Origin of the sequence: Chryseobacterium sp. SIMBA_028, from assembly GCF_046535285.1 — a bacterium.
GTDB lineage: Bacteria > Bacteroidota > Bacteroidia > Flavobacteriales > Weeksellaceae > Chryseobacterium.
Map to the genome: position 1 here is coordinate 1 of NZ_JAWRWZ010000006.1, position 230,686 is coordinate 230,686.

Here is a 230,686-nt window from a genome sequence, read left to right on the forward strand (position 1 = left end):
ATATAAATGAGTAGTAGCATCCAAGATGAATTTAAAGTCTTTAAAGACGAATTGAAGAAGTTGAATATCGAAGTACAGAAAGTTGTAAAAGTAGGAAATGGAAGTATGGATTTCCATGAGGTTTTCTACAAATCTCCAAGGTATGAAGAGGTAAAAAGTGTGTATGTCCAACGCCATAATCTGGACAGTATGATAGAGAAATTTAAACAAGCTTATCATTAAAAATATAATGAGCGCCGCAGATTTTTTGCGGCGCTCATTTTTTATAGGGTTAATGGCTTAATCCTTATCCAGTGTTGAGTTCTTTTTGGTGTCTTTCATTCCTGCATATACGATCAGAGAAAAAAGGATGCAGCCTGTAATGTACCAGTAGAAATATTCTTCAGATCCTATTTTTTTGAACCAGAGAGCAATATACTCTGCTGTTCCACCAAAGGCGGCTACAGTGACAGCGTAAGGGAGTCCAACCCCCAGTGCCCTTATTTCAGAAGGAAAAAGTTCTGCTTTTACAACAGCATTGATAGAAGTGTAACCGCTCACAATGATTAATGCAGCCATGATGAGAAAGAATGCACTCCACATTGAGGTTGTAGTGCTTAATGCAGTCAACAGCGGAACAGTACATAATGTTCCCAAAATACCAAAGCCCAAAAGAAGTGGACGTCTTCCGATCTTATCAGATAATCCTCCAAAAACAGGTTGAAGGCAAGCGAATATAAATAAAGATATAAAAGAGATCAATGTAGATTCTTCCTTGGTGAGATGGACTGTATTGACCAGGAATTTCTGCATATAAGTGGTATAAGTATAAAAAGCTAATGTACCTCCTAAAGTCAGCCCTACAACAGTAAGCAAAGCTTTTGGATGTTTAAAAAGTTCTTTAATGGTTCCTTTTTTCTTTTCACTGACTTCTTTTTTATTCTCAAAAGCTTCCGTTTCGTGAAGGTTAGCCCTAAGGTATAGTGCGATGACGGAAAGCAGGGCGCCTATAACAAAAGGAATCCTCCAGCCCCATTCCTCCAGCTGGGCTTCTGTAAGCAATAATTTCTGTAAAATAAGCTGAATTCCCAGGGCAATAAGCTGGCCACCGATAAGCGTTACATATTGAAAGCTTGAATAGAAACCTCGTCTGTCTTCTGTTGCCATCTCACTGAGGTACGTTGCTGAAACTCCATACTCTCCACCTACACTTAATCCTTGCAGTAGCCTGGCTATTAAAAGTAGAATGGGGGCTAAAATCCCTATCGTTTCATATGTTGGGGTAAGTGCAATAAGTAAAGAGCCAAATGACATCAGTAAAACGGAAAGGGTCATTGCTTTTTTTCTTCCGATCTTATCTGCAATACTTCCAAAAAGCCATCCTCCAATAGGGCGCATCAGAAATCCTACTGCAAAAATACCGGCTGTATTCATCAATTGTGCATTAAGATCCGAATCCGGAAAAAATGAATTGGAAAAATAAATGGCAAAGGCTGCATAGGCATACCAATCATACCATTCTACAAGGTTTCCAATGGAACCACCAACAATAGCTTTGATCCTTTGAGCGGTTGTAATTTGAGTCGTATTCATAGGGGTAATATATTAAATTTTTTAAAGTATAATTTGCAAAGACAATAAGAATTCTCCTTTTCTGTCAAAAATTGTTTTCGATGTCAGATCATATAATGGTCTGCTGCTGTATTGTGCAACTATTCTTGCATTCTGGCCATATAAGTAGAAATTGGCACCCACATCATAATAGCTTCCGCTTTGGTTAAGAGCTTTCATATCTTTCAATGCATAATTAAAGAAAGGTTGTACTTTCAGGATCTTACTGAATTTAGGAAGGACAAACCCCACTTGAGAAAACCATATATTTCCTGTTCCCATCAAAACTCTGTTATTTCCAGCTCCTTCTAGTGCTTTTTGTCCTGTAAATTGTGCATCCGGAGTGCCAGGATTCAGAAGGCCACTTACCCTTAAATAATTCGGGCCATAGTTGTAATGATAATAAACAGAATATAAGGTTAATCCCATTTCCTTATTCTTATTTCCTAATGGAAGTTCTGAATAAACATCTGCTCCAAAAACATTGGTATCATGAGATTCAAAAACATTTTCTGAAGGCTGGGATTGTGTGGCATCCTTAGTGGTATAAAAGCCCGCACCAAAGTTTAATATTTTTTTAGCAGCAAGATTATTTCCAGGAAGAAAAGAGGTTACAGTAGTTTCTTTATTAAAAAACTGATAGAATGCATATCCTGAATAGGACAATTTTCCGCTTTGATTGTTATCTACAGCAGGTCCACCAATAACAGGTTTTAAATTAGTTGCAAAAGGTTTATTCACACTAAATCTGTAATTTAATCTATCAAATTCTCCATGAACGAAAATACCAAATTGTCTTGAAAACTGATCGGCAATTTCTATAGCCGGAAAATTAAAAACCGGAATATCACCAGCCAGCATTTTAGTAGTACTTGTATTGGTTAATCTGCTAACGCCATTCCATGAGTGAAGCCCTGCTCCCAGATACAGGTTGTTTTTATTTGGTTTTCCAGTCAGAAAATCGTTTCTGGGAATAATAGCCAATTCATTATAAGCATCATGAAAAAAGAAAGGGGCTTTTTTTCCGGCACCATTATTTCCAGTACCAGTTCCACCTCCCGAAATAAAAGATTGATTGTTGATTCCCATTTGTAAAAAGATAGAATAAAAGGGAGTCAGTTGGCTTTGAATCGTTAATCTCATTCTTCGGATTCCGGCATCATAGGTTTGTTCTTGAGGAACACCATTCACTAAAGTTCCTGGATTATTGTCAATACTACGCAGCCAAATTTGGCTGGAAATACCAAATTTCAACCATTTATCTCCTTTTGAATTCAGATTGATTTTAAGCTCTCCAATATCCAAAGGATTTTTTTCGGACACAATTTCTTTAGGATTCTTATCAACTTTAAGAGTATCCTGCCCATAGGTATATTGTATAGCAGCTAAACCTAAAATAATGAGAAGTTTTTTCATTGATGCTTTATTTGCACCTAAACAATAGATAAATTCTGAAGAATTTCTGAAGTTTTAATCAAAATTCAATATTTATTGTTATATTTTTGAATTTCAGTCGTTTATTTTGTTAAATCAACTTTTATTATGTGCTGATTGTTTTTAAAATGATAAGAAATCTCAGAATCATAAATCTCCAAAATCTTCTTCACGAGTGCTAAACCGATACCAATCGAGTTTTGATCTGGATTTCCACGCTTGAATCTTTTGAATAATTCTTCAGTAGGAATTGTAGGAGGATTTCCTGTATTTGAAATCTGGAAATAGCTTTCTGTAAGCGTTACAGAGATCTTCCCATTTTCAATATTATGTCTTTTAGCATTATTGATGAGGTTATTGATAACAATGATGGCTAAGTTTTCATCAAAATTAAGATAAACTTCTTCCTGGATTTCTTTCGTCAGCGTAAGATTCTGAATTTCGAATAAGTCTTCAAAATAATAAAGTCTTTCAGTAAGCAGTTCTGAAAAATTAATATGATGCGAATCATTTTTCTCAAAATGCTCCAGCTTGGCTAAAAGAATAAGTGATTGATTAATGGAAGAAAGCCTATCCAGCTCATCATTCATTGAAGAAAGCGTAAGAAGTTGCTTTTCGGAAAGATCACTATCCATCAATAATTCTATCTTCCCTTTAATAGAAGCCAAGGGTGTTTGTAATTCATGAGAAGTATTTTCTGAAAGTTCCTCTAATAAGTGATAATCTTTTTTTGAACTCTCAGACATTTTAAGAAGAAAGGTATTTAATGATTTAAATTCTTCTGTCTGCGTTTTCATTAAGTTCATTGAAAGATTATCTTTAAGATTGAACTTTTTGATCTCATCTATAGCATGATAAAAAGGTTCAAGAATTTTTTTAGAAACCAGAACTCCTACAATAATGGTCAGAATAATAAGAAATACCATAATCCAGGCAACAACCATGATGATGCTTATGAGGAAATTATTTTCTATGATCGTAATATATCGGACACTTGTTATTGCATATCTTTTTTGATGAATTACCGGGTAGGTGACCACTGTAATTTTGTTGATATAAGATTGTATGCTCTTATTCCAGATGTATTTTTCTTCAATAATCTTTTCTTTAGTATTCTTATAATTTGCAGGAAGAATTTTAACCTGGGTCTGTCTATGGTGAGAATTAAGATAATCATAAGCAGGGTCTTGTTCCAGTTGATTGGCTACATAGGCATTCAAATCTTCAAGCTTTAGAATGGCAGACCGCATGGTAGCTCTTTCAAAGGTAAAATATAGAATTGTAAATCCTGTCGTAAGGACGAAAAACACCAAGATGGTAAATGCTCTGGCAAAACGAAAACTTAAGTTCATTTGTCAATCCATTTATAACCCAATCCATAAACGGTCTGTAAATAATCTTTACCACCGCCATCAATAATTTTTTTCCGTAAGTTCTTCAAATGCTGATATACAAAATCTATGTTATCAACACTATAGGTATAATCTCCCCACAGGTGGCTGGCAATGGCTTGCTTGGAAAGCATTCTGTTTTGGTTGTTGATGAAGTAAATCAGTAGATTCAGTTCTTTTTTTGTCAGATTTAGCAATTGGCCATTAACCTTACACTCCTTGGATTCCAGATCGATTGTAAATTCATTGAAACTCAAAATACGATGGGCTTCTGGTGTCTTTCTTCTGAGAACAGCCTTTATTCGGGAATGTAATTCAGGTAATGAGAATGGTTTTGTAATATAATCGTCAGCTCCATCATCCAAGCCTGTCAGTTTTGTATCCAGGGAGTTTTTTGCTGAAACAATGATAACACTTGATTCCGGTACATCATTTTTAATATGCTTCAGAATTTCCAATCCATTTCCATCAGGAAGCATAAGATCCAAAAGAATACAATCATACTCAAAAAGCTCAATTTTCTCTAAAGCCTCTTTTGCATTGATCGCTACTTCACATACATAATCTTCTTTTTTAAGATAGTCTGTGATGTTGGTAGCCAGGTCTTTATGGTCTTCGATGATAAGAATTTTCATATGAAAATATTAATCAAAATAGATTGTTGAGGCCTTAAAGATATAAAAAAAACATTCTAAAAAATGAGAATAGTTTCTTATGGGCCATTTTCATATTATTAGAACCGGTATCCCAAAGATAGCCCGCTTCTGAAACCGGCCCAAGGTCCGTCTACTTTTATTTTAGCACCATTGGCATTGGTTTCTACGGTATATTTTACAAATGGAACATCCAGGTTTTCTATCTCTTTTTTGAGCTGCTCCTGCATATCGGGAGTCAATACATAATCGCTGGTCATTGTAAAATCACCTTTTCCACTTCCGTAGTGGGCACCGGCAATCCAGAAATCGAGTACAAGATTTTGGCTTCTGGTAAGGAAAAACTGTACCCCGACCATCAGGCCTCCGCTGTTTCCATTGGTGTCCCCTTGGCCTTTAAGAGGGATTTGATAGGTAACATTCCCAGGACCATTATAGTCATAATAAAAATCAAAAGTGTTGGATGAAACATCAGAATAGCGATAGTAAGGTGCAAAATAAAATCCTTTTCCATATCCTTTTCCAATATAAAATCTTGGTTCTATCGTAAAATTAGTGGCTTTTACTCTAAGATTCTGGAATCTTTTTTCATCCTCATCTTTCAAAAAAGCGTTAATGAAAGGTACTTTTCCCTCGGGCATTGTTCCGAAGCCTATATTTACAGAAAACCACTGGTTGATCGCTCTTTCATAGGTAAGGTTGATATTTCGGAACGCATAAGCAGTAACATTGGTCTTAATGATATTCATCTTTTCTGCAGAGCTATTTTCAATTTCCTGCGCACCTATTGCAGAAAACAATAAAAATGGGGTTAGTGTGACTAATTTTTTCATAGCATTATATTTTGTGATGTTAAAAAATACCAGCAAAAAGCAAGATGAATTTAACATAATAATTTGAATTTAGATGAAAAATATTTGATTTTTTTAAATGTTAGAAACAGAAAATGTAATATACATCAACAATTGATTGTCCTAAAAGTATAATTGCATTTCTGATATGAAAAAAACGATATACACCCTATGCTTTCTTTGTGGAACATTCATATTTGCACAGGAAAAGAAAAATGATTCTACAGATGCTGTAGCAACAAAGGAAATTCAGGAGGTTATTTTAAAGTCACAAAGAAAAAAACAGTTTGCTGATAAAGCGGTTTATACTTTTGATAAAGAAGCTTTGGAAAGAGCCCGTTATGCAAAAGATTTACTTCGTACACTTCCCGAGTTACAACTGGATCCTGTTTCAAATACGATTACCAGTACAAAGGGAGGTACTACCTTATTTTTAATCAATGGAGTTGAGGCTACAGACTTACAGGTTCGCAGTGTGGCACCGTCTGAAGTGATAAAAGTGGAGTATTATGATATTCCGCCGGCAAGATGGGCTACGAGGGCAGATACAGTGATCAATATTCTGACAAGATCTACAGAAACAGGGTATGTTTTCGGGACTGATGTATTTTCTGCTTTAGATACAGGATTTGTAAATGGTTCTGCATATGCCAATTATACCAAAGGAAAAAACAACTTCGGACTAGAGTATTCCCTAAATCTTAGGGATTACAATGACAGACGTGTAAACAGTATCTACGATTATCAACTGAATGGAAATCATTACCGTTCGGATGAGAATAGGAAAGATCATTTCGGGTATACTTTTCAGAATATAGCGTTACGCTATACCAGACTTGTTCCAGATGATTATGCTTTTCAGGCAAAATTAAACATGGATATTTTCAGTAGGTTTTCAAAAGGGGTTGGACAAAGTGTTTTCACAGAAGATAATTTTAGTGAATCGCACGCTATGTTTAAAAATAATGGCTCGGACTATGTGATCCCTAAATTAGATTTGTATTATTCTAAAAAGATTGGTGAAAAAGATGAACTGAGTATTAATCTGGTGGGGTCGCATTATACGACCAATACTTCAGAAACAGCTAAAGAATGGATCGTAGGTTCCGGAATTTCTGTATATGATAATGATATGATGCTTAAGGCAAAACAAACAAGTATAGTAGGAGAACTTGCTCATGTTCACGATTTTAAAAGTGGGAAATTGTCATCAGGGTATCGTATTTCAAGATCTTCTATTTCCAATGACCTGAATAATCTTGCAGGCTATTCTCAATATAGCGTTACTTATTTGGAGCAATATTTTTACACGGAGTTTTCAGGAAAAATAAATCAATTCAGTTACCGAGTAGGAGCGGGGCTTACCAATATCCATAATAAGAGTGCTGAAAATGTTTTCGATGAGTGGAGCTTTACTCCCAAAGTTGTTTTAGGGTATCAGGTGAAAAATAACCAGAGCATTCGCTTTACGGGAAGCTATAGCCCGGTAAGCCCGGTAAGTAATGCGTTGAGTAGTAATGTGGTACAATTGGCTCCTAATATTGTGCAAAGAGGTAATCCTTTTCTGAAATCGCAGCAGATCTTTTCCAATAATCTGACGTATTCTTTTAATAATAAATATTTTGATTTCAACGCTGCTTTATTTTATCGCTATACAGATCGGGTAATCAATCAATATTATGTTCAGGATAATGAATTGGGAGGTTATGCATTGACTTATGAAAACGGGAAAAGCGGACAAAGATATGGAGTACAAATTACAGGTTCTTATAAACCCTTTGGAAACAGCCTGCTTGTTATAAAAGCCGTATTGGTACCTACTTCTGAAACTGTGAGAACAAGCAAGGGAGCTTTAATCAAGAATGATTATCTGGGGAACTATTTTGTGCTGTCTTCGGAGTATAAAGCCTTTTCACTTCAGTATCAGTTCAATATTCCAACGTATAATCTTAACGGAGCTTTTCTTAATACTAACGAGAATCAGAATAATATTTTTGTGAGCTACAAGCACAAAAACTGGACGCTTTCTACCGGAATGTACTGGATGGGAATACCATCTGAATATAAAACGAAAAGTTTACCGGAAAGTTTGGTAGATTATAAGGTTCATACCCAAATCATGAATAATAAATCAATGTTTGTATTGGGAATAAGCTACGATTTTTCCAAAGGAAAGAAAACTGAAATTCAGAGAAAACTGAATAATGAAACAGCGCCGGCTGCCACTTTTTAAATCAATGTATTCCTTAATAGAATAGAGAAAATCCCCGTTCTTTACTTTTGAACGAGGATTTTTTATTGTTATTTCTTGATGAATTTCGTATTTTTCTTTGCTTCAGAACTTTTTCCGCTTACTTCAATGAAGTAGGAGGCCGGAGGAAGATCAGAAACCGAAATGTTTCCGGATTTTATATCTGATGTCTTGATAAGTTGACCATCGAGACTATAGATTTTTGCTGTAGAATAATTGTCGGTATTTCCCTTAAACCCGATAAAATCCTGTGCAGGATTAGGATATACAATTAAGTTTTCTTTTTTAATCACATTGCTTACTGCCAGAAACGTCTCACTCAAAGCTTGTGCGCTTGATGTAGACTGATTGATTCCTAATAATGTAACGGTGATATTTCCATTGGTAGAACTTAGCAGTGGATATCTGTGGGTGGCATCATAATAAGAATAAGCTGTATTGGTTACGGTTCCTATGGGGTTAGAATAGGTTAGATCGATAGGTGAGTATAGGTTAAAGTTCTGTGTAAACTTTACTCTGAGAACATTGCTATAAGTATGCCCGCCTACCATTAATGTCCCGTAGGCATCAGCCACGGTATTTAGGGTGCCATTGAATAGCCCGTTGGCTACAGATGAAGAAAATGTTCCTTTAGCAGTGTCATTTTGTGGAGTGTTGTAAGCTGTGGGATAGGTAATATAGGTTCCATTATCCAGTGTGAAATTCAAAGTAGCCTGAGGATTTACAATTCCGGTAATCTCAAGTTTTGTAGCCGATGCTTTATAAAAGATGGTTGTTGCCCCATCTACCATTTTAAGGTTTGATCCAGGAAATGTAGTAATTTCGGAAGATATTGGAGCTGAGTAATTGGTTTGTGAAGCACTTCCCATGATAAGACTACCATTAGAAAATGTAACATTAGGTCCTGTGGCAGAGTTGTCTACCGTTCCGGTTATCAAATTGTTGTTAACGACATCACTGATAACAGGATCGTGAGAGGCTTTAGTAAGGGTAATCTGTGCGGAAAGAACAGCAGAGGTTCCCAGTAGAAAGAGTATAGATTTTTTCATGTCAATTTTTTGTTAAATATAGTTAAAAACAGTTATTGTATTTTAATATAATTTATTTTCAATGAAATATCTAAAAAAACCGCCCGATAACTTCGGACGGCTGTTCTGTGCATTAAATATATAAGTTTAGTTGCTCATGATCATTTTGCGGTAAGCATGAATATCTTCAATGGTAACGACGCTCATTCCTTTTTTGATGGCAAAATCTACAATTTCCGGAAGTCTTGCCATGGAGCCATCCTCATTGGTAAGCTCACAAAGTACGGCATCATCACCAAGGTCTGCCATTTTTACAAGATCTACACTTCCCTCCGTGTGGCCACGTCTTTCAAAGACTCCGCCTTTTTTGGCAATCAAAGGGAAAACATGTCCAGGACTAGCAATATGTTCTGCCTGAGCATGGGCTGCTATTGCTGTTCTGATGGTTGTTACACGGTCTTTCGCTGAAACACCGGATTCTACCCCTTCTTTAGCTTCAATGGTAATGGTAAATGCAGTTTGATTTTTTGAGTTGTTGTTTTCCACCATCGGACGCAGGTTGAGGTGCTTACTTTTTTCCTCGGAAATGCATAAACAAACTATGCCGCTGCATTCGCGGATCAAAAGTGCCATGTCCTGTTCTGTAATAGTGGATGCGGGAAAGATGATGTCGCCTTCGTTTTCACGGTTTTCGTCATCTACTAAAAGGATACCTTTTCCCTGTTGTAATGTTGAAAGTGCCTTTTCTACACGTTCTTTGGAGGTTGCTCCGAATTGTTCTAATAATTTTTCCATGTTATTTTACTTTTAAAAGTTAAAATAGTCTTCGGTACATGGAAATGAAATACGTCACAACAAGAATCCATAAGGAATCTTACTGTTCGTTTCATTTTCTTCTCCCATCCAGACTTTAACTGTCGGTTTTGGAATTTCACCAAATCAATCCTCTCAAAAGAAAGGAGTCGCGGACTGTAACCGCCGGTAGGGAATTTCACCCTGCCCCGAAGAAAACTTATACTAAGTTTTGCTGTATGTTTTAATTTAAATTTTTATTTCATTGAATAAATTTAATGCACAGGCCGCTAATTTCGGGAAGTTTTTTGAAATGAAGAAGATTCTTTGATTTTTTTTATCAATGAATATAAAAAACCTCTGCTATTGGTTTGTACTCAATCAATAACAGAGGGTTAAAATTTTGTAAGAGAGATGGCTCTATTTTATTTGTTTTAAGTGTTCATCATAAAGTCCCACTAATAAACTGTTTCCCTCTTTATCAGTTCTTATTCCACCATAGACTGCTTTTTCATATTTTTTAGCATGTCCTTCCTGAAAAAAGAAAGACTCTGCACCAATATTAATGTTCCACTGATTAGGAGAAGAATATTTAATCAGATGTTCTCCTGCTTTCAGTGGTATTGGATCTTTTTGAAACCGTACTGCCCGGGCAATGCTTTTTGTATCAAGTGTTACAACACAATATCCCCGTTTGGGAATCTTTTCAGCGTCTATATTTCTTGAAATATCATACCTCAGGCTCATATAGTCACCTTGCATCAATGAGCGGGGATCAACAGGAGCGAGTTTTAATAAAATGGGCTGTCCGCCTTTTAGTAATGTTTCTTTTTCTGCCACAGAATAGTTGAAGTATACCAGTAACAGGATCATATTTAAGAGTATGATAATCCATTTATATTTTTTCATCTGTTGTAAGGTTTTTATGGGTGAAGAAATAAATTGCCAGAAAAATAACTCCGGACACGAATAGGAGTATTGATTTGGTTAACAATGTAAAGTGAAGGTCATAGTAAAACTTTCCAATAAAGTAAACCAAGGCAATAATGGCTACAGCAAAGCCGGTTCTATAATTAATAAAAAAGCTTAACAGAATAATAAGAATGGCTCCTGATATGGTGGGTGTTAATAAGGTTGGTGATAGAAGTAAAACAGTAAGAATATAAATAATGCTCTTGTGTGTTGTATTGGTAATATGTAATGTTTTGAATAAAAGTGTTACCACATAAAGAATCGCTATAACGATAACGACCGAGGAGATACAGTTGTAAAAAATGGGCGCGGGAACAAGAAATTCCAGACTCAGAAAGGCAAGTGTAGATAGGAATGAAAATACCATTCCTGTTCTAACCGGATCATACAATTTGGAGAATGTTTTGTTCCTTGTTATGATCTTTGCCTCCTGTAAAAACAGAAAAGTAGTTGCTATGGCTTGTAATGCGATAATAATATAAGACAAGCTATACATCTTATTGTCTGCAGCAAATGCTATAATACATCCGTTAATGATCAATACCGAGATAAAGGAAAGAATATAGCTCTGCACGAAAAATAGGGTACATAATGACAAGAGGATAAACACAATATAGACGATATTTTCATCCTTGGAAATACCGAAACCCAGAAGGGTAAATCCTGTAATAAAAAAGGTAACACTCAGGGTATCCATGATTGTTTTGCCGGATAGCCTGCTGATCAAGGCAGACCCTGCAATACAAATGCCTCCCAGTATGATGAGTCCTATTTTAGAATCGAAGATTTGTGCTATAAAAATAAAACCTAAAAATGCAAGACACGCCATTATCCCTCCGAAAATAGAGAGTATTTTGATGGATAATGACTGATGGTTGGTGCTTTTTTCCTGATAGGCTGCAATAATGGCTTCTTCATCAAAATGAATTTCTTTGCTGCTTGTGGCACGAAGATCATCCAGTACGTTTTTTATATTTTCTTTATTTCTCATTTTTCCATTTTTTTTGAAGGTCCATCAGATTTTTAATAATGAAAGTAATGCTCACAATTACAAAAAGGCACACCAATAGAAATATAATTTCATTATCTCCTGTCCGGAAGAGTAAAGAACAAATAATGATGACAATACTAAGTGGAATGATGGCAAAATAAAAGCTGTTTTTTGTTTTAAAACCATACCAGATTCCCAAAGCATATATACCGGCACTGAGTATACCTAAGAGGTATAAAGATGTTTCATCCCTATCCATAATTCCTACGGAGATTCCAAAAGTGGATATACTGACAATGGCCAGAGAAAGAATATTTGTAAACCAATGAGGAACGCTGACTGCTTTTTTATAGTGAGAAATAAGGAAAGAACCTATCAATATGACTGTATTGAGTGCAAAAAGTAAGAGGTTGAGACCCGTGATATCCCAGTCTTTTACCACTTGTTGTGAATATAAAACCAGAGTGGTATTAACTAAGCCCACATAAAGAAGCCACAAAGGGGCAAAATCAGAGATGAGTACCCAGAGCGTTATAAAAATAGTCCATGCCAGAAAGAAATCATAGGCATCTGCTCCGGTTTGATAAATTTGTCCAAATACGGCAAATAAAACTCCCACAAGGGCTGAGGCTCCGGTGAGAATAATATTCCGGATGTTAATATTAATTTTGGGTAGTAAAACCAGCCCGGTGGTAGCAATAACCAAGGCTTCCGTTAATCCTATTTTTGCAAATTTTGGTAACTCTGCCCAGTTGTAGGCAAAGAAGAATATAATTCCGGATATTGTAAAGCCAATTCCAAGACTGATAAGAAAAAACCGAAGAAATTTCTGCCAGGCATCTTTACTGCTATAAACATTGTTGGTAAGAATTTCGGAGATGTCTTTTTCGGTCAGATTGCTGTGCCGGTTAAGGATTTGAATGTCTTCTCTTTGTACGTTCTTCATTTAAGTTTTTTTAATAGTCTATTTTAAAATTTTTAGACAATATTGAGGATAGCTAAAATCATTCCCTCAATATCTTTTCCATTTTTTTTCCTTTGGCCAGTTCATCTATCAATTTATCAAGATAGCGGATGTTTCTCATTAGTTCATCCTGAATGTCTTCTACTCTGTATCCACAAATCACACTCTTTATTAATGATACATTGGGATTTATTTGAGGAGCCTCGTCGAAAAAAGTTTTAAAATCATTTCTATGTTCCAGTTGTTGTTGCAGGCCCTGTTCATCATAGCCGGTAAGCCAGCAGATAATTTCGTGAACCTCTGATTGGGTGCGTCCTTTTTTTTCTGCCTTTTGAATATAATGTGGATAAACACTGGCAAAAGCTGTGGTAAAGATTTTAGTGTTTTGCATGGCTCCGTATTTTTAGATTAGTTTTTTAGCTCAATCAGGAGCTGTTTTTTTATTGAACTTTAAATAGCTTAATGGTATAATCAAGCAATTTTTTATCTCCATATTCCCCATGCCCCGGAATTACAATTTTTACATTCGGATACTCTTTTTTTACTTTTTCAACAGTGTTGGACCATGTTGAAACGTTGGCATCTCCTAAATATCCTTTGCTAGCTTCTAATTCTTTTAACAGGCATCCTCCGAACAAAATATTTTCGCTTGGAAAATAACCGACAGTATTGTCCCTTGTATGTCCTTCTCCGAAAAACTTGGCGACCACTTCTTCATTGCCTACTTTTAAAGTTATGAAATCATTAAAGCTGTTTTTAGAAACAACAAAATTATTCTTCTTCCCAAGTTCAATAGTTTTAGAGTAGGAATAGGAGGGGATATTGTGATTGTGAAATGCCTGTAATCCACCCATGCTGTCATCATGAAAATGGGTTGGGATAACAGCGTTGATCTTAGAATGAAGCGTTCCGGTGATCCATTGTATTAATTCTTCAGAGTCTTTGTCATGAGTGGGGGTGTCAAAAACAATCGTTTCATGGTTGTTTTTGATAACAAGGCCATTGCAGGGAACATTTCCAAAGTCATTGGTTTGTTTAAAAGAGGTATGGACAAACGAGTTTTCAGAAATTTGGGTAATAATTAAATTCTCAGATTTATAAATTTCTTTTGCCTTGAACTTATCAGATTGTTGAGAACTACAGCTGAAGATAATGAATGAAAATAAAATGATAAATATATGCTTAATGGTGAGTAGCGCTGGTTTGTGATTTTTTATAGATATCATGATGATGGGTTTTCTGTAGAGGAAATTACTAAATTTCAAGAAGTAATCATCATGACAAAAAAGTTATTCACATAATTTATCCACAAATTAAAAATAAGTGTGGATAAGTTATGTGAGTTTAATATTTTAATTTAAAATACTGATTATTAATTTATTGATTTTTGTTTATTATTGATTTTAAAAAGTTATCCACATTTTTCTCATGAAGAAATGATGGGGGTGGAAAAGTTATCCACATAATATTTGACTTCATAAACTGATGGTTTTTATGGAAAATTAATTCGAAAAATTTTGCCATTTATGAATGTTGAAAAAAAATAATCTCAGTCTTCAATGGCTTCAATACCTTGTTTTTTAAGCTTCTCAAGATGGTCTTTCATTACTTTCAGCTGCTCTGGTGAGTGTTCCTGCCATTCTTGAACTTCTCCTATGACCTTGAAAGGGTGTTGTGAACGGTAAGATTTTGTCGGATTTCCCGGAAATTTTTTATCTGTTAAATTAGGGTCGTCTTCCATTGAACCTGTGGGTTCTACGATGTAGATTCTTTCTTTACCTTCTCCTTGTGCTAGTTCTGCACCCCATGTTGCTGCTTCCAATGTTGCTGTCAAATAAATGTATTTTGCTTTTCTCTGCGTTCCGTAGTTGGAGCTGAAGCCTGCTTCGATGAGGTCGCCAATCTTTAGATCTGCTTTCGTACCATGGTAGTAGATGATAGTTTCTTCTGAAATTGTATTCATTGTTGTGAAATTTTAATCAGTGGAAAAGATTAGTCTCTATTTCTGATCCTTATAAATATTCCAGAAGTTGTAATCTGTCATAGGAGCATCGGTTATTCCTACATTTCTTCCCATTGTTACAATCTGCCCTCTGTGATAGGTTCCATGAAGGATAGCATGCTGGATGTATTCATACTTGGAAAAATCACACTGAAACCATTGAGATTCTATCTTTACATTTTTTGTAAGATCTTCCTCAGATAAGCTTTCCACGTAATCCACTAGCTTTTGCGAATTGCTTTTGATATTTCTAAAAACCTCCTCCTTGCTAGTTTCGGCAGTTGTTTTGGCGAAATCAAAGTCGTTATTTTCAGAAATATAACTCCACCAATATTCTTGTGTCTGCCAAATATGATGTAAGGTTTTTAAAATGGTCGGAAAGCTGGAGATTGTTTCCTGATTAAGCTGTTCATCAGATTTTGTGGATAACCAGTCAATGTATTTATTGACTACCCAATTATTGTACTGAACGGTTTTGTTGATTAATGTTTTTAAGCTCATATTATTACTATTGTGTTGGTTTCAAAGAAATTTAAAGTCCATAATGACGGTCATGATTTTTATTTTCAGGATTGATGAGCGCCTTATTGCTGTAGGTCGCAACTTCAAATTCAATAATATTTACAGATACAAAGGAAATATCCGGCAATAATTCTGTAAGCCGGATGCTAATCTGCCTCGATAGACTTGCTTTTTGTTCCATACTACGGCCCTCCATAATATATCCGAAGACATGTAGAAAGTTTTTCTTCCGGTCTCCCAACTGGTAGTATTGATAAGGTTGGAGTCTTACTTTAATATCATTGATGGCAAACAAACCTGTGGAATCTGCAACTTTGTATACAGCATCCATGATTTCTTCAGGGGGCTTTTGCAGGAGAATATCCTGTGAACAATCTATGATAAAATGAGGCATGGCAGTTAACTTTAATTAGTTTGTCGTTGGGTGTCATTGTATTGCCAAAGAACATTGACAATTTTCCATGTATCATTGAGTTTGGCAAGATGCATGTAATCAATCCATTCATCTGCAATTAATTTGACCGAAGCTATTTTTTCAGAAACATCAAGAAATTTGATTTCTTTTCTCGGGGAAGCCGGGAATTTATCCTTGTTTTTATTATAGCTTTCCGCCAGTAAAATCATGGATTCGGCACTGGTTTCACGGAGATAGTCTTTCCCTGTGGCTTTATCTTTCCAAAAAGTTCTTTTTACCATTCTGGGGTGTAAAGCACGTTCCATTCTGGATGCGTTTGGGGTATGCTGTGATTCAATATAATCCAGTGCTGCCTGTTTTATGGCCAATGAATCATGTTGGGACTGGCCTGAAGCAAGCTGGTGTATTGAACAGAGAAGAATAGAAATGAAAAAATACTTCATATACAATTTATTAATGATGATCTGTGCTTCCAATAGTTTGACTATGGGTAAGATAGCTGATTAGAATACCATCGAAATTAATAAAAAAGACAATACAAAAAACAACAATTTTCAGATGATGTTTTTTTTGTGACCCATTCTATAAATAAATTTATTTCATCTGATCTGATCTAAATTAGAGTTCTTCTATTCGTACTCCTTTAAATATGTCATATTTTTTTTCAGGCTAATTTTTTTAATACTTTATCCAAGGTCGTATTGAATTCTTCTGGTTTTTCCAGCATAGGGTAGTGGCCGGTTTCAGTAATCGTGACATATTCGTAATTTTTAAGATACTTACGGTTGTTTTCAAGGTGAGTAGGAGAAGCATCCGAATTGATCGCTATAACCGGAACATTAATATGCTCTGCAATTTGTCTGAAGTCCGTTTTGTATAAAGGTTTTAGAAGATTGATTGCCATTTCCGGACTATTTTGAAGAAATTCTTGCTGGAGTCTTTCCTTTACATTTGGCGGCGTTTTTTCAACAAAAAGATATTGCGGAAGAATATTTTCCACTGCATTTTTAAAGTCCTGGCGGTAATGAACAAACATGAGTTCTTCAGCCTGCCTTTCTGTAAAAGATTCATCTATATTTTTTAGGGTATCAATTAAAATGATGGCTTTAACGTTTGGTATTTTTAAAGCAGCCTCCAGTGCATAGGCTCCGGACATAGAATGTCCTGCGAGTATGATTTCCTTTGAGTGGATAGCATCAGCCACTGCTTTAATATCATCAGCATATCGGGAACTTGTCCATTCCTGTCGGGAAGATTGTGATTTTCCGTGTCCTGCCAGATCCATCTGTATAATGTGATACTGGTCCTGAAAAAAATCCTGTTGATCTGCCCACCATTCGGCGTTGCCAAGCCAACCGTGAATAAAGATTACTGAAGTATTTCCGTTTCCTGATTCTGTATAATGAATTTTCTGGCTGTCTGATGATATTGCATATTTTTCCATATAAAATTGTTTGTGATGGCTGATGGGTTATTTTTTAATAATCTAATGTACAAAAAGACTGTATTAAAAGTAATTTATGTATAAAAATTAATTGTTTTTATTGTAATCATGAAGTTTATCATTTCCGGTAGTGAATAAAGTTATCAACACAATTTATCCACAGTATTTATCTGTTCTTTTGAAAAGAGTTTTATTAGTATAACGTATTGTTTAATATGTTTATATAAGAAATTTTCAGATGGGTTTAAAAAGTTATTCATATTTTATCCACAAGATTAAAATTTATTATGAAAAGTTATCCACATTATTTATACCACTTGTGCAAAACTGGAGGTATGGTAAGAATTAAATTATCTGAAATATGAATAATAAACTAAAATGTCTGTCTTTATCCTTGTTTTCAGGATTAATAGGGTTGTTATATGTTGCAGCTTCAAACTCGCTAATATTGATAGATAGAATAGAAATATCAGTAAGTAATTTTGCCAGATGGGTATGGATTTATTTGGATAGACTTGTTTTTTGTTCCCTACTGCGGTTCTCCATGATATACCCGAACACGCGCAGAAGTTATTTTTATTATTTCCCAACCGATAGTATTAATAAGGATCAAGCCTTACTTTGATATCACTGGGAACAAAAAAACTGTGGAATCAGCAACCTCATATACTGTGTTCATCATTTTTTTTAAGGGTTGCTTGGTGAAGAATATTCTGTGAACAATTTATAATAAAATGAGGCATAAATAATATTTTGTGGGATGATTTCTGATCATCTAAAAAAAAGGAAAATTTCAATTCATACTCAAAATAAGAAACCACCCTGATAGCAGGGCGGTTTGAAAATATATTGTTAGTATGAATGTTAGTTTTTTTACTGAGCAGATTTTTTGATACTGTATTGTGGCTTCATTTGATTGGTCATATCCAATATAATGTCGTAAATCCCACTTTCTTCTATTGGAAAATCATAGGCATCAAGAGCAATGCTTTTACCATCGTTGTTTAAACCCAAGTTGTACCCCCAATTGTTATTTTGTCTGAATTTTAATCCACCTTTATTTAGTGTATAGTTTTTGAGAAAATAGATATCCGGATTTTTGGGATCTGTTTGTAATGGAATATCATTTTCCCCCCATCCGGCAGGCGTTGCATTTCCGATAATTCCCCAACGAATATTTACCATTTCTTTTTTCCCTGTTTTTATGCTACCATCTCGAAATTGAACAGTAAGTAAATTTATTTTTCCGGTTTCATCTGGCTTGAATGTAAAAGTCATCTTGTCATTCAATTGAAATAAAGTATTGCTAATAGGGAGTAATGAACACCTTGGGTAATTTTTTTCTTTCAAGATAACCAGTCCGTCTGCAATTGTTACATTGAAGTAGGTGTCTCCAGTAGTATATATTCCCTCCAGCTTTTTTAAATCCTGTGGTTTTATCTTAGCTGCTCCCGTAGTGTAAGGTTTATTGTATAGTATGCTTTCGATTTTTGGGATAATGGCGTCTGTGTGGGATAACTCTGAATTTGACATTACAATAAGGCAAATGTCATCTTCTAGAACCCTGTAATATCTGCTTCGGTAACCGGGGCCGCCACCATCATGTCCGGCTTTCTTTTTACCAAATATAATAGAGCTGTCAGTCCCCAGCCCATAATGATCATTAAGGTAAGGGGTAAACATTTTTTCAAGGGTTTCTTTTTTCAGAATCTTATAGTTTTTAAGACCTTCATTGAATTTGAAAAGATCTTCAACAGTAGAATACATTGCCCCTGCAGCAAAAGGGTGATCGGTTTTAAAACGAAGGGCTTCGTTGGAAGTGTTTTCCGATAAAAACTCATATCCTAAGGCCTTGTTTTCATCGGTAACAGTATTAAAGTGGAAACCACTGTTGTTCATTTGTAAAGGCTTAAGGATGTAGCTTTCTATAGCTTTATCATACTCTAAACCTGTTACCTTTTTTATAATATATCCAAGAATATAATACCCGGAATTAGAATAACCCCATTTTGTTCCTGGCGAAAAATCTAATGGCTTTGCAGAAATATAATTTATGAATGTTGCTTCATCTACGGTGTTATCACTATTTTCGTCACTGGGAATTCCCGCTGTATGAGAAAGGATGTTGGCAAGGGTAATACTGTCTCCCTTTGGAAAATCAGGATAATATTTTGATAGTTTATCATTTATAGAGAGCTTTCCCTGTTCTTCCAACTGGAGAATAACTGCTGCTGTAAACATTTTTGTAGTAGAATAGATCCGGTAAATACTACTGTTGGTGTTTTTTTGTTTTTTGGGTCCATTTCTGTATCCATAACTTTTTTCGAAAATAATTTTTCCTTTTTCAGCAATGAGAACAGAGCCACTGAATTGTCCGGTTTTATCATAATTAGCTAATAATTCTTCTAATTGCTTGGTTCTCTGTGATAAAAAAGGGTTAACAGCCAATAATAAAATAAGGCAGGTTACAATAGATTTCATGTATTTTTTTAAGTAAAACAATCGTACATGAAATAGTATTACAAATGTTCTCAAAAAATTATTGAATGATGCATTAAGCCAAGTTTCCTATTTATTGATGATGAGTTTGTTTTATTGTTTTTGAGATGTTGGTCTAGTTAGAAAAGATGTTAGTTTCAGATTGTAGTGTTAATGATATTATCTTTTGTTGATTAATATAAGTTCGATTTAATATTTTAATCTATAATTTTAAATATTGTTGCTTTCCGATAAGAAAGGATATCTTCAATTTTAAAAGCTTTTCTAGGATAGGCAAATCCATTTTTAATTTTGAAATAAGAAGGTGGATAATAAGTTTTTTGACATTTTTTGTCACAAAATCCAAGCTTTATTTTTATGGAATAATCTTTATTGATATTTATTGTTTTAAATTTTTTCCACATCTTCAAATGGTCATTTGAAAATATAAAACTTAGTATGCCAACCCATTGCCCATCTATTTTATATACAGGATCATATATGTATTTTTGTTGAAAAAAGAAACCATCTTTATTTTTAGAAATATACATTATTGCATTTTCATGTTTTTCAAAATTTGGTCTACCGTAATGATCGTAAGCATTGAACTCAATAGTTTCTTTTGGAAGCTGATTCATCAGATTTTTAATAATAAAATACTTACAATGAAATGCATTATCCATTACATATGATTTATGTGTAATGATTAGTGTATCACCAGTTTTAAGATCTATCTCTTTTGATATGCCTTTTACTAATTGCGTATTCGGATCAAATTCTACAACACTGATTTTTTCACCAATAAATACGTGTAAGTTATTATTTTCTATTATTCGTTGGGAAAAGCAGCAGGCTGAAATAAGAATGAAAAGTGTAAAGAATATTTTGTTAGACATAATTGTGTAATTATTCTTGTTTATTAATTGATCCCTGATTCCTTTTCCTTAATCTAGTCATATATTCTACCGGTTTCAAAAACATTTCCTTTCGCAAAAGCTTTAAGAAAGTCAATGAATGAATTTGAAGAAATGTTCTGTGTGAACTGAAAAATACAAGATCTCCATTGGTGTGTTTTTTCAATCCCCAGGAATCTGAAAAAATCATGTACTCTGCAAACAAAAACCATTGGCTGCCATGATTGTTGCGGTCTAAAATGTTATGCGAAAGTTGTATTTGGAATTTCAGCGCCATGTTTTTTTTACTTCATCTACTATTTCATGAGCCTTGTCTTCTGTAATCCAGCTGATTATTCTTTTTTCATAATCTCGTGTTATCAAAACAACAGAGTAGGTAGCTCCGGTCCATGAAAAATGATAACGGGTTCCGTATTTATAAGATTCAATGCTATAATCTACTGCTTGAATATCTTTAATTTCTTTTTTCAAGAATGTTTTTGGCTTTGCAAATAATTTATTTTTATAGCTTATTGTGATGGCATCAGCTCCAATATGGAATACTGTTCTTCCCAAGGTATTCCATAGCCAGATGTAGAGGAATAGTATGAAAAATCCGATAACAACGCCAGCCATTGATAGGACACTTAAAATAGCAGGAATATCAATGCCTTGAAGGAGGCCAATAAGAATGATAATAACTATAATAAAAGAAGATATCGTTAAACCAAGACTCATCACAGCAGTTAATAACCAATTGGTTCTGTTTTTTATTTCAATGGTTATAGGCATTTATCAAATGTTTTAATTGATATTCTGTAAACTAATTTGAAGTTATATTTTTTCAAAGTATTTTCCCTTGAACTGATAGCGGATCTTTTTAGCTGTAATTTTAGAATTTTCTTGTATTAAGGGAATGCTAATAATTTTATTTTTTGGATCATATTGAATATTATAATTCTTGATATCATTGTCTCTATTAGAAGAAGCTGTAAGATCTACCTCATATCCAAGCTGGTTTTTAATTCCACTTTGAGTCTTAATTAATTGAGCCTTGTCATTCAACTTTCCATCATCAATGGAAAACATTTGTATATTGTGATAACTTAATCCTGAGCTTAATATAGCTTTGCTTTGAGTAAGGTAATATTTTTTGTTTTCTGAGATAACATCATTGATGTGTTGATAATAACATCTGGGGTCACCCTCACTCGTGTTTTCTATGATCTTGGAGTATAGCTTTTTATTAGATTCATATTGAAACACATTTTTAAAAAAGTGCATTGTTCCTCCAGTCCATGTATCCCATGAATAAATTCGGAATTTGCCATCTTCTGAAGTTGCAATGAACAATCCATTCTTCTCAAGAGATTTAAAATGATGGTTTAAGGTCTGAGGGTTTGATGAGGTATACTGAAGCAATAATTTTTCAAATTTTATATTGGCCGTATAAAGAGAATCTGAAGAAGATTCTTTGCTTTGGCCATCAGAATACCAGTAATTAATTTTTTGAAAAGCATCATCAAGCTGTTTTTCAATAGTGGAAATATTTTGCCCAAATAAACAATGGGCTGTGATTAAAAATAGAATTCCAAATATTTTTTTCATAGGTATTATTTTCTGCATTTTAACTGAAATACATTTCCCTCAGGATCGGTTCCGTCACACAACCAAAAATCATAATTCTCAAATGTCTTGATTTCTCTCATCTGGATATTTCTTGACCGTAATTTATTTCTTGCGGCTTCAATATTTAAATCAATTTCAAAAACGAGCTTGGTGTTGTTATCAAACTGATATCCGCTTTCTATTTTTTTCAAATATTCATCTCCGATTTTATGAAGCCCGATATTTACATCTCCTGCATTCATAAGGACCCAAATGCTATCTTCCTCAATAACTTTTAGATTGAAATTCTCAACATAAAAATTTTTAAGCTGTTCAATATCTTGTACGTACAGGATGATGGAGTTCAATTTTACATTCATTTCCTAAAGTGTATTAGTAAAATATTCAGCTTTTTTGAGAAAATAAGATCATCTCGGGTTTTTATTTTAGGGGTGGTAAATAAGTTGTACAACACCGGATTTGAAGACATTGGTTTTAACGAGTTTTAAATTTAATCTTTCCTTTACATCTTCAAAAAGAGGTTTCCCTTTTCCTAAAGCTACCGGATGGACGGATATTCTGTAAACATCAATCAGGTTATTTTGAATAAAAGTTTTGATAAGACTTGCACCACCATACAGCCAGATATCTTTTCCGCCTTGCTTTTTTATTTCTAAAACTTTTTCTACAAGATCAGAATGGATAAAGGTGGCGTTTTCATCTTCCCGATTTTGACTTGAAAAAACAAATTTATTTTTTGAATGAATGGTTTTCCAGAAGTCATGTTCTTCCGGCTCAGCATTTTCATCGGGATGATAATTTCCCCATGCATCATAGCTTACTCTTCCATAGAAAATAGTATCAATGCCTGAAATAAAGCCCTCAAAATCCATGTCATCATCCATAATGCACCAATCGATTTCTCCGTTGGGCCCCTCAATAAATCCATCTAATGTTGTGGCTAGATCTAATATTATTTTTTTCATGGCAAATACTAAATGATTGGGTGTTAATAAACAACTTTAAAGGTAAGTATATTTTGCTTTTTAATGATCATCAACCTTTATTTTGGTTCTGTAATTCCTATCATCACTCCGAAATTTCCATCTTTCTGGATCCAATTTTTCTCAGGAAGATAAGTTCTGGAAACGTATCCATCCAGATACAATGCATTTTTGCATCCCATCTCCTTGAAAAGCTCTGCAAGACTATAGAAATTGACCTCTTTTTTAGACATGGCAAAAATAATTTCCCCATTTTCCAGAATTCCGACTCCATTTCTGATATTCAGATTTTTAGACTCCTTTTGGAAAATTGGATTTATTTTTCCGTCTATTAGTAACATGGGTCCGGATTGAGTGGCATACTTGATTCCTTTATGTGGGGTGTATTTCTTTGTTTCAGTAATTCCTGGTTGATTATTTTTGGTGATATACAATATTCCATTAGGCTGAAGATAAAAGTTTCCCAAACCCTGCAGAGTATCTATAGATTTTAGGATTTTAAAATTTTCGATATAAAGACCTTTCGGAGATTGATCAGGTTCAAACATTCCGCCGTTCATGGCAAATACAAGCTTTTCATTTTTGGATTCTACTTCATCTTTTAAGTGATCGATGCTTTTCAGAATCTCATTTTTATCATTTTTCCAGTAAAATTTCAGATTCTGCTTTTTTGGGTTGACCTGATAGATCACAAACTTATTTTCATTCTGCATTTTTTCCTTACAGCATAGGCAAAGTAGGAATAGGAGGGGGAGGAGATGATGATATTTTACAGGCATAAACAATCTTCTAGTTTATAGATCTTCTTCAGCAGCCCAGCTGCTAAAAGCTGTATCTGCTTCTCCAATCTCAATCACTCTGTTTTTATGAGTCATTATTCCTAGGCCGTGTTCATTATCCCAAGAACAGGAAAAACTAATGCCAATGTAGGGGTAATTATCCTTAATTATAGATGTGATGTAAAAACAGTTGAGAGATAAAAGGGATGCAAAACCTTGAATATCTTTTAAATCCGGCATGAAATCTACCTTATCTTCTTCAGAATAATCATATATTTTTTGCAGTTCTGGATATTTTTTCAGAAGTTCATTCAGGATATTGTCTAAGATTGTTTTCTGGTTTTCCTGTAGGTAATCAAGACCATTTTGTTGCTCTGGGGTAGGTTCTTCTGCATAGTCATCATCTTCATCCAATATTTCGTAGCTCAATTCTTCATCCTTTTCATCGAAAAAAGATAGCCAATATTCTAATTTGAGTGGAGGGGAGTCAATGGATTCATATTCACAAATTTCACTCTGAGATAAGTCTCTGGGGTTTTCAAGATGTTTATTAAAAAATTCATAGCAGAAAGGAGCACGGGAAAAAATATAATCAGGATTTTCTGCATAACACAAATTAAAATACTCGAGTGCCTTTTCTTCATTGCCACATTCCAGACAGCATTCACCTGCATAATAATTTCGGATATAAAGAGCATTTTTCTGAGATGCTTTATGAAGATCCGAAATTGCCAGCCATCTCATCATATTGTTAAAATCCTTTTTCCAGATATATTCCTGAATCATTCTGTTAATTATAATATAGGCCGTATAATTACTATATTTTTCATCATCGGCTTCTCTCCATTTTTCTTCAATATAATTAATGACTTCTTCTTTAGTTGTTTTGGAAGTTTTCAACATTGATTTTTCTAAAAATACATTAATTTCTTCAATCGTTTTTTCTGCGTTTGACATTGGTGCTTTTTTATAACAATAGATTATCTGTCTTTTTTAAACTCGTCATCATATCCCATCATTGCATTTCAATTCACTCACTATATTATTATGAGATAAAAATAATTGAATACAATCAGTCTACTTTTTTTCATATTTTTTGATCAGATCATAATCGTATGGAATCATGATTGATAAATCTTTTGCTTCCCAGATATCTCCTTCAGAAGGCTGATAAAAATCATAAGAATTGGATAGAAAGTTATCCCCGTCAGGAGCTTCCTGCCAATCCTTTTTATCCCTGTTATATAGCAGGATCATACAGCTTACACAGTTGAAATTTCCCTCTGTATTTGGATTCTCGTAGCATTTTCCAATTTTTATATCCAGTTTTTGATTGATGATGACATCCGTTAAACGTCCTTTTGTTAGCCGTATTAAAGCAGCCTGAGCTTCATTATCAGACGGTTTATTTTTAGCAGGAACTAGGTTTTCAAAGTGTGCATTTTGAATCTTTTTTAACTCTTCTTCCTTTGCACTTGGCGTTAATAAGTTGACGTCATAAGGATGAAAATCTACTACCGGTGCTGCCACATCTGTTTGATTGGTACTTACAGGGTTCTCGGCCAGTAACTTCTCATTTGTTTCGTAGTTTTTCCAGTCTTCTTTGCTGTACGTTGCATATTGCTGAATTTTGTAAAGGAGATTTTCTCTTTCGTTAAGCCATATAAAGTTGCTGGCGATGAGAAATAATACAATGATTCCCAGGGTGATTCCTATTACCTTAAGTAATTTTTTTACGTTCATAAGTTATTTAGTTTTTTTATTGAAGTTGTAATCTTATCCAGTTAAGGATAAAAAGTAAAATAAATATTCCTGTTATGTAGAACTGTACTTTATTGACTTTTTTAGGGCCAAATTTCCAGACACAAATTCTGTCCAATATAATGATTATTATCACAGGAATCAGCCCAAATAATGTATAAATTCCTGCCAGTCCATCCACCGCAGAAACACTATTGAATGCAATAACGGCAAAGATCAATCCGATAAGAACCGTTAATAGGCCTAAAATAAAAAATAAAGTAAGTTTTTTTGCCATTGTAATGAATGGATTATCCCATCTTTTGTTAGAAAATTAGTTTTAAAATTAAGGTTTTTGTTCAACTCCATATTGTATGGCTGCTTCAAGTACCTCAATGTTGATATCTTTCAACGCCTTGAACTTGATGCAATATCCGGTCACGCTTGCTTTGCCTATTTTTTCTCCAAAAGTTTTGGACAGATAGGTTTTGTCATCAATACCCATAATGTAGACAGAGATTCCAGTTGTATTGGCACTCATTCCTATTTGATAAAACTCCTTGGTGGTTCCATCAGCATAGAGGATGGTGTAAAGTCCATAACCTATATTGGGATTGGAAACCGTTTTGTTTTCACTGTTTTTACCATCCAGAAACCATAATTGGCATGCCGGCATGAGTTCCAGAATCATGTGATGCAGCTTTTGCAGGTCTATACATTTGGACTCAGGCTGGCTGGCAATGTATTCTTTAATTTGTTCCTGGATGTTCATATTTTATCAATGGATAGGTTTTCTATTTGAAATTTGCAAAAAGAGTTTGAAGACTTGATTTCTGTTGATTAATGATCAAAAGCTGGCTGTTGTCATCCAAAAGAATTTTGTACTGGAACTCTTGGTCAGGCGTAAATTTCCATTGCTTTAATTCCTTGAACTGATTCTTAATTAACTTAAGTTTTTCGTTATTATTTTGTGATACAATAATAATCTTTGTGAGAGGTGTTTTTTTCATTTTTTCAATACTGGCTGCAGAAATTTCAGTCTCAGCTTCCTCGCTTGAACGGGCGGGATACATTTGGCCTATGGTATTAAAATCCTTTTTATTTTCAGACAGGATATATCTGTAAGTCATGATATGGTCAAGTTCATTAATCCATCCAGGGAAGTTTTCCTCATAAAGCCTGATATAGGTATCTACAAAATTTTTATCCATAGGTTTCTTTTGAGCAATATATTCCTTTACCACCGGATATATTTTCTTTGCCATCAGATCGATGTATTTGCTGTTATACCAATCATAGGTTTCTGCCTTTCCATTTAAACTCTCGTAGACATATCCGTTTCCTAAAGCGGTTGCCAGAGCCTCATTCAGTAATTGATAGGCATAGCTGCTATATTTTGATGGATTCTTTTTGAAATTTTGAGCAATATCATTTTTCACGGTAAGAGACTGTTCATCATAAAGAATATGATAGGTCTCATGCAGCATAACACTGAACAGATCTTTATAATCTCTCAGGTTCGTTTGAACGGCACTTATAAAATTGTTATAAAAAGCCTGCGCCGTAAAGCCTGTTGAATTGGGCAAAGGATACAATGCAATTTCAAAAGGGATAGTAGGATCCCAGCTTGAATTATAAAAAATCAAACCTGTCTGAAAATAAGACTCCATATTTTTTTCACCGGAATATTTGCTGATAGCCTTCAGTTGGGTTTCAAATTTTTCTTTATTAGGAATATAAATGAGTTCATTATAAATAGGGGTGAATGCTGAAATAATTTCAGTAAGACTATGTACGGTTGCATTGGGAAGAATTCCAATGGAGCGAAGTTTAAAATCACTTATATTATTGGTCTCAATAAGATTTTTTTTCAAAATATCTCTGGACTGCATCGGTATCTTTGAGCCATAAGGATATTCAGTAAACGAATAACTGTAGTCGATAGGCAATTTATCAAAGTTTGAAATAAGATCCTTGTATTTTTGAGTATTATATTTTGATTGATTGAATTCTGTTTTGAAAACGTTTTTCGGATAGTTGTCAGAAAGATTTTGTATAAAAACAAAAACGGCCAGTTGCTCAGAATATTTAATATTGAAATTCATTTTCTGCCCAAATGCCCCAAAAGACAGCAAAAAGAATAATGCGACAAGTTTTTGTTTCATGGTGTTCGTGGTTAATGGCTTATGTTTTTTAGGTAAGTCTATTTTTTTCAAATATAGTCTAACTTTTATTTCGAAATAATAATAGCTCCGTATCGGATAATGTTTTGTGTTCGAAGCCAAGCTCTTCCCAGATAGTCATCAATTTTTCTTTAGCTTTATGATCCTCAGATACAACAACGGTGTGGGCTGTATCTATCCATTCCTTTTTAAGAATCAGGTCAAATTCTTTATCTAATCTTCTGGCTCCTGTTAAAATTGACAGAAAATCTACCTCTTCTGAATTGATATAATTTCGGCGAATAATTCGGTTTTTAATTTTCTCTGTCAGGGATTTTGAATAGGCTAGGTCCTCTCCACTATTTTCAAATAGATCCATCAGATAATGATGATTGAGCAGTCGTTCTTTAGTTTCATCTGTTTCAAAAAGCTGAGAGATCTCTTCACTAAACCAATCCCGGGAACCTAAAACCTTATATTCGTTTTTTACTTTATCATATACCACAGGACCGTACCCGATGATATGTCCTCTTTCATCGTCAATAGCATATCTTTTATGCTTCCAAAAGAATATGACACTATCTTGAGTGTCGAAATATTCACGAATTTCAAAATCAGGGCTTATTTCTTTTTCAATAAGTTCCTGAACATAATTCAAATCAATCATGGTGTTTTTACAATGAGTATTCAAATGTATATAATTATCGAGATATTCTACCATGATTGTGTTGGATAAATAAAAAACCGCTCTGCAAAGCAAAACGGTGATGTCAGTATTTATTTTTCAGACATTATCTTATCTTTTTCCTTTTGGAATTCTTCTTCAGATAAAACTCCGGAGTCTTTTAGGTCTTTAATTTTTTTCAGTTTATCATATTTTGTTTCCGAATTAATATTTTGAGATTTCTCTTTGGGTAAAAATTCATCGGGAATAATCAGCTCACCAGATTTAATTGCATTTTCAAGATCTATTTCATAGTTCATAATTCCGTTTCCAATTTTAGCATAATAGACAAAACCATTTTTTTTGTTTCCTCTTGTCATGATTTTTCTCACTTTAAAAGTGAGTCCTGAATTACTTCTTCTAAAAGAATTGGCCTGATTGGCCAGCCCCTGATAACCCGTCGTTGAAGAATAGTTGAACATCGAAGAAGCATTGGTCCGGATAAATTTAAAATCGCCGTCGTTCATAGAGCCTGTTCCTATTTTTAAGTCAAGGCCTTCATATACTTTGAAGCCTGTTGAAGTGGTGAGGGTATCATTTTCAAATTTTGGAACGATTTGAGGATAAAAAATTCCAGAGATTAAAAGGGAAAAAATTAATAGTACTTGTTTCATTGTTTTATTTTTAATGATCAAAAATTGAAAACCAAAAGTAAAACAAGTGGTAAGGAGAACCTTACGGGAATCCTTATCAGGAGGGATATTCTATAATTAATACGGTTTTTTTGATTCAGAGGCGGAATGATATCAATTAATCCAATACATTATTCTGATGTATATCAAATATTATTTTATCAACCTCAGATACCTTCTCCTTGTCCGAATAGGTAAGCCATTTCATTTCTTCAATTTCAGAACTTGCTTTTAATTCTTCAGAATATTCTCCCGAGTAGCAGATCATTTTTACAATGACACCATTTGCTTGTCCGTGGGCTTAGGCTTCAAAAGTTACAATATGTACACTTTGTACACAATTGTGTGCAATTTGCATATTATGTGTAATTATAGGTTTCCATAGTGCAGGACTCCATAAATGATTTACTTTTATCCTGTGATAGAAATCACACAAAAAAGAATTAATTATTATATTTACAAAAACACAAATGCTTATGAAGACAAATCTAGTCTACGGACTGTTATTGTTAAGCATGCTTACTGTTTCCCTCAATTCTTGCAGGACAGATGAGATGCTGACAAGCACAGAACAAACGCAAAAGGAGAAAATTGCCTTTTTTGAACGCTTTGAAAAGGAAAAAAGCCTTTCCAAAAATGCAACATCCAACAACTATGCATTACCCTTTGGAAACTCCATGCTTGCCTATTTTGAGAAGTATCCCGAAAAGAGAACAGAACTTGAAAACAAGTATGGAACGGTGGATTTAAGGGTTTCCTCTCAGGATATAGGAGGAGATGAGGTAGATAACAGGAAGCTTCTATTTTTTCCGATGCTCAAGGATGGAAAAGTAACGGCCGTAATAGCCGGAGTAATTAATGCAGAAAGAGACTATCTCTATTTTGATGTTCACCAAAGCACACATCCCGATGTTTTTTATCTTATTGATACATTTCAAGACTACTATGACACCAAGACAGTTTCCAGAAATAGCAATAATCCTATTGATGTGGGAGAAGTGATCATCAGAGTAACAAGACCGGTAAGGCTGACGATGTATGACGGATGGGGCGGAAATGGGGGTCCTGGCAATGGCGGACATGACATGGGTGGTGGCCCTGGTGATTATGGAGGGGGCTCAAGTTCAAATACACCTAACAACTCCAATACAGAACCATGTAGTAGTATAAAATCAGCTCAAGCTGATACAAAATATATTGCAAAATTTGATTCACTTAATAAAAAATCAGTTTTTGAAATGGATAAGGAAAGAGGGTTTTATGAAATCCAACCTCCTAAAGGAACACCTGCATCTTCAGGATTTGTTCAAATTGATGGACCTCCAGGAAGTACGGGGCTACATCTTCCTGACAATACAGATCGTATATCAGGCCTATTCCACTCTCACAATAATAAGGAAGGAAGTATAAAAATATTTTCTCCAACTGATGTAAGAACTTTTATCAATACATTCCTTAAAAATGCAAGAGAATATGGAGGGGGCTATGGTAATGCATATTCCACTGTTGTCACTTCTCAAGGAAGCTATACACTTAAATATACAGGAGCCACCCATCCTGGAGGTGTAGATTACAACACTCTCACTACCTGGAATACATGGTATGAAAAAGCAATGAATGAAGTTAGAAATGAAGATGGAGAATTTCCTCAAAATAAGGTGGAAGATGTTTTTTCACGATTTTTGCAAGAAGTTGTAGCTAAGATAGGGTTGGAAGTATTTAAAGTAACAGAAAAAACAGCTGCTCAATTAAAATATGATCCAAACTCTAAAAAGTCAGAGTCAATACCTTGTAAATAATTTAAACAATAAAAACTAAGAAAAATGTTAAAAAAAATAAGTTTATTAATAATATTATTTATCGTTACAAGTAGCTATGCACAAGTTTTCCCTTTAACAGCATCCGAACTTCCTCAAAACTCATATAGGAAAGATACACAAAATCAACTTACATCTTTTGAAGGAAATTGGAAAGGTACATGGAATGGTAAAACTTTTCTTATTAATTTTAAAAAGTTGACTAATGTTTATGATAATTCCTTAAAAATTTGGAGTGATCATTTAATAGGAAAATTTCAAGTTAAAGATTCTTCAGGAAATGTTTTATTTGATAATTTATCAATATCTGATATTGATGCTAAAATAGTTGGTGGAAAAATTTTTTCATCTGGTGTTTACTCTTTAATATATGCAGATCCCGAATTATGTAATAAAGGAGGGTTTTTAAAAATTAACTTTGTAGATTCAACAAAAATGCAATTGAGGTTAAAATTTGCAGAACTGAGCAATTTAATTGAATCAGATTGTTTTTATCATGGTAAACCAGCTGATCAAAGACCGGAACCCATTCCAAAAGACATCGTTCTAACCAAACAATAATTAATTTTAAATACATAAAAAAGCGTTCAATTAGAGCGTTTTTTTATACAGTTAGCTTATGATACCATCTGCATGTCCGTGGGCTTCGGGCTCAAAAGTTCCAATATAATGCAATGCTTTGCTGTCAATTGTGATATTTAATTCTTCCCATATTTCACGAACTAGAGCTTGTTCATTTGTTTCTCCTGTTTCTCTTTTACCTCCGGGAATATAATATTTCTCTTTTCTGTAGCTTTTTGTGGAGAGAATGGATTTGTCCTTTAATTCTATCCAGGCGAGTTTATCAATGATTGTTTTGCACATTGTAGGCATTTTAGTCACTATCAAGAAAAATTTATTTTTATTTTTTAAGGTATTAGTTATAGTTCTTTAGCTGTCCATTTTTTATTAAAGTGTTTTGCTATTTCTTTGCTATTACTTAATTCCTTTTTAATAATCTTTAATAGTTGATGATACTCAACTTCCCAGTCAGTATTTATTGAAATTTTCTAAATAAAGAAGTTATTTTTAGGAGCCCATAAAAACCGCTCTGTTTTTCAAAGCGGTTTAGCATGATAAATATCTTTAAAAATTATTTATAGACATCAATAGGGGAGTACTTAGCTTTCCATTGCCATATAATCCAATTGCCCGTTTTGATCTGTATTGATGACAACCAGATAATTGGTGATCTCTTTTCCGATGGAATAATCCAAAATAGCAAAGCCCTCTTCATTGTCGGGATAAAGCCCGATTCTAACTAATTCTAATTTTGTTAAAAGCTGTTGCTCTGGTTCAACGGTTACATCATCAAAGTTGATAAGCGTTGATAGTTCGTCCTGCTCCACTTCTTCAAGGTGGTGTTCCAAATAAAATTTTACAGTGTCACCCTCTTCATTGTGATAATCTTCCAGTAGGTAGCTTTTAGCTAGTTTATTATTTGTTTCAATGTTTTCAAGATAGTTTTTTACCTGATCCAGCTTTGCTGCATCTGTATTTTTACTTTCAAAATTTAAATCTACTTGAATTTCATTTCCATTGAAATCAATATTAACATCATAATATTCTTCTACGTTATCTGTTGAAAGCTGCCCAAAATAGGGTAATAGGTATTCTGCCATGATTATTTTTTAAATTTATTTTTAGGTTTATTTTTTGTGTTTTGCTGTGGTGTAGTACAATGTCAAAATATTTCCGAATACTTCCATATGGTCAAATTGATAGTCTGGAATTACAGCAGTTAAGTTGTTCTTCCGAAAGTCAAACGGAACTGTCAGCACTTTCTTTTGTCCATACAGTGGTCCAAAAGCTAAGGTGCAAAATGTAAGTATTGTCAGAGTCTTGATTATATAGTCACTAACGGGAAAAGTATTGGTGAAATACAGGTTAGGTTTAACTGAAATTTTCATTCAGAAAGAATACCGTAAAGTGCTTCTTCAATGAAATAAATGCACAAAAAAGACAAATTGAAAAGTGTTTTTGAATGTTAATTGTTGATGCTTTTTAAGTCCTTTGTTCGAAGTTTCCTGACTTAAATTTTTGTATTACCCAGAGTCACAAAACTTGTTCACTGAAAAAAGTTTTTCACCCAGAGGGCTTTGGTTTTAAAACACAGGTTCCCCATTGAGATCCGTCGTCAGCACGTCAGTCATATAATCAAAAAAGGGACGCATAGCCAGTAAGGTGAGAAGAACTTCCTTTTGAAAACTGTCAGAGAAAACCTCCTTATCAGTAAATTTTCTCATCACGACGAATTGCTTTTTTCTGATTAAATCTATGGCCGGATGATTTTTATCAAAACCTCGTGGAGCCGTTTTTACGGAATCTCCTTTAAGCGCTCCAAAATACTTCACAAAGATTTCGTCGGAGGTGATTTTTTCGATTTCTGTGGTATTGAGTTCAAATTCTTTACGGATGCGGAGTAGGTCCTTGGCTTCAGGTCCCCAAAATCCGCCTCCTACAAAACTGTTGCCGGGTTCCAGCTGAATATAATATCCACCTCTCAACATTGGCTTAGAACGAGAATATCCCACTCCAAAATTGGTTTTGTAGGGGGTCTGATCCTTGGAAAAACGAACATCTCTGTAAATTCTGAAAATATGAATTCCTTTTAACTTGTCATATTCCTGAAGCTCAGTAAAGATCTGATTAAAAAAAACTTTGTTGTCTTTTACTACCGAATCATATTCTGACTTATGCTTGGAAAACCACTCGCGATTGTTGTTTTCTTTTAAATGATTAAGGAATTCAAATGTTTTTTTCATGTGGGTATAATGATATTTTATGGTTTAGGGCTGTGGGACGAATCTGTTTCGATCTTTTATAATTTATTTTTCTTTAATTCCTGTTCGCTAAAATGTACGGTGAGATGATCTGTCCAATAATTATTGTTTCCATCTTCATTAATCTCAAAAGGAAAATAAATTTTTCATAGTTACATTTTGTTTTGATTAAAGAAAAATAGTTTGTACAGCTTTTAGGAGGAGGAGTTGCTATAGAAAATATCCGCCAACTAATTTTACAAATACTTCTCTATTGCCAATTCTATAAACTGTTAGAACACTTCCATCTGAAAGTTGTTTCATTTTTTGGCTAAATTCTGCTCTCGGTCCAGATTTTGCCAATTTGTCAAGTTGCTGTAAGACTTCTCCAGGTGTTAAAACGCAAATTGCCGTTTCTTCACTTTTTCCATCTCCACTTTTTTCTATTGTTTGAATGATTAAATCCTTTTGTTTAGAACACAGTTCTTTCTTTTGATTTTCATCAAGTGCCCTATAAATATTCATCATATCATCCAATAAATTTCTATTGAGAGGATTAATTGAATATTTTGATTCTGCTTCAGAAACCATTTTTTCGGCTTTACTTTTTGACAATCTTTTTTGAGTTGGTTTCCAGAACGTGCCGGATTCGCTATTATAATTTCCAATGGTGTAATCAATTTTTACAAATTTACTTCCGTAATAAAGTTGATTCAATTGTGCCTGTGTTAATTCAGACGGATTTACTTTGAATGTATCTAAAAGTTTATAAAAATTTTCCTGCGGATTTTCGGTGACATTCTTTTTAATAAGATCAGTATTTATCTGTGTATAGAATACCTGAAAAATTAAAACTAAAATACCTGAAATGATATATTTTCTCATTGATTTTTATAATTTGAATTGAACGATTGCTTGTCAGGCTATTTTTAATACCGGAAGAAGTATTGACGAAGTGTCGGAAACAGGGTGTTTATTAATACGTTTTTTGTTTAAGACACGATAGAGCATGATGCTCACACTAAAGTAGAGGAATTTAGCATTATGATTTATTCTTTTTCATTAGCTTTTTATATCTTTTATATTCAGAATAATTATTCTTATTTATTAGTTTTAAGGCATTCCAAGAAACACCATCTTTTGTCCAGCTAAAATAGGGGATTTCTTTTGTGAATTTTTTGCTATTTTGCTGATAATCTATTATCTCATCAATTTTAATTACAAAATAATTAATAACATTTGATTCTACAAATTTCTGTTGAGAAGTTGGTGTCCAGTAATGTTTGTAAGAATAATTATTCCCGTTTTTTAATTCAAATTTATAGGTAATTCCATCAAAACCAAAAGCCCAATCTTTAATTTGTTTATCAGTTGGAATTTCATGAATTTTTAATGATATTATAAGATTTTTTATTTCATTAACCTGTTTATCGGTTAAATCAAATTCTTTAATAAATGTTTTTCCAGTTTTTTTACCCTCCCAAATCTCATCAGCATACATTAGGTATTTATTGGATTTGCTAGAAAGCTCTAAATAATATTTATCTGAACTAAACCTGCAAAAGTCTTTCTTTTCTGTAGGCTTGATAAGCCTTAATTTTTCGATGATTGGTTTTTCATACTTATAGTAATATAGAGTATCAATGTCTTTTGTCAATTCATATTGTTGTGCAAAAAGACTCAACGAAAAGAATGAAAAAACTATAAAAAGTATTGATCTCATTTTATTTTGAAGATAATAGATGATTATGAGGTTAGCTATATTCTGATAAACTTAATTTATTTTATTTGCACAAAGTTGGGAGATTTTGCGCCCCGCTGCCGTACGAATCCTTTCGTGTGGTTTTAGTATTATAAATTAAACATTTTAATAATATGATCTAAAAGCCAAAGCCAAGAGATATAATTGGGTGGTAGCGAGGGAAGTAAAGCAATTGCCTACGAGTGGCAGATCGATTACAACAGTAGTCATCCACATAAATCTTTAAATGGATGAGTCCTAGGCTATGTGATAAAGAATCTTTGAGCAATTAGAATGTATTTTATATTTATTACCTGTTTGAAGATTGAGAAGTCTTCAAGTAGGATTGTAAATATCTATATAACAAACATTTAACATGATAGATTTTTCACACATTGTTAGAGTTATTAAATTTAAATTTATTATTTTTAAAATCTAAATTTTAAAAATTTCAATTATGAGAAAAGAAAAATCTTTTAAGAAACTTGAAGCAAAAGGATTAGGTAATTTTACAAAAACCTTTGGTAAAAATGTATTTGGTGGACAAGGGGCTCCTACAAGATCAATTAAAGAAATTATAGTTAAAGCACCTCATTTAAGTGATGATGAAGCGCCAATTGACCAAACAAATGATGGACCTTATTAATTTATAAAAATTTTTCTTAAATTAACTACCTCAGATTAATCTGAGGTAGTTATATCTTATTTTAAATATATGTATAAATTAATAATTGCAATATGTGTTCTTTTTTTATACAGCTGTGGAGCCAATAAGTATAGTTCACTATCTAAATACAATTCACTTGAGAGAGAGGGAGATTATTATCGTTTTAAAAACGATTCCCTAAATGTAACCATGTTGATATTTGGAGGCTTTGATATGGCACAAAATAAAAGAGAATTTGATTCTATTAAGAAAGGACTTCACCAACCTGTAAATAAGTACAAAGGAGATAAATTATTTTATCTACAAAATTCAACATATAAAACATATGATTGTGCATTGTTGGTTGAAAATAAAGTACTTCCTGAAAAATTAAAAGAATCAAACAAAGTCATTACTAAAACAATTCACTGTGGTAATTCTATATTATCATTTAAAATATCTAAAACGACATTTGATGAAACAGTTGAGTTCTATTTTAAAGATTTCAAATGTCTGAAATAATGAGGTTTTTATGATTCTAATTATATCGAAATCAGATGATACCCCAACTGAACAAGTTGCGAATTGGCTGAAAGTATACAAAGTACCTTTTTTTCTTCTAAATGATAATATTTATGATGTTTTAAAAATTAATTTTAACAGTGGAGAAATATTTATCGGTGAATACCCTATTGATGTTTTTAAGGTGGTCTGGTTCCGAAAATTCCCTTATGCTCTGCGGGAAAATCAAAAAAAAGATATTAGAAATAATTTGTATTTTTCACTTGTAGAATATAATTTAATTGAAGCCAGAGCATTGCGGGAATACCTTCTGTTTGAACTAAAAAAGAGGAATGTAGTTTGGCTGACTAATCCGCTTTCTATGACCGAAAATAAACTTATCCAAATGCAGGCGGCTAAGGCTTGTGGGCTTTTAGTACCTGAAACTTTTATTGTGAATAATAAAAAATCAGTTGCAACACTTGCCGAATTAGGAAAAGAACTTATTACAAAGCCAATTGAAAACTGTGTTAATTTTAGAGCTAATAATCGGATTATTACGATGCAGACTACTACAGTAAATGATAGACTGGATGTTGTTCCTGATTATTTTAGACCTGCTCTCGTACAGGCAAAAATTGAAAGGCAATTTGAAATTCGGGTATTTTACTTGTTAGGGAAATTCTTTTCAACCAAAATAATTACCAATGATAATGAAACAGTAGATCATCGCATTTCAGTGGCTAATGATGACTGCCGTTTTGAAATTTACAGGCTTCCTGAAGATATAGAAAAAAAACTGCATCAGCTATTGGATACTCTTCAATTGAATTGCGCTTCCGTTGACCTAATCTTCAATAATCGGAATGAACATTATTTTTTAGAAGTAAATCCGGTTGGTCAGTTTACATACCATTCTGTATTTAACAATACCTATTTAGAAATTGAAATTGCACTTGCACTTAAAAAATTATTAAAAGAATGCAGCATAAAAAATATATAAATTTCATTCATTTTCTGCTGGATGATGAATTTTCAGGAACTCTAAAGAAATTCATTTCGGAAAAAGAACCACACAGGGTTATTTCTCATAAATATAATTCTATAGATTATAAGGTGAAGGTATATGATAAAGTATGCACACCGTTTATAGATTTAAAATTATTTGAAAAATGAAAATGTATTTTGAATTGTATCAGGACTGTTTCATCGTTAAAGGAGCAAAAAACATTCTATTGAGCGATGTTCATTTTAATAAAATTCTTGATATAACAGAGTTTTATGAAATTTTTGACGGAAAGCATTATTTTCTCATAGAAGATAATCTTTCAGAAATAACTTCTTTTTTAATAACTGAAAGATTCGGAAATCTTACCGAAAATATTACCCCTGAGAATTTCCGGAAAAAATTTAAATGGAGGTCACCTAACAAAATTAACGAGGTAATTATTGAGCATAAATTAAAAGATAATTTTGATACAGCAGGTGCCTATAGAATGATAGAAGAATTATCAGCTAGTTTTATACAGATCAGATTCTTAGAATATTCAATGGCTAAAATAGATGAAATTTTATCTTTTATAGAATTTTCTTCTATCCAAACAGTTGAAATACTTATTCCTTTTAATGGGATACCTCAGGATTTGACTATCATTAAAAAATTGGAAATAAATCCTAGAGTAAAAACGGTTTATTTTTATAATGCTCCGGAAAATAGATCAATTGTTAATGATGATAAATTATTCACTATCATTTATTACGAAAAAAATATTATAGACCCAAAGTATTGTGGTATTATTCAGGAGGATTATTTTCTGAATGATATAAATAATATATCTAAAAGTAAGGCTGTTAATAACTGCCTTTATGGTAAGTTATTTATCTCCTCAAATGGAGATTTAAAAAACTGTCCTTCAGCAGACAAAATTATTAACAATATAGATAAAACTTCAATCTCTTCTTTAACTGAGGAAATAAAAAAGGAAAAAGAACGGTTTATCACCAAGGATCAGATCGAGGTTTGTAAAGATTGTGAATATAGATATTTTTGTACAGATTGCCGGATGTTTAGAGAAAGTCCAGAAAATATTTTCTCTAAACCTTTAAAATGTGGTTATGATCCCTATAAAGGGATCTGGGAAGACTGGAGTACTAATCCTTTAAAATTAAAAGCTATTAAATATTATGAACTTGAAAACCTTAACTAATATTGTATTTTTAGTTTTTGCAATTCAACTGGGAAAAGCTCAGAAGATAAGAATAACATATCAACTTAAATATAAAACAGATTCTCTACAGACGGTAAATAAAGAAAATTCGATGTTGCTGGATATTTACGATTTGAATGTTTCCAGATTTTACTCTGAGAAATTATATAAAAGTGATTCTATTCGTAAAAATGGTGTTTCTGGGCAATATTATTCTTTGGACTTTAATTATGCGGTAACAAGAAATAAGAATTATTTGAAAAAATATTACCGAATATTAACTGATGTATATGAAATTACAGAGGAAATCCCCACATTAGAATGGAAAATAAGCTTAGACAAAAAAAAGATAGGTGATTATGAATGTCAAAGTGCAACATTGAAATATAAAAATAGACAATGGACGGCATGGTTTACACAAGATATTCCTATTCCTGAAGGCCCTTCTTTTTTTAAAGGATTACCCGGCTTAATCGTTTGGGTATATGATGATAAGAGAAACTATGATTTTTTCTTAAAAAAACTGACTAAAGACTTTTACGACCCTTACCAAAGTGTAGATTTTAAATCTGAAAATATTGTTAAAATAAACAAAGACCAACTTAATCAAATTTATATTAATTATTATCTGGATCCCTATAAGGAGGCGAAAATGGGAAATATTAAAATGAGCTTTGTTGATGAAAAAGGAAATGAAATTAAAAATATTAATTGGAATGAACTGTCAAAAAATAAGCAGCAAGAAATAAAAAGGAACAATAATCCTATTGAATTATCTAATGTCATAAAATATCCAAATTGAGTGATCTCTCCTGATTATGCTTTTGTAAACTTCTAAAATTAAATATATTTGAAATCAGATACCTTTTTTTAATAGCTATGAAATATTCAATTGTATTTTTATAATTAATTGTTACTAATCCCTGTTGGCTAGTTAATTGTATTTTAATTCAATAAATAGTAATTTAAAATTTAACTGATTAATAAATTATATAACTGCCGCACGAATTCTTTCGTATGGTTAAGTATTATAAATTAAACATTCTAATAATATACTCTAAAAGTCCAGGCCAAACAATACAATCGTGCAGTCGCGAGCGGGAACCTAAAGCGCACTATTGATCATTTTTCCAAAAAACTTTTCTCTAGCATTGATATTTTCCATGTTTTCATTTTTGATGGTCCAGGCGATTTCGAACAACCCCGCTATGTTTGACATGGCGACAGATCGGGTAGGATCTTCCGGATGACAAAAAAAATGAGCCTGCTCAGAAACTACATGGCCCTTACCACTAACCGTTAAGGTTACCCAAACTATAGACTTCGCATCAGCACCGGACATTCCTGCGTCCGTGTCCCATTTCCATCTTTGATTGTCGGTTGCGCCAACCAGAATTTTTTGATGATCTATATCAATCCAGTTCACCACAAGATGTGTAATTTCTTCTTTCATTTCTTCTTTACTTTAAAACTTAAAGCCCAAGTCATACGATACAATAGTGCGGTAGCGAGTGGCAGGAAGCTGGATGATCTTAATATAAAATGTCTGCATCCGAGTTGATCAGAAATAGGGCTTCAAGAAAAGTCTCTGCTATCAACTCAGGTGCTGCACCGGAATTTTTGAATACTCCTTTTTGTCCTTTCACAAACCCAATGTGATGTGAATTGATTAAATAGTCCGCAAACACGATGAAGTTCTTGTTGCTTTCGTTAGGATACGCTTCCAGAATTCTCGTCAATGGCCAAACCGAAAACATATTCTTTGTCCAGTCCCAATCTGCAAAACCATCCAGTTTTAAATAAAACTGTTTACAATCGTTTGGGAACTGAAAGTCAATCATTTCCTCTGTTGCTTTAATTGAATCTATTGTTGCAGGTGGGCTGAGTTTGATATTTTGGTCAGCCCATAATTTTATCATATCAGTAAACATGGGTAGTTGTACTATTTCGTCTGACTTCCAAATTTAAGCATTACATCATTATCCTACTGATGCAATGGGCGTAATATTGTTTTTAATTTGTAAAATTTTATAAAAACTTACTTTATTTTTTCTTTCTCCTTTCAAGAATAAGGTGCGCTGCATCCAGCATTTTAATCAGGTGGATGTACGGATTTATGATATTTCTTTCCGGAAGATTGTCATACACTCCCAAGGAGAAATAAACCATTCCGGACATAAAATAATCAAATTCCTTGACGCTGTATTCCTTGAATGCTTTTTTGAATACCAACAGAGGATTGTGGTATTCTTTCTCCGAAAGCAAACCCAGTAGCAGGGGAGTGGTTTTTTTCAACTGGATAGGGATACGCCTTTTCTTTTTCTTCAGCGTTATGAGATAACCTGCACGCACAAACGACTGCATCGACTGGCGAAAGTGAACGATGGCGGACGGATCTTCCTTGATCCAGGTATTTCTCTTTACGGCGTAACTCATAATGCGGTTTAACCGCTCTTTAGAGGCTGCCAGATCATTAAACTGAAAAAATATTTCCATGAACTGTACTCCGGAGTGCTTTGTTCTCCCTGCCCAACATTGGGCTTCAAAGGGGATTTTAGTTTTTTTCATGCATTTGTATTTTATAATTAAATACTTCTATAAGGATCGGATCATTTCTTTTCATTAGGAATGGGCGGTATTGAGTGCAGTGGTGTATGCATCATGGAAAATTCATGATACCAGTGCAAGCTGAGCTTTGTTTTAGTCTTTCTCTAGCTAAATACTATTTGTTTTTTTACCCGATTTTTTATGGGTTGTAAAAAGGGAGGAAGTTCAGCATTGGCAGAACTTCCCGCCCTACAAGACAAAAAATAAAAACTTATGATAAAATTTGTGTTTTTCAGAAAGCCCTAAGGCCGCAACGGATTGTACACTCCATTGTAACGCGTCATGATACTTGATGTGGGAAAGCAGGCTTAGAAAAAGATGATTGTAGAAAAGCTGAACAGCATGAAAATAAAAACGGCATGAGACTCTACAATATCCGACTTGAGGTACTGGTATACCTGTACACAGATAAGAGAGCTCACGCCTAGGTCGTGAGCTGTTTACTTATCCTCTCGTGTACTTTTAAATTACCAGTTTTCAAGTCGAGACTCTAAGCAATAGCTTCTATTGTTCGTTGAAGTATCGCAAAATTACTCTAATGAGTAATCTTTTCCAAATATAATAAAAATATCTATATGTTACCGAATTCGGTAATGATAATTTATACTAATAATTCCAATTTGCACTAAACAGTGCGATTATGAACGAGTTTAAGACTGATGAAATCAAAAGAATGGTCTCAGAAAAAATAAAAGAAATAAAAGGAGATACTCCTTATTCTAAGGTTTCTGAAAGATGTAATGTTACGACTGCAAGAATTAGTGATGTTGCTAATAACAAGATTGATTGTCAACTCAGTACTTTCATTGAAATTGCAACCGGACTAAGAATACATCCTAAGGAATTATTTGATATTGTTTTTGATTTTGAAGAATACTATTCTGAATTAGATAAATAAAAACATACTCCTAAGTCTTTAGACTTGGGAGTATGTTTTATAAGGACGTTTTAAAGTTAAGATTACTTGTGAAGAAAGGGCTTCTACAAATACAATAATATTTTCAATATATAAGGACTATAGTCCTTAGTTTTTTATTTTGTTTTTGGCTCACTTTGTCATTATGCATGATTCTTTAGACGAAATAGAGCGATATATAATTTTGAAAGTGAAAGAAGTAAGAGAACAGCGAGGCATTAGCCAGACTTCTCTTTCTTTAGCTATTGGTAAGAGCACAAGTTATATTTCAGATGTTGAAGCACATTCTAAAACAGCGAAATATAATATCAAAAGCTTAAACTTAATATCAAAAGCTCTGGGGTGTTCTCCAAAAGATTTTTGGCCAGAACAACCGATTTTGGAAGAGAAGTACGAATTCGTAAAAGAAATAGAAATAAAGAGAAAATCTAACTAAGCATAATAGTTAAAAGATGTTGTGATGCTGGGGGAAGTTATTGACTGCTATAATTGGTTTCTTAAAAATTTAAGGAATTGTTCATCTTCTTCATTTAAGTCATTAAGGTTCCAAAGTTTAACTATTGATAATACCATATCTGCAATAAATAAACTAATGTAATTTAGAGAGATAAACATAAACATTATTTCAAATTCTCCATGATCCTTATTAATTTTTGAAGAGGCTAAATTTTTAATTGCAGTTGGAGAAGAATGTATATGAGTCGAAAATATTTTATAATATGCTTTGAATATTTTTAAATCAATATGTCTTTTAGTTATGATTTCAAACTGTGTATCAATAGTACTTTTATTACCATTTATAATTTGCTTTTTTGTATTGTTGTCTAATAATTCAAAATTAGGATTATTTTTAATTTCAATTAATTGTTTTTCTTCTTTTTCTTTAAAGTATTTTTCATTTTCTTCTGTATAGAGCAATGAATTGTAGATTATTTGTGATGAAAGAGTATCATGATATTCAAGAACTGTGAGTTTTAAATCCATGTATTCATTTGTCGAGTAATCATCAATTAAATACCAATAAACATTACAAGTTTCAAGCTGATTTCTTAATAAAGAATAAGTGGCTGATAAGTCAAGTGAGTCTGAATAATTTTCGATACCATTCAAACCTCCATTAATAAGATTTATAATAGTCATATTCGTATTTAGAACTTTAGCCAAATAATAAGTTGATTTGGTTTTTCTTTCGTCTTTTTCAAAAAGACCATCAAATTTATAGGAAATGGAAGCTCCAATTGTTGTTAGTCTTTCAAACATTTCAAATGGAGATGTTGTTTCGTAGTCTTTCATATGGCTAAAGATAAGATAAGTGGAATATAGTTTAATTCAAGTTTATTTCAGACTAAACAAAGGTTTATTTTTTGAGATTATTTAAAATAACTCTGAAGTTTTAAGTTTAGCAATATTTTTAAAGAGATTGTTTTTATTTTATAGCCACAAAGTCAGGAAACTTAATGTAGTGGGGATTTAATTTCGTTTTCTTAAACTTCTAAAATACTGTAAGGCTAATTTAGTTTAGTAGGGACAAAACTATTTTTATTTATTGGAAAACTTCTCTAATCATGTTTTTGATAGTTAGGTTTTCCAATTTATTGGTAATTGGTGTAACATTATCAGTATGGTCTTTCCAATGCATTCCCTCATTATATACAATCCCTAATAAATAGTGAGTTTCAGGTGAAGAAATTCCTATAGAGAGTGCGTAATCTAACTTTTCTCTAGTTTTCCATGTATTCAAAAATGTTTGTTGGAATGTTGAAGCAGTTATTTTACTATATGCTATTTCTTCAATTTTTATTCTTACAGCTCCACAAACTGCAAATGGGCAATATTGCCTATTATTTAAATAGTTTGATACTTCTTGGTTCAAAAATGTTTGAAAATTATTATTTTCTCCCCATAACTCGCTTAATCCTAAACTTCTGAATTCTGGTCTCTTGCTTATGTGATTAGGGTGATAGTGTAAAAGATATTTTGAAACATCATCTTTAATTAAAATATCATTTCTTTTACGTAAAAGATTAATTAGGTTTTGATTAATTGTAGCTGATGATTTGTTAAGAAAATATATTTTTTGATCACTAAAGGCATAATTTTTAAAATAAAGAGGATTTAGATGAGTTAGGATTATAGGGTAAATTCTTCTATTTAAATTCTTAAACTCTTTTATAAATAATGTTATATAATATTGAGCCGCAATTAAGTTAGCACCATCTAAATAATCAAATACCTCATCAATTATTAAAATATTTGAAGCTTTTTTTAAACTTCTTTGAGCTTTGAAAAGCATGGAAACAAATGTCAATATATCCCTTTGTCCATTTGATATGTCAATAGCTTTAGGAAACTTTATAATCAATTGACCACTGGTCTGACTGCTCCTAATTTCTTTCCATGTGCAGTTTAAATGTGATAATGTAGTATCAAATCTTGATTTTTCCAAAAGATAATTTGAATAATTACAAGCATTTTTAAAAAGTTCTCTATTTTCATTAAATAACCAAATACATTGTATCGCTACCAAATATGATTTTATTTCTGAATTATTTCCTAATCCTAAATCAAAATCATTTATTATTGATGCAATTGTGTTTAGATGTGGTATTTGTTGTAGATTAGATAATAAATTGGAGTTAGCCCAATTTAATAAACTATCTACAGTCATATTTGATGGGTTTCCATTAATTTGGCTGATAACATCATCAATTCTAGCTTGAAAAGTTGATCCGTTTGCCCTTTCCAATGCTAAGTAATTTTCACTAATTTTTTCAATTAAAATTTTATTTTGAAATAGTGATGAAGCATTTGGTAATATTTTCGAATTTACTCCAAATTTTTGTTTGTAACTTCTATGGTGATATTGAAAAGAGATATTTGATGGTATATTATCGATTAACACTACATTATTAATATCTAAAACAGCAGTTGCTCTTCCTCCATATTGGCTTCCAATACCTCTGGGTTTTAGTTGGTTATTTATTACAAAATAATCAATTTGTGGATATATTGTATTTGTATTTGCTGTTGCTTCTAAATTGAGTACCGAGCCATCTATAGTTTGGTACTCAATTGAAATTTTTGGCTGTAGTAATATATTATTCTTGTGTAAGTCATCTTCATTTAATTTTATTCTTCGCTGATTCATAGATTTAAATGCAAGAGCAAAAGAACTTTTTCCAAACCCATTCGGGGCAACAAGAATACTGGGTTTATTAGGTGTAATATCTAAATCAAAAGTATTATTTGAAATCCCTTTGATATTCTCAATTATAATTTTTTTTATCATGTTTATTTAGTTTGCTAACTAATTGAAAGTTAGATATAAAGGGTTAATTAATAATTTTTCACTAAGTTAAAATCTTTTGTTATAATTTGATTATGGGAAACCATAAAAACAAAAAAGCGCCCTACAAAAGCAGAATGGTTAGTATATTATATTACCTCGGTCGCTGACCGTTACATCATTCCTGGCATTCCACCACCCATTGGCATAGCTGGTTCTGTGCTCTTGACTTCCCCGCTGCGCAAAGTCTCCCGACTTTGAGCACTTATTTCATTCATCATAATTATTATATTTCCAAAATTCATTTTTCTTAGTAGGATCTATGACTGGATTTTCAGCAATCTCAACCTCAAGTAATCCTTTTCCAAAAACATAATTACCAGCTGAAGAATAAAAATAATGATATCCTCTTTCAACAAATCCAGCCCTTACAGGATTGAGATGGATATAATTTAACTTATCCCAAATAAAATGTAATGTAAATATTTCCTCAGCATGATTCCCATATTGCCAAAATTGATAGCACTTATTTCTAGTATGCGTTTCGATTGCTTTTGAGAATCTCTCTAACATCCACTCTTTTCTACTTTCAGGTTCACTTTTGATTTTTTCCAGGATATTTTTGGCGGTAAATTTTTTAAAGTCTCTTAATAAATCTGATAAATTATGACTTTTTGATTGTACTATTAAATGAATGTGATTAGTCATGATGACATAGCCGTACACTATCATTCCTTTATTTTTGATACAATATTTTAGCGCTTCTATAACGATATCTCTATAGGTTTTTCGGGAAAAAACATCAATCCAATCTATAACTGTACAAGTAATAAAATGAGGTTTATCCTGATCTCTTATAATATAACCCTCTTTCATTGTGTTTGTTTTATTCTAAATATATAAATTTTAGAATAACTATTCAAGGTCTTACTATACAAATAAAGTCAACCTCTAAAGATTGACTTTGTTATATTACTAGCTCAAAGTCGGGAGACTTTGCGCAGCGGGGATGACAGGAGAATAATATTTCCTTACGGAAAACCATAAAAGGCCCCGATACCGTGAATACTTTCGTGTGGTCTAAGTATTACAAATTAAACATTTTAATAACATCATCTAAAAGCCAAAGCTACACGATAGAATCGTACGGTAGTGACGGTAATAGTTTACATTACCTGGCAATCTATCTTCTTTGCCCAAAATTCAAAAGTATTTCTTCATCAGTTTTTTCTTTTTCTTGATGTAAAGAATAGCAAAAGCTAATTGTACGTTCTTCTTTAAATCGTGCATATAATGTAGATCTTAATAATTGAGTTTTATTATCGTTGAACGGAGATCTTTTTTCATTATCAGGATTTCGTTTTACGGTATAACAGTATATTTTATCAGGATCCTCACTGTCACTTTTAGATAGTGAAGAAACCATTAATTTCTTTATATAGTCTGGTTGATTGGGGTTTACATGAGTTGGAATAAAACTGGAAAAGTGTAGATAAAACTGATGTAAAATTTCTCCTAGATTTGGTGCATAGCTAATATTGAAAAACTCCCTTAATGTTTGAGGGTCAATCATGATATGATTTGAATTGGCCGGAACTACTAAAGTATTGCTGGAGTCATTGGCATTTATAAATTCAAGCTTTAAAAGTGCATATTCGGGCCTTTTTTCATCTTCAACATACAACTTAACAAGAACTATGTAACTTTCACTTTTATAATTGAATGTAAAGGCTTCAATAACCCAGCCTTTGTCTTCCATATCTTCTTTAAGTAATTTCAGATTTTGTAAAATATGTGCACTTTTCATATGATAAACATTTTAGAAATAAAACTTTTTAATATACTCTTTGCTAAATTAAAATATTAAAATATGATTTCCTTACGGGAAACCGTATTTAAGTGAGAACCACAAAAAAACCGCCCTATAAAAATAGAGCGGTCTTACTATACAAATAAAGTCAACCTCTAAAGATTGACTTTGTTATATTACTAGCTCAAAGTCGGGAGACTTTGCGCAGCGGGGGAATTTTTTGCGAACTGTAAACGTGGATTTACTACAAACTTCGCCATCTTGCCAAACGCCTGTTGTGTGATGTTTTTATTTTTCCAATGTTTCTAGTAGCCAATTCAGGCAAACTTCGGAATCCATAATTGACCAAGAATGTGGATTTTTCGTTCCGTCTAATCGAACTCCTTTTCCTTGACTAACGATTACTCTGGCGTTTTCATTTCCCATTATTTTTAATTGGTTGATCATTGAGATGATATCAATTCCATTCCAATCATGTAAGTCACGATGTCTTTGATTAATTAACCAATCTGTATCCAAATCAGTGAACATTAAAAGAGGTATTTTTTTTAAATACTTTGCGTTTCCGCCCTCTTTTGCTCCGTAAGAATAAATAGAATTTTCCAGATATTTTTCCGGAAATTGATCTGGAGATCCTCCATAAATACTGTCCCAATTATTCTTTATCCATTTTGCTTCATCTACTGCAGGTTGATAAATATTTCTTTCGATTTCTCTTTCGCAATATTTGTAAAATCTGGCTTGGTCTAAAGGGGCATCTAATGCAAAAACTCCTTTTGGTATTAGAAAAAACTTTTCCGGATTTTTAGTTGCCTTTTCAGCGTAGGTTAAAGAAATCATTGCACCACTTGAAAGGCCTCCGATTATAAATTTATCTTTCGGTGCTTTATGCTTTGCAACAATTTCACTGAAAATTTTATCAAGTAATTTGAATTCTGCTTCTCGATTATCTGTTCCCCAATTGATTGATGGAACAATGACCATAATTCCTTTTTCAACTGCTATTTTTGGCAGAGTTATTTGTTTTAATGTATTTTCAACGAGTTCTCCACCAGAAGGAATAATCACTAAAACACCTTTAATACTAATTTTTGGTACATATTTATAATAAAATAATTCTGTAGAATCATCATCATTAATGTACAGGTCGGAATCATCTGTTTTTGAAACAGATAGTTTTTGAAATTCTTGTGCTTTACAAGATAAAAGATTAAAAAATAGAGCAAAAATTAATATGTTTTTCATTTTTAGTTTTTTTCGGTCAAAATATCGTACAACATCCAAATTTACGCATTGCGCTAATATAAAATATATACAATCGCGCGGTAACGAAAGGATCTGCTTTAAACAGGTTTATATATGTTTTACTTTGAAGCTTTAGATTTTTTAATACTCAAGGCTTTCTGTTGTATCCATTGTACAGCAGTATCTATAGGTGTTGTATCATTGCTGGAAGAAGTATTGTGCCCCAATTGAGGAAAAGAAGCATATTCGAAAGGTTTTCCTTGTGCTTTAAGGGTGTTCAATTGTTCTATACACAACTTTACCGGAATCTGTATGTCTTTTTCACCAAAAAGCCAAAGCCCGGGAATTGAAAGGGTATTCAGATAGGTTTTGGGGTCGGTGGCTACAAATTGATATTTGTCCGGATCATTTTTAGTATGCTCGGCGGCATCTGCTTCGGTGTGATTTTCCCAGAAATTGTTGTTTCCATTGGTATAAAACTGAAATCGAAGTTGTTCCAGAGTGGTAATGGTAGGGCCGCTAAATAAAACCATAAAGTCAATTTTTGGGTTTTTGCTTGCCGCCATCGGGATGATCCATCCTGCCTGACTGAAGCCAACTAATCCAATGGGTATTTTTTTATCTTTCAAATAGGTTTGAAATGTTGCTGTGGCTGCATTGGCATCCTGAGCCAGTAAAGTAAGATTAGCAGGGTCTATATTATTGGTACCCACAGAGGGACCTACATATACACCTCCAGATTCTCCAACTCCGCGTTTGTCGTAGGTGAATACAGCAATGCCTTCTTTGGCGAGACGTTTTGCAAATTCCATTTCTCTTTTTACCGGATCTGACCCGTGAACAATGACCACTGCTGCAACTGGTTTCTTAGGTTCTACAAAGGAGCCCGCAAGAGTGATATCTTGACTTTCAAACTTTACATCCTGAATGGTAAAGTCGGCGGATTGTGAAAAAACTGTTTCTGGTAAAGCTATTAATAACAGCCAAATAAATAGGGTAGAAAAAAAGTTATTTTTCATGGGTTATCGTTACGGGTCAAATATAATAAAAAACCGCTCTATAAAATAGACCGGTTTTAGTTTATATATAGTAGTTAAGACTACATCATTCCTGGCATTCCACCACCCATTGGCATAGCTGGTTCTGCGCTCTTCGCTTTAGTGATAATACATTCAGTTGTTAACAACTATTGCCAAGCCTCTTTTTTGCCAAGCAATTCGATAACAGTACATATCTTAGTTATTTCAATTGTCAAAAATTTATAAAATATCAGAGGTCCATGTGTTGTTTCCTGCTAGACTTTCAACGGTATCAATTTTCCAAACTTGCCCTTGTTTAACTACGATATATTTTTTCGACGGTGCTATGTTTTTAATTTTTGGTGTTTGTATTTCTACTTTATTTTTTGTTAATTCTGTGCACATTGCAATTTCAGAGCTTGAGTTATAAGTCCCACCATAGAAAAAATAACCTGTATGTGCCCTATGATATTGTCTGTTTTTTGAAGTGCAATATTTGTTGTAAATGCTCTGCAAAACTTTTCTTGCCACACTGTCAATTTTTGCAAGTTCATCTAATTGAGTTCGTTCTCTTTTTACCAAATTATGGCAGTCGTTCGCCCATTTGTTATACACTTTTACGAACTCAATAATGGTGTCCATTGATGTTCTATCGGTGTCTGGCAAAGTATTTTCTATGTATTTGTCGAAGTCCATTTTGATCAGTGATGTCTGGCTTAAAGTTGCTGCTAACACCCAAATTTACACATTGTGTAAATAGTATAGAGCTATAGTTATTATATATATTTTTTGTAACCCTATTTTATATCAAGACCACAAAAAAACCGCCCTATAAAAATAGAGCGGTTAGTATATTAATCTGCCTCGGTCGCTGACCGTTACATCATTCCTGGCATTCCACCACCCATTGGCATAGCTGGTTCTGCGCTCTTCACTTCAGTGATTACACATTCAGTGGTAAGAAGCATTCCAGATACAGAAGCTGCGTTTTCAAGAGCAACTCTTGTTACTTTAGTTGGGTCAATGATTCCTGCTTCAAGCATGTGAACATATTCGTCAGTTTTCGCGTTGTATCCGAAGTCTCCAGTTCCTTCTGCTACTTTAGCAACAATTACAGAACCTTCACCTCCTGCGTTAGCAACGATTTGTCTTAATGGCTCTTCGATTGCTCTTTTCACGATTTTGATCCCTGTAGTTTCGTCAGAGTTAATTCCAGTAAGGTTTTCTAAAGCTGAGATTGCTCTTACTAAAGCAACACCACCTCCAGCTACGATACCTTCTTCAACAGCTGCTCTTGTAGCGTGTAGGGCATCATCAACTCTGTCTTTTTTCTCTTTCATTTCAACTTCAGAAGCTGCTCCTACGTACAGTACAGCAACACCACCTGCTAACTTAGCTAATCTTTCCTGAAGTTTTTCTTTATCATAATCAGAAGTAGATGTTTCCATCTGAGCTTTGATCTGAGATACTCTTCCTTTGATTTTAGCTTCGTCACCACCACCGTTTACAACAGTCGTGTTGTCTTTATCAATCGTTACTTTCTCAGCAGTTCCAAGCATATCCAAAGAGATGTTTTCCATAGTGAAACCTTGCTCTTCAGAGATCACCTGACCTCCTGTAAGGATTGCGATATCTTCTAACATTGCTTTTCTTCTGTCTCCGAATCCTGGAGCTTTTACAGCAGCAATTTTAAGAGAACCTCTTAGTTTGTTTACTACCAAAGTAGCTAAAGCTTCACCTTCAACTTCTTCAGAGATAATTAATAGAGACTTACCACCTTGTGCAATTGGCTCAAGAACTGGAAGTAATTCTTTCATTGAAGAAATTTTCTTCTCTACTAAAAGGATATATGGGTTTTCTAGTTCAGCTAACATTTTCTCAGGGTTAGTCACGAAGTAAGGTGACTGGTACCCTCTGTCAAATTGCATTCCTTCTACAACGTCTACTGTTGTATCAATACCTTTAGCTTCTTCTACAGTAATTACCCCTTCTTTACCCACTTTTCCGAAAGCTTCAGCGATTAATGCACCAATAGTTTCGTCATTGTTAGCAGAAACTGAAGCAACCTGCTTCACCATTTCTGTAGAATCTCCAACAGTTTGAGACTGTGTTTTTAGGTTTTCAACAACTGCAGTTACTGCTTTATCGATTCCTCTTTTAAGATCCATTGGGTTAGCACCAGCAGCTACATTCTTAAGACCTTCTCTTACGATAGCCTGTGCCAATACAGTAGCGGTAGTAGTACCATCTCCTGCAATATCATTAGTTTTGGACGCAACTTCTTTTACCATTTGCGCACCCATATTTTCTACTCTGTCTTCAAGTTCGATTTCTTTTGCAACAGACACCCCGTCCTTAGTTACGTGAGGAGCACCGAAAGATTTTTCGATTACTACGTTTCTACCTTTAGGACCTAAAGTTACTTTTACTGCATTAGCCAATGCATCTACCCCTCTCTTTAGAGCATCTCTTGATTCAATATCGAATTTTATTTCTTTTGCCATTTTTTTCTTGTATTAATGTACAATGTACGATGTACAATGTACTTGATTTACTTTTTAATGTTTGATTTTTTATCAGTCATGAATACATTGTACATTTTACATTGTACAACGTACAGATTTACCCGATGATTCCTAATAGATCAGCTTCTCTTACGATTAGATAGTCTTTCCCTTCTAACTTTAATTCAGCCCCTGAATATTTTCCATAAAGAACTTTGTCACCTACCTGAACAGTTGTAGGCTCATCTTTTTTACCAGGACCTACTGCCACTACAGTACCTTCTTGCGGCTTTTCCTTTGCAGTGTCCGGGATAATAATACCTGAAGCTGTTTTAGTTTCTGCAGCAATTGGTTCTACCAATACTCTGTCTGCTAATGGTTTAAAGTTTACTGACATAATATATTTATTTTTTAATTATTCCTGTCTAGTAAGACTCTAAATGTATGCCATGCAGCACTGGTGGATGAAATGGCAGACTTTTGTTTCCGAATGTGAAAATTTGGCAGAAAAATAAAAAAAGCCGGAATTTTCCGACTTTTATTTTTGTATGTTATGAGTTGATTTTATTATGGACAGTGCTGTCCCGGACCGATCCATAGGATACATTGTCCCTTGTAATTGTACTCGCAGCAAAAGCGTCCTGCTGCTCCGCCATTGATTACTTTCTGTGCGTCTCTGCTTAATAATTTAGCATTTTTCATAGTTAATAATGTTTAGTTTGTACAGTTCCTGAGCATTTAAAGTCAATCAGGGTTTTGACATTTGGTGTTGAAGTCTTCATTCAAATATAAAACTTTTTCCTTAATCTGTGATATATTTTTAGAATTTATTTTTTAATTAAATGTTTGGTTATCAGTTTGATGATTTTGCGTAATGGTTTCCAGATACATTTTTTTTTCATTCATATCTATGTCTTGCTTCATGATCTTTCTTGTTTCGGGATCAATGTAATAGGTGAGATTTGTGGTGTTATCACTGATATCATCGGTGGTTTTTACCGCCCAGACCTTTTTGCCATTCAGGTCGGTTTTCTTGACCTTCAGAATGTAGGCTTTCATGACTCCTTTTTTAGCCGTGGATTATAATCGAAAATAGAAAACTCTGTGGTAGTATTTTCTTCAATGGTAAGAAACGGGTCATCATAGGGTAGCTGCTGCTGTCAAAGTAATTTTCTGCAGGAATTTCTATATCTTCTTTCTGCTGGGTCTTTTTATCAAGGTAATATCCGGTTACTTTGCTTTTATTATAGAGAAGAGTTATATTTCTCATCCTATTAAAAGATGAATGTTGTACGGGTTGAAAATTAGTAATTTTTTAGGAGTAAGCTGCTGCCGCGAAAAAAAATGAGTGCTGCTCATTAACACAAGAAAAAAAATGCTCTCATAATATTTTTAATAATTAGTTATACTGATTATTAAAAAGTTGCAATTTATTCTCTTTGAGGTTCTGGAGAAATACTTTCCTGCTCCATTGAAAATATCACGCTCGTAATCTTCCATTCATTTTTAATTTTCACAAGCCCCCAGGATTCTTTGCCCCATAAACCTTTCTTTCCGCCGGCCCAAAAACTAAAATCAAATGTTATCGAAGCTATGCTGCCATCCGTATCAATATTTACATTAGAAAACTTTTCTTCCTTTGTAGATCCTTTAGTTGTACTTCTAAACCATGATTTATAATCTGCTGTTTTACGATCTAAGGATTTGGGGTCTTTCTCAATTCTTTTCTGCTGTGTTTTATCTTTATATACACCAACCCAGGTGACAGGTCCGTCATAAAATAACTTGTACAGGCTAGTGCTGTCTTTGGCTTTTAAGCTGTACATAAAGGTATCCAGTACTTTTCGAAGTTCAACTGTATGTTGCTGAGCATCAGTTTTATTTTGTGAATGGATGAAATTAAATCCTGAAAGGAAAATAATAACAGTTAGAAATATACTTTTCATGATTTCTTGTTTAGCTTTCTTAAAATCAGTCTGATTTTTTCTGTGAAACTAAATTAACAAAAAATGTGAATGTGAAATAAAAATATTGATTACTAGTGTTTTAAATGAATGTAATGATCTTGTTTTATACAGGAACTTTTAGCCTACATGATTTTTTGAAGGCTGATTGATTTTTGAAATAATAGCTCCTGAAACTGCAATCCCAATAAAATTGGTGACGGATCTGGCTTCATTCATAAAACGATCTACACTGTAAAGAAGGGCAATATCTGTTAATGGGATTTTTCCAAATCGGTTCAAGGTGAAAATCAGGGCCAGAAATCCTGATCCCGGTACTCCGGAGGCTGTTTTTGAAGTCATGGAAATAATAATAAACAACCCTATATAATCTTGAATGTTCAGTGAAATATTATAAAACTGAACAAGAAAACAACAGGTGACAGAAAGGTAGATACAAGCTCCGGCAAGATTGAAATTATATCCCAAAGGAATAATAAATCTTAAAATTTTTCTGCTGTATCCTTCAGATTCCATTTTCTCAAAAATTAAGGGAAAAGCTGTTTTGGAGGACGATGTACTCATTACCAGAATAATTTCTTCCTTAATGTTCAATAAAAATTTCCAGAGATTAAATTTGAACAGATAAGAAACAAACCCCAGAATTCCAAAAATGAATACTATATCGGCAATATATACGGTAGCCACCACTTTACTCAAAGGTAAAAGAGTATTGATGCCATATACCGAAACACCATAAGCGATATTACAAAAAATAATAAGAGGCAGAATGATATAAAGATATTTAATGACCGTATAGAAAATATGTCCTCCACGATCTAGTATATTCAGAAACTTTTCTTTTTGAGGGGTAAGGTTCATGGCAATTCCTATTACAATAGAGAGTAGAAGAAAAATACCATGCCTGTTAAGATATAAAAGGGTAGATAAACTGTTGTCTTTAATCTCAAATGTTTTAGGGAGAGAAGTATTGATTCTGGTGACATCAATTCCAGTATCAGAGCCAGGCTGCATCACTAATCCAAAAATAAAACCTATCATGATGGCTGCCGAACTCATGATCAAAAAATATAAAATGGTTTGGCCTATCACATTTCTTGCATTTTTGATTTCAGACAATTGGCTGATTCCATACATTACTGCCATAAAGATAACAGGAAGTATCAGTGTTTCCAGAATCATAAAAAAGTACCGGCTTACCACTCCCAGCTTGATGCTCTGCTCTGGAAAGTAGTGGCCTGCCAATACCCCGCCCATCATTGCTGTAAAGACATACAATGTGAGATTTTTAAGGTACCTGCCGGTAAATGTTTTTTGAGATTCTAGAGGATTCATCTGGAGAAATAGGCTGTCTTTACAAAACTAATTTTTAGGTTTGATTATTATTTATGAAGTTGAAGATAACAATTATTCATCAAATTCTTATCATATGGTTCCAAGAAGCAAGGCTCCTATCAGCATGATAATGGACGATCCGATGGCCCACTTTAATGTGTATTTCAAATGATCCGAATATTCTACCCCTGCTAATGATACCAATAGGTAAGTGGAAGGAACCAGCGGGCTTAATAAATGGGAAGCCTGCCCTACAAGACTTGCTCTTCCCAATATTTCCGGAGCAATATCCAGCTGATGCCCCGTTGCCTCAATAATAGGGAGTATCCCAAAATAATAAGCATCATTCGTAAGAAAAAACGTCAGGGGAACACTGAAGATGGCTGTAATAATATTCAGGGAGCCGCCCCAGCTTTTGGGTACAATATCTATCATGCTGTTGCCCATAGCCTGCATGATGCCGGTTCCATTCAGAATACCCGTAAAAATGCCAGCTCCAAAAATCATCCCTGCTACAGATAATGCATTCCCTGCGTGCTTTGAAATAATTTTCTGCTGATCTTTAAGTTTAGGATAGTTGATGACAGAGGCAATACAAAAGGCAATCATAAAAGCGATGCCCAATGGAACGATATCTAATATCATCACCGTCAATAAAACAAGCGTTAATAGTAAATTTACCCAGATCAGTTTGGGGCGGAGAAGCTTAGGGTCAGACTCTCCGGCAATATCGCCAGCGCTATATTTGGTGTATTTTCCATACTTTGCAATGCGTTTTTTTTCTTTGTTTCCCAGAATATAGGCCACAAATATTACCCAGATAATTCCTAAAGCCATAATAGGAATCATAGGGACAAAAATTTCTGTATGTCCTAGTTTCAGGGAACTCATCACTCTTGCAGTGGGGCCTCCCCATGGTAAAATATTCATAATTCCTCCGGCCAGCATAATAATGCAGGTTAGTGTCAAAGGATTCATTCCTTGTTTTTTATATAATGGAAGCATGGCGGCCACTACAATGATATAGGTAGAAGAACCGTCCCCATCCAGAGAAACCAGTGTAGTAAGAATGGCTGTTCCAATAGTAGTCTTTACAGGGTTGTCTCCTACAGCTTTTAAAATAAGATTGACCAACGGTTCAAAAAGTCCGGTGTCTATCATTAAGCTGAAATAAAGAATGGCAAAAATGAGCATAACACCCGTGAGAGCTATTTCCTTTACTCCATTCTTCATCATTTCTCCCAATTGAGGTCCGAATCCAGCTAAAAATGCTACTGTGACAGGAATAATGACCAAGGCGGTAAGGGGTGTCATCTTTTTATTCATGATAAGCACCATAAAAATGATGATCATCAAAAATCCGAGGAGTGTAAGCATAAGAAGGGGTATTTTTTAGTTATTTATTTTTATTTTTTCTCCAGTCAAAATTGTTTCGGAAACCGATGTAGGCATAGTTGCTGGTAGATCCGGTTTCCAGCTGGTTGATAAAGGCCACTTCGATGGCTGAGTTTTTTCCTGTTTTTATTCCTATACCGGCTGTTAAACGGTTACTGTCGAATGTTTCTTCCTTGCTGGCATTCATTCTGATTTCATTTTTTAGAATACCATAGAATTTTTCTTTTTGTCCGGCTTTATTGAATGGAATTCTTAGAGAAATAAGGTAACGTAGTCTTACAATGAATTCATCCGGATTACTGATAAACCGCTCTTCTACACGGAAGCGGTGTGAGATAGAAGTTCTTCCTATATTCCCTCCCAGGCTTACCTGTTGAAAAGGCCTTTTTTCATACCTTTCTTTTTTGGAATTATCAGATTTGTACGAATCCAGAATAAGGAACATCATTCCTAAAGCAGGTCTTACCTCATGGGCTACTTCATAATCCACATAAGCGGAGACAAGAAAAAGTCTGGTGTCATAGGCCAGATCAAAAGAGCGGTATTGGGAAAGGGCTGTTAACGTACTTTTGTCTGTCAGTTTTGCAGACATCAGGTACTGGAACCACATATTATAAGTGTCTCTACTTTGAGCATAGGTAAACTGGCTGAGCCCCAGTAGGAGAAAGGCGAGTAACGATAATTTAATTTTCATGTAATACTGAATTAATATCCTGCTTTCTCAAATATATTTATAAGAAACACCCGTGAACTTATTTTTCAATCAATGGCAGTTTTTATCAGTGAACTGCAATCCGGGGAGAAAAAGGTCTTATATTTGAAAGATTGAAAATTGAATATTTTAGATGTTTTTTATTATAAATATTGTATTTATATTATTGGTTTTTAGGATTTTACTTAATGGTAGGATTTTGAAAAAGCTGATGAAATATCATTGGGGCTTTTTGCTGAAATTTCAGCATGCTTTATTCTTTTTATTCTTTTTTATCATCACTTTTTTCACCGAAAACTACTTTTTAGATGTCCCGGAACTCATCTGGTCTGTATTATTTGTTATAATTTTCAATATTGGAATTTACTATCTGGTCTATTTTTATCTTGTCCCCAGGTTTTATCTTGCCAATAAGTATCCTGAATTTATTTTGTATGCACTCATCTGTTTTTTAGTTTCAAGTCTTTTTAGGATTTTACTGGAGCCTGCAGTGTTCCACATGAAGTTTAATGAAACCCTTTCCAATACAAAATTTCTGTATAATGTATACACTGCCCAAGGGATTGTAATACTTGTGGCTTCATTTCTGGGGATCACGAAAGATAAATTTTTGATAGAGCAGGATTTTAAAGAATTGGGTGAGGAAAAAGATCAGTTGTATCTGAACCTTTTGAAATCGAAGCTAAACCCTCATTTCTTGCTGAATACACTTAATAATATTTATTCTAAAAGTATTAATCCATCCGAGAATACCTCTGAATCTATTTTGCAGCTCAGCCGGCTGTTGCAGTATGTTATTTATGATACCAATAAGGAGAAAATTACGCTTATGCAGGAGTTTTCGTCCATTAAATCCCTGATAGGACTTTATCAGTTAAAGTATAATAATTTGTTGGATATCAATTTTACAATAGAAGATGAAGAAACATTGGAACTCATTGAGGTTCCGCCTTCTGTTTGCCTGACCTTATTTGAGAATGCTCTGAAACATTCGGCGGTAGGAATTGAGGACAATAGCTTTATCAGAGTGTACTATAAAATAGAAAATCAGGAATTTTTATTTGAAATAAAGAATTCTGTAGCACAAAACCGAAATCTTATGGGCAACTTTAATGATAATGGATTGGGAAATGAAGCAGTCATCAGTATTTTGGAAAAATATTATCCAGAAAGATTTACTTTTATATCTGAGGAAATTGAAAATAATACATACGAGACGATGTTAAAAATTAAATTATAATGGCAAACCTTACTATCGTAGGAGTGGACGATGAATATCCGGCATTAGAGCTTATCCGGCATTATTGTGAGCAGATAGAAGATATAGATTTGCTGGAGGTATTTCAGAATCCGGAAAAAGCTCTTCAATATTTACAGAAGAATAGGGTAGATCTGGTTATTCTGGATATTAATATGCCTTATATCAACGGGATTGACCTTCTGTTAAAACTACCATATACACCACTATGTATATTTCTTACGTTAGAAACTCAATATGCAGTAAAGGCATTTGAATTGGATGTTGTACATTATCTGGTAAAGCCTGTAGATTTTGAAACCTTTAAAAGAGCGGTCTATAAAGCAAAAGATTTTTTACAGTTTAAGAAGTCTGCCGAAGACAAAAAGCAGGAAGATTTTATCATGTTTAAGTCTAACTATATCATGAATAAAGTCCTACTACAAGATATAAAATGGATTCAGGGCTTTGGAGAATATATTATTTTGATCACCCATTTGAAAAAATATATGATTCTGGAAAGGATGTCTAATTTTGAAGAAAATTTTCAAAATCTGGGATTCATAAGAATTCATAAATCATATATTGTTCTCTTTTCACATATCAGTTCATATGATTCGAACACAATTTATCTGAAAGGTGGGGAGCAGCTTCCACTGGGAAGAACCTATAAAAAACAACTGAAAGAATATTTTGGATAAAAAGCATGGTTTAACTTTTTGTAGATCGTCTTATTGAAAAATAAAAAGCTCACTGTATCAGTGAACTTTTCTACTATTTTTTTAAGGGCATGACTGCTTATAATCATCAAGGAGTTTTTTGTACATTTTGGTGTATAACTCAGTTTTGTAATGCATATTGATTCTTGCAGCTTCAGCTCCTTTTTTTCCCTTTACCATTGCTTTTCTTTCCACATCGGATTCTTTTTTATTTTCCTTAAAGGTTTTATTGGAAAAATATTCATTCTTTCTGGCCTCATCTACTTTTTTCAGAAATTCAGGACAGTCGGCACCTACAATTTCATAAGCTGTATAAAACTTTTTATAGAGTGTTTTCATATTGAATAACGCCAATGGGCTTAATGAACTGTAATCTACCGGAGCAACGGCCACTGTGTCATCAGGCTTGCTGAGGTAAATCATGACATAGGTCAACTGGCAGGTGTCCTCATTTCCATCAAATCCTGTGGCGAAATTATTTCCATAGTTTGCTTTGCACATCATACTTCTGTACCCATAAAGATTAATGGGGCCTTTCTCCATCAAAGGAAGCATTAATACTCTTCCTTCTGATTCCATTTTCAAGTCATTATTGATCTCCTTTACAATTCTTTTATCCAGTTGAAAAACTTCATGGGTATCCTCGTTAGTATACATAAGACTTTTGATATCAGATACCGGAATCAGTTGTATGTTTTTATCTTCTTTCGAGGATTTGAACTTCACTTCTTTCCTATCCAAATGAGCACTTTTCTCACTATTTCCTCCTATAAACTGGAATGTTGCAACATCGGGCAGCGTAAAATCCTGCGCAACTCCCTTTTTCGTACTTCCATCCTCCATAAGGATTTCAATCGGAAGAAAATCTCTTTTGCCTGTATAAAACTGCAGAGATTGGGCACATAAGGTAGATGCTGTCACAATGGACAGTAATAAGATTGTAAGTTTTTTCATGGTTATTGTTAATGATTGTATTAGCTTTTTCCTGCTGCCTGCATTGGATTTACTTTTCCATTTGAGCTTCCTCTCACAGGGCCTCCTTCCTGTTTTTGTTTAAAGAGTTGGAACTTTGAAGTTTCTGTACCAGAGCCATTATTGCTCCAAAGATTATTAGTAGTATCAATATCAGCCGTTTCTCTCATGGGATCAAGCTGTATAGACTTTAGTTTTTTATCAAAATAATACGTCTTGGAAACTTTCTGTTCATTCAGTCTCCAGATTTGTGCAGATGACTTATCATACAATGTTGTACCATCTTCAAATGTGAATTCAAGGATGATAGGCATTACTAATCCACCCTTATTCACAAAGTCAATTTGATAGGCTGTAATATTTTTGAATTTCTCCTTATCCTTAGCATCCAAAGGTAGAGTAGCGTCTGTTTTAGCAGTATATTCTTTTGTACTTGGTTTTTCCTGACCTCTGTCATATCGATAATAGAAATCCTGAGCATCTTTATCACCATCTACATAGAACTTAATATTTTTATCTTCTCTATTTCTGATTTTTGAGATATCTTCAAAACTGCTCACTAACGGTTTTTCAGCCTGATATTTTATTTCTTCAACAGCCTTTGGATTGGTTTCCAAATTAGGAGTTGCTATCGTTACTTTATCAATGGCAATATCTACAGGATCTGTTCCGTAGAACCATCCTCTCCAGAACCAGTCAAGGTCCTCACCACTGGCGTCCTCCAGCGTACGGAAAAGATCTGCTGGTTCAGGATGTTTGAACGCCCATCTTTTTGCATAGGTTTTGAATGCCTTGTCAAAAAGTTCTCTTCCCATGATGGTCTCACGAAGAATATTTAATCCTGTGGCAGGTTTTGAATACGCATTGGGACCGTACTGAACAATATTTTCAGAATTACTCATGATGGGTTCCAATTGATCCTTTGGAAGCTTCATATAATCCACGATCGTCCATGCCGGACCTCTTTTGGATGGGAACTTGTTGTCCCATTTCTCCTCCGTAAGATATTCTGTGAATGTATTCAGTCCTTCATCCATCCATGCCCATTGTCTCTCATCTGAATTGATGATCATAGGGAAGAAGTTGTGTCCCACTTCGTGGATCACTACTCCTATCATTCCGTTTTTAGTTCCCTCAGAATAGGTTCCGTCTTTTTCCGTTCTTCCGAAGTTGAAACAGATCATAGGATATTCCATTCCGCTGGCAGCCTCTACAGACTGAGCAACTGGGTAGGGATAGGGAATTGTAAATTCCGAATATGTTTTAATAGTATGAGCTACTGCCTTTGTGGAAAACTTTCTGTAAAGACCGTAAGATTCTTTCGGGTAGAAACTCATAGCCATGACCTTGTTATTATTTTCAGGAATTGTTACACGCATTCCGTCCCAAACAAATTTTCTGGAAGAAGTCCATGCAAAATCTCTGACATCTTTAGCCTCAAAAACCCAGGTTTTTCTTTGTTTTGAATGATTTTTCTCAGCTTTTTTAGCATCGTCTAAGGTGACAATTTCTATAGGTTCAGAAGCATTTTCAGCTTTTCTGTATCTTGAAAGCTGATCAGAGGTTAAGACCTGATCATAGTTTTTACATTCACCTGTTCCACCTACAATGTGATCAGCAGGTACATTCATGGAAACCTTAAAGTCCCCGAAAACCAATGCGAATTCACCTCTTCCGGTAAACTGGTGGTTCTGCCAACCTTGGAAATCACTGTAAACACACATCCTTGGGTACCATTGTGCCATGGTATAAAGGTCATTGCCATCTTCAGGAAAGTTTTCATAGCCACCACGGCCGCCCATCTTTATCCTGTTGGAAATATTGTAGTTCCAGTCTACCTTAAACATGAATTTTTCTCCCTTTTTTAAAGCCTTAGGAAGATCAATACGCATCATGGTTTTGTTTACTGTATACTTTAAAGGCGTTCCCGAAGCATCCGTTACTTTTTCAAGATTTACCCCATAGCCATTATCCTTTACAGGAAGTTCTGTTGCTTTTAATTGGGTATCATTAGTTGATGCAGGGAGCTTTGTAGAAGCATCATATCCGGCATTTCTTATACTTGAATGTTCATTTTCATCAAGCTGAAGCCAAATATAATCCAGTTCATCCGGAGAATTATTATAATAGGTAACCGTTTCTGAACCTTTCAGATTTCTTTTGTCCTCATCAAGGTAAGCCGTGATGTTGTAATCAGCTCTGTTTTGCCAGTATCCATGGCCCGGTGCACCAGAAGCTGTTCTGTAAATATTGGGTGTCGGAAGAATAGTACCCAGCTGCTCAAACTTGTTTCCATGGTTGCTGCCCGGGTTATTCTGAATATTTTGTGCGGTGAAACCTGTATATGAGAATACAGAAAGTGAAAGTATAGCAACTTTTAGTTTCATAACCGAAAAGATTTAATATTGATCAAAGATAGTAATAAGCTGTTGAAAAAATGAAAATATTTCACGTTTAGAACGGAATTCTTTCCAATGTCATTTTTAAGGATAAAGCAAATACTCCTGATGAAACAAAGAGGATCCAATCCTTTTTATTGACCTTAAAAATATTGAGAAGAATAAATAAGACCGCAAGAATAGCAAAAACAATGACGATCTGTCCAAGCTCCAATCCAATATTGAAGCCTAACAGCGGAATCGCTATACTCTGGCTTTTTGCAATCATAACCCTTGCCGTATTGGCAAAACCCATCCCGTGAACAAGTCCAAAGATCAGGGCAATGTAGTAATTGGCCCGCATTAGAGTCTGTTTTTGATTTTTCATGATGATATTATCCAGAGAAGTCAGAACAATAGTCAAGGGAATTAAAAATTCAACCCAATCAGATGGAACCCTGAAAACATCCAGAATACTTAGGGCTAGGGTAATAGAATGCCCGATGGTGAATGCGGTCACAAGGATCAGAATTTTTTTCCAGTCACTGTAAGAATAAATAGCAATAAGTGCCAGTACAAACAGCTGATGATCTAAGGCATCCAGAGAAATGATGTGCTCCCAGCCAAGGTTTAAATAAAATAGAAAATCCTGCATTTAGTAATATATTGTTGGTTTTGTTGATTGTGTTAAATTCTTAAAATTGATGATGTTTGGTTTATAATATTTGTTAATATTTTAATGAATAAACAATTAAATAAAATTTGTATTATTGTATTGTTAAAAAAAAACAACATGAATTTAAAGAGATTATTTTTTACAAAAGTAAGCATTTCCTATGGTGGAGCGAAGCTTCTTAAGAATGCTACAGTTGCTTTTTTAGGGTTATATTCCTATGGTTTTTACGGACAGGTACAAAAATTGGATTCTCGATTTGATATTTTGTTGAAAAATAAAGAGAACCTGGCCAATGGAAAAACCATAAAAGGTTTAGAAACAGCTGATATGAAGCTGGATCAACATTTGGTAGTGACTTCGAAAGGAGCGAAAACAATGTACTCATGTATTATTTATACTAAAGATCCTGAAAAATTAAAATCTGATGGATTTTTAGTTCAGAGCCAGTTACCAACTTTCTCTACAGCTTTGGTTACGATTGAAGATATTGAAAGATTGATGAATCTACCTTATGTAACATCTGTGATGGCTCCTACATTTGATGAACTGCATAATGATGTGAGCAGGGCTCAGTCTGGAGCTAGCCTTTTACAGGCTGGGGTTTTCAATAATACAGCCTATAACGGGACAGGTATTTTGGTAGGGGTTTACGATACCGGAATAGACTGGAAGCATCCGGATTTTAGAAAAGCAGATGATCAGACAAAAAGCAGAATTGTTTCTATCTGGGATCAGACTTTAACAGCTCAAGGTGCTGAAGTTTCTCCTACAGGATTTTCAACAGGGGTAGAGTATACACGAGCCCAGATTGAAGATGAATTAGATGGTACTCCTCCAGGATTTGTTCGTGAAAATGATACCAATGGACACGGAACCCACGTGGCTGGAACCGCAGCAGGAAATGGAGCTGCTTTTGCCGATAAGAGACATAAAGGTTTTTCGACTGACGCAGATATTGTTTTTGTAAAAGGTGGAAATGGATCTTTTCCTGTAACCAATACCATTAATGCTTTGACATACTTCAAGAATGTAGCAACAGCCTTAAACAAGCCGATTGTTGTAAACATGAGTATTGGAGGGCAGGCAAGTGCCCATGATGGAACATCTTCTCATGAAGTGGCTGTTGACAATTTCACGTCCTCAGGACCGGGAAGAGTAGTGGTGATCTCTGCAGGAAATGATTATGGTGCCAGTCTTCATAGAAAAGTAGATATAGAGCCAGGTGGTGCACAATCTTATGTTTTTACTGCGGCAAGCAATACTTCTGCTGCTGCTGTATTTAGCTTTATCATGTATGCTAATAATGATACAGCTGTTACAGCGAAATTAACAGCTCCTGATGGTCAGCAATATGTGCAAAATATAAGTACAAATACCACCCATAGTATATTAGGAGGAGGATTTACTGCTGCTATGTATAATTACTGGGGGACAGATAATAATAAACGCTATGTTCAGTTAGTGATCAACAGAGTTGCAGGATCCACTGCCAATTGTCAAGGAAATTATACGCTGGAAATTACAAATAATGGCGCACAAACAATTAATACACATGGTTGGCTTTATAGCCAAGGAGTAGCAACTACCTTACAAAATGGTGATAACGAGTATATTGTAGGAACGCCTGGTAATGCATCTAGCGCAATCACGGTAGCGTCTTATATGGGACGCGCAAGTTGGTATGCGCCCGCAGGAGGATATTTGTATACAACTCCACAAGAATCCATCTCTCCATTTAGTGCACAAGGACCAAGAGTTGATAATTTTCAAAAACCAGATATCACAGGGTCCGGACAAGTTGTTATTTCATCAAGATCCGGTAATTCTGCACCAGCAGCTACAGATATTATTGCCAATACCAATTATTATGTGAAAAATCAAGGAACGAGTATGTCGTCTCCTGGAGTTGCCGGAGCGGTGGGACTGTTGCTTCAGGCGAATCCGACATTAACTGCAGCACAGGTTAAGGCACGTCTTACTTCCAATGCAAGAAAAGATGGAGCAACAGGAAATATTCCCAATACAAGATGGGGATACGGAAAGTTAGACATCTATAAGGCAGTTACTGATGAATTAGGATGTGTAAAATCCAATTTTGAGGTTGTTACCTATGATGAACCATATATTATTGCCAATACAGAGAGTAACAGTGCCGCCAGCAATTTTGATAATATGGCACTAGCTGTTCGATATACCCCAACCTTAACTGGTAAATTGGGTGGCTTTTCATTTACATCCGGATCCGGGGCGATTCCTACTGATTTGGCAGTAGATATTCAAATAAGAAAAGTAAATGCCAATGGAGATCCGGGAGATATTATTGCTACAAAAACAGTTTCCTCATGGGTCAATGATGTACAGAGATTTACCTGGAATTATGTTGATTTGTCGAGCTTAAATGTTCAAATGGTGACAGGAAAAGATTTCTATATTGTAATCAACGGTTTGGCAGGAAGAGTAGCCATAAAAAATGAAACTACTGCAGTAAGCGGACGCAGCAAAACATCAACGGATGGAACAAGCTGGATTACCAGAACTTTTGATCTTAAAATGAGAGCTACGGTTTATGAAGATGTAGCAGAGGTGAAAAACCTGGCTACGGCTAATCAAACTAAAACAGCTTCAGCTGCTACCGGATATAATTATTTTACAAATGCTTGTCAGTTAATTTCAAGAGTAGAAAAAGAGGCTGCAAGTACAGTAACTGGAAGTGTAACTTCAAAAGTATGGGTTGATAATGTACAGCCGTATTATGTTTCAAGAAGATATGAAATAAACCCTGCAACCAATGCTACAACAGCTACAGGAAAAGTTACTTTATACTTTAAACAGGCAGATTTTGATGCATACAACCAGACAAGTGTTATAAAACTACCTACTTCTGCTAGCGATAATGGTAATAAAGCAAATCTTATTATTGAAAAATATGCAGGAACAAGTACCACTGGTACTGTAGTTTCATACGGAAGTCCTGCTGCTACTATTACCCCTAATATTGCTGATATTGTATGGAATGAAACTTACCAGTATTGGGAAGTAAGCTTCCTGTCAGTAGGTTTTGGTGGGTATTTTGTGAAAACAAGCCCAACTTTAGGTACAACAGAGGTAAAGCTGAATTCAGAAGTGAACATCACTCCAAATCCAGCTAAGGACTTTGTAAATGTTATGTTAGGAAGACACTCTAAAGGGACAGTGACCATTTATGATGCTTCAGGAAAATTGATCAAGACTGTGGGAGTTAATACAAATTCAAACAGAATCAATGTTTCAGAATTAGTAAAAGGAACTTACTTGTTTACCATTATGTTGAGCGACAATACTACAATTACTAAAAAAGTAGTTAAAGAATAGTTTCAACTCCATTGAATAATAAATAAAAGCAGCAGTTTCCATAACTGTTGCTTTTTTTATATTTGTCCTAAAATAAATGAATGTTTAATAAAATTTTTTTCTCATTTCTTTTATCACTAACACTCATCTTCCAGAATTTTATGGAAAGAAAGGTTGTTCATCCATACCATGTAGGATCTGTGGAAATCAATTATAATTCAAAATCCAAAACTTTTGAAGTGACAGGTCGTTTTTTTCTGGATGATATGGAAAATGGATTGAGTAAAAAATACGGGGGATCTTTTCACTTTAATGATGAAAAATATAAAGCCAAACTCAATGAATCCCTGCAAAAATATTGTCAGGAATATTTTAAGTTAAAGACAGACAATAAATTTTTAAAAGTAAATTATATAGGATATGAGGAAGACCAGGAATCTGTAAATGTCTTTCTCGAGTCAGAGCCGGTTGCTAGTCCTAAAAAAATAGAAACCGCAGTAAGCTTTCTGTATAATCTATTTGATGATCAGATTAATATTGTCCATATTATTGTTAATGGGGAAAGAAAAAGTGAGAAATTATCATATCCCAACCGATATCTTTATAAGCAGTTTTAGTTTTCCAGTTGAATTAAGGTGTTGATTTCCTTAGTGTGTGCCATCAGATCAGGAAAAAAATCATCATAGCATTGCTGGAGATACTTTTTGTTTTCTAAAAAAGCTTCAAAAACAGGAATATCCTTATCCAGATATTGGGCCTTGTTCAGAACATTTTGAATACTGAACTTGATACCCCAATCTTCACGATAATTATACAACCAGTCATCATGTTCCATTTTGACCAGCATTTTTTTGAAATTCTCCGGCAGCCATTCTTTGTTCATATTCAGCACTTTGTAAACACGAAGTGAATGTGCTTTCCATTCTGCAAGGGAATTTAGGGAAAGGTCACGGGCTACAAAATAATCCATAGAGACATCTACAAATGCGCCGGCATATAGTCTTACTAAAGGGGCAAAAACCTTTTTAGCCTCATGAATGGCGGGATGGGAATCGGTGAATGTGTCAATAGCTCTGTGAAGCGTTATTCCATCCTGAATATCCTTAGGGAAAGAAAATCGGTCCTTGTTTCGGATGAAGTCTTCCAAAAACTGACCAACAATTTGTCCGTCGGTAAAAGTGAGAAAGGAATGAGCCAAATAATTCATAAACGAATATAGAAATTTTTAAATAAAGTTTTACTATTGCTTAAGGTTTCTACCCAGACCCCTTTTTCTGTTTCCAGATATTTAAATTGAATTTCCTGTACATTTAATTTATGGGGTGAAATCAGGCTGAGGTGAAGCTCATCATTATTAATTATACATTTAAGCTGAACTGGAAACGCGAACACATTTTGAATCTGCAGATCCTTATAACCATACACAACCGTACAGTCTGAACCCAAAGGTGTAAAACGCTCTTCCTCCTTATAAATATCCATAGAGTGAGGGAATCTTTCCAAAATTTTTAGTCCTGACTGAAGAGCCAGATAATATAAAATTGAAGAAAACTGGCAGATTCCACCGCCAACATCACTTGAAATATGGTTTTTGATTAAATTTCTTCCCTCCTTAAAATTATTCTTTTCACTGGGTTTTCCAATCATTTTCCAAAATGAAAATACTTGATCGGGATGTATCACCAGATTATTGATCTTATTTCCCACAACTTTTAAATTATGGATTTTGTTATGATGAAATGCTCCCTTCTTAATGGTTTGTTGAAGCTTAACAGAGTGTTCACCAATATTTTCCGAAAGATATTCATTAGGATAAGAATGTTTATTTTTCCTTTCATCAATATACCGCTGCAGAAGCTTCATCTGTAGTTTCCATGAATGGGGAATCAAGTTTTTCAGGTGTTGTTTCATATTTTCTCTAAAACGGTAATATGATAAGATGCCCAGTTTTTCAGGAAAGTCCTGCAAAGTAAAATATCTAGTGGCAGAAAGAATTTTCTTACTGATTTTGGTAATCTGTGAATCGGAAAAAAGAGGATTCCTGTTGTGTCTTTAACTTTCCATCTGTCTTTTGAAAGTTGTAAAATTTCTGAGGGTAAAAAACTATTTCCGGCATGCCAGTCTTCCTGTGGAGAAACCGATTTTTTTCTGGTTTTCACAGGATAATCGAAAATTAAAGTTCCGTTTTTACTTAATTTCTGATGACATTCATTTAAAAATGCTTTTGTCTCTTCCTGATTTTGATGCATAATCACATGAAAACAAAAAATACACTCAAACTCGCATTGAAAAGGAATATTTGAAATTTCTCCTGCAGTCAGCGTTTTTTCAGGGTGTTTTTGTCTGGCAATATTCAGCATTTTCTCACTGAAATCTGTTCCATGAGTAGCAAAATTGAGCAGGCGGCCTGTTCCGCATCCCAAATCCAGAATCTTGGTATATTTTTTATTCTGAAAAAATGATGTTAAAAATGATCTTTCCTGTTGATCAATATATTTTCCGTAGGAATTCCCGAAACGATTGTCATCATAGGATTCTGCTAGGTTGCTGTAATATTCCTGAATACTTGTTTTCATCATTGAAAAAATCTTCTGTTAAGATCTTTAATTTTGCTGACTTCTACAATTTTTGTTCCTAATTTATTGAATTTTTAAACTGAAAAGGTCTGCTATATCATCTTTTTTCTAAATTCAGACGGAGTCATGTCCGTCATCTTTTTAAAAATAGTATTAAAAGCAGTCTTTGAATTGAACCCGGATTCAAATGCAATGCCTAGTATGGAAAGCTTTTGAAAAGAATCATCAGTAAGCATTTTCTTTGCATGTTCTACCCTGTATTTATTCACAAAATAAAAGAAATTCTCCTGAAAACCATTATTGAGAAGGTAAGACAGCTGATGTGCATTTATCTGAACCCTATCAGACAGTTTAAATAAGTTGAGATCTCCGTCCAGATAAGGCTTTTCTGTCTCCATTAAGGTGATTAGTTTTTGTTTTAAGGGCTCAAATTCAGGATCAGAAATCAGTTTTTTTCTTGATGCTACTTCCGTTTCATTTTCCAGTTCGATGGAAAGGAGCTCCTCACGCTGGCTTTTATCTACAGGATAAATTTCCTTTTGTCGAAGAACATAGTACAGCGTACTGTAAACAATAAATAAAAAGAGCAGATCCATCACCAGATGCTGATGCATTTTATATACAAAAGTGTTGAAAAGCTCATATCCAACCGTTATGACAATCGTTACAAAAAGGAGAAAGCTTAACTTGATGAACCACTGCAGGTCGATATTCTCCGTATTGGCAGAAATGGTTTTTATTCTCTTTTGATGTTTTCGGATTTTAAAATAAATAAGGGCAATATAAGGGAGATTATGAGAGACATCAATAAGCATTACGATACTCCGGATGATAGGATTGTTTTCTATATTGAAAAGTAATATCCAGTAGATTGCAGGAGTAATTAAGCAAATCCAATCTATCCTTTTAAATCTGTAATCAGGATTGATAAAAAATACAACACTGAAAAATAGAAGAATTGGGGTGAAGATCTGTATGGCATAAAGAAAATAAGCAAGCAGGGGATGGGGTGAAAGTCCACAAAAATGAAAAACATCCAGAACCCAATAACTGGACCACAGCAAAGTAAACATCCCGAAAAAGAAGTTGGCCTTTCTATTAACGCGCATTGGATTAATTAATACTGCAAATGAAAGTAAGGTTAATCCTCCATAAAGCAGTACCAGTACAAACTTCTGAATATTTTCGAGTGGCATTTTTTATTTTTTTCTAAAAAAGTCTTTCATGGAAATCTTCAATTTTGCTTACTTCCTCAATCTTAATCCCAAATTTTCTTTTCGGAATTTTATTAAGATTAGAAACGAATATCTTTTCATACCCCAGTTTTTCAGCTTCGGTAATTCTCTGTTCGACTTGGGCAACCGGACGAATTTCTCCACTTAGTCCAATCTCTCCTGCAAAACAGTAATGTTCAGAAATGGCAATGTCTTCGCTGGATGAAAGAACAGAGGCAATAACCGCCAGATCCAAGGCCGGATCGTCAGTTTTTATACCCCCTGTAATATTAAGGAAAACATCCTTAGCTCCCAGTTGAAAACCTGCTCTTTTTTCCAGTACAGCCAATAGCATATTCAGCCTTTTTGAATCAAATCCGGTAGAACTCCTTTGTGGAGTACCATAAACAGCTGTACTTACCAGGGCTTGAATCTCCAAAAGCATAGGTCTGTTTCCTTCCAATGTTACTGCCACTGAATTTCCAGAAAGTTCCTCAAATTTCTTGGTGATAAGAATTTCAGACGGATTTTTAATTTCCTTTAATCCTTGGGAAATCATTTCGTAGATTCCGATTTCAGAAGTAGATCCGAAACGGTTTTTATTGGCTCTCAGTAATCTAAAAAGGTGATTTCTGTCTCCGTCAAAGTTTAACACCACATCCACCATATGTTCCAATACTTTTGGTCCGGCAATTTGACCGTCTTTGGTAATGTGACCTACCAAAAATACAGGGATGCTGTTTTCCTTGGCATATTTAATAATTTCATTGGAACATTCTCTAATTTGAGATACTGTTCCCGGAGAACTTTCTATAAGTTGTGACTGAAGCGTCTGGATGGAGTCGATGATCATAAAGTCCGGTTCCAGCTTTTTGGCTTCGTGAAGAATTTTTTCCAGTGAGGTTTCTGTGAAAAGAAAACAGTTCGGGTTTTGGATATCCGTCAGTCTGTCCGCTCTCATTTTAATCTGAGAAGCACTTTCTTCCCCTGAAACATAGAAGACTTTTTTCTTCATTTTTAAGGCAAGCTGCAACAGAAGAGTAGATTTTCCAATTCCGGGTTCACCACCAATTAAGGTCACAGAGCCTAATACAATTCCGCCTCCTAAAACACGGTTCAGTTCTTCGGATGGAGTTTTTATTCTTGGCTCTTCACTGGTTTCTACCTCGATGATATTGATGACATGTTGCTTGGTTTTTGAGAATGGTACCGCCTTGTGAGAAGTTTTTTCTACTACTTCTTCCACCAAGGTATTCCATTCTCCACAATTTTTGCATTGTCCCATCCATTGAGAATATTGTGTTCCGCAGTTTTGACAGAAATATGCCGTTTTCAGTTTTGCCATACTGCGAAGTTATAAAAAAAGCATTTTTCTTCCGAGTTTTAAGTGGATTTAAATGTCAAAAAATAACATAGGTCAACGATAGAAATATCTTTCATATCTTAGCTTTGCTAAAATTAAAATATTAATGTAAAATATAATTACAATGAAAAAACTATTCTTATCCTTTGTTTTCACATTTTTAAGTGTTTTCTCTTTTGCACAGAATAATTGGGAAATAGATCCCATGCATTCTTCCGTGAATTTTACCATAAAACATATGGGAATCAGCTTTGTGCAGGGAAGATTTGATAAATTTGGAGGAACGGTTGCAACGAAAGGGGCTAATCTGGACAATGCGGCATTTGATATAAATATTTCTACAGAAACCATTAATACTGGAGTAGAGATGAGAGATAACCATCTTAAAAGCAAAGACTTCTTTGCAGTCGGAAAATATCCTGATATGAAATTTGTGGGAACTTCCGTTGCTAAGGATAAAGGAGCTTATGTCTTAAATGGAAAGCTGACCATTAAGGAAACGACTAAGGATATTAGTATCCCTGTAACAATGGGTGGAATTGCGAAAAATAAAGAAGGAAAAGAGGTCATGGGACTTCAGGGAAAGTTTACCATCAATCGTATTGATTATGATATCAACTATGATCCAACAGGAACAGGTATCGCGAAAGATGTTGATATTAGCGTATATCTTGAATTGGTTAAGAAATAATTTCTATATAAATAATAAAAAAGGCTTTTCAAACTGTTTGAAAAGCCTTTTTTATATCTAAATAATTCTTCTCATGACCTTAGACAAAAAAACGGTTTAACCATATGGGCCATCTACGAGAGAAAATAAATCAGTTCAGAACATTTATTTTTCCGGAGGAAACCGTAAAGATTCCAAAATCATCAATCAGCATATTGTCTTTTTGAACGGTATTGAAAGCCATCATTCTATCCAGTTCTTTCTGTGAACGTCTTCTCATAATCCAATCTTTGTTTTGATGGTTATTCAAAACATAGGCGATCATTTTCAATTGAGGATGCCAAGGCTGGCCGGTGTAAATCATGTAGGAATTTTTTTCTGAGATGGAAGTCGCTCCACAAATAGCTCTGCTGGCCATTTCATTATCTCCAAAAAGTTCCAGAATACCTGATACAATTGTAATATTAGGTTCAAAATCCAGTTTTTTATAGGTTTCAGGATCGAAACAATCGAAATTAGTAAATCTGACTTTCTGATAATTATTTTCCTGAATCACCTTTTCTCCAATTTCAATATTGGATTTTACAAATTCATTGATGACAATATCAGCTTCCGGATACTTCTTCTTGATATCAAACAAATAATTTCCTGTGCCGCCTGCAATATCCAGAATTTTAATCGGCCTGCCTTGCTGCTTCAGAATTTGAATATTTTGTTCTAAAAGTTGAAGTAGATGTTGTTTTCTGATGCGGATTCCTTTCCAGCCAATAGCGTTGAGATAATTCTTATCCATCATTTTTCCAAAGCCTAATTTTCCACCTGGTTTATTCTGATAAACATAATCCAACGAGGCACCGGAGTCAAAGCCATATTTTAATCCGATGGCCATTCCGTTACTTATTTTTCCGATGTTTCCGAGTGAAAGTTTTTGAAGCTTAAAATTCAGATTATTTCCAATATTATTTTGGAGATCCTGATATTCTTTTACAGAAAATGAATCCGGTGAAAGATTGGGTTGCTTGGGAGGTTTGTTGAAGCATTTCTCTATAAAATCTACAATTTTATCATAAACCTTCTCTCTTCCGGAGTCAAATAAGATGCCGTGAAAAAAATCTGGCAGAACCTCATATTGTTTTAAATCTGTATCCAATTTGTCATGGAAAATTTTCTGATCCTTATTGAATACAACATGATCTTTTTCAGCAGCTAAGATCAAAGTAGGGGTATCTATAGCTTCGGCATCTTCTACTAAACGTTTTCCAGCTTTGGCAAGATCAATGAGTAATTCGGCATCAATGGATCTTGAGATCAGTGGATCTGTATCGTAAGCCTTTTGTTGCTCGGGGTCATGAGTAAGCATTTTAGATTTTACATAGCTTTTGATAATCAAGCCTTTTTTTAGCTTGGTACCCAGAGTAATCATTTCATTGGCGAGAGGAACAATAAGGTTGATCCTGAATGCCGGAGCAAGAAGAGCCATTCCTGCAATGTTGGGTGCAAAGTCATGGGCCCAGGCAGAAGCAACGACTCCACCAATGCTGTTGGCAACTACAAAAATATCCGAAATTTTTACATCATATTTTGAATAAAGAAACTTGGAAAATGAATCCAGATCCCGAACATAATCCATAAAAACAGATGAGGTTTGGGTTTTTGTAAGACCATGTCCGCGAAGATCAAATGCGAAAATATTGTACTTTGAAAACTGTGCGGATTGCGCAATATCGTTAAGCCTTTCGGAATGCTCGTGACCACGGTGGATCATGATGATGCTTTTTTGTTGTGGCTGATAATTCCATTCACGATAAAAAATCTCATGGTTATCAAAACTCGTAAAATGTCCGCTGTTCATAGTTTAATTTTTTTTCAAAAAATCCTGCAGATAAGAATGGATGATCATATTCTTGTTGCTGGTTTTCATTAGGGTTATTGCTTCCTCTAAAGGTAAAGATAGAATATTTTTAATTACTAAAATCCCAATAACAGAACTTCTGGTAAAGCCCATTGTACAATGAATAAGAATCTTTCCATCTTTCGGAAGCTGTTTGTATTGGTTAGAAATTTCAGCAATCAGTTTTTGGGTATCCTCAATATCAAAACTACCAATATCCAGAATAGGGTGGAAGTGATAGAAATATTGTCCTTTTAATAATGATATTTCCTCAATTTCAGGGGATAAATCATAGACGAAAGTGTTTTTATTGATCTTAAATTGTTCTACAACATCATGATCCGGCCTTGATGAAATATAGAGATGAGGAATAGGCTCAATAGGATTCTTGTTTTTTCTTAAAAATTTCCAAAATCCCTGATACATTAAAAGATATGGGGCATAAAATATTTTTTTTATCCATATAATGTTTCCATTTTGATCCTTTAAAAAGTAAATATTATTCTTTTGATAATGATATCCAATGGAAAAAGTCATTAAAGCCGGCCATAGTAAAATTAATCCGGGATACCCTGAAAATTGATTCAATAATAAGGCGAACAAAATAAAAATCCAGCTCGATAAAAAATAATAATTGGCCACATGAAAATTTCTGTATCGGAAGTCTTTTTTACGGTAAGGAAAGAGAATAAAACTGATATGGGCAGCCAAACTTCCTGTTATGATGTCAATGAAATGATGCTGATAAGTTGTTAATGTTGAAATTCCCAAAAGAATAAGCCAAAGCATTATAAAAATCCTTCCTTTTCTGATGTTTCTGAAAACAGACCAGAAAATAAATGCATAGGCAATATGCAATGACGGAGCCTGATTAAAAGGAGAATCAAAGGCCTTTAAAAACTGGAAAGAATATCCAAAAAAAAGATTCTCAGTTTCAGGTTTAGGAAAAGAAAATTGTAAAGGAAATAAAAGAAAGCAAATTCCGGCAACAATGGTTACAAAAAGCATTCTTTGTGCTAAAACCTTAAGCTGCTCCTTACTTTTACAGAGAAAAAATACCATGCAGAAAAATAACCCACTCGTCATATAAGGAATAATCGTCCATGGAATGAAAGGTATATGTTTTTCAAAATCAAAAATAAATGAAGGAACCTCTGCCAAGGTTGAAATATACCATGCTGCACAATTGTAAACCATCATGAATACAACGGAACAAAGAATCAGGGCATAAAGCTTTTGTTTTATTTTCAATCGTTTTTCATCCATTTGGCTTTTCTGAACATGATGATATTTAATAGAGATGAGGGAAGTATAGATAAGGATCTCATCATCCACTTCATTTTTGTTGGGAAAATAATTAATTTCTCTTTATTTTTGATAGCTTGGGAAATAATAGGAGTGGCTGTTTCCAGATTGGTAAGAAAAGGTTTTTTGCCTAAATCATTTTGATTGAGCTCTCTTAATTTTTCGGTATCTACATATCCGGGAGCAATAGTGGTAACAGAAATCCCGAAAGGCTTCAATGCACGATGGTAAGCCTCTGCAATCTGTATCACAGATCTTTTTGTCTTGGTATATAAACTGGAATTTTCATAGTCTAATATCCCCGAAACTGATGCTATAATGGCTATACTTCCATTTGTCTGGTTTTTCATCGCTTTTCTGGATGCCTCAAAACAATTAACTGTACCTGAAATATTAGTTCGAAGCATTTCTTCAGCTTCTTCATAGGAAATATTCCCTGCCACATCTTCAGCATAGCTTCCGGCGCAGTTAATAAAAATGTCCAGTCCTTTTTTATCTGCGAGAAAAGATTCTAATGCAAATGAAATTGAATTCATATCACAAACATCAGCCTGAAATGTCTGTAAGTTTTTAAAGTTGTTTTCTGGGATTTTTGCAAGGTTTCTTCCACAGATTCCTACACAATATCCTTTTGAAAGATAGTGTTTGGCTAGAGAATAGCCGATGCCTGAGGTTCCGCCTGCAATAAAAACATTCATGGGTATTTTGTGATTTTCAATTTTATGTAAAAATAAATTTTAAAAGTGAAAGTAGGATAATGGCAGGGATTTATTATCACTTAAAACGCTTTTATGACTTCTGTGGTTGAAAAAAATTATAGTTTATCTCTTATATTTTTCACTGTTTCATCAAAGCCATATCGCCACTGCATTTCCATATCCTCCACAAATTGTGGATATGTTTTCGGGAATGAAAAATCGATCTCCAGTTTTTTCCAGTTGACTCTTTTTTCCAGATAATGTCCTTTAAGATCTTGCTTTATACCGGTAGTGTCAATTTGAAATTCTGAGATCATATTTTCCGTTTCCATTAACCTCTCATTAGCACCGAAGCCAAAAACAGAACGGATAAGGGCTTCTTCTATGAGGGTGTAGGATTGTTTTTTTTCAGTAATCACCTCTTTGGAAAGATGCCTTGCCAACTCAATCGGAACAAGGTCTATCACCCCACCCATGAAATATCTGTCATAAAGACAGAGCGGTTTTACATAAAACATATCAGAAACAGAAGCTCTGGTGCTTTCAAGCATTGAAAAATCGGTGATAATTTTTGAGGTTTCTTCAACGGCACTATTTTTAAAGCTCTTGGGATGAGTAGAAATATATTCCTTACCTATTTTTTTAGCGGTTTCAGCATCTGTGAAAATCACTTTTTGAAATAGTTTTTTTCCGTTTCTTAACTGTTGAGAATCCTGTGGAGGGAAAAGAAGTTCAGAGCCAATGATGACTGTTGGGATTTCTTTTGAAAAAGGAGTGTTTTTTATTGATGGAAAACATTCAGTAAGGTCCTGAGGCATTTCAACAAGATATCTGTTGAAAATATCTTCAATAAAGGGAGCTTTCCTTTTGTCAAAACATTTTTTTAATGAAAAAATTCCTATTTCAGAAAGCTTTCTGTGTCTTGTTAATGTAGTTTGCGATACAAACTGAAAATATTCCTCAGATTTCAAATATTCTTTTCTTGAAAAATGATCCGGGAAAGCATTAATAACAGCTGCTGCAAAGGAGCCACCACATGATGCAATAAGAACATCAGGTTTCATATTCAATTCATCCAGAGCTGCAAAAATTCCAAGGTAGATCATTAACCTTGTTCCGCCTCCTGAAAAAATTACTGCTCTTTTAAATTTTTCATCCATGATTTTAATTCTTGATCAGAAACGATAGTATCCAGAAAAATAAAGGGGCATTGAAAATAAGACTGTCCATTCTGTCCAAGAGGCCTCCATGACCGGGAAGCAGATTACCCGTATCTTTTACATCAGTTTTTCGTTTTAAATAGGACATGAAAATATCTCCACAAAATCCTGAAATTCCAAGGGTCATTCCAATAATACTATTGGTTATAATATCTGTTTTAAGTAAAAAGAATCCTAAAATATTGCTTAGGATTATCGTAAGTAAAACTCCGCCGACAAATCCTTCCAGTGTTTTATTAGGACTTATTTTAGGAACTATTTTATGCTTTCCAAAGAACTTACCCATTAAGTACTGAAAAACGTCATTTAATTCTGTCACTACAACAATAAAGATTATAGAACTAATGCCATTGGAATCACTTCTTATCCATAGCAGATGAGGAAAAGCAAAAAGACAAACCATTAAAGTAATAAAAATACCCGTCAATTGTTTGGTGGATGATTTTAACATGAAAAAATAGAGCAGCACAACAGTTCCTAATATGGAGCTGTATAAAAAGTAGCTTTCAATACTTAGAAAGTGGAGCAGAAAAAACTGTGAAACTCCAATAAGCAAAGATGGAATAATAGGTTTTTCATGAACTTTAAACATCCTTGAAAACTCAAAGAAAGATTGTGCGCTTATCCATGAAACAAAAATAGCAGTCATAAGAGGATGCGAAATTCCGAGGGCAAAAACAATAATGATATAGATCCATGTTTTTACTCTTAAAGGAACATCTGCAAATTTATTTTCTTCAGGCTTCATTCAGAGATTTCTTGAGTCTAGTATAGGTGCTGATAAGGAGAAGAATAATAAGGGTGCCAAAAATATAGTTTGAAATGGACGTGATCCTGACACCAAAAAATAGCAGTAACCCATATAATCCTAACATAAGGGCACGATCACTTTTCCCCATGGGGCCATCATAGCGGCGCTCTTTTCCAACAATCTTTCCCAACAGTCCTGAAAATTCGTTAATGACACCTAAAACAATAAAAATCACAATCAGGTATACACTTTCAGACTGAAATTTAAGCAAAGGAAAAAATATAATGACATCAGAAATGATATCACCTACTTCATTTAAAACTTCTCCTAATGTACTGGTTTGGTTAAATCTTCTGGCCATCATTCCGTCCAGTGCATTCAGGGCCATTCTCAGGAGCAGTCCAATGGGAAGACTCAGGAAGAACCATTTCGAAACATCTGCATTCCAAAACAATACTCCGATGACTACAGATAAAAGGATTGAACTGATGGTAATCTGATTGGCTGTGATATTATTCTTATTTAAAAATAATAAAATAGGGGTGAGCAGCTGCTGGAATTTGGGTTTTAGTTTATATACCGAAATCATGGTTGTTTTTACTTTTTGTCATTTGCTTATATCAAATATAGATAAAAAATTTAATCAGGTTTTATAATTGTTTGAAGCATGTTTTCTCATTTTCAAAACCTAAAAGATTGCTTTGTGTTTCTTTTTCCCATAACTTTGCACAAACCTAATCTAATGAGTAAAAAGAATACAAAGTACATCTTTGTGACAGGAGGTGTAACTTCATCTTTGGGAAAAGGAATCGTGTCTGCTTCTCTGGGACTATTGCTAAAATCACGCGGTTTTAACGTAACCATCCAAAAACTTGATCCTTATATCAATATCGACCCGGGAACATTGAATCCTTATGAGCACGGAGAGTGCTACGTGACTGAAGATGGTGCGGAGACGGATCTGGATTTAGGCCACTATGAGCGTTATCTTGATGCTCCTACATCCCAAAATAACAACGTTACTACAGGAAAAATCTACCAAACTGTAATTGAAAAAGAAAGAAAAGGAGACTTCCTTGGAAAAACAGTTCAGGTAATTCCTCATATTACTAACGAAATCAAACGTAGAATTAAAATGCTTTCCAAGCAGAACTACGATATCATTATTACTGAGATCGGAGGAACTGTCGGAGATATTGAATCTTTACCTTATATTGAAACTGTTCGTCAGTTGAAATGGGAGTTGGGAGAGAAAAATTCTATGGTGATTCATCTTACACTATTGCCTTATCTGGCTTCAAGTGGAGAATTAAAAACAAAACCATCACAGCATTCCGTTCGTCAATTGATGGAAAGCGGAATTATGGCTGATGTATTGGTTTGTAGAACAGAACATAAAATTCCAAAAGATCAGAGAGCAAAACTAGCTCAGTTCTGTAACGTAGCTTTAGAAAATGTTATCGAATGTAAGGATCTTGAAACAATCTATGAAGTTCCAATGTATCTTCAGAAGCAAAACTTTGATGATGTAGTATTGAAAGAACTAGATCTGAAAAGCGATAAAGTTGCAGATCTTAAGGATTGGAAGAGTTTCCTTAAGAAATTCCAGAACCCTAAGAAAACTGTTGAAATTGCATTGGTTGGAAAATATGTGTCTCTTCAGGATTCATATATTTCTATTGCAGAGGCATTTAAGCATGCTGGTGCAGACCTTGAAACTGAAGTAAAGGTAAGATGGGTATACAGTGGAGACATTACAGAAGAAAACATTAAGGACGTACTGAAAGGAGTGAATGGTATCCTTGTAGCTCCAGGTTTTGGAGACAGAGGGATTGAAGGAAAAGTTCTTACGGCAAAATATGCTAGAGAGAATAAAATTCCAATGTTGGGAATTTGTTTAGGAATGCAGATCATGACCATTGAATTTGCCAGAAATGTTTTAGGACATACAAAAGCAAACTCAGTGGAATTTGATACAGCAACTCCGGATCCTGTAATTTCATTAATGGAAGAACAGAAAAATGTAATTGATAAAGGAGGAACCATGCGTCTTGGTGCTTGGAAATGTACCCTGAAAAATGGTTCTAAGTTATTTGATATCTACGGAAGCAAAAATATTTCTGAAAGACACCGTCACCGTTATGAATTTAATAGTGATTATCTTCAGGAATTTGAAAAGAATGGTTTCCTTGCTACAGGTACAAACCCTGAAACAGGATTGGTAGAGGCTTTAGAACTACCTGATCATCCGTTCTATGTAGGTGTTCAGTATCACCCGGAATATAAGAGTACGGTAGCTACGCCACATCCTTTATTCAGAGCTTTCATTAAGGCTTGCGAAAAGAAATAAGGTAATTTTTTATCATAAACGTCTACTAATAAACTCAGGCTGATTATTCTCAGCTTGAGTTTGTTATATAGTAACATAGTAAAGCATAGAGTTTTGATAAAAAAACAGTATTTTTGTCAGCTCAAATTACGTACACCAGTACGTACATTTTAAATTTAAAATTTTAATATAAAATAAAATGCAACAAAACAACGGAATCGATAAGAAGCAGATGATTAGTTTCGCGGTTTTATGCCTGGTTCTCTTTGGCTTTATGTTCTATTTCCAGAACAAACAGGCAAAAGAAGAGGAGTTAAAAGCTCAGCAGCAAAAAACGGAACAGGTAAAAAATGCCGTAAAACAAACTCAGGCAAACAATATCAATCCAAATGTAACTCCTAGCGCCATTCAGACGGCAAATTTGTCAAATAAAGAATTGAATATTGAATTCTCTAGCTTAGGAGGGCAGGTTTCTAAAGTTCAGCTTTCTGAATATAAAGCATATGACCACAAAACAGATCAGGCAGATCTTCCGCTTTATCTGATCAATAAAAATAATTCAAACTACGGTTTCCAATTTAAAGACAAAACAGGGAAAGTTATTAATACTAAAAACTTAGTTTTCTCACCTGCTGTTAACGGAAATGCTGTGACAATGACAGCAAACTATAATGGTGCTGTTATTCAGTTTATTTACACTTTATTAGATAAATATACATTAGATTTTAAAGTAAGAACCCAAGGTTTAGCCAATGTTACTTCTGATAATAAAGCAGATTTTATCTGGGATTACAGTGTAAGAAACTTAGAAAAAGGGAGAGCTCAGGAGCAGTCTCACTCAGAATTCTCTTATGCTTTCAATAATTATAAAGATTATGATTATGACGGAAGAACAACCATGGAGGAAGAAAAAGAGACGCTTAACTGGATTGGGGTAAAACAACAGTTCTTTACTTCTGTTATTGAAGCTAAGAACGGATTTACCCAAAGCAAAGGAAATCAGGAGAATGTTGAAGAGGGAGAATACCTGAAAAAGCTAAACTACGAAGGTTTCGTTCAGATGACAGGAAGTGAACTGAATCAAGACTTTACTTGGTACTTCATGCCATTAGACTTGAAATTATTGAAATCTTACGATAAAAACTTTGATGAGATTCTTCCATTAGGATGGTCATTCATCGGGTGGATGAACCGTGGTTTCTTTATGCCAATGTATAACCTTATTGCTGATTGGGGATTAACTGCAGGTTGGGTAATTTTCCTAATGACAATTATTGTAAAACTAATCCTTTCACCAATTATGTACAAGCAGCATAAGCTGAGTGCGATGATGAAAGTAATCCGTCCGGAAATTGATGAGGTGAATGCTAAGTTCAAGGATGCTGATCCAATGAAAAAGCAGCAAGCTACCATGGAAGTTTACAGAAAGGCTGGTGTTAATCAGTTGGCGGGATGTTTCCCTGCATTGGTTCAGATCCCGATCTTCTATGCATTATTCCGTTTCTTCCCGAACTTTATAGATTTAAGAGGGCAAGGATTCTGGTTTGCAAAAGACTTAACAGCTTATGACGATTTGATCAAATTACCATTTAAAATTCCTTTCCTTGGAGATCACTTAAGTGTTTTTGCTCTGGCATGTACCATTGTTATCTTGATTTATACAGTAATGACTTCAGGAAATATGCAGCAGCCACAGCAAGAGGGAATGCCAAACATGAAAGTGTTGATGTATATCTTCCCGATTACATTCCTATTCTTCTTAAATACTTCGGCGTCTGGTCTTTCTTGGTATTATTTTGTATCGAATGCGATTAATATCTTAATTATCCTTGTTATTAAATATGTGATTCTGGATGAAAAGAAAATCCATGCACAAATTCAGAGTAATAAGGAAAAGCCTAAGACGGAAGGTAAGTTCCAGAAGCGAATGAGAGAAATGATGGAAAAAGCTCAACAGCAGCAACAGACTCAAGAGCAACAAAAAAATAGAAAGAAATAATCTATCATACAAAAAAGAGAAGCAATTTTGCTTCTCTTTTTTATTTGAATACACTCTAAAACTCTGGCGTATTATAGTTTATTAATCATATTTAAGCCTGAAAGACTGCCTGTGGTGTATGGTGGGCCCGTGCTTGATAAGGGCTTCCTGATGTTTTTTTGTGGCATATCCAAAATTGGTATCCCATCCGTATTCAGGGTATTCTTTATGAAGTTCAATCATTAGTGTATCCCTGTAGTTCTTGGCAAGAATAGATGCTGCAGCTATAGATAGTACCTTTGAATCCCCTTTAATGATGCATTGATGGGGAATATAATTGTAAGGATGGAATTTATTTCCATCTACCAGGATAAGCTCAGGTATTATTGTTAACTGATCCAAAGCACGATGCATGGCATGAATGCTGGCATTAAGAATATTGTGTTCATCAATAAATGCGGGAGGTAACTCGGCAATGGCATAGCTTTTCACATTATCCTTGATATAACTATCCAGTTCCATTCTGGTTTTAAAGGTTAATTTTTTTGAATCATTTACCAGACTTTGTTGAAATTTATCATCTAAAATAACGGCTGCTGCTACAACCGGCCCACTTAAACAGCCTCTTCCGACTTCATCACACCCTGCTTCGATGTAGGTATCCGTCCACTTTTGTAATAATTCCATGTTTATATGCGATATAAAACGGTAAAATTAAAGAAAAACGAATGCATTTACCCTATCTTTTTATGCCTTTATAAAATTTATAAATAAGAGAAATTATTGAATCATCATACGGGTAGGTTTTAATAATTCTACTTTTTATGATTGATGATTATTAAGAAAATTAAATATAAATACGTTTTTTTTAGATAGGCCATATTGATGATTTTATTATATTAAGTTATTCATATATTTTCTGTTTTTTTCTTACGATTATAATCTATTGTTTGCGGTCTATAGAACTTTTTTCTTCTCTTTTTTCTGTTGAAAAAAATTATGTGTTACATTGTATGTTTTGATGAATGTGGGTTTTTATTCTATTGAAAGTGATTTATATTGCTGTAAACCAAATTGTTATTATGCTATTTAGAATGAATCTTTATAGATGATATCAATAATTGATGCTGTTGATGTTTATGAAAAAAAATATCGATTAATTTTTTTTGTTTTTGTTAAAAAGAGTTTTTTTAACTTAATTTAATAATTTATTCATTGTTTTTGTTAGCAATTATTAAATAGTCTATATTTTTTTTAAAAATTCCTTTGTGTTGTTGAGAAAGTTTTACAAATTTGTAGGGTACAAAATTAATTTGATATGAAGAAACTAACAACAGGTCTTCTTGTTTTAGTATTGTCTTCTTCTATTGCTGTAGCTAATGCTCAAGAAAAGAAGGATACACTTAAAACAAAAGAAATCGAGGGCGTGGTAGTAACTGCACTCGGAATTAAAAGAGAGAAAAAAGCACTTGGATATGCATCTCAGGAAATTAAAGGAGATGTTTTGAGAGAAGGGGCGAATACTGGTAACATTTCCAGCCAAATGGCTGGTAAGGCAGCAGGTGTTCAGGTTGTCACAAGTTCGAACTTCGGTGGGGCTTCCAGTGTCGTGATTAGAGGGATGAAGTCCATTGGAGGAAATAACCAGGCTCTTTTCGTAGTAGATGGTGTGCCAATCAGCAATAATAACAGCACTATTTCCGGCTCTTACACTATTTTCGATGGAGGTAACTCGATTTCTGACTTAAACCCCAATGATATTGAAAGTGTTAACGTACTAAAAGGTGCGGCGGCTTCTGCTTTATACGGAGAAAGAGCCTCTGCAGGGGTTGTGGTAATTACTACTAAAAAAGGAAAATCCCGAAAAAATGACGAATGGGGAGTTACACTTTCTACAGAATATCAATATGGGGAGATCGATCGATCTACTTTTGCTAAATATCAAAATAAGTATGGAGCAGGATATGGAGGATCTAGTTTCCTGAAAAGAGATGTTGATGGGGACGGTGTTCTTGATTTGGTTGTAGGAACCAATAATGATGCATCGGTGGGAACTGCTTTTGATCCTAGTTTAATGGTGTATCAGTGGAATTCATTATTTCCACAATTACCAGGATATCATAAGGCTACTCCTTGGGTAGCAGCAAAACATACTCCTGTTGATTTTTTTCAAAGTGCACAAACAACTTCTAACTCTGTTACCATAGAAAAAGGAAGCGAGAATGGAAGTATTCTCCTGAATTATAATAATTTCTTAACCACAGGAGTACTACCTAACTCTGATCAAAAGAAAAATACAATTTCTGCAAAGTTTGATTATAAGTTAACAGATAAACTCTCTGCGACAGTTTATTCATCATTAACGATGCAAAATACAACTGGTAGAAACTCAACAGGATATAATGATAATATTCTTTCAGGGTTCAGACAATGGTGGCAGACTAACGTAGATATGTATGAGTTGAGAGATGCCTATTTCAATACAGGAGGCCAAAATGTCTCTTGGAATCTTAATGGATATAGCAGTCCTTCCAACTTTAATACTCCTGCTTATTGGAATAACCCTTATTTTGATCGTTATCAAAACTATCAAAGTGATTATAGAACTCGTTTTTTTGGATATGCAATGTTAAATTATAAATTTTCAAATGCAATCAGCTTAACGGGTAGACTATCTTCCGATTTTTCAAATCAAAAAACAGAAGTTCGAAAGGCTGTAGGCAGTCATGCCGAACCTTTTGGAATTGTTCCAGGTTTACCAAGTACTTTAAATCCACAGTCTAATGCAAGATCAGGATATTATTTAGGTAATCTATACACCAACGAAACCAATTTTGATTTATTTGCGAATTATAACAAAAAATTCGATAATGACATCAGTTTAGGAGCTGTATTAGGAACCTCTCTTAGAAGAAATACAATAGAAACTACAGATGCTTCTACTCAGCCAGGTAGTACTGGAGAAGGATTAATTGTTCCGGGATTATATGCTATTAGAAACTCTGCCGGACAGGTAATTCCTACACAGGAATATAGTGCTACGTTTACATTGCCAAGAGCATATGGACAGATATCTTTAGGATACCAAGATACTTATTTCTTGGAAGGTACGGGAAGCGTTGATAAATCATCTAACTTACCGAGCGGTAATAATGTTTATTTCTATCCATCCATTTCAGGATCTGTAGTATTGTCTAATCTAATCAAGCAAGATTGGCTTTCTTTCCTAAAAGTGAGAGGAAACTGGGCGCAGGTTGGTAAAACAACAGATAATTACAGATTAGCAGATACTTATAATATCCGAAGTCTTTATGGCAATCTTCCAATTGTAGATCCAAACAGCTTTAAAAATAATCCAAATCTAAAACCAGAAAGATCTACAGAGGTTGAAGTAGGTTTGGAAGCGAAGTTCTTAAATAATAGAGTAGGATTTGACGTGAGTTTATACAAAACAAATTCTAAAGATCAAATCTTATTGGTTCCGGTATCAGGCGCCTCTGGATATGGAAGTAAATGGTATAATGCTGGTGAGCTAGAAAATAAAGGGATAGAAGTACAGTTGAATCTAGTACCAATTAAAACTTCAGATTTCAGATGGGATATGAACTGGAACTGGGCAATTAATAAAAATAAAGTACTAAGCCTTAATGAGGGAATCAAAAATCTACAGTTAGGAAGAGCGGTAAATGATGTTACATTTAATGCACCTGTAGGTGAAGCTTATGGACAGATTTGGGGAACGGATTTTGTTTATTCGCCTGATGGACAAAAGCTTATAGATCCTGATACAGGAGCGTATATGATGACTACATCCAAAACTAATGTTATTGGTAATATCATGCCTCAATATACATGGAGTGTAAGAAATAGTATTGCTTATAAAGCATTTACTTTCACTTTCCTTATTGATGGACAGCAGGGAGGAAGTGTATTCTCAGGAGATATGCTGTATGGAACAGATACAGGAATCTATCCGGAAACTCTTGCTATCAGAGAGCCAGGAGTTGTACTACCGGGAGTTATTTTCCAAAATGGGCAATACGTTCAAAACAATATTCCATTATCTCCAGATAATTATCCATCTGAAACAGGATCAATCTTGGCTTCAGGAAATTATCCTGCGAAACAATTTGTATATGATGCTTCATTTATTAAGTTGAGAGAAGCTGCAATATATTTTGATGTTCCTAAAAGTTTATACGCTAATACTTTTATTAAAGGAATGAAGTTTGGAATATTTGGTAGAAACTTATGGATTATTCATAAAAACTTGCCTTATGCAGATCCTGAAGCAGGATATACAGGAGGTTCAGTAACAGGGGTACAAGGTGCTAACTTGTCAAGAGGGTATTCGATTGGTGCTATGCCAACGACAAGAACATTCGGTGCTAATTTTACCGTTAACTTTTAATTGAAATCAAAATGAAAAAAGTAATATTTGGCCTATTTATTGGGAGCATGGCGTTGATATCGTGTGAAAGAGATATAACATCATTAAATAGTGATTCTAAAAATCCAGAGACTGTAGATCCTAACTTTTTATTTGCTTCTGCAGAAGTAGGAGTAATGACTCAGTTGACAAGTCCAAGTGTAAATCTTAATATTTTTAGACTTTTTACACAACAGTGGACTGAGACTCAGTATACTGATGAGTCGGTTTATAATCTTCCAAAGCGACGTGTACCAGATAATAATTGGAATATTATGTATGCTCAATTATTGAAACTGGAATTGGTAAGAGCAGGGATTAGTTCAGAAGGAGATGCAGCTCTTAAAGCAAGCAAAATAGCTACTATTGAAGCTTTAGAAGTTTATATTTACAGCTTATTGGTTGATACTTATGGGGATGTTCCTTATTCACAAGCGGTACAGGTTGATAAATATCCGAATCCAGCTTATGATGATTCTAAAACCATCTATGTTGATTTGATTAAGAGATGTGATGCCGCTCTTGCTTTATTAAACTCTAATACATCATCAGGCTTTGGATCTTATGATTCTTTTTTTGGAGGGAATGTAAATAAAATTAAATCATTTATTAACAGTGTAAAGCTAAGACTTGGACTAAACTTAGCTGATGTAGATAATACATTGGCAAAATCAACTGTAGAAAGTGCAGTGAGTAGTGGTGTATTACTTACTAATGCTGAAAATATCGGATTGAAATTTGCAGCAGCTGGTCCGTTTATTAATCCTATTAACCTAGAGTTAGTAACTAGTGGAAGAAATGATTATGTGGCTGCCAATACATTAGTAGATGTAATGAATACAAGTAATGACCCAAGACGTGCTAAATATTTTACCACAGCTCCTTCAGGTTTGTATGTAGGAGGATTATATGGTAAACAAAATGTTTATGCCAATTTTTCACAAGTTAATCCTAATATAACAAAAGCAGATAATTATGCTTATTTGTTTGATGCTGCAGAAGTTAATTTCATGTTAGCAGAGGCTGCAGAAAGAGGATATAGTGTTGGTGGAGTTGCTGCAACTTATTTTAATAATGGTATCAAAGCTTCAATGGATTTTTGGGGAGTAGATGCTACTGCTAGTTCTGCATATATTGCTGCAAATAATTATGTAACATTACCAGGAACATGGAAACAAAAAATTGGAAATGAGGCTTGGATTGCTGCTTACAACAGAGGTTTTGAAGCATGGGAATTTTCAAAAAGACTTGATTTTAGAGTATTTGAAAAGCCTGGGTCCAGAGATGTACCTACAAGACTTTATTATCCAGTTAATGAGGGAAGTGTAAATGGTACCAACAGAGCAAATGCAAGTGTAAAACAATGGGGATCTGTGGATGGAGATGTACAGGGAGCAAAAGTGTTCTGGGATAAATTTTAAATAATATTTTATCTATAATAAATTAAAACCGCCTTCGGGCGGTTTTTTTGTTTACAAAGGTTTTTATTCCAGAATATTAAAAAAGATATTAGGTATATGTCGAGCTAAAAATTTATCTCTATTTCATAATTATTTATTATATTTAATATCACACAAAAAAATAATAATATGAAAAATTTGAAAAAATTATCAATCCAAAATTTGAAAAATATTCAAGGTGGTTCTGCACCGGAATGGTGTACAATTAATGGAGGCTGCTGGGGGATCCTATTAAAAAAAGATGTTATGCAGTAGATTGTCCTTAAAACAATTTTAAATAATGTGCCTAGAAATGATGAAAGGACATTAGTTTTAGAAAAGAATAAAATTCATAAGAAAACCGCCTGAAAGCGGTTTTTTTATTTCCGTATATTTGTACTTCAAAATTGAAGATGAAACACCTCTATAAAGGTATATCATCTTGACCATTAAAAAGAGAACGTAGAGACATGAATATTAAAGATATTATAGAACAAAAGCTTTCAGAGGTTATTTTAAATGTATATCAGTTAAAAGACATTAAGCTGGAGATTCAGGAAAATAAAACCGAGTTTGAAGGTGACTTTACCATTGTTACTTTCCCGTTGGTTAAACAATTAAAGAAAAACCCTGAAAGTATTGGGGTTGAGCTAGGTGAGGCTTTGACAGAGCAGACGGATATTTTCGAAAGCTTCAACGTGGTAAAAGGCTTCCTTAATGTTAAGGTAAAAAATCAATTGTTTGTAGATAATTTCAGATCTGTACACAGTGGTTTCTCAACAATAGAAAAGAAAAATGCTACAGTAATGGTGGAATATTCTTCACCCAATACCAATAAGCCGCTTCACCTAGGACATATTAGAAATAACCTGTTGGGATTCTCTGTAGCACAGATTTTAAAAGAAGCCGGATATGATGTGATCAAAACACAGATTATCAATGACAGAGGGATTCATATCTGTAAGTCAATGTTAGCTTGGGAGAAATTTGGAAAGGGAGAAACTCCTGAAACGACAAATACAAAAGGAGATAAGTTTGTAGGAAACTACTATGTAGAATTTGATAAAAATTACAAGACGGAAATTGCAGATCTTGTAAGCAAAGGGATTACTGAGGAACAGGCTAAAAAAGATGCTCCAATGATTAAGGAAGCTCAAAAAATGCTTTTGGACTGGGAAAATGGAGATGAAACAGTAAGAAATCTTTGGGCAGAAATGAATTCTTGGGTATACAAGGGATTTAATGAAACATATAAGAGATTGGGTGTAGATTTTGATCAGGTTCAATATGAAAGTAATACCTATATCCTAGGAAAAGATCTTATCCAGACAGGTTTGGAAAATGGTGTTCTATATCAGAAAGAAGACGGTTCCGTTTGGTGTGATCTGACAGATGAAGGACTAGACCAAAAATTATTATTGCGTTCTGACGGAACTTCTGTTTACATGACGCAGGATTTAGGAACTGCAGTAGAACGTTTTAAGCAAAATAATATCCAAAAGTTGATCTATACTGTAGGAAATGAACAGGATTATCACTTCCAGGTATTATTTAAGATCCTTAAAAAATTAGGCTACGAATGGGCAGATCAGCTGTATCACCTTTCTTATGGGATGGTAGAACTTCCTGAAGGAAAGATGAAATCTCGTGAAGGTACTGTAGTAGATGCTGATGACCTGATGCAGGAAATGTATGAAACTGCAAAATCTAAAGCTCAGGAGCTAGGAAAGCTGGAAACTCTTTCTGATGAAGATAAAGAAACATCCTATGAAACAGTAGGATTGGGTGCATTGAAATACTTCATGCTAAAAGTAGATCCAAAGAAAAAAATGCTTTTCAATCCTGCGGAAAGTATTGACTTTAACGGAAACACCGGACCATTTATTCAATATACTTTTGCTCGTATCCAGTCATTATTATCTAAGGCTGAGTTTACATATAAAGAAACAGCAGATGTTACTTTAAATCAATTTGAAAAAGAATTGATTATGCAGTTGGCCAATTTTAAAACGATAGTGTCAAAATCAGCAGAAACATTAAGCCCTGCTTTAGTCGCAAACTACTTATATGACCTTGTGAAATCATATAACTCATTCTATCAGAATAACCCAATTTTGAATCAGGATGATGAAAACATAAAGCAATTCCGTTTGAATGTATCAGATCTTACAGCAAAAACGATCAAAAAATCGTTGGAACTACTGGGAATTGGAACAGTAAACAGAATGTAAAAAAAGCCTCCTGAGTTTCTCAGGAGGCTTTTTTGTATAATGTAAAATATATTAGCGTATTATAATTTTAAACTTTGGATCTCTCATTATTAATTATTCTCACTATGCGCTTGCTTTAGGCTGTCTGCATATAGTTTGGCAGCATTCCATCTGGCGTGTTTCGAAAGAATTACTTTATAACCTTTCTTGTATGTATATACCTTGGTGAACTTGGCTCCGAAAAAAATCAGCATACAGGAATAATTGATCCACATCATAATCAGAATCACCGTTCCAGCAGCACCGAAAGCTGAAGTAGGTTTTACCTGACTGAAATAAAGGCTCAGCAAAAATTTACCCAAGGTGAATAAGAGTGTAGTTAGAAAGGCTCCTCTCCAAACAGATTTCCAGGCGATCTGAATATCCGGAAGAACTTTAAACATTAAGGCAAATAACAGCATCACAAGACCAAATCCAATGGAAAAATTGACAACCTCAACAAGCAGATAGGTTTCAAATCCAAAGTATTGGGTAATGATTGTATTAAAAAGACTGATGAGTGAAGATAGGACCATTGTAATCATCAGTAGAAAACCAAGAATAAGGATCATACCAAGGGAGTTGGCTCTATCCAGTAAAAATTTAATTAAGGCTTTTTTAGGAGCAGATTCTACATCCCAAAGTGAATTCAAGGTATGCTGAAGCTGAAAGAATAGGGTGGTAGAACCAAAAACTAAGGCCCCAACTCCAACGGCTTTCATAAAGATATTTTTTTTGTCGATTAGGGCACCTGCAAGCATTCCTTCAATACTTTTTGCTACATCAGGCCCCATAATACCGCTGATTTGAGTGCTGATCTGCCCTCGTATGGCTTCCTCACCAAAGAAATTTCCAAGAACCCATATGATAATGATTAATAATCCCGGGATGGAAAATATAGCATAATAAGCCAGACTTGCCGAATCTTTTGATGCAGAAGAGTCGTTCCATTCTGTAAATGTGTCCTTGAGGACTTCCCAGAAAAATTTAATGTTATTGATCATATTAAAAAGGATATCCGATGGCAATATTGAAAACAAGATTATCTTTTCTCCAGCTTGGATCTCCGAAATTAATTTTATCGAAGGCCCATCTGTTTCCTTTTTCATAGTAAGGTACTCTCAAAGGCATTGCTAAGTCTAATCTTAAAATTAAAATAGAAAAATCAAGTCTTAGGCCAACTCCGGCACCTACGGCAATTTCGTTCAAAAAATCTTTTGTAAATTTTGCTCCCGGCCTTTTCTCGTCATCATGAAGCAACCATATATTTCCGGCATCCACAAAGACTGCAGCATTTAAAAACTTATAAAGATTAGCTCGGTACTCTGCATTTAATTCCAGTTTAATATCTCCGGATTGGTCAAAATAAGTACCCGAGTCTATTGTTCTTGGATCAAAACTTCCGGGACCCAGTGTTCTCGCTCTGAACGCTCTGATACTGTTACTTCCTCCTGAGAAAAACTGTTTGGAAAAAGGAACAAATTCTGAATTCCCATAAGGATAGGCAATTCCTGCAATAAGCCTTGTGGCAAGAGAAGACTTCTCTGTAAATTTATGATAGAGTCTGAAATCATTTTCAATCTTTATATACTGACTGAAAGGGATTCCAAAAATCTTTTTTTCTTTATCTTTTTTTACATCAGCTCCTGTAGCCAATCCAGTGATGTTTCCTGCCAGATCAAGTGTTCCTTTATAATAAATAGTATTGGCCTTTGGAAGCATGGTATTGGTATAGGTGTAAGAGTAGGTAGGACCAAAAATAAGCTGCCTTTCTACAATTCGCTTCATGGCAGGATTCCCTTCCGACATGGCGTCATATTCTGCAGTAACCTTTGCAGGAGAAACCAATGTAATGTCAATTACTTTCAGCTCATGTTCTTTTCTTGCATTTTCTTTCCATAAATATCCAAATGACCCCGTAAAATTATTAAGGGTATAGTATTTTGTTCTGTTTTGGAATTCATATCCTAATGTGATATTCGTTCTCGGAACAAATTCACTGGAAGAATGGAAACGGAATGGTGCAACAATTCTTGGGATGGAAAGCTGTACGTTCGTCCCCGCACGGAAAATATTATTGGCATTCTGTGCGCCCCCCATTTGAAAGTCGAAAGCTCCATAAATAGCAGCCTTGAATTGTTCCGCCCCCCGAAAGAAATTTCTATGAGTCCAGTTCAGGTTAAGTTCACTACCCGCATAACTTGCAGAGTTTGTTCTTCCTAATGCTTCCAGACGCAATGACTGAATTTGCCTTGGGGTCAATAAATAATAAGCATCAAATTTATGACTTAAAGAATCCGATGTTACAAATTCATTTTTTACAAACTTGAATACCCCCAGGCTGATCAGTCGATTCAGGGTAAGGTTATGGTTTGATCGGTTATAAAGATCTCCTTTCTTAAAGTATAAAGCTCTGTCAAAGATCTTTGGCTTGAACTTATGTTGTGGATCAATGACATAAATATCATCAAACGCGTATTTGTCAAGAGAATCCTTGTTCATTGGAATAGAATATTTTCCATCCTTTACATCCTGAATGTTATAGTTGGGAAATACAACCACCTTGTCAATGCTAAACTGCTGGGTTGCTAAATCTGGAGTGTTTTCCTTAAGCTTTACATTCAGTTCTACCTTGTGGTTTTTGTTCACAGTACTGTCTGCCTGTACAATAATATTATCCGGATGAAAATAATAAAATCCTCTTTCCTTTAAGCTGTTGTCAATTCTTACTCTTTCTGCTTTAACCACGTCAAGATCAAATGGTCTTCCATTTTTAAGAAGTGTTTTATTTGCCAGGTTTTGAATTTCCTGATTAATAAGGGTAGAATCTTTCTGAAATTTTACTCCGTCAACAAGATATCTGGCACCAGGCTTCACAGTATATATAACCTGTGCTTTCTTGTTCTTGGAAACTGTATCATAGGTAGCCCTTGCATTGAAATATCCTTTGTTTTCAGAATAATTCTCAATAATATCCTTGTTGAACTCACGGTCTACATCTCCCAGCAATACGGGTTTCTCACCCATTTTATATTTAAGCCAGTAATTAAATCCTTTATCCTTTTTAGGTTCCTTGGCAATATTGTAGAAATAAAGCTTTGGATGCATTCCCAAAAAAGTAGAATTGGGTTTTGGGGTAAGATTTCCTTCCAGTGCAGACTGAAGTTCTTTTTTTTCTTTTTTCGAAATGGTATCGTTTTCAATCTTTACGGTTGCTCCGGTGTAGAGCATTTGATTTTCTTTCAAAAATCTTGTGTTGCTGCAGGAGACCACAGCTGATGCCAGCCCGGAAACCAACAGATATTTACAATATGTATGGAATGTGTTACTCATTATTTAAATTCTACCACTTGATTGTTTTTATTCTTTTTAGGCTTCTTTTCTTTTGTTTTTTGTAAAATCTCCCGGAATTTGTCATAATCTAACGTAATGATAAATCCAATTCCGGTTTCGATGATCTGCCCCTGAAGAGCTACTTGATATTCATCCTTACGATAAGCACGCAGCATATATCTTCCATCTTTGGAAAGACTGTAATCTACAGAAACATTACCTGCAATATTAGTCATATTTTCATTTTGGCGGGCTTGGCCTTCCAGTCCGAAGTTACTTCCTACCGTCACTTTCAATCGGTCATTCAATAGTTTTTTACTGATATCTACATTAAGGTCGGTTCTTGTATTTTTTTGTCCCGTAGAATAATCCTCTGAAGAATCCAGTCCAAAGTTGAGGTCTACTCCTTTTATCAAACCGGAGGCAAGATTATTAAGCTGTTGAGATAAAATTTTACTTACACTTTGTCTTGCCATGGTTTCTGCAGACATACCCGCACCACTTTCAAACGGGTTTTCTCCGATAAAACGGTTGAGAAGCAGTAATGCAAATACCTGTTTATTCAATTCAGATTCCTGGGTTCTGAGCTGTGCCAGTTTTTGATCAACAACATCCTTTACATTTGTAGATACAGAATTATTTTTTTCGTCTGTGGTAACATCAAAGCTAAGTTGAGGTTTCAAGAGTTCTCCTTTCATTTTCAATAAAGCATTGAATGGGATTCTCTGCTTAAACTGATTCATCAGAGATGCTCCGCCGTCAGTACCTATCTGCTGTTCTACAAGGTCGATAGGAGCTGCTTCCGTTTTATAAACAGCTGTAATGTCCATTATAGCCGTCGTAGGCTCTCCGGTCCACGTAATCGTGCTTCCTTTCTGAATATCAAATTTACGTTTTAGGAAGCTTACAGAAAGGTCATAACTTCCTTTCTCTACCTGGTATACTCCTACCAGTGTGGTTTTTCCTGAAGGATCAATTCCTCCTGTAAGTTCTGCCTCTCCTTGTAGCTGAACAAAGTCACCATTTGCCTTATCGATAACAATGGAAAGCTTTGCTTCTTTACTTACTTCAATATTGACGCTTACATCCATTCCTTTAATACGACTTTGGGTATTAAGGGAATCAACTTTAACTGTTTTATTCAAAACGACCTGATCCTGATCTACAAATTCTACAATACCATCTCTTTCCTGTAAAGATGGAGTAGACTGAGGAAGAACAAATGTGAAATCTGTATTATCAGCAATACTTAACTTCCCATCCACTTTTGGTAAGTCAAGATTTCCACGGATACGAAGCCCCGCATCAATGGCAAGAATGCCGTACATCATGGCGTCATTGGACTTTTGGGAATTAACAACTTTGAAGTCCTTGGCGCTTACATTAAGATTAAATGCAAAGTCTCTGTAGGTTTGGGTAAGTACCTGCCCATCTACAACCAGTGCATTCCCGTCTTTATCTTTAATTTTAAATTTATCGAATTCAATCCCGCGGCTGGTGAAATCTATTTCATCATTTAGTTTTCTGAAATCACTTCCTGTTTTGGCAATTTCCAGCCCTGCATCATTGAATTTTATTTTTCCTAAAATATTAGGTTGATCCGCTGTCCCTGTGATCTTTAGATTTCCTGAAAGAAACCCTTCCGTATTCGTAAGAGCATTCATTGAAAACCCTTGAATACTCTTCATTTGAAGTTGGTTGATAGCCATATTCAAATCAAAAGAACTTGAAGAAGTGTTGTAATCCCCTAGAATTTTTACATCATTATTGTTTCCGGAAAGGGCAATATCAGCATTTAAAATTTTCGGTGAAGAATTGTTCACTTTTACAGCAAGATTTCCAATAGGACTTCCATAAACAATCAGATCAGAAATATTTAAGTCAGAAGTGAAAGTCATCTCCTTAGTTACATCCCTAAGTTGTGCTGTTCCATTGATGGTTCCTCTTGCCAGAACTGTATCTTTTTTTATAAGCTCAGTAATAGTTTCAATTTTAAAATCCTTTAATGAAATGTTTAAAGGGCTACTTGGGTTGTTACTTTCCGATTGAATAGAGACTTGGCTGGCCCCATTTGTTAGCGTGAAATTATCTGCCAGTATTCCTTTGTTGCTAATTTGGATTTTATTGTTTTCTGCAACATTCCAGTCCGTATAGTTTAGCTTTAAACCATTTGGATTCAGGGAAACTTCTGTAATGTCATTCATGGATTTTGCATTCCCGGCAATGAGGAAACGGGTAGCGTCCTTGTCATCTTTTGTAGTAACATTATAGTTGATTGTATTATCTGCAACATCTCCATTGATATCAATCTTATTTATGGAAAAGCTTGAACTTTTTAAAGCGGCAACATTCAGACTATACTGCAGCGCCTGATTTTCATTGGTTACTTTTAGAATACCTTTCTCAATCGTATTTTCACCATACAGCAACTGTGGAATTTGTCCGTCAATTTCAATTTTTTGAGAATCGGCATCATAATTTCCTGTGAGATTAATCGTTTCAAAACTTTTTAGGTCCGGAACGAATTTTCTGATCAAATCATCATTTTTCACCTTTGCATTCAATGTAAAATGCTGCCCCGGATCAATTTTCTGTCTTTTATCCGGTTTCTGGAACTGATAATATTGATTAATCGTTTGGGTTAAAGCTCCAAAGATCTGCGTAAGCTTATATTTCCCTTTCAGTTCAACATCTGCAATTTGAGAATTGAAAAGAATCTGTGTAGAGTCTGTTGTTGAAGAGGCTTTCAGATGGACTTCCTGTACAGGATAAACCTCCTTGGTATCCGAAAATGCAAAGTCCTTAAGGTTTAAATAACCATTCAGGTTATTAGGATCAAGGCTAGTAAAATCTCCATCAATTTTTCCTGCAAGGATCATTGGCTTTTCATAGAAGCCCAATTTATTTACATCCAGCTTGATGACTTCTCCATTTACCTTTATGGTAGGATTTTTTTCATCATAAATTCCGGAAGCAGTTAATTGTAAGTCTGCATTTGGATCTTTTGAATTTAAAATAACATGATAAGCTCCTTTATTAATCTTACCTGTTAAATTCATATTTTGATAACGATAGCCTTTATACACTGCAGAGGCAACATGTCCCTTTAAGTCTGCATTGGCATTTTTAAAATCAAAACTTTCTCCTTTTGCTGCAATTTGAGCAGTAATGGGACCTATATCTTTATTTTGAATAATTTTTCCTACCTGAACTCCCTGAAGATTCGCTTTTATATCATACAACTCATGATTTTTTCTACGCATATCAACATTAGCAATGATTGCCGCATTTCCAAGGGTAGAGTAGAGGTTTAGGTCAGTAGCAACCATTTTAGTTGTTCCCTTTGCATTTCCTTTTATGCTGAAGTTGGATGGAAGCGCAATATTGGATGGGATTGTATTTTTCGGAACAAGATTGAAAATAGTTTTGGCATTGGAAGAAAATTCTCCAATCCTGACATCATAATACAGCTGATCAGGATTCATTGCATTTTTGATTCTTCCTGATGCAGCTACCCTCAATTGATCCAATCCTGAAACTTTGAGATCCTGAATCAAAAGATCATTCACACTTCCTTTTACATTGGCATTTACATTGAGTATTGCATTCGGGTATTTATTGAATGGAACTGTATTCCTTAAAGTAGGAACCAAATTTAAAATATCTGAAAAACCAATTTTAGAATCCTTGATATTGGCTGATATCTTTACTGCACCAAGGTTTGAAGTAAGCTGATCGATTGAGTTGTAGTTTAGAATAACCTCATCTCGCAGAATTGTTTTCGGAGTTTGCAGATAAAGGTCCTTGAGGTAAGCTTCTTTTTCTGCATACACAAAATCCGTATTGAATTTTTGAATATCCAAACCTCTTGCTTCCCGAATTTCTGCAGAATTAACTGTTCCTGCAAAAGTATTGTTCTCCATTTTGAAGCTTCTCACTTCCACATTCATTTTAGCAAAATTCAGGTGGTTGAAGTCCATTCCCTGCTTGGTTGGAGCAATGGCTGTGTTATTGTAAACTGCCTTTACATCATTCAGAACCAGTTTTCCTAAAAGAAGATTCATGGCTTTGCCCTGGTCAGAAGCTTTTGATGGCTCCGGTTCTTTTTTGTTCTTCGGATTGGCATTTTGTGCAGGAAGATAAAGGTTAGCATTGATGTCTGCTCCGGAAAGGAATACATTGGCTACATGATAGGAATTATTTTCAAGATCAAGTTTATTGATCTTTGTACTTAATTCTTTAAATATAACCTTGGCAAAAGTCTTTGTATTTTCATCACCATAATCAATATCAAAATGAGTAAGCTTGATGCCTCTCAGTCCAATGCTCATAGGTTTTTTCTCGTTAAGAGAATCTACTTTTTTCTCAACCTTTTTAGAAACTTCTTCTACAATTCCTTGTTTGAGCTTTAATTTTAATCCGTCAAGATTAATATCGTTGACGGCATATTTATTTTTGTTGAGATCAAAGGTTTTAACTCTTGTATCAAAAGATTTAAAATAAAGCTTAATGTCATTCTTTGATTGCTGATCGTTGAATGTAACACCAATATCCTTTAATTTAATTTTATCAAGAGAAATAATGAATGGCTTGGAAGAACTTTCCTCCTTTTCACTGCTAGCAAAGGCATCAATAATATAATCAAAATTGAATTTACCATCCGGTTTTCTTACGACATTGGCACGCGCTCCTTCCATTTCTACAGAGGTAATATCTGCAGTAGAATTGATGAGCTTTAGCATGTGTAAACCTACATCCAGTTTTTTTACAGCCAAAAGAGTATCAACGTCTTGTCCTTTAAGGTAAAGGTTTTCCATCACAAGACTGTTGGGAAATCCGATGTAGACTCTTTCAAGGCTGACCTTGGTCTTAATTTTTTTCTCAAGGTAAACAATAAGCTTGTCTTTGATGAAATTTTGAACGGCAGGCAGCCTAAGGCTTAAGATCAACAGGGTAAGAAAGACCAGTATTGAAATAATGGTGATGGCTGTGCGCCTTAGGAGTTTTGTAGTGTTGATTTTTATTTTCAAAAGAGATGTGGTTTCTAACAAAGATAGTAATACTATTTGATTTGGTCTTTGTTGTAGTACCTTTTGCAAATGCAAAAATCCTGCCTTGGCTGTCCTATTATGGAATTTTTAGTGTAGTAGTTGTCAAGTGAATAGTTGAGTAAGACGAGCCAAGGCGCGGATTTTATTTTTTAAAAAGCCCCCTTTATATCATTTTTTTATGTTGAAAAGGTTAGTTAGCAAAAATGAAAATTCAAATGTTAATGTAGTTTTAAAGGGGGCTTGGCATGGTTTATATGAGAAGATAATAAATTTTAGTTGTTTCCATTTTCCCATTTTGCTACTTCTCCCTGCGGAGCAGCGCCACCTTGGGCTGGTGTAATAGGAGCAGTTTCCTGGTTGATATGATAAATATAGGCTGCAATTTTCTCAGCATCTCTTCCTGTAATAGTTCCATCCTTAATGAAAGGTCTCATGGTAGGATTGTTTGGAGAGCCATTTTCAAGCATCCAGAAAACATTCTTAAATAAACTTTTTTCCTTGATGTTGATCCAGTGAGTATCGGTAAGATTAGGACCAATACCTCCTTTTCCGGCATCTCCGTGGCAGGTCACACAGTTGGTTTTGAAAAGCTCCTGACCCTCTACAATATTGTCTGCACTATATTTCGCGGTTTCCAGATTAATTTGAGGAGCTGTTTTCTCATATTCTTCGATGGAAGCCAGCATGGTTTTCGTTTCCTTGGTGTATTCAGCTTCAGGGTGAGCATAATCTGTGAAAGAAAAGGCCATCAAATACACTACACAGAAGATACATCCGAACCAGAACAAACCAATCCACCATTTTGGAAGTGAGTTATCAAGCTCTGTAATTCCGTCAAAACCGTGATCAATAAGAATATCTTTCTCTTCAGTAACAGACTGTTTTTTGAATGCTGAGTTCCAAAGTTTTTGATAATAAGGAACACTTTTTTCTGCCAGATACTGTTTTTTTTCTTCCTCAGATAACCTGCTGAAACTTTCGTTTTCAATCATGTCTCCAATAGAGTTCATGATCATCAATAGGATAACAGCAATCAATATCAATGCCCAGAAAAATGGAGAGGAAAAGTATCCTGAATCACTGGCGAACATTTCAAACGCCATGATTGTTAAGCCTATCGTTGTTGCGATATATACTGAAATAGGGGTTCTCGTTTTCATTACATCAATTTTTAATGATTACTCTACACTTGCTGTTTGAATTTGTGTTGTTTTAATGTCTGTACCTAATCTTTGCAGATAAGCAATCATTGCTACAATTTCTCTTTGTTCAAGTGGTACATAAGCAGTTCCTTTTGCGCCTTTTTCTTTGGTCATCTGATCCTTTACATCAGTAGCTTCAGAGTAAATTCTCTGTACAATGGCTTTAGACTGGTTGTCTGCCCATTGATTTGCAGAATCAATCTGTGCCTTGGTGTATGGGACGTCAAAAGAATTTTTCATCAGCTTCATCTTATCCACCATCTGTGTACGGTCCAGTTTATTGGTAATCAACCAAGGGAAACGTGGCATGATGGAACCTGCGGAAGTAATTCTTGGGTTGTACATATGTTTAAAGTGCCATGAATCAGGGTTTCTGCCTCCTTCTCTGTGAAGATCTGGTCCGGTTCTCTTAGATCCCCAAAGGAAAGGTCTATCATAGATGAACTCTCCGGCTTTGGAATACTGCCCGTTTTTCCCTTCAAACCTCAATACTTCATCACGGAAAGGTCTGATCATCTGAGAGTGACATGAATTACACCCCTCACGAATATATAAATCTCTTCCTTCCAACTCTAGTGGAGTATAGGGCTTTACAGCAGTAATATTAGGAACACTTTGCTTAAGTGATAAGGTTGGAACAATTTCTACCAGTCCACCTATTGCTATCGTAATGAAAGCCAATATGGAAAGCAGGGTAGGCGTTCTTTCTAACCAAAGGTGTACACCCTCTCCTTCTTTTCTTGTACCTCCAATGTTGGCTAGTGCAGGTGCCTCAGCAGGAACATTTTTCTGGAATGAACCGACTTTAACAGTTTTGATAACATTAATTACCATCAAGATTGCTCCGGAAAGATAAAGGATACCTCCTAAGAATCTCATTTTAAAGTATGGAATAATTGCAGTCACGGTATCTAACCAGTTTTTCCACAATAATGTTCCGTCCGGATTGAACTGTTTCCACATCAATCCCTGTGTGAATCCTGAAATATACATCGGAACGGCATAGAAAATAATTCCTAATGTTCCCAACCAGAAGTGCCAGTTGGCTAATTTTTTAGACCAAAGCGGGGTTCTCCACATAATTGGAACCAAATAATATATTACCCCAAATGCCATGAAACCATTCCATCCAAGAGCTCCTAAGTGTACGTGACCGATAACCCAGTCTGTATAGTGCCCAATTTTATTTAAAGATTTTGTCGCCAATAGAGGTCCTTCGAAAGTGGCCATACCATAGCAGGTAACAGCTACCACGAAGAATTTGAGGATAGGATTTTCTCTTACTTTGTCCCAGGCTCCTCTTAAAGTAAGAAGACCATTGAGCATACCTCCCCAAGACGGGGCAATAAGCATAATAGAGAATCCTGTGCCCACCGCCTGTGCCCATGCCGGTAATGCTGTATATTGCAGGTGATGAGGCCCGGCCCAAAGGTATACAAAGATCAACGACCAGAAGTGAATAATGGATAATTTGTACGAGAATACCGGTCGTTGTGCCGCTTTTGGCATAAAGTAATACATCAGACCTAATACAGGGGTGGTTAATACGAATGCTACCGCATTGTGCCCATACCACCATTGTACTAATGCATCTTTTACACCTGAATATACAGAATAAGATTTCCAGCTTGTGAAAGATAACGGAACTTCTAGATTATTGAAGATGTGAAGCATTGCCACAGCAATCCACGTCGCCAGATAGAACCATATCGCTACATATAAGTGTCTTACTCTTCTCTTGGCAATTGTTCCGAACATATTGATTCCGAAGATCACCCATGAGAATGTAATTAATATATCAATAGGCCACTCATGTTCAGCATATTCCTTAGAAGTATTAATTCCCATGAGGAAAGTAATGACCACAGCAACAATCATAAGCTGCCAAGACCAGAAGTGAATCCATGAAAGTGTATCACTGTACATTCTGGTTTTAAGAAGTCTCTGCATACTGTAATAAGCACCACAGAAAAAGGAATTACAGACAAAGGCAAAAATTACAGCACTCGTGTGAAGCATTCTTATTCTTCCGAAGCCCATGGCTCCCTGGGTGTTAATTAATCCCTGAATATTACCCGAAGCCAAACTTTTAATGGTAGTATCATCTGTCCCGAATAAAAATTCAGGTAATTCAGGATAAAAAAGCATCAATGCAGCAGTAAGTCCCAGCAGAAATCCGACGAGTCCGAATACGATAGTTGCATAGAGGAATGCTCTGACAATATTATTGTCATAATTAAATTTTTGCGTCTCCATAAATTCCAATAGTGTTTACCGAAGTGATATTTTCTCTGAAAATAGGCTCTGTTTTGTACCTTTTTCTCTACCGAAAATAAATATCATGTAACGTGTATAATGTTTTGCCAAAGGTATTTATTAACTTTGTTGGAGGCTAATAGATAATCTTCTAAAGTATACCAAAAACTACTAAAACAAAAACGATGAAAGTATGTGGACAAAATATCAGGAAAATTCGTAGGAGCAGGGATCTTACGCAGGAGTACATGGCTTTTGAAATGGGGATTTCCCAAAAGGCCTATTCAGATATTGAAAATTCTAAGGTGAAAATCAATTTGGAGATACTGACTAAAATATCTGATATTTTAGACATTAAGCCGTCCGATATTTGTAGTATCTCACACAAGTGCGGTACGGATGATGGGTATGAAGACAAATATCAAAACCTTCTGGAGTATATGAAAAAGAATAATATCTCTGTTCCAAAAGAATATTTAGAGGATAAAGAGTAAGGAGCAAATCCCTGAAAATATAAGATAATATATTAAAAAACCAGCCCTGACCAGTGAGTTAGGGCTGGTTTTTTATAATTGTTTTCCAATGACCCCTATGAATAGGATGGGCAGGATATTTATTTTTACTGTTTTGCCTTACCCGATTTGTCAATTTACCCCATGGAATGAGAATTTCTGTTAAAAGTTTTTATATATTTAGCGACCGAATAATTCATTCTATGAACAGCGAGAAGAAAACAGAACAAAATGAAACTTTAGTTAGAGGATTAACAAACCGACACATACAATTAATTGCCCTTGGTGGTGCCATAGGAACCGGATTGTTTCTGGGAATTGGACCCGCAGCAGTATTGGCTGGACCATCAGTAATTCTAGGGTATGCACTAGCCGGGATTATTGCCTTTTTTATCATGCGTCAGCTTGGTGAAATGGTTGTTCAGGAACCGGTATCGGGGAGTTTTAGTCACTTTGCCTATAAATATTGGGGAAATTTTCCCGGGTTTGCATCAGGATGGAATTATTGGATTCTCTATATTCTCGTAAGTATGGCTGAACTTACAGCTATTGGTCATTATATTCATTTCTGGTGGCCGGAAATACCTCTCTGGGTTTCCAGTTTATTCTTTTTTGTTGTAATTAATGCCTTGAACCTTGCTTCTGTAAAGGTTTATGGGGAAACTGAATTCTGGTTTTCCATTATTAAAGTAGTTGCCATTATTGCAATGATTATCTTCGGGATCTATTTGTTAGCCAGTGGAACAGGAGGTGACAAGGCAAGTGTTTCCAATCTATGGAATGATGGTGGATTCTTTCCCAAAGGATTATTCAATAAAACTGAATCCGGATACTCCGGGTTGTTTGCAGCAATGGCAATGATTATGTTCTCTTTTGGAGGGCTAGAATTAATCGGAATTACAGCTGCTGAGGCGAAGAATCCTGAAAAAACAATTCCACAGGCAACTAATCAGGTGATTTATAGAATTTTGATTTTCTACGTAGGAGCTTTAGTAATCCTATTTTCACTAAGCCCTTGGAGAGAAATTACAGAAGGATCAAGCCCCTTTGTAATGGTATTCCAAAACTTAAATGGATTGGAATTCAGCCTTTTTGGTAAAGTAATTCAATTTAATTCACTAATTGCAAATGTTCTTAACGTTATTGTACTAACTGCTGCTTTATCTGTTTACAACAGTAGTGTCTACAGTAATAGCAGAATGCTTTTCGGATTGGCGCAACAGGGAAATGCACCAAAATTCCTGAAGAAATTGAATAAAAATTCAGTTCCAATTAATGCCATTCTTATTTCGTCTTGCTTTGCAGGAATCTGTATTATCATTAATAAATTGGTTCCGGAAAAGGCGTTTGAATATCTAATGGCTCTTGTGGTATCTACCTTAATCATCAATTGGCTGATGATATGCTATACCCATTTAAAGTTTAAAAAATCAATAAACAGTTCAGGAATTCAATCAAAATTTCCATCAATATTTTATCCTATATCCAATTATATATGTATTGCCTTTTTGGTTCTTATTTTAGGACTGATGAGTATTACAGGAATGGAAATTCAGGTAATTCTGATTCCGGTTTGGATAGGATTTCTATTTGCAATGTATAAGCTGTATAAACCCAGTTAAAAAATAGTAAACTCTATTTATATATTTTGAAAAGGTGAAAGTCAATAGATGATTTTCACCTTTTTTATTGTCATTTTTCCGTAAATTGGGAGTAGATTATATTACAATTTCAGGAAATAATACTTTGAATACTTGTTATTGGTTTCAAAATAGAATGTTTCTTATGAGTTATTGTTCTTTTAATAATAGATGAAATGGAGTCGAACTTTAATGATATCCAGAAAATAGTCAGCCATATTGAAGCCAATTTTGATAGGGAAATAACAGCTCATGAAATAGAGTCTATATCTCACTACTCTTACCGTAATTTTCAACGGGTATTTTTTAAAATTTTTAACGAAACGATTTCCGGATTTCAAAAACGGTTGCGGCTTGAGAATTCATATAAAAAATTGATCTATACAGAAGATCGTATTTCTGAGATTGCATGGCAGGTCGGATATTTCAACATCCAGTCTTTTTCAAAAGCATTTAAACAACAATATTCTGTTTCTCCGGCAGAGGCAAGAAAGCAAAAACAAGGAGTATTTCAAAAATTTATAGAAGATAATCATACAGATTTAAAAATTGAGGTTAAGTATAAAGATGCTGTACCTGTTTTCTGTAAATTTATTAAGGCTAAAGATTATAATAATCAGGAAATTGATGAATTGTGGAAAGAAATAGAACCGGAATCTGAAATATTTGAGGCAGCCTACGGAATTATCCGTGATCAGCCTTTAATTACAAGTTATTCACATTGCAGGTATGGGGCTGCAGTAAAATCTGATGATATTGTAAATGGATTTTTTAAAAGAAATATTTTTGGTGGAAGATATGTAAAGTTTACCCATTATGGCCCTTATGGAGATATTTTGGAAACCTATCGTTCATTTTATCGTTATTGGCTTTCTGATCAGCAGTTTTTGCTCGATAATTCAGATGTTATTGAAGAATACGAGGAGTCAGAAGTTACTCATATTTATTTTCCGCTGTACGGATAGAATGTCCTTTTAGGACAAGTATTGTTTTTTTAAGAATTTAATTTTGCAGCAGTAAATGACCGTAAAGGGATTTTATAATGTAAAATTAAAAAACAAAGAACAATGAAAAGAAGTGTACTTTTCTTAGTCCTGCTGCTTCCTTTTTATGGTAAGTCTCAGATTACTGTTCAGACTTATACAGGAAATAAAGAAGCTGAGGTGCTGGGAATCTACAGCAAAGACTTTAATTATAAATGGAACTATTTTGTATCAGGAACTATATCCTATGATTATGATGCGAAAAAAGTAAACCCGGAAATCTATCAGAATATCAATTATGGAGTTGGAAAAAATTGGGGGATCTCAGTAGGAGTTCATATTTCAAGAGAAGATATTATACCGTCTGTGGGGGTGGCTTATGGAAAAGAAAATGATGTTTTTAACATTAATGTTTTTCCTGCCCTTACCTATTCTACAGATACAAAGAATTTTGGGTTGGGGTTGTACACCTTGCTGGAATATACTCCGAAGATTAATGAAAAGCTTAACTTTTACAGTATGCTCATTGTGGAGTCTGATTTTAGCTTTAAGGAACATCAATCCAGTAGTCAGGTTATTCGTATTGGGTTAGAAAGCAAGAAAAAAATGCAATGGGGGGGTAGGGAGCAATATCTCACAGACAGGCAGCAGTTTTGATACTGATATTAACTTTGGATTATTTATTGGGAAAAAATTTTAATTATATGAACAAATTATTCACACTCACTTTTGTATTGAGTTTTATATGCACTATGGCACAAACTTATCATTTTCCGGAAGAATCTTCACGTCATGAAGGAACCTGGCTGCAATGGCCTCACCACTATCAACATGGTACTACCTATCGTCAAAGAGTAGAACAAACCTGGATTGATATGACAAAGGCGCTGCAATCAGGAGAAAAAGTTCACATTATAGCTTATAATGAGGATGAGAAAAAGAGAATTGTATACCTTCTTGAGACAAATAAGGTACCCATAAAGAATGTAGACTTTAAGATTTATCCTACAGATGATGTTTGGGTAAGAGATAACGGACCTATCTTCGTAAAGGATAACAAAGGAAATGTATTAATTGAGGATTGGGGATTTAATGGCTGGGGCGAAAAATTTGATTTCGAAAACTGTGATGAAATTCCACAAAGTATTGGGAAAGATTTGGGAATAAAGGTAATTGACCTTAATGAAGAAATGGTGAATGAGGGTGGATCTGTAGAAACAGACGGAAATGGAGTTCTGATGGCATGTAAAAGCTCAGTAATCAGCCAGAAAAAAGGAGCCACAAGAAACAAGGGGATTACACAACAGGAAGCTGAGGAAATGTTTGAGACCTATTACGGGGTCTCCCAAGTAATATGGCTGGACGGTGTTACAGGATTGGATGTTACTGATATGCACATTGACGGTTTTATGAAGTTTGCAAACCATAATACCATGATCACCATGAAAGAAGATGATCTTTTGGATCTTGGTCTTTCAGATAAAGATATCAACACATTGTATACCGCTTCCAATGTGGATGGCAAGGAATATAAAAAAGTATATCTGCCTGCTACCAAAAATAAAGTGAAGACAACCTATGGAAAGCAATTGGATGAAAAAGGTTCTTATGTGAATTACTATGTGGCCAATACGGTAGTTTTGGTTCCTAATTACGGAGATCCAAATGATCAGGTTGCCAATAAAATTATTCAGGATCAATATCCTGGTAGAAAAGTAATAGGAATAGATGTAAGAAATCTATATGAAAATGGTGGAATGGTACATTGTGTTACACAGCAGCAACCTGAAAGAAAATTAATGAAATAAAATCTGAAGTGTAGATTTTATAAAAAGCATCATGATCATATTTACCCTATCATGATGCTTTTTTAGATAAGTACTTCTATTATGAGCTCAAAGTTTGATTACTTAATCTATTTTTTGTAAATTGGTAAGAGGATATTATTCAAACTCAGGTGAAATTGTAATCTGTTTTTTGAAATTCCAACGGACAAGCCGAACACCGTAGCACAAAGTAGGCAAAATAAAAAACACATTTCTATGGCCAATTTATTTCAAACACTTACTAACACCGTAAAACACTGGTATATTCCATTAATCTTTGGAATTCTTTTCCTTATCTGTGGTTTCTATGTATTTAGTGTACCCCTTGCAACCTATGTTACGCTTTCCATTTTTTTTAGCATCTCATTCCTTTTTTCCGGAATCACGGAAATATTTTTTTCCCTACAGAACAGTAAATCCCTGCAAGGCTGGGGTTGGTTTCTGGTGAGTGGATTGCTAACAACAGCAATAGGAGCCTATCTTATAGCTTATCCACAAATTTCAATGACAGTACTTCCATTTGTTATTGGATTTACTTTACTATTTCGTTCCTTTCAGTTATTAGGTTTTGCCTTTGATCTGAAAAGCATGAAAATAAAGAGCTGGGGAAATGTGGCCCTTGCAAGTGTAGGAGGAATCATTTTTTCTCTATTGTTGATATTTAATCCTGTGTTTACAGGGATTTCCTTAGTTACACTTACAGGTGTTTCCTTTATCTTTATGGGAATAGCTTCCATTATGTTGGCCTTGGATTTAAGAAAGGTTAAAAAAATTCCTGGGAAAATCAGTCAGGAACTTAGAGATAGAATTAAGTCTATACAGGACGAAATTGACGAATTGAAGAAATAATAGATATAGTAAAAAAAACTCTTTTTGAGTTTTTTTTTTAATTAAACCGAAAAAGTTTAAACAAAACATTCAAACTTAATGAAGAATATTTCATTTGTGATTAAATAAAGTAGAAATAAAAAAGCCATTTTAAATATTTGTCCAAATTTGATTTTCTCCCAAAACCACAGCATTTTATAAAAGTATGGAAAGCAATAATCCCATTTTGAAAGTTTCAGATATAAAAAAAATTATAAATGTTTTATCAGAAGAATTGAATAAATTGGATGATACAGATGTTGTAGAATTTGAAAATGATCTGTATTGGAATATTCTTGACAAGGATTTGTATGATCCCTATGAAGAGCCTACAAATTTTACAATGGGAAGCCTTACGGAGGACTGGTTATTTTTAAAGAAAGTTTTGAATAAAGAACGAGAGATGATTGATTATGATTTGTATAAATTGGGATCAATCTTAAAATTTTTAGGGAAGAAGAATATCATTACAAAAAAATAGGATTTAAAAATAATCAACTCTGATATTATAAAAACAAAAACCATCCTTAAAAAGGATGGTTTGTAGACCCACAGGGAATAACATGTTATATTTGTTTACATCTTGTTGAATAAATTTTATAGCTTGTATTATTGATTAATAGGTGATTGAATTTTATTGAATGTAAATAAATTTAAATGCATTCAAAATTTACAGTGACCAAAATAGTGACCAAAATTGAAATATTCGTATATTTGCTATGCGAATATTTTTATTTTATGGCACAGTATAACAACGAAACAGGAAGTGTTAATTTTAGACTAAAAGAGCCTAAAGCAGAAATCTCCCGAATAATGGGTAGATATTCATTCAAAGGTTTGCAGGCAGATTTTTCCACAGGTTTAAAAGTTGTTCCGATCAATTGGGATTTGGATTCTAAAACTGTTACTTCTGGCGGAGATAAAAGAGAAATCAACCAAAAGCTTGCTAAATTCAAAATTTCCATTGTAGATGCTCACAAAAATTTCAATGAGCATTACAATCGTGTGCCGACAAAAGAAGAACTAAAGGCAGTTGTTGGTAATGCGGTAGAGGGGAAAGAACTCAACAAGGTGCAAAAGAACAAGAAATCTTTTGATGATGTTTTTCAAGAGTTTATGAAAGTGACTGAGCTTAAAATCATGCGTGCTGTTACGTCAGGTCAAAAACCATTGGATAAAAGTTATGTATCATCTTTTAATGTGATGTATCGGGATTTAAAAGATTTTGCAAATGAAAATAACATCTTTCTTGATATTGATAAATTTGATGAAGTACAATGTTTAGAGTTCCAGAATTGGCTTTTGGGTACGGAGAGAGTGGGAGAATTAAGCACACTTAAAACTCGAATTAAAAGATTGTCTGCAATACAGAAACGTGCATTTGAAAAAGGTTATACAAATAATAGAAGTTATATGCAAGAGGAATATAAAGTTAAAGTTCCGCCAACTTTCCACACTGTTTTGACAGAACCAGAAATCACAATATTGTATGAACATGATTTCTCTAATACTCCAAGACTAGAAAGAATTAGAGATCTATTTGTTCTAGCTTGTCATACATCTCTCAGATTCGGTGATATTACACGTATTGAAAGTGATCATATTGACCATAACAGTAAAATGATTAATATCTTATTAAAGAAAAGTTCAGGTGTAGATAAATATAAAACAGTAAATTTTCCATTTTTTAGTTATACAGAGGAAATTTTGAGTAAATACAATGATGATATGAAAAGTATTGCCATATCCAATCAAAATACAAACGAATATCTGAAAGAGTTGTTTAGAGATATACCTTATTTCAAAGAAAAAGTAATCACTCGTGAACGTCCTACTAATGAAGGGGTAACGTTTGATAAAATCAATTTTGCGGATAAAATTGCTTTTCATGATTCTAGGAGAAGTTTCTGTACCAATCGATATATTGAGGGTTGGGAGCTATTGGAGATATGGCAATACACAGGGCACACTGATGAATCAGTATTTAAAACCTACTACAAACCAACCTTTGAACATGAGCAGATAAGACAGGAGAGTATTAAAGCAAGAAATGAAAAACTTCAAAAGGTTGATTTACAAACTAAAGAGATTGAAGATCTTAAAGCTCAAATGCAGAAAATGCAGGAACTTATTGAGAGTGGCAACGTGGAACAGTTAGCTGAAATCATTAATATTAACAAAAATGTTTCATAAATAAAAATAATATGAAAATATTGGAGAATCTAAATTGGCAGGTTGAAGAGAAAATATTGAAAATTTCAGAAAATTTCAGAAATCTAATTTTTGATATTCATAAGTCAGATAATGAAAAGATAAAGGAATTATTTGTTATTTATGAAAACACAGTCAAAAAGAATAGAAACAAAGATTTACTTTTCAGTTACAATTTAAAGATTGAATTGTTGAAATCTCTTTTTGAAGAAACTAAATTTTATTCTGACAATAACGATTCAAAGCTATTTTCATTCTTTAAAAGTAATATTTTGTTCACTAGAGAGCAACTTTTAGAATTTGAATTCATCTCTGATTTAAGTAAAAGTTATTCTGACAATATTTTTATTCCGCAGTTACAGCTACAGAAATATGAAATTTTGTCTAAATTACAATTGTGGTATTCTTATAACAGCACTTTCATAATAGAAGATTTGGTTTTAAGTTCAGAGTTTCCAAACATAGCCAAACAGGAAATAACAAAATTTCTGAAACATAAAACTGTCAATTTAAAAGATAAAATATTAAAGGAACAGGAATTTATAGATTGGCATTCAACTCTAAAAAATAGATATTTAGGCGAAATAAAAGAGATTGAACACACTTTGATTGAATTAGAAAGTTTATCCTTAGATGATAATAATTTACCTAAAGATGTTTTAGATTTTGAAAAAGACATTTTTAAATCTTTAAAAGCTCAACATTGGTTTTATGATACACTTGAAACGCTTGGTGTTGGTAATGGTGGGTATAGATTTAACACTATTATTGGGGAGATATTTAGAAATCAAAATTGTAAAGAGAGCATTTTTTCTTACAATCTTTCACAACAAGAATATATTAATTATTTAAATGAAAAATTCAATAAAACCATGAACCCAACTGGGCTTAGAAAGGAAACTAATCACGAAAGCAAAGTCGAGGCTTTAATTAAAATTTTCATGAAAAATATTTCCGAATAAATCCGAATTTTATCCGAATAATCCCTCTTCTATATTTGCATTATTAATTTAAATAAATTTAAAATTATGCAAAACAAACCAGTTCAATTTTTCCAAATTACATTAGAAGATTTAGGGAAATTTATCGAAGAAAAAGTTACAAAAGCAGTTGAAAGAATTGCTTTTACAAAAATGAGTAATGATGAAAAAACTCTTTATACAAGAGATGAAGTATCAAAACTATTAAATGTGAGCTTTACCACATTATTCCATTGGAATAATCAAAGTATTCTGAAAGCTAAAAAAATCGGAAAACGTGTATATTATTCCAAAAACGATGTCTTAAATCGTTTAAATTCCTAAAATTCTCTCTTGACAGTTTATTTTTAATAGGTGGGTGCAAAAGTCTGAAAAATGATTCTTTACCGATACATCCATCTATTAAAAAGTAAACCCATCTACGATTAGGCTTAAAGCTCAAATAATAGCCCAAAAACCAACTAAAATTTTAAAGCAATACAACCCTCAAAAAGTATAGCAAACAAGCCGTATGAACTATCGCTATGCCCTTATTTTAAATCAATCATTATGAAATATAACCAAAGCAAAAATACAAAGTATAAAACCAATGTCACATCATTTTATCATGAAGGTTTTAATTGGAAAGTTGTAGTTCCAACAATCATTTATAATTATCTGATGGAAAAAATCGAAGAACAGCCACCATTTAAAGAGTTCAAAATGGATAATGCCCTGTATTTTCTGAGTTTAGTTATCAGTATTCCTGCCTACAAAAAAGATAAAGTTTATCAAAATGGATTTATCCCTATGTATTCCAGACGTTTAAAAAAGAAAGATTCTAATTACAGTAAGTACTTTGATTATTTTGAACAAATCGAAATTCTGGAATCTAAAAATCATTCAAAAGGTCGTTTCTGTACAGGCTACCGATACAATTGGGAAAGTATCGATCTTGAGGGTGTAGAATGTCTGGATTTTTCAATATTTGAAATGACGGATAAGTTTCTGGTTAAAAATCTATTGAAAGAAAGTGTCAGTAATGATAACTGTCCGCATCTTTCTAAATGGTTTGATGATGGTTTGTTCCTTGATTTTGACCGTCTGAATTATGATTTGCAATCAGAATTTTGTTATAATAAGTACAGCTTGAGTTACACTAGACTAAATCCAGTAATTGCTAAAGCATACAAATACTGGCACTCTGCATTAATGCTGAAAGAGCAATGTTTCCGTATTTCTCGTAAACCTGAGTCAGATAATCGACTGCATACGAACCTAACGAATATGCCGTCTAAATTCCGCCCCTACCTAACGTATTATGGAGAAAACATACAAAGTCTCGATATTAAGAACTCACAACCCTATTTTATGGTTTTAGTATTGGAAAGTTTGAATAATAGTAAGATTTTAGAAATTATAAATAGAGTGTATATAAATAGTAATATAGGTACTATGTTGCAGAAATTACAAGAAACTACCTCCAGTAAGGCTTTTCAAGAGGAATTTAAATCATTAAAAAAAGCTGTTTTAGGGGGTAAATTTTATGAATTTTTAATACCACTTTTTACAGATATTAAACCTTATTATGATGGTATGTTTAGAAAGAAATTTTATGATTCAAATACAGGTGTTGCAGAAATATTTGAATTTCCTAATAAACGAGATTTAATAAAAAAACTCACCTTGCAGATTCTTTACACTCCGCTTAAAAGACCGTCAAAAGAATATCTGATATTTAAACAGCATTTCCCTATGTTATGTGAATGTATCGAAGTTTTTAAAACGACTTCTAATAATAAAGATTCATTTAAACTATTTCCTAGACTTCTGCAACAAGTTGAATCTGATTATGTGATTGATACTATTACAAAACAGATTGCAGAAACAAATCCTGATATGCCACTTTGGACGATACATGATTCTTTCTGTACTACACAGAGTTGGTTTCCTGTTCTGGAATGTATGGTGCAGGATCTGTTTTTAAGCTATTCTGCTGGTGTTTTGCCGAATTTTAAGGCAGAATTATGGTGTAATAGTGATGAGTGCCTGAAAGTAGCTTAAAATGAATAATTTAGCCTTGACTGAATTTGGTCAAGGTTTAATACTTGTTTATCCAATATTTATCATTGCATCATAATGAGATTGTGATAATTCTTTAAAAATAAGTTCAAATGATTCAAATAGGTTTTGAGGCGTGGTGTTAATTATTCTTTGAAAGTACATTTCATCTAAAGGGGAAATTTTATGACTTGCATCATTAATCTCAGAAACTAACGCACTACATATTATATATTTAGGATCTTCAACAGGAATATTAGTTAAGGCTCCCCAGCTATCTGTGCCTAATCTTATGAAGTTGACATAGCTTTCCAAAATTCTTCTCATAATATTGCTTGTTGCTATGTTTAAAGTAGCATCATTACTGTTTTTTAGTTTATTCAATGTACTCCATAAAAGAGAATAATCATTTAGGATTTTATTTTTATTACCTTGATATTCTACAATACTTACAGAGTTTTCTTTAAAAATATAATAATAAGATTTATCATAGCATATTCGACCATTATCAAATGAAACTTCTTTATGAAAATAGATATTGTGAGTTAATATAAACACCTGAGATATATTTGTATTTTTTAAATCTTTGTGATCGGGAGATTTTCCTTTCTTTTCGATTAGTTTTCTTACAAGAGTTGTGATTATAAATAGCACCTGATTATCTAAACTTGAAACAGGATCATCAATTACAATTATTTTCTTTTTTGAAGAATTGTTTTGATTATCTGTCCCTAAGCATAACTGATAAAAGTAAAGAAAGGCTATGAAATTTTTTTCTCCTTCGCTTAATGTTAAGAAAATGTTTCCTGAATCATTATCAGTTCTTTGTAAAATATACTGTGATATATCATTTTCTTTCTGTATTTCTTTCAAAAAAAAACTATCAAATCCACTATAATTCAATATTTTATTAATATTATTTATAGCATCTGTTGTAGTTACTGTTTTTCCCTTCCATTCTGCTATTTGCAAATTTGATTGCTTAATAAGATCTTTGATATAGTTTTCAATATCTATATTAAAAAAGAAATCTTCAATATACTTTTTTTCTTGCTCAAAATAATGATTTATTTTGTTACCACATTTTTGAGCTAAATACTTCCATATATTTTCTTGAAAGTCATTTCTATTAGCATCAATATCTTTAAACTCTTGATTATTAGTATATATTATCTTATTGATAGCTGTGATACTACTTTTAAAACTAAGTAGAGATTTTAATTCTTTTCTCTCATTTGAAGCTTTGATTTTACTTTCAATAATATTTATATTATCGTCAAAGAGACTCTTTAAATTCTCATATAAAGTGCTGACAGTATTACTTGGATTCAAATACTGTGAGATATTTTTAATTTCTACGAGGATATCATTTGTTTTACTTTTATAAGTATTTTTTAAATATTCTATTTTTTCTAATTTTGTTTTATAAGTTTCATCAAAATAGTTTTCAAATTTTAAAATCAGATTTTTATCTACAGTTTGTTTTTGGCAGAAAGGGCAAACTTGCAAATCCTCATTTTTTTTCAAAAATGTGATTCCTTCTTCAACCCAACTACTAATTTCTAGGTCATCAATCAGTTTAGCAATATCTACATCTTTATTTCCTACAATTACTTCGTTCAATAAATTGTATAATTCATTTTCTAAAACTCTGATTTTCTTATATGTTTTGGAAGAAATATTTACTGGTATATTTTGTAAATTAGAATCATATAGTTTTTTGTAATTAGTAGAAAGATCTTCTAATGTGATTTCCTCAGTATTTTCTAAAGTAATTAGCGTAGATTTAATCTTATTGAAATTATTTTGAGTCTGTTTGTTCGGGAAATTTTCTTTTATCTTAAAAAATGAGCTAATCGTTGACTTTCTCTCATTAAAGCAATAATCTTTCAAGGAGTTATAGTCACTCTCTCTATTTTTTATTATCCTATTTTTTTCAAAAATAATTTTCGATGTAATGTATTCCTCGTTTAGATTTACTTTCCTTTGCTCTTCACTAATCAGATTATCAATTTTTTGATTGGTTTCATTTAAAGAAAATATTCCTTTTTGAACATTTTTTTGTATAAAATTTTTTTCTACAAATTGATTATTAAAAACTAATATTTCGTGAATATTTAGATCATATCCAGTTTGACTACATAAGTTGAAACTAGAATTTATATCTTTTTCATTAAGACTAAGTTCATATAAGTATTTTCCTATACTCGATTTTCCTGTGCCATTATTTCCAAAGAAAAAATTAACTTTATTTAAATCAGGAATAATTGTTTGCTTTTTATAAGTTGCAACATTATTTAATTTAATTTCGGTTATCATGTTTTTAGTGTATTGTAAAAATAAATATATAAATTTTTTTGGTTGGAATCTTGTGAATTATAAAATTAAAATTCCAAATTTGGATTTTTGTACACACATTAGTGTATCTATTTTGGCTTGATTTGATATGACATAATCCCATCGGCTCATTAGTTCTTTACCTTCGTCAAAAGATTGTAAAATATACATTTTAAGGATTGGTTTTTTCGAGTTTTATTTTATCTTATAGGATTCCATTTGATTATGTTTTCATAATTGCAAGATAAAAAATACACCAGTTAATAATAGTATAAAATAATCTGCCTTAAATTTATAAAACTTATTTGTGATTGTTTCTGTAGCTTGATTAATTCGCTCTTCTAAGATTTTAGTTTTAACACTATTTTGTTCAGAAATTAAAGAATCAACTTTTTTATTCAATAATTCAATTTTCTTGTTTTGCTGATTATTGGAGGTATCCGTTTGTGAAAAAGAAAAAACAAATAGAATTAGAAATAATGTCAATAATATTTTTTTGAACATGGTGTTTTAATAATTTTTCAAATATAATAACTTTGATATTGAAAGGAACAATTTTTGATAGTAAAAAACGGATTGCAAAAATTTATATCTTTGCAATTCAAATTTTATCGAAAAAAATATAAAGCGTTAGCTTATTTAATCTTGGTATCCGAAATCTGACAGTTTCTATCAAACACCAAAAAGATTAATAACTCTAATGCTCATGCCTCTGGCGTGAGTATTTTGTTGTTGTCTTTCATTGGTGTGGGTTTTGTCAGAACCTCGGAACTGAATTGATAATCTACAAACTCACGCCTTTTTATATGTAACCATCACTTTGAGTTTGGGTGAATTTAAAAATTCATCTTATGAAAAAACTATTATTCACAGTTTTTACAGCATTATCATTCATTGGTTGTTCAAATCACGATGATGACAGCACACAAACAACAAACAATCCAGTAGCAACCCAGTATTTTCATCCTCCAACATGGATTCAGGGGAAATGGCAGAAAGACGGAACAGCACTGTATAAATTCACGAATGATGATTTTTATACTATTGCGGGAAGTATAGAAACAAGCTACAAATCAATATTACAGCAAGGCGCAAGTTTAGGTGTTTCTTCAAGTGTTCCAGAAAATATTTCTGAGACTGTCTATGAATTTACTATAAAGTCAGGCTCTACGAATACAGAATATAAATTCAAAAAGATAAGTTCTACAAAGATTGAGTGGGTAAATTATCCTTATGCTTCGACAGTTGGTGCATTTTATTTAACTAAACAATAATACTATCATGAAAAAGTTTTTAACAGCAGTAGTGATAGTTGTTTCGACAATGACTTTTGCACAACAAACAGAAAAAGACAGTAAATGCGATTTGCCTAAAGATTATCAGGAACCAAAACCAGACAAAAAAATCCAATCTTGGTTAAAACGTGGAGATGCTACAATTGAAGACCTGAGAAAACATATAGCGGTTGAAAATGATTGTAGTGAGAAAGATGTAGTCTTTTTGAGAATTTCGGAACAGAAAGGAAACGGAATGTATTCTGTTTGTGTTGCAGGAAAACCCATGAAATACAAACGAATGGGGACAGTTTTTATGGGTGCAGGAGAAAATCCTTTTGATGTGACAAAGTAATGGAACATAATGCGGAATTACAGTTAAAAGAGACAATCAGCCAAATGGTTGAGAAGTGTCTTGTAGTGGATCTAAAGGAAATTTTTATGGGTAAGAAAAATTATAAATCTATCCTTGAACTCATTTTAGATTATGAGAAGTATTGGAATACCTCGGTTAATGAAATTTCAATGACTGCCAAAATTTCTAAAATCAGAATACAGGCTATTATCAGTGAAACATTTCAAGCTATTAGAAAAACTTACCCACAACAACCTGTATATAGTGATTTAAGCCATATTAGAGACAAATATGTGAATAAATTAAGCTCAGATCTCTATCATACAGTTTCTGATTATTTAAAAGAAGATACAGAAACAATAAAATATAAGAACTCTGATGATTTGAAGTTTATTTATGAAAATATGATTAACCATTATTTTATAAAAACCTTGAATATGAAAGGAAAACTGGCTAAGAGCTATATGATTGAAGAAAACCTTACAGAAAAGGTTATTCACAATGTTTTTTATCTACTTAATGAAACTTATACTAAGGAGGGAAATTCAAGTAATTTGGATTTACAAAGTCTTCTATTAAAAATGGAAAATTTAAACACTAAAAAGAATTAGAATATAATATGAAAAATCACAAAATCCATTTAAAGCAAAACGATAACCAGTTTCCAACTGATAAAGAAATTGGAATAAGACTTTTAATCAGGATTTTTTTAATTTAATTTCTATTACACTCATCCAATTTTGATTAGGGTAATTTTCAGTTATAGAATCTTCTCCCTCTATTATGTATTGATCGAGTACTAAAATTGGAGCTCTATCTTCATATATAAGTTTCGTGTTAAATAAGTTTTAGAGCGTTTATATATTCAAATAATCAATTCTATATTTTAAATTAAATGACTGTATTATGATTTTTCGCAAACAAATATCTTAAAATATAAATATCTTTATCCATACATATCTTCAATTAGATATCAAACTACTGATTGACAATATTTTGAATACATAATATATAAAAGAATGTTTACGCATAGAAAACTTTTTACGCATAAAATATGTACAGATTTGAACAAATGTTCGTACAAATATACATATAGCAAAAAATACTCACTGTACAAACAAGGAGCATAGATGAAAAGTTGGTTATTTTATTTCAATAATGAAAACAAATACACCTCCTTTTGGATGGTAGATAACTTTACCATTCTTTCTGATAGATCTGGTGAATACTTTTTTATAAGTTTTACCGTCTTTTTCAAAAATTTCCATTAGTTAGGATTTTTGAAGTTAAACAGAATGACCAAACAGCTCAGGTTGCAGCCTGAGTTGTTTTGTTTACATGTATAGTGTAAATCCATCCGTGTAACAGGTATGAACAATGTTACCGTAACGTTCTTACACAAAGATAGAGTAAAAAAAATGTAGTAAACAACAATATGTTAGTAATTACCTATTAATGCTAGCTTTTTTGCGTTTTTGTTGTGGGATTTAAAATTTATTGTATGAGTTTTCAATAGTCCTTATCTAGAATTTAAAAAAAAGGTATTAAGGTTTGTCTTTCTATACTATTCTAGGTTATTTTTACCAAAAAATAAGTCACCATTGATCCTGTGTTCTTCTAATAACTTAAAGCCAGGTATTGTTAAGTTTAAGGGAATTTTAAAGCATTTAGTATTCTTGTCGTAAGTGACTGATCTGTTTTTTCCTTTTGAATAGTGGATAACTCAATCATTTTTAAAGAATCTTCATCGACTTGAATCGAATGCTGTTTGAAAATAGCTAAAACCGTTTTCTTGTCAATCATACTGTTCATGCGTTCAAGCTTTTTTATTTCATGGTATCTGATATAAAAATACTGGATGCTATTAAACATTAAATTTGTTATCAACTAAATGAAAATAATTTGAGTTTCTTTTATCTCAAATTCTGGCTATTTAGATTGAAAGTTTGGAGAGAGCAAGATAAAAAAATAACCTTGACATTTTTGGTCAAGGCTAAATATTAAAGTAATAAAATTTACTGTTTAGTGAAAATCAAATCTTTTGTTTCAGGCAGATAAATCGTTAAATCAGGATTTCCAGGACAATTCTTTGTTGTTAAGACGGTAACATTAGGTTCGTAAGACCACGAAATCTGCGTATTATTAGTTTTCTGTAGATTTATGGTTCCCCAGCCAATACCACAATTAGTTCCTGTATAATAAAAATTAACAATGTTATTATTAACATACATACTAATTATTGCATTTTTATCATATTCATTTTGAACATTATTGTTATCTTGTAATAATTCTCCATTAGAATTCTTTACTATATAACGTACATTCAATACATCCTGATAATGGTAATCTGTTGATTTAGGTGTCTTGAATATTTTATGCTCTTGCTTTGTAATAATTAAAGTAATGTTTTTCCCATTAAAACTTGTTACCCAGGTTCCTGTAAAGAAAGCTAGTTCGTTAGCTAGATCTTTCATATATGAACCAGAGGGAACATCATCGGGGAATGTATTGAGTGGATAGGTTTGTTGGGCTTTATAAAAAGAAAGATTTATGAAAAGGCCAATTAATAATATATATTTCATAATATTTGAATTTAATTCTTTGTTATTGTGGACATGGAATATCAGTTGTAGTTCCATCATTTTTTTTAATTACTGTTGCTATTTTATTATTGGAGTCAACCTTTTGTAAAGTTACTTTATTTTCTAAACCCATTTTTTTTAGAGTATCAAAGAAAACTTTTTCTAAGCCTTTACTATTTAAACGATTTGTTGATTTATTACAATAAACTCCTGAAGTATCTTTATTTAAGATATTCCAAGTACTTTTTAACATAGCTATATTCCAAACAGTAATATCCACCTCACTATAGCCTCCTGCTGGTGGTATATCAGCATGATTTCCATTGAAATGCATGATATAATGTACATCATTTGGAGCGACTATCCCAAAATAAGCATTTCCAGTATTTCCTATATTTTGATATCTTACAATATCTAAAAAAGTATCAATGTCAGTAGCAGAAAATATATCTACAGTTGTTCCCGTATGATTATGATAGCCCCCGTTCATTGTGGACGGGTCTCCAAAAACTACACTATGTTGACCATTCGGAGGTGTTGGTGTAGGAGGCCCTGTTTTATTATCTCGCCATCCTTTCTCTCCTCCTGTTCCACTATTCAAATGATCTTTCAGATCTTTGACAATATTTTCTATTTTAGAATCCTGTATCATTTTTTTAGTTTGCTCACAAGGGTTCGTATTAGTAGGTTGATTAGGGGTGCTAGCTCCTCCACCTCCTCCACCTCCATAATCACCAGGACCACCATTCATGTCATGGCCTCCATCACCACCCATATCATCCCATGGATCAGGCTTGGAAAGTTGTGGTTTTTTTACAATAATAACAACTTCGCCCACGTCAATGGTCCTACCCATTGAAAGGGAATTATAATGTTGCTGAAAGGTCTGGATAAGGTAATTACGATCAGGATGCCCCTCCTTATAAACGTCAAAGTAAAGAAAATCTCTTTCTGCATTAATCACACCACCTATTATAGCAGTCACCTTTCCATCTGTAAGCATGGGAAACATTAAAAGTTTTCTGCCATTCTCAAGATCCATATCCTGAGATGAAACCTTTAAATCTACAGTTCCATACTTGCTTTCCAGTTCTGTTTTCTTTTCGGGATACTTCTCAAAGTAGGCTAACATGGAGCTTCCAAAGGGTAGTGCATAGTTGTTGGATTCTGTATTTTTGGAAAGGCTTCTTTCCATTTCAAAGCGTTCAAAAAAGGCAATTTTTTCCTTTTGTGCTTGTTCTGTACCTGTCATCATCTCATCTGTCCTACAAGAATTGAGAGAGACGGATAATGTAGATAGCAATAAAAGTCCATAGACTAAATTTTTCTTCATAAGTGTTTGTTTTTAGGTTGTAAATATATTATAAATTTTAAAAATATAACCTTAATTCTAAAATTAGTGATGTGTAATGATTAATCATTGTTACTCTTTATCATTAAATTTTATTTGGATGACAATTTATAAAAAATCATTAATTCACGGCGTAGGTATTTTCCCCATATTTTCTTGATTAGAATGGTTAAGTGGGTTTGAGAGTGATAAAAGTAAGTATGTGATATGAATTTATAAGTAGTACCTATATATAATATTAATTGTACTACTACTACTACTACTACTACTACTACTACTACTACTTTATCACTCTCTAACACATTTCCAACCCACTATTTCGGGTAACTGTGGTAAACTGTTTGTGGTATTTTGGGTGTGTGTATGGTTTTGATTGTGGGCTTCTGGGAGAGGTTGTATAATACTTGGTCTTCTATTTACACCACCTGTCAAATTTTTACTGTAAAAAGCACCCCTATACCAAATCCCCCCAATTTTATATAGATGTTGCGACTCTCCCTACCATAAGCTTTTCCCCGTATGGGCCAGCACGATAATCCTATTTACTTTAATAGTAGTGATATCGTCTTAGAGTTAAATGACAAAGGTGAATCAGGTGCACTGTTTGGCTTTGAGTTCTAATTATTACTCGAAGCCAAGATTTTCGAAATAAAATATATTAGAAACGTAAAAATACAACGGTAAATCCTCATTCACAAAACTAGCCCCCTAATCTCTCTCTCAAAATCAAATACTCCTTATAATAAAATTTGTAACAATTTAATACCAAAAAAATATATTGAGTGTAAGGATTCACCCTACCATATATTTGCCCCCACCATCAAGTCAAAGAAATTTTATCTCCCCCCACCAACTGTCAAACCTTTTCTCAAAAGTAAGTTTTGTTTTATTTGTTTTTTGTGGATGTGGTTTTTATTTTCCACTTACATTCTGTTGGTTATACTCTTCAGGCTATATATTTTATTGATATTTTTTTGACAGTTTTTGTTTGTTGCGGTTTGTGTTTAAAATATTTAAAAACTTTAATTTTAAAGTTAAAACCTCTGTCAATTGGCATGAATATTGACTTTATTAATATATCAAAGAACTATTTCAAGTTCTTTTTTCTACATAGATTCTCACAATAATATATAAAAATGCCTAAAGTGCTACGAACACGATAGGCAAGTCAATAAATTTTAACACATCTAAAACTTATCAACATGACAAATTTACAAAATTGTCTGCAAAACTGTGCTATCTACTGTGGCACTTATGCAAAGTACAACAATGGAAGCCTTTACGGCAAATGGTTTAATTTAGCTGATTATTCAGATTATGACGAACTAATAGGAGCAATGAAAGAGCTTCACGAAGACGAACATGATTTTGAATTTATGCTTCAGGATTATGAAAACTGTTCTTTCTTTGAAAAGTTAGGATTAATCGAAGAAAGTTATTTGTCTAATGAGATATTTGAAATAGCAGAGCAAATAAACGATTCTGGCTATGATCTTGAAATTTTCGAAGCTTATCTTGATTGTATTGGAAAAATGGATTTTCAAAGTATTTATAAAGGTGTAGTAGATTATTACACGGGAGAGTATTCAAGTGATGAAGATTTTGTACAGTACTTATATGAAGATGATACGTTTAATATTCCAAACTGGGTTGTTATTGATTGGGAAGCTACTGCAAGGAGTATAATGTTTGACTATTTTGAATCTGGCGGACATTATTTCCGTAGTTAAAATACAATTAGATTCAAAAAGGTTCAATTAGGTTTACTCCAAGTGTTTTTTACAAAAACAGTGACCAAAATCGTGACCAAGTGACCAAAAGTGACCAAAATAAAAAAGCAACTTGCTGTAAATTAGCGAGTTGCTTTTGTTTGGTTGTAGACCCACAGGGATTCGAACCCCGACTGACGGTACCAAAAACCGGAGTGCTACCGTTACACTATAGGTCTGTTTTATTTTTGGTGGTGCAAATCTACAACTTTTTTCTTTATATGCAAAAACTGTTTTTGAAAATTTATGAATGAAGTTTTTATTTGATCAAATACCTTTATTTCGGGCTATGGTTTTTAAGTTGAATTTAAATAGTAAACCCTGATATTATAAAAACAAAAACCATCCTTAAAAAGGATGGTTTGTAGACCCACAGGGATTCGAACCCCGACTGACGGTACCAAAAACCGGAGTGCTACCGTTACACTATAGGTCTGTTTTATTTTGGTGATGCAAATTTACAGCTTTTTTGTTTAGATACAAGAATTTTTTAAAGTTTTTTTTAAATTTACATCACTTTTTATGTACCACAATCATGCTTATAGACTTCAATAATCTCAATATTAATAAATTATCATTCCATACAGAATTTGAAAAAAAAGTAGAAAACTTTTTAGAAGAATGGGTTTCTGATGGTGAAATGGTAAAAGTTCAGACCTCAGGGTCAACAGGAATACCAAAAATTTTCGACATCGAGAAAAAGAAAATGATCAATTCTGCAGTAATGACCTGTAACTTTCTGGGATTAAAAGAGGGAGATAAGGCTCTATTGTGCCTGCCTGTAGAATATATTTCCGGAAAAATGATGATAGTTCGCTCCATGGAAAGAAAACTAAAGTTGATTGTTGCAGAACCCTCTTTAAATCCTGTGATGCATCTTGCAGAAGAAATAGATTTTTGTGCGATGACTCCGCTTCAGGTGGAAAATTCATTGGATCAATTACATTTGATTAAAAACTTGATCATTGGTGGGGCTGCAGTTTCTGAAAGTCTCAAAAATAAAATTCGTCAGATAAATCTAAAGAGTTCTAACCGTATTTTTGAAACCTATGGAATGTCAGAAACACTTTCCCATATTGGTCTGAAACAGTTAATGCCGGAATCCGAGGATTATTTTACTGTTTTTGAAAATGTTTCTATTTTCTTGGATGAAAGAGCATGTCTGACCTTATTTGCACCTAATGTAAATAATGAGGTTTTGAAAACTAATGATTTAGTTGAAATTAAAAATGATAAACAATTTAAATTCCTGGGAAGAATAGACAACGTAATTAATTCCGGTGGAGCGAAAATTTTTCCGGAAGCGCTTGAAATTTTGGTTAAAAAAGAAATTTCCAATGAAGCCATTTTTATAGGTCTACCAGATGAAATTTTAGGGCAAAAGCTAGTACTGATTGTTGAGGGAAAAGAGTCGGACGATGTAATTAACGCCATTTCTCAGATAACATTTGAGAAAAAATTCCATAAACCCAAAGAGATTATTTTTATCAATACTATTCCAAGAACACCTAACGGAAAGATCAATAGGATAGAATTATACAAAATGATTAATGAAAATATTTAGTTATATCTTGGCTCTCGTATCCTGAACATCAAAATTTAAAACAATGAAAGACTTTTCAAAAGAACTCAGTTTCAAAACTACTCGCAGCAGCGGAGCAGGAGGACAGAATGTGAATAAAGTGGAAACTGCTGTTACTGTGCTTTGGAAAGTAGATGCTTCTGAATTTTTTAATAATGATGAAAAAATATTAATTAAGGATAAACTGAAAAACAGGATTAATGCAGATGGATGGCTGTTTTTGACCGTTTCTGAAAGCAGAACCCAGTTAATGAATAAAAATAAGGCTATTGAAAAAATCATTGAAATAGTAGATAAATCCTTGTTTATTCCTAAAAAGAGAACGGCTACAAAACCATCAAAAAGACAGAAACAGAAGCGCTTGGATACCAAAAAGAAACTTTCGGATAAAAAAGAAAACAGACGTTTTAAATTTTAGATGTTTTTCCTGGAAAATATTACCTTTGCCAAAATTTTTCACAAATGATTAAAAAACTATTTCTGTTAGGGGCTTTTTCAAGCTCATTAGTTTCGTTTGCTCAACAAAAGATTTCAATTATTCCATCTGTAGGATATGCATGGAGAATTGCTGAAACACCGTCTGGACTTTCCAAAGCAGAGAAAGATTATGTAAAAGGATTAAAAAATGGTGTTCATTTTGATATTTCTGCATATTATAATTTGAAAAATATTGGACTTGGGGTTAAATTTTCCAACTTCAATGCATCAAGCAATGGCTATATATTGGGATATTCTGGAAATGGAACTCCTATTTCCGTTCCTGTAACAACTAAAGATAATATTACATTTTTTGGTCCGTCCCTAATGTATTCCAATTATAATGAGGCTACAAAACATAAACTATTTTTTGATGTGTCACTTGGAGTGATTTCTTATACTACAAAAACAGCCAATGTAAAAGGAACTGGCTCTAATCTTGGATTAGATGCAGGTGTAGGGTATCAATATGCACTTTCTAAGAATTTTTTAATAGGACCTAAGCTTGGAATTACAGCGGGAACATTAGGAAAAATGAAATTTAATGGAACGACGGTTGATTTTGGAGACAATCAAAAAGAAGGTCTTACAAGAGTTTCCTTAAGTGCAGCCGCAACATTCCGTTTTTAAGTTATATATTTGTAAGAATAGAAATAATAATTATAATGACAGCAACAATCTTTTTATCAACGGAGCGCCGAAGAGCAGGATTGTTGCTGTCATTACTTTATCTACACACAGATTCTTTTCTTAAAAGTTCTAAGGACTTTATCAATTAAGCCCTGTCAGGATCCAAGACAGGGGATTATTCCAGATTTTTATTTATTGTTTTTGCGGTTTTCCATGGAAATGAGCTGATATATGCTTGATTTCTACATTGGATCATCGGGGAATACCTGCATTTTAATCTTAAAAATTGAAAAAATGTCCAATCAAATTATTGTAACTACCGGGATTTATGATGCCATAAAAGATACTCTTAGAAGAAAAAAAGTAAGCATTCCCGAAGAAAAGAAATTAACTGAGGAACTTAGAAAAGCCAAGCAGGTTTTGAGAAGAGACCTACCGGCAGATGTAGTAACAGTGGAGAGAAAAGTGACCTTAAAAGATCATACGCTGGATTTCGAACATGAATATATTTTTGTTCCTTCAGTTCAGGAAAAAGTGAAAAAAAATAAACATTCCATTCTTTCTGATATAGCGTTGGCTGTAGTTGGATATAAAGTAGGAGATATTATAGACTGGCCTTTCAGGGATGGTGAACGGAAGATTGAAATCTTAAAGGTGGAAGCCTGGGAGGGATAAACTTTTGTTGAATATTATGATAAAAGAAGCGTGGCTCATTTTGGGGTCACGCTTTTTATTTAACAAATGATAAAAAAAGAAGCCTCTATGATACTTTCTTCGAGTGCTTTGGCTGCATTCCATTTTTAAGTTTTATCTTTGCAAAAATTATAAAAATGAACAAACCAATTTCTGAATTTATAGAAAAATATTTTCTGCATTTCAATGCAGCTGCTTTGGTAGATGCGTCTAAAGGGTATGTTGCACATCTTAAAGATGGTGGGAAAATGATGATCACTTTGGCAGGAGCAATGTCTACTGCTGAATTGGGGAAAATTCTTGCAGAAATGATCCGTCAGGGAAAAGTGGACTTCATCTCTTGTACAGGAGCTAACCTTGAGGAAGATTTAATGAATCTTGTGGCTCACTCTCATTATGAAAGAGTTCCGGATTATAGAGATCTTACTCCTCAGCAGGAATGGGATCTATTAGAGAGAGGATTAAACAGAGTTACTGATACTTGTATCCCTGAAGAAGAAGCATTCAGAAGATTACAGAAGCATATCGTTGAAATCTGGAAAGACGCAGAAGCTAAAGGAGAAAGATATTTCCCACATGAATTTATGTACAAAATGATTCTTTCTGGAGTATTGGAGCAGTATTATGAGATCCCTAGAGAAAACTCTTGGATGATTGCTGCTGCAGAAGCAAACTTGCCAATCGTAGTTCCGGGATGGGAAGACTCTACAATGGGTAACATCTTTGCATCTTACTGTATCAAAGGAGAGCTTACCGCTACTACAATGAAATCCGGTATTGAATATATGACTTATCTTGCGGATTGGTATACTAAAAATTCAGCTGGAAAAGGAGTTGGGTTCTTCCAAATTGGTGGAGGTATCGCTGGAGATTTCCCAATTTGTGTAGTACCAATGTTATATCAGGATATGGAAATGCATGACATTCCTTTCTGGTCTTACTTCTGTCAGATTTCGGACTCTACCACATCTTATGGTTCTTATTCAGGAGCAGTTCCAAATGAGAAAATTACTTGGGGTAAACTTGATATCACTACACCGAAATTTATCGTTGAAAGTGATGCAACTATCTGTGCGCCATTGATGTTCTCTTACATTCTTGAAAATTCTTAAGAAATAAAGATATCTCAAACGAGACTAAAATAACAGCGCTTCAATTTATTTTGAAGCGCTTTTTTATTTGCCACTATTAGATTTGTAGTTAGAATATGTTGGTTAGAATAAACACAAAGGCACAAAGAAAGATAGATGACATTCTTTTTTAAGGCGCAAGAAAATCAAATATTTTCAGCAAGGACAAGACATAATATTAAATTGAACTTTCTCGCAGATCAGACAGATTAAGAGGATTTTTCATTAATTTCTGTAGCGAAATAAACAATGCAGTATTCAATTTTATCATATATAAAATCTTTGCGCCTTACAGCAGCCACACTTCAAGTCAACTTTCGTCTTTGCGATTTCCAATAAACTGCAATATGTACAAAAAATTAATCCAACGAATTGACCAACACAAAATAGCGGTACGCCAAAATTCCCTTTTCAATTTTTGTCAATCGATTAGGGTCTTTGTTACTCAACTTTGGAAGAACCTTTTTATTGATAGCATTCAGCAATCTGAAAAATGATTTTTTCATATCTTTATCTTTTAATGAAACATCATTGGGTTTATAAGACTTCAAAAATGATGCAAAAACGGAACATGGTTTCCTATTATCAATAAATTATGGATGAGATTTTCAAACAACAGGTATATGAGGTGGCAAAACTTATTCCCAAAGGACGAGTTTCTACGTATGGCGCTATTGCAAAAGCAGTTGGTTACCCCAATCATTCACGTCATGTAGGAAAGGCAATGGGAGGCTGTCCGGAAGATGTTCCTGCACATCGTGTAATTTCCAGTTCAGGAGTATTATCTGTGCCACCGTTTCAAGAGAAATTAGAAAGAGAGGGGATTACGGTGGAAAATCTGAGGATAAAAAACTTTAAGAAGTTGTTTTGGGATCCCATGGAAGAGTTATAATGAACTTCGGATATGAGATTTTAGATAAAAAAAGCCATTACATATCGATAAGCAATATGAACGGCTTTCTAAGATGACGGTTTTGTCAACCGTATTATTTTTTAACCTTTGGATTCTTTAATTCTTCCCTTAGTCTTTCGTTTTCTTCTTTTAGTAAATTAATATATTCCTGTAGATTCTCAACAATAGTTCCTGGTATACTGCTGTAATTACTCTGATTATTAATTAATCCTGCAGAGGTAGAAGTATCATTAAATACTGGATGGTCATTATTGACAATTACTTTAGCGTCCTCGTCTTCGTAAATCTCGTCCAATGGAACTTCTAAAAAATGGGCAATTCTTTCCCATTCATCAGGTATAATCCTTACATCACCGCTTTCTTTTCTGCTGTAGTTGGATACATCAGTTGATATATAATCAGCTACTTGCTTCTGCGTATAGCCTTTTTCCTTTCTAATGATGCGTAATTTTTCTTTTTGCATGACCGACATTTTATACAAAAATGGAGAAAAAGTAGAATGTATACAATAAAAAATAGAAAAAAGATGATTTAAAATAATGAGAGCTAAGTGAAAATGAAGATGAGGTTTATAATATGAGTATTATCCAGGTGAATAGTTGATGATTTTCTATTGATATTTCTATATTACCAAGATGGATGTATTATTTCTTAGCCAGTAAAACTCTTGAATTAACAACTACAAAATTCACAAAAGCTTTTGTTTAAATACTTTAGTTCACGTAAGAAAGTCCAAAAAGATGATATAAAAGTTCATCTCAGAAGATAATCTTGAATTTTCAAACCTTAAGTATACTTCATATGCATAAATCTTGCCTATTTAAATAGCCTACCTACTAAATCTTTTGTGGTTAAAAAATATTATTCTCTTAGTGTGGTAAAAAAAAGGCTGTCTCATGTGAAACAGCCTTTTTGTATTATTTTTCAAGTTGCTTGTAGCTTCTCTGTATAAAATCTGTCAGATCTTTTCCTTTCAATAAGTTCTGAGACAACTTGGCCAGATCCAGTGCATATTTAATCAGGTTTTCCTTTTCCTCAGTATTCTCTGTTTTTAAGATCTGATTAGAAAGATCACTGTTGGAATTCACCACAAGGTTGTACATTTCCGGGAAACCTCCCATTCCGAACATACCACCACCACCTGTTGCCTGCATTTCTTTCATCCTTCTCATGAATTCAGGCTGGGTAATGGTAAACGGGGCATCATTACTATCCAGATCTTCAAGTTGTACTGTAAATTTAGTATCCTGAATGGCTTCTTCTACATTTTTCTTTAAAGATTCTTTTTCTGTTTCATTTAATTTTGAAATGGCAGGTTCATCTTTTTTAATCAGGTTATTGATGTGATCTGCATCTACTCTTGCAAATGAAATATTTTCTTTTGAAGTTTCCAGTTTTTGGATCACGTGTGGAATGATAGGAGAGTCTAATAGAAGAACCTCATATCCTTTATCTTGTGCAGATTGAATGTAACTGTGTTGCTCGTCTGCATTAGTAGTATATAGAATGACTAGTTTGTTATCCTTGTCCGTTTGTGATGGGGTAATTTTTTCTACCAATTCATTCCAAAGGAAATATTTTCCGTCAGTTGTAGGATATAGGGTGAATTTATCTGCTTTTTCAGCAAATTTTTCTTCCGTGATGATTCCGTACTCAATAACTATCTTAATGTCGTTCCATTTTTTTTCATAGTCTTCACGGTTTTCATTGATTAGGGAAGCCATTTTATCGGCAACTTTTTTAGTGATGTAAGAAGAAATTTTCTTTACTGCACCATCTGCCTGAAGATAAGAACGGGATACATTCAATGGAATATCCGGAGAGTCTATTACACCCCTTAGAAGCATTAAGAAATCAGGAACAATGCCTTTTACTTCATCCGTTACAAATACTTGGTTTTGGTATAACTGGATCTTATCCTTATCAATATTTAAGTTGTTGCTTAGTTTAGGAAAGAATAAAACTCCAGTAAGATTGAATGGATAATCTACATTCAGGTGAATGTTGAATAAAGGCTCTTCAAACTGCATGGGATAAAGCTCGTGGTAGAACTTCATATAATCCTCATTGGTCAGCTCGCTTGGGGAAATTGTCCATGTCGGTACCGGATTGTTGATGATGTTATCCACTTCTTCAGTTTCAGCAACGGCATCTTCAGGAGCGTCTTCCGGTAATGGAAGAGTATGTGTTTTGGTTCCGAATTTAATAGGAACAGGCATGAATTTATTATACTTTAAAAGTAATTCACGAATTTTACTTTCTTCTAAAAACTCTACAGAATCTTCTGCAATATGAAGAATGATTTCTGTTCCTCTATCTGTTTTTTCAGTAGTTTCTTCAAGAGTAAATTCAGGACTTCCATCACAAATCCATCTTACAGCAGGCTCATCTTTATAGGATTTTGTAATGATTTCCACTTTCTCAGCTACCATAAATGCAGAGTAGAATCCAAGCCCGAAGTGTCCGATAATTCCGGAGTCCTTGGCTGTATCCTTATATTTTTCCAGGAACTCTTCAGCACCAGAAAAAGCAACCTGATTGATGTATTTTTCAACCTCTTCACCGGTCATCCCGATCCCTTGGTCTATGATGCGTAATGTTTTTTGCTCTTTATCAATTTTAACCTCAAGCTTTGGGTTTCCGTATTCAACCTTTGCCTCTCCGATGCTTGTCAGATGCTTTAATTTTAAGGTAGCATCTGTTGCATTGGAGATTAATTCTCTTAAGAATATTTCGTGGTCACTGTAAAGAAATTTTTTAATAAGTGGGAAAATATTTTCCACAGATACATTAATATTTCCTTTAGTCATAATATTTTAGATTTTTTAATTTTCAAATATTTCTCAAAAAAAATACCACATCGAAGAAACTGACAGAATGGCATTTTTTTATGATGGGCAAATTCATCGCTTTTATTATATTTACCGCCAATTATAATAACAATATGGGAATCTTTGATTTTTTTAAGAAAAAGAATAACAGACAGGAAAATGTAAGTACTCCGGTTCAGCATAATGAAATACCAGAGGAAAAAGTGATTGAAAGTGTAGTAGAGGAAGTGGTAGAAACCCTACCGGAAGTTCCAGTACAACCAATAGAGGAGGTGATAATAAGTGAGCAGTACGAAAAAATCAGGATTTATAACGACTATATCATGTATTGCATCGCTCTTCAGCTAAGAGGTGATCTTGCCCCTATTTCTGCATTTGAAAAAGAAAATGGAGAAGTAGAAGGGTTTGCCTACATGGTGACAGAGGAGGGGTACACTCTTTCAGCTGAAGAGGTGATAGAAAGAATGACAACGAAGTTTGAAAGTGAACTTGAGGAGGGTAAAATTAAGTCTTACATGATTTTGTATCATTCACAGTTTGACAATGATGGTAATCACAGTCTGGCCACAAGAGAGAATGAATTTAAAGCTATCACAATGGTTTATCACTTTGAGGGTGAAACTCAGGATAAGATTGCATTACCTTATGTTTTTGAAAATGATAACATTACCTATAAAGGAATTGTAGAACTTTCTCATGAAGAAAATAATGATATCATGAACACTCAGTTGGTTGAGGGGAAAAACTATTTTACGAATATGGAGCCCATTAAGGCCCCTGAAGTTACTAACGAAGCCGGTATTAAAGTAAGAAAATCCAACGTACCTAGTCTTATCAATACCTGGAGTGGTATTTTTGGACATGATAACTTTCAGAATAATCCGTCTTATGCTGATCATCTGATTACTCTTTTGAAAGAATGTAAGGCTAACGAACCTGATTTTGAAAAGAATAAAGCAAGCAAAATGGAATTTGCAGATGTAAAATTCAAAACTCTTTTCAATGAAGAATTTGGAACAATATATCCGGAAATTAAGACTGATTTTTCTTTGGATTTTGAAACTAAAGTTATCAGCGAACTAGAAAATGCATCCAATGAAGAAGCTATTGTAGCGGGGCCTGCAAGAGATACCTTTGGTGTTTGGTTCTTTGCTACAGATTACGCTGAGAAAAGAGAGCAGTATTTGGTACAGCCTCATTTACAAATTAATCTTAGTGGGATTGCCTTTGTATTGGATGTTCATGAAGATTTTGATTTACCGGACGGAACCAAGATGAGCGAAGAATTTACTACCTATATGCCAAGTAAAGATCTTCCTAATTATGCATGCTTTGATTTTATCGGTAAGGTGATTGATTTCAAGGAAACAGTATTGTTTGAGGATGGAAGTGTACAGGGTTATATTGTAAAGCTAAAGTTAATTACCCATGAAGAAATGGATGATTTCTTCACGATTGATGTTTTTGTCCATAAAGATAATATGAGATTTGAAACCTTAACAAGAGGAATGAAAGTCGCTGGACTTTTACAGCTGCAGGGTAAAATTGCAGAATAGGGCAAAGTATATAAAATAAAAACGGTCTGAATATTCAGACCGTTTTTTTATAAATTATTTGTTTTTCAATTCTTCCTTGATTTTGTTTTCCAATTCCTCGGAAAGTTCAGGGTTGTCTTTTAAAACATCTTTTACTGCATCACGTCCTTGTCCTAGTTTGCTTTCTTCATAACTGAACCAAGATCCGCTTTTCTTCACAATTCCCATATCTACAGCAGCGTCAAGGATTTCTCCAACTTTGGAAACTCCTTCTCCATACATGATGTCAAATTCTGCCTGCTTGAAAGGAGGAGCTACTTTGTTCTTCACAATCTTCACTTTCACACGGCTTCCTACAGCTTCGTCACCTTGTTTGATAGGTGCACTTGCTTTTCTGATATCAATTCTTACAGACGCATAGAATTTAAGAGCATTACCACCGGTAGTCGTTTCAGGGTTCCCGAACATTACACCGATTTTTTCTCTTAGCTGGTTAATGAAAATTACTGTACACTTCGTTCTTGAAATCGTAGCAGTTAGTTTTCTTAATGCCTGAGACATCAATCTTGCGTGAAGACCCATTTTTGAATCTCCCATTTCCCCTTCAATCTCTGCTTTTGGAGTAAGAGCCGCTACAGAGTCAATGACTACAATGTCAATAGCTCCGGAACGGATAAGGTTATCAGCAATTTCTAAAGCCTGCTCACCGTTGTCCGGTTGAGAAATAATAAGGTTTTCTAAATCAATTCCCAGTTTTGAAGCGTATGTTCTGTCAAAAGCATGCTCAGCATCAATGAAAGCAGCAATACCACCAGCTTTTTGAGCTTCAGCAATAGCGTGAAGAGTTAATGTTGTTTTACCTGAAGATTCAGGACCATATATTTCAATGATTCTACCTTTTGGATATCCACCTATACCTAATGCAATGTCTAGTCCTAAAGATCCGGATGGGATTACTTCTATTGTAGTGTCTACAGAATCATCACCCAAAGTCATTACCGTTCCCTTTCCGTATGTTTTATCTAACTTGTCAAGCACTAATGCGAGTGCTTTTTTCTTATCATCAATGTTACTCATCTCTATTAAAATAATTTCTCAAAAATACATAATTTAAATATCAAAAACTAATATTATTTATCCCTGAAATTGCTTTTTAAAGTTAAAAAATGATAATTTTTAATAGCTGATGTTATTCATAACGAAGTAGATGCGGTATTCTTTTTGAAAACGTTATTTTTCTGAAATAAAGAGGGTGTTTTAATGAAAATTTGAATTCTGCGTAATGTTCAGATAATCTTTCAACACTTTCATTTGGTCTTTATTTCCTCTTTTAATTCTTGAGTCCCGGCTTACAAGGCTGTCATAGATTTTATTGAAAAGTATTTTAGATTTCGGAAACAACTTTTTGTAGGAAGCCTCCGGAATTTGTAATCTTTTACAAACTTCATCATCCAATAAAAACCAGGTACAGCAAATATGAAGATATCTCAGATTTTTCCTTTGAAATTCAAATTTTAAAATGGGGTTTTCCAAAGACTCATTCAGTAAAGAGTGAGCCAAAAGAACGGAGTCTTTATCAGACGGCGGTTGAAGAGAGGTCCATAAATAAAAATATTCTGTAGCCTGTTTTTTATCATCGGGTAGCAGTTGTTCCGGAATCCCAAGTAAGTATCCAACATATTTCCATAGATGGAAAATTCCCTGTTCTTCTTCAACAGAGAATGTGTTTCCTAGTTTCTGAAGACTATGAAGAAAAACAAGACTAAAACCAATGTAGGTTGCCATCATATCCCAGGAATTGATAGGCTCGCCCCAGTTTTCCGTATCCCAATCTTTATAATGTTTTTTAATGGAAAGTCTTGCGTAGGAATGGATCAATCGGGTTTTTATGGCAAATTCATATCCCTTTGCATGAATTTCCAATGCATCGTAGCGAGTGGCATTTACCCAAAAATCCAATGTTTCGGAAAGCCGTTTTACAGCTCCCTTTTTCAAAGCTTCTGTAACAATAAGGGGTTTGTTGAGATACGCGTAGTCATAACCTCCTATCAGACAATAATCCCTCAGGGAAATTAAGGAGTCCAGATTACTTCTCATACAGAGTTCTGCGCCGCTTTTTAATAGATTATAATCAAGCCAGTTTGGAACTTCTTGTGTTTGAGCAAAAAGTTTCTTTACACTTTCAGGAACGGAATCATTTTCAGAAACGCCGTTTCGGATATAATGTTCGATTTCCCTTGAAGCTTCATGGAATTTTTTCGTAAAATAAACATCTTTTACAACTTCATCACCGGTTTCATCCACATGATAAAAGAAAGGAGCAAATTTTTCAAAATCCTGAAAGCTCACCTGAGCACCGGAAAATTCAATCAGTTGTTTCCCGTTCCCTTTTTCCCAAAAATTTCTAAAATGGGGAGAATCCTTAAACCGAGGTTGTATCATTGTTCATTCCTTTACAGATAAAAATACAAGTTTTACACCGAAATTCTCTGGTGAGATTTATCAGTTTTAAAAGGAATATTATAAATATCCCCATTCAAAAGCCATTTTTATAAGTTCTGAACAGTTTTTGCAACCCGATTTTCTTAAAATATTTTTTCTGTGTGTACGTACGGTCTCTTCTGAAATGTTCAAAAGTTCGGAAGCTTTTCCGGCTGAATATCCTTTTGCAATGTAAGTGATAATTTCAACTTCTCTTTTGGTAAAGGTAACAGTCATGGGCTCGGAAACCTTATTGTGTTTTAACCATTGCATCTGGTGAAAGTCTTCTCGCCCGTTGATTCCGGAAATCAAAACGGTGTAGGAGTTTTGATGCGTAATATGCTCAATATTGGTATGGAGGTTAATAGCCTGCAAAACTTTTCCATACTCATCTCTAAATGTATGTAAGGATTGATGATGAAACAGCTCATAGTTTCCTTTAGAGGTCTTCATCCGAAAACAATAGCTGAATTTCAGCTCTGGGAGATAGTCATTAGCTCCTATTTCCTTCATTTTATCCATACACATTCTTTCAGCCTCCATCACAAACTCGAGGTCATCGGGATGGATGAGGTCTATAATTTCCTTGAGGTGTACAGGATATTTGCTTAATCCATGTATTTTCAGGATATCTTCATGATGGTTGTAAATGGTGCTGTCTGCAAAGTTGATCACATAATGATAAAACTTTCCAGGAGCAAAAACTTCCCCAATAATGCGCTCAACGGAGGGAACGGATAGCATTGTTTTCTCATTCTGAAGAAGTTCCGGATAATTATTCCAGACTTTGATGAGGGGATGCGGCTTTTTGGCCTGGGTTATAAATTTCTTGTCCATGGTTAATGTTTTCATAAAATTAATAAAATTATGTTAAAAAATACCCCTTTTGCGGTATTTCATTGCGCCTAAAACTATTGTAGCTTTATGTGAAACTAATGACCATGAAAGCTCAATTTCTGAAACGATCTGTTTTTACGGTTGAGGCTTTCCATTCTTTACTTTAATCAAAAAACTTTAACCTGAAAAACAAATAATCATGAAAACCAAAATTTTATTGCTGTTTCTGTTATTTCCTTTATCTGTACTTTATAGCCAAACTGTTGTTTATGATTTCTCTAGCGGAGAGTTTATAAACAAAGATCTTAAAGTAAAAAGAGGAAAACCTGTAAGTCTTAAAATACAAAGTATTAATCCATTTTTCTATGAAATTTTAATTAAGAGTGAGGATAAGGAAATATCTTATCAAAATACGGATGTAGAAGCTGCAAAGAAAACTTTGGATGAAATACAACAAAACAATTATTACAAGATGCAAGACAGTTTTGTATTTGAAGAGAGTTATGTAAGTTTATTATCACCTGGAAAGAGTTCTAATTCTAATCCTGAAATAGTAAACCTTCAAAAAAAATATTTCAAATTAGATTCTTTAGATTTAAAAATTAAACAGTTTGAAAATGAAAGGAATAACCTAGCTGAAAAACTAAAAATGAATGAATCATTAAGAGATGAAAATTATGAAAAAAATAAAAATTCTCTTCAGAATGAAATTGGAAATAAAAATAATGACATATATGCTAGTAATCAAAAAGCATTGAAAATACAATATGAAATAAAGCAACTAGTAGGTAAATCAACAGATGCAGATGTATTAAGGGAAAACATAAATAAAAGAATAAATAAACTTAATATAGCTTATAATAATTATATAGATATATCCAGAGAATTTATAAAACTTAATCAAAATTACAATAATTATATAGATAAGGTGATAAGTCCTGAACTTAGCCATGCTATGTATTTGTCTATCATTAATAATCAAGAAAATAATGCACTTTACAAAAAATGTCAAAAAGACAACGATAATAAAGATTGTGAATTATTAAAAGGTAAACGTGTACCTATTGAAACTACATTTTTCCTTACCAAAGAAAATATAGATTATGCTTATGGTGTATTTAAAGTTTATCCAAAACTTTATCAGGAAATAATTACAAATGTTAATGACTTTATTTCCTTTCTTAATTATGATAACTTAAACTATTCTAGTGAAAATGATGTTCTAAGATCTGCGTTGACCAAGGATGTTGAACGAATTCAGAAGTCTATTAAAATAACAGATGATGTTATACAAAAAATAAATCTTTCAAAGAAATTAAATGAGGTAGAAATATTAGACAGGTTGCTTAGAGAACCACAGACCTACGAATATGTTTCTGCTCCAATACAAGGAGAAGAAGACTACTTGGAATTTAATGTGGTAATTAAAAGCAAAAGAAACCTTTCTAATACTTACCATATCAATAATGATAAAAGTTTCAGGTATTTTGAGTATATAACCGGTGGTATTAGATTTGACTTTAGTGTGGGAACAGTTTTTGATTTTGGAACGATTGATAAAAAATATACTCTTGATTCTAGCAATCAAATTCAAAGATTAGATAATAATAAATATAACCCAACCATTGCCGGAATTTTTCATGCGAGCTTTAGAAATTCAACTGATTTTGCATGGGGAGTTTCTTTAGGAGCTTCATTTACTACAGGTCTTAGCTTTAATTCAATCTTTCCAGGCGTTAGTCTTCTTATGGGAAAAAGAAATAAAATAATTCTAACAGCGGGGCCTTCTTTCCGGATGGTAGATGAGCTTAAGGCTAATTATCAAGAAGGAATGCAACTCAATAATTCTTTGGCAGATGAAGATCTTCTTACTAGAAATTTCAAAATTGGTGGATTTGTAGGATTATCCTATAACCTCACTCCAAAACAAAAAGATACTTTAAAAATAAAATAAATTACTAAATAAAAAAACCTTCCCATCGGGAAGGTTTTATATTACTCATTGCTTATCGTTTATTATAAAGAAGCAGCGTGTACAAGCATATCAACTAACTTGTTAGAGTAACCCATTTCGTTGTCATACCAAGAAACAAGTTTCACGAAGTTAGGAGAAAGCATAATACCAGCATCTTTGTCGAAGATAGAAGTTCTCTTATCTCCTACGAAGTCCTGAGATACTACTGCATCTTCAGTATATCCTAGAATACCTTTCAATTCACCTTCAGAAGCTTCTTTAATAGCAGCACAGATCTCATCGTAAGAAGTAGCTTTTTCTAATCTTACAGTAAGGTCAACTACAGAAACGTCTACAGTAGGTACTCTGAAAGACATACCTGTTAATTTACCGTTTAGTGAAGGAATTACTTTTCCTACCGCTTTAGCAGCACCTGTAGAAGAAGGGATGATGTTGTTAAGAGCAGCTCTACCACCTCTCCAGTCTTTCATTGAAGGACCGTCAACCGTTTTTTGAGTAGCTGTTGTAGCGTGTACAGTTGTCATTAAACCTTCTACAATTCCGAATTTATCGTGGATAACTTTAGCTAAAGGTGCTAAACAGTTGGTAGTACAAGAAGCATTTGATAAAATTTTGATATCATCAGTAAGTTCCTTGTGGTTTACCCCCATTACGAACATTGGAGTATCATCTTTAGAAGGAGCAGAAAGGATTACTTTCTTAGCACCTGCATTAATGTGAGCCTGAGCAGAATCTTTAGATAAGAAAAGACCTGTAGATTCTACGATATAATCAGCACCAATTTCGTTCCACTTTAGGTTGTTAGGATCTTTTTCAGCAGTTACTCTGATTCTTTTCCCGTTTACTACAAGATCATTTCCTTCTACAGAAACCTCACCTGGGAAAACACCGTGTACAGAGTCATATTTTAACATGTAAGCCATGTATTCTGCATTGATTAGGTCATTGATTCCTACAACTTCAATGTTGTCTCTTTCAGTCATTGCTCTGAAAACAAGACGTCCAATTCTACCAAAACCGTTGATACCTACTTTAATTGTTGACATAATAGTTTGTTTTTATTAGATTTATAAAAATAATTAGATTGCTAAAATTTCCGAAATCAGCATTAGATCCTTATTGATTTCGTTATGTTTTTTAATGGCTTCTTCAATAGGGGTATATACCACATCGTTGGAACGCATTCCTGCCATTACGTTGGTTTGCCCATCCATTAATCCTACTACTGCACCATACCCAAGTCTGCTTGCCAATACTCTGTCTGCACAACTAGGAGAACCTCCTCTTTGGATATGCCCCAAAACAGCAATACGAATATCGTATTGTGGAAACTCTTCTTTTGTACTGTTGGCAATATCATAAATACTCCCCAGTTTCTCTCCTTCTGCCACGACTACAATACTAGAAGCCTTTCCTGTTTTCTCAGCCTTTCTGAAGTTAGAGAAAAGATCCTGTAAACTGTCTTTCTTTTCTGGAATAAGAATATCTAAGGCACCTGTTGCCAATCCACTATTTAAAGCAATAAATCCTGCATCACGACCCATCACCTCTACAAAGAAAACTCTGTTGTGGGAAGTTGCCGTATCACGGATTTTGTCAATGGCTTCCATAGCAGTATTCAACGCGGTGTCATATCCTATGGTATTATCCGTTCCGAAAATATCATTGTCGATCGTTCCCGGAATACCGATAACCCTGATCCCAAATTCTTCACTAAAGATCTTAGCTCCTGTGAAAGTTCCGTCTCCACCAATACAGACTAATCCATCGATACCAAACTTTAAGCAGTTATCGTAGGCTTTCTGACGGCCCTCCTTAGTTCTGAATTCAGCGGATCTGGCAGACTTTAGAATGGTTCCACCTTGGTTGATTATATTTTTTACAGAACGGGCTCCCATTTTAAGAAAATCATTGCTGATAAGGCCATTGTAGCCTTCCCTTACTCCGTAACATTCGATATTATAGTAATTGGCGGTTCTTACCACCGCTCTTAATGCAGCATTCATACCTGGAGAATCACCTCCTGAAGTAAGAACTGCAATCTTTTTTACAGCACTCTCTTTCATCTAGTAAAAAATTTCGAACACAAATTTACAAAAACAAGTTCAGATTATCGTAGTAACTTTCCAATAGTTTTGAATATAAATAATTAAAAGCTTCTGAAGTTTGTCGGTTTGAAAATATACCGCGCTGTTTTGGTTTCCTGTGCATTGATGTCAAGATCATACCATGGCGAAATATTTTTATTGAAAGGATTGGAAAGCAGATGAATAGACTGAGCTGGAGTAAATCCTTCAGCTAATAAATACACTTTTTTCCCTTTTTTATTTTTAGATACTCCTGCAATGAAGACGATATGGCCTGGACTTCCCGGAGTAATCAGAATATCTCCTGTTTTTAAATCTGAATTTTGAGTTACCGGCCGGGTTTCCTTGTTAAGAGAAATAGTTCCTGCATAATTAAAGATCAAATCCAGATAATTTCTGAAACCCTGATAAGAATCATCAAATGCTGACATTTTTCTGAAGCTTACAGAATTTCCATTAACGATGGCTCTTGTTCCATTTTTATAATCATTCCAGCTGAGGAGATCACCGCTTGTAAAGTGAAACTTAATTTCATCAAACCTCTTCATCTTATATAAATATTCTGCTCTCAAACGGATAATAGCATCAGCGCATTGCTGCAAATCTTTATTCCCAGTATCAATATCAAAAATAGCTTCATGAAGATGTTGTGTAGCAATCGGAGAACCATCATATTTTAAGATTTGGCTTCCATAAGGTTTCAGCTTAAAATTTTCAATAAAATATCCGAAAGAGTCAGATTTTTCATCTTCCCATTCGTACTCTTTAGGGGGAGAGAATCGTTCTCTGATGGTATTTTTATCCTTATTGATTGGTGCTGAACTTTCCTGATTGAGATCTTTTGTTTCCTGAGAAATAAGGCCAGATGGAGACTTATCATTGGTGCAGCCTGATAGAATAATGGTCATAACCACTCCCAAAATATTTTTTTTCATATACATCTGATTCAATTACAAATATGAGGTTTTTTGTATGATGTATGATAGAAAATTTGTTTTTTTAAGATAATATTTTTTATCTAAAAATCTGTTTAATCTGCAGGAGTGAAATTATTTACTATGTTCATCTTCCGGAATCAACAATTTTCCCCAATCATTCAACTGCCAAAGAATTGCAACGAGTTGTTCCCCCAGATCCGTAAGAGTATATTCAACCTTGGGAGGAAGTTCATTAAAGGAATGCTTGTTAAGAATACCATCTTCAACCATTTCGGAGAGTTGCTGATTAAGTACTCGTCTGTCAACCTTAGCAATGCCACGCAAAAATTCACTTGGACGTTTCTTTCCCTCATTGATCTGCCAGACGATAGGAATTTTCCATTTTCCACTGATGGTATTAACAGCAACTTCCAGTGGACAGATTTTATTTTCCTCAGCTCTTTCCTTTGTTTCCATAAAATTGACTTTTTTATCCCTATGGGTTAAAAATATGCGGTATTGCCTATTTCTAAAGGCTTTTAGACCTTTGTAAAAATAATAAATTAAAATGTAATGAATACTACCTTGGTCATGCAGATAGAGCAATTAAATAGAGAACTATCATCACAACTTCCATCGGAAATAGTAGCCGCATTTAGGCAATCTATTGAGGATTTAAAAGGTAGGAAGAAAGTCTGGGCATTGATCTTTCAGATTATAATAAAAATAGCAACCACAAATTACCGGTTCCTGCTGTTTTTGTAGTTGATGAAAATAAAGTGGTTACCTATAAATTTTTAGATGTAAATTACATGAACAGAGTAGATGTAGAAGAATTAATAAGTGCGCTATGACAGAAAAACGAAAAGGAGCACGCTCCATCAAAGATATTCCCGCTGATATTTTGATACAATTAAATAGAGGAGAAATTGAAACTGCCAATCTTACAGAATGGCTGGCTGTAGATCAAAAGTTCTTGCTGGAAAATTTATTGCAGCAGAATAACCGGACAGAATATTTAAAACCTATTCTGAAAAAAGTTGAGCAATTGAAAAAACAGACAGTCAATACAATTAATGAAGCCATTGGAATTGGGATTCTGGAATTTGCACTCAAAAATAAGGATGAAGATTTTCTGCTCAACCTATCAACACATCAGGCGGACTTAGTGCGATGTTGGGCTGCTTACACAGTGGGAAGAAATCATGCTTTTGAAATGAAAGAAAAACTGGAACGAATACAGATGTTTGCTTCGGATCATCATTTTGGAGTAAGGGAAATCTGTTGGATGACGGTACGTCCGGACATTTCAAAGAATCTTACAGAAAGTCTTTCAATTTTATCAGAATGGACGCTGCATGAAGACGAAAATATCAGACGTTTCGCAAGTGAATCTACCAGACCAAGAGGAGTGTGGTGTGAACATATCCTGGAATTAAAACAAAATCCCGGATTAGCATTGGAAATCTTAGAACCTTTGAAATCAGATACTTCAAGATATGTACAGGACAGTGTGGGGAACTGGCTCAATGATGCCAGCAAATCACAACCGGAATTCGTGGTAGAAATCTGTGATGACTGGCTTAGAGAAAGCAATACAAAAGAAACCAATTATATTATCAAAAAAGCACTTCGTACCATTCGTAAATAAAAGTTATCCACAAACTCAAAAAAAAAGCAATTGAAATCATCTCTTTGGTTGCTGCTATTTCACGGATAAATATGATCTCAATTTTTCCTCTGCAGGCAGGATTTTTCAAAGTTTTAAAAAGAAAATAAGCATAAAATCTGCTGAATTATTTTCCTAAAAAGTTATCCACAATATGGAATTGTAGATTAATAATTCTTATATCTTACATCAAGTTAATGAGTTATAAAATGTCTTTGTAAAAGGCGTTTCTGGAAATTAGTCTAATTTTTGGTCTGAAAAAGTTATCCACAATATGGAAATATGGATTATTTTTTTTCCATCGGTTCAAAAATTTCATTGTGATAAATATGATTTTTATTTTTTATTCTGCGGACAGGATTTTTTAAAGTTTTAAAAAGAAAATAAGCATAAAACCTGTCGAATTAGTTTCCCAAAAAGTTATCCACAATATCAGAATGAAGAGTGATGATTGCTATATCTTTCATAAAATTAGTGACTTATAAAATGTCCTTGTAAAAGGTATTTGTGAGAATTAGCTTAATTTTTATGAGCAAAAAGTTATCCACAATATGAAATTATGGATTAAAGTACTTACACAGCCTCCGCGAATGTTACAAAGTAGATGGGAGTGATTTTTGGTATAATTTATTAGAAATTAAAAAACAGGAGGAAAATAAAAGCTTAAATTGATCTTTACCATTTCTCAGTCAAATATTTCCAATATCTCTTGGGAACATGTTGAATATGCAGTTTTAAATTCTTCCGTTCCACAATGTTGGTCTTTGTAAAATATCTCTGCCAAAGTGTTTGATAATTTTTCTCATCATCATGAAATTTATCCTGATATTTATTAAGATCTAGTTTTTCTTCAGGATAGAAGAAATCACAATTTTCCAGATCATACAAGACTCCGTAGTTTCTTCGCAGATCATAGATCATCCATTTCTGATCCTGATACCGATCTTTAAAATGTTTTCTGATCAAAGGAAGGACATTGAAGTCAGGATCAATTTTTGAGAAGAAAACGTTATCCTGCATTTTTTCAAAACGGACAAAAGCAGTCATTCTGTGGCTTTCTCTACCCACCGATTTGCAGATCTTTGAGATCTTCATGATATCTGCATCCGCAAAGTTTTCCAAAATATTTTCTGAGGGTTGCTTTATAGATTGTCTTACTGTCGACAGAATTATTTTCTCTAATTCAGGATCTTCTGATAAAAAAACTTTTAAAAGCTTATAAATGCCTGGTTTTCCAAGATTTTGTTCTAGTTTATTTAAAACCCTTTCAGATTTATTGTTTTGGGTAATGACTTCGTGGATTTCAGCAAAAATATTTTCCTGATGAAATCTTTCCCTGCTTACAATTTCAACATCCTGGTAACGGTATTCAAAAACTTCAAATATCGCTGTAAAAAGACCATCAAAACTTCCGTCATAAATCAACGTGGTCATAATTTTATATTTTGGTATTTCAGATGTAGTATACAAAAATAACGAAAAAAGGACGCTCATTAAAAATTAAATAAGCGTTCTTTTTTTGAAAAATATGGTTCTGTTCCTTTTATTCTTTGAAATACTGTATTCTTTGAGATTCAGGAAGATCTCTGAGATGTGGCATTTCTCCATTACGATATTCTCTGTAGAGTTTTGAAATATCTTCTGCGCTATCGGCAACAAATGGTCCGTGCTGTACCACAGAAACGTTATGAGGTTTTCCTGCATACAGTACGAAGCGGGCTGTTTGGTCGCCTGTCTCAAATGTCAACTGGCTCTCTTCACTAGTTCCTGTTTTGTTGAGCCATCCGGTCTGACCTGTTTTTATTGTTCTTCCTGAAACAGTCACAGAGCCATCCAGTACATAGATCAAACCATTATAATCTCCTGGAATTTCCTGCATTATATGCGCATTTTTCTTCATGTGATAGTCTATTAAACTGAAAGGAGTATAATCTTTAACAGGAGAAGTGAGTCCATTACTGCTGCCACTATATATCCTTATTTCATATTGATCAGTAATGACTTTAGGGACATCTTCTAACAGTATTTTTTGAAAAACGGGCTCTGTCCATCTTTTGTCAAGAGGTAAAACAATCCAAACCTGAAGGAAATGTACATTCTTTTCTGTAGAGATTTCTTCCGTGTGAATAATACCTTTACCTGCACTCATTATTTCAAGACTTCCGGTTAACAGATCTCTTTCGTCACCGTTTAAAACGAGAGTTAATGTTTCAATTCCTGCATGGGGATGAGGTCCGCCTACCGGAGGTCCACCGGGAAGATTCATATCATCATCCATAAATACAATAAATGGATCAGATTCCTGATAAGAAATATTTTCCAATACATTTAATGCTTTATGTCCTTTTCCTAAAAAACCTTGTCGCCATGAACCTTGTATTACTGATTTTATTGTTCGTTGTATCATTGTAAGTGCTTTTATTTATTAAGTCAAATTTCCAAAAAAAATCTCTACATTTATCATGTGTTACAGAAAGGATAGTAGTTACAAAAAGGATACTTATGCAAACGAAAGAAACATGTCAGAGATCTATCCGCTCCCTTAAAGATACATTGGATGTGGTAGGAGGGAAATGGAAATTAGTGCTCGTTACAGTTCTGATGAGTGGAAAAAGGAGATTCGGGGAACTGTCCCGTGAAGTGGGGATTACACCTCGTATTTTATCTAAAGAATTACAGGAACTGGAGATCAACGGCTTGGTAAGCAGGACGGTTCTGGATACGAAGCCTGTTACTGTGGAATATGAACTTACTCCGTACAGTAAAAGCTTACAGGAAGTATTGAATTCTATGGAAAAATGGGGGGAGAATCATAGAGAAAAAACCATTAAGGAAATGCAGGCTGCCCATCCCGAATGTCAGAAATAATCTTTCTTCCAGTCTGAAAATAGGAGGTGAAATACAAATCGAAGTTCATGCTTTTTCTGGGGTATCATCAAAATAAACTTAGCTGCTGTGAAAATTGGTTGTGAAACTTGGAAGAACTTCCGCCGACGAGTAATTTTCTGAAATTTTTATCTGTTAAATATTTAAGGTAAGCATTGCCTGCATCAAAGTCGATGAAATATTTGGCACGGTTGACAGCTACTCCTAATTTTTTCAGGTGATCAATATTTAAAACCTGAAAACGTCTTGCACTTACTATTTTTTGTGCTGATTTTACCCCAATTCCGGGAATCCTTAAAATCATCTGATACTCCGCTGTCTGGATATTTACCGGAAACTGGTCCAGATGCCGAAGTGCCCAGCTTAACTTGGGATCTATTTCCAGATCAAGAAATGGAATACTTGGATCGAGAATCTCTTGAGCTTTAAACCCATAAAATCTCATCAACCAGTCCGACTGATACAATCTGTTTTCACGAAGCATTGGTACTTCAGTTGTCAAAGACGGAAGTCTTTTATCCTCTAAAACGGGAACATATCCTGAATAATAAACTCTTTTAAGATTAAAATTCTTGTAAAAATGATCAGCAACCTTAATGATTTGCAGGTCATTTTCCTGAGTAGCCCCCACAATCATCTGAGTAGATTGTCCTGCAGGAGCAAACTTCGGAACTGTTCTGAAAAGTTTTTTTTCATCCCTATACTGATCAATTCCTTTTTGAATATATCGCATTGGGTTGATCATGTCCTGCCTGTTTTTTTCAGGAGCCAAAAGCTTTAATCCGCTTTCTGTAGGAATTTCAAGATTTACGGAGAGTCTGTCCGCATATAATGCTGCTTCTTGCATGAGTTCGTCACTGGCTCCCGGAATAGATTTTAAGTGAATATATCCATTAAAATTTTCTTCCAGACGCAGTTTTCTAGCAACCCTTACAAGACGTTCCATGGTAGTGTCGGCATTCTTGAAGATTCCTGAACTCAGAAATAATCCTTCAATATAATTTCTACGATAAAAATTAATCGTTAAGTCTACAACTTCCTCTACCGTAAATGCAGCCCTTTTAATATCATTTGAACTTCGGGACACACAGTATGCACAATCATAAATGCAGTGGTTGGTCAATAAAATCTTTAGTAGAGAAACACATCTTCCGTCTTCTGTATAAGTATGGCAAATCCCACTTACGGAGCTATCTCCTAAAGCACCTTTTTTATTTTTTCTTGTTCCTCCGCTGGAAGAGCAGGAAACATCATATTTCGCTGCATCAGCAAGGATTTCAAGCTTTTCCTTAAGGCGGTCAAAGTTCATTTTTTCAAGAGATGTTATATTTTGTATCTAAATTTTTCTCAAAAATAGTTCCAAAATTGATAAATGTCAATCTTTTTTAATAGAAGTTATCAACAAAATAAAACCTCAAAATCATTATATTTACGGCTCATTAAAGTTTATATCATGAATCATAAACCAATCGAAGGTTTTTCCAAGCTTCCAAAGCAGGGGAAGATCGACTGGCTCGTAAACGAATATCTTGAAGGAAATCAGGAATATCAAAATATATTAAAGCAATATTGGAATGAAGATGCAGACCTTCAGAAACTTCACGATGAGTTTTCTGAAAATACGATTTCTAATTTTTATATGCCTTACGGAATTGCTCCGAACTTTTTAATCGACGGAAAATTAGTGGCACTTCCAATGGCTGTTGAAGAAAGTTCAGTAGTGGCTGCAGCTTCCAAGGCTGCAAAATTCTGGATTGATAAAGGAGGTTTTAAAACAACCATTATTAATACTGAAAAACTAGGCCATACCCATTTTATTTTCAATGTAGAACCTCACAAACTATTACATTTCTTTAATTTCAGTTTAAAGAAAAAGCTTTTTGAAACTACAGATGATATTACTGCCAATATGAGAAAACGTGGCGGTGGAATTTTGAATATAAGTTTGGTTGATAAAACTGCAGAAATGCCAAATTACTACCAGTTGAAAGCTAGCTTTGATACGGTAGACTCTATGGGAGCCAACTTTATCAATTCTTGTCTTGAGCAGTTTGGAAAAACGTTAAGGCAGGAAGTAGCTACCAGTGAAGACTTTACTCAAGAGGAGAAAAATTCATTGCAGATTGTAATGAACATTCTTTCCAACTTTACCCCTGATTGTATTGTAAGAGCTGAGGTGTCATGTAAAATGGAGGATTTAAAGGATGACAGTGGAATTTCCCCTGAAGAATTTGCTTCTAAATTCAAGCAAGCCGTTACCATAGCAGAAATTGAACCTTACCGTGCAACCACACACAATAAAGGAGTGATGAATGGGGTAGATGCTGTAGTCATTGCAACAGGAAATGATTTTAGAGCAACAGAAGCCTGTGCACACGCCTATGCTGCAAGAGACGGACAATACAGATCATTAACTCATTGTACAACAGACAACGGAGTTTTCAGATTCTGGATTGATCTTCCCATTTCTGTAGGAGTCGTAGGAGGGTTAACTAATCTTCACCCATTGGTAAAATTCTCTCTGGCTTTACTTGGAAAACCGTCTGCTCAGGAATTAATGAGTATTCTGGCTGTTTCAGGATTAGCCCAAAACTTTGGAGCGCTGCGTTCATTGGTAACAACCGGTATTCAGAAAGGTCATATGAAGATGCACTTATTGAATATCTTAAACCAATTGGGTGCTACGGAAGAGGAAAAACAATATTTTGTGACCTATTTTAAAGATAAAACAGTGAGCCATCACGAGGTGATCAATGAGTTTAACAGAATGAGAGAAAACTAATGCTACAGATTATTCTTCCCATCATATTTCTTGTTTTTGGAATCTTTTTAAAAAAGACAACACAGGGGGGATTTAGAAGTTCCAAGAGGTTTGCCAATGTATTTATCATACTGGGAATTTCTACATTGGTTGCCAAGTTTATTTTAATGTATCTAAAATCGAGATAATGAAAAAGAGTATTCTGTTTTTTGTGTTGATTTCAGGTTTAGCTTTTTCACAGCAGAAAAATGTAAAGATTAGCAACTTACCACCAAAAACAGAGGACTCTACTTTCCCGGTAATTTCTTATGTCGAAAATCCGGTGGTGGAGCATAAGATCAATACATTTCTGCAGGTTGATGAGCTGGAATATGTTCCGAACTCAGGAAGTAACCCTTTTAAGTTAGTCTCTACCGGGACAACTTCTTATTCCAACTACATTTATTTTTATAGTTGGAAAAAACTGGAAACACCCCAAAATATTTTAAGCATTGGTATGGACGGAGAAGCTTCTGGAGCTTATCCTGAAAGCTTTTCAGACTGGAAAAATTTTGACCTGAGAACAGGAAATTTTATCAATGCTCAGGATTTGTTTCGGCCAGGTTCAGTGAAAACTGTTGAAAACATCCTTCAGCAAAAAGTAAAGAAAAGGGTGGATGATTATCTTAAAGAATTAAAATCTCAGAAAAACCGGCCAGAAGAAACAGAAGAGCAAATCGGGATGTATGAAGGTTGTTTCACAGAACAGTCTTTGGATGATATCAGATACCATTTTGGAAAAGATAAAATAACATTTGTGGCAGGGAGATGTTCCAACCATGCGATGAGAGCTTTGGATGATCTGGATAGTCATGAAATCGAAATTGCATATAAGGATCTGGATAAATATTGGAGTTCTTATGCCAAGAATTTGATTTCAGGTTCTGAAAAAATAGATAAAACAAGTTTCCGGAATAAGCTGTACAAAGGGAAAATTGATGGGAAGTATCCCATTACCGTTCTCATCAAGCGTTTTTATCCTGACAGTGATCATTCCGGAATGAGTTCCTTTAATGCAGAATATTGGTATGATAAAAATAAAAAGCTGATTAAATGGGATGGAAAATTGAAAGGAAATCATATTTCTATCACTGAAAATGACCGTTATGATGATGCCTCAAGCCAGTGGATCCCAAGAGCATTCGTTGAAGCTGAAATGAATGGAAACAAAATTATCGGAACCTGGCAAGATTATAAAACAAAAAAATATTTAACCCTAGAATTAGAAGAGTTATAAAATGAAAACAATTACCCTTATTTTTGGAGCTGTGTACGGAATGCTTTCAGTAATCCTTGGCGCATTCGGAGCACATGCATTAAAGAAAATATTATCCGTAGAAAGACTGGAAAGTTTTGAAACCGGAGTAAGATACCAGATGTACGCAGCATTCTTTCTGCTCATCATTGGATATATTTTAAAATTTGAAACATCCACAGAAAAATGGACTTCAATTTTAATGATTGCAGGAACATTATTATTCTCAGTAAGTATCTATTTTCTTAGTTTACAGGATTATTTGGGAGCAAATCTTAAATTTTTAGGCCCTATTACTCCACTTGGAGGATTATTGATGATCCTGAGCTGGGGAATGCTTATTCTTTATTTTGCTAAAAATAGAATTTAATATCGCAATTCAGGCAAAAAAAAGGATTTACAATATATTATGTAGATTGCTTACAGAAAAATAAAACCATGAATCAGCGTTTTTTATTACTTGTTATTGCTCTTACGATTTCTTGTCTAAGTGTTCAAAAAATAAATGCACAAGGGAAAAAATTGCTAAACAGAAATATTTTAGTAGAAATAAAAGATATACAAAAGTGTTTTTCCGATAGCATTAAACGTTATGATTATAAAAAAGATGAGGCTTTATATGCTCAAAAGTATAAACTTTTTTATGGTGAAAAATTAAAAAACCTGAAAGACTTGTATCAAAGCATCTATGACAAAGAGGTAATAATCGGAAAAATAGATCCAAACCTATCATTTAAAGCAACCAACGGATTACAGATCGAAAACAACGTCAACGTACCCCAAGCAGAAGGTATCCCTCTGCAAGCAGAGAAAAAGAAATCTGTTGATATTGCTGAGGTTGAAAATTATCAACAGCTTGCCGAGTTGAAAAAACAGCTGACGCTGAATTTTCCTGTTTATTTAATAGAAGATTTTGCCGGCGGAATCTATCGTTGTAAGTTAAATTTTACAATTGATGTGGATGGAAAGTTCAAAAAAGTAAAGTATAATAAGTCATCTGATACAGAGTTTAGTATCATCAGCGGATTGTTCCTATATGCTATTGGCGGTTTGGAAAAACCTTTGATCTATAAAGGCAAACCAATTATACAAACCTTTGCACAACCTATTGTATTAACATTCGAATAAATAAAGAGTATACTGTAAAAAGCTCTCATCATCAGTAAAGATAAAATGATGAGGTACTTTTACTATTTAAAATAAATTAAAATGAAAATCAATAGAAGGAGACGCTTAATCAGAACATTTAATCTCTTAGATCAACCAATGAGGTTTAATCCTTTTGTATTCAGCCGTACTTTTTTCATGTGGGCTGTTACAGGTCTGGTGGGAGGTATTATTGCCGGAGGATATTGGATCGTACTTGAACATTTTACTGAATTTTTAGGACATTTTCAAGGATGGCAGGTGATTCCTACCATGGCAATTTGTGGTTTACTGGCTGGTTTGGTTATCCATTTTATAGGAGATCCGGGAGAAATCCATCTGATTGTGAATAACATCAGATTCAATAAAGGAAAGCTGGAACCCAAAAATAACCCGTCCATGATTCTTTCCTCTCTTTTTTGCGTAGCATCTGGGGGGAGTTTAGGTCCCGAAGCACCTTTGGTACAGGTTACCGGCTCTACAGGAACCTGGCTTGGGAAAATTTTCAGATTAAAAGGCGAGGAATTACGTTCTTTAAGTATCGCCGGGATGGCTTCAGGTTTTACAGCCTTATTTGGTGCGCCCCTGGGAGGAAGTCTTTTTTCTCTGGAAATTTTGCATCATAAACACGCTGTTGAATATTATAAAGCAATTATTCCTGCATTGGTAGCCAGTTGTTTTAGCTACTTAATGTTTGCTCTGATTATCCATTTGGGAATTGGTGCAACATGGGATTTGAAAGCTTACCATTATACTGGAGTATATGATTTTGCTTATGCTACAGCTTTTGGAATAGTAGGAACTATCTTTGGATGGATCTTCATCTTTGTTGTAAAATTTTTCAAGAAAGTTTTTGAATACAAAAATCTTCCTATTTATATTAAAACTTTAGCAGGAGGAATCATTTTAGGGGTTATTGCTTATAATTTCCCGATTACAAGATACTTTGGGCATAACGAAATCAATCAGCTGATAGGCGGAAATTTTGGTTTGAACTTTTTAATCCTTGTTCTTATCTTTAAAATAATTGCGATTGCTGTTACAGTAACTTCTGGCTGGAGGGGAGGGTTTATTATTCCTCTTTTCTTTGTGGGGACAACATTGGGCTTAATTATCCATAATTTATTCCCAAGTGTAGATACAACCTTGGCTATTGTTAGCTGTATGGCGGCTATTAATGCATGTGTAACAAGAACCCCCATGAGTACAACAATTATTTTGGGAACACTTACTGGATTTACTTATTTTGTACCGATATTGTTTGCCAGTCTTACTGGATATTTCCTTGCTCCGAAGATTCCTTTCATTGGATCGCAGTCAGAAAAACTATCGGAAGAATAATATGATTTCCTTTACAATAACGATAAAGCTTTTCTTAATTGAAGAGCTTTTTTCATTAAAGAAGGAGGATACATTTACAGATTTATGGGAAACTTTTTTTCATAGACGTCATAATGATCATTGATTTATCTAATAAGAAATCGAGAATGGTCAGCTAAAAATTTAATGAGTAATTGCATCTGGTCTTTTCTTGCTTTTTATGGAAGAAATATGATTTTTATCTCCCACTAATGCAATGCTTTCTTTAAAATAAAAATTGATATTTCATCTGTTTTTAGTAAATTTGTCAACCTTTAAATATTAAAATAAAATAATAAAAATAATATGAATCTTCACGAGTATCAATCAAAAGAGATTTTATCAAAGTATGGAGTAGCTATCCAACGTGGTTTCGTTGCAAACAACGTAGAAGAAGCTGTAGCAGCTGCTGAAAAATTGACTGCTGAAACTGGAGCTCAGGCTTGGGTTGTAAAAGCACAGATTCACGCAGGTGGTCGTGGTAAAGGTGGGGGTGTTAAGTTTTCTCCAAACATGGATAAACTTAAAGAAAACGCTCAGAATATCATCGGAATGCAGTTGGTAACTCCACAAACTTCTGCTGAAGGTAAAAAAGTACACTCTGTTTTGGTTGCAGAAGATGTTTATTATCCTGGAGAATCTGAAACTAAAGAATTCTATGTTTCTATTCTTTTAGATAGAGCTGAAGGGAAAAATACAATCGTATATTCTACTGAAGGAGGAATGGATATTGAGCACGTTGCTGAAGTAACTCCTCATTTGATCCACAACGAACTTATTGATCCTGCTTTAGGGCTTCAAGGTTTCCAGGCTAGAAAAATTGCTTTCAACCTAGGTCTTGAAGGAAATGCATTCAAAGAATTTGTGAAATTTATTTCATCTCTTTACAATGCTTATACAGGAATTGATGCATCTCTTTTCGAGATTAACCCTGTATTAAAAACTTCTGATAACAAAATTATCGCTGTTGATGCTAAAGTAACTTTAGATGGTAACTCATTATTCCGTCACAAAGATCTTGCAGAATTAAGAGATACAAGAGAAGAAGACCCTATCGATGTTGAAGCTGGTGAAGCTGGTCTTAACTTCGTAAAACTAGATGGTAACGTTGCTTGTATGGTAAACGGTGCTGGTCTTGCAATGGCAACGATGGATATCATCAAATTATCAGGTGGTAACCCTGCTAACTTCCTTGACGTAGGGGGTACTGCTGATGCTCAGAGAGTACAAACTGCTTTCGGAATCATCTTAAGAGATCCAAACGTAAAAGCGATCTTGATCAACATCTTCGGAGGTATCGTAAGATGTGACAGAGTTGCTCAAGGAGTTGTAGATGCTTACAAAGCTATGGGTAGCCTTCCAGTTCCATTGATCGTAAGATTACAAGGAACTAATGCTGTAGAAGCTAAAAAATTAATTGATGAGTCTGGTCTTCCAGTTCACTCTGCAATTACTTTAGAAGAAGCTGCAAATAAAGTAAAAGAAGTTTTAGCGTAATCTAAAATTTTCAAATAAAATAAAGAACCGTTTCATTTTTGAAACGGTTTTTTTATTTCTAAAGCTAAAGGGGTAAGGTTTTTCATACCAATTTTTGGCTTGGAAATTGTGGGTTTTCGGTAACAAAGGCATATATCTTAAATTAAATTCCCACGCAGATCACACAGACTTTTTTATTATCTGCTTTATCAGCAAAATCGGCGTGAGATAAAAATAAATATCTGCATCTTGAAGTCTTAAAAAATAATGTAGAAGAATTTGGCCTTTATAACTCCAATATTTAATATAATAAAAGACCACTTCATAATTGAAATGGTCTTTTTTATTTAATTTTTTACAAATAAATCTTACGTATCTAGGTTGCTTTCCGGTAGATTAGTCTCACCACTAGTAATACTGATACTCGTTGGTGTTACCAATTGAATATGATCTATATCAAAACGTTCTTTAATGCCTAAATAAGCCTTACTTTTTATCTGGGCCAGATTAGCTCCTACTTTTATCCAGAACTTTACCTGAAGATTAAATGATCCTTGCTTCAGATCTGTAAAAATCACCTCTGCGGTATCCAGTTTATCTACGTTATCAAGGTTTTGAACCACCTCCATAATGCTCTTTTGTGCCTTACTGATGTCTTCATCTGCAGGTATTTCAAAATTTAAAATAATTCTGCGTTGTGGTGATGCTGTAATATTATAAAATGGTGCATTGAAGACTACCTGATTAGGAATATAGGCTTTCTTGCCATCATCTGTCAAAATTTTTGTGGTTAAAAACCCAATTTCCTGCACAGTTCCTGAATGAGCGCCAATCGTAATATAATCTCCAACCTTAAAGGCCTTATCAATGCCAATCAGCATTCCTGAAAAGATACTGGATACAAGATCTTTTAAAGCAACCCCGGCTATAACTCCGGCCACTCCCAAGCTTCCGATAAACTTCCAAAGAAAACCACTGAATCCCATAATTTCAAGAGAAATGAAAGTCCCAAACAACATAATCAGAAATCTGAATATACTGATTAAGGTAACCAATGAGCTTTCCTTTTGGCTTTTAGGAAAGAATCGATGAAATAACTTTACTGAGATTTGGCTTAAGTATTTACTGGTAATGAGAAAGAAAGTAAATACTAAAATTCCTACAATCAATTTTGGGGTAAGTTCTGCAAATGTTACATACCAGCTTTCCAATACCTTATAAACAACGTCAATGTAGCTGAGTCCGGTTTTCTCCATGAATAAAAATTTTACACTAAAGATATAAATTTTCAACAAAAATTTTGCCAGTTCCAAAAAGTCTACTAAATTTGTAGACTAACAAACGCAAAATATTATGTCAATCAAACTAGGAGATACAGCACCCAACTTTAAGGCAGAATCATCTTTGGGTGATATCAATTTCTATAATTATCTGGGAGATTTCTGGGGTATTCTATTTTCACATCCGGCAGATTATACACCGGTTTGCACTACAGAACTCGGTTATACGTCAAAATTACAGTCAGAATTTGCCCAAAGAGAAACCAAGGTGATTGCTCTGAGTGTAGATGGAGTAGAGGATCATCAAAACTGGGTTAAAGATATTAATGAAACCCAAAATACGGATGTGCAATTTCCTATTATTGCTGATAAAGACAGACAAATTTCCGAATTATATGATTTTATTCATCCCAATGCTTCGGCTACGGCTACTGTTCGGTCTTTGTTGATTATTGATCCTGCGAAGAAAGTAAGGTTGATTATTACTTACCCTGCTTCTACAGGAAGAAATTTTCATGAAATTCTGAGGGTATTAGATTCTCTGCAATTGGTAGATGCTCATCAGGTAGCAACTCCTGTCAATTGGGAAAATGGTGATGATGTAATTATTCCTCCTGCTATTTCTACGGAGGATGCCAGAAAGAAATTCCCCAAGGGTGTTACTGAGATAAAACCGTACTTACGATATACTCCTCAGCCCAATATATGATTTATTTGATTTTTTATAGTTTAGTTTTAATTTGTACGAAAAGCGCCCCAGAAATAAAATTCCGGGGCGCTTTCATTTTTTATAAGTATTTCAGTGATTACTTAACTTCGTTAATAACTTGCTTAGCTTTAGAAGTTGGCAAATAAATACTAAACCCAAGGTTAAAAGTAATGTTAGAGGTTAAACCTGTATTTCCAAAACCTGTAACACCTGCATATTTTACTAAACCTTCCAGCCCAATATTTGGAGTAACAAAGTAAGAATAACCTGGTCCTACCCCAAAGTCAAGACCTGTTGTAGAGTTACCTCCTTTGCTGATAGAATACCCACCAACACCTACGTTACCCTCGAAGAACCATCTTCCGTGATGTAATAAGTTGTTAACACCTTGTTCTCCTGGAGAAAGATAATAACGTCCTAAAGCTCCTACACCATAATCAAATCTTGTACTTGATTCTTTAGAAGATTTGCCAATACCTAAATTTACATATCCCCCAACAGCCAGATTATCTTCGATGAAATAAGCTCCTTTTGGTTGTAGGTTAATTTGGTATCCACCACCTGTATTTAATCCGAAATTACTTGTTGCTAAACTACTTCCTACCATCCAATTACCTTTTTGGATCTGAGCATTGGCAGTGGCTGTTAATCCTGCTATAGCTAATACTCCTGTTAAAATAAGTTTTTTCATAATTTATTATTTTAATAATTAAATGTTTATTATTCACGAATTATAGAAAAAACAATAAATGTGCCAGACTCTTAATTTTAGACAATTTTTCTAAATTAATGTTAAGATTATGAGGCATATACAATTCAATTTTTTAACAATATAACTGATGATTCTGTAATGATAAATAATTGGAGTTGTAAGCTGGGATTGCAATATTGTTGAAGTTTTAAAAATTATTATTTCCATTTTTATTATTGAAGTACGTAAAATAAAAATAGATATAAGCCATGCAGCAACTTCTTTAAATTAAATTAATAAAAGAATCACAGAAATGATTAGCCCGGCAATGGTAAACTTGATCCCACGTTTGAAAGCCTTTGTTTTAGGATTAAACATCCAGAAACTAGAAATAACAAAGAAGAAAAGTGCAACTCCGAAAAATACACTTAGAGGTGCTATGGCATCTTTAGATTGTGATTTGTGAAGAGAAACCATTTTATCCAGTACAAAAGGCAGCTCCATTTTTGAATATTTAGCTACCCCCGTTGAAGAATCATAAGTTCCTTTTTTAAAATGAAGAACTGTACCTTCAGTCTTTTCCACTTCAAGGCCTTTCATCTTCAGTTCTTTTTTCAGTTCTTTTTCAGAAAGGTTGGCAGATAAAGTCTTTTCATACTTTTTTTCGCTCTTTAGAAAATCGGTGTCTCTGTAGACCAAAATAATTCCACTTACTGCATACACCGCCATAATACCGGCAAGGAAATACCCCAGATAACGGTGTGTAATTCTCATGAAACTTCTTGTGTCTTTAATCTTATCCATATCTAATTGTTTGTTTTTAAATTTCAAAAGTGGAAACTGCAAAAATGCAATTTCCACTTTTAATGAAGAAGTAATTATGTAATTAATTCTAAAGTTTGTACGTCAATGTGAAATAATAGTTTCTAGGAGTGATTGGGTTTACTGAATAATTCTCGTGAACGTTATAGTTTTCAACGTTAAACAGGTTGCCCACTTTCCCTTGAATTGAGAATTTCTTCCATTCATATCCTACCGATACCATTACAGTAGTATAATCTTTTAATGCAAATGATCTGCTGATTCCGTTTCTTGCACCCAGGCCAGTTGAACCATTTTTTGTGTCATTCCATCCTGCTAATCTGTCCCCGATAAAGTAAGCTCCTGCACCCACTTTTAGGCCTTTTGCATAACGAGTGAATTTATAGAATACGGAAGCATTTGCTGTTGTAGCAGGTGTTCTTACCAATCTCTGTTTTTCAACATATCCGAATCCTTCCGGTGTATCTATATATACCGAATTATTGTAGGAGAAACCTCCGATGATGGATAAGTTTTCTGTTGGATTTCCTGTAATATCCAACTCTACTCCTCGGCTTCTCATTTTTCCTGCAAATTCTTTATAGAAAGAATCTGAATTTGCCTGTCCGTTTGCTAGTTGAGGAGCTGTTTGGTAATAATTATTATAAATAATCTGATATGCTGTTAAGTTAACAGCTAATGCATTGTTCCAAAGGTTTTTCTTTACCCCTATTTCATACTGATCAATTGTTGTAGGTTTTAATGCTTGTTCAAAAATATCCTTTCCTGTATTTTGGGCAAAAGAGTTAGTATACGTTGCAAATACTGAAAGGTTTTCATTTGGCATATAGACTAAACCTGCTTTTGGTGAAAATGCTCTGTCTGAAATAGCCGTGTTTTTTTGATCAACATCTCCAAGATTGTTTGCAAAGGAATTCTTGGTGTTAGTCATTGTTTCTAGATAAGACCATCTTAAACCTGCAATTACTTTAAATTGTTTGGTAAGGCTGATGAAATCTTGAATGTAAATACCGAATCTCTGAGTAGGAATTCTAGTTCTGTCTTTTAGAGACGCATTAGGCATTTTTCCACTAGCCCAACTTGATGCATCATCCAGATAAAGGTTATTATTAATCGCTGAGGTATTGCCATTAGTTCCGTAAACAGTTGGGTTGGTATAAGTGTAGTTATTTTGTACTCCGTAATCCCCATCGGTACCAATTAAAACCTTATGATTAATTTTTCCTGTATTGAACTCTCCATTAATATTAACTTGTAATGAAGTATAGTTTTGTTCGTTAAATGTTTTATTTAAAGGTCTTACCCAGTAATACCTGTTGTTCGGCTTGTCATATGACCATTGTACTCTTTCCGTTGAGTAATAGTCTTTAGTATAACTTTGGAATGAAGCAACAGTATTTAAAGTCCATCTGTCACTAAACTGATGGTTGAAAGTTACGTTGGTAGATACTTGTTCTACGTTCTGATATTGCCAATCTGCTCCTAAGAATGCATTTTTAGGTAGCAAATCGTTTATTTTGAAACTTCCGTCAGGATTGATAATAGATCCAAGACCAAAATCAGGAGTGAAATTATTTTTAAGGTAATCTGCCTCAACAATTAATTGAGATTTAGGACTTAAATTGAATAAGAATGAAGGATTGAAATAGTATTTTTCAGATTCAACAACATCTCTGAAGCTTTCTGCATATTCATACGCTCCATTTATTCTAAACGCTATATTTTTAGATAAAGGACCATAAAAATCTACTGTTGGTTTGTAAGAATTCCAGCTTCCACCGTTTAATCCTATACTTCCGCCAAAATTGAATTTTGGTTTCTTAGTAATCATATTAATTATACCACCGGCAGCAGCATTACCAAAAAGCATTGCATTTGCTCCTTTTAATACTTCCACTCTTTCAAGACCACTTACTTCAGGGAAAACTCCACTATTTATTCTTGCTCCATTCTTGAAAATATTGTCATTTCCTAAGATAAAACCACGTCCTCCAAAGCTGTCCTGTGAATTACCTCTGGATGAAGTAATGTACATTCCATTCACATTTTGCAAAACATCACTCAATTGTTTTGCCTGCTGCTGTTCAATAATCTCATGAGTAACAATTGCGATAGGCTGAGGGTTCTCCATTACCGTCAGATTTGACTTTGTAGATAATGCTCTTGCCTGGTTTGGATTTCCTGTTTTATGAAGATTAATATCTTCAATTGTTTGGGTTCTGATCGTATCTGCTTCAGCATTTTTCATCTGAGAACTTGCTGAAACAGCGATAAATAGAAGACCTAAAGAAAGTAGTTGTCTTTTCATTTTATTTTTATGTAGAACAGTTTTAAATAAGGCGCAAATGTAAGTATTTGTTTAGAATGAATAAAAATTAATTCATGACTTTTATCATACTTTTTAGCACTATATAAATGGATTGTTTCTATTGCTATTGTGGATGGGAAAATCTGGAGTTTTTTATGAATATATTTGTTATTAAAAATAAATTTATGCAATTGGTAAAAGCAGGACTTTGTGCCTTTGGAATGAGTGGCAAAGTGTTTCATGCCCCTTTTTTGAGAGAACATCCAGGATTTTTTATTTCTGCTGTAGTAGAAAGAAGTAAAGAGGAATCAAAAGAAAAATATCCTGAAGCAATAATCTATCATTCAGTAGAAGAAATGCTTCAAAATGCAGATATAGAGCTGGTGATTGTCAACACACCGGTTCAGACACATTATGAGTATGCAAAAAAAGCACTTGAGGCCGGAAAAAATATTATTGTTGAAAAACCATTTACAGTAAATGTTGCCGAAGCTGAAGAACTGGTAAAACTGGCTGAAGAAAAAGGGTTGTTTCTAAGTGTGTATCAAAATAGAAGATTTGATCGTGATTTCTTACAGGTACAAAAGATATTAACAGAAGGAAAACTAGGGAACATTAAAGAAGCTGAAATCCGTTTTGATCGTTTCCGTACTACACCAAGTGGAAAGCAGCATAAGGAAAATCCGGATCAGATAGGTTCAGGATCACTTCATGATCTTGGTGCTCATCTTGTGGATCAGGCGGTACAGTATTTCGGTTATCCTGAAAAGCTTTTTGCGGATGTATTTTCCATGAAAGGTCCGGAATTCGCCAATGACTATTTCGAGATTTTGCTGTTTTATAAAAATGATTTGAGGGTAAGATTGAAATCGTCAGTATTCAGTAAAGAGGCTCACTATGCCTATACCATTCATGGAGATAGAGGAAGTTTTTTACAGGAAAGAACAGATAATCAGGAAAGTGAATTAGTTGCCGGAGCAATTCCTGTCTATGGTAAAGATTGGATGGAGCCTTTGAAAGAGTCAGACGGAATTTTAAACTATTTAAATGAAAACTCCGAAACAGTAAGGACATTAACTTCAAGTGAAGCGGGAAATTATATGAATTATTACCAGCAAATCTACGAGCATATTGTCTTTGGATATCCTTTGCCATCTCCAGGGAAAGAAGTGATTCAGAATATGAAGATTATAGACGCTTCCCTAAAAAGTACCAAAGAGCAAAAAGTGATTAAGCTTTAATATAAACTAAGAATTATGAATTGGCTCAAACTATCATAACCAATTCATAATTCATAGCTTAAAATTTTATAATGCTTCCTGTAATTCAAGCCATCTCATTTCATGGTTTTCCAATTTTTCGGAAATTGTTTCCAGTTCTGAGGAAAGGCCGGCTATTTTTTCATAATCACTTTCATTGTTAAGCTGGTCCAAAATCGTTGCACGCTTTTTTTCCAGTTCAGGCATTTCCTTTTCAATAGTTTCCAATTCTCTTTGTTCCTTAAAGGTTAGTTTCCTTTTTGGGGCACTAGAAGGTAAAGGAGTTTCCACAACGGGAGCCGTTTCTTTAGCAGGCTCAGGTTTTACAGCTGTGTTTTTTTCCAGGGCATCTTCACGACTTTTTGCTTCGCGGTATTCTGAGAAGTTCCCAACAAAATCCCTGATTTTTCCATCTCCCTCAAAAGCAAGGACGTGATCCACAATCCTGTCCATGAAATATCTGTCGTGGGAAACAATAATTAAAGATCCTTGGAACTGCTGAAGAAAGTTTTCAAGAACCGTTAACGTTGGAAGATCCAGATCATTCGTAGGTTCATCAAAAATTAAAAAGTTAGGATTCTGATAAAGAATATACATTAAATGCAGTCTTCTTTTTTCTCCACCTGATAATTTTGAAATAGGTGAGTATTGCGTTTGATCATCAAATAAGAATAATCTTAGGAACTGTGATGCAGAAAGGCTTTTTCCATTCGCTAAAGGATAGAATTCTGCAATTTCCTTAATGAAATCAATAACACGTTCGTCTTCTTTATAGGTAAGTCCTTTCTGTGCAAAATATCCAAAGGAGATAGTTTCTCCGGTTTCAATCTCACCTCTATCATATTTTTCAAAACCTTGAATGATATTAAGAAGAGTAGATTTCCCTGCTCCATTTTTTCCGATGATTCCTACTTTCTCACCACGTTGAAATTGATAACTGAAATCCTTTAATAGTACTTTGTTGCCAAAGCTTTTATCAATATTTTTCAGTTCAAGAACCTTATTGCCCAGACGTTTCATTTCAAAATCCAGTTCCAGACCTTGTTTTCTGGTGTCTGTTTTAGCAACCTTTTCAGTTTCGTAAAAAGAATCAATTCTGCTTTTGGACTTTGTTGTTCTTGCTTTAGGTTGTCTTCGCATCCACTCCAATTCCTTTCTGTAAAGGTTATTTGCTTTATCAATGGTTGCATTGAGGTTGTCCTCACGAATCATCTTGTTTTCAAGATAAGTGGCATATGAACCATTGTGAAAATACAGGTTTCCATCCTCCATTTCCCAGATAATATCACAGACACTGTCTAGGAAATATCTGTCGTGGGTAACCAGTAATAAGGTAATTTTTGCTTTGGTCAAATAATTTTCAAGCCATTCTACCATATCTACATCCAGGTGGTTGGTAGGCTCATCCATAATTAGTAGAGTATGTCTGTGTTCAGCTCTGGTCTCTGTTAATAATTTTGCCAGTGCCACACGCTTGATCTGACCTCCTGAAAGAGTTCCCATTTTTGCTTCAAGATCAGTAATCTTAAGCTGGGAAAGGATTTGTTTCATTTCATTTTCAAGGTCCCAGGCTTTGTGAGCTTCCATATCAGCCAATGCTTTTTCAATAAAGTCATTATCGGTAGAATGAAGAGACTTGTGGTAGTTCTTCAGGGCAAGAATAGGTTTAGAATCCAGAGTCATCATAAATTCCTCAATGTTGAGGTTGGGATCATAGTCGATTTCCTGGTCAAATAATACAACCTGAATATCTTTGTTGATGATCGCAGTACCACTGTCTGCAATTTCTTTACCCATTAAAATTTTCAGAAGGGTAGATTTTCCACTTCCGTTTTTGGCAACAATGGCAATTTTGTCTCCTTCATTGATGTGAAAAGAAATGTTTTCAAACAAAACTTTGATGCCGTAGGATTTGGTAAGATTTTCTGCAGAAACGTAATTCATTGGAAATTAATGGTTTGATTTTAATTTTGAATAGAGTGGCAAAAATACGAAAATGTAACCATAAAACTTTCCGGAACTTCTTTTATAAAAATGATTATTTACGATTTTTTAATAAACTGTGTCCACTGCCTGAGAAAACTATTCTGTAAATTTGATAGCAGTTGATAAAAAATAATCGTTAATAACAAATAATAATAATGAAGTATGAAAAAAGTAATTGTTGATATGGATGGAGTAATGGCGGATGTATATCATCAGTTAGTACAATTTGAAAAAAGAGATACAGGAAAAGATCTTAAAGTTAGCACTATGGCTGGCAAGCCAGAATTAGAAGTTTTTCCTAATGGTAAAAAGCATGTGAATGAGGTGGGGTTTTTCCGTACATTACCTGTCATGGAGGGAAGTCGTGAAGCAATGGAATATCTAAACAATAAGTATGAACTTTATATTGTTTCTGCAGGAATGGAGTTTCCCAATAGCCTGAGAGAAAAATATGATTGGTTGGCTGAGCATTTTCCATTCATCACATGGGAGCAAATTGTTCTTTGTGGAAGCAAAAGGGTAGTGTCGGGAGATGTGATGATTGATGATTATCCAAAGAATTTAGATCATTTCTCAGGAGACAGGCTGATCTTTACTCAGCCCCATAATGAGCTGATACAAAATGAGACCTACAAGCGGGTAAATTCATGGGAAGAAATTATGAATATTTTGTAGGAATAGAATGATATTTAAATTTTTTGTAGCAAACTTTTTTTAAATACAGGAAATTTAAAACAACTTTAACTAAAAGAGTGCCAAATTTAATAAGCTCTTATGAAGATTGGTCATCTAAAATAAATAAGTTTGCATCAAACTTTTAACATGAAAAAACTTACTGCCTTATTCTTTATTTTGGCTGTCTATTCCCTTGATGCACAAATCGTTTCCGGAACAATTATTTCTAAAAATGATAACCAGCCTATTCCTTATGTAAAAGTTGGAATTGAAAAAAAAACCAATGGAACAATTTCTGATGAGAAAGGGAATTTTTCAATAGACCTCTCCGAGCTAGAACCACAGCAAATAGTAAAGATTGAAGTGCCGGGATATGAGCTGTATAAGGAAACCATACAAGATTTTAAAAAACATGATCAACAGAAAATATTTTTAAAAGAGAAAATTAAAAATATTAAGGAAATTTCCATTAAGCCTAAAAAGCTCGTAGATAAAAACTGGGGAGTAAATACAAAGACAAAAAGTGTTTTGTATTCAGTGAATCCGACATTGAGTAAACAGGATTTTTTAGGAGAAACAGCGTTGGAATTTAATGCAAAGAAAAGGTCCAAGATTAAGAATATTAATTTGAATATTGCCCGTTACACTTCCACTGAACCGGTTTTGATGCGATATAGTATTTACAGTGAAAAAAATGGCTTTCCGGATAAAAATATTCTGGATGAGGAAATTACCGTTGAGCTTACCGAAGATATGATAAAAGACGGAACTTATACTCTGGATGTCAATAATCATAACATTTGGGTTCAGGGAAAGTTTTTTGTTGGAATTCAGTTTTTAAAAGAATTTAATGGAAGCATTAAGATTAGTGCAGCATTATTTAGAACAGGATTTATAAGAGAATTTTATGGTGACTGGGTGAAAATGTCAATCGCCGCACCAGCCATTAATATTGATGTAAAAATGGATAAAAATAGAAAAGATACAAGAGAGGATGAGGGTGGATATGCGGATGATGATGTACAAGGGTGGATTTCTGATAATTCAAAATATATACAGGAAGCGGATCAATCCATATACGGTAACAATGAATCTGTAGGAAAGTACCTGAAATTGAAAGATACTGATCTTTATTATGAAGTGTATGGAGATGGTGAGCCTTTGATATTGCTTCATGGTAATTCAGGAAGTATAAAAGATTATTATCAACAAATTCCAGTTTTATCCAAGCAGTATAAGGTAATTGCAATAGATACAAGAGGGCAGGGGAAAAGTAAGGATATCTCAAAAAAAGATTTTACTTATAAATTGTTTGCAGATGATGTAAAAGCATTGGCAGACCATCTGAAGCTTGATAAAATTAATATTGCTGGTTGGAGTGATGGGGGATGTACAGGATTAGAATTCGCGTTGAAATATCCGGATCATCTTAATAAGTTAATAATAATGGGTGCCAATGCTTTTCCTGAAGGGGTGGAAGAAAAACTTCTTGATCGGTTCACTAATCAAATGACACAGTTGAATCAATTAAACATTCGTGAAACGTTCAATAAACGCAGGCTGTTAAAAATAATGTTGACAGAACCCAATATCCGTAAAGAAGATTTAAATAAAATAAAAAGTCCGGTATTGGTTATTGTGGGAGATAAGGATGTAATTAAGCCTGCTCATACTGAATTTATTGCAAAACAAATTCCTAACACAGAATTGATGATTTATAAGGATACTACACATATGGTTCCTTTTGAAAAGGCTGATGAATTAAATGCTGATATTCTAAAATTCTTGAAAAAATAAGTAAAAAACTGAAGATAGAAAGATGGAGGTTGAGTATTGTTTTTAGATTGCCAAATTCTGATACATTTTAATAAAATTATTAATGCAGAATAGAGCGTTTTAAACGTCTGTAAAATAAAGGTAAATATGCTTTCGAGCTATAACTTCCATCTTTTTTATCAATCCAAGGTCAATCTTTTCAAAGACCAGGAATTACCATTGTAAATATCAAGATCTACTTTGGTATTGATCCCATGAACGATTCCGTTCTCAGTAAACTGCCAGAAATCCCACTGGTCATTAGGAGAGGGAGTAGGGACATCATTGTAATTGGCCAGCCATAGCGGATAGCTCTCAAATTCTCCTTTCAGAAAATCCTTGTAATAATGGTAGTAAGTATAAATAATAGGCTTCTCACCATAGGTTTCTTCTACAATTTTACACCATACCTTTAAGTCCTCAATCAGTTTTTTATTGGTCTTACGCTTCGGGATTTTTTCAATATCTAAAATAGGCGGGAGATCTCCGCTTTCCAATTTTACATTTGCCAAAAAATTATTGGCTTGGATTACAGGGTCCTCATCGGCTCTGTAAAAATGGTAGGCACCACGAATTAGATTATGCTTTTTGGCCATTTCCCAAAATTCATCAAAATGCTTATCAGCACTGCGGTTTCCCATTGTGGCACGCATTACCACAAATTCCAATGGAATTGTTTTATTTCCAATACTTAAACTATCCCATTTGATATCTTCCCTGTTTTGATAGTGAGAAACATCAAAGCCGTAGGTTTTATCTAGATTATTGGCTAAAATTCTTTGGATCCTTGAAGTTTCCTTTTCACTATTATGAAGTTTTTTATGAGTAAATTTATTAAAGTACAGGGCGTAGTAGTAACTAACAGATTGTTTAAGGTAAAAACCGGTCCCAATTAAAGCAACTATTAAGATTGCTAATATAACCCATCGACGGAAAAAATAATTCTTTCGACGGGTCTTATGAATCTGTTTGGCAGTTTTTTTGGTGTACTTTCTTTGTGTCATAAAGTTTTGCAAAACTAACTTTTTTCACTGCTAAATGCTAAATAAAATCAGTAAATTTGTGTATTATGGAAACACGCGAAAAAATCATCATTATAGGAGGAGGATTTGCGGGGCTGCAGCTTGCAAAAACATTAAATAATAAGAATAAAAAAGTTATTGTTTTGGATCGGATGAATCATCATATGTTTCAGCCGCTTTTTTATCAGGTAGCTTCCGGGAGGATAGAACCCTCCAATATTTCTTTCCCTTTCCGGAAGATTTTTCAGCAATCCAGAAACACTCAGTTCCGTATGACGGATGTAAGGGAAATTGATGCTGCAAACAATAAGGTGATTACCGATGAGGCAGAATTCACCTATGATAAACTTATTATTGCTACAGGCTGTAAAACTAATTTTTTCGGTAATAAAGAACTTGAAGGGAAAGCTTTCGGTATGAAAAATACCCAGGAAGCAATCAGTATCAGAAATCATGTTTTGATGACCTTTGAAAAACTGATTATTGAAAAGAGCAGAAGCGATGATGGAAACTGGAATATCGTTATTGTCGGAAGTGGTCCTACAGGGGTAGAACTTGCAGGAGCATTTGCTGAAATGAAAAAAGATATTCTTCCAAGAGATTATCCTTATATGAATTTTGATCAGTTAAAGATTATTCTGGTAAGCTCCACCGAAAAGCCACTTGCTGTAATGAGCAGTGAAGCTCAGGAAAAATCAGAAAAGTATCTTAAAGATCTTGGTGTAACTTTCATGAGCGGAGAAATTGTTACAGATTATGATGGAGAAAAAGTGCATCTGAAAAGTGGTCAGGAAATACCGTCTAATAATGTTATTTGGGCAGCGGGTGTTACTGGAAATGTAATAGACGGTTTCCCGGAAGATAAATTAGTGCGAAACAGATACATAGTAGATCGATACAATAAAATAAAAGGCTACGACAACATTTATGCAATCGGTGATATTGCCTACATGGAAACACCGAAATATCCACAAGGACATCCGCAGGTTGCCAATGTAGCGATTAATCAAGCAAAGAATTTAGGTAAAAATCTTTTAAAGAAAACCTCAGGAGAATGGAACGAATATGAATATGATGACCAAGGCTCATTAGCGACTATAGGGAAGCATAGAGCTGTTGTAGATTTACCATTCATTAAGTTTCAAGGATTTTTAGCGTGGTATTTCTGGATGTTTCTCCATTTAATGCTAATTTTGAGCGTTCGAAATAAGCTGGCCATATTCTTTAATTGGATGTGGAGCTATATCAACAAAGATTCTTCCTTAAGATTAATTATTATACCTACTAAGAAAAACGGAACATTACAATGAGAATTGACATAATAAGCGTACTTCCAGAATTGATGGAAAGTCCGTTTCATACCTCTATTTTGAAAAGAGCAATGGATAAAGGACTGGCGGAAGTACATTTTCATCATCTAAGAGACTGGGCAATCAATAAGCATAGGCAAATTGATGATGAACCTTACGGAGGTGGCGCAGGAATGGTGATGATGATTGAGCCAATAGACAAATGTATTTCAGAGCTTAAATCCCAAAGAGACTATGATGAGGTAATCTATCTGACTCCTGATGGAGTAACCTTAAATCAGAAAATTGCCAATTCGCTTTCTATTAAAAATAATCTGATTTTTCTTTGTGGACATTATAAAGGAATTGATCAAAGAGTGAGAGACCTGCATATTACAAAGGAAATTTCAATAGGAGATTATGTTCTTACAGGTGGTGAACTGGCTGCATGTGTGCTTGCCGATTCTATTATAAGATTGCTTCCCGGAGTTCTGAATGATGAACAAAGTGCATTAACAGACAGTTTTCAGGATGATCTTCTGTCGCCTCCTATTTATACAAGACCCGAAAGTTATAAAGGACTGGATGTTCCTAAGATTTTGTTAAGTGGAAATCTTGGCAAAATTGAAGAATGGCGTCATGATGAGGCTGTAAGAATTACAAAGGAAAAACGTCCGGATCTGCTTTAAAAGCTATTTAAACGCTATTTTTATTGATCCCGTTTGTTAATATATCAAATGGAATAATATTTGTTATTATTTTAATTGGATAGAAAAATATTAGCATTTTTGTTTTTAAGTTTAAATTTTATTTCATTTTTTTTGAGTTTTATGTGTTATTTCAATTTTGATATATAGAATGAATTAAAGTAATGATTGGAAATTCAACTCAATACAGGTGTTTTTGTTGGTATTTTTTATTATATTTGAAATATCTATTGTTATAAATTGATTTTTTAATATTATAGATAGATCAAAGAATTTTGAAAAAAATAATAAATTTGCGTTTAAGAAAAGGACATATTAATTAAAGTATAGTAATTTTGTGTTGATGGAACTGTTCTCTTTTTATAATGTTGAAAATTTATTTTTACCCGATCCTAAACCTGCTCATAAATTAGATCCTACCCAATCAGGTTTAAGAAACTGGGACGAAAGGAGGTATAAAAACAAACTTTTTAAAATCTCCCACGTATTTCAATTAATGAAGGAGGATAATGGGGTAATGCCATTTGTAATTGGATTGTCTGAAGTTTCCGGAAGGAAAGTTTTGGAGGATCTTGTGGAGACGGAGCCTTTTAATTCAGAATATGGGATTGTGCATTACAATTCTATGGATGAAAGAAAGGTAGATGTAGCCATGTTATATGATAAAAATAAAGTAGAGGTAATAGATTCTGAAACCATTACTTTCTTTTTTGAAATAGTTAATAAAAACACAGGAAATTACGATACAACTAGGGACGTACTTTTTTCTAAAATTAAATATAAAGGGGAAATTATTAATGTCTTTATCGCTCATCTTCCCTCTAAGCGCGAGAAAGATATCAATAAACCCAAAAGAGCCTTTATATTGAATGAGGTCCGGGAACGGATCTTGAAAATTGTAGATGATGATAAGGAGCATGTCATATTGTGTGGTGATTTTAACGAAAACCCGGATGATGAAAATTTAGTACAAATTCTCTATGACAATGATCATGAAAAGGTTTTAATGAACCCATTTCAGGAGTTGTTTTCTACCAGAAATTATTCTACTTTTCATTATAAGTCTGGATTGCTGTATGATCAGATTATTATGTCGAGATCCTTTCTTGATAATAAAACTCTGAATTTTCAGAATGCTCACATATTTAATTCTGAAAAAATTAGCAGCAGAACCAGAAATTTTGAAGGACGACCTTTCCGAACTTATGCCGGTACACGGTATTTAGGTGGATATAGCGATCACTTTCCGGTTTTTGTGAAGTTTAAAAGCTTACAGTAAAAAACATAAATAATAAAAAAGTAGAAAATGAAAAATTCGAGCAACACAAGCTATCATTTAGATTCAATCGACAAGGAAATTATTTACATGTTGATGGATAATGCTAAAACATCTTTAGCACACATCTCAAAAAATGTAGGAATTTCCACAACTGCGGTACATCAAAGAATCAAGAAACTGGAACATGCAGGAGTTATTGAAAATTCAATTTCATTTCTTAATCCTAAAAAAATTGGATACAAGGTAATTTCCTACATTGGTGTATTCTTGGATCAGCCAAGTCATTATCCTGAAGTAGTAAAATCTTTGCATGATATTAATGAAGTGGTGGAAGCCCACTATACAACCGGAAATTATACAATATTCTTAAAGGTTCTTTGTAAGGATAATGATCATTTGATGCAAATCCTTAACAAACTTCAAAAATTGAAAGGCGTAACAAGAACAGAAACTTTTATATCTTTGGAACAAGGTATTTACAGACAATTGAAAGTATAACAATATGAACATAGCCCAATATTTGGATTCAACTTATTTGAAGACACCTGAACAATCAGGTATTTCACATGAAGAAACGCTTCAAATAAATAAAAAACTTGCTCAGGAAGCTATTGATAATGGTATTTTTGCCGTCATGATCCGTCCGGATTATGTAGCAGAGATCAAAAAATATATTAAAGAAAGAAATTCAGATGTTGCAGTAGGTACTGTAATAGGATTTCACGAAGGAACGTATTCAGTTGATGAAAAGCTTGCAGAAGCTTCAAAAGCAATAGAAGATAATGCAGATGAATTAGATTTTGTTATTAATTACAATGCTTATCTTCAAGGGAATACAGAATTGGTAAAAGAAGAATTTGTGAAATGTACCAAATTATCTTTGGAGCATCATAAAATTGCTAAATGGATTATTGAAATTGCCGCTTTGAATGATGAGCAGATTGCAGATCTTACCAAAAAAATTTCTAACTGGGCAGAAGAAAACTTTTCTGAAAATGATTTGTCTAAGATTTTTGTTAAATCTTCTACAGGTTTCTATGAAACAACAGGTGGGAAGCCTAATGGGGCTACATTTGAGGGAGTAAGGATCATGCTAAACAATGCCGGAAAACTTCCTGTAAAAGCAGCCGGGGGAGTAAGAACTCCTGAAGATGCTGAAAAAATGATTAATATGGGGGTAAAGAGAATCGGAACCTCTTCAGCACTGGCACTTATTAAAAATGAATCTTCATCAGGAGGATATTAATTAATACTGATTGATATTCAACAAAAAATAAAAAAACCATCGATTTAATTGATGGTTTTTTGTTTTTATACCTGAGCTTGATATTCTTCGTAGAATTGTTGAGTTTCTTTAATTAAGACGTTCATTTCTTCCATAGTGAAAACTTCCAGAAACTTTTTTCTAAAATCCTTGAAGTGGGGAATTCCTCGGAAATAGTTACTGTAGTGTTGCCTCATTTCAACCAGACCTAATCTTTCGCCTTTCCATTCGGCACTCCATTCAGCATGTTGGCGTACGGCCAATAATCGGTCTGAAATAGTTGGAGCAGGTAAGTGCTCACCTGTCTTAAAGAAATGCTTGATTTCATTAAATATCCAAGGGTAGCCGATCGCTGAACGACCAATCATGATTCCGTCACACGCATACTTTTGTTTGTATTCGAGTGCTTTTTCAGCAGAGTCTATATCTCCATTTCCAAAAATAGGAATCTCAATATTAGGATTTTGTTTAATTCTTGAAATATGTTCCCAATCCGCTTCACCCTTATACATCTGTGCACGGGTTCTTGCATGGATTGTAAGAGCCTTAATTCCGGTTTCCTGTAGGCGTTCTGCTACTTCATCAATGTTGATGGAAGTACTGTCCCAACCCAGACGGGTTTTAACAGTTACAGGAAGGTGGGTAGAACTTACTACTGCTTTTGTAAGGCGAACCATAAGATCAATATCTTTCAATACTCCTGCTCCTGCTCCCTTGCAGACAACCTTTTTTACAGGACACCCAAAGTTAATGTCCACGAGATCCGGATTTACCGTTTCTACAATTCTTGCAGACATGGCCATTGCTTCTTCATCACCACCAAAAATTTGTATACCGACAGGTCTTTCATAGTCGAAGATGTCGAGTTTTTTGCGGCTTTTGATTGCATCACGAATTAAACCTTCAGAAGAAATAAATTCTGAATACATTAAATCTGCCCCATGCATTTTACACAAGCGTCTGAATGGAGGATCACTTACGTCTTCCATTGGAGCTAGCAAAAGCGGAAATTCCGGCAGTTCTATGTTGCCTATTTTTATCATGTTGCAAATTTACAAAATTATTAAAAAATGATTTTTATCCATTTTGTTAAGCTTTGTTGTTTTGTTATTTTCATCTCTATTTATGAGTATTTAAGATTTTGTGTTTAATATTTGTTTTATTTATTTGGTTGATTTTCAATTGTTTTCAATTTTTATTGAGAATGTTTTTATATATTTATTAATAAAAATTAATAATATGAGAAAAATTTTACTTTGCTTACTAACAAGTATTGCTGTATCAAATCTTGATGCACAGATTAGTTTATCTGCCACTGCAGGTACAACAACAGGAACCTACACTACATTATTGAATGCTTTTGAAGCTATTAATGCAGGAACCCACCAAGGAGCGATAACAATTAATATTACAGCTAATGTAACAGAAACTGCTACCGCTGTTTTAAACGCAAGTGGAGGGGTATCCAATTATACTTCCGTCTTAATAAAACCGGCAGCTGGAGTTGATGCAACAATTTCGGGGGCAAGCCCAGTAGGAATTATTAGAGTAAATGGTGGAGATAATTTAACAATTGATGGAAGTAATAATGGAACTTCTTCAAGAAATCTTACTATCAGCAATACTTATGCAGCTATTACTGGAACTTCTCCCACTGTTATTATGGTGACCAGTACCACAACGGATGGCTGTAATAATATTACTGTTAAAAATACAAATTTAGCAGGATCTGCCCCAACAGGAACAGTAGGCTGCATCCTTGTTGCCGGATCTACTTTAGCAGCAGCAGAGGTTCCGAATAATAACTTTACAGCAATTAATAATACTTTTGTGAGGGCTCAGAATGCTATTTTTGTTGTTGGTAATGCTACTAATACAGATATGGGACATATTATTAGAAATAATGTTATCGGGTCTACAGTTGCTACTGATAAAATGCTATTCAGGGGGATTGCTGTACAAAATTCTCAAAATTTTGAGATTAGTGGAAATACCATTACAGGTGTTGTATTAGGGCCAGCCTCAACCAGCCTTGCATCAGGAATTTTGATAGGAGCAAACATCATGAATGGTAAAGTATTCAATAATAAAGTTTCAGATATCAAGAGTACAAATACAACTGGATATGGAGCAGCCGGAATTTATGTGAATTCTGCGAATGCTGCCTCAAATATTTTAATATATAATAACATTGTAAGTGGTGTTACGGGGTATGGATATAATTCAGGAGGGACGGCTGTTGACAATGGGAATGGCATTGCTATCAATAATGGAGGCGGATTTAGGATTTATTATAACACCGTAGTAATGAATGCCAATCAGAATGTAGCGGGAAGACCTGCTGCATTTAATGTTTCTTCCACAGTGACTGCGGCTGGAGCTATAGACCTAAGAAATAATATCTTTGTAAATCCCCAGACTCAGGCAGGTGAGAAATATGTTATCTATTCCAATGCTGCCAATACTGTATTTTCCAATATTAATAATAATGATTACTTTTCCTCTGGAGGTAACCTAGGATATATTGGTGGTTCAGCAAAAGCTACTCTGGCTGATATTCAAGCTGGGTTTGGCGGGAATACCAATTCCCTGAATGTTCTTCCTGTATTTGTTTCTGCTACCGACCTTCATCTGTCTAATACTGGAAATAATACTCTTGACAATAAAGGAACTCCAATTGCTGAAGTAACTTTAGATGCTGATGGAAATACGAGAAATGCAACAACTCCTGATTTTGGAGCATATGAATTTACAGCGGAAGCGATGGCTGTAAGTGAAGCTTCTAAGAAAAAAATAAACTTTTATCCAAATCCAGTTATAGATTATCTTCATATTAATCATGATGGAAAAATAAAGAATGTTGAAGTATACAATGTTTCAGGACAAAGGGTTATCAGTGAAGAACTCAACGCAGAAAAAGGTTCTGTGGATATGAGAAGAATTCCAGTCGGAGTGTATATTTTAAAAATAAATACAGATAAAGGATCAGAATCAACCAAGGTTATTAAAAAATAAAAATGTAAACATAAGAAAGATCCCCGATAGTAATATCGGGGATTTTTCTATGATCAGTATAGGTTAATATTTAATCTTTCTTCAATATTGTGAATGTAATGATAAAGATTAGAAACTTGCCTTTACCTGCATACTTCCAATATGAATGGTTCTTTCCCCCGAGTTTCTTCCCTCATAGTTAAAGTTTAATTGGATGAATGAGTTGATGGCCTGTTGAATGAATACACTCCATACCTGGTTTTTTCCTGGCTTCAGACCATCCAACATCTGGTTGCCGACAATACTGAAATTATTTCCGTTAAAGTTGTTGTTGATAAAAGAGAAATTTCCGCGTATGGAAGTCTTTCTGTATTCCCATTGAATGGTTCCTGTAACATCAAACGCCCTTAATAATTCTTCTCCATCTAACCGTTGCTTTTGGCGGTATGCAGAAGAAAGTTCGGTTTGAAGAGCATCCGTGAATTTATAGGTTGCTTTTGGCTTCGTTTCAAAATTATTCAAGCGATAATCCCTTGTCGCAAATAGCTGGGAAGAGTTTTTGATATCATGAACAGAATTTTCCCAATCCACCCTGAATTCTTTATTAAACCAATATCCTATATTCAGGAAATGAGACGTCTGTTCACGTTCTTCATTACTGAAATTAGCATTGATGAGGTTATCGTTGGTAATGAATCTATAATTTCCATTCCATCCGGATTTATCCGTAGGATTGAATTGTACAGAGGCTAAGATATTTTGATTTTTAAGGATTTGGTCACTGTTTTTCTCAAATGGATTCAAGACGAGAACTTTATCTTTTTTATAGAATGAATTTTGGGAATTTAAAGAAATATTGAAATTCCAGCGTTTTAAAAATCCATTTTCCGAATTAAAAACAATGGCAGGGTTAACAAACAAAGCAAGCTGTATCTTGTTCTTATTAGACGGAATATATCTGACAGAGTTGGTGTAAACCCTGATATATTGAGCTAAATCCGAATATTCGGCAATTTCAAATTCATCAAGCTGCTGAATGCCATCTCCGTTATAATCTGTCCATTTATAGACACCTTGTCCATCCGTTACTTTAATGTATTGGAATTCTCTTTGTGCTTCCTGTCCGTTTCCAAGCTCATAGAAAGCCTGCAGTCGCATACCGTTTCTGAAAAGCTGCTGATTGTAAAGAATATTTCCTACAACAAAATCATTGTTTCTGGTTACATTACCTTCTGCGCTCTGATAAAAGAATTTTCTATAATGAATTAAGGCATTTAAAGATGTTCTTTCTGTTTTTATAATCTGACTTTCCGCCATGATTCCCAAAATATTATTCATATTTTGAAGTCTGTTATCACGTACAGAGTCATTATCTCTCATATATACTTTTGCAAGTAATTTTGTGCGGGTACTGTCACCAATTTTCTTTTGAACAAAAAGTTCTTTCCAGCTGAAACTTGTGACATCCATGAGTTGAGTGTCATTGTATTTCTTCTCATTATGCTCCATGCTTCCACCAATTGCCCAGCTCCCTTTTTTTCCGGTAAACTCTGTAGATACTCCTCCACGAATGAACTTGGTATCCTGAAGCGTTGCAGTGGTATTCAGATAAGATAAATTTCCTTTTGTAAAGAACTTTCCTGTGATCCAACCGAAATCCAGATCATTCTTAAGCCCTTTATAAGAATCTTGCTCATTCAAATAATTGACACGATAATTTAAGGTAGATTTATTATTCCACTTATTCAAAAAGCTGAATATAAATCTGTTCTGCGTCTTTTTGTTAAATTCCTGAACTAAGTTGAAATCCCTGGAGAATTCTACATCATTAATACGATCAAGGATGTGAAACTGTTTGTCGATATATTGATACTCAAAGCTTGGAGTTCCTTTCCAAGAACTTTTTGTAAAGGTTTTATTTCCGAAGATACGCCATGCATATCCCATATTTTGATTAGAGTCCTTGGATGAGAATAAGTTGACATCATAATTACTCAATGAGATATCAGTCCCGATTTTACCTTCATTCAGTAAATATTCAGAGTTAAGGGAGAAAACCTGAGACTTCTGTGGGGATGGAAGCTTTCTTACAGCTCTGTAATTTCCTGCATTAGGACCTGCATATTCAAAAACACGTCCGTTATTGGTCGTCTGTGACGTTTTATAATCTCCTTGATTGGGTCCAAAATAGGTAAAGGATACCTGGTAGAGTGTTTCATTAGGATCCGTTGAAAATTCATAAAAATTTCCGGCAGGATTTAGACGATATAAAATTTTATTTACATCATATTCAGTCACAACTCCAGATGGAGCATACATCAGATTAGGATCATTTCCTGCATTAGCAAGGATCTGTTCATCCTCTTTGGATAAACTTAAGGAAAGAGGAGCATTTTTATTATCATTCTCCATAAACCAGTTCAGTCCAACCTTGAATTTCTCCCTTTGATGTTCTAGTTTTCCTGTAAATAAATACCTTGAATAATTTCTATTGGCATAATTATAGGAAATGGTAATGAAATTCTGTTGGAAAATGGGACGGAAACTGGTAAAGGTAACTTCACCGGTATTGTAGTTGATCACATAGTCTTGGTTTTCACCACGTTTCATTAAGATTCCGTCAATGAAAACCTGTTCAGAACCTGAGATAAGGGTAATGAATTGTTCGCCGTTTTTCCCGGTCAGACGATAAGGTCCCTGATTTCCTTCGATACCCTGAAAACGGACTCTGTGAAACTCACTTCGAGCCACCCCTGCAGAAATATCCACAAATGTCTTATTTTCCTTTCCAAATTCAGTCTGAAACTGAATACCCATGCTTCTTCGTTGGTATTTGGCAAAATAGTTCTTAGGTTCTACAAGATCCAAATGCCCGGCTCTAAGGATAGATTTATCCTTAATGTTAAGCTGCATATAAATCTTATCGAATTCCTCTAAGGTTTGCGTGTAACCATCTGCCTGAATAGGAAGATTATGATCCGAAATACTTGCTAAAATGGTGACATCCTTAGATAGCCTCCCCGAAATCTGAAGGTCCATAGAACTTTGTACAGATTGCCCCTGATTATTACCAAATGTAATTCCACGAATGATAGATCCCTTAGAATTAAGCTCTCCTAAAAATCTTTTTTTATCATTTTTAGCCAATACAGCTTCATCAATAATAACTCTGTTATTGGTTCGTATAAAGTCCAGAGTATCTTTTGCGAAAATATCCTGTTCAAGCTTTGCGGTAAGGATACTATCTTTTTTTATGCTGTCTTCAGGAACGTTAGGGTTTTTCCACGAGAATACCTGAGCACTTCCTGAAAATATGCCTAAGAAAAATAACGCAAATAGGATAAAAAAATTCCGCAAATCCTGAAAAATAATTGGTAAAAGTAATTAAAAAATGTTAATGGCAATAGATCAACTATTATTAACAAAAAATTAATCTATTTATTGTACCAAATAGAAAATTAGGCTTAATTTTGGGAAACTAATTATTAATAAATAAAATTTAGATCATGAAAAAACTTTATTCGTTTTTTGCTACAGTTATGGTAGCAAGTGGAATTTTTGCACAAACAGTTTTTAGCGCTACATTTGATGATGTAACAGGAACAGGTGGTAATGATGGTTCTTGGAGTGGAGGAGTTGCTAATAGTAGTTTTCTGGATGGAACAGGTACTTATGCTACTGGTGGAGATTGGACATTTGCAAAAATTTATAAAGGAAATGGGTGTCTTAAAGCAGGTACAGGTTCTGCGAAAGGTATAGTTACTACACCAACTATCAATTTAACAGGAGAAGGGACTTTAACATTTAAAGCTGGTGCTTGGGATGGAAATAGTGAAAAACTTGTTTTAAATGTAACGGCAACTGGTGCTACTTTAAATCTAGCAACGGTAACTTTAGTAAAAGGATCTTTCTCTACCTATACAGTAAATATCACAGGAGCTACAGGAGCTGTAACTCTTAAATTTGAAGGATCAGTAGCTGCTAATAATAGATTCTTTATTGACGATATTACAGTTACTACTGGAACTCTTGCTGTTTCGGACATCAACAAAGCAAAATCTGTAAACTTTGTGAAAAACACTTCAGTAAAAAACAACGGAATTACTTTCGGAGCTGATGCTAAGGATGTAAAAGTTTTCAATATGGCTGGACAAGTTGTGAAAACAGCTTCTGTAAAGCAAAACGAAACGGTAAGCGTTTCTGAGTTGGCAAAAGGAAACTATATCGTAACGGGTACAGTAAACAACCAATTGGTATCTCAAAAAATCTTGAAAGACTAATCTAATTTTTAGATCAAAATACAGTCCGGCCATTTCAAAGAAATGGCCGGATTTTTTTATGGTAATGGCCGGATTATTTTGTACAAGAAAGTATACTTATTTATGGTAGTTTTTTTGTAAATTTCCCAGTCAGGTGGTATTGTTTTTGATATTTTTACCACAACTTACCTCTAAAATTATTATGATGAAAAAAATCTTTACTATTGTTGGATTAATACTAGTAACAGCAACGGCAAATGCTCAGATTGTGATCAATGAGATCTATGGAGGCAATGCTAGTTCGGGGGCCATTTTAAAGAATAACTATATTGTTCTTAAAAATATAGGAACCACGCTGGTTTCCCTTACGGGTGCCAGTATACAATATGCCCCCGCAATAGGTGCTTTTACGCAATATCATACATTACCAGACTTGACTCTGGGACCTGAACAGACATATCTTATTCAGGAAGCTGAAATAGAGGGAGGAACGGAAAGCTTACCCACACCGGATTTTATTGCCACTACCATTACCAATTTTGATGGAACCCCCAATAAAATTGCTGGGATCAGAATATCAAGTGTCTCTGGAAAAATTGCTTTAGCGGGAAATATCGTACAGGTTACAAATCCTGACTCTTCCAATGTACTGGATTTTGTTGGTTATGGTGCCAATGCTGATCAGTTCAAAGGTGATGGACCTGCTCCGTCTCCAACATCAACTACAGCGATCAAAAGAAACCTAGAGGGTAATCGTGATAATATGGTAGATTTTTCCCTTGAAGGGACAGCTAAGACTGACTTTGTACAAAACCCATTTATAAAAGATGGCAGAATTGTTTTCGGAATGGAGGTAAAGGATGTGAAATTATATGACACATTTAGACAGGTCGTTAAAAAAGCTCCCACAAAATTTGCCTCATATCTTGATATTACAGAACTTCCTAAAGGAACCTATATTGTGACAGGAACCATTAACAATGCACCTATTTCACAAAAGATTATTAAAGATTAATTTTAAACATATTTTGATAGAGAAAGAACAGCTTATATGGGCTGCTCTTTTATTTTAATACCAACCTCTTCTTGCCGCGTTGATGATTGATCCAAGATTAAGAACCAATGTATATCTGATTCGTTTTGCATAATCCTTGAATGATGGCTCGAATCCCAATGAAGACTGTATCGGGAAATAAACTTCAAGGAAATCCGGAATGATTCTTACCTTAACTCCTGTGTCCCATATAAATTTTGCAGGCATATCCTTATTTTTATATATTCCTGCATCAGCATAAACATGAAAGATTTTCCAAACGCTGGAATCTACATTGGCAGAGGTGATCCATTGATTGACAGTACCGGGGATAAAGGATTTAAACCCTCCATCTGCGAGGATAAACTGCTGTGAAAGAAGTCCGCTGCTAGCACTTTCCCCTAAAAGATTATAGGAAAATGTATAGTTTGAAACCCTTGAAATTCCATAATCAAACAAGTTGTTTCGGGTATCGTTTCTTAGAAAATATCCGGCAAATAGTCGAAGACTTAATTTTTGTTTAGGAGCAAATTCCCATCTGTAAAATCCTTCAGCAGTAATTTTATTGAAGTCTTCCATTCCCTGTGCACTCAGACTAAAGCTTTTTTCATGAATCATCTGGTTGTCACTATATCCGTATCCTACGCTCCAAAGATTATATTTTTTATAGTCATCATTGGCAATCATAAGAGGACTCAAATCTCTTTCAAAATAATTATATGAAACCCCGACACTTCTACTAACTGTACTTCTTGGGTTCTTTCTAAAGTTGAAATTGGAGAATAAAGATCCTTTTCTATAAGCTAATCCATAATCATAGTGAAAATAAGAACCGGAAGCTCCAAACGTAAGGCTTCGGAAAATACTTTCAGCAGGTAGAAAAGAGTAGGAGACAGCTCCGGAACCTGTCAATTTTCCGGTTCCTGTACTGTACATGGGGGTAAATGAGTACAGAAATTTTTGATCGAAAAATGATTGATTCTTTAAATTAACCCCCAGAAGGAATTTATCATATGTATTGTTGAAACGAACCCTTGGGCTGATATAAATTTCATTGTATTCAGGATTTGGGATATCCTTTATCAGCTTAAGTTTGATTTTTTTTGTATTTGAAAATATTCCTTTTGCATACAGAAAATTATCCCGATAGTTAGACTCGGGAAAGGTATATCCATTGTTTAAAGTGATTTTGTAAATATTGTCTGATGCTGGAAGCTGGAAATCCTTGATTCTTTCGTTTTCTTCAGTTTCAATCCAATATTCTTTTTTTTCTCCCTCCCTAGTTTCTGTTTCCAGTTTTACAGGAATGGGGATATCTGTATTTCTTGCTATTTTGATTTGCAGGGAATCATTTTCTTTTTTAATACGTTTTAGCTTGAAATTAACCCTGTTTTTTTGTTTGAAAAAATCGGTAAGGTAATTTGTGGATTTATCTTTTTTAGACAGTTCTTTCAAAAAATCTACCGGATTGATCTTCTTTCCTGAATTTTGTGAAATATAACTTTTTATAAGATCATTGAATGTAGAGTCTCCTATTTTATCAGCTGAATAATTGAACAGACTTCCCGTTTCAAAACTACTGATAGCCATGTCATTAAAATTACTTAATACAGTGAAATTCTCATCAATTTTCTGATCTAGATTTTGAAGCATGATATATTGATAGGCCAGTCCATATCGGTCCAGGAGCTTAACCTTTGAAGCATGAAATAATTTTAAAGGTTTTAGGCCAAATAACTTTGCCTCTGGTAACATTCCTAAAAGCTTTGTGTCTTTATAGAATTTATCCAAGTATTGAATTTCAATATATGATTTTAGCCCATTTTTAAACCAATGATCTTTCTGCTTATCAGTAATAATATTCTCATCAAGAATTTTTTTGGTAATAATTCCAAAATAATCCAGATCTGTTTTTTCTGCATCAGTAAATAATTGAAATCTGAATTTCCAGAAAGTAATGTCGTTATTCCCGAAAAAATCTTCTTTCGCTTTAAATTTATCTGAAATGAATATGCTTTCCGGGAGAAAACCTATTTTTTCCTTAAGAAATTTTAAATGAAGTGGTAAATAAAATTCAAGATTTTGTTTTTCTTCAGGTTTAAGATTATAACCAAACTTAACTACAGTGTTACTTCCTTCAACATTGGTTGTTATAGCAGGATATGCAGTTTGAGAAATGAAGAATTCAGGATCAGAATCCAGATAGCCTTTAAAAGAATTCATTTGAACCTGAGGAAGGTTTCCTTCAATAAAATTATTGACAGGAATATCAAAATTTACAGTCCAAAAGGTATTGAAACTTACAGATTCCTCAATGTCATGATAGTTGTTTTGAGAAATATTGTCCGGATCAAAATGATCCGGAACAATAAAGAAATATTTTAATGCAGTATTTTGAGAAGATGTTCCGTATCCCGTAAATTTTTTATCGGGAAGTAACATCTTGTATTGAAGCTGCAAGGTAATGCTCTCGCCAGGTTTTAATGCTTTATTTAGAGGAAGAAAAAGATTTTCATCTGAAATAGCATTGATGGGGATCTCCTGATTTTCTGAATTTTTAATATTTAGTTCAAGAAGTTTTCCCAGTTCATCATTCTTAGCAAAATGCAAATCATTGTTTCTGTCTTCCAGTTTTCTGTAGACTAAAGATGTTCCGCGCTTGTTGTAGGCAGAAACCCAATTCAGAAGTTTTACTGTATGCAGGTCTTTTTCAGAATGATTGTAATAAACAATCTCCTGATTGACTTTCAAAGATTTTCTGTCAGGAGACAGTGTAGCCTCAATATATATACTGTCTTTCTGTGCAGAAACCTGTACAACTCCCCAAAACAAAATAAGGCAAATGCTGATCTTTTTCAAATATCCGTGATAAAGCTCAAATATAACTTATTTTGTATATACTTTATAGGATTTTAACCCTGAATTGCTTTTTTTTCCAAAGAATTAATATAAGCGTTCCAACCCTCGGTTTTATAGGTAACAGCAGAAGCTTCCGGATTATCAGATTTGTAGATTCCTCTTCCTACAATAATAAAATCTGTATGCAGGGTTTTGAAAACGTGTTCCGGTGTATTGTATTGCTGTCCTTTTCCATCTCCTGAGTCTGCAAGATTTACTCCTGGTGTGAATAGTAACAAATCTTCGGGAATTTTATTCTGTGAAACTCCACCAATTACATTAGGGTGTGATAGAGCCACCTTTAATGCTTCTTCACGATAGCTGGCAGTCGTTAACGTTCCTTTGGAAGACATTCCCACAATTGCTACTACACCTACATTATTGAAACAGTCTAAAGATTCAAAACCTCCAATAACCTGAGATGTTACAAAATCGGCCCAGTTTGTAATCTTAAAGACTCCGCTTGTAAATTGTAATTCCTGAGTATTTCCGATATCTGCAAATTTTCTGTCTTCCATTAATAGGAATTGGTGTCTTGCAGCAATTTCCTTTAGAGGTGTGATTGTTTTTTCATATTCAAAATCCGAAATAATGTCAATATGCGTTTTTAAAGCAACAATGTGAGGCCCTACTTTTTCAGCAAAATTCAATAGCTCTTGAGTCGTGGTGACATCTGCAGAAGCAATAAGGTTGGATTTTTTAGCTAAAGCGGTTTCCAGTAATTTTTTTGAAACAGAATGTTCTGCATTCTGAAGCTTTTGTTCATAAGAAGATCTGGTTTCTTCTTCAAACTGGATGTGGTTCCCTTGTAGGAAATCCTGAATTCTCTTTACCTCTGCATCAGACAATTCACCAGTTTGCTGAAGGATGTCACATACTTCCGAAATATTGAAAAGAGTGTGTACTCTATATCCTTTGCTTTCTAACAGTTGTTTTCCACCTTGTTCTCTGTCCAGAACCACCACAATATCAGAAACTTTAAGATCTTCCTGTTCTATTTCGGGAATGGTTTCTAACAAAGATTTTCCTGAAGTGATCACATCTTCTACCAAAAGGCAGTTTTGTCCTTTCTGGTAAATTCCTTCGATCAGCTTTTTTGTACCATAGCTTTTTGCTTCTTTTCTTTTAATAATTAATGGAATATAGCTTTCCAATGACATTGCTGTAGCCATAGGAAGGGCAGCATAAGGAACTCCACAGATTAAATCGAAATTATCCAATGGAAGCATTTCCAGTAAATAATTAGCAAGATTTTTTAAGATTTTAGGATCTGAGGCTAAAGGTCTCAGGTCTACATAAAACGGACTTTCAATACCGCTTTTCAAGGTAAACCTTCCGAATTTAATGATACCTAGCTTGTAGCACTCTAAGAAGAATTCTTTTTTACTTTCCATTATTTTTTATTAGATATTGCAAATTTAAGGATTTGAAATAAGGCTTAAAAATTTATCGTTCATTTGATAAATAAAAAACCATCCTGTACCGTACAGAATGGTTTGAAAATATAATAAACTATTGTTTTATGATTTCAGCATCAATAACTTGGGTTCCCTTATACCTTTGTTCAGCTTCCCAAAGTAAAAATTTGTCAACCTCTTTAATGAGTTTAGGAATGGTAAGTGACAATACGGCCAAATCATCCATTACTCCAAGTACCGGTATCGCAAATTCAGGAAGAAAGTCAATAGGAGAGATGACATACAGAATTCCTAACAGAGGAAGAATAATGTCAATGGATTTTATTGGATAAACTCCTTTTCTCCATAGTTTTACCATTCTGAAAATATCAGGGATCTTTTTTACAAAGCCCTTGTGACTGATAGCTTCTTTTGCAAGATTTAATTTTGAATATTTCATTTTTGTGTTTGGATTTAAATAAATTTTTCAACACTATAAATTTCACAAATCCTGTACCAACAAATTATAAAATTTAGTTAAAAAATTATTTTACGATATTGTCAATGAATTGATGCACAGACTCTGTGTCCCAATCCTTGGATGCATCTTCCTTAATAAGGATTCTCCCGCTCTTATCCAAAAGGAAAGTGGTAGGAAATACTTTAGGAAGAATTTTTTCAGAAATAGGGCTTTGGGCAATGTATACGGGTACTGTATAATTATTTTCTTTTAAAAATTTTCTTATATCTTCCTCCTTATCATTCATGGCAATAAGAACAAAGTCTACATTTCCTTTTCTGGAATCATACAATTTCTGAATGGAAGGCCATTCTTTTCTACATGGTGGGCACCAGGTTCCCCAGAAGTTCAGAAAGACAGCCTTATCCTTAAAGTTTTTAAGATTCGTGCTTGGAGCATTAATTCCCTTAAGATCAACATTATAGTCCTCTTCGCTTACATGTACTGCATTTTCAATAGTAGCAATAGGAAAAAACTGATTTTTCAGAAAATCCTTTACTCCCGGTACAAAAGCAATGATACCGATGATGATAATTAATACAATAAAAATGATACTCTTTTTCATAAGCTGTTTTTATAGCAGATCTAAGATTTCCTGAACAGCATCTTTTCCTCTGTTCTTGGCATAGTATATTTGCAGATCGTTATAGAACGTTTCTTTTGGATACCCTTCCGGATCAGCTTTATATTTCATTAATAACTCATAGCCATACTTCGGACGAGGTCCCCAAGAATTTTTTACATTAAAATCCTTGTCCAGAATAAGAACCTTTGGAATGGATTCCGTTCCGTTGGTTAAAAACTGGTTGATCAGGCTTTTATCACGATCCCTTAGAAACACTCTGATTTCATTATGTCCTTCAAAGAATTTGAATAAAGCAGGAACAGTTGCACTGGCATCACCACACCAAGCTTCGGAAATAACTAAAATTTTTCCGTCAAAGTTCTTGACCGCCAATTCCTTTAGTTGGTCTTCATCCGGGATGTACTTTTTTACAGTTCTATCCATTCTCTGAAGCCCAAGCTCATAGTATTGTTTATATTCAAGTTCCTGTTCGTTAGCAGGATTCTCTAATCTTTCGTTTGCTATTTGAAGATATTCTTCAAAAGAAATTCCTTGATCCCAGTAATTTTTCATTACCAAAAATATTTATATTAAAAATTATTGATGTTTCTTGTTTTATTGATCAGAAATAGATCTGCCAATACAAATGCAGCAAGACTTTCCACTACGGGAACAGCTCTTGGTACTACACATGGATCATGACGTCCTTTACCTTCCACAATGACAGGATTTCCATCCTTATCTATACTGTCCTGAGGTCTCAAAATAGTAGCAACAGGCTTGAATGCTACACGGAAGTAGATATCCATTCCATTGGAGATTCCTCCCTGGATACCTCCGGATAAGTTAGATTTTGTAGAAAAATCAGTGTTGAAAGCATCGTTATGCTCCTTTCCTGTCATTTTTGCTCCACAGAATCCACTTCCATATTCAAAACCTTTACAGGCATTAATATTCAGCATTGCTTTTGCTAGCTCTGCCTGAAGTTTGGAAAATATAGGCTCACCTATTCCTACAGGAACATTTTTGATCACACAGGTAATCGTTCCACCAATGGTATTACCCTCTTTTTTGATCTCCTTGATTCTGGAAATCATTTTTTCTGCGGTTTCAGCATCCGGACAACGTACATCATTGCTTTCTGTTTTAGAAAAATCTAAAGCCTGGTAAGGTTTTTCACAGAAAATATCACCTACGGAAGAAACGTAAGCATTGATTTCAATATCGGATAAAAGCTGTTTGGCAAGAGCTCCAGCCACTACCCAGTTCATGGTTTCCCTAGCAGAAGATTTTCCACCACCACGATGATCCCTAAAACCAAATTTTTGGTCATAAGTAAAATCAGCATGGCTCGGACGATATGCTCCTGCAATATGGTCATAATCCTTTGATTTCTGATTTTCGTTTTCAATGATAAAACCAATGGGTGTACCTGTTGTTTTTCCGTCAAAGATTCCTGAAAGAAACTTTACAGTGTCGCTTTCTTTTCTTTGAGTAACAATAGCAGACTGGCCGGGTTTTCTTCGGCTCAGTTCATATTGAACTTTATCGAGATCTACCGCTAAACCTGCCGGAAAATTATTGATGATACCGCCGTAAGCCACTCCGTGACTTTCTCCAAATGTTGTAAGACTAAGAAGATTACCTAATGAATTGAACATGATACAAAATTACCTTTTTTTCTTCAGATAATAAAGTTTCTGGATTTGTTCTATTTATCAATGTTTTCGATTATTGATCACTGTTGCGGCTTCCTTTTTTTCCTCGGAAGTCATTTTTTTCCAGATAAATCCCTTTTTCATGTCATTTTTGTTAATAAGTTGAGGGAAAATTCGAGCTTTTACATCATCAAAAATGTAGCAGCTAGAGATGGCTGGAAGTGGAGTGTCAAAATTATAGGGGTAATTTTTAGAAACATTGAAATTTAAATTTCCCACTTTAAAACTATTGAATTGATGATATTGATAAGTAGATGGTTGATAAAGTTGTTCCTTTTTGAATCCTGCCATAAAGCTTCCCAAGCGAAAACTTGGAATAGATTTTTGAATAAAACTAGGAAAGGACAATATTGACATAAAAAATAAACTGAGTCCGGAAAAAACAACCAAAGATTTTCTTTTATCAAAATATTCATAAAATAATACAAGGAATATGACAAAGAAAACATCGATGAAAAATCTGTACTGTGCTGAAAAAGCAAGAACGAGTATACTTTTTATCAACAGGGAAATACAGATCAGAGTGATTAGTTTCTTTTTCTTCATCCATGTAAATGCTGAAAAAATAAGTAGGCTCAAAATGAAAAAAATATTAATCACTGATTTGATGCCTTTCAGAAAGAACCAGTTTTTAATATGATCAAATGTTGAAAACCTTTGAATTTCTTCGTACGAATACTGCATGTCATAGGTTTTCATAATGGCATATTGTGACGAAGTTTTCAAAACTTCAGGATTGGGCTTCCAACTAAAACCTAAGTCAATTATTGATACCGGAAATATGGGATAACCGAATGTCCATATATTTTTAATAAAGAATAAAAGTAAGATTAAACCTCCAAAAAATAATTTTTTGAAACTTGATTTTAAAATAATAATACTATTCAGGAAGACTAATATTGGCAGCCAGATCATGGTAGGTTTTATGACAAAAACAAAAACAGAAAAAGCAAAAAGGAGAGAAGTATTTTTATTTCCGGATATCATTTCATTTAAAATGATCAAAGAAAATGCAATGACGGGAAGATCAGGACTTGGTGACTGTGAAAATAATAATAAAACAGGAATAAAGCACATATGAATCCAGCTTTTTCGCTCAATACTATAAAGGGTATAAACGATCAGTAGGATGGAGTTGATTCTTAAAAAAGGATCTGCGAAATTTGAAAAACCTGCCTGGAAAATATGCCATACAGACATTTGTCCTAAGATAAAGTCCAGATTTGAAATTCCTTTTATCAATCCATATTCTGTAAGCCATTTGATGGTTGGAACATAGTATCCGAAATGATCCAATATATAAGGATAGTATGAACCGGATAATAGAATGATGGCAGAAACAATTACGCCTAAAGTAATTTCTTTTTTTGTCAACTGATAAAACTCGTGATAAATTTTTTCTTTAAAAAAATAGAATAAGCCTGGCAGAACGGTTATCATTTCTACATAAATATTCAAAGGGATAAAAAATGAAGCGACGGTCCATACCACACTTACACCCATTATTCCCAAAAGAATTTTACCTGAAATTCCCCGAAATAAGATTCCGAAGATTTTCTCCATAATTTTACCCAGTCCCATTAAGACCGGAATGATAAAAATTGAAGAAACCAGGATGAGTATCATAAAAAAAAGATTGCCTAAAAATAAGCAATCTTTATATTTTATTGTAAAAAAATTATCTACGGGGTTGTACTCTTCCGTCTTTTCTGTCTTGTGATCTCCCAATTGTATATCCTGTGGCTCCACCTACTACACCTCCAATTACGGCACCAAGACCTCTATTTTTCTTGGCAATGATTGCACCGGCAGCAGCACCACCTACGGTACCAATGATAGTTCCTTTAGCAGCTTTACTCATCCCTTTTTTCTGGGTAGTTCCTTGTGATGATCCATTTCCGTTATCTGCATAACCTCCGTTGCTTCCTCCTCCAGAGTTGGAATTAGAGCTTCTGTCGCGGTATACGGTTCTGGTTTCTCTTATCACCTTTGGTTTTGAATTATTGTCAGCCGCCGCTTTAGCTTTTTTGCTTTCAGAGATGCTGTCTGACTTTTTTTGAGCTTCGTATACGAGCTTTTCTTTCTCAATGGCAAGTTTTTGCTTTTCTATTTCAAGCTGTCTTGCTTGAAACTCAAGTTTTTGTACTTCCAGTGATTTTTCAGCAACTGTGTCATCCTTCTTACAGGCCGTCAATAAAAAGACGGATAAAAAACCTGTTAATACTATCTTTTTCATAATTCAAATTTTAATAAGCTTAAGCCAAAACGACTCTAGATCTATTTTATTTTCAATTATGAAGCCAAGTTTCAGTTAAAAAACGTTAAAGTTGAGATTGATACTATTAATAACTTTTAATTCCTGACAAATTTCAGGTGAAATAGGGGATTTATTGATCATTTAGGCATAGAGTTTGTCGATATGTTTACAGTTTTCAAATTTGAAAATTAATCTTCTAAACAAGATTCATCATAGTTCCCTGGTATTTCCGGGGAATTTTTTTGTTATAAGTAATTGTAAAGTATAGTTAATCATTAGTTTTTGTTGAATTCATTTATGTTACCTATTTTTGAGTATCAAAATTACTTTTAATATGAAAAAATCAATTTTTACAGTTGCAGCTGTTGTAGGATTACTGGCTGTTACTACTTCTTTTTCTTCTACGGATGTTATTGAAGTTCAATCTAAAGTTTGTTCAGAAGTATCTCATAAAGATGCAAAAACTGAGACTTTTAAAGTTCGTTATGGCCTTCTTTCAAAGAGTGGAACAAAAATTCTTTCAGGTTCAGGATTTGATTTGGGAGGTTTTATTGCAGAAAATACGGTTACTGGAGAAACGTATTATAGTATTGGGTATACTCCATCGCTTCCCCAGTATTCTGAGGAGGATCTTCCGGCTGGAACATATGCATTCTCAGGAATTCAGGGCCAGGGAGGCTGGGTAGGTTATGGAACGGTAGTTGCAACAGTTTCTGAAGCAAATGTAGATGCGGATGGATACATTACGATATATGTTCCAATTACGTGGGAAGAATAACTTTGTGAAAAACAAAATATTTATCTAAATTTACCAATCCTCGAAATGAGGATTTTTTTTAATCAATTTACAGTTATAGATAATTACTTGCCTTAAGATTTAAATTCTTATATGAAAAAATAGGGTGGGTATCATACAATATTCTGTTTAGATTTATCTAAATAGATTTTTTTCATCATTTGTGTTTTTTAGGCCTCCTGAATGGGAGGTCTTTTGTTTTTCTAAATTAAAGTAAAAACATTTTCTCTTCAAAAGTAGATTTAGGTCTAAAATTGCTTTATGAATTATTTTTTTAATTGGTGAATTATATAAATTTCATATTTTTTTTAATTATTAATTATTTATTAAATTTTATTTTGTTGTGTGTTTTTTAATTTTATATAATTAATTACTTTAATAAAATTATTATAATGTATGTTAATAAGGTTGTAAAAGTAAAAATTATGGTGAGTGGTGTTTGGTAATGAAAAGCATTTTTTTTTCAAAATTTGTAATTCTTGGCACGATTTTTCAATATACAAACGCAACTCATGTTTAATTTGAGTTTTCATGGTTATTAGTTTTTATCCTCGGAATTTCCGAGGATTTTTTTTTGTTTCTATACGTTAAGTTAATTGTTGATTTTTTTGAAAAGGATTGAACTTAATTATTAATAATACTCTTGAGTATTTCCTTTTTTTTGAAGGATGCGATGTTTTTTTATTAGTTTTATTCTGAAATACCTAATGTTATGAATAGGCTATTATCAATTACAGCAAAAGTGTAATAAGTGTCACCTAATTTATAATCAATTAAATATGATAAAACATCTGTATTTCCAGCTGAACGTAAAAATGAAATCATTTCACTATAAGATAATTCTTTTTTGGAAACATTTACGTTATTTTTAGCAATTATTGCTTTTATAAATTTGAAATTATGATCAGCGTTTATACTTTCTACTAAATCATACCATAATTGATGAGATTTTGGGTCTTTCATTTTTACTATATTAATTCTATCAATAACCTCATTGTTTTTTACTTCTTCAGCAGAATATATAATTGAATTCTTTTTATAAACCCTTTTTTCGAGGCCAAATTTAGAGTCTACGTTTTGTGAGGTTAATGCTAAATTAGACTCAAAATCATTAAAGGATTTACCAATGAATTTTGAAGCATCTAATACTGTTTTGTAATCTTGAGTATAAAAAAATAAAGGGAATAAAAAAGCTGCTATAAAAATTGTTTTCATTATTTTACTTTTAGCAAATGTAAAAAATTGAAATACTAAATAATTACGGAAAGCCGTAGTGTATTATTCAGGCTAATAAAAATACATAGTATGCTTAAAATAAATTATTAAGAAGAGACTTTTTTAAGGTCATCGAGCTTTGTGGATTGATCTTATGTTTTTGAACTTAAAAAGGATATAGGAAATAAAAAAAACCTCTAAATTTTATTTAGAGGTTTTGAAGAGGTACCTAGCGGATTCGAACCGCTGTAGATGGTGTTGCAGACCACTGCCTAGCCGCTCGGCCAAAGTACCATGTTTTACCATTTTTGAGGTGTGCAAATATAGCAAAATTTCTTTATGAACAAAAGTTTTCTTAAAATTTCTTTCCCTCAAAAATGGTAAATTTCTCTTTCTATCTGTGTTTCAGTCTTATAATTTTTAGTGCTAATTTACCTCTATCACTAGGTTTGGATATTAAAATCCATTTACAAGAAGTTTTAATGTAGCATTCGTATCAATGACTGCAGTAATCCCAGTGTTGTTTAGTAGTATTTTGCTTGGTTTTAGGTTAAATACTTTTCCACTCATTTTTAAACCTTTATAATATTCTTTATTAAAGGCATCTTCAATACTTTTTCTGGATGTTTCTTCCAATTCCTGGGTAGGGATTCCATATTCTTCTTCAATCATTTTTACGATTTTCCCTTGAAATAGGAGAGAAGCCGTCTTTTGAAGAATATTCATGGTTTTCAACTTGAACTTCGTATCAGACAAAACAATTTTTCTTTTGGTTTCATCATATACCGGAATTCCAGAAATAACGGCTGTTCCCTTTATATATCCATCAGTCTGCGCCTCAATGACCACTCTGTTGTCCAAACCATAGACTCTAATGTCTGTTACTTTTACCTTTGAATCCCTGATGTCAAATTCTTTGTTTAAGAAAGTTTTTCTGGCCATATTACTAGCCTCCGTAAAAGGAATATTGGCGGTGGTTTGCAAAAGAAATTTATCTGCAACGGTAGGAGAGAAGTTGAAGTTGGTAGCCGAGGCTACGGATGGAGAAGCAGCGGGCTTGCTTCCTGTAAAAGTTTCAGAGTAAATATCAATACCAAGAGTTGCATTGATTTGATTTCCGTAGAATTTTAACGGAGTAATATTAACCCCAACCGGACTTATCTTTAACCATGTATTATACTCTTCCGAAATATTAAATGGCTGCAAAAAAGTATTCCATGCCATAACGGCGTATTGTTGAAAGTTCAGTTGAGTGGCCATCTGCTGATCGATTGTTTTACAGAATTTCTCCTGTTGTTCTTTGAGGCTTTTTTCAACAATTGGAGTAATTGGTATTTGTATTCTTCCATAATCCAGTACAGGTTTTGTTACCCATCTGAAGCCATTAGGTCTTGTAGAAGTTGTAATGGTCCAGTTATTTTTAAAAGTAACAGTAGTATTAAAGGACATTACGGTTTCAAAGGTGGTATTTTGGTAGCTGTAAACACCCAATGTTCCAATACCCTTTTCTGCCCAGATCTTTAGAGGAACTTCAATCAATAGATTTTGGGTAGTTCCTCCTACCAAACGGATTGGCCTGGTTTTCCATACTTTTACCTTAAACTGGTCGTTATTGTTATCGGTATAAGAATCGTCTTGATATACCAGATCTTTTACAGAGGCATTGATCATATTACTTAGCTCCGAAAGAGGAATTGTTACCGGCATGGTGATACTGGACTTGATCTTCGGAAAATTATAATTTGCCAACTGATTATCAACACCAGATTGTCCAAAAGCGTTGATGAATGCTACTAAGAATAATATTTTAAAGAGTTTCAATTTTGTATTTTTTTATAAAACGAAAATAAGAATTTTAATTTTCAGGCTTGAAGCTTTTTTCCAGTTCAATACTGGCACCTTTCATTTCTCCCTGCATTGGGGGAGCAGTTTTGGTTATTTTTAACTTAATATAATCGATTTGTGGAAAACGTCCATGAACTGCTAAAATAATTCTTCCGGCTACATGTTCCAAAAGCTGAGACTTTATTTTCATTTCATGGTGGATAATATCATTAAGATCAGCATAGCTTATGGTATCGTTCAGATTATCAGATTCTGCGGCTTTCCACAAATCGGTATGAAGTTCTGCATTTAAAATATAATATGTCCCAATAATGTTTTCCTCAGACAGCACTCCATGGTAGGCATATATTTTTACATCTTCAAGATATATTTTGCTCATTACATTTAATTTTTATCCAGCAAAAATCGTCTTAATTCTTCAAAATCTGAGTTTATTTCCATAGTTTTTTTCTCCTTTTTCATCAGATCATTCAAAGATTCTGGAATTTCAATTTTTACTTTGATGGCTTTTTCTACAGCATCAGGGAATTTTACAGGATGAGCTGTTCCTAAAATGAATCCTTTTTTACCTGGGTTTCTATCCAGATATTGCTGCATGGATGAAAATGCTACAGCGCTGTGGGGTTCGAGAATGTATTTATATTTTTTATACACTTCGGTAATGGTATTCATGGTTTCTTCGTCATTAACAGAATAACCGGATATTTTATTTTTTAGTAAGTCAAAGTTCTCTCCAAAAAGTTCCATAATCCTTACAAAGTTGCTGGGATCTCCTACATCCATCGCATTAGATAAAGTCGCTAAAGCTTTTTTAGGTTTAAAATCTTTGGTTTTTAAATACTCAGGAACTATATCATTAGCATTGCAGGCTGCAATAAAATGTTCTGCCGGAAGCCCCCGAAGATGAGCCAGAAGTCCTGCACAAATATTTCCGAAGTTTCCACTGGGAACACAGAGTACTGGAGCTTCCTTTTCTGATTTTTGCCATTGTTTCAAAGCTAATAGATAATAAATCTGTTGTGGAAGCCATCTCGCAATATTAATGGAATTGGCTGAAGTCAGAAATAACCGTTTATTGATTTCTTCATTTGAGAAAGCTTGTTTTACCATGTCTTGACAGTCATCAAAGCTTCCATTAACTTCCAATGCAAAAATATTTTTCCCCAATGCTGTAAGTTGTTTTTCCTGAACCAGACTTACCCTGTTTTTAGGATAAAGAATAACAACATCAATTTCCGAAAGACCATAAAATCCATGAGCAACAGCTCCACCTGTATCTCCGGAGGTCGCAACAAGAACCGTCACTTTTTTATCTTGATCTTTCAAGAAATAGGATAGGCAGCGGCTCATAAATCTGGCTCCGATATCCTTAAATGCCAAGGTAGGTCCATGGAAAAGCTCAAGGATTGAGATTTTATCACTGATCTTTTGTAAAGGAATTTCAAAGCTGATGGTTTCAGCGATGATTTCCCGTAGTATTTCTGATGGAATTTTATCTCCAATAAAATCATGCATACATTGGTAGGCAATTTCTTCATTAGCATATTGATGAAGATTTTGAATAAACTCCTCTTCAAATTGTGGAATGTGTTCCGGAAAAAATAATCCTTTTTCTTTTCCCTGACCTTTTATTGTTGCAGTCCTAAAATCAACTTTTTCCTGATGGTCTTTTAAATTATAATATTTCATTTCATTTTTAGTGTTAGTTGGATTCTTCAACGATTTCAATTCCGCCTGGATTTATTTTTGAAACATATACAAAGCTTTCAATATTGATTTCGTCATAAATTGATTTCATCTGGAATGCAATTTTTTCTGCAGTTTCTTTTTCTTCAGCCAACATGAAGATGGAAGGGCCTGATCCGGAAATTCCTCCTCCCAATGCGCCAAGTTGAATGCTTTTCATTTTAATTTCATCAAATTTTGGAATTAAAATGCTTCGTATAGGCTCTATAATTACATCGTTAAGGCTTCTGCCAATCAACGAAAAATCATTTTTCTGAATGCCTGCAATAAGTCCTGCAATATTTCCCCATTGCTCAATAGCACTTTTCAGAGAGATATTTTTCTTTAGAATCTGTCTGGAATCTGATGTTTTTACTTCAACCTGAGGATGCACGGCGGCTACAAATAAGTCAGGAGCATTCAATGGAATAATATCAATAGGGTTGGTTGATTTTACTAATGTAATACCACCATAAATGCATGGTGCAATATTGTCTGCATGCCGAACTCCGGATGCGAGCTCCTCCCCAAACATAGCAAAATGAATCATTTCTTCTTTGGAAAAAATATTTTCTAATAAAATATTGGCTCCCAGTGCGGCTCCGGCGGCACTAGCCGCACTGGAGCCTAGCCCGCTTCCTGGTTTTATATGTTTATGGATAATAACTTCAAAACCTTTGGTTAAGTTCAGATGTTCCTGAATCTTCAGAAGTACAACTCCTGCAACATTTTTAGAAGGTTCCTCAGGAAGTTGAAATTGATCTCTATGCTTAATAATGATTTCCGGAGTGTCTAATAATGTTATTCCCATTTCATCATAGGGCTCATGTATAGCCATTCCCAGAATATCAAACCCACATACCATGTTGGCTACTGTAGCCGGAATTTTTAATTTTATCTTTTTCATTTTTTATGTTTTTAAATTGAACGCATAATGTCTGCAAAAATTCCACTTGCCGTTACTTCGGCACCAGCACCGGCTCCTTTTATGACCAACGGTTGTTCAGAATATCTTAAAGTTTTAAAAATGACAATGTTATCTTTTCCATAGAGGTGAAAAAGATCGCTTTGCGGAGCAACATGCTGTAAACCTACTTTTGCTTTACCCTCCTTGAATTCGGCGACATATTTTAATATTTTTCCCTCTTTTTTAGCGTCTTCTAGCAATACTCTGAAATGATTTTCATACTCTGATAATTTTTCATAGAAATGTTCCACGCTTCCCTGCATGCATGCTTCAGGAAGAAAACCGATATTTTCAATTTCTTCAATTTGAAGTGGATAACCTGCTTCTCTGGCAAGGATTAAAGTTTTACGGGCCACATCCGTTCCTGATAAATCCAGTCTTGGATCCGGTTCTGTATACCCTTCTTTTTGCGCCTGTGCTACCACTTCGGAAAATGTTCTGCTTCCATCATAGTTATTAAATACAAAATTTAATGTTCCACTTAGTACAGCTTCAATGGACATTATTTTATCACCACTTTTAATAAGATCATTGATGGTGCCTATTACTGGAAGTCCTGCGCCTACATTGGTCTCAAAATAGAATTTGCAATTATGATTCCGAGCTGTATTTTTTAAGGCTTTATACTTTTCAAAGTCCGATGAAGCAGCGATTTTGTTGCATGCTACAATATTAATACTTCTTTTCAACAGCTTTTCATATACTTCCGGAACATCAGAACTTGCTGTAATATCTACAAAAACAGAGTTTCTTAAATTTCGGGAGATAATCTCTGTTGCAAAATCCTGTGGTGAAGATTCTATTCCTGATGCACTCCAGTTGAGGTATTCCTGTTCGGGAATTCCTTTGTCTGAAAAGACCATTTTACGACTGTTGGATAATCCTGCAATTCTTAAATTAATTAAGAAATTTTCTCTTAGGTATTGATTTTGTTCATAGATCTGCTGAATCAGCTTTGAGCCTACATTACCCGTTCCACAGATGTAAAGGTGAATTTGTTTTATCTCGGACTCAAAAAATTCTTCATGGAGGATATTCACCGCCTTTTTAGTATCCCTTTCTGAGATTACAACGCTAATATTTCTTTCTGAGGAACCTTGAGCAATAGTTCTTATGTTGATCCCGTTATTTCCCAGACATCCAAACATTTTTGCACTTACCCCACTTTTGCTTTTCATATTTTCACCTACGATGGCCACAATGGAAAGTCCAATTTCAATGTTAACAGGAGTGATTCTCTTTAGGCTAATATCATCAGCAAATGAGGAATTGATAGCATTTTCAGCAACAGATCTATCTTTCTCATGAATGGCTAGGGTAATGGAATGTTCCGATGAGCCTTGTGTAATAAGTATGATATTGATTTTCTCTAGGCTAAGACATTGAAATAATTTTGCTGAAATACCGGGAATGCCAACCATCCCACTACCTTCCAAAGTAAGCAGGGCTATATTACTCATATTTGATACTCCCACAGCTACCTCTTGTTTTTCATTTTCCGGAATTTCCAGATTATGAGAAACCAAAGTTCCTTTTGCATTCGGCTCAAAAGTGTTTTTGATTTTAAGATCAATATTTTTGACCATCACAGGCTGAATGGATGGTGGATAAAGTACTTTTGCTCCAAAATGAGAGAGTTCCATTGCTTCATGATAAGATATTTCCGATATGGGTTTTGCATTGGAAGCTAGCCGTGGATCCGCTGTCATCATGCCGCTTACATCTGTCCAGATCTGTAGTTCTTCGGCGTTAATGGCAGCTGCAATAAGGGAAGCTGTATAGTCTGAACCTCCTCGTCCTAGAGTTGTAGCATTATTTTTATCATCACGGGCTACGAAACCTGGACCTATGATGATGCGGTTTTGATGGTCATTAAGATAATTCTTGATATTGTTTTCTGTAATTTCAGAATTAACTTTTGCGTTGGTAAAATTACTATCAGTTCTGATGAGCTCAACAGAATTCATCCAGGCACTGTCAAGTTGCTGATATTGCAGTCTTGCAGCAATGATATGAGAGGATAAAAATTCTCCGTATGATGCAATCTTATCCTTGATTCTGCCTGTAAGTTCACCCAAAACAAAAATTCCATTGTATAGGTCTTCTAGGTCATTGAAATGTTTTTTAACGAAGCTTAGCCATGAACTTTGCTCCAAAATTGGTATAAGTTCTTTAACAAGAGTTAAGTGTTTTCCCTCAAGGTTTTTCACAATTTGTAAATAGCTGTCGTCTTTTATAGAAGCATATTCTGCAGCTTTAATGAGCTGGTCTGTAACTCCATGAAGTGCTGATACGATAACGACGATCCTGTTTTGCGAGGATTCTTTTTTTATAATGTTTTCTACCAGAAGTATATTCTGAGAATTGGCGACTGATGTACCACCAAATTTTAAAATTTTCATCAATTATTTATTTGAGATTAGAGAAAGTGAAATGATTACTCTTAACAAAAGAGTATAAGGTCCCGAAAATAATATGTGAAAATTTACCCCTTTATGGGGTAGTCGTTGTAGTTGTGAATGTAGAAACAGAAGATATGCCTGAAATAGGTGACTTCAGGGCAGAAATATCAGATATGTTTCTTAAAAAATTCATTGTAGTGAAACAAATGTACAAATTATTTTGGAATCACAACTTTTTAACATAATAAAATAATAATTCCTTTTTTAGAGAAATACTTGGTGTAATTGATTATAAATCTTACATTTATATTCAAACTATAATTAAAATTAATCATGAAAAATTCAAAAAAGATTAACAGACAGAACCTAAAATCAATTAATGGAGGAGGAATAGGACATTGTAATGAGTCGTGTCCTCCGGGTCCTTATGGTCCGAATGAACCAAAATCATGTGGAGAGTTTATGGGCCTACCAGAGTGTTGTAAACTAAGAGTGCTGGTAAGCATGGATTGTTTTGGTCCTTATTAATTCTTTAAGGTATAGAACAGCATTGTAAAATAATGTTCTATGCTTCTCATTAACATCAAAATTAAAATATCATGAAAGCAATTAAAAAATTATCAAGAGAACAAAAGAAAACCATCAATGGAGGTGTTACAGACATGCAAATAGAAGCTTGTGGAGGTGCACAGTTTGTCTGCTTCAAAGGAGGTGGAAGATGGGGATGCTCCTTAAAACCGGGTGGAACTTGCTATGATCCTAAATTATAATGAAGTACCTATTCTGTACTTACAATAAGTTTAATTCATAAAAGTAAATAGTATGAAAAAGTTATCTAGAAACAGTTTGAAGACTATTAAAGGATCCAATGCATCTATTTGTAACGGATGCCCTAGTCAGAATATCTATGGACCGGGACCTGAATATAACGGGACCTGTGAAAACTATTTTGCATTACCTGATTATTGCAGAGAGAGACATTGTGTAGGGGTGAGTATATCTTGTTTTAGAGATTGATATCATGATCAATCTTTTAATCATTAAAATAGTATCAATTAATTCCAGAATTTACAATGAGAAAGCTATTATCACGAACAGAACTGAAGAGTATCAATGGTAAGGGCGTAGCAGGATGTTCCGGTTGCCCCACAGGAGGAAATTATGGAGATGGTCCAGAGTATACCAATAGCTGTTTCAGCTATTGGGCATTATCTCCAAACTGTAGAAACTGTGTAGATGTAAGCGCAGATTGCTATGGTCCTGATTATTCCGATTTCTATAATTAAAGATTAAGATTACTTCATTTTTAAGAAGAGTCAAATATTTAAAACAAAAAATTAAAACAACTATGAAAAATTTAAAGAAATTAAACAGAAAAGAGCTTGAATTATTAAATGGGGCAGCAGGAGCAAGCTGTAGCGGATGTCCTAGAAATACTACTTATGGGAACGGTCCCAATGATGCTCCATGTGATGCCTATCATACGCTTCCTTTCCGCTGCAAAATGTGTGTTATTGTAAGCATAGAGTGTATGGATGGAGGAGTTTCTTAATAGACCCATGAATTGAAATAAAAAAGCACTGTGAAAACAGTGCTTTAATTTATTTTATACTTTTAGAAAGATCAAGCATTGCCTCAATTGGCTTTAATGCTCTTAATCTTAATTCTTCGTCGATAAGAATTTCAGGAAGTTCGTACTTCATACATAAGTACAATTTTTCCATCGTATTACGCTTCATGTAGAAACACTCAGAACAGTTACAGCTTTCGTCAAAAACTAGAGCTGGAATTAATTCTTTATGTGGTGCGCGTTTTCTCATTTCGTGAAGAATACCTTCTTCAGTGGCAATGATGAATTTTTGACAATCGTCTTTCTCTACAAAGTTTAGTAGAGCAGAAGTGGAACCAATAAAGTGAGCCAGTTTTAAAACAGCTTCTTCACTTTCTGGGTGTGCAATCATTTTGGCATCCGGATTTTCTGCCAGTTGCTTAGCAATTCTTTCCATTGAAAATGCTTCGTGAACTACACAGCTTCCATCCCAAAGGATCATGTCACGACCCGTTTTTTTAGATAAATATCTTCCAAGGTTTTTATCCGGAGCAAAAATGATAGGTCTGTCAGTAGGTAGGGCTTCAATCACTGTTTCAGCATTTGAGCTTGTTACGATGATATCACTTTCCGCCTTGGTTTCAGCATTACAATTGATGTAAGTTGCAATTAAGGCGTTAGGATGCTGTTCACGCATTTTTCTTAACCCTTCACCTGAACATCCGTCTGCAAGAGAGCATCCGGCCATAGTATCAGGAAGAACTACTTTTTTAGTTGGGTTTAGAATTTTGGCGGCTTCCGCCATGAAGTGTACTCCGCAGAATACAATCATGTCAGCATTGGTATCCTTTGCCTGTCTTGCCAATTGTAGGGAATCTCCAAGGAAATCAGCGATATCCTGAATTTCTCCCGGTTGGTAATAATGCGCAAGGATTACAGCATTTTTTTCTTCCTTAAGTTTTAGAATGGCTTTTACCAATTCTTCTCCCTGAGGAATTGCTATATCTTTTATATCCAGAAATCCTTTTACAGGAATTGCAGATTTAGCTTTTTCTAATGTTTCGGTACTCATATCAACCTCAATGTTTTTTATTATCAGAAATTAGAGATTAGAAATTAGAAGTTAGATAAGAATGGGAGTATATTACTTCCATTTTCTGACCTCCATATTCCACCCATTAATTGTTGATAAAACTTTTTATTAAACTTTCTATTTCTTTTTTAGCTTCATCCAGATCAGAATTAATCACGATCTTATCAAACTCGCCAGCATAAGACATTTCTTCTTCTGCCTTTTCTACACGGGTTTTGATGGTTTCTGCATCATCTGTATTCCTTGTAATCAATCTTCGTTCCAGTTCCTCAATGGAAGGGGGTTCTATAAAAATAGACAATGCCTTTTCACCGAAGTATTTTTTTAAGGAAATTCCTCCTTTTACGTCTACATCAAAAATAACAACTTTTCCCAGATTCCAGATCTTTTCCACTTCAGATTTTAAAGTACCGTAATATTTATCAGTATATACTTCCTCATACTCTACAAAAGCATCTTCTGAAATTTTCTGTCTGAATTCATCAGGAGATAAAAAATGATAGTCCACTGCATGAGTTTCACTTCCTCTTGGCTGTCTCGTAGTACAGGAAATTGAAAATTCAAGTTCAGGAAATGTTTCCAGAGAATGTTTTACCAATGTAGTTTTTCCGCTTCCAGACGGTGCTGAAAATATAATTACCTTATCCATAGAGTTCTCAGTTGCCGGTTGACAAATGGGAGTTTATCCTTGCTGTCAACAATCAACTATTTATAATACGTTTAACGTTTGTTCTTTAATTTTTTCCAAATCATCTTTCATCATCACTACCAACTTCTGGATTTCAGCATGGTTGGCTTTGGAACCTAATGTATTGATCTCTCTTCCGATTTCCTGAGAAATAAAGCCCAGTTTTTTACCGTTGAAAGATTCATTGTCCATTACTTCCTTATAGTATTTCAAATGCTGGGTAAGTCTTACCTTTTCTTCTGAAATGTCCAATTTTTCTGTGAAGTAAGCCATTTCCTGATAAAAACGAGTTTCATCCACATTTTCGAATTCCTTCAGAGACTTTTGATAACGTTCTTTTACACTCACGATTCTTTCTTCTTCAAAAGGAATCACTTCACCCAGATATTTATCAATATTTTGAATATTTCTGTTCAGTTCTTCGTGTAAAATACTCCCCTCAGTTTTTCTGAATTCTTCAAATCTATCAACAGCAGCATTAACGATTTTTGCTAACGACTCCCATTCACCTTCTGTAAGTTCATCAGGTCTTGATGTAATGGCATCAGGAAGTCTAACTGCCATTTTTAGATATTCGAAATCAGGTCCGTCTGATGCAATGTTTTTAAGTTCATTGACATAAGATTCAATTAAACTCTTATTAATCTTCACATCATTGGACTCTTCAAGGTTTTCCAGGTTGACGTAGCAGTCTACTTTTCCACGGATAATTCTATCATTAAGAATTTTTCTGATTTCAAATTCTTTTTCTTTATAGCGTAAAGGAATTTTGATATTTAAATCAAAGCTCTTGCTGTTCAATGATTTAATATCTATTGTTATTTTTTTTCCTTCAAAAACACCTTCGGCTCTACCGAAGCCAGTCATTGATAAAATCATAGTTTTTTATTGTTCTACAAAGATAAACATTTAAATTAGCACTGTGAAATCTGTAAAGATTTCATCTGACCCATAAAATAATGAACGTGAACTGATGAAAAATCTAATTTCTGTAGTAGGTCCCACCGGAATAGGTAAAACGAAACTGGCAATTGATCTGGCAAAACATTTCAATACTGAGATTGTTTCCTGTGATTCCCGGCAGTTCTTTAAGGAAATGAAAATAGGAACCGCATCTCCTTCTGAAGAGGAATTGGCAGAAGCAACTCATCATTTTATTGGAAATCTTTCAGTAGAAGATTACTATTCTATTGGGCAATACGAAGAAGATGCCCTACAAAAGCTTAATGAACTTTTTAAAAATTATAACACCGTAATTCTTGTCGGCGGAAGTATGATGTATGAAAAAGCCATCATTGAGGGATTGAATGATCTGCCGGAAGCTGATGCTGAAAATCAGGAAAAACTTCAGAAACTTTTGGAGCAGGAGGGAATTGAAAAACTTCAGAAAATTGTAAAGGATCTGGATCCCGAATATGCTGAGGTGGTAGATATTCACAATCACCGAAGACTTCTGCGCGCCATTGACGTGATCTGGCAAACCAACAAAAAATATTCTGAACAGATAGCGGTTTCTCAAGACTCTAGAGATTTTAATGTTATTAGGATTGGAATTGAAGCGCCCAGAGAAGAATTGTACGACAGGATCAATCGCAGGGTTGATATTATGATGGAGAAAGGTCTTTTGGATGAGGTTAAGGGGTTGGAAAAATTTAAAGGTCTGACTGCTTTGAACACGGTTGGGTACTCAGAACTATTCAAGTATTTTGATGGGGAATGGGATCTTGATTTTGCGGTTTCAGAAATTAAAAAGAACAGCCGCAGATATGCCAAACGTCAATTGACCTGGTATAGAAGAGCGGATGATATTCATTATTTGCAACTGGGATATTCTCAACAAGACTTTGAAAATTTGATTTTGTGGATTGATGATCAATTTCAGAAATAATTGTTTATTTTTTGTTGGCCATCGCAAAGATGCAATTTTTTACCTCCGATAAAATGGCTGCTGTTAAATTGTTCTAAAAGTCTTTACTTTTCTACCCATTCAACACAAAATATTTTTAATAGGTTGGGTGCTAATTGTAAAAAATGCGGTCCTGTAAAGAACCGCACCTCAAACAATATAATTAAATTTACTACTTCCAACCGCCACCCAGCGCTCTGTATAGATCTACAATGCTGCTTAATCTTTGTCTCTTAATGGAAGCAAGATTCAACTCGGCCTGAAGAGAATTTCCTTGTGCGGTAATTACCTCCAGATAATTGGCTGAACCTCCTCTGTAAAGAAGCTGTGCACTTTTAATTCCATCTTTCAATGTAGTAGACTGCTCTGTAGCTTTTTGTTCCTGAATTTTTAAATTTTCATTAGAAACCAGAGCATCAGAAACTTCACCAACAGCATTCAATACTGATTGACGGAAAGCCAAGACATTTTTCTCTCTTTGAATTTTAGCAACCGTTAAATCTGTTTTTAACTGTCTTTTCTGGAAAATAGGCTGAGTAATTCCTCCTAAAACAGATCCAAATAATGATGCCGGAATTTGAAACCAATTATCAATTTTGAATGAGTTAACCCCTCCATTTGCTGTGATTTTTAATGCAGGATACATATTGGCCTGCGCAATTCCTACCATGGCATTTGATTCTAATAAGACCAGTTCCTGCTGACGTACATCAGGTCTTCTGCTTACCATAGCCGCAGGAAGTCCTGCAGAAATATTTTGAGGAAGGGAAGTGTCAGACATTTCAATAGTTCTATTCACTTTATTAGGTGTTTCACCTACTAAAATACTTAAAGCATTTTCTTGAATGGCAATATTTTGTTCCAATTGAGAGATCAGAAGTTCTGTTGCCTGTTTCTGAGCTGCAGCCTGTTGTACTCCCAAAGAGGTTGTATCACCACTTTCCCACATTTTTTGTGTAATCATTAGGGTGTTACTGCTTAATTCGAGATTGGATTTTGCAATACCTAATTGTTTGTCAAGCATCAAAAGATTGTAGTATCCTTGTGCAATAGCTGCAATCACCTGCGTCTGGATAGCTTTTGAACCTTCGTAAGTTTGTAGATATTGCATTCTTGAAACTTCCTGCTGATTTTTAATCTTTCCCCAAATATCAGCCTCCCAAGATAAGTTGAATGCAGCGTTATAATCTTCAACATGGCTTTGTCCTAAAAATAAATTTAAGCTCTGCCCATTCATACTGTTTTTGGATGGTTTTGAAATCTGTGCAGCTACTCCGAAGCCAACGTCCGGATATTGCATATATTTTGCCTGCTTTAGTTTTTCCTGTGAAGAAGCAACCTGTTTTAAGGCAATTTGAAGATCATAATTATTTTTAATTCCCTTTTCAATCAATCCCTGCAAAATAGGATCATTGAAGAATTGTTTCCATTCCAGATTGGCAATGCTTGCTGTATCGGCAGTTGCTGTGTACTGGAACTTTTCCGGAAGCGGGAGATCCGGCTCCGTATATGCCAGTTTTGACACACACGAAACAGATCCTATAGCCAGCGCAAATGTTAGAATAATATTTTTTACTCTTTTCATAGTTTTTAAACTTTTAATTGAATACAAAACTTAGAGAGGTTTCTGTTGATGCAAAAATTGTCTTTAGTAGGAGAAAATATTTAGCTTTTCTAAACCAATTAAGAACAGATAAGAAAATAGGTAATCTTTTGTGCTCTTAAAATTTTCTCTAAGTTTTTGTAATTCATTTTTATTAGTGAGTAGCAGTTGAAAGTTCTTGCTCCATTTGTTTTTTCAGAAGTCTTTTCTTCTTTCTGCTCGGCATTTTTTCATGCAGATACTGGAAGACCACATACATTACCGGAATAATAAAAATTCCGAATACAACTCCTGTAAGCATTCCACCTACTGTACTATAACCGATGGAGTGATTCCCTTTTGCGGAAGCTCCTTGTGTCCATACCAATGGAAGCATCCCGACGATAAAGGCAAAAGAAGTCATCAAAATTGGTCTTAGACGTAATCTTGAAGCCTGAAGAGCAGACTCAATTAATGATCTTCCTGCTTTTCTTCTCTGGACGGCAAATTCTACAATCAGGATGGCATTTTTTGCCAATAATCCGACCAGCATGATCAATCCAACCTGTACATAGATGTTATTATCAATCCCTGCCAGTCCTGTGAAGGCAAATACCCCAAAGATTCCCGTTGGAATAGTTAAGATAATGGCAAACGGAAGAATGTAGCTTTCGTACTGTGCAGCCAATAGGAAGTAAACAAAAAGAATACTTAAAAGGAAGATGAATGTAGTTTGTCCACCGGTTTTAATTTCTTCACGGGTAATCCCTGTCCACTCATAGCCATAGCCTCTCGGAAGTGATTGTTTGGCTACTTCTTCTACTGCTTTGATGGCATCTCCGGTACTGTACCCAGGTTTTGGAGTACCATTGATGGTTACCGCGTTGAATAAGTTATTTCTGGTTACGGTTTCAGGGCCAAAGGTTCTTTTTAAGGTAACCAAGGTTTTAGCAGGAACCATTTCTCCTGATTTATTTTTCACATAGATTCCTTCCAAAGAATTGATATCTGTACGATAAGGAATATCTGCCTGTGCCATTACTCTGTAATACTTACCAAATCTGTTGAAATCTGAAACAAAGCTACTTCCGTAATAAATCTGCATGGTTTGCATTAGTTCTGTAACAGAAACTCCTAACTGATTGGCTTTATCTGTATCTACATCAATGGTGTATTGTGGATTTCCGGCTGCATAAGTGGTAAATGCAAACGCAATTTCAGGACGCTTCATCAATTCTCCAATGAATTGTTGCGTTGTAGTTCCCAATTGTTCAAAAGAACCGTTGGTTTTATCCTGAAGCATAAATTCAAAACCGGAAACGTTACCAAATCCCTGAATTGTTGGGAAGTTGAAGAAGAATGCATTGGCATCCTTTACCTGGCTTACTTTACCTGTCAACGTAGCTGCAATCTGATCAGGATCTTTCATGTCACCACGTTTATCATAATCTTTAAGCTTGATGAAACCTGCAGAATAAGGCGAAGCATTAGCATTACTGATGAAGTTCATCCCGTCTGCTACCCAAAGGTGATTGGTTGCTTTTTCTCCGTTAATGATTTTATCAATTTGTGCAGTTGCATTATGTGTTCTTTCCAGTGAGCTTCCCGGAGGAGTATTGACCGCATATAATACGAATCCCTGGTCTTCTGTCGGAATAAATCCAGAAGGAGCTTTTTTAATCATAAATATACTGACTGCAGTAATCACAATAAGACCTCCGATGGCAACCCATTTATTTTTAATTAAAAATTTAAGGCTGTAAATATATTTTCTGGTCATGTTATTGAAGCTCGCATTAAATGCGTTGAAGAATCTTGCTCCAAAACCTTTTTTATGACCATGCTCACCATGTTCTCCCTGCGGATCATTAAGGAAAAGCGCACATAAAGCAGGACTCAATGTCAATGCATTCACTGCTGAAATCAAAATAGCAATGGCCAGTGTAAAGGCAAACTGTCTGTAGAAAACCCCTGCAGGACCTTGCATAAAGCCTACAGGAATAAATACCGCACACATTACCAATGTAATGGAAATAATAGCTCCGGAAATTTCACTCATAGAATTTATGGTGGCTTGTTCCACAGGCATTCCTGTTTGTTCCATTTTAGAATGGACGGCTTCCACCACTACAATGGCATCATCCACTACAATACCAATGGCCAATACCAATGCAAACAGCGTAAGCATATTAATACTGAAACCAAATAATTGCAGGAAGAAGAATGTACCAATAATGGCTACCGGAACTGCAATGGCAGGAATTAAAGTAGATCTGAAATCCTGAAGGAAAATAAATACTACAATAAATACCAATATAAATGCAATCACCAATGTTTCTACTACCTGATGGATAGAGGCATCAAGGAAATCCTTGGAATTATACATGATAATGGGTTTCACTCCTTTTGGAAGAGAAGTTTCCATTACTTTTACTTGCTTTTCAATTTCAGTAAGGATCTCATTGGCGTTTGAACCTGCAGTTTGAAGAATGGCAAATCCGGCAACAGGTTTTCCGTCTACTCTGTTGGTGGCAGTATAGGTGTAAGAACCAAATTCTACTCTTGCAACATCTTTTAATCTAAGGAATGATCCGTCACTATTTGCTTTAATGGCAATACTTTCGTAATCTTCGCCTTTGTTCAGTTTTCCTTTATATTTAAGGATATATTCGTAAGTTTCTTTACTCCCTTGTCCAAGACGTCCTGGAGCGGCCTCAAGGTTGTGGTCTTTAATGGCATTCAAAACTTCCTGTGGAGAAAGATTGTTGGCAGCCAGTCTATCTGGTTTTAGCCAGATTCTCATGGAATAATCTCTAGTTCCGAAAACCTGCGCCTGTGCAACCCCCGGAATACGCTGAATCTGTGGAATTACGTTGATCTTAAGGTAATTCTGTAAGAAAAGTTCATCATATTGTTTCGGGTCCTCACTGGATAACCCCATGAACATAATCATACTATTCTGAACTTTCTGCGTAGAAATTCCCGCTTGTACTACTTCCTGAGGAAGCTGACTCATTGCCTTGGATACACGGTTTTGTACGTTTACAGCTGCGTTATCAGGATCAGATCCCTGCTTGAAGAAAACGCTCAATGTCATGGTACCGTCATTACTCGAGTTAGAGGTCATGTAGGTCATATTTTCAACCCCGTTCACTGCTTCCTCAATGGGTGTTGCTACAGAACGAGCCACTACCTCAGCATTTGCTCCCGGATAAAAAGCCGTTACCTGAACACTCGGCGGAGCAATGTCCGGAAAGAGGGCAATAGGTAAATTAAAGAGAGACAAGGCTCCCAATAATAAGAGTATTATGGAGATGACCGTTGAAAGGACCGGTCTTTCTATAAATTGTTTTAACATAAGAAGTTTATTTTTTAATGTTGTTTAAACTTTTTTAAACACTTACTATTCTTAATCAATATAATAGTCATTATTTCAGGTAATTAAGTGTTAAAAAGAATGGCGTTTAAACTGCTCTTAAATAATCATATTGATATCTATTACAAAGGCTTTGCTCTTAATAAACTATCAGAAGAGATTGCTTTCGCTTTAATGGAGGCTCCATCTTTCAGACTACCAATTCCCGTATATACAATTTTGTCTCCCGGCGAAAGTCCTTCAGAAATAAAGTAATAGCTATCTGTTTTTCCTGAGATCTTGATGGGTTTTCCAGTCACTTTCTGATCTTTACCCATTACATAGACATAGGTTTTATCCTGAATTTCAAAAGTAGATTCCTGAGGAATAATTACTGCATTTGAAATAAGCTGCGGCATACGTATTCTTCCTGTATTACCGGTTCTCAAAGTTCCGTTTGCATTAGGGAAAACTGCACGTACACTGATGGATCCTGTAGTTTTGTCAAACTGTCCGTCTACAATACTTAATTTTCCCTTTTCAGGATAAGTACTATTGTCAGCGATTACCAGTTCTACCATCGGCATATTTTTCAGCTTCTCATCCAAAGTAGCCCCCGGGTACTTATTTTGAAAAGCAATAAAATCAAGTTCACTTAGAGAGAAGTATGCATAGATTTCACTGATGTCTGACAATAAAGTCAATGGATTAGGATCTGTTCTGGAGATTAAACTTCCTTTTTTATAGGGAATTCTTCCAATATACCCACTTACAGGTGCTGTAATGGTTGTAAATCCTACATTAATCTTTGCGCTTCCTACTGATGCTCTTGCCTGTGAGGCAGCGGCAACGGCAGCTTCATAATTGGCTTTTGCCGTTTTAAGCTGTACATCAGATACTACTTTGGCAGTTACCAGTGGCTGAAGTCTGTCAACCTCTACTTTTGCTTTCTGTATATTGGCATTAGCTGCCTGAAGATTAGCTTGTGCCATATTCATCTGCTCGCCATAGCTTCTTGAATCTATCTTAAATAAAGGCTGTCCGGCTCTTACATAAGCCCCTTCCTCTACATAAATTCTATCAAGATATCCATCTACCTGCGATCTTATTTCCACATTATTTTTTCCTTCCAAAGCGGTTGGTAATTCTTGATAAATGGTAGCAGGAGAGCTGATAACGGTATAAACCGGAAGTTCTGGAGCTGGAGGTGCGGCATTGGATCCTTCCGCAGCCTTGGTGCAGCTCTGTAAAAGAATTATAATTGATATAAGTACAATAAACCTTGTTTTTCCAGGTATTTTCATTGTGGGTTTAATTTTTTTAATAAAGTGTTAGATTTAAGTAATGTTTCTTTTTAATAAATGCTGTTTTTTTTCCTAACAGTGTTAATAATTTGTTCAAAAAAAATTACAGAATTTTTAATGTCCGATCAGATCGATAATTTCCATAATTGAAATTGTTTTTTAAATGTTTAAGTATATGAAGATGTGAGGTGTAATGTGTGTTATTTTTGCTAACAGTGTTAATTTTAAAAGAAAAAATCGTTACTTTTAACAAATGAATGGGTTAAGATTCTACATAAATGATTTTGTTTTTTTATTAGGTTTAAATGAATTGTGTATATTAATTCAGTGTTAAATTTCCTAACGGTGTTAATTTTTAGTTCAAAAAAATATTATAAAGACTTAATAAAAGACGAAACAGTTTCATCCAAAGCCGATTTATTCATTGTAGAAGGAATATCTGCCGTACGCATCATCATAATGGAAATCATTCCGTGTACCGCCGAGAACAGCGCATGAGACATATGACATGCATTATCAGGATTTGATCCATTTTTTTTGATAATGCTCGCAGTACACTCATAAATCAGCTCCTGGAATGATGAGAATTCTTTCTTCATCTGTCCTTTTCCGCAGCATTGCATTCCCAAACCAAACATAAGCTGGTAATATTCCTTATTCTTAAAAGCAAAGCTCCAATACGCATCCACAATGGCAACAAGTTGCTCTTCCGGAGTGTTGTGTTTCTGCTGTGCTTTTAGTAATTCTATATGTAACTTGTGAAAGCCATCTAATGAAATTTCAAATAAAATAGCTTCTTTATTTTCAAAATAATCATACACCACCGGTGCGCTGTATTCAATAGCGTCTGCTATTTTACGCATAGAAAGTGATGCCCAGCCTTCAGTTTTGGCCAAAGTGAATGCAGCCTGCAAGATATTTGCACGAATGGATTCTTTTTCTCTTTGACGACGTTCATGTAGACCCATGATATTTGTTTACTAACAGTGTTAGCAAAACTACAAACTTTTAAGGTTATCTTCCAAGGGTTATTTTAATTTTAACATTTAACGAAAGTTTATAAATTCCTGAATAGTCTATTAATAAAAGAAATTTTTATCTTTGTGAACTAAAGAAAAAAGGATATGAATACTCCCTCAAATATGTTGGCATTAGGTACAAAGGCTCCGTTTTTTGAGCTTCCAAACCCGTCAAAAACGAATGAACTTCAGTCTTTAGAAGAACTGAAAGGAGAAAAAGGAACATTGGTGATCTTCATGTGCAACCACTGTCCGTTTGTTCTTCACGTGATCGATAAGATCAATGAATTATACGAAGACTATAATGAAAAAGGAATTGAATTCATCGCGATTAATGCTAATGATATTGAAAAATATCCTGCAGATTCTCCTGAGAAAATGATCGAGTTTCAAATCGATAGAAATTTTGATTTCCCTTATTTATTCGACGAGAGTCAGGCAGTAGCAAAAGCATATGATGCAGCGTGTACACCAGATTTTTATTTCTTTGATGATAAACTGGACCTTGTTTACAGAGGTCAGATGGATGATTCAAGACCTGGAAATAATAAGGATGTAACCGGAGAAGATTTAATTATTGCCTTTGAAAATCTTTTAATTGGGGAACCACAGGAAGAAATTCAAAGACCAAGTATGGGATGTAATATTAAATGGAAATAACTTTCTGATTACTAATTCTTACTAGTATAATACTGAGCTGTTCTTTTTAAAGAACAGCTTTTTTATTCCCTACAGATCGCTCTGATTTTACTGATTATTATTCTCGCAGATTTAGGAGGTTATGCAGATTTGTTACTGTGGGAATTTTATACGTAAACATCTGCGAAATTCGCGTAAAATTTAAAATAAAGTCATTTGGATTTCTATAGAATTCCAAATAGAACGTTGAGTTTATCCATCCACTTTTATACCATATAAAAGAAGTAACGTGGTCTCATTACACATTCACCTTATTATGAGAATAATCCTTGATAAACTCAGAAGGTGTTTTCGCAGTATATTTTTTAAACATTCTATTGAAGTAAGTCACATTGTTAAAACCACAGCTATAGCTGCATTCTGAAATGGATTTATCTTGTACCATCAGCAGACATGCTTTATTAATCCGATAGCGGTTCACAAATTCGGTAAAGGTAATCTGGGTTGCTTTTTTAAAGAAATTACAAAAGGCAGGTAAGGTGAGATTGGCGAGCCTGGCCATTTCTTCAATATTGATTTCTTTATCATAATGGTGTTCTACATAGGTGAAAATATTTTCAAGGCGGGTTTTATTCTTTGAAATAATGGTGTAGGGCATAATTTCCTTATTCAAAAGATCATAATCCTTACACTTAGACAGTTCAAAAAGTATTTCCAGCAGCAGCAGATATCTTTTATACCCTTCAGATTCAAGCATAAGCTTTAGCTTCGGAAGCATTGCTTTTTTTACCTTATGATGAAAATGAATACCATATTTAGAAAGTTCAAGCAAGTTTTTGATAGATAAGGCTTCAACTTCTTGTTGAGGAAACTGAAGAATCTCTTCCTTGAATTGCAGTACAATTTCCTCATGCGGATCAATAGAGTTTAACCCAAATCCTGAATGTGGAATATTGGTGCCTATCAGTACAAGATCTCCGTTCGTATAATTGCTTTTATGATAGCCCACATGGCGGGTTCCACTCCCGGAAATTACACAGACAAGCTCAATTTCGGGATGATAATGATATTCCCATTTGAATTCCGAAATAGGGGAGTTATTATGAATCGTGCGGAAAGAGCTTTTCTCATTGGGAATTACCCTTTCAAAAGTAACTTTCATTTAATTAATCATATTTAATCACTAAAAATACTAATTATATTAATATTGTTCAAATATTGATTTATTGTGTTAAATTATCGTTAACACAAATGCTTCTATCTTAGCCGACAAGAAATGATCTGGATGAAAAATTTCAATATAAAGGCGGTTTTGTTTTTGAACTATTTTGTTTTCGCAATTCTTTTGAATTCTGTGGGAACGGTTATTTTGCAGGTGCAGCAGAACTTTGGAATTTCAAAATCATCTGCCAGCATATTGGAGGGATTTAAAGATCTTCCCATTGCAATCTGCTCATTCATTCTGGCTTCATTTCTTCCCAAAATTGGAATCAAAAAATCCATGCTTATTGCTTTGTTTTTAGTAAGCTGTATGTGTTTTGTGATGCCGTTTACGAATAGTTTTTGGGTATTTAAATTACTATTTGCCATTGTAGGAGTTTCCTTTGCCCTGATTAAAATATCTGTTTTTACTTCCATAGGGTTGGTTACAGAAACAGATAAGGAGCATTCAAGCTTCATGGGATTCTTAGAGGGATTTTTCATGATTGGAGTGTTGGCGGGAAATGTTTTATTCAGTTTATATATTGATGATCATAATCCAAAATCTACGCACTGGCTGAATGTGTATTGGGTATTGGGAGTTCTTTCAACACTATCATTTCTGTTTTTATTCTTTTCAAAACTAAATGAAAGGGAGGCGAAAAGTGAGAAAACTGATTTATTGGGTGATGTAAAAAACAGTATCAGCCTGTTCAGTTATAAAAAAGTATTGTTCTTTTTACTGTGTGCATTCCTTTTTGTATTGGTAGAGCAGAGTTTCCAGACATGGACACCCACATTCTATAAAGAGATCCTAAAGGTTCCAACCTCAATGAGTATTCAGGCAGGAGCTGTACTGGCAGGAGCCTTTGCTTTGGGAAGATTTTTATCAGGCTTCTTTTCCAAGAAATTCAACTGGATTTATGTGGTTTCATTCTGTGTAATAGGTTTTGCTATAAGCCTGCTTTTGGTTTTACCGTTGACGCACGATATTCATATTGATACCCATACAAATTGGCTAAACGCTCCACTGGTAGTGTATTTGTTTCCCTTAATGGGAGGTTTGCTGGCACCCATTTATCCGAGTATTAACTCTGTTATTCTGGCTTCCATTCCTAAGTATTTACACAGTGCAATGTCCGGTTTGATTGTAGTGTTCTCTGCTATTGGAGGAACCATAGGCTCAATCATTACAGGCTTTGTATTTCAGGAGTTCAGTGGGCAGCAGGCATTTTATCTATCCCTTATTCCACTTTCATTGTTGATCACGTCAGCAATTTTCATGAATAAATTAAAAATTAATCCTAAAAAATAATAATGAGTAATCAACTTTACATCAACGAAATTCAGGTCCTTTTTAATGCGGTACAGAAGTCGAAGATCTTTGAAGATCAAAAAATGATGACCGATGCAGTTCCGTTATTTCCGATTGCTGAAATCAACGCAAAATATCAGCAGGAGAAAGATTCTGATGGTTTTGACCTAAGAAATTTTGTGATGACCCATTTTGATTTTTTAGGAGCAAGAGTTTCTGTTCGGAAAGAAGATCATCTTCCCATTGGGCAGCATATCGAAAAGCTTTGGGATGAACTGACGCGTACAGCTTATGAAGAAAAAGGTACGCTTTTAAAGTTACCCAAACCTTATATTGTTCCGGGTGGACGTTTCAATGAGTTTTTCTATTGGGACAGTTATTTTATTATGCTTGGATTACAGGTTTCCGGCAGGGTAGAAATGATGAAAAATATTGTGGAAAATTGTTCTTATCTTATTCAAAATGTTGGATTTGTACCCAATGCAAGCAGAACTCATTTTTTAAGCCGTTCACAACCACCATACTTTTCGCTGATGCTGGAGCTTCTTGTTGAAACCACCAATGAGGAAACCATATACACTCAGTACCACGATACTTTAGAGAAAGAATATGCTTTCTGGATGGATGGAAAAGATGAGGTGGAAAATGGTTCAGGCCTTAAACGAGTGGTAAAAACCATTGAGGACGATATTTTGAACAGATACTATGATGCTGAAAATGAGCCACGTCCCGAAAGTTATTTAATTGATATTGAGGATCATGAAAATGCTTCAGGAGAAGAGTTTTACAGAAACATAAGAAGCGCCTGCGAATCTGGCTGGGATTTTTCCAGCAGATGGTTTGCAGACGGCGAACATATACGGACAATCGAAACGCTGAACCTTGCAGAGGTAGATTTAAATAGCCTTTTATGGCATTTGGAAACAACCCTGGCAAAATCATCAGCGCTTCAGAATCTGAGAGATCAAGAAAATTATTTTACTGAAAGAGCAGCAAGCCGAAGACAGATGATCAATAACTATTTCTGGGATGAAAAGACTAAGATTTACAGAGATTATCATATTATAAAAAACACAAACACACCGTCTGAACATATTGCTGCTCTTTACCCTTTATTCCTTGGGATTGCCAATAAGGAACAGGCTGAAGCTATGGCTAAGGCTGTCTCTGAGAAGTTTTTATATCAGGGAGGGCTTGTGACTACTACCAAAAAATCTGGACAGCAATGGGATTTACCGAATGCCTGGGCGCCGTATCAGTGGATTGGCTTTAAGGCAATGAAAAACTATGGCTTTGATGAATTGGCAGAGAACATTAAAAATAACTGGTGTTCTAATGTGGAAAGAGTCTATAAAAACACAGGGAAATTGATGGAAAAATACAATGCATTAGATACAGAAACAATAGCAGGAGGCGGGGAATACCCCAATCAGGATGGATTCGGTTGGACCAATGGAGTGTATTTAAAACTACAACAAAACTGAAACTAACAATAAAAAATATGGCTATGAAAAAAAAATCAATCTTTTTAATCGCCGCAACAGCTACATTATATTTTAATAACGCTTATGCTCAGGAAACTCCGCAAGATTCTGCAAAGGTTTCCTCTATCGATCAGATTGTCATTACGGGTAACTCCAATCCTAAGAAAAAAATAGAATCCAGTACTGCTATTTCAACCTTCAGTGCCAAGGAAATTCAAAAGCAAAATCCAATCAGTGCAGCTGCCTTGTTACAGAGAGTTCCGGGATTTGCCGTGGAAACATCGGGAGGTGAAGTTGGGAATAATCTTTTTGCAAGAGGAATTCCATCTGCAGGAGCCTATGAGTTTGTGCAGGTGCAGGAAGATGGTCTTCCTGTTTTTGAGGATGGAGCCCTTCAGTTTGCCAATGCAGATAATTTTTTCCGTGTAGATAATACAGTGAGTCGTATGGAAGCTTTGAGAGGAGGTTCCGGATCCATTTTTGCCACCAATTCACCTGGAGGTCTTATCAATTTTATTACCAGAGAAGGTACCAATGACTTCAGGGGTACTGCAAAACTGGAAACAAGTACCTATGGTTTGATGCGTACTGATATTAATGTGGGAGGAGCTTTGGTGAAAGATAAATTATTTTTCAATGTTGGAGGTTTTTACAGAACAGATGACGGAATAAGAAAAACAGGTTTCAAAGCCAATAATGGTGGACAAATCAGAATGAACCTGAAATATGTATTTGATAAAGGATATGTAAAAGTATATTACAAAAAACTGGATGACAGAAATACATTCTTCCTTCCGATTCCACTAACTCAAAACGGAAATAAACTGAAAGGATTCCAAGGGTTTGATCCTAACTATGGAACCTATAGCTACAGAGCAATCAGTCAGCTGAATATTCCACAGGCCGGAGGTGGATTTTTCAATAGAAATCTGGAAGACGGAATTCATCCGAAAGTAGATGTATTAGGTGCTGAGTTTAAATATGATCTTGGAAATAATTTCAGCGTTTTAAATAAAACCCGTTATACAAATATTGATATGAACTATACGGGGATTTTTCCAGCGGGAGGGCCAAAAACAGGAGCAGATTTTGCTACAAAACCTTTAGATAAAGGAGGAATGGGAATGGCTAATTATCAGTATTCATTGGTGAGTACCGGAGCGGTTGTTGATCCTGCGTTTGTACAAAAACTTGGATTCTGGGCGATTGACAAGCAGATGAATAACTTTGTAAATGATCTACAGTTCAATTATAAATTTGACAAAGGAAATGTTACAGCAGGTTTTTATAAATCCAACTGGAAATCTCAACAGTATTGGAACTGGAGTAATGTTCTTGCGACTGCTACGGATAGACCAGAGCTTTTAAATCTGATAAATCCTTCTATTCATCCTTCAGATGATGGGTATTCTAAAACCTATAATGGGGTGATAGATATGACATTCTTACAAAGAAGAACTCAGACACAGGGAAGTTTGAATGACCTGTATGTAAACCTGGATTATAACATTACCGATGCTTTAAGTGTGAATGGAGGTCTTCGTTACAGCCATGATTATTATAAAGGGAATTTTGCCAATACAACAACTTCTAATTTAAATAGCTCAGGGCTCACAACAGATGGAGTTCACGGTTTCAGAACGACAACTGCTGATGATAATATGAGTGTATTGGGAAATAAATATACATACTGGAATTATAATATTGATAAAGTATCTTTCACGGTAGCTGCAAATTATAAAATCAACAGAGAAAATGCGGTATATGCCCGTTTTTCTAATGGCTTCAGATCTCCGAATGAAGAAGCTTACTATAATTATTTTTCCAATCCGACGCGTGATAAGCCTTTAAAGTCTGTAACGACCAATCAGTTGGAAGTAGGATATAAATATTATTCGCGTACATTTGATATAGCAGTCATTCCTTTCTATTCTACATTGAAAAACCTGTCGTTTACTGACATTTTCTCTGATGGAAAATCTGAAAATACCTTCGCTAATACTGAAAACTATGGAGTTGAATTTGAAGGGTATACCCGTTTATTCAATAATATTTTGGAAGTTACATTTAATGGGACCATTCAGAGTCCAAAATATAAAAATCTCGAAGCGGGAAGTCTTCTTGAAGGAAATGTGGTAAGAAGAATGCCGAAGTTTTATTTTAATATTTCACCGGCTGTTAACATTACAAAATCATGGAGAGCCTATGTAAGTATGAATTATTATGGAAAACGTTTCCAGGATGAATTGAATGTACAAACCTTACCTTCTTTCACAGAATTTGGAGCAGGAATGTCCTATCAGCTGGGAAAAATACGTTTCGCAGTAGATGGTACCAATATCTTTAACACAATTGGTATTACAGAAGGAGACCCGAGAGCAGGGTCGCCAAATGGTGATGGAATCATCATGGCAAGACCCATCATGGGGGCGGCTGCCAGAGCTTCCATTACTTTAGATTTCTAAACTCTATTTCTTTATAATACGAAACCGTCAGGAAAATACATTCTGACGGTTTCTATTTGTTGTTTGCATATCTCAAAAAAATGAAATAGGCTTTATCTGCAAAGTCAGCGAAAGGAAAACATCATATTCTCCCAACCTTTAAATTTTGTTTGCTATTTTAAAAACGGATTATATTGTTTCTCAAAACCTATTGAGGTAGGATTTCCATGGCCCGAGAAGACCTGTGTTTCAGGATCTAAAATGAAAAGTTTCGTCCTGATTCCTTCAATTAATTGTTCATAGTTTCCTTTGTAAAGATCCGTTCTACCAATACTTCCTTCAAAAAGTACATCACCGGAAATCATGAATTTCTGGTTTTCGTTGTGATAAACAACACTTCCCGGAGAATGTCCAGGAACATGATAAATCTTAAACTTTTCACCATCAAGATCCAATTCGTCATCTTCTTTAACATAATTAACATCCACTTTTACAGGATCTACAGAGAAACCGAATCTCACTCCGCTGGCTTGAAGCATATCCAGAACCTCCTGATCTTCCTGATGCATATATACAGGCACTTTAAAAGTATCAAATGCCCACTGAAGCCCTAAAACATGATCAATATGAGCATGGGTCAAAAGAATTTTCTGAATGTTCAGCCCCTTTTCTTTGATAAAGCCATCAATAGCCTGAGTTTCCTGAACATTCATGTTTCCCGGATCAATTAACCAGGCGTTCTTGTTTTCGTTATAGATGATATATGTATTTTCGCTGGCAAAGTTGAATACGAAACCTTGAATCTGAAGCATAATCTGAATTTTTTTTATTCAAAAATACGATATTATTAAGAAAATGGCTATTTTTCGTTATCTTCGTCATAATGAAAACTTTGCGAATACTTTTACTCTCCCTGGGGGGACTGGTTTACGGACAAAATATCCAAAGTATCCAGTTATTCAACCCTCAGACAAATGATGAAACTCCGGTAATAAAGTTCGGTGAACAACTGGTTTTGAGCTTTGATGACCTTACCAATGGAAGCGAAATCTATAGATATACCATTAAACATTACGACAGAAATTGGAATGATGACAATCTTTTCTTTACAGAGTTTGCCAATGGAAGCATGAATGCACTTCTGGATAAATTTCAGTATTCTTTCAATACATTACAAGCCTATACTCATTATAAGTTAACGTTTCCGAATGATAAGATACAACCAAAAGTATCGGGAAATTTTGAGCTGATTGTATATAAGGATTCAGCAGATAAGCCTCTTTTCAAAAGAAGATTTTATCTGGTGGAAGACATTGCGTCTGTAGGAGTAAATGTTTCAAGGATTGCAGATGCAAAGAATCCTAATCTGAACCAGAGGGTAGAAGTAAAGGCTTCACCAAAAGGAGGAGATCTTTCTTCCAATGTTAATTCCATATCCTTAAATGTGATGCAGAATAACAATCCGAATATGGTTATTTCTAATCAGAAACCAAGTACGGTTTTAGGAAATCAAATGCTTTTCCAGCAAATGAACCTTACCTTTCCGGGAGACAATGAGTTCTATTATTTTGATAATAAAAACATGACTATTGCTGCAGATATGGTTCGTGCAGTGGAGGTAAAGGAGGATGGTAATTATACCTATTTGCACCCTGTATGGGCATTTCCTTTAAACTATCAGTATCAGCCCGATGTAAATGGAGCCTGGTATTACAGAAGAAATGATTTGGGAAGAGAAAGAGATGCAGAAAGGGAGGCTGATTACTCATGGGTATACTTTTATCTTGAATCTGAACCAGTGGATAAGGAAATTTATGTTCTTGGTGGATTCAATAATTTTCAGGCTGGTAAAGAAAACCAGATGCAATATGATGCAGCAGGTAAACAATATGTGGCTAAGATTTTCATGAAACAAGGTTTTTATAATTATATTTTAGCAACGAAACAAGGTAATGGGCCATTGGACTTTGGTGAAGTAAACGGTAATTTCTGGCAGACGGAAAATCTCTATCAGGCATTTTTATATTATGCTCCTTTTGGAAGAAATTACGATGGTTTGATAGGATATGGAGAATTCAGAACTCCAATTAGAAAATAATTTTTTTAAATTAAACTAACTCTATAAAATATTTTTGGCTGTCTCACTTGAGATAGCCATTATTTTTTTTACATAATAATTGATTGGTAGAATTATTTCCAATTTAATGTTTTGCATAACGAAAAAAAATAATTCACAAAAAGATGATTTTTATTAAATTAATTAATTAAAAATATAAATAATAATAAAATTATGTTTAATTATTTCTCTTCTTTTTAAAATCATCATTGTGTTTTGTTTAATGATTTATATTTTCTATTGAATTTTGATTAAATTATATATCATTTTGTTGTGAAAAATTTATAAATTCGTTTTCACATCAAACCAAATATTATTATGAAAACAAAATTTATCCTAGCAGCAAGTATTGCGGCTTGCTCTTTTGCTTATGGACAAAACACACCATCAAAAGTAGTTCCTGGTAAAAGCGGACTACATGCAGAGTTTATGAGATTTGAAAAAAATGGGCCAACCTTTCAAGGAAGTCCGGTTTTATTTAATGAAACTTCTCAACGACTTTCTTCCGGAGAATCCCGTAAGATTGGATTAGAAAAAGATGGTTTGGGTTTTGAAACCCACAGATTTCAACAGACAGTCAACGGAATTCCTGTAGAATACGGAACGATGGCTGTACAAACTAAGGATGGCAAAATTGTAGGAGAGTCCGGAAAATGGATTCTTGATGTTCCACAGGGAATAGAGAAGAAATCCAATATTTCTGAAAGTACTGCATTGCAAAGTGCACTATCATTTGTGGGAGCAGATAAATACAAATGGCAAAATAAAGAAGAAGAAGATTTTATTAAAAAAGAATCTGGTGATGATAAGGCAAGTTTTGCTCCTAAAGCTGAAATTGTATATTATTCAGAGCCTACAGATGAAAGCTTAAAAGAGCTTAAACTAGCCTATAAGTTTGATATTTATGCAGAACAACCATTAAGCAGACAATATGTTTTTGTAGATGCCAAGAATGGTAAGGTCTTAGGAGTAGATGCCATTATTCATGATGTAAATACGCCTGGAACAGCTACTACAGGCTACAGTGGAAGCAGAAGTATTGTTGCTGATTCTTATAATGGAAGTTACAGACTGAGAGAAACCGGTAGAAACGGAGGGACCTCTGTAGAGACCTATAATTTGAAAAAGGGAACTAGCTATTCCGCTGCAGTAGATTTTACAGATACAGACAATGTTTGGAACAATGTGAATACCAATAAAGATCAATATGCTACCGATGCCCATTGGGGAGCAGAAATGACATTGGATTATTTCTATACAAAATTTGGCAGAAAGAGTATTGATAACAACAACTTTGCTATAAAATCATATGTGCATTATTCAACCAATTATTTTAATGCTTTTTGGGACGGATCCAGAATGACTTACGGTGACGGAAGTTCTTCTACCAATGGAGGTAAGCCTTTAACAGCTCTGGATGTTTGCGGTCATGAAATTACCCATGGAATGACCTCCAAAACAGCTAACCTTGTTTATCAGAGAGAGCCAGGAGCTTTGAATGAAGGTTTTTCAGATATTTTCGGAAATACAATAGAGAAATGGGCAAGACCAAGCCAGGCAAGCTGGACATTGGGAGAAGACTTTAGTTATGTGATCAGAAATATGGCGAATCCTAATGCTTACAGTCAACCGGATACCTATATGGGAACCTACTGGAAACCGACTACTACGTCGGGATGTGCCAGCCCTAGCCAATCCAATGATTATTGTGGAGTTCATACCAACTCAGGAGTTCTTAATTTCTGGTACTACTTATTGGTAACAGGAGGTACAGGAACCAATGATAAAGGTTTTGCCTACAATGTTTCCGGAATCGGGTTAGATAAAGCAGGAGCAATTGCTTACAGAACTTTAACTACTTATCTTACTTCCACCTCTACTTATGCTAATGCAAGAACTTATTCTCTTCAGTCAGCGACAGATCTATATGGAGCCGGTAGTAATGAAGTAACACAGGTTACCAATGCATGGAATGCAGTAGGTGTTGGCGGTGGTACTTCTCCGTCAGGATTGGTGGCAACGGCAGCCAAAGAATCACCTTATACCATTAGCCCAAATCCGGCAACAGACAGATTTACGGTTGCATTTGACGGAAAAGCTGGTAAGGGAACCGTAGAATTGGTAAGCTTAACAGGGAAAAAAGAGATCTCTGAAAAAGTGATCCTTACTGATGGAGCTAATAAAATCAATATTCAACTTCCAACCAATATGCTTCCTGGGGTTTACATTGTAACAGTGAACGGACAGACTGCAGGAAATCTAATCAAAAAATAAATTTTAATATATTCCAAAGAAAAGGCCGCAGAAATATTCTGCGGCCTTTTTGTATATATTGGTTGAATGAATTATACCAAATAAAAATCATTCAGTTTTTCTTCGCAAAGTGTCTTTACTACTTCTATCCATCGGTCTTCATCATTTAAGCAGGGAATATATTGGAAGGTTTCTCCACCGCCATGCATGAACTGTTCTTTTCCTTCCACAGAAATTTCCTCCAGGGTCTCAAGACAATCTGAAACGAAAGCAGGACAAACAATAGCCAGATTTTTCACTCCTTTTTTAGGAATGGTTTCCAGAGTTTCATCTGTATAAGGTTCAATCCATTTATCTTTTCCTAATCTTGACTGGAAAGAAACAATGGTTTTCTCTTTTGGAAGTCCCATTTTGGCGATCACAGCTTCCGTGGTTTTATAACATTGATGTCTGTAGCAATAGGCATTGTGAGTATCTACCTGGCTGTTGATACAATTGGCATCATCAATTTTGCAGGTGTTAGAAAGATCTGTTTTGTAAAGATGTCTTTCAGGAACTCCATGGTAAGAAAACTGAAGGGCGTCAAAGTTTTCAGGAAGCTTTTCCTTAATACTTTCTGCAAGACAATTAATATAAATATCCCTATTGTAAAAAGGCTGAATATAATTGATTTTCACCTTTGGGAATTTTTTCTTTCTTACTTCCTCTGCTTTTTCGATAACAGTTTCTGTGGTACTCATTGCATATTGAGGATACAAAGGAAAAAGAACAATTTCAGAAATACCCTGATCCACCAGTTTTTGAATTCCGGTTTCGATGCTTGGTTCTGCATACCTCATTCCAATTTCCACGGGAACATCTACCAATTTCTGAAGTTTTTTCTGAATCTTTTCAGTAATAACGATCAATGGTGAACCCTCATCTGTCCATACCGTTTTATAGGCTTCAGCAGACTTGGCAGGTCTTGTTTTAAGGATCACACCCTGAACAAGAAGAGCACGAAAAATCCAACGGTAATCGATAACTCTTTCATCCATTAAAAATTCGTCAAGATATTCTTTTACATCGTTTACCTCAGTAGATCTCGGAGAGCCAAGATTGACCAGTAAAATTCCTTTTTTATTCAATGTTTTTAATTTTAATTATGAAACAGAATCGTTGAAATCTGTTACTAATTTTGATACCTTAGCAAAGGTATTACTTTCAACCTTGCCATCATTACTAAACTTACCTTTTATCCCCTTTATCAAAAGCTGATGTTTATCATTAGTTTTTGCTCCAAGAGTTTTTAAAAGCAATAATAATTCTTCATGACCTTTTTCACCACTCGCAGAACCTGTAATAAAAGCCACAGGTTTATCCGAGAAAACATTGGTGGAAACACACCATTCCAATAAGTTCTTTACTCTGCTCGGAATACTGAAAATATATTCCGGAGTAGAAAAGATAACTCCTGCCGAATGATTAATGCTTTCCCTGATCTTTACTACTTCCTCTGGTGTATCAACATCAGTTAATGATGTGTCAAAATGAGGAAGAATGGAAAGATCATCATACATCTGGAAATTAATATTGGGATTCTGTTCCAATACCTGTTCCATCAATTTCTGATTGCTGGAGCTGTGGGTAGCACTTCCAACAATTACCAGAATTTTCTTTGGAGAGATCATGAAGTACGTGTTATCCGTTTACAGCTTCCACTCTTTCTACAAGTTCCGGAACAAATTGTTTTAGGATGTTCTCAATACCGTTCTTCAAAGTAGCGGTAGAACTAGGACATCCTGAACATGCTCCCTGTAAAAGCATTTTTGCAGTCTTGGTGGATTCATCATATTCCATTAAAGAAATTTTTCCACCATCATTTTCCACAGCAGGTGCCACATATTCATTTAAGATATCAGAAATTTTCTGCTCATCATCCGTATAATCTCTGTTGATGATCTTCTCAACAGGATTTTCATGTTTCTGAGGTTCAATATTAGAAATTTCACCCCCATTTTGAAGATAATCAGAGATAAGAGCACGAACAGTACTCATTACTTCATGCCATTCCACAGAATGATTTTTAGTAACTGCCACAAAGTTGTCTGAAATAAAAACCTCTGTTGCAAAATCAAACTCATTGAAGATAGCTGCTGCCAAAGGAACTTCGGTTGCTGCTTCTCTTGATTTTACCTCTACAAATCCCTCCATAAGCAGTTTACTGGAAACAAACTTCATTACATTTGGATTAGGTGTCATTTCTGAATAGATCTGATACATTTCTTTTTTCTTCTGAAGATAAAGCCTAGGATTAGCCAATAATTCATCTTCAATTACATTTTTCAGGCTTTCAGCTACATGCTCCCATTCTATGGTGTCCTGCTTGGCCACTGCTACAAAATTAGCCGTAATGAAAATTCTTTCTACAAACGGATAATTGAAAAGCTCTTGTGCCAAAGGAATTTCTGAGACATCTGAAGTTCTATCTAATTCCAAAGACCCGGGAATCAAGTTGTAATCTGCTACAAATTTCATCACTTTTGGGTTTTCGGTTGGTTCTATAAGTACGGTACGCATTTTTTCGTTAAATTTGAGATACAAAAATACGCATTAGAAGTCAGAAGCTGAAAATTGAGAGTTAGATTTTTGCTATCGCTTTAATTTAGAAGTTAGATACTAAAAATTAGAAGGTAGTAAATCATAATTTTCAGACAGACTTATTTTCAAATTTTCAAATTAAAACTATGGCACTAATAAAAGAACTTTTAGGGAAAAGCCCACAGATCGGAGAGAACACTTTTTTAGCTGAAACGGCTACTATTATCGGAGATGTTACAATGGGAAAAGATTGTAGCGTTTGGTACAATGCTGTGATTCGAGGAGATGTTCATTATATTAAAATGGGAAATAAGGTGAATGTTCAGGATAATGCAATGCTGCACTGTACCTATCAGAAATATCCTTTGAATATAGGAAATAATGTTTCCATTGGACACAATGCAATTGTTCATGGATGTACTATCCATGATAATGTATTGATTGGAATGGGAGCTATTGTTATGGATGATTGTCTGGTTGAAGAAAATTCAATTGTAGGGGCCGGCTCAGTAGTAACACAGGGAACACACATTAAGTCTGGAGAAGTTTGGGGTGGTGTTCCTGCAAAAAAAATTAAGGATATCAATGCTCAGTTACTGGAGGGAGAAGTAAATAGAATTGCAGATAATTATGTAAAATATTCGTCTTGGTATAAAGAGAATGTAAAAGATTATGAATTGTAGAGTAGGGTTTAAGATTCAAAGTTTAGACGTTAAATCTTTGTCTTTTATCTTTCATAAATAAGTAAAAATTCCGGTCCTAGGACCGGAATTTTTGTTGATTTGATTATAGAACCTTTGCTTTTTTTTAATTATTTTCTGGAGTGATAAGCCTTACTTTTCCGTGGATGCACTTCAGAGAAATGGGAGGGGTAATCACCATACAGTCAGAGGTAATATTATATTTTTCATTAAAAATCCTTACTTTATCTGTATATTCATTGATCCTTGGTAGAATACTGGACTCTATTTTTTTGGAATAGGCAATGTATTGCTGAGGCCCGCCGCAGGCTTTTACTCCCATCGGAGCAAATGTCCATTCACTGGCATCTGTACATTTTTCTCCTGTAGCTTCAGATTCAATGGAGGCTTTTAACCTATCCAGTTGGGCCTGATCATATTTTTGACTGTCTTCATCAGCCGGTCGGTTTGCAATATCTACAGGAAGATTGGTATTAAGATTCTTAGACGAATTACAGGAAACCAGAGTTAGTGTAGTACAGAATACTACTGCCGGAATGTAGAGTAAAAATTTTTTCACAATAGACTTTTTTCTTTTTAAGAATTTTCAAAACTTATGCCAAGGTAAGAAATTCAAATTCATTTCCGTATTTTTGACAACGATGAACAATCATTTTTTTGACTTAATAGAGTATACCAATAGAAGTGTTTTCCTTACCGGGAAAGCGGGAACGGGGAAAACAACGTTTCTTAATGATTTTGTAAGACGAACCAAGAAGAAGCATATTGTAATTGCTCCTACAGGGATTGCTGCAATTAATGCAGGAGGGGTGACCATTCACTCCATGTTTGGATTGCCATTGAGAACCTTTTTGCCTACAACGGAAAGGATAGATACCAGTTTGGCTAATAATATTGCTGATCTGATGCCTCATTTCAAATACCGAAAGGATAAGCTTAAACTTTTAAGAGAAGTTGAGATTATTATCATAGATGAGGTTTCCATGCTGAGGGCTGATGTGCTGGATATGATGGATTTTTCCTTACGATTTATCAGAAGAAACAATCAACGATTTGGCGGGGTACAAATGTTATTCATCGGGGATTTGTTTCAGCTTCCGCCGGTGGTGAGAGATGAGCATATTCTGAAAATGTATTACAATTCGCCATTCTTTTTCGATAGCCATGCCATCAAGGATATCCCTATTGTTACTATCGAACTTACGAAAGTGTACAGGCAGTCTGATGAGGATTTTTTGGAGATTTTGAATGCCATTCGTGATGGTGATGTAGGCAGTATAGATTTTGATCATCTGAACAAAAGGTATGATCCTGATTTTGATATGGGGAAAGAATCCTATGTTTATCTGTGTTCACACAATAAAATGGCAGATGAGATCAATCAGGAAAAATTAACGGAAATAAAAGTTGATACTCAAACCTACGAAGCAAAATTGGTAGGAGACTTTAAGGAAAATCAGTTTCCCAATGAACAGTTTTTAGAATTAAAAATTGGTGCTCAGGTGATGTTCATCAGAAATGATATTTCCGGAGAAAAGAAATATTTCAATGGTAAATTGGGTGAAATTATCGGCCTTGATGAAAATGAAATCCGTGTAGTTCTGGATGAAAGTGAAAGAGAGATTACTGTAAAAAGAGAAACCTGGGAACAGAAAAAATATTTTCTTGATACGGATAAAACCATCAAAGAAGAAGTTTTGGGAAGCTTTGAACAGTTTCCTATTAAATTAGCCTGGGCAGTTACCATTCATAAAAGCCAAGGATTAACATTTGATAAAGTAATTATTGACGCTGGAAAAAGTTTTACCGCGGGTCAGGTTTACGTTGCCTTATCACGTTGCAGAACACTGGAAGGGATTGTTTTAAAATCAAAAATTACTCCTGAAGTGATCTTCAAGGATAATAGAATTTTGCATTTCCATACGGATACGGTGGCGAATGATCATGTAGAATCTATTTTGAATCAGGAAAAATATGATTACAGCATCAGAAAAGTACTTCGTACCGTGGATTGCCAATGGTTTTTAAAAGAAGTTGAGGATTGGAACAAACTTTCCATTGTGACTAAAAATATAGATCATGTAAAGACCAATCAATTGTATCTTCAATTGAAACATGAAGCAACTAATCTTGGGAAAATCTTTGAAAAGTTGGAACGGGTGATTTTTCAGAAAGTTAATAATTTCATTGAACAAAAAGAAGAATGGTCGGAGATTGAAAGTAAGTCGAAAGGAGCGGTTAATTTCTTTTTTACTGAAACCAGAAATAAAATCTTTGATCCATTGAAAGAGTTTTATGCTGAAATAAAGGGTGCAAAAGGCTTGAAACAGTACAACGAAGAATTTAAAGGCTGGCTTGAGGATATTGAAGAATACCTGAATAGTCTGAAAGAAATTCATCTTCTTGACACAAAGCTTTTGGATGAAAAGAACGATAAAGAAGTCAGTCTGAAAATAGCTAAAGTTCCGTCACAGGTTTTAACTTTCCAGTTATTTGAACAAGGTAAAACCATTGGAGAAATTGCTTTGGAAAGAGGATTGGTAAAAGAAACCGTAATCGGGCATCTTGCCAAGTTTGCAGAACAGGGATTACTGGACATTTCAAGAGTAATTGTTTCTGATAAAATCAAGGCTTTTGAAGCAGAATTTTACAAAAATCCACACGAAACCTTAACTGAGTGGAAGAATGCATTGCCAAGCAATTTTGAGTTTAATGAGATCAGAATTTTGATCAATCATTATAATTATAAAAAGGAAAAGAATTCGTAAAGAATTCTTTTCCTGCTTTAAGCCTTTGATATTAAATATTATGGATACATCGTATTGATCGTATTGATATCTCCGGTTGTAAATCCGGTTCTATTATAGGTAAAGGTAGTATTATTGGCTCTTTTAATGGTGGGTTGTCCATTTTTAGAATAAGAATTTGGCCAATACATCATCACTGAATTAATATTAAAAGGACCTATATCTGTTCCTGAATTGTAAATGTTGAAATTATAAGCCTGCCCATCCTGAATATTGTTCCACTGAATACTAAGATACTGATCTCTGTCTTTACGGGAATGTTCATGATAAAGTCCCACTGTATGTCCCATTTCATGAATGACTGATCCTACAGAAATGTATTGATCCAAAGAAACCGTCTGCTTTCCGCCCTGATAGCCGATATGTGCCCATCCATCTGCTCCGGATGAACTTCCGAAAATAAATTCTACATAATTACTCTGATTGGTACGAGGAATCCATTGGGTATTTGTTTTGGAGTTATACTCACTCACAGCCGTATTGATTTTATTTACGTTGATAGAACCCATATTGCTAGCAACAGTGTAATAAACTTTACCTCCCGGCCATCTTGAGAAACTGGCTCCGCCTTTATTGGATGAACCTCCCTCTGTTAATTGCTGGTCCGTAAGAACGATATCTCCCTGAAAGAAATTCATTCCATTTTTTTTCTCATAACTAATCTCCTGACCATTCAATTGGCCCTTTATAACATTTTCCATATTGGAAGCCGTTGTTTGTGCTTCTGTAGCTATCTCTTCATTATTTTTACTACAAGATACCAAAGTGGCTGCAACAATAAAACTCATGAAGATTGTTCTTTTAGTTAACATCTTCGGAGAAAATAAATCATTAAGTTGTTTGTTCATATTAATATTTTTAAAATGGTGTGTTTGTTTGAATTTCTAATACTAATATAATAATTTATTTCTCTTATTAATGAATTATATGTGTTAAAATATTATGCTTTTTAATGATTATTAATTTCTTATGTGCTAAAAGTAAAATATGGAATAATAAAGAATCTCCTTATTGTGCATTACTTTAATGGATAATATAAGAGGAGAAGAATAAGTAATAAAAAAGAGATTTTGACAGTGGCCAAAATCTCTTTTTCTTTTTATTTGTCTAATAAGTCATGATTAACTCTATATCCTACAATTTTAATGGTTCCATTTTCTTTTCGCATAGAAAAGGTTTCTTGTGTTTTTCCGATACTTCTTTTAACATCATAGGTTAAAACATATTCACTTCTCGGATTAGTTCCTGTCATCACAAAGGTTTCCCATTTTACTAAATTATAGTCTTCAATGGTTCCAAAATCGTTTTGAGTAACGGTGTTTATTTCATTAAGCTTTTCTTTACTGGTGACTTCAAAAAATTTCTCACTAAATAGGTCATGAATTTTATCGTAATTGCTTCCATATCTGAATTCCCAATAAAACTTTTGTGGTATTTTCTCTGCTTCTTTTTTATCAGATTCTCTATTGGAAAAAGTCTGATTAAAAGAACAGCTTATCAAGAGAAATGAAATGAGGAATAAATAAATGTTTTTCATTTTAAAAATTTTAACGATCCAAGACCAGTTTTCTTTGGTTATTATCCATATAGCTGGCTCTAAGGCTATAGTGTCTGCGCTCAATCTCTTCATTTTCAATGTGGTTGAAACGTTTCTTGTCTGTTTTGGCGAATTCGATGATCTCAAAATGTCGTTCATCAATGATATTGAAGTCTATCAATTTCAGATACTCGTCTATTGAGTTTTTATCAAGCATAATTTTTCCGCTACCACCACACCAATGTCTATCTTTTCCATTTTTCTTTACACCAGAAACCCAGTATTCTTCACCTGTTTCTATATCAAAATGATTTGCATTAATTCCTGGATTTTTAAGTTTCTTAAGAGCTTTGTCATTAAAATAAACTGTTTGTCCTGATTTTGAAAATTCTACGAAACCAATCCAAGCTGGTCCACTATGTCCATAGGATTTATTCTCAATATATATTATTTTTGTTTTCATGGTCTGAAATTTAATATGAAATTGATCCAAATTCGTTTTTTAATCTAAAAATGGTAATAACTAGATGAAAAATAATTCTTGAGTGATTGTTCATTAAAAAGAAAATCACAATTATTTTCTAGTCATTGCCTCAAAATAGAGTTTTACATTTTCCCAGTTTTGATCTCTTTTTGAATGATATCCAATAAATCTCTTTTCTCTGTCTTCAATTTCATTAGGAAGTTCAATAAATTCTCCCGCTATATTTTTTAAATCCTCTTCTTTTGCATAAAAGATGATTTCGTATCGATTTTTGTGAAGAGTAATTGCTGTGACTTTAATCTTAGAAATAGCCATTATTCTCTGGACAATTTCAATCATTAATTGCTGAAGATTGGATTCATCATTTTCAACATCATCAAATTTTTGCAGCTCAACACGCCAACACCAGCTAAAGTCTCCTTTATTCGGGTCATC

The 230,686-nt window shown here is 34.3% G+C and carries 214 protein-coding genes, 3 tRNA genes and 1 riboswitch (1 of these 218 cut by a window edge); of the genes, 80 read left to right on the forward strand and 137 right to left on the reverse strand.

Translation table 11 applies throughout. The features are described 5' to 3' along the window. The first annotated feature begins 6 nt into the window (after positions 1–6). The gene (locus tag SCA31_RS09020) at positions 7–222 is read left to right on the forward strand and encodes a hypothetical protein (RefSeq protein ID WP_047494121.1); all 216 of its coding nucleotides are present in this window, start codon (positions 7–9) and stop codon (positions 220–222) included. 57 nt (positions 223–279) lie between these two features. Here SCA31_RS09020 and SCA31_RS09025 read toward each other — a convergent pair whose 3' ends face one another. From SCA31_RS09025 to SCA31_RS09045, 5 genes are all read right to left on the reverse strand, one after another. After that, positions 280–1,572, reverse strand: coding sequence for an MFS transporter (locus SCA31_RS09025; protein ID WP_410696611.1), 1,293 nt, complete (start codon positions 1,570–1,572; stop codon positions 280–282). 21 nt (positions 1,573–1,593) lie between these two features. Beyond that, entirely contained in the window at positions 1,594–3,006 is a 1,413-nt protein-coding gene (locus tag SCA31_RS09030; protein ID WP_410696612.1) for a porin, read from the reverse strand. Positions 3,007–3,107: 101 nt separating this feature from the next. Then, on the reverse strand, positions 3,108–4,376 hold the full coding sequence (locus SCA31_RS09035) for a sensor histidine kinase (protein WP_410696613.1): 1,269 nt from the start codon (positions 4,374–4,376) through the stop codon (positions 3,108–3,110). Next, a complete protein-coding gene (locus SCA31_RS09040; protein ID WP_410696614.1) occupies positions 4,373–5,050 on the reverse strand; it encodes a response regulator transcription factor in 678 nt (225 codons plus the stop codon). Before SCA31_RS09040 ends, SCA31_RS09035 begins: the two co-directional genes overlap by 4 nt. A 98-nt stretch (positions 5,051–5,148) precedes the next feature. Further along, the gene (locus tag SCA31_RS09045) at positions 5,149–5,901 is read right to left on the reverse strand and encodes a DUF3575 domain-containing protein (RefSeq protein WP_410696615.1); all 753 of its coding nucleotides are present in this window, start codon (positions 5,899–5,901) and stop codon (positions 5,149–5,151) included. A 166-nt stretch (positions 5,902–6,067) separates the two neighbouring features. Between SCA31_RS09045 and SCA31_RS09050 the strand changes: the two genes are divergently transcribed. After that, the gene (locus tag SCA31_RS09050; protein ID WP_410696616.1) at positions 6,068–8,152 is read left to right on the forward strand and encodes a TonB-dependent receptor domain-containing protein; all 2,085 of its coding nucleotides are present in this window, start codon (positions 6,068–6,070) and stop codon (positions 8,150–8,152) included. A gap of 68 nt (positions 8,153–8,220) precedes the next feature. On the opposite strand, the gene SCA31_RS09055 is transcribed toward SCA31_RS09050, so the two are convergent. From SCA31_RS09055 to SCA31_RS09185, 27 genes are all read right to left on the reverse strand, one after another. Beyond that, positions 8,221–9,219, reverse strand: coding sequence for a T9SS type A sorting domain-containing protein (locus SCA31_RS09055; RefSeq protein WP_410696617.1), 999 nt, complete (start codon positions 9,217–9,219; stop codon positions 8,221–8,223). 126 nt (positions 9,220–9,345) lie between these two features. After that, positions 9,346–9,993 (reverse strand): 3,4-dihydroxy-2-butanone-4-phosphate synthase, encoded by a 648-nt coding sequence (gene ribB / locus SCA31_RS09060; protein ID WP_410696618.1) that lies wholly within the window; start codon positions 9,991–9,993, stop codon positions 9,346–9,348. A gap of 92 nt (positions 9,994–10,085) precedes the next feature. Then, a riboswitch (FMN riboswitch) is annotated at positions 10,086–10,211 on the reverse strand. 199 nt (positions 10,212–10,410) lie between these two features. Then, the gene (locus SCA31_RS09065; protein ID WP_410696619.1) at positions 10,411–10,899 is read right to left on the reverse strand and encodes a GDYXXLXY domain-containing protein; all 489 of its coding nucleotides are present in this window, start codon (positions 10,897–10,899) and stop codon (positions 10,411–10,413) included. After that, positions 10,886–11,953, reverse strand: a complete 1,068-nt coding sequence (locus SCA31_RS09070) for a DUF4401 domain-containing protein (RefSeq protein ID WP_410696620.1) — start codon at positions 11,951–11,953, stop codon at positions 10,886–10,888. The genes SCA31_RS09065 and SCA31_RS09070 overlap by 14 nt, the downstream gene beginning before the upstream one ends. Beyond that, a complete protein-coding gene (locus SCA31_RS09075; protein WP_410696621.1) occupies positions 11,943–12,899 on the reverse strand; it encodes a DUF2157 domain-containing protein in 957 nt (318 codons plus the stop codon). The genes SCA31_RS09070 and SCA31_RS09075 overlap by 11 nt, the downstream gene beginning before the upstream one ends. A 58-nt stretch (positions 12,900–12,957) precedes the next feature. Next, positions 12,958–13,308 carry a DUF2200 domain-containing protein gene (locus SCA31_RS09080; protein ID WP_410696622.1) on the reverse strand — a complete coding sequence of 117 codons (351 nt, stop codon included), beginning with the start codon at positions 13,306–13,308 and terminating at the stop codon, positions 12,958–12,960. A 49-nt stretch (positions 13,309–13,357) separates the two neighbouring features. Next, positions 13,358–14,143 carry a CHM family subclass B1 metallo-beta-lactamase gene (gene blaCHM, locus SCA31_RS09085; RefSeq protein WP_410696623.1) on the reverse strand — a complete coding sequence of 262 codons (786 nt, stop codon included), beginning with the start codon at positions 14,141–14,143 and terminating at the stop codon, positions 13,358–13,360. A 323-nt stretch (positions 14,144–14,466) separates the two neighbouring features. Then, positions 14,467–14,880, reverse strand: a complete 414-nt coding sequence (gene arr, locus SCA31_RS09090) for an NAD(+)--rifampin ADP-ribosyltransferase (RefSeq protein ID WP_410696624.1) — start codon at positions 14,878–14,880, stop codon at positions 14,467–14,469. 36 nt (positions 14,881–14,916) lie between these two features. Then, on the reverse strand, positions 14,917–15,420 hold the full coding sequence (locus SCA31_RS09095; protein ID WP_410696625.1) for a DinB family protein: 504 nt from the start codon (positions 15,418–15,420) through the stop codon (positions 14,917–14,919). 31 nt (positions 15,421–15,451) lie between these two features. Further along, on the reverse strand, positions 15,452–15,835 hold the full coding sequence (locus tag SCA31_RS09100) for a 5-carboxymethyl-2-hydroxymuconate Delta-isomerase (RefSeq protein WP_410696626.1): 384 nt from the start codon (positions 15,833–15,835) through the stop codon (positions 15,452–15,454). A gap of 11 nt (positions 15,836–15,846) precedes the next feature. Continuing rightward, entirely contained in the window at positions 15,847–16,299 is a 453-nt protein-coding gene (locus SCA31_RS09105; RefSeq protein ID WP_410696627.1) for a nuclear transport factor 2 family protein, read from the reverse strand. Between the two features lie 221 nt (positions 16,300–16,520). Continuing rightward, positions 16,521–17,300, reverse strand: a complete 780-nt coding sequence (locus SCA31_RS09110) for an alpha/beta fold hydrolase (RefSeq protein WP_410696628.1) — start codon at positions 17,298–17,300, stop codon at positions 16,521–16,523. A gap of 873 nt (positions 17,301–18,173) precedes the next feature. Continuing rightward, on the reverse strand, positions 18,174–19,781 hold the full coding sequence (locus tag SCA31_RS09115) for a serine hydrolase (RefSeq protein WP_410696629.1): 1,608 nt from the start codon (positions 19,779–19,781) through the stop codon (positions 18,174–18,176). A gap of 215 nt (positions 19,782–19,996) precedes the next feature. Further along, positions 19,997–20,674: a hypothetical protein gene (locus SCA31_RS09120; RefSeq protein ID WP_410696630.1), complete on the reverse strand. Its 678-nt coding sequence runs from the start codon at positions 20,672–20,674 to the stop codon at positions 19,997–19,999. A 285-nt stretch (positions 20,675–20,959) separates the two neighbouring features. Then, positions 20,960–21,463 carry a hypothetical protein gene (locus SCA31_RS09125; RefSeq protein WP_410696631.1) on the reverse strand — a complete coding sequence of 168 codons (504 nt, stop codon included), beginning with the start codon at positions 21,461–21,463 and terminating at the stop codon, positions 20,960–20,962. Between the two features lie 42 nt (positions 21,464–21,505). Beyond that, complete coding sequence (locus SCA31_RS09130) at positions 21,506–22,279, reverse strand: helix-turn-helix domain-containing protein (protein ID WP_410696632.1); 774 nt, start codon at positions 22,277–22,279, stop codon at positions 21,506–21,508. A 5-nt stretch (positions 22,280–22,284) separates the two neighbouring features. Beyond that, positions 22,285–22,659 carry a VOC family protein gene (locus SCA31_RS09135; protein ID WP_410696633.1) on the reverse strand — a complete coding sequence of 125 codons (375 nt, stop codon included), beginning with the start codon at positions 22,657–22,659 and terminating at the stop codon, positions 22,285–22,287. 66 nt (positions 22,660–22,725) lie between these two features. Then, positions 22,726–23,265 carry a dihydrofolate reductase family protein gene (locus tag SCA31_RS09140; RefSeq protein ID WP_410696634.1) on the reverse strand — a complete coding sequence of 180 codons (540 nt, stop codon included), beginning with the start codon at positions 23,263–23,265 and terminating at the stop codon, positions 22,726–22,728. 77 nt (positions 23,266–23,342) lie between these two features. Then, the gene (locus tag SCA31_RS09145) at positions 23,343–23,996 is read right to left on the reverse strand and encodes a phosphodiester glycosidase family protein (RefSeq protein ID WP_410696635.1); all 654 of its coding nucleotides are present in this window, start codon (positions 23,994–23,996) and stop codon (positions 23,343–23,345) included. An 81-nt stretch (positions 23,997–24,077) separates the two neighbouring features. Beyond that, positions 24,078–25,019 carry a DUF6985 domain-containing protein gene (locus tag SCA31_RS09150; protein ID WP_410696636.1) on the reverse strand — a complete coding sequence of 314 codons (942 nt, stop codon included), beginning with the start codon at positions 25,017–25,019 and terminating at the stop codon, positions 24,078–24,080. Between the two features lie 120 nt (positions 25,020–25,139). Then, positions 25,140–25,805, reverse strand: coding sequence for a hypothetical protein (locus SCA31_RS09155; RefSeq protein ID WP_410696637.1), 666 nt, complete (start codon positions 25,803–25,805; stop codon positions 25,140–25,142). 16 nt (positions 25,806–25,821) lie between these two features. Next, entirely contained in the window at positions 25,822–26,100 is a 279-nt protein-coding gene (locus SCA31_RS09160; protein WP_410696638.1) for a hypothetical protein, read from the reverse strand. Positions 26,101–26,148: 48 nt separating this feature from the next. Continuing rightward, positions 26,149–26,574, reverse strand: a complete 426-nt coding sequence (locus tag SCA31_RS09165; protein WP_410696639.1) for a DUF1801 domain-containing protein — start codon at positions 26,572–26,574, stop codon at positions 26,149–26,151. A gap of 22 nt (positions 26,575–26,596) precedes the next feature. Continuing rightward, positions 26,597–27,967: a hypothetical protein gene (locus SCA31_RS09170; protein WP_410696640.1), complete on the reverse strand. Its 1,371-nt coding sequence runs from the start codon at positions 27,965–27,967 to the stop codon at positions 26,597–26,599. Positions 27,968–28,025: 58 nt separating this feature from the next. Beyond that, on the reverse strand, positions 28,026–28,631 hold the full coding sequence (locus tag SCA31_RS09175) for a hypothetical protein (protein ID WP_410696641.1): 606 nt from the start codon (positions 28,629–28,631) through the stop codon (positions 28,026–28,028). Between the two features lie 110 nt (positions 28,632–28,741). Next, entirely contained in the window at positions 28,742–29,302 is a 561-nt protein-coding gene (locus tag SCA31_RS09180; protein ID WP_410696642.1) for an SHOCT domain-containing protein, read from the reverse strand. Positions 29,303–29,438: 136 nt separating this feature from the next. After that, a complete protein-coding gene (locus SCA31_RS09185) occupies positions 29,439–29,588 on the reverse strand; it encodes a hypothetical protein (RefSeq protein ID WP_410696643.1) in 150 nt (49 codons plus the stop codon). 208 nt (positions 29,589–29,796) lie between these two features. Here SCA31_RS09185 and SCA31_RS09190 point away from each other — a divergent pair, with 208 nt between their 5' ends. Continuing rightward, the gene (locus tag SCA31_RS09190; RefSeq protein WP_410696644.1) at positions 29,797–31,119 is read left to right on the forward strand and encodes a hypothetical protein; all 1,323 of its coding nucleotides are present in this window, start codon (positions 29,797–29,799) and stop codon (positions 31,117–31,119) included. 24 nt (positions 31,120–31,143) lie between these two features. Next, complete coding sequence (locus SCA31_RS09195; RefSeq protein WP_410696645.1) at positions 31,144–31,698, forward strand: DUF6705 family protein; 555 nt, start codon at positions 31,144–31,146, stop codon at positions 31,696–31,698. A 51-nt stretch (positions 31,699–31,749) separates the two neighbouring features. Here the strand turns inward: SCA31_RS09195 and SCA31_RS09200 are convergent, their stop codons facing one another. From SCA31_RS09200 to SCA31_RS09220, 5 genes are all read right to left on the reverse strand, one after another. Further along, positions 31,750–32,001, reverse strand: a complete 252-nt coding sequence (locus SCA31_RS09200; RefSeq protein ID WP_410696646.1) for an NUDIX hydrolase — start codon at positions 31,999–32,001, stop codon at positions 31,750–31,752. Positions 32,002–32,297: 296 nt separating this feature from the next. After that, on the reverse strand, positions 32,298–32,798 hold the full coding sequence (locus tag SCA31_RS09205; RefSeq protein WP_410696648.1) for a DUF2004 domain-containing protein: 501 nt from the start codon (positions 32,796–32,798) through the stop codon (positions 32,298–32,300). Between the two features lie 483 nt (positions 32,799–33,281). After that, complete coding sequence (locus tag SCA31_RS09210; RefSeq protein ID WP_410696649.1) at positions 33,282–33,941, reverse strand: DUF2461 domain-containing protein; 660 nt, start codon at positions 33,939–33,941, stop codon at positions 33,282–33,284. Positions 33,942–34,169: 228 nt separating this feature from the next. Further along, entirely contained in the window at positions 34,170–34,823 is a 654-nt protein-coding gene (locus SCA31_RS09215; RefSeq protein ID WP_410696650.1) for a DUF4919 domain-containing protein, read from the reverse strand. 157 nt (positions 34,824–34,980) lie between these two features. Continuing rightward, positions 34,981–35,661, reverse strand: a complete 681-nt coding sequence (locus tag SCA31_RS09220; RefSeq protein WP_410696651.1) for a hypothetical protein — start codon at positions 35,659–35,661, stop codon at positions 34,981–34,983. Between the two features lie 475 nt (positions 35,662–36,136). Here SCA31_RS09220 and SCA31_RS09225 point away from each other — a divergent pair, with 475 nt between their 5' ends. The 5 genes from SCA31_RS09225 (at position 36,137) to SCA31_RS09245 (ending at position 39,835) form a co-directional block, all read left to right on the forward strand. Beyond that, complete coding sequence (locus SCA31_RS09225) at positions 36,137–36,325, forward strand: hypothetical protein (protein WP_410696652.1); 189 nt, start codon at positions 36,137–36,139, stop codon at positions 36,323–36,325. Positions 36,326–36,394: 69 nt separating this feature from the next. Next, the gene (locus SCA31_RS09230; protein WP_410696654.1) at positions 36,395–36,847 is read left to right on the forward strand and encodes a hypothetical protein; all 453 of its coding nucleotides are present in this window, start codon (positions 36,395–36,397) and stop codon (positions 36,845–36,847) included. Positions 36,848–36,857: 10 nt separating this feature from the next. Continuing rightward, positions 36,858–37,829, forward strand: a complete 972-nt coding sequence (locus SCA31_RS09235) for a hypothetical protein (protein WP_410696655.1) — start codon at positions 36,858–36,860, stop codon at positions 37,827–37,829. A 175-nt stretch (positions 37,830–38,004) separates the two neighbouring features. Then, positions 38,005–39,033: a grasp-with-spasm system SPASM domain peptide maturase gene (gwsS, locus tag SCA31_RS09240; protein ID WP_410696917.1), complete on the forward strand. Its 1,029-nt coding sequence runs from the start codon at positions 38,005–38,007 to the stop codon at positions 39,031–39,033. Beyond that, positions 39,017–39,835 (forward strand): GLPGLI family protein, encoded by an 819-nt coding sequence (locus SCA31_RS09245; RefSeq protein WP_410696656.1) that lies wholly within the window; start codon positions 39,017–39,019, stop codon positions 39,833–39,835. Before gwsS ends, SCA31_RS09245 begins: the two co-directional genes overlap by 17 nt. A gap of 303 nt (positions 39,836–40,138) precedes the next feature. Here the strand turns inward: SCA31_RS09245 and SCA31_RS09250 are convergent, their stop codons facing one another. The 3 genes from SCA31_RS09250 to SCA31_RS09260 all read right to left on the reverse strand — a co-directional run bounded on the left by SCA31_RS09250 (position 40,139) and on the right by SCA31_RS09260 (position 41,601). Continuing rightward, positions 40,139–40,486 carry a hypothetical protein gene (locus tag SCA31_RS09250; RefSeq protein WP_410696657.1) on the reverse strand — a complete coding sequence of 116 codons (348 nt, stop codon included), beginning with the start codon at positions 40,484–40,486 and terminating at the stop codon, positions 40,139–40,141. 79 nt (positions 40,487–40,565) lie between these two features. Beyond that, positions 40,566–40,952, reverse strand: coding sequence for an SMI1/KNR4 family protein (locus tag SCA31_RS09255; protein ID WP_410696658.1), 387 nt, complete (start codon positions 40,950–40,952; stop codon positions 40,566–40,568). A gap of 124 nt (positions 40,953–41,076) precedes the next feature. Continuing rightward, a complete protein-coding gene (locus SCA31_RS09260; RefSeq protein WP_410696660.1) occupies positions 41,077–41,601 on the reverse strand; it encodes a hypothetical protein in 525 nt (174 codons plus the stop codon). Positions 41,602–42,280: 679 nt separating this feature from the next. Between SCA31_RS09260 and SCA31_RS09265 the strand changes: the two genes are divergently transcribed. Together SCA31_RS09265 and SCA31_RS09270 are read left to right on the forward strand one after the other, a co-directional pair. Next, entirely contained in the window at positions 42,281–42,538 is a 258-nt protein-coding gene (locus SCA31_RS09265) for an XRE family transcriptional regulator (protein WP_410696661.1), read from the forward strand. A gap of 163 nt (positions 42,539–42,701) precedes the next feature. Next, entirely contained in the window at positions 42,702–42,992 is a 291-nt protein-coding gene (locus tag SCA31_RS09270; protein ID WP_410696663.1) for a helix-turn-helix domain-containing protein, read from the forward strand. Between the two features lie 47 nt (positions 42,993–43,039). Here SCA31_RS09270 and SCA31_RS09275 read toward each other — a convergent pair whose 3' ends face one another. The 16 genes from SCA31_RS09275 to SCA31_RS09350 form a co-directional block, all read right to left on the reverse strand. Continuing rightward, a complete protein-coding gene (locus SCA31_RS09275; RefSeq protein ID WP_410696664.1) occupies positions 43,040–43,849 on the reverse strand; it encodes a hypothetical protein in 810 nt (269 codons plus the stop codon). Between the two features lie 250 nt (positions 43,850–44,099). Next, entirely contained in the window at positions 44,100–45,845 is a 1,746-nt protein-coding gene (locus SCA31_RS09280; RefSeq protein WP_410696666.1) for a hypothetical protein, read from the reverse strand. Positions 45,846–46,112: 267 nt separating this feature from the next. Continuing rightward, positions 46,113–46,718: an REP-associated tyrosine transposase gene (locus SCA31_RS09285; protein ID WP_410696668.1), complete on the reverse strand. Its 606-nt coding sequence runs from the start codon at positions 46,716–46,718 to the stop codon at positions 46,113–46,115. A 307-nt stretch (positions 46,719–47,025) separates the two neighbouring features. Then, a complete protein-coding gene (locus SCA31_RS09290) occupies positions 47,026–47,649 on the reverse strand; it encodes a DUF6037 family protein (RefSeq protein WP_410696669.1) in 624 nt (207 codons plus the stop codon). A 291-nt stretch (positions 47,650–47,940) separates the two neighbouring features. Next, on the reverse strand, positions 47,941–48,897 hold the full coding sequence (locus tag SCA31_RS09295; RefSeq protein ID WP_410696670.1) for a hypothetical protein: 957 nt from the start codon (positions 48,895–48,897) through the stop codon (positions 47,941–47,943). A gap of 119 nt (positions 48,898–49,016) precedes the next feature. Further along, positions 49,017–49,916: an alpha/beta hydrolase family protein gene (locus tag SCA31_RS09300; RefSeq protein WP_410696671.1), complete on the reverse strand. Its 900-nt coding sequence runs from the start codon at positions 49,914–49,916 to the stop codon at positions 49,017–49,019. A 240-nt stretch (positions 49,917–50,156) separates the two neighbouring features. Continuing rightward, entirely contained in the window at positions 50,157–50,558 is a 402-nt protein-coding gene (locus tag SCA31_RS09305) for an NTF2 fold immunity protein (protein WP_410696672.1), read from the reverse strand. Positions 50,559–50,794: 236 nt separating this feature from the next. After that, the gene (gene groL / locus SCA31_RS09310; protein WP_219071779.1) at positions 50,795–52,420 is read right to left on the reverse strand and encodes a chaperonin GroEL; all 1,626 of its coding nucleotides are present in this window, start codon (positions 52,418–52,420) and stop codon (positions 50,795–50,797) included. Between the two features lie 118 nt (positions 52,421–52,538). Then, a complete protein-coding gene (gene groES, locus SCA31_RS09315; protein WP_034696138.1) occupies positions 52,539–52,817 on the reverse strand; it encodes a co-chaperone GroES in 279 nt (92 codons plus the stop codon). A gap of 170 nt (positions 52,818–52,987) precedes the next feature. Continuing rightward, positions 52,988–53,122, reverse strand: a complete 135-nt coding sequence (locus SCA31_RS09320) for a hypothetical protein (RefSeq protein ID WP_410696673.1) — start codon at positions 53,120–53,122, stop codon at positions 52,988–52,990. A 132-nt stretch (positions 53,123–53,254) separates the two neighbouring features. Continuing rightward, a complete protein-coding gene (locus tag SCA31_RS09325; RefSeq protein ID WP_410696674.1) occupies positions 53,255–53,479 on the reverse strand; it encodes a hypothetical protein in 225 nt (74 codons plus the stop codon). A 10-nt stretch (positions 53,480–53,489) separates the two neighbouring features. Beyond that, a complete protein-coding gene (locus SCA31_RS09330; protein ID WP_410696675.1) occupies positions 53,490–53,690 on the reverse strand; it encodes a hypothetical protein in 201 nt (66 codons plus the stop codon). Positions 53,691–53,850: 160 nt separating this feature from the next. After that, positions 53,851–54,366 (reverse strand): nuclear transport factor 2 family protein, encoded by a 516-nt coding sequence (locus SCA31_RS09335; protein ID WP_410696676.1) that lies wholly within the window; start codon positions 54,364–54,366, stop codon positions 53,851–53,853. A 138-nt stretch (positions 54,367–54,504) separates the two neighbouring features. Further along, positions 54,505–55,719, reverse strand: coding sequence for a cation:dicarboxylate symporter family transporter (locus SCA31_RS09340; RefSeq protein WP_410696677.1), 1,215 nt, complete (start codon positions 55,717–55,719; stop codon positions 54,505–54,507). Positions 55,720–55,809: 90 nt separating this feature from the next. Further along, positions 55,810–57,096 (reverse strand): CitMHS family transporter, encoded by a 1,287-nt coding sequence (locus SCA31_RS09345; RefSeq protein ID WP_410696678.1) that lies wholly within the window; start codon positions 57,094–57,096, stop codon positions 55,810–55,812. A 19-nt stretch (positions 57,097–57,115) separates the two neighbouring features. Continuing rightward, complete coding sequence (locus SCA31_RS09350) at positions 57,116–57,808, reverse strand: DUF2490 domain-containing protein (RefSeq protein WP_410696679.1); 693 nt, start codon at positions 57,806–57,808, stop codon at positions 57,116–57,118. Between the two features lie 229 nt (positions 57,809–58,037). Here SCA31_RS09350 and SCA31_RS09355 point away from each other — a divergent pair, with 229 nt between their 5' ends. After that, on the forward strand, positions 58,038–59,066 hold the full coding sequence (locus SCA31_RS09355) for a sensor histidine kinase (protein WP_410696680.1): 1,029 nt from the start codon (positions 58,038–58,040) through the stop codon (positions 59,064–59,066). Then, positions 59,066–59,764, forward strand: a complete 699-nt coding sequence (locus SCA31_RS09360) for a LytR/AlgR family response regulator transcription factor (protein WP_410696681.1) — start codon at positions 59,066–59,068, stop codon at positions 59,762–59,764. Before SCA31_RS09355 ends, SCA31_RS09360 begins: the two co-directional genes overlap by 1 nt. 81 nt (positions 59,765–59,845) lie before the next feature. Here SCA31_RS09360 and SCA31_RS09365 read toward each other — a convergent pair whose 3' ends face one another. The 3 genes from SCA31_RS09365 to SCA31_RS09375 all read right to left on the reverse strand — a co-directional run bounded on the left by SCA31_RS09365 (position 59,846) and on the right by SCA31_RS09375 (position 63,787). Next, entirely contained in the window at positions 59,846–60,736 is an 891-nt protein-coding gene (locus SCA31_RS09365; protein WP_410696682.1) for a hypothetical protein, read from the reverse strand. 20 nt (positions 60,737–60,756) lie between these two features. After that, a complete protein-coding gene (locus SCA31_RS09370; protein WP_410696683.1) occupies positions 60,757–63,141 on the reverse strand; it encodes a M1 family metallopeptidase in 2,385 nt (794 codons plus the stop codon). A 67-nt stretch (positions 63,142–63,208) separates the two neighbouring features. Next, positions 63,209–63,787: a HupE/UreJ family protein gene (locus tag SCA31_RS09375; RefSeq protein WP_410696684.1), complete on the reverse strand. Its 579-nt coding sequence runs from the start codon at positions 63,785–63,787 to the stop codon at positions 63,209–63,211. Between the two features lie 138 nt (positions 63,788–63,925). Here SCA31_RS09375 and SCA31_RS09380 point away from each other — a divergent pair, with 138 nt between their 5' ends. Continuing rightward, on the forward strand, positions 63,926–67,159 hold the full coding sequence (locus tag SCA31_RS09380; RefSeq protein WP_410696685.1) for a S8/S53 family peptidase: 3,234 nt from the start codon (positions 63,926–63,928) through the stop codon (positions 67,157–67,159). A gap of 80 nt (positions 67,160–67,239) precedes the next feature. Then, entirely contained in the window at positions 67,240–67,755 is a 516-nt protein-coding gene (locus SCA31_RS09385) for a DUF6702 family protein (RefSeq protein WP_410696686.1), read from the forward strand. Here SCA31_RS09385 and SCA31_RS09390 read toward each other — a convergent pair. The 5 genes from SCA31_RS09390 to radA all read right to left on the reverse strand — a co-directional run bounded on the left by SCA31_RS09390 (position 67,752) and on the right by radA (position 72,273). After that, entirely contained in the window at positions 67,752–68,345 is a 594-nt protein-coding gene (locus SCA31_RS09390) for an ACP phosphodiesterase (RefSeq protein WP_410696687.1), read from the reverse strand. The genes SCA31_RS09385 and SCA31_RS09390 overlap by 4 nt on opposite strands. Then, entirely contained in the window at positions 68,342–69,049 is a 708-nt protein-coding gene (locus tag SCA31_RS09395) for a VanW family protein (RefSeq protein WP_410696688.1), read from the reverse strand. The genes SCA31_RS09390 and SCA31_RS09395 overlap by 4 nt, the downstream gene beginning before the upstream one ends. Beyond that, a complete protein-coding gene (locus SCA31_RS09400) occupies positions 69,046–69,714 on the reverse strand; it encodes a class I SAM-dependent DNA methyltransferase (RefSeq protein ID WP_410696689.1) in 669 nt (222 codons plus the stop codon). Before SCA31_RS09400 ends, SCA31_RS09395 begins: the two co-directional genes overlap by 4 nt. 92 nt (positions 69,715–69,806) lie before the next feature. After that, positions 69,807–70,910: a helix-turn-helix domain-containing protein gene (locus SCA31_RS09405; protein WP_410696690.1), complete on the reverse strand. Its 1,104-nt coding sequence runs from the start codon at positions 70,908–70,910 to the stop codon at positions 69,807–69,809. A gap of 13 nt (positions 70,911–70,923) precedes the next feature. Next, positions 70,924–72,273 (reverse strand): DNA repair protein RadA, encoded by a 1,350-nt coding sequence (gene radA / locus SCA31_RS09410; protein WP_076354786.1) that lies wholly within the window; start codon positions 72,271–72,273, stop codon positions 70,924–70,926. A 142-nt stretch (positions 72,274–72,415) separates the two neighbouring features. Between radA and SCA31_RS09415 the strand changes: the two genes are divergently transcribed. Further along, positions 72,416–72,982 (forward strand): YceI family protein, encoded by a 567-nt coding sequence (locus tag SCA31_RS09415; RefSeq protein WP_410696691.1) that lies wholly within the window; start codon positions 72,416–72,418, stop codon positions 72,980–72,982. A 130-nt stretch (positions 72,983–73,112) separates the two neighbouring features. On the opposite strand, the gene SCA31_RS09420 is transcribed toward SCA31_RS09415, so the two are convergent. From SCA31_RS09420 to SCA31_RS09445, 6 genes are all read right to left on the reverse strand, one after another. Beyond that, positions 73,113–74,813, reverse strand: a complete 1,701-nt coding sequence (locus SCA31_RS09420; protein ID WP_410696692.1) for a bifunctional alpha/beta hydrolase/class I SAM-dependent methyltransferase — start codon at positions 74,811–74,813, stop codon at positions 73,113–73,115. Between the two features lie 3 nt (positions 74,814–74,816). Beyond that, positions 74,817–76,187 carry a phosphatase PAP2 family protein gene (locus SCA31_RS09425; protein ID WP_410696693.1) on the reverse strand — a complete coding sequence of 457 codons (1,371 nt, stop codon included), beginning with the start codon at positions 76,185–76,187 and terminating at the stop codon, positions 74,817–74,819. Further along, complete coding sequence (locus SCA31_RS09430; protein WP_410696695.1) at positions 76,100–76,855, reverse strand: SDR family NAD(P)-dependent oxidoreductase; 756 nt, start codon at positions 76,853–76,855, stop codon at positions 76,100–76,102. The genes SCA31_RS09425 and SCA31_RS09430 overlap by 88 nt, the downstream gene beginning before the upstream one ends. A 116-nt stretch (positions 76,856–76,971) precedes the next feature. Then, positions 76,972–78,015 carry a patatin-like phospholipase family protein gene (locus SCA31_RS09435; RefSeq protein ID WP_410696697.1) on the reverse strand — a complete coding sequence of 348 codons (1,044 nt, stop codon included), beginning with the start codon at positions 78,013–78,015 and terminating at the stop codon, positions 76,972–76,974. A 4-nt stretch (positions 78,016–78,019) separates the two neighbouring features. After that, positions 78,020–78,823: a phosphatidate cytidylyltransferase gene (locus SCA31_RS09440; RefSeq protein ID WP_410696699.1), complete on the reverse strand. Its 804-nt coding sequence runs from the start codon at positions 78,821–78,823 to the stop codon at positions 78,020–78,022. Beyond that, complete coding sequence (locus SCA31_RS09445; RefSeq protein WP_410696701.1) at positions 78,813–79,415, reverse strand: CDP-alcohol phosphatidyltransferase family protein; 603 nt, start codon at positions 79,413–79,415, stop codon at positions 78,813–78,815. The genes SCA31_RS09440 and SCA31_RS09445 overlap by 11 nt, the downstream gene beginning before the upstream one ends. A gap of 153 nt (positions 79,416–79,568) precedes the next feature. Here SCA31_RS09445 and SCA31_RS09450 point away from each other — a divergent pair, with 153 nt between their 5' ends. Together SCA31_RS09450 and yidC are read left to right on the forward strand one after the other, a co-directional pair. Further along, on the forward strand, positions 79,569–81,176 hold the full coding sequence (locus SCA31_RS09450) for a CTP synthase (RefSeq protein ID WP_410696703.1): 1,608 nt from the start codon (positions 79,569–79,571) through the stop codon (positions 81,174–81,176). Positions 81,177–81,354: 178 nt separating this feature from the next. Next, positions 81,355–83,154 (forward strand): membrane protein insertase YidC, encoded by a 1,800-nt coding sequence (gene yidC, locus SCA31_RS09455; RefSeq protein ID WP_410696705.1) that lies wholly within the window; start codon positions 81,355–81,357, stop codon positions 83,152–83,154. 81 nt (positions 83,155–83,235) lie between these two features. Here the strand turns inward: yidC and SCA31_RS09460 are convergent, their stop codons facing one another. Continuing rightward, complete coding sequence (locus SCA31_RS09460) at positions 83,236–83,820, reverse strand: ribonuclease HII (RefSeq protein WP_410696707.1); 585 nt, start codon at positions 83,818–83,820, stop codon at positions 83,236–83,238. Between the two features lie 631 nt (positions 83,821–84,451). Here SCA31_RS09460 and SCA31_RS09465 point away from each other — a divergent pair. From SCA31_RS09465 to argS, 4 genes are all read left to right on the forward strand, one after another. Then, the gene (locus SCA31_RS09465) at positions 84,452–87,544 is read left to right on the forward strand and encodes a SusC/RagA family TonB-linked outer membrane protein (RefSeq protein ID WP_410696709.1); all 3,093 of its coding nucleotides are present in this window, start codon (positions 84,452–84,454) and stop codon (positions 87,542–87,544) included. Between the two features lie 11 nt (positions 87,545–87,555). Next, the gene (locus SCA31_RS09470; RefSeq protein ID WP_410696711.1) at positions 87,556–88,983 is read left to right on the forward strand and encodes a SusD/RagB family nutrient-binding outer membrane lipoprotein; all 1,428 of its coding nucleotides are present in this window, start codon (positions 87,556–87,558) and stop codon (positions 88,981–88,983) included. Between the two features lie 168 nt (positions 88,984–89,151). After that, positions 89,152–89,277, forward strand: a complete 126-nt coding sequence (locus tag SCA31_RS09475; RefSeq protein ID WP_410696712.1) for a bacteriocin-like protein — start codon at positions 89,152–89,154, stop codon at positions 89,275–89,277. 194 nt (positions 89,278–89,471) lie between these two features. Next, on the forward strand, positions 89,472–91,232 hold the full coding sequence (gene argS / locus SCA31_RS09480) for an arginine--tRNA ligase (RefSeq protein ID WP_410696714.1): 1,761 nt from the start codon (positions 89,472–89,474) through the stop codon (positions 91,230–91,232). Between the two features lie 89 nt (positions 91,233–91,321). Here the strand turns inward: argS and SCA31_RS09485 are convergent, their stop codons facing one another. The 5 genes from SCA31_RS09485 to ccoN all read right to left on the reverse strand — a co-directional run bounded on the left by SCA31_RS09485 (position 91,322) and on the right by ccoN (position 103,092). Beyond that, entirely contained in the window at positions 91,322–92,254 is a 933-nt protein-coding gene (locus tag SCA31_RS09485; protein ID WP_410696716.1) for a YihY/virulence factor BrkB family protein, read from the reverse strand. A gap of 1 nt (position 92,255) precedes the next feature. Beyond that, positions 92,256–94,583, reverse strand: a complete 2,328-nt coding sequence (locus SCA31_RS09490; RefSeq protein WP_410696717.1) for a BamA/TamA family outer membrane protein — start codon at positions 94,581–94,583, stop codon at positions 92,256–92,258. Continuing rightward, the gene (locus SCA31_RS09495) at positions 94,583–99,613 is read right to left on the reverse strand and encodes a translocation/assembly module TamB domain-containing protein (RefSeq protein ID WP_410696718.1); all 5,031 of its coding nucleotides are present in this window, start codon (positions 99,611–99,613) and stop codon (positions 94,583–94,585) included. The genes SCA31_RS09490 and SCA31_RS09495 overlap by 1 nt, the downstream gene beginning before the upstream one ends. A 293-nt stretch (positions 99,614–99,906) precedes the next feature. Beyond that, entirely contained in the window at positions 99,907–100,794 is an 888-nt protein-coding gene (locus SCA31_RS09500; RefSeq protein WP_410696720.1) for a cytochrome c, read from the reverse strand. Between the two features lie 18 nt (positions 100,795–100,812). Continuing rightward, positions 100,813–103,092 (reverse strand): cytochrome-c oxidase, cbb3-type subunit I, encoded by a 2,280-nt coding sequence (ccoN, locus tag SCA31_RS09505; RefSeq protein WP_410696721.1) that lies wholly within the window; start codon positions 103,090–103,092, stop codon positions 100,813–100,815. A 185-nt stretch (positions 103,093–103,277) separates the two neighbouring features. Between ccoN and SCA31_RS09510 the strand changes: the two genes are divergently transcribed. The 11 genes from SCA31_RS09510 (at position 103,278) to SCA31_RS09560 (ending at position 114,154) form a co-directional block, all read left to right on the forward strand. After that, the gene (locus SCA31_RS09510) at positions 103,278–103,586 is read left to right on the forward strand and encodes a helix-turn-helix domain-containing protein (protein WP_410696722.1); all 309 of its coding nucleotides are present in this window, start codon (positions 103,278–103,280) and stop codon (positions 103,584–103,586) included. Between the two features lie 221 nt (positions 103,587–103,807). After that, positions 103,808–105,226, forward strand: a complete 1,419-nt coding sequence (locus tag SCA31_RS09515) for an amino acid permease (protein WP_410696724.1) — start codon at positions 103,808–103,810, stop codon at positions 105,224–105,226. Between the two features lie 194 nt (positions 105,227–105,420). Next, positions 105,421–106,209 carry a GyrI-like domain-containing protein gene (locus SCA31_RS09520; RefSeq protein WP_410696726.1) on the forward strand — a complete coding sequence of 263 codons (789 nt, stop codon included), beginning with the start codon at positions 105,421–105,423 and terminating at the stop codon, positions 106,207–106,209. A 102-nt stretch (positions 106,210–106,311) separates the two neighbouring features. Next, the gene (locus SCA31_RS09525; protein WP_410696728.1) at positions 106,312–106,884 is read left to right on the forward strand and encodes a hypothetical protein; all 573 of its coding nucleotides are present in this window, start codon (positions 106,312–106,314) and stop codon (positions 106,882–106,884) included. Between the two features lie 47 nt (positions 106,885–106,931). Then, positions 106,932–108,035: an agmatine/peptidylarginine deiminase gene (locus tag SCA31_RS09530; protein ID WP_410696729.1), complete on the forward strand. Its 1,104-nt coding sequence runs from the start codon at positions 106,932–106,934 to the stop codon at positions 108,033–108,035. A 234-nt stretch (positions 108,036–108,269) separates the two neighbouring features. Next, positions 108,270–108,902, forward strand: a complete 633-nt coding sequence (locus SCA31_RS09535; protein WP_410696730.1) for an HdeD family acid-resistance protein — start codon at positions 108,270–108,272, stop codon at positions 108,900–108,902. A gap of 184 nt (positions 108,903–109,086) precedes the next feature. After that, positions 109,087–109,401, forward strand: coding sequence for a hypothetical protein (locus SCA31_RS09540; RefSeq protein WP_410696731.1), 315 nt, complete (start codon positions 109,087–109,089; stop codon positions 109,399–109,401). 257 nt (positions 109,402–109,658) lie between these two features. Next, the gene (locus SCA31_RS09545; RefSeq protein ID WP_410696732.1) at positions 109,659–111,113 is read left to right on the forward strand and encodes a tyrosine-type recombinase/integrase; all 1,455 of its coding nucleotides are present in this window, start codon (positions 109,659–109,661) and stop codon (positions 111,111–111,113) included. An 11-nt stretch (positions 111,114–111,124) separates the two neighbouring features. Continuing rightward, the gene (locus SCA31_RS09550) at positions 111,125–112,093 is read left to right on the forward strand and encodes a hypothetical protein (protein ID WP_410696734.1); all 969 of its coding nucleotides are present in this window, start codon (positions 111,125–111,127) and stop codon (positions 112,091–112,093) included. Between the two features lie 66 nt (positions 112,094–112,159). Further along, positions 112,160–112,435: a helix-turn-helix domain-containing protein gene (locus SCA31_RS09555; RefSeq protein WP_410696735.1), complete on the forward strand. Its 276-nt coding sequence runs from the start codon at positions 112,160–112,162 to the stop codon at positions 112,433–112,435. A gap of 225 nt (positions 112,436–112,660) precedes the next feature. Continuing rightward, positions 112,661–114,154, forward strand: a complete 1,494-nt coding sequence (locus SCA31_RS09560; protein WP_410696736.1) for a hypothetical protein — start codon at positions 112,661–112,663, stop codon at positions 114,152–114,154. Between the two features lie 48 nt (positions 114,155–114,202). Here SCA31_RS09560 and SCA31_RS09565 read toward each other — a convergent pair whose 3' ends face one another. Both SCA31_RS09565 and SCA31_RS09570 read right to left on the reverse strand, forming a co-directional pair. After that, on the reverse strand, positions 114,203–116,470 hold the full coding sequence (locus tag SCA31_RS09565) for an AAA family ATPase (protein ID WP_410696737.1): 2,268 nt from the start codon (positions 116,468–116,470) through the stop codon (positions 114,203–114,205). Positions 116,471–116,719: 249 nt separating this feature from the next. Continuing rightward, positions 116,720–116,992: a hypothetical protein gene (locus SCA31_RS09570; protein WP_410696738.1), complete on the reverse strand. Its 273-nt coding sequence runs from the start codon at positions 116,990–116,992 to the stop codon at positions 116,720–116,722. 347 nt (positions 116,993–117,339) lie between these two features. Here SCA31_RS09570 and SCA31_RS09575 point away from each other — a divergent pair, with 347 nt between their 5' ends. From SCA31_RS09575 to SCA31_RS09585, 3 genes are read left to right on the forward strand one after another with little or no spacing between them, the layout of a single operon-like run. Then, entirely contained in the window at positions 117,340–117,762 is a 423-nt protein-coding gene (locus SCA31_RS09575) for a hypothetical protein (protein ID WP_410696739.1), read from the forward strand. 7 nt (positions 117,763–117,769) lie between these two features. Further along, positions 117,770–118,117, forward strand: a complete 348-nt coding sequence (locus SCA31_RS09580; RefSeq protein ID WP_410696741.1) for a hypothetical protein — start codon at positions 117,770–117,772, stop codon at positions 118,115–118,117. Further along, complete coding sequence (locus tag SCA31_RS09585) at positions 118,117–118,728, forward strand: hypothetical protein (protein ID WP_410696742.1); 612 nt, start codon at positions 118,117–118,119, stop codon at positions 118,726–118,728. Before SCA31_RS09580 ends, SCA31_RS09585 begins: the two co-directional genes overlap by 1 nt. 531 nt (positions 118,729–119,259) lie before the next feature. Here SCA31_RS09585 and SCA31_RS09590 read toward each other — a convergent pair. The 4 genes from SCA31_RS09590 to SCA31_RS09605 form a co-directional block, all read right to left on the reverse strand. Next, the gene (locus SCA31_RS09590; RefSeq protein WP_262690507.1) at positions 119,260–119,385 is read right to left on the reverse strand and encodes a hypothetical protein; all 126 of its coding nucleotides are present in this window, start codon (positions 119,383–119,385) and stop codon (positions 119,260–119,262) included. 379 nt (positions 119,386–119,764) lie between these two features. Further along, the gene (locus tag SCA31_RS09595) at positions 119,765–119,929 is read right to left on the reverse strand and encodes a hypothetical protein (protein ID WP_410696744.1); all 165 of its coding nucleotides are present in this window, start codon (positions 119,927–119,929) and stop codon (positions 119,765–119,767) included. A 203-nt stretch (positions 119,930–120,132) separates the two neighbouring features. Next, positions 120,133–120,699 carry a hypothetical protein gene (locus tag SCA31_RS09600; RefSeq protein ID WP_410696746.1) on the reverse strand — a complete coding sequence of 189 codons (567 nt, stop codon included), beginning with the start codon at positions 120,697–120,699 and terminating at the stop codon, positions 120,133–120,135. A gap of 22 nt (positions 120,700–120,721) precedes the next feature. Then, positions 120,722–122,032, reverse strand: a complete 1,311-nt coding sequence (locus tag SCA31_RS09605; RefSeq protein WP_410696747.1) for a hypothetical protein — start codon at positions 122,030–122,032, stop codon at positions 120,722–120,724. Between the two features lie 1,220 nt (positions 122,033–123,252). Here SCA31_RS09605 and SCA31_RS09610 point away from each other — a divergent pair. After that, positions 123,253–123,780 carry an antirestriction protein ArdA gene (locus tag SCA31_RS09610; RefSeq protein ID WP_410696748.1) on the forward strand — a complete coding sequence of 176 codons (528 nt, stop codon included), beginning with the start codon at positions 123,253–123,255 and terminating at the stop codon, positions 123,778–123,780. Between the two features lie 147 nt (positions 123,781–123,927). Here the strand turns inward: SCA31_RS09610 and SCA31_RS09615 are convergent. Together SCA31_RS09615 and SCA31_RS09620 are read right to left on the reverse strand one after the other, a co-directional pair. Continuing rightward, positions 123,928–123,998: transfer RNA gene (locus tag SCA31_RS09615), tRNA-Gln, on the reverse strand. A gap of 186 nt (positions 123,999–124,184) precedes the next feature. After that, positions 124,185–124,255, reverse strand: a tRNA-Gln gene (locus SCA31_RS09620). Positions 124,256–124,354: 99 nt separating this feature from the next. Here SCA31_RS09620 and SCA31_RS09625 point away from each other — a divergent pair. The 5 genes from SCA31_RS09625 to SCA31_RS09645 all read left to right on the forward strand — a co-directional run bounded on the left by SCA31_RS09625 (position 124,355) and on the right by SCA31_RS09645 (position 128,313). Further along, the gene (locus SCA31_RS09625) at positions 124,355–125,383 is read left to right on the forward strand and encodes an AMP-binding protein (RefSeq protein ID WP_410696749.1); all 1,029 of its coding nucleotides are present in this window, start codon (positions 124,355–124,357) and stop codon (positions 125,381–125,383) included. A gap of 43 nt (positions 125,384–125,426) precedes the next feature. After that, positions 125,427–125,819, forward strand: coding sequence for an alternative ribosome rescue aminoacyl-tRNA hydrolase ArfB (gene arfB / locus SCA31_RS09630; RefSeq protein ID WP_410696751.1), 393 nt, complete (start codon positions 125,427–125,429; stop codon positions 125,817–125,819). Between the two features lie 44 nt (positions 125,820–125,863). Beyond that, the gene (locus tag SCA31_RS09635) at positions 125,864–126,508 is read left to right on the forward strand and encodes a hypothetical protein (RefSeq protein WP_410696753.1); all 645 of its coding nucleotides are present in this window, start codon (positions 125,864–125,866) and stop codon (positions 126,506–126,508) included. A 294-nt stretch (positions 126,509–126,802) separates the two neighbouring features. Beyond that, positions 126,803–127,183 (forward strand): GreA/GreB family elongation factor, encoded by a 381-nt coding sequence (locus tag SCA31_RS09640; RefSeq protein WP_410696755.1) that lies wholly within the window; start codon positions 126,803–126,805, stop codon positions 127,181–127,183. A 155-nt stretch (positions 127,184–127,338) separates the two neighbouring features. Continuing rightward, positions 127,339–128,313 (forward strand): deoxyhypusine synthase family protein, encoded by a 975-nt coding sequence (locus SCA31_RS09645; RefSeq protein ID WP_076354641.1) that lies wholly within the window; start codon positions 127,339–127,341, stop codon positions 128,311–128,313. A gap of 377 nt (positions 128,314–128,690) precedes the next feature. On the opposite strand, the gene SCA31_RS09650 is transcribed toward SCA31_RS09645, so the two are convergent. Beyond that, positions 128,691–128,837 (reverse strand): hypothetical protein, encoded by a 147-nt coding sequence (locus tag SCA31_RS09650; protein ID WP_410696757.1) that lies wholly within the window; start codon positions 128,835–128,837, stop codon positions 128,691–128,693. 89 nt (positions 128,838–128,926) lie between these two features. Between SCA31_RS09650 and SCA31_RS09655 the strand changes: the two genes are divergently transcribed. Continuing rightward, positions 128,927–129,223 (forward strand): MGMT family protein, encoded by a 297-nt coding sequence (locus SCA31_RS09655; protein ID WP_410696759.1) that lies wholly within the window; start codon positions 128,927–128,929, stop codon positions 129,221–129,223. A gap of 94 nt (positions 129,224–129,317) precedes the next feature. On the opposite strand, the gene SCA31_RS09660 is transcribed toward SCA31_RS09655, so the two are convergent. Next, on the reverse strand, positions 129,318–129,716 hold the full coding sequence (locus tag SCA31_RS09660) for a helix-turn-helix transcriptional regulator (RefSeq protein WP_410696761.1): 399 nt from the start codon (positions 129,714–129,716) through the stop codon (positions 129,318–129,320). A 445-nt stretch (positions 129,717–130,161) separates the two neighbouring features. Beyond that, positions 130,162–132,054 carry a molecular chaperone HtpG gene (htpG, locus tag SCA31_RS09665; protein ID WP_410696762.1) on the reverse strand — a complete coding sequence of 631 codons (1,893 nt, stop codon included), beginning with the start codon at positions 132,052–132,054 and terminating at the stop codon, positions 130,162–130,164. Between the two features lie 80 nt (positions 132,055–132,134). Between htpG and SCA31_RS09670 the strand changes: the two genes are divergently transcribed. Then, positions 132,135–133,631, forward strand: a complete 1,497-nt coding sequence (locus SCA31_RS09670; protein WP_410696764.1) for a hypothetical protein — start codon at positions 132,135–132,137, stop codon at positions 133,629–133,631. A 54-nt stretch (positions 133,632–133,685) separates the two neighbouring features. On the opposite strand, the gene recA is transcribed toward SCA31_RS09670, so the two are convergent. From recA to SCA31_RS09685, 3 genes are all read right to left on the reverse strand, one after another. Further along, positions 133,686–134,687, reverse strand: coding sequence for a recombinase RecA (recA, locus tag SCA31_RS09675; RefSeq protein ID WP_410696765.1), 1,002 nt, complete (start codon positions 134,685–134,687; stop codon positions 133,686–133,688). Between the two features lie 180 nt (positions 134,688–134,867). After that, complete coding sequence (locus tag SCA31_RS09680; protein ID WP_410696766.1) at positions 134,868–136,052, reverse strand: oxygenase MpaB family protein; 1,185 nt, start codon at positions 136,050–136,052, stop codon at positions 134,868–134,870. A 78-nt stretch (positions 136,053–136,130) separates the two neighbouring features. Next, complete coding sequence (locus SCA31_RS09685) at positions 136,131–136,928, reverse strand: response regulator transcription factor (RefSeq protein WP_410696767.1); 798 nt, start codon at positions 136,926–136,928, stop codon at positions 136,131–136,133. 199 nt (positions 136,929–137,127) lie between these two features. On the opposite strand from SCA31_RS09685, the gene SCA31_RS09690 reads away from it, so the two are divergent. After that, positions 137,128–138,882 carry a hypothetical protein gene (locus tag SCA31_RS09690; RefSeq protein ID WP_410696768.1) on the forward strand — a complete coding sequence of 585 codons (1,755 nt, stop codon included), beginning with the start codon at positions 137,128–137,130 and terminating at the stop codon, positions 138,880–138,882. Positions 138,883–138,944: 62 nt separating this feature from the next. Here SCA31_RS09690 and gap read toward each other — a convergent pair whose 3' ends face one another. From gap to SCA31_RS09710, 4 genes are all read right to left on the reverse strand, one after another. Next, positions 138,945–139,949: a type I glyceraldehyde-3-phosphate dehydrogenase gene (gap, locus tag SCA31_RS09695; protein WP_332560545.1), complete on the reverse strand. Its 1,005-nt coding sequence runs from the start codon at positions 139,947–139,949 to the stop codon at positions 138,945–138,947. Between the two features lie 33 nt (positions 139,950–139,982). Then, a complete protein-coding gene (gene pfkA / locus SCA31_RS09700; protein WP_109622027.1) occupies positions 139,983–140,969 on the reverse strand; it encodes a 6-phosphofructokinase in 987 nt (328 codons plus the stop codon). Positions 140,970–141,052: 83 nt separating this feature from the next. Continuing rightward, positions 141,053–141,925, reverse strand: coding sequence for a DUF4846 domain-containing protein (locus tag SCA31_RS09705; protein WP_410696769.1), 873 nt, complete (start codon positions 141,923–141,925; stop codon positions 141,053–141,055). A gap of 114 nt (positions 141,926–142,039) precedes the next feature. Beyond that, positions 142,040–142,384 carry a winged helix-turn-helix transcriptional regulator gene (locus SCA31_RS09710; protein ID WP_410696770.1) on the reverse strand — a complete coding sequence of 115 codons (345 nt, stop codon included), beginning with the start codon at positions 142,382–142,384 and terminating at the stop codon, positions 142,040–142,042. 373 nt (positions 142,385–142,757) lie between these two features. Between SCA31_RS09710 and SCA31_RS09715 the strand changes: the two genes are divergently transcribed. After that, a complete protein-coding gene (locus tag SCA31_RS09715) occupies positions 142,758–143,558 on the forward strand; it encodes a DNA alkylation repair protein (RefSeq protein WP_410696771.1) in 801 nt (266 codons plus the stop codon). Positions 143,559–144,251: 693 nt separating this feature from the next. On the opposite strand, the gene SCA31_RS09720 is transcribed toward SCA31_RS09715, so the two are convergent. Both SCA31_RS09720 and SCA31_RS09725 read right to left on the reverse strand, forming a co-directional pair. Next, entirely contained in the window at positions 144,252–145,010 is a 759-nt protein-coding gene (locus SCA31_RS09720; protein WP_410696772.1) for a TIGR03915 family putative DNA repair protein, read from the reverse strand. Positions 145,011–145,119: 109 nt separating this feature from the next. Further along, positions 145,120–145,983: a pirin family protein gene (locus tag SCA31_RS09725; protein WP_410696773.1), complete on the reverse strand. Its 864-nt coding sequence runs from the start codon at positions 145,981–145,983 to the stop codon at positions 145,120–145,122. Between the two features lie 95 nt (positions 145,984–146,078). Between SCA31_RS09725 and SCA31_RS09730 the strand changes: the two genes are divergently transcribed. Next, positions 146,079–146,444 (forward strand): winged helix-turn-helix transcriptional regulator, encoded by a 366-nt coding sequence (locus SCA31_RS09730; protein ID WP_410696774.1) that lies wholly within the window; start codon positions 146,079–146,081, stop codon positions 146,442–146,444. Between the two features lie 67 nt (positions 146,445–146,511). Here the strand turns inward: SCA31_RS09730 and SCA31_RS09735 are convergent, their stop codons facing one another. Then, positions 146,512–147,771 carry a putative DNA modification/repair radical SAM protein gene (locus tag SCA31_RS09735; RefSeq protein ID WP_410696775.1) on the reverse strand — a complete coding sequence of 420 codons (1,260 nt, stop codon included), beginning with the start codon at positions 147,769–147,771 and terminating at the stop codon, positions 146,512–146,514. Positions 147,772–147,915: 144 nt separating this feature from the next. Here SCA31_RS09735 and SCA31_RS09740 point away from each other — a divergent pair, with 144 nt between their 5' ends. The 6 genes from SCA31_RS09740 to sucC all read left to right on the forward strand — a co-directional run bounded on the left by SCA31_RS09740 (position 147,916) and on the right by sucC (position 154,519). Beyond that, positions 147,916–149,244, forward strand: coding sequence for a hydroxymethylglutaryl-CoA reductase, degradative (locus SCA31_RS09740; RefSeq protein WP_410696776.1), 1,329 nt, complete (start codon positions 147,916–147,918; stop codon positions 149,242–149,244). A gap of 166 nt (positions 149,245–149,410) precedes the next feature. After that, on the forward strand, positions 149,411–150,499 hold the full coding sequence (locus SCA31_RS09745) for a hypothetical protein (RefSeq protein ID WP_410696777.1): 1,089 nt from the start codon (positions 149,411–149,413) through the stop codon (positions 150,497–150,499). A 1-nt stretch (position 150,500) separates the two neighbouring features. Then, the gene (locus SCA31_RS09750) at positions 150,501–150,887 is read left to right on the forward strand and encodes a DUF423 domain-containing protein (protein WP_045500850.1); all 387 of its coding nucleotides are present in this window, start codon (positions 150,501–150,503) and stop codon (positions 150,885–150,887) included. A gap of 68 nt (positions 150,888–150,955) precedes the next feature. Further along, entirely contained in the window at positions 150,956–151,645 is a 690-nt protein-coding gene (locus tag SCA31_RS09755) for a hypothetical protein (protein ID WP_410696778.1), read from the forward strand. Positions 151,646–151,726: 81 nt separating this feature from the next. After that, entirely contained in the window at positions 151,727–153,004 is a 1,278-nt protein-coding gene (locus SCA31_RS09760) for a chloride channel protein (protein WP_410696779.1), read from the forward strand. 324 nt (positions 153,005–153,328) lie between these two features. Beyond that, on the forward strand, positions 153,329–154,519 hold the full coding sequence (sucC, locus tag SCA31_RS09765) for an ADP-forming succinate--CoA ligase subunit beta (RefSeq protein WP_076354598.1): 1,191 nt from the start codon (positions 153,329–153,331) through the stop codon (positions 154,517–154,519). A gap of 347 nt (positions 154,520–154,866) precedes the next feature. Here the strand turns inward: sucC and SCA31_RS09770 are convergent, their stop codons facing one another. Then, positions 154,867–155,754 carry a mechanosensitive ion channel family protein gene (locus tag SCA31_RS09770; protein ID WP_410696780.1) on the reverse strand — a complete coding sequence of 296 codons (888 nt, stop codon included), beginning with the start codon at positions 155,752–155,754 and terminating at the stop codon, positions 154,867–154,869. Between the two features lie 97 nt (positions 155,755–155,851). Here SCA31_RS09770 and SCA31_RS09775 point away from each other — a divergent pair, with 97 nt between their 5' ends. Further along, on the forward strand, positions 155,852–156,487 hold the full coding sequence (locus SCA31_RS09775) for a peroxiredoxin (protein WP_410696782.1): 636 nt from the start codon (positions 155,852–155,854) through the stop codon (positions 156,485–156,487). A 97-nt stretch (positions 156,488–156,584) separates the two neighbouring features. On the opposite strand, the gene SCA31_RS09780 is transcribed toward SCA31_RS09775, so the two are convergent. The 3 genes from SCA31_RS09780 to SCA31_RS09790 form a co-directional block, all read right to left on the reverse strand. Next, positions 156,585–157,178, reverse strand: a complete 594-nt coding sequence (locus SCA31_RS09780) for a hypothetical protein (RefSeq protein ID WP_410696783.1) — start codon at positions 157,176–157,178, stop codon at positions 156,585–156,587. Positions 157,179–157,466: 288 nt separating this feature from the next. Continuing rightward, positions 157,467–157,982 (reverse strand): hypothetical protein, encoded by a 516-nt coding sequence (locus tag SCA31_RS09785; RefSeq protein WP_410696784.1) that lies wholly within the window; start codon positions 157,980–157,982, stop codon positions 157,467–157,469. An 88-nt stretch (positions 157,983–158,070) separates the two neighbouring features. Continuing rightward, positions 158,071–160,308 carry a TonB-dependent siderophore receptor gene (locus SCA31_RS09790; RefSeq protein WP_410696786.1) on the reverse strand — a complete coding sequence of 746 codons (2,238 nt, stop codon included), beginning with the start codon at positions 160,306–160,308 and terminating at the stop codon, positions 158,071–158,073. Positions 160,309–160,493: 185 nt separating this feature from the next. Here SCA31_RS09790 and SCA31_RS09795 point away from each other — a divergent pair, with 185 nt between their 5' ends. Next, positions 160,494–161,549 (forward strand): Gfo/Idh/MocA family oxidoreductase, encoded by a 1,056-nt coding sequence (locus SCA31_RS09795; RefSeq protein WP_410696787.1) that lies wholly within the window; start codon positions 160,494–160,496, stop codon positions 161,547–161,549. Positions 161,550–161,615: 66 nt separating this feature from the next. Here SCA31_RS09795 and SCA31_RS09800 read toward each other — a convergent pair whose 3' ends face one another. After that, entirely contained in the window at positions 161,616–163,511 is a 1,896-nt protein-coding gene (locus tag SCA31_RS09800) for an ABC-F family ATP-binding cassette domain-containing protein (protein WP_410696788.1), read from the reverse strand. Between the two features lie 204 nt (positions 163,512–163,715). Here SCA31_RS09800 and SCA31_RS09805 point away from each other — a divergent pair, with 204 nt between their 5' ends. Both SCA31_RS09805 and SCA31_RS09810 read left to right on the forward strand, forming a co-directional pair. Continuing rightward, a complete protein-coding gene (locus SCA31_RS09805; RefSeq protein WP_410696789.1) occupies positions 163,716–164,228 on the forward strand; it encodes a 5' nucleotidase, NT5C type in 513 nt (170 codons plus the stop codon). A gap of 147 nt (positions 164,229–164,375) precedes the next feature. Continuing rightward, entirely contained in the window at positions 164,376–166,025 is a 1,650-nt protein-coding gene (locus SCA31_RS09810) for an alpha/beta fold hydrolase (protein WP_410696790.1), read from the forward strand. Positions 166,026–166,183: 158 nt separating this feature from the next. Here the strand turns inward: SCA31_RS09810 and SCA31_RS09815 are convergent, their stop codons facing one another. Continuing rightward, complete coding sequence (locus SCA31_RS09815) at positions 166,184–167,047, reverse strand: glycoside hydrolase family 25 protein (RefSeq protein ID WP_410696792.1); 864 nt, start codon at positions 167,045–167,047, stop codon at positions 166,184–166,186. A gap of 65 nt (positions 167,048–167,112) precedes the next feature. Between SCA31_RS09815 and SCA31_RS09820 the strand changes: the two genes are divergently transcribed. The 5 genes from SCA31_RS09820 (at position 167,113) to deoC (ending at position 171,586) form a co-directional block, all read left to right on the forward strand. Further along, positions 167,113–168,375, forward strand: coding sequence for an NAD(P)/FAD-dependent oxidoreductase (locus SCA31_RS09820; RefSeq protein ID WP_410696793.1), 1,263 nt, complete (start codon positions 167,113–167,115; stop codon positions 168,373–168,375). Then, complete coding sequence (trmD, locus tag SCA31_RS09825; RefSeq protein ID WP_410696794.1) at positions 168,372–169,043, forward strand: tRNA (guanosine(37)-N1)-methyltransferase TrmD; 672 nt, start codon at positions 168,372–168,374, stop codon at positions 169,041–169,043. Before SCA31_RS09820 ends, trmD begins: the two co-directional genes overlap by 4 nt. 361 nt (positions 169,044–169,404) lie before the next feature. Then, positions 169,405–170,340: an endonuclease/exonuclease/phosphatase family protein gene (locus tag SCA31_RS09830; RefSeq protein ID WP_410696795.1), complete on the forward strand. Its 936-nt coding sequence runs from the start codon at positions 169,405–169,407 to the stop codon at positions 170,338–170,340. Positions 170,341–170,367: 27 nt separating this feature from the next. After that, positions 170,368–170,838: an Lrp/AsnC ligand binding domain-containing protein gene (locus SCA31_RS09835; protein ID WP_047379047.1), complete on the forward strand. Its 471-nt coding sequence runs from the start codon at positions 170,368–170,370 to the stop codon at positions 170,836–170,838. Positions 170,839–170,842: 4 nt separating this feature from the next. After that, the gene (deoC, locus tag SCA31_RS09840; protein WP_410696796.1) at positions 170,843–171,586 is read left to right on the forward strand and encodes a deoxyribose-phosphate aldolase; all 744 of its coding nucleotides are present in this window, start codon (positions 170,843–170,845) and stop codon (positions 171,584–171,586) included. A gap of 65 nt (positions 171,587–171,651) precedes the next feature. On the opposite strand, the gene dusB is transcribed toward deoC, so the two are convergent. Continuing rightward, positions 171,652–172,647: a tRNA dihydrouridine synthase DusB gene (dusB, locus tag SCA31_RS09845; RefSeq protein ID WP_410696797.1), complete on the reverse strand. Its 996-nt coding sequence runs from the start codon at positions 172,645–172,647 to the stop codon at positions 171,652–171,654. A gap of 196 nt (positions 172,648–172,843) precedes the next feature. On the opposite strand from dusB, the gene SCA31_RS09850 reads away from it, so the two are divergent. Further along, a complete protein-coding gene (locus SCA31_RS09850) occupies positions 172,844–174,619 on the forward strand; it encodes a T9SS type A sorting domain-containing protein (protein WP_410696798.1) in 1,776 nt (591 codons plus the stop codon). A gap of 108 nt (positions 174,620–174,727) precedes the next feature. On the opposite strand, the gene SCA31_RS09855 is transcribed toward SCA31_RS09850, so the two are convergent. Continuing rightward, complete coding sequence (locus tag SCA31_RS09855) at positions 174,728–177,955, reverse strand: hypothetical protein (protein WP_410696799.1); 3,228 nt, start codon at positions 177,953–177,955, stop codon at positions 174,728–174,730. A 149-nt stretch (positions 177,956–178,104) separates the two neighbouring features. On the opposite strand from SCA31_RS09855, the gene SCA31_RS09860 reads away from it, so the two are divergent. Together SCA31_RS09860 and SCA31_RS09865 are read left to right on the forward strand one after the other, a co-directional pair. Next, the gene (locus SCA31_RS09860) at positions 178,105–178,878 is read left to right on the forward strand and encodes a T9SS type A sorting domain-containing protein (protein WP_410696800.1); all 774 of its coding nucleotides are present in this window, start codon (positions 178,105–178,107) and stop codon (positions 178,876–178,878) included. 184 nt (positions 178,879–179,062) lie between these two features. Next, a complete protein-coding gene (locus SCA31_RS09865) occupies positions 179,063–179,872 on the forward strand; it encodes a lamin tail domain-containing protein (protein ID WP_410696801.1) in 810 nt (269 codons plus the stop codon). A gap of 54 nt (positions 179,873–179,926) precedes the next feature. On the opposite strand, the gene SCA31_RS09870 is transcribed toward SCA31_RS09865, so the two are convergent. From SCA31_RS09870 to SCA31_RS09905, 8 genes are all read right to left on the reverse strand, one after another. Continuing rightward, positions 179,927–182,749 (reverse strand): aminopeptidase, encoded by a 2,823-nt coding sequence (locus tag SCA31_RS09870; protein WP_410696802.1) that lies wholly within the window; start codon positions 182,747–182,749, stop codon positions 179,927–179,929. Positions 182,750–182,802: 53 nt separating this feature from the next. After that, positions 182,803–184,182 carry an orotidine-5'-phosphate decarboxylase gene (gene pyrF, locus SCA31_RS09875; protein WP_410696803.1) on the reverse strand — a complete coding sequence of 460 codons (1,380 nt, stop codon included), beginning with the start codon at positions 184,180–184,182 and terminating at the stop codon, positions 182,803–182,805. Positions 184,183–184,300: 118 nt separating this feature from the next. Further along, positions 184,301–184,645, reverse strand: coding sequence for a YkvA family protein (locus SCA31_RS09880; RefSeq protein ID WP_410696804.1), 345 nt, complete (start codon positions 184,643–184,645; stop codon positions 184,301–184,303). 85 nt (positions 184,646–184,730) lie between these two features. Beyond that, complete coding sequence (locus SCA31_RS09885; RefSeq protein WP_410696805.1) at positions 184,731–185,270, reverse strand: TlpA family protein disulfide reductase; 540 nt, start codon at positions 185,268–185,270, stop codon at positions 184,731–184,733. Positions 185,271–185,279: 9 nt separating this feature from the next. Next, the gene (locus SCA31_RS09890; protein WP_410696807.1) at positions 185,280–185,843 is read right to left on the reverse strand and encodes a thioredoxin family protein; all 564 of its coding nucleotides are present in this window, start codon (positions 185,841–185,843) and stop codon (positions 185,280–185,282) included. A 17-nt stretch (positions 185,844–185,860) separates the two neighbouring features. Continuing rightward, entirely contained in the window at positions 185,861–186,931 is a 1,071-nt protein-coding gene (aroC, locus tag SCA31_RS09895) for a chorismate synthase (RefSeq protein WP_410696808.1), read from the reverse strand. 57 nt (positions 186,932–186,988) lie between these two features. Then, entirely contained in the window at positions 186,989–188,551 is a 1,563-nt protein-coding gene (locus SCA31_RS09900; protein WP_410696809.1) for an LIC_10190 family membrane protein, read from the reverse strand. Positions 188,552–188,666: 115 nt separating this feature from the next. Beyond that, positions 188,667–189,224 carry a YMGG-like glycine zipper-containing protein gene (locus tag SCA31_RS09905; RefSeq protein WP_106914698.1) on the reverse strand — a complete coding sequence of 186 codons (558 nt, stop codon included), beginning with the start codon at positions 189,222–189,224 and terminating at the stop codon, positions 188,667–188,669. A gap of 355 nt (positions 189,225–189,579) precedes the next feature. Between SCA31_RS09905 and SCA31_RS09910 the strand changes: the two genes are divergently transcribed. Then, positions 189,580–190,023: a hypothetical protein gene (locus tag SCA31_RS09910; RefSeq protein ID WP_410696810.1), complete on the forward strand. Its 444-nt coding sequence runs from the start codon at positions 189,580–189,582 to the stop codon at positions 190,021–190,023. 708 nt (positions 190,024–190,731) lie between these two features. Here the strand turns inward: SCA31_RS09910 and SCA31_RS09915 are convergent. From SCA31_RS09915 to thrA, 7 genes are all read right to left on the reverse strand, one after another. Next, entirely contained in the window at positions 190,732–191,256 is a 525-nt protein-coding gene (locus SCA31_RS09915; protein ID WP_410696812.1) for a hypothetical protein, read from the reverse strand. Positions 191,257–191,479: 223 nt separating this feature from the next. Beyond that, positions 191,480–191,550, reverse strand: a tRNA-Cys gene (locus SCA31_RS09920). 162 nt (positions 191,551–191,712) lie between these two features. Continuing rightward, a complete protein-coding gene (locus SCA31_RS09925) occupies positions 191,713–193,077 on the reverse strand; it encodes a DUF4403 family protein (RefSeq protein WP_410696813.1) in 1,365 nt (454 codons plus the stop codon). A gap of 34 nt (positions 193,078–193,111) precedes the next feature. Then, positions 193,112–193,480, reverse strand: coding sequence for a dihydroneopterin aldolase (folB, locus tag SCA31_RS09930; RefSeq protein ID WP_410696814.1), 369 nt, complete (start codon positions 193,478–193,480; stop codon positions 193,112–193,114). A 5-nt stretch (positions 193,481–193,485) separates the two neighbouring features. After that, a complete protein-coding gene (gene thrC, locus SCA31_RS09935) occupies positions 193,486–194,790 on the reverse strand; it encodes a threonine synthase (RefSeq protein WP_410696816.1) in 1,305 nt (434 codons plus the stop codon). A 13-nt stretch (positions 194,791–194,803) separates the two neighbouring features. Next, positions 194,804–195,733, reverse strand: coding sequence for a homoserine kinase (locus SCA31_RS09940; RefSeq protein WP_410696817.1), 930 nt, complete (start codon positions 195,731–195,733; stop codon positions 194,804–194,806). An 11-nt stretch (positions 195,734–195,744) separates the two neighbouring features. Then, complete coding sequence (gene thrA, locus SCA31_RS09945) at positions 195,745–198,195, reverse strand: bifunctional aspartate kinase/homoserine dehydrogenase I (RefSeq protein ID WP_410696818.1); 2,451 nt, start codon at positions 198,193–198,195, stop codon at positions 195,745–195,747. Between the two features lie 333 nt (positions 198,196–198,528). Here thrA and SCA31_RS09950 point away from each other — a divergent pair, with 333 nt between their 5' ends. The 5 genes from SCA31_RS09950 (at position 198,529) to SCA31_RS09970 (ending at position 199,747) form a co-directional block, all read left to right on the forward strand. Continuing rightward, entirely contained in the window at positions 198,529–198,723 is a 195-nt protein-coding gene (locus tag SCA31_RS09950) for a bacteriocin-like protein (RefSeq protein ID WP_410696819.1), read from the forward strand. A 71-nt stretch (positions 198,724–198,794) separates the two neighbouring features. Next, on the forward strand, positions 198,795–198,965 hold the full coding sequence (locus tag SCA31_RS09955; protein ID WP_162926054.1) for a bacteriocin-like protein: 171 nt from the start codon (positions 198,795–198,797) through the stop codon (positions 198,963–198,965). A 52-nt stretch (positions 198,966–199,017) separates the two neighbouring features. Further along, positions 199,018–199,212, forward strand: a complete 195-nt coding sequence (locus SCA31_RS09960; protein ID WP_410696821.1) for a hypothetical protein — start codon at positions 199,018–199,020, stop codon at positions 199,210–199,212. A gap of 56 nt (positions 199,213–199,268) precedes the next feature. After that, positions 199,269–199,481: a hypothetical protein gene (locus SCA31_RS09965; RefSeq protein WP_410696822.1), complete on the forward strand. Its 213-nt coding sequence runs from the start codon at positions 199,269–199,271 to the stop codon at positions 199,479–199,481. A gap of 62 nt (positions 199,482–199,543) precedes the next feature. Continuing rightward, on the forward strand, positions 199,544–199,747 hold the full coding sequence (locus SCA31_RS09970; protein ID WP_410696823.1) for a hypothetical protein: 204 nt from the start codon (positions 199,544–199,546) through the stop codon (positions 199,745–199,747). Positions 199,748–199,796: 49 nt separating this feature from the next. Here the strand turns inward: SCA31_RS09970 and nadA are convergent, their stop codons facing one another. From nadA to SCA31_RS09985, 3 genes are all read right to left on the reverse strand, one after another. Continuing rightward, entirely contained in the window at positions 199,797–200,816 is a 1,020-nt protein-coding gene (gene nadA / locus SCA31_RS09975) for a quinolinate synthase NadA (protein WP_410696824.1), read from the reverse strand. A 106-nt stretch (positions 200,817–200,922) separates the two neighbouring features. Further along, on the reverse strand, positions 200,923–201,486 hold the full coding sequence (gene gmk, locus SCA31_RS09980) for a guanylate kinase (RefSeq protein ID WP_410696825.1): 564 nt from the start codon (positions 201,484–201,486) through the stop codon (positions 200,923–200,925). A 60-nt stretch (positions 201,487–201,546) separates the two neighbouring features. Beyond that, positions 201,547–202,404, reverse strand: a complete 858-nt coding sequence (locus SCA31_RS09985; protein WP_410696827.1) for a YicC family protein — start codon at positions 202,402–202,404, stop codon at positions 201,547–201,549. Between the two features lie 94 nt (positions 202,405–202,498). On the opposite strand from SCA31_RS09985, the gene miaA reads away from it, so the two are divergent. Then, complete coding sequence (gene miaA / locus SCA31_RS09990; RefSeq protein WP_410696828.1) at positions 202,499–203,413, forward strand: tRNA (adenosine(37)-N6)-dimethylallyltransferase MiaA; 915 nt, start codon at positions 202,499–202,501, stop codon at positions 203,411–203,413. Positions 203,414–203,603: 190 nt separating this feature from the next. Here miaA and SCA31_RS09995 read toward each other — a convergent pair whose 3' ends face one another. The 4 genes from SCA31_RS09995 to SCA31_RS10010 form a co-directional block, all read right to left on the reverse strand. Next, positions 203,604–205,016 carry an efflux transporter outer membrane subunit gene (locus SCA31_RS09995; protein WP_410696829.1) on the reverse strand — a complete coding sequence of 471 codons (1,413 nt, stop codon included), beginning with the start codon at positions 205,014–205,016 and terminating at the stop codon, positions 203,604–203,606. A gap of 172 nt (positions 205,017–205,188) precedes the next feature. Continuing rightward, positions 205,189–208,371, reverse strand: a complete 3,183-nt coding sequence (locus SCA31_RS10000; RefSeq protein WP_410696831.1) for an efflux RND transporter permease subunit — start codon at positions 208,369–208,371, stop codon at positions 205,189–205,191. Between the two features lie 140 nt (positions 208,372–208,511). Further along, positions 208,512–209,672 (reverse strand): efflux RND transporter periplasmic adaptor subunit, encoded by a 1,161-nt coding sequence (locus SCA31_RS10005; RefSeq protein ID WP_410696832.1) that lies wholly within the window; start codon positions 209,670–209,672, stop codon positions 208,512–208,514. A gap of 371 nt (positions 209,673–210,043) precedes the next feature. Continuing rightward, positions 210,044–210,640: a TetR/AcrR family transcriptional regulator gene (locus SCA31_RS10010; RefSeq protein ID WP_106914714.1), complete on the reverse strand. Its 597-nt coding sequence runs from the start codon at positions 210,638–210,640 to the stop codon at positions 210,044–210,046. A 156-nt stretch (positions 210,641–210,796) separates the two neighbouring features. On the opposite strand from SCA31_RS10010, the gene SCA31_RS10015 reads away from it, so the two are divergent. Beyond that, complete coding sequence (locus SCA31_RS10015; RefSeq protein WP_410696834.1) at positions 210,797–211,351, forward strand: thioredoxin family protein; 555 nt, start codon at positions 210,797–210,799, stop codon at positions 211,349–211,351. A gap of 277 nt (positions 211,352–211,628) precedes the next feature. On the opposite strand, the gene SCA31_RS10020 is transcribed toward SCA31_RS10015, so the two are convergent. Continuing rightward, complete coding sequence (locus tag SCA31_RS10020; protein ID WP_410696835.1) at positions 211,629–212,492, reverse strand: AraC family transcriptional regulator; 864 nt, start codon at positions 212,490–212,492, stop codon at positions 211,629–211,631. Between the two features lie 123 nt (positions 212,493–212,615). On the opposite strand from SCA31_RS10020, the gene SCA31_RS10025 reads away from it, so the two are divergent. Genes SCA31_RS10025 through SCA31_RS10035 form a run of 3 tightly spaced genes read left to right on the forward strand, consistent with a single transcriptional unit; the run spans position 212,616 to position 217,794 of the window. Further along, on the forward strand, positions 212,616–213,845 hold the full coding sequence (locus SCA31_RS10025; RefSeq protein WP_410696836.1) for an MFS transporter: 1,230 nt from the start codon (positions 212,616–212,618) through the stop codon (positions 213,843–213,845). A 2-nt stretch (positions 213,846–213,847) separates the two neighbouring features. Beyond that, the gene (locus SCA31_RS10030) at positions 213,848–215,329 is read left to right on the forward strand and encodes a trehalase family glycosidase (RefSeq protein ID WP_410696837.1); all 1,482 of its coding nucleotides are present in this window, start codon (positions 213,848–213,850) and stop codon (positions 215,327–215,329) included. A 23-nt stretch (positions 215,330–215,352) separates the two neighbouring features. Further along, positions 215,353–217,794, forward strand: a complete 2,442-nt coding sequence (locus SCA31_RS10035; RefSeq protein WP_410696838.1) for a TonB-dependent receptor — start codon at positions 215,353–215,355, stop codon at positions 217,792–217,794. Positions 217,795–217,946: 152 nt separating this feature from the next. On the opposite strand, the gene SCA31_RS10040 is transcribed toward SCA31_RS10035, so the two are convergent. Next, positions 217,947–218,585 (reverse strand): MBL fold metallo-hydrolase, encoded by a 639-nt coding sequence (locus tag SCA31_RS10040; protein WP_410696839.1) that lies wholly within the window; start codon positions 218,583–218,585, stop codon positions 217,947–217,949. A gap of 71 nt (positions 218,586–218,656) precedes the next feature. Between SCA31_RS10040 and SCA31_RS10045 the strand changes: the two genes are divergently transcribed. Continuing rightward, on the forward strand, positions 218,657–219,871 hold the full coding sequence (locus tag SCA31_RS10045; RefSeq protein WP_410696840.1) for a DUF5103 domain-containing protein: 1,215 nt from the start codon (positions 218,657–218,659) through the stop codon (positions 219,869–219,871). A gap of 336 nt (positions 219,872–220,207) precedes the next feature. Next, a complete protein-coding gene (locus SCA31_RS10050; RefSeq protein WP_410696841.1) occupies positions 220,208–222,163 on the forward strand; it encodes a M4 family metallopeptidase in 1,956 nt (651 codons plus the stop codon). A gap of 71 nt (positions 222,164–222,234) precedes the next feature. On the opposite strand, the gene hemH is transcribed toward SCA31_RS10050, so the two are convergent. From hemH to SCA31_RS10065, 3 genes are read right to left on the reverse strand one after another with little or no spacing between them, the layout of a single operon-like run. After that, complete coding sequence (hemH, locus tag SCA31_RS10055) at positions 222,235–223,269, reverse strand: ferrochelatase (RefSeq protein WP_410696843.1); 1,035 nt, start codon at positions 223,267–223,269, stop codon at positions 222,235–222,237. Between the two features lie 15 nt (positions 223,270–223,284). Further along, on the reverse strand, positions 223,285–223,812 hold the full coding sequence (locus SCA31_RS10060; protein ID WP_410696844.1) for an NADPH-dependent FMN reductase: 528 nt from the start codon (positions 223,810–223,812) through the stop codon (positions 223,285–223,287). Between the two features lie 10 nt (positions 223,813–223,822). Further along, positions 223,823–224,701: a NifU family protein gene (locus SCA31_RS10065; protein WP_410696845.1), complete on the reverse strand. Its 879-nt coding sequence runs from the start codon at positions 224,699–224,701 to the stop codon at positions 223,823–223,825. 167 nt (positions 224,702–224,868) lie between these two features. Here SCA31_RS10065 and SCA31_RS10070 point away from each other — a divergent pair, with 167 nt between their 5' ends. Next, on the forward strand, positions 224,869–225,405 hold the full coding sequence (locus SCA31_RS10070) for a gamma carbonic anhydrase family protein (RefSeq protein ID WP_106914726.1): 537 nt from the start codon (positions 224,869–224,871) through the stop codon (positions 225,403–225,405). A gap of 124 nt (positions 225,406–225,529) precedes the next feature. Here the strand turns inward: SCA31_RS10070 and SCA31_RS10075 are convergent, their stop codons facing one another. Then, a complete protein-coding gene (locus SCA31_RS10075) occupies positions 225,530–225,982 on the reverse strand; it encodes a hypothetical protein (protein WP_410696846.1) in 453 nt (150 codons plus the stop codon). An 82-nt stretch (positions 225,983–226,064) separates the two neighbouring features. On the opposite strand from SCA31_RS10075, the gene SCA31_RS10080 reads away from it, so the two are divergent. After that, entirely contained in the window at positions 226,065–228,191 is a 2,127-nt protein-coding gene (locus SCA31_RS10080) for a helix-turn-helix domain-containing protein (RefSeq protein ID WP_410696848.1), read from the forward strand. A gap of 38 nt (positions 228,192–228,229) precedes the next feature. Here the strand turns inward: SCA31_RS10080 and SCA31_RS10085 are convergent, their stop codons facing one another. The 4 genes from SCA31_RS10085 to SCA31_RS10100 form a co-directional block, all read right to left on the reverse strand. Further along, on the reverse strand, positions 228,230–229,078 hold the full coding sequence (locus tag SCA31_RS10085; protein ID WP_410696849.1) for a M12 family metallopeptidase: 849 nt from the start codon (positions 229,076–229,078) through the stop codon (positions 228,230–228,232). A gap of 251 nt (positions 229,079–229,329) precedes the next feature. Beyond that, positions 229,330–229,767 carry a hypothetical protein gene (locus tag SCA31_RS10090; protein ID WP_410696850.1) on the reverse strand — a complete coding sequence of 146 codons (438 nt, stop codon included), beginning with the start codon at positions 229,765–229,767 and terminating at the stop codon, positions 229,330–229,332. 10 nt (positions 229,768–229,777) lie between these two features. Beyond that, the gene (locus SCA31_RS10095) at positions 229,778–230,230 is read right to left on the reverse strand and encodes a mannose-1-phosphate guanylyltransferase (protein WP_410696852.1); all 453 of its coding nucleotides are present in this window, start codon (positions 230,228–230,230) and stop codon (positions 229,778–229,780) included. A 111-nt stretch (positions 230,231–230,341) separates the two neighbouring features. After that, positions 230,342–230,686, reverse strand: the 3' portion of a protein-coding gene (locus SCA31_RS10100) for a hypothetical protein (protein WP_410696854.1). It continues 84 nt past the right edge of the window; the window shows 345 of its 429 coding nt (coding positions 85–429); its start codon lies beyond the right edge, outside the window; the stop codon is at positions 230,342–230,344.

Bases quoted from the DNA above. Each gene is read 5' to 3' on its own strand.
- SCA31_RS09020 (WP_047494121.1), top strand. From the start codon at position 7: ATGAGTAGTAGCATCCAAGATGAATTTAAAGTCTTTAAAGACGAATTG.
- SCA31_RS09025 (WP_410696611.1), bottom strand. From the start codon at position 1,572: ATGAATACGACTCAAATTACAACCGCTCAAAGGATCAAAGCTATTGTT.
- SCA31_RS09030 (WP_410696612.1), bottom strand. From the start codon at position 3,006: ATGAAAAAACTTCTCATTATTTTAGGTTTAGCTGCTATACAATATACC.
- SCA31_RS09035 (WP_410696613.1), bottom strand. From the start codon at position 4,376: ATGAACTTAAGTTTTCGTTTTGCCAGAGCATTTACCATCTTGGTGTTT.
- SCA31_RS09040 (WP_410696614.1), bottom strand. From the start codon at position 5,050: ATGAAAATTCTTATCATCGAAGACCATAAAGACCTGGCTACCAACATC.
- SCA31_RS09045 (WP_410696615.1), bottom strand. From the start codon at position 5,901: ATGAAAAAATTAGTCACACTAACCCCATTTTTATTGTTTTCTGCAATA.
- SCA31_RS09050 (WP_410696616.1), top strand. From the start codon at position 6,068: ATGAAAAAAACGATATACACCCTATGCTTTCTTTGTGGAACATTCATA.
- SCA31_RS09055 (WP_410696617.1), bottom strand. From the start codon at position 9,219: ATGAAAAAATCTATACTCTTTCTACTGGGAACCTCTGCTGTTCTTTCC.
- ribB (WP_410696618.1), bottom strand. From the start codon at position 9,993: ATGGAAAAATTATTAGAACAATTCGGAGCAACCTCCAAAGAACGTGTA.
- SCA31_RS09065 (WP_410696619.1), bottom strand. From the start codon at position 10,899: ATGAAAAAATATAAATGGATTATCATACTCTTAAATATGATCCTGTTA.
- SCA31_RS09070 (WP_410696620.1), bottom strand. From the start codon at position 11,953: ATGAGAAATAAAGAAAATATAAAAAACGTACTGGATGATCTTCGTGCC.
- SCA31_RS09075 (WP_410696621.1), bottom strand. From the start codon at position 12,899: ATGAAGAACGTACAAAGAGAAGACATTCAAATCCTTAACCGGCACAGC.
- SCA31_RS09080 (WP_410696622.1), bottom strand. From the start codon at position 13,308: ATGCAAAACACTAAAATCTTTACCACAGCTTTTGCCAGTGTTTATCCA.
- blaCHM (WP_410696623.1), bottom strand. From the start codon at position 14,143: ATGATATCTATAAAAAATCACAAACCAGCGCTACTCACCATTAAGCAT.
- arr (WP_410696624.1), bottom strand. From the start codon at position 14,880: ATGAATACAATTTCAGAAGAAACTATCATCTACTACCATGGTACGAAA.
- SCA31_RS09095 (WP_410696625.1), bottom strand. From the start codon at position 15,420: ATGAGCTTAAAAACATTAATCAACAAAACCGTTCAGTACAATAATTGG.
- SCA31_RS09100 (WP_410696626.1), bottom strand. From the start codon at position 15,835: ATGCCTCATTTTATCATAGATTGTTCACAGGATATTCTCCTGCAAAAG.
- SCA31_RS09105 (WP_410696627.1), bottom strand. From the start codon at position 16,299: ATGAAGTATTTTTTCATTTCTATTCTTCTCTGTTCAATACACCAGCTT.
- SCA31_RS09110 (WP_410696628.1), bottom strand. From the start codon at position 17,300: ATGGAAAAATATGCAATATCATCAGACAGCCAGAAAATTCATTATACA.
- SCA31_RS09115 (WP_410696629.1), bottom strand. From the start codon at position 19,781: ATGAAATCTATTGTAACCTGCCTTATTTTATTATTGGCTGTTAACCCT.
- SCA31_RS09120 (WP_410696630.1), bottom strand. From the start codon at position 20,674: ATGTCTAACAAAATATTCTTTACACTTTTCATTCTTATTTCAGCCTGC.
- SCA31_RS09125 (WP_410696631.1), bottom strand. From the start codon at position 21,463: ATGCCTATAACCATTGAAATAAAAAACAGAACCAATTGGTTATTAACT.
- SCA31_RS09130 (WP_410696632.1), bottom strand. From the start codon at position 22,279: ATGAAAAAAATATTTGGAATTCTATTTTTAATCACAGCCCATTGTTTA.
- SCA31_RS09135 (WP_410696633.1), bottom strand. From the start codon at position 22,659: ATGAATGTAAAATTGAACTCCATCATCCTGTACGTACAAGATATTGAA.
- SCA31_RS09140 (WP_410696634.1), bottom strand. From the start codon at position 23,265: ATGAAAAAAATAATATTAGATCTAGCCACAACATTAGATGGATTTATT.
- SCA31_RS09145 (WP_410696635.1), bottom strand. From the start codon at position 23,996: ATGCAGAATGAAAATAAGTTTGTGATCTATCAGGTCAACCCAAAAAAG.
- SCA31_RS09150 (WP_410696636.1), bottom strand. From the start codon at position 25,019: ATGTCAAACGCAGAAAAAACGATTGAAGAAATTAATGTATTTTTAGAA.
- SCA31_RS09155 (WP_410696637.1), bottom strand. From the start codon at position 25,805: ATGAACGTAAAAAAATTACTTAAGGTAATAGGAATCACCCTGGGAATC.
- SCA31_RS09160 (WP_410696638.1), bottom strand. From the start codon at position 26,100: ATGGCAAAAAAACTTACTTTATTTTTTATTTTAGGCCTATTAACGGTT.
- SCA31_RS09165 (WP_410696639.1), bottom strand. From the start codon at position 26,574: ATGAACATCCAGGAACAAATTAAAGAATACATTGCCAGCCAGCCTGAG.
- SCA31_RS09170 (WP_410696640.1), bottom strand. From the start codon at position 27,967: ATGAAACAAAAACTTGTCGCATTATTCTTTTTGCTGTCTTTTGGGGCA.
- SCA31_RS09175 (WP_410696641.1), bottom strand. From the start codon at position 28,631: ATGATTGATTTGAATTATGTTCAGGAACTTATTGAAAAAGAAATAAGC.
- SCA31_RS09180 (WP_410696642.1), bottom strand. From the start codon at position 29,302: ATGAAACAAGTACTATTAATTTTTTCCCTTTTAATCTCTGGAATTTTT.
- SCA31_RS09185 (WP_410696643.1), bottom strand. From the start codon at position 29,588: ATGATCTGCTACTCGGGAGAATATTCTGAAGAATTAAAAGCAAGTTCT.
- SCA31_RS09190 (WP_410696644.1), top strand. From the start codon at position 29,797: ATGAAGACAAATCTAGTCTACGGACTGTTATTGTTAAGCATGCTTACT.
- SCA31_RS09195 (WP_410696645.1), top strand. From the start codon at position 31,144: ATGTTAAAAAAAATAAGTTTATTAATAATATTATTTATCGTTACAAGT.
- SCA31_RS09200 (WP_410696646.1), bottom strand. From the start codon at position 32,001: ATGTGCAAAACAATCATTGATAAACTCGCCTGGATAGAATTAAAGGAC.
- SCA31_RS09205 (WP_410696648.1), bottom strand. From the start codon at position 32,798: ATGGCAGAATACCTATTACCCTATTTTGGGCAGCTTTCAACAGATAAC.
- SCA31_RS09210 (WP_410696649.1), bottom strand. From the start codon at position 33,941: ATGAAAAAAACATTTGAATTCCTTAATCATTTAAAAGAAAACAACAAT.
- SCA31_RS09215 (WP_410696650.1), bottom strand. From the start codon at position 34,823: ATGAGAAAATATATCATTTCAGGTATTTTAGTTTTAATTTTTCAGGTA.
- SCA31_RS09220 (WP_410696651.1), bottom strand. From the start codon at position 35,661: ATGAGATCAATACTTTTTATAGTTTTTTCATTCTTTTCGTTGAGTCTT.
- SCA31_RS09225 (WP_410696652.1), top strand. From the start codon at position 36,137: ATGAGAAAAGAAAAATCTTTTAAGAAACTTGAAGCAAAAGGATTAGGT.
- SCA31_RS09230 (WP_410696654.1), top strand. From the start codon at position 36,395: ATGTATAAATTAATAATTGCAATATGTGTTCTTTTTTTATACAGCTGT.
- SCA31_RS09235 (WP_410696655.1), top strand. From the start codon at position 36,858: ATGATTCTAATTATATCGAAATCAGATGATACCCCAACTGAACAAGTT.
- gwsS (WP_410696917.1), top strand. From the start codon at position 38,005: ATGTATTTTGAATTGTATCAGGACTGTTTCATCGTTAAAGGAGCAAAA.
- SCA31_RS09250 (WP_410696657.1), bottom strand. From the start codon at position 40,486: ATGAAAGAAGAAATTACACATCTTGTGGTGAACTGGATTGATATAGAT.
- SCA31_RS09255 (WP_410696658.1), bottom strand. From the start codon at position 40,952: ATGATAAAATTATGGGCTGACCAAAATATCAAACTCAGCCCACCTGCA.
- SCA31_RS09260 (WP_410696660.1), bottom strand. From the start codon at position 41,601: ATGAAAAAAACTAAAATCCCCTTTGAAGCCCAATGTTGGGCAGGGAGA.
- SCA31_RS09265 (WP_410696661.1), top strand. From the start codon at position 42,281: ATGAACGAGTTTAAGACTGATGAAATCAAAAGAATGGTCTCAGAAAAA.
- SCA31_RS09270 (WP_410696663.1), top strand. From the start codon at position 42,702: ATGCATGATTCTTTAGACGAAATAGAGCGATATATAATTTTGAAAGTG.
- SCA31_RS09275 (WP_410696664.1), bottom strand. From the start codon at position 43,849: ATGAAAGACTACGAAACAACATCTCCATTTGAAATGTTTGAAAGACTA.
- SCA31_RS09280 (WP_410696666.1), bottom strand. From the start codon at position 45,845: ATGATAAAAAAAATTATAATTGAGAATATCAAAGGGATTTCAAATAAT.
- SCA31_RS09285 (WP_410696668.1), bottom strand. From the start codon at position 46,718: ATGAAAGAGGGTTATATTATAAGAGATCAGGATAAACCTCATTTTATT.
- SCA31_RS09290 (WP_410696669.1), bottom strand. From the start codon at position 47,649: ATGAAAAGTGCACATATTTTACAAAATCTGAAATTACTTAAAGAAGAT.
- SCA31_RS09295 (WP_410696670.1), bottom strand. From the start codon at position 48,897: ATGAAAAACATATTAATTTTTGCTCTATTTTTTAATCTTTTATCTTGT.
- SCA31_RS09300 (WP_410696671.1), bottom strand. From the start codon at position 49,916: ATGAAAAATAACTTTTTTTCTACCCTATTTATTTGGCTGTTATTAATA.
- SCA31_RS09305 (WP_410696672.1), bottom strand. From the start codon at position 50,558: ATGGACACCATTATTGAGTTCGTAAAAGTGTATAACAAATGGGCGAAC.
- groL (WP_219071779.1), bottom strand. From the start codon at position 52,420: ATGGCAAAAGAAATAAAATTCGATATTGAATCAAGAGATGCTCTAAAG.
- groES (WP_034696138.1), bottom strand. From the start codon at position 52,817: ATGTCAGTAAACTTTAAACCATTAGCAGACAGAGTATTGGTAGAACCA.
- SCA31_RS09320 (WP_410696673.1), bottom strand. From the start codon at position 53,122: ATGAAAAATGCTAAATTATTAAGCAGAGACGCACAGAAAGTAATCAAT.
- SCA31_RS09325 (WP_410696674.1), bottom strand. From the start codon at position 53,479: ATGAAAGCCTACATTCTGAAGGTCAAGAAAACCGACCTGAATGGCAAA.
- SCA31_RS09330 (WP_410696675.1), bottom strand. From the start codon at position 53,690: ATGAGAAATATAACTCTTCTCTATAATAAAAGCAAAGTAACCGGATAT.
- SCA31_RS09335 (WP_410696676.1), bottom strand. From the start codon at position 54,366: ATGAAAAGTATATTTCTAACTGTTATTATTTTCCTTTCAGGATTTAAT.
- SCA31_RS09340 (WP_410696677.1), bottom strand. From the start codon at position 55,719: ATGAATCCTCTAGAATCTCAAAAAACATTTACCGGCAGGTACCTTAAA.
- SCA31_RS09345 (WP_410696678.1), bottom strand. From the start codon at position 57,096: ATGCTTACACTCCTCGGATTTTTGATGATCATCATTTTTATGGTGCTT.
- SCA31_RS09350 (WP_410696679.1), bottom strand. From the start codon at position 57,808: ATGAAAATTAAATTATCGTTACTCGCCTTTCTCCTACTGGGGCTCAGC.
- SCA31_RS09355 (WP_410696680.1), top strand. From the start codon at position 58,038: ATGAAATATCATTGGGGCTTTTTGCTGAAATTTCAGCATGCTTTATTC.
- SCA31_RS09360 (WP_410696681.1), top strand. From the start codon at position 59,066: ATGGCAAACCTTACTATCGTAGGAGTGGACGATGAATATCCGGCATTA.
- SCA31_RS09365 (WP_410696682.1), bottom strand. From the start codon at position 60,736: ATGAAAAAACTTACAATCTTATTACTGTCCATTGTGACAGCATCTACC.
- SCA31_RS09370 (WP_410696683.1), bottom strand. From the start codon at position 63,141: ATGAAACTAAAAGTTGCTATACTTTCACTTTCTGTATTCTCATATACA.
- SCA31_RS09375 (WP_410696684.1), bottom strand. From the start codon at position 63,787: ATGCAGGATTTTCTATTTTATTTAAACCTTGGCTGGGAGCACATCATT.
- SCA31_RS09380 (WP_410696685.1), top strand. From the start codon at position 63,926: ATGAATTTAAAGAGATTATTTTTTACAAAAGTAAGCATTTCCTATGGT.
- SCA31_RS09385 (WP_410696686.1), top strand. From the start codon at position 67,240: ATGTTTAATAAAATTTTTTTCTCATTTCTTTTATCACTAACACTCATC.
- SCA31_RS09390 (WP_410696687.1), bottom strand. From the start codon at position 68,345: ATGAATTATTTGGCTCATTCCTTTCTCACTTTTACCGACGGACAAATT.
- SCA31_RS09395 (WP_410696688.1), bottom strand. From the start codon at position 69,049: ATGAAACAACACCTGAAAAACTTGATTCCCCATTCATGGAAACTACAG.
- SCA31_RS09400 (WP_410696689.1), bottom strand. From the start codon at position 69,714: ATGAAAACAAGTATTCAGGAATATTACAGCAACCTAGCAGAATCCTAT.
- SCA31_RS09405 (WP_410696690.1), bottom strand. From the start codon at position 70,910: ATGCCACTCGAAAATATTCAGAAGTTTGTACTGGTACTGCTTTATGGA.
- radA (WP_076354786.1), bottom strand. From the start codon at position 72,273: ATGGCAAAACTGAAAACGGCATATTTCTGTCAAAACTGCGGAACACAA.
- SCA31_RS09415 (WP_410696691.1), top strand. From the start codon at position 72,416: ATGAAAAAACTATTCTTATCCTTTGTTTTCACATTTTTAAGTGTTTTC.
- SCA31_RS09420 (WP_410696692.1), bottom strand. From the start codon at position 74,813: ATGAACAGCGGACATTTTACGAGTTTTGATAACCATGAGATTTTTTAT.
- SCA31_RS09430 (WP_410696695.1), bottom strand. From the start codon at position 76,855: ATGAATGTTTTTATTGCAGGCGGAACCTCAGGCATCGGCTATTCTCTA.
- SCA31_RS09435 (WP_410696697.1), bottom strand. From the start codon at position 78,015: ATGGATGAAAAATTTAAAAGAGCAGTAATTTTTTCAGGAGGCGGAACA.
- SCA31_RS09440 (WP_410696699.1), bottom strand. From the start codon at position 78,823: ATGAAGCCTGAAGAAAATAAATTTGCAGATGTTCCTTTAAGAGTAAAA.
- SCA31_RS09445 (WP_410696701.1), bottom strand. From the start codon at position 79,415: ATGATTTCGGTATATAAACTAAAACCCAAATTCCAGCAGCTGCTCACC.
- SCA31_RS09450 (WP_410696703.1), top strand. From the start codon at position 79,569: ATGAGTAAAAAGAATACAAAGTACATCTTTGTGACAGGAGGTGTAACT.
- yidC (WP_410696705.1), top strand. From the start codon at position 81,355: ATGCAACAAAACAACGGAATCGATAAGAAGCAGATGATTAGTTTCGCG.
- SCA31_RS09460 (WP_410696707.1), bottom strand. From the start codon at position 83,820: ATGGAATTATTACAAAAGTGGACGGATACCTACATCGAAGCAGGGTGT.
- SCA31_RS09465 (WP_410696709.1), top strand. From the start codon at position 84,452: ATGAAGAAACTAACAACAGGTCTTCTTGTTTTAGTATTGTCTTCTTCT.
- SCA31_RS09470 (WP_410696711.1), top strand. From the start codon at position 87,556: ATGAAAAAAGTAATATTTGGCCTATTTATTGGGAGCATGGCGTTGATA.
- SCA31_RS09475 (WP_410696712.1), top strand. From the start codon at position 89,152: ATGAAAAATTTGAAAAAATTATCAATCCAAAATTTGAAAAATATTCAA.
- argS (WP_410696714.1), top strand. From the start codon at position 89,472: ATGAATATTAAAGATATTATAGAACAAAAGCTTTCAGAGGTTATTTTA.
- SCA31_RS09485 (WP_410696716.1), bottom strand. From the start codon at position 92,254: ATGATCAATAACATTAAATTTTTCTGGGAAGTCCTCAAGGACACATTT.
- SCA31_RS09490 (WP_410696717.1), bottom strand. From the start codon at position 94,583: ATGAGTAACACATTCCATACATATTGTAAATATCTGTTGGTTTCCGGG.
- SCA31_RS09500 (WP_410696720.1), bottom strand. From the start codon at position 100,794: ATGAAAACGAGAACCCCTATTTCAGTATATATCGCAACAACGATAGGC.
- ccoN (WP_410696721.1), bottom strand. From the start codon at position 103,092: ATGGAGACGCAAAAATTTAATTATGACAATAATATTGTCAGAGCATTC.
- SCA31_RS09510 (WP_410696722.1), top strand. From the start codon at position 103,278: ATGAAAGTATGTGGACAAAATATCAGGAAAATTCGTAGGAGCAGGGAT.
- SCA31_RS09515 (WP_410696724.1), top strand. From the start codon at position 103,808: ATGAACAGCGAGAAGAAAACAGAACAAAATGAAACTTTAGTTAGAGGA.
- SCA31_RS09520 (WP_410696726.1), top strand. From the start codon at position 105,421: ATGGAGTCGAACTTTAATGATATCCAGAAAATAGTCAGCCATATTGAA.
- SCA31_RS09525 (WP_410696728.1), top strand. From the start codon at position 106,312: ATGAAAAGAAGTGTACTTTTCTTAGTCCTGCTGCTTCCTTTTTATGGT.
- SCA31_RS09530 (WP_410696729.1), top strand. From the start codon at position 106,932: ATGAACAAATTATTCACACTCACTTTTGTATTGAGTTTTATATGCACT.
- SCA31_RS09535 (WP_410696730.1), top strand. From the start codon at position 108,270: ATGGCCAATTTATTTCAAACACTTACTAACACCGTAAAACACTGGTAT.
- SCA31_RS09540 (WP_410696731.1), top strand. From the start codon at position 109,087: ATGGAAAGCAATAATCCCATTTTGAAAGTTTCAGATATAAAAAAAATT.
- SCA31_RS09545 (WP_410696732.1), top strand. From the start codon at position 109,659: ATGGCACAGTATAACAACGAAACAGGAAGTGTTAATTTTAGACTAAAA.
- SCA31_RS09550 (WP_410696734.1), top strand. From the start codon at position 111,125: ATGAAAATATTGGAGAATCTAAATTGGCAGGTTGAAGAGAAAATATTG.
- SCA31_RS09555 (WP_410696735.1), top strand. From the start codon at position 112,160: ATGCAAAACAAACCAGTTCAATTTTTCCAAATTACATTAGAAGATTTA.
- SCA31_RS09560 (WP_410696736.1), top strand. From the start codon at position 112,661: ATGAAATATAACCAAAGCAAAAATACAAAGTATAAAACCAATGTCACA.
- SCA31_RS09565 (WP_410696737.1), bottom strand. From the start codon at position 116,470: ATGATAACCGAAATTAAATTAAATAATGTTGCAACTTATAAAAAGCAA.
- SCA31_RS09570 (WP_410696738.1), bottom strand. From the start codon at position 116,992: ATGTTCAAAAAAATATTATTGACATTATTTCTAATTCTATTTGTTTTT.
- SCA31_RS09575 (WP_410696739.1), top strand. From the start codon at position 117,340: ATGAAAAAACTATTATTCACAGTTTTTACAGCATTATCATTCATTGGT.
- SCA31_RS09580 (WP_410696741.1), top strand. From the start codon at position 117,770: ATGAAAAAGTTTTTAACAGCAGTAGTGATAGTTGTTTCGACAATGACT.
- SCA31_RS09585 (WP_410696742.1), top strand. From the start codon at position 118,117: ATGGAACATAATGCGGAATTACAGTTAAAAGAGACAATCAGCCAAATG.
- SCA31_RS09590 (WP_262690507.1), bottom strand. From the start codon at position 119,385: ATGGAAATTTTTGAAAAAGACGGTAAAACTTATAAAAAAGTATTCACC.
- SCA31_RS09595 (WP_410696744.1), bottom strand. From the start codon at position 119,929: ATGAACAGTATGATTGACAAGAAAACGGTTTTAGCTATTTTCAAACAG.
- SCA31_RS09600 (WP_410696746.1), bottom strand. From the start codon at position 120,699: ATGAAATATATATTATTAATTGGCCTTTTCATAAATCTTTCTTTTTAT.
- SCA31_RS09605 (WP_410696747.1), bottom strand. From the start codon at position 122,032: ATGAAGAAAAATTTAGTCTATGGACTTTTATTGCTATCTACATTATCC.
- SCA31_RS09610 (WP_410696748.1), top strand. From the start codon at position 123,253: ATGACAAATTTACAAAATTGTCTGCAAAACTGTGCTATCTACTGTGGC.
- SCA31_RS09625 (WP_410696749.1), top strand. From the start codon at position 124,355: ATGCTTATAGACTTCAATAATCTCAATATTAATAAATTATCATTCCAT.
- arfB (WP_410696751.1), top strand. From the start codon at position 125,427: ATGAAAGACTTTTCAAAAGAACTCAGTTTCAAAACTACTCGCAGCAGC.
- SCA31_RS09635 (WP_410696753.1), top strand. From the start codon at position 125,864: ATGATTAAAAAACTATTTCTGTTAGGGGCTTTTTCAAGCTCATTAGTT.
- SCA31_RS09640 (WP_410696755.1), top strand. From the start codon at position 126,803: ATGTCCAATCAAATTATTGTAACTACCGGGATTTATGATGCCATAAAA.
- SCA31_RS09645 (WP_076354641.1), top strand. From the start codon at position 127,339: ATGAACAAACCAATTTCTGAATTTATAGAAAAATATTTTCTGCATTTC.
- SCA31_RS09650 (WP_410696757.1), bottom strand. From the start codon at position 128,837: ATGAAAAAATCATTTTTCAGATTGCTGAATGCTATCAATAAAAAGGTT.
- SCA31_RS09655 (WP_410696759.1), top strand. From the start codon at position 128,927: ATGGATGAGATTTTCAAACAACAGGTATATGAGGTGGCAAAACTTATT.
- SCA31_RS09660 (WP_410696761.1), bottom strand. From the start codon at position 129,716: ATGTCGGTCATGCAAAAAGAAAAATTACGCATCATTAGAAAGGAAAAA.
- htpG (WP_410696762.1), bottom strand. From the start codon at position 132,054: ATGACTAAAGGAAATATTAATGTATCTGTGGAAAATATTTTCCCACTT.
- SCA31_RS09670 (WP_410696764.1), top strand. From the start codon at position 132,135: ATGATGGGCAAATTCATCGCTTTTATTATATTTACCGCCAATTATAAT.
- recA (WP_410696765.1), bottom strand. From the start codon at position 134,687: ATGAGTAACATTGATGATAAGAAAAAAGCACTCGCATTAGTGCTTGAC.
- SCA31_RS09680 (WP_410696766.1), bottom strand. From the start codon at position 136,052: ATGATACAACCTCGGTTTAAGGATTCTCCCCATTTTAGAAATTTTTGG.
- SCA31_RS09685 (WP_410696767.1), bottom strand. From the start codon at position 136,928: ATGGACAAGAAATTTATAACCCAGGCCAAAAAGCCGCATCCCCTCATC.
- SCA31_RS09690 (WP_410696768.1), top strand. From the start codon at position 137,128: ATGAAAACCAAAATTTTATTGCTGTTTCTGTTATTTCCTTTATCTGTA.
- gap (WP_332560545.1), bottom strand. From the start codon at position 139,949: ATGTCAACAATTAAAGTAGGTATCAACGGTTTTGGTAGAATTGGACGT.
- pfkA (WP_109622027.1), bottom strand. From the start codon at position 140,969: ATGAAAGAGAGTGCTGTAAAAAAGATTGCAGTTCTTACTTCAGGAGGT.
- SCA31_RS09705 (WP_410696769.1), bottom strand. From the start codon at position 141,925: ATGAAAAAAAATATTTTGGGAGTGGTTATGACCATTATTCTATCAGGC.
- SCA31_RS09710 (WP_410696770.1), bottom strand. From the start codon at position 142,384: ATGGAAACAAAGGAAAGAGCTGAGGAAAATAAAATCTGTCCACTGGAA.
- SCA31_RS09715 (WP_410696771.1), top strand. From the start codon at position 142,758: ATGACAGAAAAACGAAAAGGAGCACGCTCCATCAAAGATATTCCCGCT.
- SCA31_RS09720 (WP_410696772.1), bottom strand. From the start codon at position 145,010: ATGACCACGTTGATTTATGACGGAAGTTTTGATGGTCTTTTTACAGCG.
- SCA31_RS09725 (WP_410696773.1), bottom strand. From the start codon at position 145,983: ATGATACAACGAACAATAAAATCAGTAATACAAGGTTCATGGCGACAA.
- SCA31_RS09730 (WP_410696774.1), top strand. From the start codon at position 146,079: ATGCAAACGAAAGAAACATGTCAGAGATCTATCCGCTCCCTTAAAGAT.
- SCA31_RS09735 (WP_410696775.1), bottom strand. From the start codon at position 147,771: ATGAACTTTGACCGCCTTAAGGAAAAGCTTGAAATCCTTGCTGATGCA.
- SCA31_RS09740 (WP_410696776.1), top strand. From the start codon at position 147,916: ATGAATCATAAACCAATCGAAGGTTTTTCCAAGCTTCCAAAGCAGGGG.
- SCA31_RS09745 (WP_410696777.1), top strand. From the start codon at position 149,411: ATGAAAAAGAGTATTCTGTTTTTTGTGTTGATTTCAGGTTTAGCTTTT.
- SCA31_RS09750 (WP_045500850.1), top strand. From the start codon at position 150,501: ATGAAAACAATTACCCTTATTTTTGGAGCTGTGTACGGAATGCTTTCA.
- SCA31_RS09755 (WP_410696778.1), top strand. From the start codon at position 150,956: ATGAATCAGCGTTTTTTATTACTTGTTATTGCTCTTACGATTTCTTGT.
- SCA31_RS09760 (WP_410696779.1), top strand. From the start codon at position 151,727: ATGAAAATCAATAGAAGGAGACGCTTAATCAGAACATTTAATCTCTTA.
- sucC (WP_076354598.1), top strand. From the start codon at position 153,329: ATGAATCTTCACGAGTATCAATCAAAAGAGATTTTATCAAAGTATGGA.
- SCA31_RS09770 (WP_410696780.1), bottom strand. From the start codon at position 155,754: ATGGAGAAAACCGGACTCAGCTACATTGACGTTGTTTATAAGGTATTG.
- SCA31_RS09775 (WP_410696782.1), top strand. From the start codon at position 155,852: ATGTCAATCAAACTAGGAGATACAGCACCCAACTTTAAGGCAGAATCA.
- SCA31_RS09780 (WP_410696783.1), bottom strand. From the start codon at position 157,178: ATGAAAAAACTTATTTTAACAGGAGTATTAGCTATAGCAGGATTAACA.
- SCA31_RS09785 (WP_410696784.1), bottom strand. From the start codon at position 157,982: ATGGATAAGATTAAAGACACAAGAAGTTTCATGAGAATTACACACCGT.
- SCA31_RS09790 (WP_410696786.1), bottom strand. From the start codon at position 160,308: ATGAAAAGACAACTACTTTCTTTAGGTCTTCTATTTATCGCTGTTTCA.
- SCA31_RS09795 (WP_410696787.1), top strand. From the start codon at position 160,494: ATGCAATTGGTAAAAGCAGGACTTTGTGCCTTTGGAATGAGTGGCAAA.
- SCA31_RS09800 (WP_410696788.1), bottom strand. From the start codon at position 163,511: ATGAATTACGTTTCTGCAGAAAATCTTACCAAATCCTACGGCATCAAA.
- SCA31_RS09805 (WP_410696789.1), top strand. From the start codon at position 163,716: ATGAAAAAAGTAATTGTTGATATGGATGGAGTAATGGCGGATGTATAT.
- SCA31_RS09810 (WP_410696790.1), top strand. From the start codon at position 164,376: ATGAAAAAACTTACTGCCTTATTCTTTATTTTGGCTGTCTATTCCCTT.
- SCA31_RS09815 (WP_410696792.1), bottom strand. From the start codon at position 167,047: ATGACACAAAGAAAGTACACCAAAAAAACTGCCAAACAGATTCATAAG.
- SCA31_RS09820 (WP_410696793.1), top strand. From the start codon at position 167,113: ATGGAAACACGCGAAAAAATCATCATTATAGGAGGAGGATTTGCGGGG.
- trmD (WP_410696794.1), top strand. From the start codon at position 168,372: ATGAGAATTGACATAATAAGCGTACTTCCAGAATTGATGGAAAGTCCG.
- SCA31_RS09830 (WP_410696795.1), top strand. From the start codon at position 169,405: ATGGAACTGTTCTCTTTTTATAATGTTGAAAATTTATTTTTACCCGAT.
- SCA31_RS09835 (WP_047379047.1), top strand. From the start codon at position 170,368: ATGAAAAATTCGAGCAACACAAGCTATCATTTAGATTCAATCGACAAG.
- deoC (WP_410696796.1), top strand. From the start codon at position 170,843: ATGAACATAGCCCAATATTTGGATTCAACTTATTTGAAGACACCTGAA.
- dusB (WP_410696797.1), bottom strand. From the start codon at position 172,647: ATGATAAAAATAGGCAACATAGAACTGCCGGAATTTCCGCTTTTGCTA.
- SCA31_RS09850 (WP_410696798.1), top strand. From the start codon at position 172,844: ATGAGAAAAATTTTACTTTGCTTACTAACAAGTATTGCTGTATCAAAT.
- SCA31_RS09860 (WP_410696800.1), top strand. From the start codon at position 178,105: ATGAAAAAACTTTATTCGTTTTTTGCTACAGTTATGGTAGCAAGTGGA.
- SCA31_RS09865 (WP_410696801.1), top strand. From the start codon at position 179,063: ATGAAAAAAATCTTTACTATTGTTGGATTAATACTAGTAACAGCAACG.
- pyrF (WP_410696803.1), bottom strand. From the start codon at position 184,182: ATGGAAAGTAAAAAAGAATTCTTCTTAGAGTGCTACAAGCTAGGTATC.
- SCA31_RS09880 (WP_410696804.1), bottom strand. From the start codon at position 184,645: ATGAAATATTCAAAATTAAATCTTGCAAAAGAAGCTATCAGTCACAAG.
- SCA31_RS09885 (WP_410696805.1), bottom strand. From the start codon at position 185,270: ATGAAAAAGAGTATCATTTTTATTGTATTAATTATCATCATCGGTATC.
- SCA31_RS09890 (WP_410696807.1), bottom strand. From the start codon at position 185,843: ATGAAAAATTACTGGGATCAAGGAATTTCTTTTGAAGAATATCTTCAA.
- aroC (WP_410696808.1), bottom strand. From the start codon at position 186,931: ATGTTCAATTCATTAGGTAATCTTCTTAGTCTTACAACATTTGGAGAA.
- SCA31_RS09900 (WP_410696809.1), bottom strand. From the start codon at position 188,551: ATGGAGAAAATCTTCGGAATCTTATTTCGGGGAATTTCAGGTAAAATT.
- SCA31_RS09905 (WP_106914698.1), bottom strand. From the start codon at position 189,224: ATGAAAAAGATAGTATTAACAGGTTTTTTATCCGTCTTTTTATTGACG.
- SCA31_RS09910 (WP_410696810.1), top strand. From the start codon at position 189,580: ATGAAAAAATCAATTTTTACAGTTGCAGCTGTTGTAGGATTACTGGCT.
- SCA31_RS09915 (WP_410696812.1), bottom strand. From the start codon at position 191,256: ATGAAAACAATTTTTATAGCAGCTTTTTTATTCCCTTTATTTTTTTAT.
- folB (WP_410696814.1), bottom strand. From the start codon at position 193,480: ATGAGCAAAATATATCTTGAAGATGTAAAAATATATGCCTACCATGGA.
- thrC (WP_410696816.1), bottom strand. From the start codon at position 194,790: ATGAAATATTATAATTTAAAAGACCATCAGGAAAAAGTTGATTTTAGG.
- SCA31_RS09940 (WP_410696817.1), bottom strand. From the start codon at position 195,733: ATGAAAAAGATAAAATTAAAAATTCCGGCTACAGTAGCCAACATGGTA.
- thrA (WP_410696818.1), bottom strand. From the start codon at position 198,195: ATGAAAATTTTAAAATTTGGTGGTACATCAGTCGCCAATTCTCAGAAT.
- SCA31_RS09950 (WP_410696819.1), top strand. From the start codon at position 198,529: ATGAAAAATTCAAAAAAGATTAACAGACAGAACCTAAAATCAATTAAT.
- SCA31_RS09955 (WP_162926054.1), top strand. From the start codon at position 198,795: ATGAAAGCAATTAAAAAATTATCAAGAGAACAAAAGAAAACCATCAAT.
- SCA31_RS09960 (WP_410696821.1), top strand. From the start codon at position 199,018: ATGAAAAAGTTATCTAGAAACAGTTTGAAGACTATTAAAGGATCCAAT.
- SCA31_RS09965 (WP_410696822.1), top strand. From the start codon at position 199,269: ATGAGAAAGCTATTATCACGAACAGAACTGAAGAGTATCAATGGTAAG.
- SCA31_RS09970 (WP_410696823.1), top strand. From the start codon at position 199,544: ATGAAAAATTTAAAGAAATTAAACAGAAAAGAGCTTGAATTATTAAAT.
- nadA (WP_410696824.1), bottom strand. From the start codon at position 200,816: ATGAGTACCGAAACATTAGAAAAAGCTAAATCTGCAATTCCTGTAAAA.
- gmk (WP_410696825.1), bottom strand. From the start codon at position 201,486: ATGGATAAGGTAATTATATTTTCAGCACCGTCTGGAAGCGGAAAAACT.
- SCA31_RS09985 (WP_410696827.1), bottom strand. From the start codon at position 202,404: ATGATTTTATCAATGACTGGCTTCGGTAGAGCCGAAGGTGTTTTTGAA.
- miaA (WP_410696828.1), top strand. From the start codon at position 202,499: ATGAAAAATCTAATTTCTGTAGTAGGTCCCACCGGAATAGGTAAAACG.
- SCA31_RS09995 (WP_410696829.1), bottom strand. From the start codon at position 205,016: ATGAAAAGAGTAAAAAATATTATTCTAACATTTGCGCTGGCTATAGGA.
- SCA31_RS10000 (WP_410696831.1), bottom strand. From the start codon at position 208,371: ATGTTAAAACAATTTATAGAAAGACCGGTCCTTTCAACGGTCATCTCC.
- SCA31_RS10005 (WP_410696832.1), bottom strand. From the start codon at position 209,672: ATGAAAATACCTGGAAAAACAAGGTTTATTGTACTTATATCAATTATA.
- SCA31_RS10010 (WP_106914714.1), bottom strand. From the start codon at position 210,640: ATGGGTCTACATGAACGTCGTCAAAGAGAAAAAGAATCCATTCGTGCA.
- SCA31_RS10015 (WP_410696834.1), top strand. From the start codon at position 210,797: ATGAATACTCCCTCAAATATGTTGGCATTAGGTACAAAGGCTCCGTTT.
- SCA31_RS10020 (WP_410696835.1), bottom strand. From the start codon at position 212,492: ATGAAAGTTACTTTTGAAAGGGTAATTCCCAATGAGAAAAGCTCTTTC.
- SCA31_RS10025 (WP_410696836.1), top strand. From the start codon at position 212,616: ATGAAAAATTTCAATATAAAGGCGGTTTTGTTTTTGAACTATTTTGTT.
- SCA31_RS10030 (WP_410696837.1), top strand. From the start codon at position 213,848: ATGAGTAATCAACTTTACATCAACGAAATTCAGGTCCTTTTTAATGCG.
- SCA31_RS10035 (WP_410696838.1), top strand. From the start codon at position 215,353: ATGAAAAAAAAATCAATCTTTTTAATCGCCGCAACAGCTACATTATAT.
- SCA31_RS10040 (WP_410696839.1), bottom strand. From the start codon at position 218,585: ATGCTTCAGATTCAAGGTTTCGTATTCAACTTTGCCAGCGAAAATACA.
- SCA31_RS10045 (WP_410696840.1), top strand. From the start codon at position 218,657: ATGAAAACTTTGCGAATACTTTTACTCTCCCTGGGGGGACTGGTTTAC.
- SCA31_RS10050 (WP_410696841.1), top strand. From the start codon at position 220,208: ATGAAAACAAAATTTATCCTAGCAGCAAGTATTGCGGCTTGCTCTTTT.
- SCA31_RS10060 (WP_410696844.1), bottom strand. From the start codon at position 223,812: ATGATCTCTCCAAAGAAAATTCTGGTAATTGTTGGAAGTGCTACCCAC.
- SCA31_RS10065 (WP_410696845.1), bottom strand. From the start codon at position 224,701: ATGCGTACCGTACTTATAGAACCAACCGAAAACCCAAAAGTGATGAAA.
- SCA31_RS10070 (WP_106914726.1), top strand. From the start codon at position 224,869: ATGGCACTAATAAAAGAACTTTTAGGGAAAAGCCCACAGATCGGAGAG.
- SCA31_RS10080 (WP_410696848.1), top strand. From the start codon at position 226,065: ATGAACAATCATTTTTTTGACTTAATAGAGTATACCAATAGAAGTGTT.
- SCA31_RS10085 (WP_410696849.1), bottom strand. From the start codon at position 229,078: ATGAACAAACAACTTAATGATTTATTTTCTCCGAAGATGTTAACTAAA.
- SCA31_RS10090 (WP_410696850.1), bottom strand. From the start codon at position 229,767: ATGAAAAACATTTATTTATTCCTCATTTCATTTCTCTTGATAAGCTGT.
- SCA31_RS10095 (WP_410696852.1), bottom strand. From the start codon at position 230,230: ATGAAAACAAAAATAATATATATTGAGAATAAATCCTATGGACATAGT.